Source organism: Variovorax sp. Root473, assembly GCF_001426505.1.
Lineage (GTDB): Bacteria > Pseudomonadota > Gammaproteobacteria > Burkholderiales > Burkholderiaceae_C > Variovorax.
This window is the reverse complement of sequence record NZ_LMEV01000001.1, coordinates 378,493-578,286: the sequence shown is the minus strand read 5'-3', so window position 1 is coordinate 578,286 and position 199,794 is coordinate 378,493. Positions and strand designations below refer to the sequence as shown.

General features: G+C 67.4%; 193 protein-coding genes and 3 pseudogenes (1 of these 196 only partly in view). 126 read left to right on the top strand and 70 right to left on the bottom strand.

From position 1 onward, the window contains the following. Window positions 1-287: 287 nt before the first annotated feature. From ASD34_RS02740 to ASD34_RS02730, 4 genes and pseudogenes are all read left to right on the top strand, one after another. Complete coding sequence (locus ASD34_RS02740) at window positions 288-1,259, top strand: Bug family tripartite tricarboxylate transporter substrate binding protein (protein WP_056572416.1); 972 nt, start codon at window positions 288-290, stop codon at window positions 1,257-1,259. Window positions 1,260-1,290: 31 nt separating this feature from the next. Then, on the top strand, window positions 1,291-2,133 hold the full coding sequence (locus tag ASD34_RS02735; protein ID WP_056572414.1) for a TauD/TfdA dioxygenase family protein: 843 nt from the start codon (window positions 1,291-1,293) through the stop codon (window positions 2,131-2,133). Window positions 2,134-2,169: 36 nt separating this feature from the next. After that, window positions 2,170-2,424, top strand: a pseudogene (locus ASD34_RS28035) (3-keto-5-aminohexanoate cleavage protein); the annotation flags it as partial. Between the two features lie 4 nt (window positions 2,425-2,428). Further along, the coding region (locus tag ASD34_RS02730) for a 3-keto-5-aminohexanoate cleavage protein (protein ID WP_235509945.1) at window positions 2,429-3,152 on the top strand (724 nt) is incomplete at its 5' end. Between the two features lie 94 nt (window positions 3,153-3,246). On the opposite strand, the gene ASD34_RS02725 is transcribed toward ASD34_RS02730, so the two are convergent. Both ASD34_RS02725 and ASD34_RS02720 read right to left on the bottom strand, forming a co-directional pair. Beyond that, a complete protein-coding gene (locus ASD34_RS02725; protein ID WP_056572412.1) occupies window positions 3,247-4,287 on the bottom strand; it encodes an AraC family transcriptional regulator in 1,041 nt (346 codons plus the stop codon). Between the two features lie 29 nt (window positions 4,288-4,316). Continuing rightward, on the bottom strand, window positions 4,317-5,303 hold the full coding sequence (locus tag ASD34_RS02720; protein WP_235509944.1) for a Bug family tripartite tricarboxylate transporter substrate binding protein: 987 nt from the start codon (window positions 5,301-5,303) through the stop codon (window positions 4,317-4,319). 226 nt (window positions 5,304-5,529) lie between these two features. On the opposite strand from ASD34_RS02720, the gene ASD34_RS02715 reads away from it, so the two are divergent. The 5 genes from ASD34_RS02715 to ASD34_RS02695 all read left to right on the top strand — a co-directional run bounded on the left by ASD34_RS02715 (window position 5,530) and on the right by ASD34_RS02695 (window position 10,540). Continuing rightward, a complete protein-coding gene (locus tag ASD34_RS02715; RefSeq protein ID WP_056572410.1) occupies window positions 5,530-6,588 on the top strand; it encodes a 3-keto-5-aminohexanoate cleavage protein in 1,059 nt (352 codons plus the stop codon). An 85-nt stretch (window positions 6,589-6,673) separates the two neighbouring features. Continuing rightward, on the top strand, window positions 6,674-7,828 hold the full coding sequence (locus ASD34_RS02710; RefSeq protein ID WP_056572408.1) for an aromatic ring-hydroxylating oxygenase subunit alpha: 1,155 nt from the start codon (window positions 6,674-6,676) through the stop codon (window positions 7,826-7,828). Between the two features lie 131 nt (window positions 7,829-7,959). Beyond that, complete coding sequence (locus tag ASD34_RS02705; RefSeq protein WP_056572406.1) at window positions 7,960-8,565, top strand: TetR/AcrR family transcriptional regulator; 606 nt, start codon at window positions 7,960-7,962, stop codon at window positions 8,563-8,565. 42 nt (window positions 8,566-8,607) lie between these two features. Beyond that, window positions 8,608-9,585 (top strand): NAD(P)H-dependent flavin oxidoreductase, encoded by a 978-nt coding sequence (locus ASD34_RS02700; protein ID WP_056572404.1) that lies wholly within the window; start codon window positions 8,608-8,610, stop codon window positions 9,583-9,585. A gap of 265 nt (window positions 9,586-9,850) precedes the next feature. Then, window positions 9,851-10,540: an EAL domain-containing protein gene (locus ASD34_RS02695; protein WP_082548465.1), complete on the top strand. Its 690-nt coding sequence runs from the start codon at window positions 9,851-9,853 to the stop codon at window positions 10,538-10,540. A gap of 16 nt (window positions 10,541-10,556) precedes the next feature. Here the strand turns inward: ASD34_RS02695 and ASD34_RS02690 are convergent, their stop codons facing one another. Both ASD34_RS02690 and ASD34_RS02685 read right to left on the bottom strand, forming a co-directional pair. Beyond that, complete coding sequence (locus tag ASD34_RS02690; RefSeq protein ID WP_056572402.1) at window positions 10,557-12,455, bottom strand: GspE/PulE family protein; 1,899 nt, start codon at window positions 12,453-12,455, stop codon at window positions 10,557-10,559. A gap of 49 nt (window positions 12,456-12,504) precedes the next feature. Continuing rightward, window positions 12,505-15,228 (bottom strand): diguanylate cyclase domain-containing protein, encoded by a 2,724-nt coding sequence (locus tag ASD34_RS02685; protein ID WP_056572476.1) that lies wholly within the window; start codon window positions 15,226-15,228, stop codon window positions 12,505-12,507. 113 nt (window positions 15,229-15,341) lie between these two features. Between ASD34_RS02685 and ASD34_RS26935 the strand changes: the two genes are divergently transcribed. From ASD34_RS26935 to ASD34_RS02630, 12 genes are all read left to right on the top strand, one after another. Then, on the top strand, window positions 15,342-15,737 hold the full coding sequence (locus ASD34_RS26935; protein ID WP_082548464.1) for a hypothetical protein: 396 nt from the start codon (window positions 15,342-15,344) through the stop codon (window positions 15,735-15,737). A gap of 227 nt (window positions 15,738-15,964) precedes the next feature. After that, window positions 15,965-18,295, top strand: a complete 2,331-nt coding sequence (locus tag ASD34_RS02680) for a heavy metal translocating P-type ATPase (protein ID WP_056572400.1) — start codon at window positions 15,965-15,967, stop codon at window positions 18,293-18,295. Next, window positions 18,295-18,432 carry a cbb3-type cytochrome oxidase assembly protein CcoS gene (gene ccoS / locus ASD34_RS02675; protein ID WP_056572398.1) on the top strand — a complete coding sequence of 46 codons (138 nt, stop codon included), beginning with the start codon at window positions 18,295-18,297 and terminating at the stop codon, window positions 18,430-18,432. Before ASD34_RS02680 ends, ccoS begins: the two co-directional genes overlap by 1 nt. Window positions 18,433-18,507: 75 nt before the next feature. Continuing rightward, window positions 18,508-19,950 carry a cytochrome-c oxidase, cbb3-type subunit I gene (ccoN, locus tag ASD34_RS02670; protein WP_056572396.1) on the top strand — a complete coding sequence of 481 codons (1,443 nt, stop codon included), beginning with the start codon at window positions 18,508-18,510 and terminating at the stop codon, window positions 19,948-19,950. Window positions 19,951-19,976: 26 nt separating this feature from the next. Then, a complete protein-coding gene (ccoO, locus tag ASD34_RS02665; protein WP_056572394.1) occupies window positions 19,977-20,621 on the top strand; it encodes a cytochrome-c oxidase, cbb3-type subunit II in 645 nt (214 codons plus the stop codon). Window positions 20,622-20,644: 23 nt separating this feature from the next. Further along, window positions 20,645-20,785, top strand: a complete 141-nt coding sequence (locus ASD34_RS02660; RefSeq protein WP_056572392.1) for a CcoQ/FixQ family Cbb3-type cytochrome c oxidase assembly chaperone — start codon at window positions 20,645-20,647, stop codon at window positions 20,783-20,785. A gap of 13 nt (window positions 20,786-20,798) precedes the next feature. Beyond that, entirely contained in the window at window positions 20,799-21,713 is a 915-nt protein-coding gene (ccoP, locus tag ASD34_RS02655) for a cytochrome-c oxidase, cbb3-type subunit III (protein ID WP_056572390.1), read from the top strand. Next, a complete protein-coding gene (gene ccoG, locus ASD34_RS02650; RefSeq protein ID WP_056572388.1) occupies window positions 21,710-23,134 on the top strand; it encodes a cytochrome c oxidase accessory protein CcoG in 1,425 nt (474 codons plus the stop codon). Before ccoP ends, ccoG begins: the two co-directional genes overlap by 4 nt. An 11-nt stretch (window positions 23,135-23,145) precedes the next feature. After that, window positions 23,146-23,436: a FixH family protein gene (locus ASD34_RS02645; protein ID WP_056572387.1), complete on the top strand. Its 291-nt coding sequence runs from the start codon at window positions 23,146-23,148 to the stop codon at window positions 23,434-23,436. Then, window positions 23,433-23,675 carry a hypothetical protein gene (locus ASD34_RS02640; protein WP_056572384.1) on the top strand — a complete coding sequence of 81 codons (243 nt, stop codon included), beginning with the start codon at window positions 23,433-23,435 and terminating at the stop codon, window positions 23,673-23,675. The genes ASD34_RS02645 and ASD34_RS02640 overlap by 4 nt, the downstream gene beginning before the upstream one ends. Next, window positions 23,672-25,075 carry an oxygen-independent coproporphyrinogen III oxidase gene (gene hemN, locus ASD34_RS02635; protein ID WP_056572383.1) on the top strand — a complete coding sequence of 468 codons (1,404 nt, stop codon included), beginning with the start codon at window positions 23,672-23,674 and terminating at the stop codon, window positions 25,073-25,075. The genes ASD34_RS02640 and hemN overlap by 4 nt, the downstream gene beginning before the upstream one ends. 4 nt (window positions 25,076-25,079) lie before the next feature. Further along, a complete protein-coding gene (locus tag ASD34_RS02630; RefSeq protein WP_056572381.1) occupies window positions 25,080-25,781 on the top strand; it encodes a sulfite exporter TauE/SafE family protein in 702 nt (233 codons plus the stop codon). 18 nt (window positions 25,782-25,799) lie between these two features. Here ASD34_RS02630 and ASD34_RS02625 read toward each other — a convergent pair whose 3' ends face one another. After that, entirely contained in the window at window positions 25,800-26,282 is a 483-nt protein-coding gene (locus ASD34_RS02625; RefSeq protein WP_235509943.1) for an ornithine carbamoyltransferase, read from the bottom strand. A gap of 226 nt (window positions 26,283-26,508) precedes the next feature. Here ASD34_RS02625 and ASD34_RS02620 point away from each other — a divergent pair, with 226 nt between their 5' ends. Next, complete coding sequence (locus tag ASD34_RS02620; protein WP_056572377.1) at window positions 26,509-27,270, top strand: Crp/Fnr family transcriptional regulator; 762 nt, start codon at window positions 26,509-26,511, stop codon at window positions 27,268-27,270. On the opposite strand, the gene ASD34_RS02615 is transcribed toward ASD34_RS02620, so the two are convergent. Together ASD34_RS02615 and ASD34_RS02610 are read right to left on the bottom strand one after the other, a co-directional pair. Next, the gene (locus tag ASD34_RS02615; protein WP_056572375.1) at window positions 27,264-29,387 is read right to left on the bottom strand and encodes a PAS domain S-box protein; all 2,124 of its coding nucleotides are present in this window, start codon (window positions 29,385-29,387) and stop codon (window positions 27,264-27,266) included. The genes ASD34_RS02620 and ASD34_RS02615 overlap by 7 nt on opposite strands. Further along, window positions 29,380-30,108 (bottom strand): winged helix-turn-helix domain-containing protein, encoded by a 729-nt coding sequence (locus ASD34_RS02610; RefSeq protein ID WP_056572372.1) that lies wholly within the window; start codon window positions 30,106-30,108, stop codon window positions 29,380-29,382. Before ASD34_RS02610 ends, ASD34_RS02615 begins: the two co-directional genes overlap by 8 nt. 180 nt (window positions 30,109-30,288) lie before the next feature. Here ASD34_RS02610 and ASD34_RS02605 point away from each other — a divergent pair, with 180 nt between their 5' ends. After that, a complete protein-coding gene (locus ASD34_RS02605; protein ID WP_056572369.1) occupies window positions 30,289-31,473 on the top strand; it encodes a fatty acid desaturase in 1,185 nt (394 codons plus the stop codon). 82 nt (window positions 31,474-31,555) lie between these two features. On the opposite strand, the gene ASD34_RS02600 is transcribed toward ASD34_RS02605, so the two are convergent. Beyond that, complete coding sequence (locus ASD34_RS02600) at window positions 31,556-32,068, bottom strand: universal stress protein (RefSeq protein WP_056572366.1); 513 nt, start codon at window positions 32,066-32,068, stop codon at window positions 31,556-31,558. A gap of 153 nt (window positions 32,069-32,221) precedes the next feature. Here ASD34_RS02600 and ASD34_RS02595 point away from each other — a divergent pair, with 153 nt between their 5' ends. The 4 genes and pseudogenes from ASD34_RS02595 to ASD34_RS27370 all read left to right on the top strand — a co-directional run bounded on the left by ASD34_RS02595 (window position 32,222) and on the right by ASD34_RS27370 (window position 34,432). Continuing rightward, window positions 32,222-32,809, top strand: a complete 588-nt coding sequence (locus tag ASD34_RS02595) for a hemerythrin domain-containing protein (protein ID WP_056572363.1) — start codon at window positions 32,222-32,224, stop codon at window positions 32,807-32,809. A gap of 67 nt (window positions 32,810-32,876) precedes the next feature. Then, a pseudogene (locus ASD34_RS28030) lies at window positions 32,877-33,449 on the top strand (HD domain-containing protein); the annotation flags it as partial. A gap of 15 nt (window positions 33,450-33,464) precedes the next feature. Further along, window positions 33,465-33,962 (top strand): GNAT family N-acetyltransferase, encoded by a 498-nt coding sequence (locus ASD34_RS27805; RefSeq protein ID WP_235509953.1) that lies wholly within the window; start codon window positions 33,465-33,467, stop codon window positions 33,960-33,962. A gap of 41 nt (window positions 33,963-34,003) precedes the next feature. Continuing rightward, window positions 34,004-34,432 (top strand): hypothetical protein, encoded by a 429-nt coding sequence (locus ASD34_RS27370; RefSeq protein ID WP_157609604.1) that lies wholly within the window; start codon window positions 34,004-34,006, stop codon window positions 34,430-34,432. Between the two features lie 34 nt (window positions 34,433-34,466). On the opposite strand, the gene ASD34_RS02580 is transcribed toward ASD34_RS27370, so the two are convergent. The 4 genes from ASD34_RS02580 to ASD34_RS02565 all read right to left on the bottom strand — a co-directional run bounded on the left by ASD34_RS02580 (window position 34,467) and on the right by ASD34_RS02565 (window position 36,939). Continuing rightward, entirely contained in the window at window positions 34,467-34,913 is a 447-nt protein-coding gene (locus ASD34_RS02580; protein ID WP_056572359.1) for a universal stress protein, read from the bottom strand. A 113-nt stretch (window positions 34,914-35,026) separates the two neighbouring features. Next, window positions 35,027-35,572: an Rrf2 family transcriptional regulator gene (locus tag ASD34_RS02575; protein WP_056572357.1), complete on the bottom strand. Its 546-nt coding sequence runs from the start codon at window positions 35,570-35,572 to the stop codon at window positions 35,027-35,029. Window positions 35,573-35,603: 31 nt separating this feature from the next. After that, the gene (locus tag ASD34_RS02570; protein ID WP_056572355.1) at window positions 35,604-36,302 is read right to left on the bottom strand and encodes a Bax inhibitor-1/YccA family protein; all 699 of its coding nucleotides are present in this window, start codon (window positions 36,300-36,302) and stop codon (window positions 35,604-35,606) included. Window positions 36,303-36,483: 181 nt separating this feature from the next. Continuing rightward, complete coding sequence (locus ASD34_RS02565; protein ID WP_235509942.1) at window positions 36,484-36,939, bottom strand: hypothetical protein; 456 nt, start codon at window positions 36,937-36,939, stop codon at window positions 36,484-36,486. A 120-nt stretch (window positions 36,940-37,059) separates the two neighbouring features. Between ASD34_RS02565 and ycaC the strand changes: the two genes are divergently transcribed. The 3 genes from ycaC (at window position 37,060) to ASD34_RS02550 (ending at window position 39,071) form a co-directional block, all read left to right on the top strand. Then, entirely contained in the window at window positions 37,060-37,686 is a 627-nt protein-coding gene (ycaC, locus tag ASD34_RS02560) for an isochorismate family cysteine hydrolase YcaC (protein ID WP_056572353.1), read from the top strand. Between the two features lie 7 nt (window positions 37,687-37,693). Further along, the gene (locus tag ASD34_RS02555; protein ID WP_056572351.1) at window positions 37,694-38,383 is read left to right on the top strand and encodes an isochorismatase family protein; all 690 of its coding nucleotides are present in this window, start codon (window positions 37,694-37,696) and stop codon (window positions 38,381-38,383) included. A 91-nt stretch (window positions 38,384-38,474) separates the two neighbouring features. Continuing rightward, on the top strand, window positions 38,475-39,071 hold the full coding sequence (locus ASD34_RS02550) for an NADPH-dependent FMN reductase (protein ID WP_056572349.1): 597 nt from the start codon (window positions 38,475-38,477) through the stop codon (window positions 39,069-39,071). Window positions 39,072-39,203: 132 nt separating this feature from the next. On the opposite strand, the gene ASD34_RS02545 is transcribed toward ASD34_RS02550, so the two are convergent. The 10 genes from ASD34_RS02545 to ASD34_RS02500 form a co-directional block, all read right to left on the bottom strand. Then, window positions 39,204-40,865, bottom strand: coding sequence for a Na/Pi cotransporter family protein (locus ASD34_RS02545; RefSeq protein ID WP_056572347.1), 1,662 nt, complete (start codon window positions 40,863-40,865; stop codon window positions 39,204-39,206). A 73-nt stretch (window positions 40,866-40,938) separates the two neighbouring features. Then, a complete protein-coding gene (locus tag ASD34_RS02540; protein WP_056572341.1) occupies window positions 40,939-41,799 on the bottom strand; it encodes a phosphodiesterase in 861 nt (286 codons plus the stop codon). Beyond that, window positions 41,796-42,869 carry an ABC transporter ATP-binding protein gene (locus ASD34_RS02535; RefSeq protein ID WP_056572340.1) on the bottom strand — a complete coding sequence of 358 codons (1,074 nt, stop codon included), beginning with the start codon at window positions 42,867-42,869 and terminating at the stop codon, window positions 41,796-41,798. The genes ASD34_RS02540 and ASD34_RS02535 overlap by 4 nt, the downstream gene beginning before the upstream one ends. After that, complete coding sequence (locus ASD34_RS02530; protein ID WP_056572337.1) at window positions 42,859-43,662, bottom strand: ABC transporter permease; 804 nt, start codon at window positions 43,660-43,662, stop codon at window positions 42,859-42,861. Before ASD34_RS02530 ends, ASD34_RS02535 begins: the two co-directional genes overlap by 11 nt. Then, the gene (locus ASD34_RS02525) at window positions 43,662-44,498 is read right to left on the bottom strand and encodes an ABC transporter permease (RefSeq protein ID WP_056572335.1); all 837 of its coding nucleotides are present in this window, start codon (window positions 44,496-44,498) and stop codon (window positions 43,662-43,664) included. Before ASD34_RS02525 ends, ASD34_RS02530 begins: the two co-directional genes overlap by 1 nt. 16 nt (window positions 44,499-44,514) lie before the next feature. Continuing rightward, the gene (locus tag ASD34_RS02520) at window positions 44,515-45,528 is read right to left on the bottom strand and encodes an ABC transporter substrate-binding protein (RefSeq protein WP_056572333.1); all 1,014 of its coding nucleotides are present in this window, start codon (window positions 45,526-45,528) and stop codon (window positions 44,515-44,517) included. Window positions 45,529-45,556: 28 nt separating this feature from the next. Continuing rightward, window positions 45,557-46,576: a LacI family DNA-binding transcriptional regulator gene (locus ASD34_RS02515; RefSeq protein ID WP_056572332.1), complete on the bottom strand. Its 1,020-nt coding sequence runs from the start codon at window positions 46,574-46,576 to the stop codon at window positions 45,557-45,559. Window positions 46,577-46,741: 165 nt separating this feature from the next. Next, the gene (gene lspA / locus ASD34_RS02510; protein WP_056572330.1) at window positions 46,742-47,257 is read right to left on the bottom strand and encodes a signal peptidase II; all 516 of its coding nucleotides are present in this window, start codon (window positions 47,255-47,257) and stop codon (window positions 46,742-46,744) included. Then, window positions 47,257-50,106 carry an isoleucine--tRNA ligase gene (ileS, locus tag ASD34_RS02505; protein WP_056572472.1) on the bottom strand — a complete coding sequence of 950 codons (2,850 nt, stop codon included), beginning with the start codon at window positions 50,104-50,106 and terminating at the stop codon, window positions 47,257-47,259. Before ileS ends, lspA begins: the two co-directional genes overlap by 1 nt. Window positions 50,107-50,230: 124 nt before the next feature. Beyond that, window positions 50,231-51,268, bottom strand: coding sequence for a bifunctional riboflavin kinase/FAD synthetase (locus ASD34_RS02500; protein ID WP_056572328.1), 1,038 nt, complete (start codon window positions 51,266-51,268; stop codon window positions 50,231-50,233). A 165-nt stretch (window positions 51,269-51,433) separates the two neighbouring features. Here ASD34_RS02500 and ASD34_RS02495 point away from each other — a divergent pair, with 165 nt between their 5' ends. Further along, a complete protein-coding gene (locus ASD34_RS02495; protein ID WP_056572326.1) occupies window positions 51,434-51,994 on the top strand; it encodes an HNH endonuclease in 561 nt (186 codons plus the stop codon). 34 nt (window positions 51,995-52,028) lie between these two features. Here the strand turns inward: ASD34_RS02495 and ASD34_RS02490 are convergent, their stop codons facing one another. From ASD34_RS02490 to ASD34_RS02475, 4 genes are all read right to left on the bottom strand, one after another. Beyond that, window positions 52,029-52,814, bottom strand: coding sequence for an enoyl-CoA hydratase (locus ASD34_RS02490; RefSeq protein ID WP_056572324.1), 786 nt, complete (start codon window positions 52,812-52,814; stop codon window positions 52,029-52,031). A gap of 6 nt (window positions 52,815-52,820) precedes the next feature. Beyond that, on the bottom strand, window positions 52,821-54,179 hold the full coding sequence (locus tag ASD34_RS02485) for an alpha/beta fold hydrolase (protein WP_056572321.1): 1,359 nt from the start codon (window positions 54,177-54,179) through the stop codon (window positions 52,821-52,823). 96 nt (window positions 54,180-54,275) lie between these two features. Continuing rightward, entirely contained in the window at window positions 54,276-55,403 is a 1,128-nt protein-coding gene (locus ASD34_RS02480) for an acyl-CoA dehydrogenase family protein (protein ID WP_056572320.1), read from the bottom strand. 12 nt (window positions 55,404-55,415) lie between these two features. Further along, the gene (locus ASD34_RS02475) at window positions 55,416-56,597 is read right to left on the bottom strand and encodes an acyl-CoA dehydrogenase family protein (protein ID WP_056572318.1); all 1,182 of its coding nucleotides are present in this window, start codon (window positions 56,595-56,597) and stop codon (window positions 55,416-55,418) included. A 172-nt stretch (window positions 56,598-56,769) separates the two neighbouring features. Between ASD34_RS02475 and purN the strand changes: the two genes are divergently transcribed. Both purN and ASD34_RS02465 read left to right on the top strand, forming a co-directional pair. Further along, the gene (gene purN / locus ASD34_RS02470) at window positions 56,770-57,366 is read left to right on the top strand and encodes a phosphoribosylglycinamide formyltransferase (RefSeq protein WP_056572316.1); all 597 of its coding nucleotides are present in this window, start codon (window positions 56,770-56,772) and stop codon (window positions 57,364-57,366) included. 38 nt (window positions 57,367-57,404) lie between these two features. Then, window positions 57,405-57,734, top strand: a complete 330-nt coding sequence (locus tag ASD34_RS02465) for an I78 family peptidase inhibitor (protein WP_056572313.1) — start codon at window positions 57,405-57,407, stop codon at window positions 57,732-57,734. On the opposite strand, the gene ASD34_RS02460 is transcribed toward ASD34_RS02465, so the two are convergent. Next, entirely contained in the window at window positions 57,722-57,970 is a 249-nt protein-coding gene (locus ASD34_RS02460; RefSeq protein WP_056572311.1) for a DUF1653 domain-containing protein, read from the bottom strand. The genes ASD34_RS02465 and ASD34_RS02460 overlap by 13 nt on opposite strands. 56 nt (window positions 57,971-58,026) lie before the next feature. Here ASD34_RS02460 and ASD34_RS02455 point away from each other — a divergent pair, with 56 nt between their 5' ends. From ASD34_RS02455 to ASD34_RS02445, 3 genes are all read left to right on the top strand, one after another. Then, entirely contained in the window at window positions 58,027-59,880 is a 1,854-nt protein-coding gene (locus tag ASD34_RS02455; RefSeq protein WP_056572309.1) for a M48 family metalloprotease, read from the top strand. 43 nt (window positions 59,881-59,923) lie between these two features. After that, window positions 59,924-61,195, top strand: coding sequence for an RsmB/NOP family class I SAM-dependent RNA methyltransferase (locus ASD34_RS02450; RefSeq protein WP_056572308.1), 1,272 nt, complete (start codon window positions 59,924-59,926; stop codon window positions 61,193-61,195). A 135-nt stretch (window positions 61,196-61,330) separates the two neighbouring features. Continuing rightward, window positions 61,331-62,545, top strand: coding sequence for a fatty acid desaturase (locus ASD34_RS02445; protein WP_056572307.1), 1,215 nt, complete (start codon window positions 61,331-61,333; stop codon window positions 62,543-62,545). A gap of 162 nt (window positions 62,546-62,707) precedes the next feature. Here the strand turns inward: ASD34_RS02445 and rpmG are convergent, their stop codons facing one another. The 3 genes from rpmG to trxB form a co-directional block, all read right to left on the bottom strand. Beyond that, window positions 62,708-62,881 carry a 50S ribosomal protein L33 gene (gene rpmG / locus ASD34_RS02440; RefSeq protein ID WP_007830291.1) on the bottom strand — a complete coding sequence of 58 codons (174 nt, stop codon included), beginning with the start codon at window positions 62,879-62,881 and terminating at the stop codon, window positions 62,708-62,710. An 11-nt stretch (window positions 62,882-62,892) separates the two neighbouring features. Next, complete coding sequence (gene rpmB, locus ASD34_RS02435) at window positions 62,893-63,126, bottom strand: 50S ribosomal protein L28 (protein ID WP_007830293.1); 234 nt, start codon at window positions 63,124-63,126, stop codon at window positions 62,893-62,895. Between the two features lie 247 nt (window positions 63,127-63,373). Then, entirely contained in the window at window positions 63,374-64,324 is a 951-nt protein-coding gene (gene trxB, locus ASD34_RS02430) for a thioredoxin-disulfide reductase (RefSeq protein ID WP_056572306.1), read from the bottom strand. Window positions 64,325-64,505: 181 nt separating this feature from the next. Between trxB and ASD34_RS02425 the strand changes: the two genes are divergently transcribed. The 8 genes from ASD34_RS02425 (at window position 64,506) to ASD34_RS02390 (ending at window position 73,834) form a co-directional block, all read left to right on the top strand. Next, on the top strand, window positions 64,506-65,180 hold the full coding sequence (locus tag ASD34_RS02425; protein WP_056572305.1) for a Crp/Fnr family transcriptional regulator: 675 nt from the start codon (window positions 64,506-64,508) through the stop codon (window positions 65,178-65,180). A 94-nt stretch (window positions 65,181-65,274) separates the two neighbouring features. Further along, window positions 65,275-67,731 (top strand): DNA translocase FtsK, encoded by a 2,457-nt coding sequence (locus ASD34_RS02420; protein WP_056572303.1) that lies wholly within the window; start codon window positions 65,275-65,277, stop codon window positions 67,729-67,731. Window positions 67,732-67,915: 184 nt separating this feature from the next. Next, a complete protein-coding gene (gene lolA / locus ASD34_RS02415; RefSeq protein WP_056572301.1) occupies window positions 67,916-68,557 on the top strand; it encodes an outer membrane lipoprotein chaperone LolA in 642 nt (213 codons plus the stop codon). 26 nt (window positions 68,558-68,583) lie between these two features. Beyond that, window positions 68,584-69,876 carry a replication-associated recombination protein A gene (locus ASD34_RS02410; RefSeq protein ID WP_056572299.1) on the top strand — a complete coding sequence of 431 codons (1,293 nt, stop codon included), beginning with the start codon at window positions 68,584-68,586 and terminating at the stop codon, window positions 69,874-69,876. Window positions 69,877-70,116: 240 nt separating this feature from the next. Then, on the top strand, window positions 70,117-71,046 hold the full coding sequence (locus tag ASD34_RS02405) for a branched-chain amino acid ABC transporter permease (protein ID WP_056572297.1): 930 nt from the start codon (window positions 70,117-70,119) through the stop codon (window positions 71,044-71,046). A 13-nt stretch (window positions 71,047-71,059) separates the two neighbouring features. Further along, entirely contained in the window at window positions 71,060-72,268 is a 1,209-nt protein-coding gene (locus ASD34_RS02400; RefSeq protein WP_056572295.1) for an ABC transporter permease subunit, read from the top strand. A 17-nt stretch (window positions 72,269-72,285) separates the two neighbouring features. Then, window positions 72,286-73,059: an ABC transporter ATP-binding protein gene (locus tag ASD34_RS02395; RefSeq protein WP_056572293.1), complete on the top strand. Its 774-nt coding sequence runs from the start codon at window positions 72,286-72,288 to the stop codon at window positions 73,057-73,059. Window position 73,060: 1 nt separating this feature from the next. After that, a complete protein-coding gene (locus ASD34_RS02390; RefSeq protein WP_200937499.1) occupies window positions 73,061-73,834 on the top strand; it encodes an ABC transporter ATP-binding protein in 774 nt (257 codons plus the stop codon). Window positions 73,835-73,893: 59 nt separating this feature from the next. Here ASD34_RS02390 and ASD34_RS02385 read toward each other — a convergent pair whose 3' ends face one another. Then, window positions 73,894-74,352 (bottom strand): (2Fe-2S)-binding protein, encoded by a 459-nt coding sequence (locus ASD34_RS02385; protein ID WP_056572291.1) that lies wholly within the window; start codon window positions 74,350-74,352, stop codon window positions 73,894-73,896. An 11-nt stretch (window positions 74,353-74,363) separates the two neighbouring features. Then, window positions 74,364-76,559, bottom strand: coding sequence for a xanthine dehydrogenase family protein molybdopterin-binding subunit (locus tag ASD34_RS02380; protein WP_056572289.1), 2,196 nt, complete (start codon window positions 76,557-76,559; stop codon window positions 74,364-74,366). Between the two features lie 155 nt (window positions 76,560-76,714). Between ASD34_RS02380 and ASD34_RS02375 the strand changes: the two genes are divergently transcribed. Next, a complete protein-coding gene (locus ASD34_RS02375) occupies window positions 76,715-77,491 on the top strand; it encodes a Crp/Fnr family transcriptional regulator (RefSeq protein ID WP_056572287.1) in 777 nt (258 codons plus the stop codon). On the opposite strand, the gene ASD34_RS02370 is transcribed toward ASD34_RS02375, so the two are convergent. Both ASD34_RS02370 and ASD34_RS02365 read right to left on the bottom strand, forming a co-directional pair. Then, window positions 77,463-78,440: a Bug family tripartite tricarboxylate transporter substrate binding protein gene (locus ASD34_RS02370; RefSeq protein WP_056572281.1), complete on the bottom strand. Its 978-nt coding sequence runs from the start codon at window positions 78,438-78,440 to the stop codon at window positions 77,463-77,465. The two genes, ASD34_RS02375 and ASD34_RS02370, sit on opposite strands and share 29 nt — an antisense overlap. A 38-nt stretch (window positions 78,441-78,478) precedes the next feature. Beyond that, window positions 78,479-79,543, bottom strand: a complete 1,065-nt coding sequence (locus tag ASD34_RS02365) for a CDP-6-deoxy-delta-3,4-glucoseen reductase (RefSeq protein WP_056572279.1) — start codon at window positions 79,541-79,543, stop codon at window positions 78,479-78,481. Window positions 79,544-79,616: 73 nt separating this feature from the next. Here ASD34_RS02365 and ASD34_RS02360 point away from each other — a divergent pair, with 73 nt between their 5' ends. From ASD34_RS02360 to ASD34_RS28025, 8 genes and pseudogenes are all read left to right on the top strand, one after another. Beyond that, window positions 79,617-80,552, top strand: coding sequence for an NAD-dependent epimerase/dehydratase family protein (locus tag ASD34_RS02360; protein ID WP_056572278.1), 936 nt, complete (start codon window positions 79,617-79,619; stop codon window positions 80,550-80,552). 324 nt (window positions 80,553-80,876) lie between these two features. Further along, a complete protein-coding gene (locus ASD34_RS02355) occupies window positions 80,877-82,229 on the top strand; it encodes a tyrosine-type recombinase/integrase (RefSeq protein WP_016452573.1) in 1,353 nt (450 codons plus the stop codon). Beyond that, window positions 82,226-83,290, top strand: coding sequence for a PDDEXK nuclease domain-containing protein (locus ASD34_RS02350; protein ID WP_016452572.1), 1,065 nt, complete (start codon window positions 82,226-82,228; stop codon window positions 83,288-83,290). Before ASD34_RS02355 ends, ASD34_RS02350 begins: the two co-directional genes overlap by 4 nt. A gap of 366 nt (window positions 83,291-83,656) precedes the next feature. After that, entirely contained in the window at window positions 83,657-84,049 is a 393-nt protein-coding gene (locus ASD34_RS02345) for a hypothetical protein (protein ID WP_016452571.1), read from the top strand. A 293-nt stretch (window positions 84,050-84,342) separates the two neighbouring features. Beyond that, entirely contained in the window at window positions 84,343-84,693 is a 351-nt protein-coding gene (locus ASD34_RS02340; protein ID WP_016452570.1) for a DUF2958 domain-containing protein, read from the top strand. An 823-nt stretch (window positions 84,694-85,516) separates the two neighbouring features. Then, the gene (locus ASD34_RS02335; protein WP_016452569.1) at window positions 85,517-86,341 is read left to right on the top strand and encodes a DUF932 domain-containing protein; all 825 of its coding nucleotides are present in this window, start codon (window positions 85,517-85,519) and stop codon (window positions 86,339-86,341) included. A 65-nt stretch (window positions 86,342-86,406) separates the two neighbouring features. Further along, window positions 86,407-88,428 (top strand): annotated as a pseudogene (locus tag ASD34_RS02330) (ParB/RepB/Spo0J family partition protein); the annotation flags it as partial. A gap of 55 nt (window positions 88,429-88,483) precedes the next feature. Then, a complete protein-coding gene (locus tag ASD34_RS28025; RefSeq protein ID WP_349675195.1) occupies window positions 88,484-88,621 on the top strand; it encodes a hypothetical protein in 138 nt (45 codons plus the stop codon). Between the two features lie 89 nt (window positions 88,622-88,710). On the opposite strand, the gene ASD34_RS02325 is transcribed toward ASD34_RS28025, so the two are convergent. After that, entirely contained in the window at window positions 88,711-89,406 is a 696-nt protein-coding gene (locus ASD34_RS02325; protein WP_016452567.1) for a TetR/AcrR family transcriptional regulator, read from the bottom strand. Between the two features lie 223 nt (window positions 89,407-89,629). Here ASD34_RS02325 and ASD34_RS02320 point away from each other — a divergent pair, with 223 nt between their 5' ends. The 13 genes from ASD34_RS02320 (at window position 89,630) to ASD34_RS02260 (ending at window position 102,427) form a co-directional block, all read left to right on the top strand. Beyond that, complete coding sequence (locus tag ASD34_RS02320) at window positions 89,630-91,195, top strand: AMP-binding protein (RefSeq protein ID WP_016452566.1); 1,566 nt, start codon at window positions 89,630-89,632, stop codon at window positions 91,193-91,195. 35 nt (window positions 91,196-91,230) lie between these two features. Further along, on the top strand, window positions 91,231-92,418 hold the full coding sequence (locus ASD34_RS02315) for a lipid-transfer protein (protein WP_016452565.1): 1,188 nt from the start codon (window positions 91,231-91,233) through the stop codon (window positions 92,416-92,418). 11 nt (window positions 92,419-92,429) lie between these two features. Then, window positions 92,430-93,239: an SDR family NAD(P)-dependent oxidoreductase gene (locus tag ASD34_RS02310; RefSeq protein ID WP_016452564.1), complete on the top strand. Its 810-nt coding sequence runs from the start codon at window positions 92,430-92,432 to the stop codon at window positions 93,237-93,239. Between the two features lie 37 nt (window positions 93,240-93,276). Beyond that, on the top strand, window positions 93,277-94,473 hold the full coding sequence (locus ASD34_RS02305; RefSeq protein ID WP_016452563.1) for an ABC transporter substrate-binding protein: 1,197 nt from the start codon (window positions 93,277-93,279) through the stop codon (window positions 94,471-94,473). Between the two features lie 48 nt (window positions 94,474-94,521). After that, complete coding sequence (locus tag ASD34_RS02300) at window positions 94,522-95,379, top strand: branched-chain amino acid ABC transporter permease (protein WP_016452562.1); 858 nt, start codon at window positions 94,522-94,524, stop codon at window positions 95,377-95,379. Further along, window positions 95,376-96,344 (top strand): branched-chain amino acid ABC transporter permease, encoded by a 969-nt coding sequence (locus tag ASD34_RS02295; protein WP_016452561.1) that lies wholly within the window; start codon window positions 95,376-95,378, stop codon window positions 96,342-96,344. The genes ASD34_RS02300 and ASD34_RS02295 overlap by 4 nt, the downstream gene beginning before the upstream one ends. Further along, a complete protein-coding gene (locus tag ASD34_RS02290; RefSeq protein ID WP_016452560.1) occupies window positions 96,341-97,093 on the top strand; it encodes an ABC transporter ATP-binding protein in 753 nt (250 codons plus the stop codon). The genes ASD34_RS02295 and ASD34_RS02290 overlap by 4 nt, the downstream gene beginning before the upstream one ends. Further along, the gene (locus ASD34_RS02285) at window positions 97,090-97,797 is read left to right on the top strand and encodes an ABC transporter ATP-binding protein (RefSeq protein ID WP_016452559.1); all 708 of its coding nucleotides are present in this window, start codon (window positions 97,090-97,092) and stop codon (window positions 97,795-97,797) included. Before ASD34_RS02290 ends, ASD34_RS02285 begins: the two co-directional genes overlap by 4 nt. A 40-nt stretch (window positions 97,798-97,837) precedes the next feature. Further along, window positions 97,838-98,431 (top strand): carboxymuconolactone decarboxylase family protein, encoded by a 594-nt coding sequence (locus ASD34_RS02280; RefSeq protein WP_016452558.1) that lies wholly within the window; start codon window positions 97,838-97,840, stop codon window positions 98,429-98,431. An 11-nt stretch (window positions 98,432-98,442) separates the two neighbouring features. Continuing rightward, on the top strand, window positions 98,443-100,047 hold the full coding sequence (locus ASD34_RS02275) for an AMP-binding protein (RefSeq protein WP_016452557.1): 1,605 nt from the start codon (window positions 98,443-98,445) through the stop codon (window positions 100,045-100,047). Window positions 100,048-100,063: 16 nt separating this feature from the next. After that, window positions 100,064-100,897, top strand: coding sequence for an SDR family NAD(P)-dependent oxidoreductase (locus tag ASD34_RS02270; protein ID WP_016452556.1), 834 nt, complete (start codon window positions 100,064-100,066; stop codon window positions 100,895-100,897). 9 nt (window positions 100,898-100,906) lie between these two features. After that, window positions 100,907-101,959 (top strand): MBL fold metallo-hydrolase, encoded by a 1,053-nt coding sequence (locus tag ASD34_RS02265; protein WP_016452555.1) that lies wholly within the window; start codon window positions 100,907-100,909, stop codon window positions 101,957-101,959. 255 nt (window positions 101,960-102,214) lie between these two features. Next, window positions 102,215-102,427, top strand: a complete 213-nt coding sequence (locus ASD34_RS02260; protein WP_016452554.1) for a hypothetical protein — start codon at window positions 102,215-102,217, stop codon at window positions 102,425-102,427. A 237-nt stretch (window positions 102,428-102,664) separates the two neighbouring features. Here ASD34_RS02260 and ASD34_RS02255 read toward each other — a convergent pair whose 3' ends face one another. Further along, window positions 102,665-103,501, bottom strand: a complete 837-nt coding sequence (locus tag ASD34_RS02255) for an AAA domain-containing protein (RefSeq protein WP_200874531.1) — start codon at window positions 103,499-103,501, stop codon at window positions 102,665-102,667. 523 nt (window positions 103,502-104,024) lie between these two features. Between ASD34_RS02255 and ASD34_RS02250 the strand changes: the two genes are divergently transcribed. Then, a complete protein-coding gene (locus ASD34_RS02250; RefSeq protein WP_016452552.1) occupies window positions 104,025-104,339 on the top strand; it encodes a DUF736 domain-containing protein in 315 nt (104 codons plus the stop codon). Between the two features lie 364 nt (window positions 104,340-104,703). Here ASD34_RS02250 and ASD34_RS02245 read toward each other — a convergent pair whose 3' ends face one another. Next, the gene (locus ASD34_RS02245) at window positions 104,704-104,997 is read right to left on the bottom strand and encodes a helix-turn-helix domain-containing protein (protein WP_016452551.1); all 294 of its coding nucleotides are present in this window, start codon (window positions 104,995-104,997) and stop codon (window positions 104,704-104,706) included. A 223-nt stretch (window positions 104,998-105,220) separates the two neighbouring features. On the opposite strand from ASD34_RS02245, the gene ASD34_RS02240 reads away from it, so the two are divergent. From ASD34_RS02240 to ASD34_RS02200, 9 genes are all read left to right on the top strand, one after another. After that, on the top strand, window positions 105,221-105,568 hold the full coding sequence (locus tag ASD34_RS02240; RefSeq protein WP_016452550.1) for a DUF2958 domain-containing protein: 348 nt from the start codon (window positions 105,221-105,223) through the stop codon (window positions 105,566-105,568). Between the two features lie 342 nt (window positions 105,569-105,910). Beyond that, window positions 105,911-106,672 carry a DUF2285 domain-containing protein gene (locus ASD34_RS02235; RefSeq protein WP_016452549.1) on the top strand — a complete coding sequence of 254 codons (762 nt, stop codon included), beginning with the start codon at window positions 105,911-105,913 and terminating at the stop codon, window positions 106,670-106,672. 83 nt (window positions 106,673-106,755) lie between these two features. After that, window positions 106,756-107,046, top strand: coding sequence for a helix-turn-helix transcriptional regulator (locus tag ASD34_RS02230; protein ID WP_016452548.1), 291 nt, complete (start codon window positions 106,756-106,758; stop codon window positions 107,044-107,046). Between the two features lie 26 nt (window positions 107,047-107,072). Continuing rightward, entirely contained in the window at window positions 107,073-107,921 is an 849-nt protein-coding gene (locus ASD34_RS02225; protein ID WP_016452547.1) for a replication initiator protein A, read from the top strand. Window positions 107,922-108,174: 253 nt separating this feature from the next. Continuing rightward, window positions 108,175-108,813: a ParA family partition ATPase gene (gene parA / locus ASD34_RS02220; RefSeq protein WP_016452546.1), complete on the top strand. Its 639-nt coding sequence runs from the start codon at window positions 108,175-108,177 to the stop codon at window positions 108,811-108,813. Then, window positions 108,810-109,073: a hypothetical protein gene (locus ASD34_RS02215; RefSeq protein ID WP_016452545.1), complete on the top strand. Its 264-nt coding sequence runs from the start codon at window positions 108,810-108,812 to the stop codon at window positions 109,071-109,073. Before parA ends, ASD34_RS02215 begins: the two co-directional genes overlap by 4 nt. Continuing rightward, the gene (locus ASD34_RS02210; protein WP_016452544.1) at window positions 109,070-109,594 is read left to right on the top strand and encodes a DUF2840 domain-containing protein; all 525 of its coding nucleotides are present in this window, start codon (window positions 109,070-109,072) and stop codon (window positions 109,592-109,594) included. Before ASD34_RS02215 ends, ASD34_RS02210 begins: the two co-directional genes overlap by 4 nt. Further along, window positions 109,591-110,178 (top strand): S26 family signal peptidase, encoded by a 588-nt coding sequence (locus ASD34_RS02205; protein ID WP_016452543.1) that lies wholly within the window; start codon window positions 109,591-109,593, stop codon window positions 110,176-110,178. Before ASD34_RS02210 ends, ASD34_RS02205 begins: the two co-directional genes overlap by 4 nt. Window positions 110,179-110,614: 436 nt before the next feature. Beyond that, window positions 110,615-112,597: a relaxase/mobilization nuclease domain-containing protein gene (locus ASD34_RS02200; RefSeq protein ID WP_016452542.1), complete on the top strand. Its 1,983-nt coding sequence runs from the start codon at window positions 110,615-110,617 to the stop codon at window positions 112,595-112,597. On the opposite strand, the gene ASD34_RS02195 is transcribed toward ASD34_RS02200, so the two are convergent. The 15 genes from ASD34_RS02195 to ASD34_RS02125 form a co-directional block, all read right to left on the bottom strand. After that, window positions 112,590-112,895 (bottom strand): hypothetical protein, encoded by a 306-nt coding sequence (locus ASD34_RS02195; protein WP_016452541.1) that lies wholly within the window; start codon window positions 112,893-112,895, stop codon window positions 112,590-112,592. The two genes, ASD34_RS02200 and ASD34_RS02195, sit on opposite strands and share 8 nt — an antisense overlap. Before the next feature lie 9 nt (window positions 112,896-112,904). Then, window positions 112,905-113,900, bottom strand: a complete 996-nt coding sequence (locus tag ASD34_RS02190; protein WP_197488159.1) for a branched-chain amino acid ABC transporter permease — start codon at window positions 113,898-113,900, stop codon at window positions 112,905-112,907. 11 nt (window positions 113,901-113,911) lie between these two features. Beyond that, entirely contained in the window at window positions 113,912-114,784 is an 873-nt protein-coding gene (locus tag ASD34_RS02185) for a branched-chain amino acid ABC transporter permease (protein WP_016452539.1), read from the bottom strand. A gap of 19 nt (window positions 114,785-114,803) precedes the next feature. After that, window positions 114,804-115,520: an ABC transporter ATP-binding protein gene (locus tag ASD34_RS02180; RefSeq protein WP_016452538.1), complete on the bottom strand. Its 717-nt coding sequence runs from the start codon at window positions 115,518-115,520 to the stop codon at window positions 114,804-114,806. Next, window positions 115,517-116,284 (bottom strand): ABC transporter ATP-binding protein, encoded by a 768-nt coding sequence (locus tag ASD34_RS02175; RefSeq protein WP_016452537.1) that lies wholly within the window; start codon window positions 116,282-116,284, stop codon window positions 115,517-115,519. Before ASD34_RS02175 ends, ASD34_RS02180 begins: the two co-directional genes overlap by 4 nt. 16 nt (window positions 116,285-116,300) lie before the next feature. Beyond that, window positions 116,301-117,491, bottom strand: coding sequence for an ABC transporter substrate-binding protein (locus ASD34_RS02170; RefSeq protein ID WP_016452536.1), 1,191 nt, complete (start codon window positions 117,489-117,491; stop codon window positions 116,301-116,303). Between the two features lie 55 nt (window positions 117,492-117,546). Next, window positions 117,547-118,155: a 2-hydroxychromene-2-carboxylate isomerase gene (locus tag ASD34_RS02165; protein ID WP_016452535.1), complete on the bottom strand. Its 609-nt coding sequence runs from the start codon at window positions 118,153-118,155 to the stop codon at window positions 117,547-117,549. Continuing rightward, the gene (locus tag ASD34_RS02160; RefSeq protein WP_016452534.1) at window positions 118,152-118,883 is read right to left on the bottom strand and encodes a glutathione binding-like protein; all 732 of its coding nucleotides are present in this window, start codon (window positions 118,881-118,883) and stop codon (window positions 118,152-118,154) included. The genes ASD34_RS02165 and ASD34_RS02160 overlap by 4 nt, the downstream gene beginning before the upstream one ends. Before the next feature lie 147 nt (window positions 118,884-119,030). Further along, window positions 119,031-119,813: an SDR family NAD(P)-dependent oxidoreductase gene (locus tag ASD34_RS02155; RefSeq protein WP_016452533.1), complete on the bottom strand. Its 783-nt coding sequence runs from the start codon at window positions 119,811-119,813 to the stop codon at window positions 119,031-119,033. 29 nt (window positions 119,814-119,842) lie between these two features. Further along, window positions 119,843-120,643 (bottom strand): enoyl-CoA hydratase/isomerase family protein, encoded by an 801-nt coding sequence (locus ASD34_RS02150; protein ID WP_016452532.1) that lies wholly within the window; start codon window positions 120,641-120,643, stop codon window positions 119,843-119,845. Beyond that, window positions 120,640-121,821, bottom strand: a complete 1,182-nt coding sequence (locus ASD34_RS02145; protein ID WP_016452531.1) for a thiolase family protein — start codon at window positions 121,819-121,821, stop codon at window positions 120,640-120,642. The genes ASD34_RS02150 and ASD34_RS02145 overlap by 4 nt, the downstream gene beginning before the upstream one ends. 43 nt (window positions 121,822-121,864) lie before the next feature. Then, entirely contained in the window at window positions 121,865-123,532 is a 1,668-nt protein-coding gene (locus ASD34_RS02140) for a long-chain fatty acid--CoA ligase (protein WP_016452530.1), read from the bottom strand. A gap of 11 nt (window positions 123,533-123,543) precedes the next feature. After that, entirely contained in the window at window positions 123,544-124,596 is a 1,053-nt protein-coding gene (locus ASD34_RS02135) for a CaiB/BaiF CoA transferase family protein (protein WP_016452529.1), read from the bottom strand. 11 nt (window positions 124,597-124,607) lie between these two features. After that, a complete protein-coding gene (locus ASD34_RS02130; protein ID WP_016452528.1) occupies window positions 124,608-125,753 on the bottom strand; it encodes an acyl-CoA dehydrogenase family protein in 1,146 nt (381 codons plus the stop codon). 147 nt (window positions 125,754-125,900) lie between these two features. Next, entirely contained in the window at window positions 125,901-126,932 is a 1,032-nt protein-coding gene (locus ASD34_RS02125) for a helix-turn-helix domain-containing protein (protein ID WP_017405984.1), read from the bottom strand. 286 nt (window positions 126,933-127,218) lie between these two features. Here ASD34_RS02125 and ASD34_RS02120 point away from each other — a divergent pair, with 286 nt between their 5' ends. Next, window positions 127,219-127,989 carry an SDR family NAD(P)-dependent oxidoreductase gene (locus ASD34_RS02120; protein ID WP_016452526.1) on the top strand — a complete coding sequence of 257 codons (771 nt, stop codon included), beginning with the start codon at window positions 127,219-127,221 and terminating at the stop codon, window positions 127,987-127,989. Between the two features lie 22 nt (window positions 127,990-128,011). Here the strand turns inward: ASD34_RS02120 and ASD34_RS02115 are convergent, their stop codons facing one another. Beyond that, complete coding sequence (locus ASD34_RS02115; protein WP_016452525.1) at window positions 128,012-129,040, bottom strand: AraC family transcriptional regulator; 1,029 nt, start codon at window positions 129,038-129,040, stop codon at window positions 128,012-128,014. Between the two features lie 294 nt (window positions 129,041-129,334). Here ASD34_RS02115 and ASD34_RS02110 point away from each other — a divergent pair, with 294 nt between their 5' ends. The 21 genes from ASD34_RS02110 (at window position 129,335) to ASD34_RS02010 (ending at window position 149,368) form a co-directional block, all read left to right on the top strand. Then, window positions 129,335-130,036 (top strand): nitroreductase, encoded by a 702-nt coding sequence (locus tag ASD34_RS02110; RefSeq protein WP_016452524.1) that lies wholly within the window; start codon window positions 129,335-129,337, stop codon window positions 130,034-130,036. A gap of 157 nt (window positions 130,037-130,193) precedes the next feature. Beyond that, window positions 130,194-131,975 (top strand): acyl-CoA dehydrogenase, encoded by a 1,782-nt coding sequence (locus ASD34_RS02105; protein WP_016452523.1) that lies wholly within the window; start codon window positions 130,194-130,196, stop codon window positions 131,973-131,975. A gap of 24 nt (window positions 131,976-131,999) precedes the next feature. Beyond that, window positions 132,000-132,749, top strand: a complete 750-nt coding sequence (locus tag ASD34_RS02100) for an electron transfer flavoprotein subunit beta/FixA family protein (RefSeq protein WP_026382504.1) — start codon at window positions 132,000-132,002, stop codon at window positions 132,747-132,749. Between the two features lies 1 nt (window position 132,750). After that, complete coding sequence (locus tag ASD34_RS02095; protein ID WP_026382503.1) at window positions 132,751-133,695, top strand: electron transfer flavoprotein subunit alpha/FixB family protein; 945 nt, start codon at window positions 132,751-132,753, stop codon at window positions 133,693-133,695. A gap of 17 nt (window positions 133,696-133,712) precedes the next feature. Further along, window positions 133,713-134,627 (top strand): LysR family transcriptional regulator, encoded by a 915-nt coding sequence (locus ASD34_RS02090; protein WP_016452520.1) that lies wholly within the window; start codon window positions 133,713-133,715, stop codon window positions 134,625-134,627. A 25-nt stretch (window positions 134,628-134,652) separates the two neighbouring features. Continuing rightward, window positions 134,653-134,880, top strand: coding sequence for an EexN family lipoprotein (locus tag ASD34_RS02085; protein WP_016452519.1), 228 nt, complete (start codon window positions 134,653-134,655; stop codon window positions 134,878-134,880). 217 nt (window positions 134,881-135,097) lie between these two features. After that, complete coding sequence (locus ASD34_RS02080) at window positions 135,098-137,098, top strand: conjugal transfer protein TraG (RefSeq protein WP_016452518.1); 2,001 nt, start codon at window positions 135,098-135,100, stop codon at window positions 137,096-137,098. Then, entirely contained in the window at window positions 137,095-137,559 is a 465-nt protein-coding gene (locus ASD34_RS02075; protein ID WP_016452517.1) for a hypothetical protein, read from the top strand. The genes ASD34_RS02080 and ASD34_RS02075 overlap by 4 nt, the downstream gene beginning before the upstream one ends. Further along, on the top strand, window positions 137,556-138,593 hold the full coding sequence (trbB, locus tag ASD34_RS02070) for a P-type conjugative transfer ATPase TrbB (protein WP_016452516.1): 1,038 nt from the start codon (window positions 137,556-137,558) through the stop codon (window positions 138,591-138,593). Before ASD34_RS02075 ends, trbB begins: the two co-directional genes overlap by 4 nt. After that, a complete protein-coding gene (locus ASD34_RS02065) occupies window positions 138,590-138,982 on the top strand; it encodes a TrbC/VirB2 family protein (RefSeq protein ID WP_016452515.1) in 393 nt (130 codons plus the stop codon). The genes trbB and ASD34_RS02065 overlap by 4 nt, the downstream gene beginning before the upstream one ends. After that, on the top strand, window positions 138,979-139,263 hold the full coding sequence (locus ASD34_RS02060) for a VirB3 family type IV secretion system protein (protein WP_016452514.1): 285 nt from the start codon (window positions 138,979-138,981) through the stop codon (window positions 139,261-139,263). Before ASD34_RS02065 ends, ASD34_RS02060 begins: the two co-directional genes overlap by 4 nt. Window positions 139,264-139,273: 10 nt before the next feature. Next, window positions 139,274-141,712 (top strand): conjugal transfer protein TrbE, encoded by a 2,439-nt coding sequence (trbE, locus tag ASD34_RS02055; RefSeq protein WP_016452513.1) that lies wholly within the window; start codon window positions 139,274-139,276, stop codon window positions 141,710-141,712. Next, entirely contained in the window at window positions 141,709-142,437 is a 729-nt protein-coding gene (gene trbJ, locus ASD34_RS02050; protein ID WP_016452512.1) for a P-type conjugative transfer protein TrbJ, read from the top strand. Before trbE ends, trbJ begins: the two co-directional genes overlap by 4 nt. Window positions 142,438-142,449: 12 nt before the next feature. After that, window positions 142,450-143,784 (top strand): P-type conjugative transfer protein TrbL, encoded by a 1,335-nt coding sequence (gene trbL / locus ASD34_RS02045; protein WP_016452511.1) that lies wholly within the window; start codon window positions 142,450-142,452, stop codon window positions 143,782-143,784. 18 nt (window positions 143,785-143,802) lie between these two features. Further along, window positions 143,803-144,507, top strand: a complete 705-nt coding sequence (trbF, locus tag ASD34_RS02040; protein ID WP_016452510.1) for a conjugal transfer protein TrbF — start codon at window positions 143,803-143,805, stop codon at window positions 144,505-144,507. Next, window positions 144,504-145,496 (top strand): P-type conjugative transfer protein TrbG, encoded by a 993-nt coding sequence (gene trbG / locus ASD34_RS02035; protein WP_016452509.1) that lies wholly within the window; start codon window positions 144,504-144,506, stop codon window positions 145,494-145,496. Before trbF ends, trbG begins: the two co-directional genes overlap by 4 nt. 2 nt (window positions 145,497-145,498) lie before the next feature. Next, complete coding sequence (locus ASD34_RS02030) at window positions 145,499-146,761, top strand: TrbI/VirB10 family protein (protein ID WP_016452508.1); 1,263 nt, start codon at window positions 145,499-145,501, stop codon at window positions 146,759-146,761. Beyond that, complete coding sequence (locus ASD34_RS02025; RefSeq protein ID WP_016452507.1) at window positions 146,758-147,000, top strand: DUF2274 domain-containing protein; 243 nt, start codon at window positions 146,758-146,760, stop codon at window positions 146,998-147,000. Before ASD34_RS02030 ends, ASD34_RS02025 begins: the two co-directional genes overlap by 4 nt. Window positions 147,001-147,607: 607 nt before the next feature. Further along, a complete protein-coding gene (gene cysM / locus ASD34_RS02020) occupies window positions 147,608-148,510 on the top strand; it encodes a cysteine synthase CysM (RefSeq protein WP_056572276.1) in 903 nt (300 codons plus the stop codon). A gap of 65 nt (window positions 148,511-148,575) precedes the next feature. Then, on the top strand, window positions 148,576-149,151 hold the full coding sequence (locus tag ASD34_RS02015; RefSeq protein WP_056572274.1) for an NUDIX domain-containing protein: 576 nt from the start codon (window positions 148,576-148,578) through the stop codon (window positions 149,149-149,151). Next, window positions 149,141-149,368 carry a sulfurtransferase TusA family protein gene (locus tag ASD34_RS02010; protein ID WP_056572272.1) on the top strand — a complete coding sequence of 76 codons (228 nt, stop codon included), beginning with the start codon at window positions 149,141-149,143 and terminating at the stop codon, window positions 149,366-149,368. Before ASD34_RS02015 ends, ASD34_RS02010 begins: the two co-directional genes overlap by 11 nt. Window positions 149,369-149,436: 68 nt before the next feature. Here ASD34_RS02010 and galU read toward each other — a convergent pair whose 3' ends face one another. Together galU and ASD34_RS02000 are read right to left on the bottom strand one after the other, a co-directional pair. Then, on the bottom strand, window positions 149,437-150,330 hold the full coding sequence (gene galU / locus ASD34_RS02005; protein WP_056572270.1) for a UTP--glucose-1-phosphate uridylyltransferase GalU: 894 nt from the start codon (window positions 150,328-150,330) through the stop codon (window positions 149,437-149,439). Between the two features lie 102 nt (window positions 150,331-150,432). Next, a complete protein-coding gene (locus ASD34_RS02000) occupies window positions 150,433-153,303 on the bottom strand; it encodes a valine--tRNA ligase (protein ID WP_056572269.1) in 2,871 nt (956 codons plus the stop codon). 105 nt (window positions 153,304-153,408) lie between these two features. On the opposite strand from ASD34_RS02000, the gene yaaA reads away from it, so the two are divergent. The 10 genes from yaaA (at window position 153,409) to ASD34_RS01950 (ending at window position 162,966) form a co-directional block, all read left to right on the top strand. Then, on the top strand, window positions 153,409-154,194 hold the full coding sequence (yaaA, locus tag ASD34_RS01995; RefSeq protein ID WP_056572266.1) for a peroxide stress protein YaaA: 786 nt from the start codon (window positions 153,409-153,411) through the stop codon (window positions 154,192-154,194). Window positions 154,195-154,347: 153 nt separating this feature from the next. Continuing rightward, complete coding sequence (locus tag ASD34_RS01990; protein ID WP_056572264.1) at window positions 154,348-155,190, top strand: 2OG-Fe(II) oxygenase; 843 nt, start codon at window positions 154,348-154,350, stop codon at window positions 155,188-155,190. Between the two features lie 31 nt (window positions 155,191-155,221). Continuing rightward, complete coding sequence (locus ASD34_RS01985) at window positions 155,222-156,121, top strand: alpha/beta fold hydrolase (RefSeq protein WP_056572262.1); 900 nt, start codon at window positions 155,222-155,224, stop codon at window positions 156,119-156,121. Further along, the gene (gene queF, locus ASD34_RS01980) at window positions 156,118-156,999 is read left to right on the top strand and encodes an NADPH-dependent 7-cyano-7-deazaguanine reductase QueF (RefSeq protein ID WP_056572260.1); all 882 of its coding nucleotides are present in this window, start codon (window positions 156,118-156,120) and stop codon (window positions 156,997-156,999) included. The genes ASD34_RS01985 and queF overlap by 4 nt, the downstream gene beginning before the upstream one ends. Window positions 157,000-157,130: 131 nt before the next feature. Beyond that, the gene (locus ASD34_RS01975) at window positions 157,131-158,036 is read left to right on the top strand and encodes an SDR family NAD(P)-dependent oxidoreductase (protein ID WP_056572258.1); all 906 of its coding nucleotides are present in this window, start codon (window positions 157,131-157,133) and stop codon (window positions 158,034-158,036) included. 79 nt (window positions 158,037-158,115) lie between these two features. Then, window positions 158,116-159,006 carry a LysR substrate-binding domain-containing protein gene (locus ASD34_RS01970; RefSeq protein ID WP_056572256.1) on the top strand — a complete coding sequence of 297 codons (891 nt, stop codon included), beginning with the start codon at window positions 158,116-158,118 and terminating at the stop codon, window positions 159,004-159,006. A 13-nt stretch (window positions 159,007-159,019) separates the two neighbouring features. Then, the gene (locus ASD34_RS01965) at window positions 159,020-159,907 is read left to right on the top strand and encodes a LysR family transcriptional regulator (protein WP_056572254.1); all 888 of its coding nucleotides are present in this window, start codon (window positions 159,020-159,022) and stop codon (window positions 159,905-159,907) included. 115 nt (window positions 159,908-160,022) lie between these two features. After that, window positions 160,023-161,177: a mandelate racemase/muconate lactonizing enzyme family protein gene (locus ASD34_RS01960; RefSeq protein ID WP_056572252.1), complete on the top strand. Its 1,155-nt coding sequence runs from the start codon at window positions 160,023-160,025 to the stop codon at window positions 161,175-161,177. Between the two features lie 72 nt (window positions 161,178-161,249). Further along, complete coding sequence (locus ASD34_RS01955; RefSeq protein WP_056572250.1) at window positions 161,250-162,257, top strand: Bug family tripartite tricarboxylate transporter substrate binding protein; 1,008 nt, start codon at window positions 161,250-161,252, stop codon at window positions 162,255-162,257. Between the two features lies 1 nt (window position 162,258). After that, complete coding sequence (locus ASD34_RS01950) at window positions 162,259-162,966, top strand: aspartate/glutamate racemase family protein (protein WP_056572248.1); 708 nt, start codon at window positions 162,259-162,261, stop codon at window positions 162,964-162,966. Window positions 162,967-162,976: 10 nt separating this feature from the next. Here the strand turns inward: ASD34_RS01950 and ASD34_RS01945 are convergent, their stop codons facing one another. The 3 genes from ASD34_RS01945 to ASD34_RS01935 are packed head-to-tail and all read right to left on the bottom strand — an operon-like array spanning window position 162,977 to window position 166,297. Then, the gene (locus ASD34_RS01945; protein ID WP_056572246.1) at window positions 162,977-164,338 is read right to left on the bottom strand and encodes an MmgE/PrpD family protein; all 1,362 of its coding nucleotides are present in this window, start codon (window positions 164,336-164,338) and stop codon (window positions 162,977-162,979) included. Between the two features lie 10 nt (window positions 164,339-164,348). Then, entirely contained in the window at window positions 164,349-165,509 is a 1,161-nt protein-coding gene (locus ASD34_RS01940; RefSeq protein ID WP_056572244.1) for an acyl-CoA dehydrogenase family protein, read from the bottom strand. 5 nt (window positions 165,510-165,514) lie between these two features. Next, window positions 165,515-166,297, bottom strand: a complete 783-nt coding sequence (locus ASD34_RS01935; protein WP_056572242.1) for a citryl-CoA lyase — start codon at window positions 166,295-166,297, stop codon at window positions 165,515-165,517. A 145-nt stretch (window positions 166,298-166,442) separates the two neighbouring features. Here ASD34_RS01935 and ASD34_RS01930 point away from each other — a divergent pair, with 145 nt between their 5' ends. The 5 genes from ASD34_RS01930 (at window position 166,443) to ASD34_RS01910 (ending at window position 172,466) form a co-directional block, all read left to right on the top strand. Then, a complete protein-coding gene (locus ASD34_RS01930; RefSeq protein WP_056572240.1) occupies window positions 166,443-168,779 on the top strand; it encodes an acyl-CoA dehydrogenase in 2,337 nt (778 codons plus the stop codon). Between the two features lie 44 nt (window positions 168,780-168,823). Then, on the top strand, window positions 168,824-169,813 hold the full coding sequence (locus ASD34_RS01925; protein ID WP_056572238.1) for a Bug family tripartite tricarboxylate transporter substrate binding protein: 990 nt from the start codon (window positions 168,824-168,826) through the stop codon (window positions 169,811-169,813). A 3-nt stretch (window positions 169,814-169,816) separates the two neighbouring features. Continuing rightward, window positions 169,817-171,322 (top strand): class I adenylate-forming enzyme family protein, encoded by a 1,506-nt coding sequence (locus tag ASD34_RS01920; RefSeq protein ID WP_056572236.1) that lies wholly within the window; start codon window positions 169,817-169,819, stop codon window positions 171,320-171,322. Window positions 171,323-171,431: 109 nt separating this feature from the next. Next, window positions 171,432-171,611 (top strand): DUF3606 domain-containing protein, encoded by a 180-nt coding sequence (locus ASD34_RS01915; RefSeq protein WP_056572234.1) that lies wholly within the window; start codon window positions 171,432-171,434, stop codon window positions 171,609-171,611. 174 nt (window positions 171,612-171,785) lie between these two features. Continuing rightward, window positions 171,786-172,466, top strand: a complete 681-nt coding sequence (locus ASD34_RS01910; protein WP_056572232.1) for a hypothetical protein — start codon at window positions 171,786-171,788, stop codon at window positions 172,464-172,466. On the opposite strand, the gene ASD34_RS01905 is transcribed toward ASD34_RS01910, so the two are convergent. Beyond that, complete coding sequence (locus ASD34_RS01905; RefSeq protein ID WP_056572229.1) at window positions 172,412-173,590, bottom strand: DNA topoisomerase IB; 1,179 nt, start codon at window positions 173,588-173,590, stop codon at window positions 172,412-172,414. The genes ASD34_RS01910 and ASD34_RS01905 overlap by 55 nt on opposite strands. A gap of 111 nt (window positions 173,591-173,701) precedes the next feature. On the opposite strand from ASD34_RS01905, the gene ASD34_RS01900 reads away from it, so the two are divergent. Continuing rightward, window positions 173,702-174,775: a purine-nucleoside phosphorylase gene (locus ASD34_RS01900; protein WP_056572227.1), complete on the top strand. Its 1,074-nt coding sequence runs from the start codon at window positions 173,702-173,704 to the stop codon at window positions 174,773-174,775. Window positions 174,776-174,781: 6 nt separating this feature from the next. Here ASD34_RS01900 and ASD34_RS01895 read toward each other — a convergent pair whose 3' ends face one another. Further along, window positions 174,782-175,465: a TIGR02117 family protein gene (locus ASD34_RS01895; RefSeq protein WP_056572225.1), complete on the bottom strand. Its 684-nt coding sequence runs from the start codon at window positions 175,463-175,465 to the stop codon at window positions 174,782-174,784. Between the two features lie 11 nt (window positions 175,466-175,476). Beyond that, on the bottom strand, window positions 175,477-176,661 hold the full coding sequence (locus ASD34_RS01890) for a Y-family DNA polymerase (RefSeq protein ID WP_157609610.1): 1,185 nt from the start codon (window positions 176,659-176,661) through the stop codon (window positions 175,477-175,479). Window positions 176,662-176,827: 166 nt separating this feature from the next. Here ASD34_RS01890 and ASD34_RS01885 point away from each other — a divergent pair, with 166 nt between their 5' ends. Together ASD34_RS01885 and ASD34_RS01880 are read left to right on the top strand one after the other, a co-directional pair. Further along, entirely contained in the window at window positions 176,828-177,679 is an 852-nt protein-coding gene (locus ASD34_RS01885; RefSeq protein WP_056572222.1) for an RNase A-like domain-containing protein, read from the top strand. A gap of 22 nt (window positions 177,680-177,701) precedes the next feature. Continuing rightward, entirely contained in the window at window positions 177,702-177,980 is a 279-nt protein-coding gene (locus tag ASD34_RS01880; protein ID WP_056572221.1) for a contact-dependent growth inhibition system immunity protein, read from the top strand. A gap of 3 nt (window positions 177,981-177,983) precedes the next feature. Here ASD34_RS01880 and ASD34_RS01875 read toward each other — a convergent pair whose 3' ends face one another. After that, window positions 177,984-178,601 carry a YiiX family permuted papain-like enzyme gene (locus tag ASD34_RS01875; RefSeq protein WP_235509941.1) on the bottom strand — a complete coding sequence of 206 codons (618 nt, stop codon included), beginning with the start codon at window positions 178,599-178,601 and terminating at the stop codon, window positions 177,984-177,986. Between the two features lie 63 nt (window positions 178,602-178,664). Between ASD34_RS01875 and ASD34_RS01870 the strand changes: the two genes are divergently transcribed. Continuing rightward, a complete protein-coding gene (locus ASD34_RS01870) occupies window positions 178,665-179,225 on the top strand; it encodes a putative glycolipid-binding domain-containing protein (RefSeq protein ID WP_056572220.1) in 561 nt (186 codons plus the stop codon). 3 nt (window positions 179,226-179,228) lie between these two features. On the opposite strand, the gene ASD34_RS01865 is transcribed toward ASD34_RS01870, so the two are convergent. After that, window positions 179,229-180,221 (bottom strand): Bug family tripartite tricarboxylate transporter substrate binding protein, encoded by a 993-nt coding sequence (locus ASD34_RS01865; protein WP_056572219.1) that lies wholly within the window; start codon window positions 180,219-180,221, stop codon window positions 179,229-179,231. After that, window positions 180,218-181,144: a LysR family transcriptional regulator gene (locus ASD34_RS01860; protein ID WP_056572218.1), complete on the bottom strand. Its 927-nt coding sequence runs from the start codon at window positions 181,142-181,144 to the stop codon at window positions 180,218-180,220. Before ASD34_RS01860 ends, ASD34_RS01865 begins: the two co-directional genes overlap by 4 nt. A gap of 118 nt (window positions 181,145-181,262) precedes the next feature. On the opposite strand from ASD34_RS01860, the gene ASD34_RS01855 reads away from it, so the two are divergent. From ASD34_RS01855 to ASD34_RS01845, 3 genes are read left to right on the top strand one after another with little or no spacing between them, the layout of a single operon-like run. Then, on the top strand, window positions 181,263-184,049 hold the full coding sequence (locus tag ASD34_RS01855; protein WP_056572216.1) for a tannase/feruloyl esterase family alpha/beta hydrolase: 2,787 nt from the start codon (window positions 181,263-181,265) through the stop codon (window positions 184,047-184,049). Next, a complete protein-coding gene (locus ASD34_RS01850) occupies window positions 184,046-185,398 on the top strand; it encodes an alpha/beta hydrolase family protein (RefSeq protein ID WP_056572214.1) in 1,353 nt (450 codons plus the stop codon). The genes ASD34_RS01855 and ASD34_RS01850 overlap by 4 nt, the downstream gene beginning before the upstream one ends. Before the next feature lie 29 nt (window positions 185,399-185,427). After that, complete coding sequence (locus ASD34_RS01845) at window positions 185,428-186,402, top strand: tripartite tricarboxylate transporter substrate-binding protein (RefSeq protein WP_056572212.1); 975 nt, start codon at window positions 185,428-185,430, stop codon at window positions 186,400-186,402. A 24-nt stretch (window positions 186,403-186,426) separates the two neighbouring features. On the opposite strand, the gene ASD34_RS01840 is transcribed toward ASD34_RS01845, so the two are convergent. Beyond that, entirely contained in the window at window positions 186,427-186,774 is a 348-nt protein-coding gene (locus ASD34_RS01840) for a hypothetical protein (protein WP_157609603.1), read from the bottom strand. A 534-nt stretch (window positions 186,775-187,308) separates the two neighbouring features. Between ASD34_RS01840 and ASD34_RS01835 the strand changes: the two genes are divergently transcribed. Genes ASD34_RS01835 through ASD34_RS01815 form a run of 5 tightly spaced genes read left to right on the top strand, consistent with a single transcriptional unit; the run spans window position 187,309 to window position 193,981 of the window. Continuing rightward, window positions 187,309-189,831 carry a type VI secretion system Vgr family protein gene (locus ASD34_RS01835; protein WP_056572208.1) on the top strand — a complete coding sequence of 841 codons (2,523 nt, stop codon included), beginning with the start codon at window positions 187,309-187,311 and terminating at the stop codon, window positions 189,829-189,831. A 3-nt stretch (window positions 189,832-189,834) separates the two neighbouring features. Next, window positions 189,835-190,716 carry a DUF4123 domain-containing protein gene (locus ASD34_RS01830; protein WP_056572206.1) on the top strand — a complete coding sequence of 294 codons (882 nt, stop codon included), beginning with the start codon at window positions 189,835-189,837 and terminating at the stop codon, window positions 190,714-190,716. A 41-nt stretch (window positions 190,717-190,757) separates the two neighbouring features. Beyond that, window positions 190,758-191,408 carry a DUF3304 domain-containing protein gene (locus tag ASD34_RS01825; protein WP_082548462.1) on the top strand — a complete coding sequence of 217 codons (651 nt, stop codon included), beginning with the start codon at window positions 190,758-190,760 and terminating at the stop codon, window positions 191,406-191,408. After that, window positions 191,405-193,459 carry a T6SS phospholipase effector Tle1-like catalytic domain-containing protein gene (locus ASD34_RS01820; protein ID WP_056572202.1) on the top strand — a complete coding sequence of 685 codons (2,055 nt, stop codon included), beginning with the start codon at window positions 191,405-191,407 and terminating at the stop codon, window positions 193,457-193,459. The genes ASD34_RS01825 and ASD34_RS01820 overlap by 4 nt, the downstream gene beginning before the upstream one ends. 18 nt (window positions 193,460-193,477) lie before the next feature. Beyond that, complete coding sequence (locus tag ASD34_RS01815) at window positions 193,478-193,981, top strand: pentapeptide repeat-containing protein (RefSeq protein ID WP_056572200.1); 504 nt, start codon at window positions 193,478-193,480, stop codon at window positions 193,979-193,981. Between the two features lie 45 nt (window positions 193,982-194,026). On the opposite strand, the gene ASD34_RS01810 is transcribed toward ASD34_RS01815, so the two are convergent. Both ASD34_RS01810 and ASD34_RS01805 read right to left on the bottom strand, forming a co-directional pair. Continuing rightward, window positions 194,027-195,184 carry an alpha-hydroxy acid oxidase gene (locus ASD34_RS01810; RefSeq protein WP_056572198.1) on the bottom strand — a complete coding sequence of 386 codons (1,158 nt, stop codon included), beginning with the start codon at window positions 195,182-195,184 and terminating at the stop codon, window positions 194,027-194,029. Window positions 195,185-195,321: 137 nt separating this feature from the next. Continuing rightward, window positions 195,322-196,215 carry a LysR substrate-binding domain-containing protein gene (locus ASD34_RS01805; protein WP_056572196.1) on the bottom strand — a complete coding sequence of 298 codons (894 nt, stop codon included), beginning with the start codon at window positions 196,213-196,215 and terminating at the stop codon, window positions 195,322-195,324. A gap of 149 nt (window positions 196,216-196,364) precedes the next feature. Between ASD34_RS01805 and cynS the strand changes: the two genes are divergently transcribed. After that, complete coding sequence (cynS, locus tag ASD34_RS01800) at window positions 196,365-196,808, top strand: cyanase (RefSeq protein ID WP_056572193.1); 444 nt, start codon at window positions 196,365-196,367, stop codon at window positions 196,806-196,808. Between the two features lie 14 nt (window positions 196,809-196,822). Here the strand turns inward: cynS and ASD34_RS01795 are convergent, their stop codons facing one another. The 3 genes from ASD34_RS01795 to ASD34_RS01785 all read right to left on the bottom strand — a co-directional run. Continuing rightward, a complete protein-coding gene (locus ASD34_RS01795) occupies window positions 196,823-197,587 on the bottom strand; it encodes an SDR family oxidoreductase (protein ID WP_056572191.1) in 765 nt (254 codons plus the stop codon). A 163-nt stretch (window positions 197,588-197,750) separates the two neighbouring features. After that, window positions 197,751-198,098 carry a DUF1161 domain-containing protein gene (locus ASD34_RS01790; protein WP_235509940.1) on the bottom strand — a complete coding sequence of 116 codons (348 nt, stop codon included), beginning with the start codon at window positions 198,096-198,098 and terminating at the stop codon, window positions 197,751-197,753. A gap of 167 nt (window positions 198,099-198,265) precedes the next feature. Then, window positions 198,266-199,794: the 3' portion of an NADP-dependent isocitrate dehydrogenase gene (locus ASD34_RS01785; RefSeq protein ID WP_056572189.1), read on the bottom strand. Its footprint extends 706 nt past the window's final position; the window shows 1,529 of its 2,235 coding nt (coding positions 707-2,235); its start codon lies beyond the right edge, outside the window — the gene reads right to left on this strand; its stop codon occupies window positions 198,266-198,268.

The window sequence follows — 199,794 nt, the reverse complement described above, 5'->3', positions numbered from 1 at the left end:
CTGGCCTGGGCCGGGTTCACCGACCTCGACGTGTTCGAGCTTGAGCACGTCGGCGCTGCCGGTTGCGTGGAAGCGGATGGCCTGGTTCATGGTGCGTCTCCTGGGGTCTGAATGCGGGATGGAACGGATTCTTGCGGCGCACCGCCACGGCGGGAAGCGTGGCTGCGGCGATGTCCCAAATTGGCAAATCGATGCCCCAGTAAAGCAAGAAATGCGGGCGGGGTGCGCCGGATACTGGCGGCATCGGCCCACCGAGGCCTGCGTGGCACAAGAACCGGAGACACCCCATGAAACTGCTGCACTTTGTTCGCACCGCCGCCGTGGCGCTGGCCGGATGCTCGATGGCCCTCGGGGCCTGGGCGCTGGGCGACAAGCCCGTCAAGCTCATCGTTCCCGCGCCGCCGGGCGGCACGATGGACATCGTCGCCCGGGTCGTCGGGCAACAGATGGCGCTGGACATCGGCCGCCCCGTGATCGTCGAGAACCGCCCCGGCGCGGGCGGCTCCATCGGCCTGCAGGCCATGCTGCAGGCGCCGGCCGACGGCAACACCCTCGTGATGGCCGCGAGCAACGTGCTGGCCGAGACGCCGCAGGTCGTGAAGATGCCCTTCGATCCGCTGAAGGACGTGGTGCCCATCGGCTCGGTGGCGCGCTCGGGCGTGGTGCTCGTCACGGCCGCGAACTTCCCGGCCAAGGACTTCCAGGGCCTCGTCGCCGAACTGAAGACGCGCAAGGGCAAGGCCAGCTTCGCCAGCTACAGCCCCGGTACCGTGTCGCAGTACGCGGGCCTCATCCTCAGCGACCGCGCGGGGCTCGACCTGCAGCACATCGGCTATCCCGGCTCGCCGCCCGCGCTGCAGGACCTGCTGGGCGGCCAGGTCGACCTGATGTTCGACGGCATGCTCACCTCGATGCCGCTCATCAAGGCCGGCAAGCTGCGCCCCTATGCCTTCACCGGCAAGACCCGCTCGCGCTTCCTGCCCGATCTGCCCACCACCACTGAACTCGGCTACCCCGACCTGCAGTTTCGCGGCTGGGTCGGCTTCATCGGCTCGGCCAAGCTGCCGGCCGACGTGATGGCAAAGCTCCACGCCGCGATCGAGAAGGCCGGCCAGGCGCCCGCCGTGCAGCAGAAGCTGCTCGACGTGGGCCTGGAGCCCGAGCTCAGCGTCGACACGCCCGCGCTCATCGCCGAGACCCGGGCGCTGTCCGAGCGCAATGCGGCCATCGTCAAGAAGTACCGCATCCAGGCGAACTGAGCGGCACGCGCCATTCCATCGGAGACCTCTCATGAAGATCAGACCCCTCACGCCGTCCATCGGCGCCGAAATCTCGGACGTCCACCTGGGCGAGGCCTCGCGCGACCCCGAGTGCTTTGCGTCGATCCGCGCCGCGCTGCTCAAGCACAAGGTGCTTTTCTTCCGCGGCCAGGACATCGAGCGCGCCGAGCACGTCGCCTTCGCACGCTGCTTCGGCGAACTGGAAGACCACCCCGTGGTCGGCAGCGACCCCGAGCATCCGGGGCTCGTGCGCATCTACCGCAGCGACAACAAGCACAGCTACGAGAACACCTACCACTGCGACGGCCTGTGGCGCCAGAGCCCCGCGATGGGCGCGGTGCTGCGCTGCATCGAATGCCCCGAGGTCGGCGGCGATACCCTCTGGGTGAACATGGTGCAGGCGCACGATGAGCTGCCCGACGAGATCAAGCAGAAGATCGGCAAGCTGCGCGCCAAGGCCAGCATCGAGCATTCCTTCGGCGCCGTGATGCCGATGGAAGCGCGCCTCAAGCTGGGCCAGGACCATCCGCCCGTGGAACACCCCGTGGTGCGCACGCACCCCGAGACCGGCGAGAAGGTGCTCTACGTGGGCAGCTTCACCACGCACTTCGTGAACTACAGCACCCCCGAGAACGTGCGCCACGGCATCGACAAGACACCGGGTGCGGCGCTGCTGCTGAACTACCTGCTCAGCCGCGCGACCATTCCCGAGTACCAGGTGCGCTGGTCGTGGCAGCCGGGCGACGTGGTCGTCTGGGACAACCGCAGCACGCAGCACTATGCGCTGAACGACTACTGGCCCGCACCCCGAAAGATGGAACGCGCCGGCATCGTCGGTGACGTGCCGTACTGAACATCGCCCCCCATCGCAACCTGACAGACGCACGCCATGAACTTCCTCGACGGCCATCTTTTTCCCGAAAACCAGCAGCCGCTGATCATCACCGCCGCGCCCTATGCCCCGGGCTGGCTTCCTTCCGACTTCCCGGGCGAGATCCCGGTCACGATGGAAGCGCAGATCCAGAAGGCGGTCGATTGCTACAACGCCGGCGCCACCGTGCTGCACCTGCACGTGCGCGAACTCGACGGCAAGGGCAGCAAGCGGCTGTCCAAGTTCAACGAGCTGATCGCCGGCGTGCGCAATNNNNCAGCGACGACACGCGCCACATGCTGGCCGAGCTGGAGCCCACGCCCGACCAGGTGACGGTGACGGTCAACACCTCGCAGATGAACGTCACGGAGCACGCCGAGCTGGCGGACTTCAAGGGCACCTCGCGCGAGATCCCGGCCATCTTCGAGGCCTACAAGGAGATGACGGTGCCGGCGCAGCCGGGCTGGGTCGAGGAGCACATCCGCCGCCTCACGAAGGCCGGCATCCAGAGCGCCTTCCAGTGCTACAACATCAACAGCTTCGAGTCGGTCGAGCGGCTCATGCGCCGCGGTGTCTACAAGGGTCCGCTGGTGATGAACTGGGTGGCGATCAGCGGCGGCATGGACGCGCCGAACATCTACAACCTGGCCAACTTCGTGCGCGCCGTGCCCGACGGCGCCGTGCTCACGGTGGAAAGCTCGGTGCGCAACGTGCTGCCCGTGAACATGATGGGCATCGCCATGGGCCTGCACGTGCGCTGCGGCACCGAGGACGTGCTGTGGAACCAGACGCGCACCGCCAAGATCGGCACGGTGGCGCAGATCGAGCAGCTGGTAGCCATCTCGCGCCAGTTTGGCCGCCCCATCGCCACCGCCAAGCAGGCGCGCGAGATCTCGAAGATCGGCGTGTTCTACGAGACGGCCGAAGAATCGCTCGCGGCCAACGGCTTCGCACCGAACCGCAACGGGGGCAACCAGGGCTTTCTGCGCAAGGCGGCCTGAGAAGAAGGACGATGGCGATGACGAGGCGTTTCACGCGCGCCGCCTGGCGCCTGCTGGAGGGCATCGCGCATGCCCTGCGCCACGAAGACCTGCTTCAGAGCGCGCGCACCGCGCCCTGAGCCACTGCGCCGGCCGTCTGCTTGCTCCACTGCGAAGCGCTGCAGCCGAACTGATGGCGAAACCAGTGACTGAAACTGCTCGGCCCTGAAAAGCCCAGCAGCTCGGCCACCTCGCTCAGTGGCAGGTCGCTGTCGCGCAGGTGGCGCTTCACGAGGTCGGAGCGCACGTCGTCGAGCAGGCGGCTGAAGGTCAGGCCTTCGGCCTCGAGCCGGCGGTGCAGCGTGCGGCGGTCCACGCGCAGGTGCCGCGCCACTTCCTGAGCGGTGCAACCGCCACCGGGCATCAGCGCGAGGATGAGTTCGCGGCAGGCTTCGCGCGTGCTCTCGCCGCGGTCTTTCAGCGCCGCATCGAGGTACTCGCGCGCAAATCGCGCCGCGCCCTGGTCGCCCGATTCGCGCGGCTTGCGCAGGTCGGCCGCCAGGCACACGAGACCATTGAAATCCTGGTTGAACTTGACGTGGCGCCCGAAGAAGGCGCGGTGCGCCGCCATGTCCGCCGGCGGGCGGTGCGTGAAGCACACCTGCTGCGGGCGCCACTGCGGATCGATGAGCTCGCCGAGGATGCGGAACATGATGCCCACGGCCAGCTCCATCGACTGGCGCATCGGCAGTCCGGGGCTGGGCAGCAGGTCTTCCTGGATGATGACCATGTCGCCCGTGTCCTCGAGGCGAAAGCTCAGCGAGGCGTTCACCAGCTTCAGGTAGCGGCCCAGCGTGTCGAGCGCGTCGCGCGGCGTGGGCTCTTCCTTGAGCACGACGCTGATGGGGCCGAGCGCCGACAGCTTGCGCTGCGCCGCCAGCCGCAGCGCGAAATCTTCGGTGCGCGTGGCGCGCGCGGTGATCTCGAGCAGCTCGCGCACGGCGTCGCCGGGGATCAGCGTCTCGGGGTGCTCGAGCAGCTGCGCCTTCAGCCCCACGGTGCGCATGAAGGCATGCGGGTCGCGGCCGAGCGACTGCACCAGCTCCACGTAGCCGCTGAGGCTCGCGCTGCGCATCAGTCGACCGAGGTGCTTCATGGGGGGCTTCTTTGGCAGAGGCCCCGTGCTCACTCGGGGCTGATCTTGAGTTGCAGTTTCTCGATGATGGCCCGATTGTGGGCGGTCGTGGCGTCCAGCGTCTGGCGCAGCTGCACCAGCGTCGCCTCGCGCGGCGGATCGTAATTCTGCGCGAGCAGCGCCTCGCGGAACTTCGGCGCCTGCACGGCCCGGGCCACCTCGGCGCGGATTTTCTCCTGCAGCGCCGGCGGCATGCTGCTGAGCACGAACACGCCCACGCTGGCGTCGGGCATCACGAAGTCGGGCAGGCCCAGCTCGCCGAAGGTGGGCACGTCGGGCAGGAAGCGCGAGCGCTTCGATGAGGCCACGGCCAGCGCCTTGATCTTGCCGCTGCGGATCAGCGAGGTGACGTTGCTCACCACCTCGAAGGTGAGCTGCACCTGGTTGCCCATGAGGTCGACCAGCGCCGGCGCCGAGCCCTTGTACGGCACCACGAGGATGTCGTTGCCGCTGCGCGCGCGCAGCATCTCGCCCAGCAGGTTGGAGCGCGTGCCCGTGCTCAGGTTGGCCACGCTGACCGAGCGCGGGTGCGCCTTGGCATGCGCCAGCAGGTCGTTCACCGTGTTCGCCGGGAAGCCGGCGTTGGCCACCAGCACATGAACCATGCCCGTCACCTCGCCGACGTAGGTGAAGGTCTTGAGCGGGTCGAAGGGCGTCTTCACCGTGAGCGGAATGTCGGACAGCACGCTCGACGGTCCGACCATCAGCGTGTAGCCGTCGGCCGGCGCGGCCATCAGCGCGCGCTCGGCGATCACGGCGGAGCCGCCCGGCCTGTTGTCCACCAGCACGGTCTGGCCGAGGTTCGTGCGCAGTTGTTCGGCGAGCAGCCGCGCCGCCGCGTCGGAGATGCCGCCCGGCGGCGCGGGAACGATCAGGCGGATGGGCTTGTCGGGCCACGACCGGGCCGACGCCGCGCCCATGCCGCCGCACAGCGCGACCAGGAAGAGAAGGGAGGCTCGCAGCAGATGCAGGTACATGAAGTTCGTCCTCGGGTTGAAGAGACAAAGGCGGGCGGATTCTGCGGCGCCATCGCTGCCAACGCTTGGCACCACGCGTCGATCACTTACCGAATCGCGACAGCGGAACACAGGCCCTTTCAACGCCCCAAAAAGACAAGACCGCGCCCCTCATGAGCAAGCAGTTTTCTCCACTGCGCCACACACTTTTGATGTCAGAACCACCTTCCCACCGGAGACAACCCTCATGAACTTCCTCGACGGCCACCTGTATCCCGAGAACCAGCAGCCCCTGATCATCACGGCCGCACCCTATGCGCCGGGCTGGATTCCCGCCGACTTCCCGGAAGACATTCCGGTCACGATGGAAGAGCAGATCCAGAAGGCGGTCGACTGCTACGAAGCCGGCGCCACGGTGCTGCACCTGCATGTGCGCGAGGCCAACGGCAAGGGCAGCAAGCGCCTGTCGATGTTCAACGAGCTGATCGCCGGCGTGCGCGCCCGCGTGCCCGAGATGATCATCCAGGTGGGCGGCTCGATCAGCTTCGCGCCCGAGGACGACGGTGCCGCCGCCAAGTGGCTCAGCGACGACACGCGCCACATGCTGGCCGAACTCACGCCCCGGCCCGACCAGGTCACCGTGACTGTCAACACCACGCAGATGAACGTGACCGAGCACGCGGGGCTGGACGACTTCAAGGGCCTGTCGCGCGGCGACCCGCGGCTGTATTCGACCTACCGGGACATGATCGTGCCCTCGAACCCCAGCTGGGTGGAAGAGCACATCCGCCGCCTCACGGCCGCGGGCATCCAGAGCGAGTTCCAGTGCTACAACATCAACAGCTTCGAGACCATCGAACGCATGATCCGCCGCGGCGTCTACAAGGGCCCGCTGGTGATGAACTGGGTGGCCATCAGCGGCGGCATGGACCAGGCGAACATCTACAACCTGGCCAACTTCCTGCGCGCCGCACCCGACGGCGCGGTGGTCACCGTGGAGAGCTCGGTGCTCAACGTGCTGCCCGTGAACATGATCGGCATCGCCCTGGGCCTGCACGTGCGCTGCGGCATCGAGGACGTGCTGTGGAACCAGACCCGCACCGGCAAGATGAGCTCGGTCGAGCAGATCAGGCAGCTGGTGCGCATCGCGACCGAGTTCGGCCGCCCCATCGCCACCGCGCAGCAGGCGCGCGAGATCATGAAGATCGGCGTGTTCTACGAGACCACCGAAGAGACGCTGCAGGCCAACGGCTTCGCGCCCAACCGCAACGGCGCCCAGCAAGGCTTCCTGCGCAAGCCGGCCTGACGCATCGGGGACACCGGGGGCGATTGACGTACCGACTGGTCAGTCGGTAGACTGGGTTGGTATCGCATCGACCAGAAAGCCCCCGATGAGCGAGAACTTCGCAGCCGAACTCCATCGCCGAGCCACCACGGCACTGCAGGCGGGGCGCGCCGACGCGCAGGGGGAGGGCGAGCGCGTGCCGGTCAGCCAGTACACCGACGAGGCCATCGCGCGCGACGAGCGGCGTCTGCTGCTGCGGCATCCGCAGCCGGTGGCTGCCAGCGCCTCGCTCGCGTCGCCCGGCGCGTGGCTGTCGCTCACGCACACCGACGTGCCGCTGCTGCTGGTGCGCCAGGAGAGCGGGCAGGTGCAGGCGTTTCTCAACGTGTGCCGCCACCGCGGCGCGCGCGTGGTGCCCGAGGGCAGCGGCAGCGAGGCGCGCGCCTTCGTCTGCCCGTACCACGCATGGACCTACAAGCCCGACGGCGCCTTGCGCGGCGTGCCCGAGTCCTTCGGCTTTCCCTGCCTGAAGCAGGACGAGTCGGGCCTGCGCCGGCTGGCCACGGTCGAGCGCGCGGGCGTGGTCTGGGTCGTGTGCGAGCCGTCGCAGGCGGACAGCGACCCCGGCGCGAACCTGGGCGCACTCATGGACAACCTCGAGTCGCTGGCCGGGCTGCGCGCGCCCGTGGCCTATGCGCCGCGCACGTACGAGGTCGCGGCCAACTGGAAGCTGCTGGTCGACGGTTCCTTCGAGGCCTACCACTTCAAGGTGGCGCACCGCGAGACCATCGCCCCCATGTTCCTGCACAACCTGCAGATCGTCGACGAGTTCGACCTGAACCGGCGCCTGTACCTGCTCAAGTCGAAGTTCCAGGAACACCGGCCCGACGCCGCCGGCTTCGATCCGCGCCGCTACGGCAACCTGACCTATTTCTTCTTTCCCAACACGACGATCCTGGTGCAGCCCGACCACGCGCAGCTCAGCATGCTGGAGCCGCTGGGCGCCACGCGCACGCGCGTGCACGAGCTCACGCTGATTCCCGAGGCGCCGGCCTCGGAGAAGGCAACCGCGCACTGGGACGCGAACGTGGCGCTGTACCGGCGCACGCTCGCGGAAGACTACGCGCTGGCCGAGTCGATTCAGGCCGGGCTCGCATCGGGCGCGAACGACGCGCTCAACTTCGGCACCTTCGAGTACAGCGCGCCGCGCTTCCATGCGCAGCTGGCGCACCAGGTGGCGGCGATGCCGGCCGCACGCTGACGGCGCGAGGGTGTCGCGCGTGCAACAACCAGACCCCAAGACACAAGAAAGAATGGCGCGCATCGCCTCTGATCGCCGGTCGCGTCTTCGCGGCATGCGCTCTTCTGCGTGACGCTCTCCAGAACCCTCCGATGGCTACCCTTGCTCCTTCCCGGAAAGAAACGATCCTCGCGCGCGCCGAGCAGCACTTTGCCGATCACGGCTTCCAGGGTGCATCGCTGTCGGCGATTGCGCGCGACTGCGAGGTCGGCAACCCGGGGCTGCTGCATCACTTTGCGAGCAAGGAGGTGCTGTATCGCGCCGTGCTCGAGAAGCAGGCCGAGGACCTGACGGCGCGCATCTGCAGGCGCGTCGAAGCGGCACCCGACCTGCCCGCGCGGCTGCAGGCTTTTGTCGCGCTGCAGATCGAGTGGATGCACGCGCGGCCCACGGGCTTCAAGCTCGTCACGCGCGAACTGCTCGACAACGCCGAGCGCATCCAGCATGCGCAGGCCCGGCCGCTCGAAGGCTTCCTGCAAGCCAGCCTGTCCCTGGTGGCCGCGGCGCAGAAGGCCGGTCTCGTGCGCGACGACCTGTCGGCCGTGGTGGTGCTCACGCTCATCTTCGGCACGCTGAACTACGCAAAGATGGCGCGGCCCACGTTCGCCAAGACCTTTGCCGAGCCCGCGCTGAAGAGCGACCCGGCCTGGATGAAGGCGATGGCGCGCGATGTGCTGCGCGTCATCTCGCCGCCCTGATTCTTCTTTCTCCCCAGCAACCCTCGACCAAAGGACGTTCCCTTGAAAACCCGCATCACCGAACTCTTCGGCATCCGCCACCCGATCATCCAGGGCGGCATGCACTATGTCGGCTTTGCCGAGCTGGCCGCGGCCGTCTCCAACGCCGGGGGCCTGGGCATCATCACGGGCCTCACGCAGAAGACGCCCGAGCTGCTGGCCCGCGAGATCGCGCGCTGCCACGAGATGACCGACAAGCCCTTCGGCGTGAACCTCACCTTCCTGCCGACCTTTGCCTCGCCGCCGTACCCCGAGTACATCGCGGCCATCGTCGAAGGCGGCATCAAGGCCGTGGAAACCGCCGGCCGCAGCCCCGAGGCCTACATGCCGGCGCTGAAGGCCGCGGGCATCAAGGTGATCCACAAGTGCACCTCGGTGCGCCATGCCCTCAAGGCCGAGCGCATCGGCTGCGACGCGGTGAGCGTCGACGGCTTCGAGTGCGGCGGCCACCCCGGCGAGGACGACGTGCCCAACATGATCCTGCTGCCGCGCGCGGCCGAAGAACTGAAGATCCCGTTCGTCGCCTCGGGCGGCATGGCCGACGGCCGCAGCCTCGTGGCCGCGCTGGCGCTGGGCGCCGAAGGCATGAACATGGGCACGCGCTTCATCGCCACCAAGGAAGCGCCGGTGCACGCCAACGTGAAGCAGGCCATCGTCAACGCCTCGGAACTCGACACGCGCCTGATCATGCGGTCGCTGCGCAACACCGAGCGCGTGATCAACAACGCGGGCGTCGAGCGCCTCATCGAGATCGAGCGCCAGAAGGGGGACGCGCTGAAGATCGACGACATCATGGACCAGGTCGCCGGCATCTACCCGAAGGTGATGACCGAGGGCGAAATGGACGCCGGCGCCTGGAGCTGCGGCATGGTGGCCGGCCTGATCCACGACGTGCCCAGCTGCGCCGAGCTCATCGACCGGATCATGGCGCAGGCGGACGACCTCATCGCCAAGCGCCTGGCGGGCATGCTGAAGGGCTGAGTTTTCTTCGGGACGCACCCGTCCCTGGCTGGAGGCCGTGGCGCACAGGCCCGCGGCCGTCCGGCGCTGCGCGCGTGCTGCCTCGGCTGGGCGCTGCCGCTTTTGCGCCGGCAAAACGCCGACAGGCGAAGGGTCGAAGCGATTACATTTACGCTTTGGGAGGCGCCCTCCGACGCCATTGCGACCTTGCCTGCGAAGTCCACGAACCGTGATCACCGAAATGCATGCTGATGCCGCTATAGCGGGCCTCGCCTCGGGGTTCACGATGGCGTTCCAGCCCATCGTGGACCTGGGCCGCCGCGAGATCTATGCGCACGAAGCGCTGGTGCGCGGCCTGTCGGGCGAAGGCGCTGCCGAAGTGCTTGAGCGCGTTGCACCGGCCGACCGCTTCGCGTTTCACGAGGCCTGCCGCGTGAAGGCCATCGAGATCGCCTCCAGCCTGGGCATGAAGTCCCGCCTCAGCCTCAACGTCATGCCCAACGATGTCGCAGGGCAGACCCGGTGCTTTCGCACTGCCATGGCCGCGGCCAGGCGCTGCAAGTTTCCGGTGCGCCGGCTGATGTTCGAGATCACCGAGGGCGAGCGCGTCGACGATCTGTCCGGCCTGGCCGCCACCTTCAACAGTTTCAAGCGCCATGGCTTCACCTCGGCGATCGACGACTTCGGCTCGGCCTACGCGGGCTTCGAGCTGCTTGCCGCGTTCCAGCCTGACGTGGTGAAGATCGACCTGAGCCTGATCCGCGGCATCCACGCCGACCCGGTGCGGCGCACCATCGTGCGGGGCTTTGTCGCCACCTGCGACGAGCTGCGCATCCGCGTGATCGCCGAAGGCGTCGAGGCGACCGAAGAGGTGCGTGCGCTGCGCACCCTCGGTGTGGACCTGTTCCAGGGCTACCTGTTCGCACGGCCGGCGATTGCCGCGCTGCCGGCGGTGGCGTGGGACGCCGGCGCCTGAGCCCCTGCCACTTTCTCTAGACGTTGCTGGTCGCGCGCACTTCTTCGAGCGTGGTGCGGCCCGCCAGCACTTTCTCGATGCCGTCCTGGCGCAGCGTGCGCATGCCTTCGCGCAGCGCCGCATCCTGCAGTTCCTCGGCGCGGACGCCGCCCTGCACCAGCCGGCGCAAGCCCTTCGACATGACCATGAGTTCGTGGATGCCCACGCGTCCCTTGAAGCCGGTGTCGTTGCAGTGCTTGCAGCCGGTGCTGGTGTAGGTTTGCAGCTGGCCGTCGCGCCCGTGGCGCTGCAGCCACTCGGCGCGCACGGCGTCGCGCGCGGCCGGCGTGTCCTGCGCGCCGAAGGCGTGCATGTAGTCGGCCAGCAGTTCTTCGACGGCTTCGGGGCTGGCGGGTCGGCTTTGCACGCACTGCGGGCACAGGCAACGCACCAGCCGCTGCGCCAGCACGGCCAGCAGGGAGTCGGCGAAGTTGAACGGATCCATGCCCATGTCGAGCAGGCGCGTCACGGTTTCGGGGGCGCTGTTGGTGTGCAGCGTGGACAGCACGAGGTGACCGGTGAGCGAGGCCTCGATGGCGGTCTTCGCAGTCTCGGCGTCGCGGATCTCACCGACCATGATCACGTCGGGATCGGCGCGCACGAAGGCGCGCAGCGCCTTGGCAAAGGTCCAGTCGATGCGCGGGTTCACCTGCACCTGGCGCAGGCCGGGTTGCGTGATCTCGATCGGGTCTTCGGCGGTCCAGATCTTGCGCTCGGGCGTGTTGATGCGCATGAGCGCCGAGTGCAGCGTGGTGGTCTTGCCCGAGCCCGTCGGGCCCACGCACAGCACCATGCCGTAGGGTCGGTCGACCGCCTGCGACAGCTGGGCCAGGTTGCGCTGCGACAGGCCCAGGGCATCGAGCGCGATGGGCTTGGCCGAGGCCAGGATGCGCATCACCACGTCTTCCAGGCCGTTGTTGGTGGGGATGGTGGCCACGCGCAGTTCGATGCGGTGCTGCGGCGAGTACTTGGAGAAGTTGATCTTGCCGTCCTGCGGCTTGCGTTTTTCGCTGATGTCCAGGTCGCACATGATCTTCACGCGCGCCACCACCGCGCTGCGATAGCTCGGCGGCAGTTCCAGGTAGGTGTAGAGCCGGCCGTCGCGGCGAAAGCGGATGCGCGTCTTTTCCTGCCCCGGGTCGCTCTCGATGTGGATGTCGGACGCGCCCTCGCGGTGGGCCTCCAGGATCATGCTGTTGATCATGCGCACGAGCGAGTTGTCCGATTGCTCGACCGGCGGCTCGCCGGCGGCGGGCGCGGCGGCCGATTCTTCCTTCTCGAGTGTCTTCAGGAGCGTGCTGGTGCCCGCCATGTCGAACTCGAGCGGGCGCGACGGGTCGCTCATGTCGACCACCGGGCGGTCGGGCGCCACCTGGCCGAGCTTCTCGTAGGCCTTGTGCAGCACGCCGTCGAGGTCGAGGCACTGGCCCAGCACGGGAATCACCTTCATCTGTGCGATGAACTCGACCTCGTCGATCACCGCATGCCGATTGGTCGGGTCGTCGAGCGCGAGCACCAGGCGCCCGCCGTGCAGCATGAGCGGCATCACCTGCAGGCGCCGCGCGGCCTCGTGGCCGACCTTGCGCAGCGCGTCGGCCGCGGCCGGAAACACATGCAGGTTCACGAGCGGGTAGCCCATCTTGCGTACCAGCGCAGTCTGCAGCTGGCCGCGGCTCACGACGCCCATGCGCACCAGCGTCTCGCCCAGCGGCACGATGGGCTCGCGTTGTTGCTGCTGGAGCGCCGCGTCCAGTTGCGCCTGCGTGACCATGCCCAGTGACATCAGCGCCTGGCCGATGCGCGCAATCGGCATGCGGCTTTGCAGTTCGAGCTCCTGCACGAGCTGTTCGGGCATGACGACTTCGGTGGCTGCCATGGATCGATCTCCTGGTGTTGTTTAGGGCGCGTGGCGAGAGGTGCCGACGCTAGTGGAAAAACGCGAAACGATTGCGGCCCTGCGATTTCGCATCGTAGAGCGCCGTGTCTGCGCGCGCGAGCAATTCGCCGGCGCCGACGCTGGCATCCACCGTCTCGACGAACACGATGCCGATGCTGGTCGTGACATCAAGCGGGCGGCCCGCCACATGGAATGCCGGCGTCTCGATTTGCGCGAGGATCTTATGCGCCACGCCCGCCACCGCCTCTTGCGAGCGCACGTTCTCGAGCACCACCACGAACTCGTCGCCCGCCAGGCGCACCACGGTGTCGGTCTCGCGCACGCTGGCGCGCAGGCGGCGCGCGTACTCGGCCAGCACGTCGTCGCCGACGGCATGGCCGAGCGTGTCGTTGATCGTCTTGAAGTGATCGATGTCCAGAAACATCAGCGCCATGCCGCCGTCCGCGCGGCGCGCGCGCGACATGGCCGCGGGCAGCTGTTCGTTGAAGGCCAGCCGGTTCGGCAGGCCCGTCAGCACGTCCATGCGCGCCAGCTCGATGAGCTTGCGCTCGGCCTCCTTCAGCGCCGTGACGTTGAAGGCCATGAGATAGAAGCCCACCACCTGGCCGTTCAGGTCCTTGTCGGGAACAAGGTTGGCCTGGAAGTGCCCCTCGCGGTCGTGGATCGGCGCCTGCACCGGGTAGTGCGTCGGCTTGCCGGCGAACACCGTCGGCAGGTGGGGCAGGTGCTGCGCATACATGGCCTCGCCCAGGGCCGAGCGCATCGTCACGCCGTCCAGGGGCTGGCGTTCGCCCAGGCCGGCCATTTGCCGCGCGCGGCTGTTGCCGTACAGGCAGTTCTCGTCGCGGTCGAAGTAGCCCACCAGCGCGGGGATGTTGTCGGTCACGTCGCGCAGGCGCTTTTCCTGTTGCGTGAGGGCACGGCGGATGGCCACTTCGTCGGTGATGTCGAAGGTCATCGCGAACACGCCGTGCACGGTGCCCTCCACGTCCTGGTCGGGGATGTAGTGGGCCTTGAAGGTGCGATCGCCGATGCCCAGCGCCGGGTCGCCGGCCTTCTCGATGATCACCGTCTCGCCCGCCAGTGCGCGTTCCATGCAGGGCTTGACCACCGCGAAGTCGGCCTCGCCGCGGATGCCCGGCATCCACCGGCCGACCAGCGGATTGCCGGGGTGCAGCGCCCGTACCTTCGCATTGACGAAGGTGTAGTACAGCCCGGCATCGACGTGCGAGACCAGTGCGGGAATGTTGTCGGCAATGGTGCGGATCTGCGCCTCGCTGTGCGCGAGTTCGAGCTCGATGCGCTTGCGCTGCGTGATGTCGAAGGTCATCGCGTAGTAGCCGCGCACCAGCCCCTGCGGGTCGAGGTCGGGAATGAAGTCGGTCTGGAAGAAGTGCTCTTCCTCGTCGCGGTGCGCGGCGCCGCGGCGCTCGAAGGACACGGCCTCGCCGGACAGCACGCGCCGCAGGCTGTTCTCGAGCGTCGGGTCGTCGTGCAGCCCGCTCATGCTCTGCACGGGCTGGCCCACCAGTTCCTCGGGGCTGTAGCCCAGTTCCTCGCACAGCCGCGCGTTCACGAAGGTGTAGCGGCCCTGCGCGTCGGCGTGCGAGACCATGGCCGGCAGGTTGTCGGTGATGTCGCGCAGGAATTTCTCGCTGGCCTGGCGCTGTTGCATGAGCCGGTCGAAGGTGCGAGACAGGTCGCCGATCTCGTCGTCCGGGTAGGTGCGTGCCACCGCGACGCGGGCCGGTGAGGCGTGCGTGTCGAGCATGTGCCGGTGCAGTTCCGTGAGCGGCTTCATCAGCCGCCGTGCCACGGCCAGCGCCAGCGCGCCAGCCAGCAGCGCCAGCACGATGGCACCGCCCCAGGCCGTGCGCTCGATGGCGTCGATGCGCGCAAAGGCCTCGTGGCGCGGGTACATCGAGCCCATGATCCAGTCGGTCTGGCGAATGCGCTTGAACGCGTACAGGCCGGGCACGCCCGCATGGTTGATGCCTTCGATGGTGCCTTCGAAGCCTGCAAGCGCGCGGTCGAGATCGGGGGCGTCGTCGGCCATTGCCACGTTGGCCTGCTTGAGCACGCGGTCGGCCAGCGGATGGTCGATCACGATGCCGTCGCTGGTGGTGATGAACACGTAGCCGGTCTGGCCGAAGCGCACGTCGGCCAGCTCGCCCAGGATGTTGCGGTCCTTCAGGTTGATGGAGCCCGAGAGCACGAACAGCATCTCGCCCGCGCTGTTGCGCACCGGCTCCGTGATGGCGACCTGCGCCAGACCGCTGAGCCGGTTCTGGTAGGGCTGCGAGATCAGGCCCGCGCGCGAGGCCACCGTGTCCTTGAAGTAGGCGCGGTCCTTCACGTTGAGCTTGCCCAACTGCTCCGGCCCGTTCATGTTGGCGACCAGGTAGCCGGTGGCATCAAAGATCGCCACGTTGTCGAACGCCGCGCGCAGCGACGGGTACTGCATGAGAAAGGCCTGCAGCGGCGCGGCGCTCGTGAAGCCGTGCGAGGCCATGCTCTCGGCCAGCGTCTTCAGCAGCACGCGCCGGCTGGCGAACTTCTGGTCCACCGCGTTCGCGATGGCCGACAGCCGCGCGAACTCCTCGTTGGCGATCGAGGCCTGCATGCGGTCCTTGACCAGGTGCAGCGCCAGCGTGGCGATGAGGAATGTGGTGGCCAGCACAATGGCCGCGACGCCAGCGCTGACGCGTGTGTTCAGGCTGATGCGGGGTTTCCCGGTCGCGAAAATTTTCATGGGCGTCGTGCGGGCAGCGCGGCGAAGCGGCGGGACCACCGGGCGCCGTGGGGGCACGGCTCACACCATTTCATTCGCGCGCTGCGCCTGTAGTGTGTCAGAAAGTGCGCGAAATGCGCGCCAATTCGGTGCGCCTCGAAGGGCTGTACGTGCCGGACTGTCGCGCAGCCGCGCGGCAGAAGCCCATCGTATTACTCGACGCGCGGCGGCGGTTCCGACCGGGCGGCCGCGGGCGCGCGTGCCGGCGCGATGAGCACCATCGCGCCGTCCTGCCCGCGCCGCACACGCAGGCGGTGCCGTCGGGCAGGCGGTCCAGGGCCGCAACTCGCCGCCCTTCATGTCGAACTCGCGCGCGTGGGCGCCTGGGCATCGGCTGGCACGAGCACGACGCGGCGCTGTTCCAAGGCACCGAGCGCTTCTTCCGGCCCGGCGACGCGGCCTCGACGCTGCTGATGGCGCAGGCCTGCCCCGAGTTGCAGTGTCGCGCTCTGTGCCGACCCCGAGGGTGAACTGCTCGATGCCGCCGTCCAGCATGCCGTGGCCGTGCGCGGCCACACCGACTCGCCCGGACTGCGCCAGCAGCTGGCCGGCATGTCCAAGGCCGGCACGCCGCCGGTGGAACTCGCGAAGACGCCCGCCTGAGGGGCTGACTGAAGGTCCTGCACGGCCCCGGCCGCCGCGACGAACCTTGATGCAGATCAAGTGCTTGCATCGGCAAGGCGCTTAGCCTGCCCCGATGCAAGCTACCGCCGCGCTCGCGCCGTTTCCGTCCCTGCCATCGTCCGCCAGCGGCGATGCCCGCGCGGACGCCTGGCAACTGCTCGACGACCCCGCCGAGTGGGCCGCGTTCGGCCGCCCGCTGGAGGCAGGCTCGGGCCGCTGGGAGTCGCAGGTGGCGGTCGAAGGCATGCACTGCGCGGGCTGCGCCTTCACCGTCGAGGCCGCGCTGGCGCAGGTGCCCGGCGTGGCCGAAGTGCAGGTGAATGCCGTGAGCCGGCGCGCGCGCGTCGTGTGGTCCGCTGCGGCCACGCGGCCTTCGCGCTGGTTCGAGGCCAGCGCGCGCGTGGGCTACCCCTTGTTGCCCGCCGGCAGCCGCAGCGCGCGCGAGACGCGCACGCGCGAACTGCGCACCGCGCTGTGGCGCTGGCTGGTCGCGGGCTTTTGCATGATGCAGGTGATGATGTACGCCTACCCGGCCTACGTCGCGCGCCCCGGCGACATGACGGCCGATGCGGCCCAGCTGCTGCGCTGGGCCTCGTGGGTGCTCAGCCTGCCCGTGGTGCTGTTCTCGTGCGGGCCGTTCTTTCGAAGCGCCTGGCGCGACCTGCGCACCGGGCGCATCGGCATGGACTTGCCGGTGACCTTCGGCGTGGTCATCACCTTCGTGGTGAGCACGGCCGCCACCTTCGACCCCGCGGGGCCGCTGGGGCACGAGGTCTACTTCGACTCGCTGACGATGTTCGTCTTCTTCCTGCTCACCGGCCGCTGGCTCGAGGCACGGCTGCGCGACCGCACGGCCGGCGCGCTCGAGGCGCTGACGCACCGGCTGCCCGACAGCGTGGAGCGCCTCGGGCCCGACGGCGGGTGGACGCGCGTGGCGGTGCGCCGGCTCGGCGCGGGCGACGTGGTGCGCGTGCGCCCCGGCGAGGCCTTTCCGGCCGACGGCACGGTGATCGACGGCGACACCACCGCGGACGAGGCGTTGCTCACCGGGGAGTCGCGCCCCGTGCCGCGCCCCTGCGGCGACCGCGTGCTCGCGGGCAGCCACAACCTCTCGGCCGTGGTGCAGGTGCGCATCGCGTCGGTGGGCGAGGGCACGCGCTTCGCGCACATCGTGCGGCTCATGGAAAACGCCGCGCTCGACAAGCCACGGCTGGCCCGGCTCGCCGACCGCATTGCGCGGCCTTTTCTCATCGCCGTGCTGGCCTGCGCGTTCGGCGCGGGCGCGCTGTGGTGGTCGGTCGATCCCGGCCAGGCGCTGATGGTTGCCGTGGCGGTGCTGATCGTCACTTGCCCCTGCGCGCTGTCGCTCGCCACGCCGGCCGCGATGCTCGCGAGCGCGGGCGCCCTGGCGCGCGGCGGCGTGCTCACGTCGAACCTGCAGGCGCTCGAAGCGCTGGCCGGCGTCGACACCGTGGTGTTCGACAAGACCGGCACGCTCACGGGCGACACGCCGCGCCTGGAGCGCGTGTACTGTCGCCAGGGCCTGCGCCCCGGCGATGCGCTGGAGATCGGCGCGGCGCTCGCGGCGCTGTCGCTGCACCCGGCCGCGCGCGCGCTCGTGAACGCCTGGCAGGCGCAGTTCCGCGCGCCACCGGCCTGGTCGGCAACGCAGCTGCGCGAGACGGTGGGGCAGGGCGTGGCGGCCTCGCTGCACCGGCGCGATGCCGTGGACGACCACGGCGCGCGCCCCGTGCGCCTGGGCTCCGCGTCGTTCTGCGAAGTGCCGCCGCTCGACGTGGACGCAGCGCAGATCCACCTGAGCGACAACGAAGGCTGGCTCGCCAGCTTCGTGCTCGCCGAAGAACTGCGCCCCGACGCCACGCAGGCCGTGGCGGCGCTGCAGGCGCAGGGCTTGTCGGTGCGCCTGTTGTCCGGCGACCGCGACAACGCGGCGCGGGCCATCGGCGCGCAGGCCGGCATCGCGGCGGTGCAGGGCGACTGCGCACCGGAAGACAAGCTCGAGGTGCTGTGGCAGCTGCAGGCGGCCGGACGCGAGGTGGCGATGGTCGGCGACGGCCTCAACGACGGCCCGAGCCTGGCGCGCGCCAACGCCTCGTTCGCCTTCGGCCATGCCGTGCCGCTGTCGCGCGCGCGTGCCGACTTCGTGGTGCTCGGCGATGCGCTGCAGGCCATTCCCGCGGCCGTGGCGCAGGCGCGCCGCACGCTGCGCGTGGTGCGCCAGAACCTGTTCTGGGCCGCGGCCTACAACGCCGTGTGCGTGCCGCTGGCCGTGGTCGGCTGGCTGCCGCCGTGGCTCGCGGGGCTGGGCATGGCCGCGAGCTCGCTGCTCGTGGTGCTCAACGCGGCGCGCCTTGCCGCGCCGGCGAAAGCGGCGGTGGCCTGATGGACGTGTTGTTCCTGCTCGTGCCGTTGTCGGTGATGCTCGTGCTCGTCATTCTGGGCGGGCTCTGGTGGGCCATCGAGCGCGGCCAGTTCGAGGACATCGAGGTCGAAGGCGACCGGATTTTGAACAACGACTGACACCTTGATCTGCATCAAGCCTGGGCAGCAATAGCCAAAGGACACTGCCCGGCAACCACATCAACGGGCACCACGATGCAGCAGACCACGCACCCTCCAGCGGCCATCTACGACGACACCGTCGTGCGGCAGTTCGCACTCATGTCGGTGGTCTGGGGGGTGGTCGGCATGCTGGTCGGCGTGATCATCGCCTCGCAGCTGACCTGGCCCGAACTCAACCTCGGCATCCCCTGGCTCAGCTACGGCCGCCTGCGTCCGCTGCACACCAACGCCGTGATCTTCGCCTTCGGCGGCTGCGCGCTCATGGCCACGAGCTTCCACGTCGTGCAGCGCACCTGCCAGGTGCGGCTGTTCGCGCCGGCGCTGGCCTCGTTCGTGTTCTGGGGCTGGCAGCTGGTGATCGTTGTCGCGGCCGTCAGCCTGCCGCTGGGCTACACCAGCGGCAAGGAATACGCGGAACTCGAGTGGCCCATCGACATCCTGATCGCCGTGGTCTGGGTGGCCTACGCCATCGTGTTCTTCGGCACCATCGGCCTGCGCAAGGTGCGCCACATCTACGTGGCCAACTGGTTCTACGGCGCCTTCATCATCGCGGTGGCGCTGCTGCACATCGTCAACAGCGCGGCCATTCCGGCCGGCTGGATGAAGAGCTACTCGGCCTACGCCGGCGTGCAGGACGCAATGGTGCAGTGGTGGTACGGCCACAACGCCGTGGGCTTCTTCCTCACGGCCGGCTTCCTGGGAATGATGTACTACTACATCCCCAAGCAGGCGGGGCGCCCGGTGTACTCGTACCGGCTGTCGATCGTGCACTTCTGGGCGCTGATCTTCACCTACATGTGGGCCGGCCCGCACCACCTGCACTACACCGCGCTGCCTGACTGGACGCAGTCGCTGGGCATGGTGTTCTCGCTGATCCTGCTGGCGCCCAGCTGGGGCGGCATGATCAACGGCGTGATGACGCTCTCGGGCGCCTGGCACAAGCTGCGCACCGACCCGATCCTGCGCTTCCTGATCGTCGCGCTGTCGTTCTACGGCATGTCGACCTTCGAAGGCCCGCTGATGTCGATCAAGACCGTCAACGCGCTGAGCCACTACACCGACTGGACCGTGGGCCACGTGCATTCCGGCGCGCTGGGCTGGGTGGGCTTCATCACCATGGGCTCGCTGTACTACCTGATCCCGCGCATGTACGGCCGCCTTGCCATGTACAGCGTGAAGGCCATCGACGTGCACTTCTGGATGGCCACCATCGGCATCGTGCTGTACATCGCCGCGATGTGGATCGCCGGCGTGATGCAGGGCCTCATGTGGCGCGAGATCAACACCGACGGCACGCTGACCTACACATTCGTCGAGGGCGTGAAGGCCACCTTCCCCTACTACCTGGTGCGCGTGATCGGCGGCGTGCTCTACCTGGGCGGCATGCTGGTCATGGCCTGGAACGTCTGGATGACCGTGATCACCGGGCGCTCGGTGCGCGCCGAAATCCCGGCCGTTGCCGCCGCCCACGCCTGAAGCCACGAAGCCTTTGAGGACGCACGATGAACGCACCTGACAACAAGAATTCCGCGCCCGCCGCCACCGGCTTCACGCACGAGAAGGTCGAGACCAACAACTTGCTGATGATCGTGCTGATCCTGCTGGTGGTGGCCATCGGCGGCCTCGTGGAGATCGTGCCGCTGTTCTTCCAGAAGTCGACCACCGAGGCCGTGGAGGGTGTGAAGCCGCTCACGCCGCTGCAGCTGGCCGGCCGCGACGTGTACCTGCGCGAGGGTTGCTACAACTGCCACTCGCAGATGATCCGCCCCTTCCGCTCGGAGACGCTGCGCTACGGCCACTATTCGGTGGCTGGGGAGTTCGTGTACGACCACCCCTTCCAGTGGGGCAGCAAGCGAACCGGTCCTGACCTGCACCGCGTGGGCGGCAAGTACAGCGACGAGTGGCACCGCATCCACCTGAACAACCCGCGCGACCTCGTGCCCGAGTCGAACATGCCGGCCTACCCGTGGCTGGAGAAAGGGCTGGTCGACGGCGGCAGCATCGCCACCCACATGCGCGCGCTGCGCAAGGTCGGCGTGCCCTACACCGACGAAGAGATCGCCAGGGCCGCCGACGAGGTGGCCGGCAAGACCGACATGGACGCCACCGTGGCCTACCTGCAGTCGCTGGGCCTGGCGCTCAAGTAAGAAGAAAGAACAGGCAACGCCCCATGACCGACATCACCACCCTGCGCATCGCCGCCACCATCGCCTGCTTCGTCGTCTTCATCGGCATCGTGGCCTGGGCGTTTTCGCGCCGCAACACGCAGCGCTTCGCCGAAGCGGCACGCCTGCCCTTCGAGCAAGACTGACGGGGAGCCCACGATGAGCGATTTCATCAGTCACTTCTGGTCCAGCTACGTGGCCGGGGCCTCGCTGCTGAGCATCCTGGGGTGCGTGCTGCTCTTGTGGCTCACGGCGCGCAAGCGCGTGGCCTCGGATGCCGACAACACCACCGGCCACGTGTGGGACGAAGACCTGCGCGAAGCCAACAACCCGCTGCCGCTGTGGTGGGTGGGCCTGTTCGTGCTGACCATCGTCTTCTCGCTCGGCTACCTGGCCGTGTTCCCGGGCCTGGGCAGCTTCGCCGGCACGAACGACTGGAGTTCGCGCGCCGAGTACCAGCAGGACGTGGCCAAGGCCACGCAGGCGCTGGAACCGGTGTACGCACGCTATGCGCCCATGCCGATCGAAGAAGCCGCGCGCGACCCGCAGGCCCGCGCCATCGGCGAGCGCCTGTTCATGAACAACTGCGCGCAGTGCCACGGCTCCGACGCGCGCGGCAGCAAGGGCTTTCCCAACCTCACCGACGCCGACTGGCTGCACGGCGGCACGCCCGACAAGATCGTCGAGTCGATCACCAAGGGCCGCATCGGCACCATGCCGCCGGCCGCCGCGATGGTCGGCACGCCCGACGACGTGAAGAACGTCGCCAACTACGTGCTGAGCCTGTCGGGCGAGCCGCACGACTCGGTGCGCGCGGGCCTGGGCAAGCCCAAGTTCGCCGCCTGCGCGGCCTGCCACGGCATCGGCGGCGTGGGCAACCCCGCGCTGGGCGCGCCGCGCCTGAACGACCGCATCTGGCTGCACGGCTACGGCGAGGCCGCCATCATGCAGATCGTCAACGAGGGCAAGCACAGCGCCATGCCCGCGCAGGAAGGCCGCCTGACCGAGGCGCAGATCAAGCTGCTGGCCTCGTACGTGTGGGGCATGTCCAACCCTGCGACCGGGACGCCATGACGCGAAAGACGGTCATCCCGATCGCGAGCGCGCCGCCCGCCGCCGCGCCGGAGGTCGGCCTGTACGAGGCGACGAAGAAGATCTACCCGCGCAGCGTGCAGGGCCTGTTCGCGCGCTGGCGCTGGGCCATGGTCTTTCTCACGCAGCTGGTGTTCTACGGCATGCCCTGGGTGGAATGGGGCGAGCGGCAGATGGTGCTGTTCGACCTGGCCGCGCGGCGTTTCTATATCTTCGGGCTGGTGCTGTACCCGCAGGACCTGATCTACCTGTCGGGCCTGCTGGTGATCAGCGCGCTCTCCCTTTTTCTCTTCACGGCCGTGGCCGGGCGCCTGTGGTGCGGCTACGCCTGCCCGCAGACCGTCTACACCGAGATGTTCCTGTGGGTGGAACAGCGCATCGAAGGCAATCGCAGCGCGCGCATCCGCCTCGACGCCGGCGGGTTCTCGCTCGAGAAGCTGGTGAAGAAGGCCTTCAAGCACATCGTCTGGATCGGCATCGCGCTGTGGACCGGCTTCACCTTCGTGGGCTACTTCACGCCCATCCGCGAGCTGGGCATGGCCTTCCTGCAGACGCAGATGGGCTCGTGGGAAGTGTTCTGGGTGTTCTTCTACGGCTTTGCCACCTACGGCAACGCCGGCTTCATGCGCGAGCAGGTGTGCAAGTACATGTGCCCCTACGCGCGCTTCCAGAGCGCCATGTTCGATCGCGACACGCTCATCGTCAGCTATGACCCGCAGCGCGGCGAGCCGCGCGCACCGCGCCGCAAGAATGTCGACCCGCGCAGCGCCGCCCTGGGCGATTGCATCGACTGCAGCCTGTGCGTGCAGGTGTGCCCCACGGGCATCGACATCCGCCAGGGCCTGCAGTACGAGTGCATCGGCTGCGGCCTGTGCGTGGACGCCTGCGACAGCGTGATGGACAAGATGGGCTACGCGCCGCGCCTCATCCGCTACGACACGCAGAACGGCATGGAAGCCGGCTGGTCGCGCCGGCAGCTGTGGCGCCGCGTGCTGCGACCGCGCGTATTGATCTACACCGCGTTGCTCGCGCTGCTGGTGGCGGGCCTGCTCGCCAGCCTGGTCGTGCGCACGCCGCTGAAGGTGGACGTGGTGCGCGACCGTGCCTCGCTGGCGCGCATCGTCGAGGGCGGGCGGCTGGAGAACGTCTACCGGCTGCAGATCATGAACGCGACCGAGCGCACGCAGCACTACCGCATCGCCGCGCGCGGCATCGACGGGCTGAGCGAGTCGCCCGGCGAGGCCGTCGAGGTCGAGCCCGCGCAGGCGCGCTGGGTGGCCGTGCGGCTGCAGGTGCCTTATGGCGCCGCGCCGGCCGGTTCGCACACGGTGCACTTCGACATCCGGCAGGTGGATGGTGCGGCGCAGGTTTCCGAAAAAGCGGTCTTCCTGGTGCCGCGCTGAAAGGTCTTCCCATGAACAACGCCCTGCCGATGAACGCGCCCGCGACCTCCGGCCCCTGGTGGCGCTACCCGCTGGTCTGGCTGGTGATCGCAGGGCCCGCCGTCGTGGTGCTCGCGAGCATCGCGACCGTCTGGCTGGCGCTGCGCACCCCTGAGGTGCTGGTGTCCGAGGACTACTACCGCGAAGGCATCGAGATCAACCGCACGCTCGCCGACAAGAAACTGATGCCGGCGCAGGCCGGACGCAACCACGCGGCGACGCCTGAAAGCGATGTGCCGGCTCCCAAGCGGGGTGCGCAGTGAGCGCCGTGCGCCGCATCGCCGGCATCCTGTGGCCGTCGTTCCTCGTCGCCTGCGGCATGGAGGTGCTGGTGTTCGCGCTGATCGACCCGATCCACTCGTACTGCGGCGCCGACGCACTGCGCCTGTCGCGCCAGGGCATCTACACCGTGTCCTTCTTCGTGTTCTGGCTGATGGCAGCGGCCTCGAGCGCGTGCACCACGCTGCTGGCACTGCCGTCAGAGAAAGAGACCGCGCAATGACGCTCGCCCTTGCCATTCCCGCCACGCCCTCCGTGCTGCCCGTCGAACTGCTGCGCCGCTTCGACGTGCCCGGCCCTCGCTACACCTCGTACCCCACGGCGGACCGCTTTGCCGACAGCTTTGGCGCCGGTGACTACGCGCAGGTGCTGCACCAACGGCGCGATGCGGACACGGCGAGCGAGCCGCTCTCGCTGTACGTGCACATCCCGTTCTGCGAATCGCTGTGCTACTACTGCGCCTGCAACAAGGTCGTCACGAAGCACCGCGAGCGCGGGCGGCAGTACCTCGAGTACCTGGCGCGCGAAGTGGCGCTGCAGGTCGCGCAGCTCGGGCCCGGTGCGCCTGTCGGCCAGCTGCACCTGGGCGGCGGCACACCGACCTTCCTGGACGACGAGGAACTGGGCGAGCTGGTCGCGATGCTGCGCCGCGCGTTCGCCTTCGTGCCGGGCGGTGAGCAGTCGATCGAGATCGACCCGCGCACCGTCGATGCAAAGCGCCTCGCGGCGCTGGCCGCGCTCGGCTTCAACCGCCTGAGCTTCGGTGTGCAGGACTTCGACCCCGCCGTGCAGCAGGCCGTGCACCGCATCCAGCCTGCGGCGCAGGTCTTCGCGCTGATGGACACGGCGCGCGCGCTGGGCTTTCGCTCGATCAACGTCGACCTGATCTACGGCCTGCCGCGCCAGAACGACACCTCGTTCGAGCGCACGCTCGCGCAGATCCGCGACCTGCGGCCCGACCGCATCGCGCTGTATGCCTACGCCCACCTGCCGGAGCGTTTCAAGCCGCAGCGGCGCATCGCGGCCGACGAGCTGCCCGATGCCTCCATGCGCGTGCGCATGCTGGGGCGCGCGATTGCCGCGCTCACCGAAGCGGGCTACGTCTACATCGGCATGGACCACTTCGCGCTGCCCGACGACCCGCTGGCCGTGGCCAAGCGCGAAGGCCGGCTGCACCGCGACTTCCAGGGCTACAGCACGCAGCCCGACGGCGACCTCGTGGCGCTCGGCGTGTCGGCCATCGGCCGCGTGGGCGCCACCTACAGCCAGAACGCGAAGACGCTGGAAGACTATTACGCGCTGCTCGACCAGGGCCACCTGCCCGTGGTCAAGGGGCTGGCTCTGTCGGACGACGACGTGCTGCGCCGCGAGGTCATCATGGCGCTGATGTGCCGGGGCCGCGTGGACTTCGACGCCGTCGAGGCGGCGCACGGCATCGCCTTTGCCGACTACTTCGCGCCGGAGCGCGCCGCACTGGCGCCGATGGCCGAGCAGGGGCTGGTGCGCCTGTCGCCGCGCGCCATCGAGGTCACCGAGGCGGGCTGGTTCCTCGTGCGCGCGGTGGCGATGGTGTTCGACCGCTACTGCGCCGCGACGCGCACGCGCTTCTCGCGCGTCGTCTGACCTGATGGACTCACCCGCACTCGCCGGCGCTGCATTGCTGATGGGCCTCGCGGGTGGCCCGCACTGCGTGGCGATGTGCGGCGCGGTGTCGGCCGCGGTGATCCGCATCGTGCCGGTGGGTGGGCCATCGCAGGCTTCGCATGCCATTGCCCCTTTCGCCTTCCACCTCGGCCGCATGGTGAGCTATGCAGCGGCTGGTGCCATCGCCGCCGCGAGCCTGCACGGCCTGGGTGCCGCCAGCGCGCAGGCCGCGGCCTGGCGGCCGCTGTGGGTGATGCTGCATGTGTTCGTGCTCGCCTGGGGCGCGATGCTCGCGGTTGCGGGCCGGCAGCCGCTGTGGGCGCAGCGCGCCGGGCGTGCGCTCGAAGCGCGCCTGCGCCCGAGGGCCGGCGGCTCGCTGCTGGGCGTGTTCGCCACGGGTGCGCTCTGGGTGGCAATGCCCTGCGGCCTGCTCTATTCGGCGCTGATGCTGGCCGCGCTGGGCAACGGCCCGCTGCAGGGCGCCTCGACGATGGCGCTGTTCGCACTGGGCAGCAGCGTGTCGCTGCTCGCCGCGCCGTGGCTGTGGCAGCGCCTGCGCGGGTGGGGCGACAACGGGGCGCGACAAGCCTGGGGCGCGCGGCTGGCGGGTGTGTTGCTGGCGGCGGTGGCGCTGCAGGCGCTGTGGATGGACCTGAGCCATCGCATTGCGGACTGGTGCGGCTGAGGCGCTGCTGCGCTGTCCTCAGCCGATGCTCTCGATCAGCAGCGCCTGCAGCACGAAGCGCCGGTTGTCCGCCGGCGCCGTGCGCTCGCCCAGCAGCTCAGCGAGCGCGGCCGTGGGGTGGCTGTCGGTCGCCGCGCCGTCGTGCACTGGAATGCCTGCGTGCTGGCCGATCTGCCGCACCAGCGCGGCGTCGATGCCCTCGCAGGCCACGGCGTCGTACAGCCGTCCGAGCATGCGCGCGGTGTGCTGCAGTTCCTGCAGCGGCGTGTCGCGCGACAGGCTGGAGCGCACCGTCGCGACCTGCGCGCCCAGTTCCTCAGCGGCCTGGCGCAGCAGGGCCAGCGCTTCGCTGTCGCCGGTCTCGCTGAGCAGGCCGAGATTCTTGGCGCGCAGCAGCCGCGGCGGCGCGGCGCCGTCGAGCGCGGCGCGCTGGAGCAGCCGGGCGCGGCCCAGCAGGCTGGCGACTTTCTGGGGCGAAAGCGCAGCGGTGGAAGGGTGCATGGCAAGGTTCGACATGTGTCTCGCGGAGGCTAGCCACCCGGGCCGCGCGCGCCTTGACGCACATCAAGGACCGCCCCGCTGTTACACGCCGGACACAGAGCATTCACCCGACGTTACGCACCGATGCGGGCCGTTGTCACTGCGGGGCCTCGCGCTTCCTAGCATCGAGACATCGCCTGATCGCAGGCAACGCCACACAAGACAGACAGAACGCCGAGGAATCCCCATGCTCACGAGTGCCCGCCCCAACCCCATCCTCCCGCTTCGGCCGCTTCCGGCAGCGGTGCACAAGGAAAACGCGGGCCGCCGCACGGCCGAGCGCCTGCGCCTGCTGGCCGAGCAGCTGCAACCGCAGCGCCGCATGGTGCACACGGGCGACGTGATCTACCAGGCCGGCGAACGTTTCGGCAACCTCTACATCCTGAACTCGGGCTTCTTCAAGATCGTGAATCTCTCGGCCGATGGGCGCGAGCAGGTGGTGGGCCTGAAGTTCCGCGGCGACTGGCTGGGCTTCGACGGCATCGCGGGCCAGCGCTACGTGTGCGACGCCGTGGCGATGGACACGGGCGAGGTCTGGGTCGTGCCCTACGAATCGCTGCTGGCCGCCTGCGCCACGCACCCCGCGCTGCTGCAGATGCTGCATGCCGCGATGAGCCGCGAGATCGCGCACGACCGCGATTCGCTGATGTCGGTGTGCACCTTGCCGGCCGATGCGCGCGTGGCCGACTTCCTGCGCTACTGGGCCGAGTCGCTGGCCGACCGTGGCATGCGCACCGACGAGATCACGCTGCGCATGACGCGCGCCGAAATCGGCAACTACCTGGGCATGACGCTCGAAAGCGTGAGCCGCGCACTCTCGCGCCTGGCGCGCGACAAGGTCATCGGCTTTGCCACCAAGGGGCGGCGCGAGGTGCAGATTCCCGACGTGGGCGCGTTGTCGGCCTTCGTGCAGCGCTGCCTGGCGCCGGCGCCCGCGATGCTTCAGTAAGAAGCGACGTTGAGCAGCGCCCGCGCCATCGCCCGCGCGAGTTCGCGGCGCGAATAGGGCTTGCGCAGCAGCTCCCAGCCCGGTGGCGCTTCGCGGTCGGCGTCGAGCAGCTCCGCCGAGAAGCCCGACATCAGCAGCACCGCAAGCCGCGGTTGGCGTTGCACCGCTTCGGCGGCCAGCCGCGTGCCTCGCATGCCGGGGCCCAGTGCGATGTCGCTCAGCAGCAGGTCGAAGGGCGTGGCCTCGGCCGCCATGGCGGGCAAGGCCTGCTCGGCGTTGGCGGCGGTCACCACCTCGCAGCCCAGCGTGGTCAGGAAGGTGTGGACGACCTGGCGCACCTCGGCGTCGTCTTCGACCAGCATCACGCGCAGGCCCGGTGCCAGCGTGACCTCGGCCTCGATCTCAACGGGATCTTCATCGACAGGTGCCGCCGCACTCGCCGCGTCGGCCTCGACCTGCGGCAGGTAGAGCGTCACGGTGGTGCCGCCGTTGACCCTGCTGTCGATGGCGATGGCGCCGCGCGACTGCTTCACGAAACCGTACACCGTGCTCAGGCCCAGGCCGGTGCCGCGCCCCGCGTCCTTGGTGGTGAAGAAGGGCTCGAAGATGTGCTCCATGACCGCCTCGGTCATGCCGGTGCCGCTGTCGGCGATGGAGAGCGCGACGAAGCGGCGGCCGGCGTCGGCGTCGCTCAGTTCCTGGCGCACGGTGGCGGGCAGGGCGTCGCAGGCTTCGGCGCGGAAGTGCAGGCGGCCGCCCTCGGGCATGGCGTCGCGTGCGTTGATGGCGATGTTCAGCAGCGCCGATTCGAGCTGGCCCGGGTCGGCGCGCACGGCGGGGCAGGGGTCGGCGGCATCGATCTCGATCTGGATGCGCTGGTCGAGCGTGCGGCGCAGCATGTCGGTGAGCGAGTGCAGCATCTGCCGCACGTCGACCGCGTCGGGCTGCAGCATCTGGCGCCGCGAGAAGGCCAGCAGCTTGCCGGTGAGTTCGGCGCCGCGCCGGCTGGCGCGCGCGGCGGCGGCCACGAGCTGCTGCGCGTAGCCGTCGGCTGCGAGCTGCGGCAGCTCTTCGAGCACCTGCAGGTTGCCCTGGATGATGGTCAGCAGGTTGTTGAAGTCGTGCGCGATGCCACCGGTGAGCTGGCCCACGCTCTCCAGGCGCTGCGCGTGGTTCAGTGCTTCTTCGGTCTGCACGCGCTGCAGGCTGGTGGCCAGCAGGCTTGCTACCGATTCGAGAAAGCGGATCTCCTCGTCCCCGAAACGCCGTGCGGCCGTGGCACGCACCGACAGCATGCCGGTCACGCGGCCGCGGTCGGACAGCGGCACGGCCAGCGCGCTGACCAGCCCGGCCGCGAGGTACGCGGGCGGCACGGCGAAGCGGCGCTCCTCGCGGTAGTCGGCCACGACGACCGGGCGGCCTTGCGAGAGCACGTAGCCGGGTTGCGTGTCGGGCCGGTTGGCGATGCGCAGGCCAACGCTCTCGTCGGTGAGCAGGCCTACGCCGCTCGCGAGGCGGAACTCGCGCTGGCTGCCATCGAGCAGCCACACCATCGCGATTTCGACCTGCAGCGCGGTCGCGACGATGTCGGGCACCTGCGCCAGCACCACCTGCAGGTCGCGCGTGTCGACGGCCAGGCGGCCCAGTTGCGCAAGATGTTCGCTGTAGCGCGCGCGCTGCAGCGCCTGCTTCACGCGCGGGTAGGCGCCGATGTCGCGGATGGCCGCCACCACGAAGGGCAGGCCCTGGTTCTGCAGCGGGCTCAGCGCGATCTCGACCATGACTTCGCTGCCGTCCTTGCGCTTGGCGACGAGTTCCATGTCGGTGCCCATCGGGCGCGGGCGCGGCGCGCGGCCGTAGGCTTCGCGAAACGCCGCGTGGCGCGGGCGGATGCTGTCAGGCACGAGCGCTTCGACGCTCAGGCCCACGAGCTCGTCGGCCGCGTAGCCGAGCATGGCTGCGGCCGAAGGGTTGGCCAGCACGATGCGGCCCGACTGGTCCACCACCAGCAGCGAATCGGGGTACGCGGCGAACAGCGAACGGAACACGCTGCCTTCCTCGACGCCCAAGGGGAGGCCTGCGATGGGTGCCTGGGGCGGCGCGTGGTCGTCAGCCATGGGTGACCGGCGGCACCAGGATGTAGCCTGCGCCGCGCACCGACTTGATGAGCTGCGGATCGTCGGCGTTGGCCTCGATCTTCTTGCGCAGCCGGCCGACCTGCACGTCGATCGTGCGGTCGAAGGGCGCGGCCTCGCGACCGCGCGTCTGCTCGAGCAGGAAATCGCGCGAGAGCACGCGGCCCGGATGCCGCGCGAAGGCGCACAGCAGGTCGAACTCGCCGGTGGTCAGCGGCACGGCCTCGCCCTGTGCGTTGCTGAGGCTGCGCGCGGCGGTGTCCAGGCGCCAGCCCGCGAAGCGCAGGCGTTCGGGCGGTGGGGGCGCGGCGGCCGTCGCCGCCGACGCGTCGGGCGTCAGGCGGCGCAGCACGGCCTTGACGCGCGCCGCCAGCTCGCGCAGGTCGAAGGGCTTGGTCACGTAGTCGTCGGCGCCCACTTCGAGGCCCACCACCTTGTCGACCGGATCGCCGCGGCCGGTGACGATCACGAGGCCGCAGCGCCAGTTCTCGCGGATGTGGCGGGCAATGGAAAAGCCGTCTTCGCCGGGCAGGCCGAGGTCGAGCAGCACGAGGTCGGCCGTGTCGGCGGCCATGAGCGCCCGCAGCGCTGCACCGTCGTGGATCTGGGTGACGCGAAAGCCGTGGCCCTGCAGGTAGTTGGCCAGCAGCAGCGTGATGCCGACCTCGTCGTCGAGCACCGCGATGTGGGGGGCAGAAGTCATGCGGGGGCTGGGAGAAAAAATGCCGGCGCCACGGGGAGGGCGCAGGACGCGGGGAAGCGTAGCACGCAAGTCGCGGCCGTGGCAGCCACAGCGCGCGCCGTTGATCTGGCGCAAGGCCTGCGGGCGGGGTGCTTTCGAGAATCGCGGCCACTGTCCACCGTGTCTGAAGGGTACGTACGCATGGCATCTTTTCTTTTCTCGGGCGCGCTCGACCTCCCGTGGTGGGGCGTGCTGCTGGCCGCATTGGCGCTGACGCACGTCACCATCGCCTCGGTCACCATCTTCCTGCACCGCCACCAGGCGCACCGCGCGCTCGACCTGCACCCCATTGCCAGCCATTTCTTCCGCTTCTGGCTCTGGCTGACGACGGGCATGGTCACCAAGCAATGGGCCGCCGTGCACCGCAAGCACCACGCCAAGTGCGACACGCCCGAGGACCCGCACAGCCCGCAGGTGGTGGGTCTGAAGCGCGTGCTCTGGGGCGGCGTGCTGCTGTACGTGGCCGAGGCGCGCAACCCCGAAACGCTGAGCCGCTACGGCCACGGCACGCCCGACGACTGGCTCGAGCGCCGGCTCTACACGCGCTACCAGACGCTGGGCATCACGTGCATGGGCCTGATCGACATGGCGCTGTTCGGCGTGCTGCCGGGCGCGCTGGTGCTGCTCGTGCAGATCGCGTGGATTCCGTTCTGGGCCGCCGGCGTGGTCAACGGCATCGGCCACTTCTGGGGCTACCGCAACTGGCCGGCGGCGGACGCGAGCACGAACATCTTTCCCATCGGCCTGCTGATCGGGGGCGAGGAGCTGCACAACAACCACCACGCGTTCCCGACCTCGGCCAAGCTGTCGAACAAGTGGTTCGAGTTCGACATCGGCTGGGTCTACATCCGCGCGCTGCAGGCGCTGGGGCTGGCGAAGGTGAAGCACCTGGCGCCGAAGCCGCGCCTCACGGCGCCGCGCGCCACCATCGACCTGCTCACGGTGCAGGCGGTGATCCGGCACCACTACGACGTGCTGTCGAACTACTCGCGCTCGCTGAAGCAGGCCTGCACCGAAGAGCTGGCCCGCATGCATGCGCTCGCACCCAGCCAGGCCCGCGCACTGCGCGCCGCGCGGCCCTGGCTCGGCAAGGAAGAAAAAGCACTCGACCCCACCCGCCATGCCCAACTCACGCAAGCGCTGGTGGCCTCGCAAGCCTTGGAGACCATGTACGCGATGCGGCGCGAGCTGACCGCGCTGTGGAGCCGTTCGGGCGCCACTGGCGAGCAGCTCGTGAAGCGGCTGCAGGACTGGTGCGAACGCGCCGAAGCCAGCGGCATCGCGCCGCTGGCGGCCTTCGCGGTGCGGTTGCGTTCCTACGCCTGAGAGGCTCCGGCAAGGAAAAAGCGCGGGCCGGTGCAATACCGGCCCGCGCTTTTTGTTTTTGAGCGATCGCGGGTCGCAAGACTCACTGGTTCGCCACGCGTCCGTCCGGCAGGCTGAAGCGCTCGTGGTCTTGCCTGGCTGCGACCTCGGGTGCGCGGATCAGCAGCACCGGCACCGGCGCCATGCGCAGGATGTGCTCCGCGTTGCTGCCCATGGCCCAGCGGCTCAGGCCGCGCCGTCCGTGCGTGCCGAGCACGATGAGGTCGGCCTTCGAGGCGATGGCCTCGGTCACCACCTGGTCGTGGACCGCACCGGCCTTGAAGCCGTCGCGCAGCACGACGTCGGCTTCGACGCCTTCGGCCTGCGCCTGGGCGCGGGCCTTCTCAAGCAGCGTCACGGCATTGGTGCGCAGCACCTCGAGCCAGTCGCCCGAATGGCCCGCGTAGGCGTCCATGCCGAGCGCGAAGGAGAGCTCGTCGAGGATGTGAACGAGCCGCAGGCGCCCACCGGTGAGCCTGGCCAGGCGGATGGCTTCGGCCAGGCCTTCGCCGGAGGTGGAACTGCCGTCGACGGGAACCAGGATGTGTTGGTACATGGTGTGGAACCTCCAGGAGTGCGTTGAAGAAAGAAATGAGGAGATGCCGTGCCAGTCTGTGCCTGGCCGCATGCACGGACCTTGATCTGGAGCAAGCCCGCACGGCCCCGGGCTTGCGACCCTTGGGCCTTCGAAGAAAAAAGGAGACCTCTCATGACCCATGTCGCGGTGAAGATCATTCGCCAGGAGCACGCCGCGCTGGCGGCCATGCTGCGTTCCATCGTGATGCTGCTCGACCAGCACCGCCGCAAGGGCACGATGCCCGACTTCGCGACGCTGCGCGCGATGCTGTTCTACGTGGACGAGTTTCCCGAGAAGCGCCACCACCCGAAGGAGACCGAGCTGCTCTTTCCCCGGCTGCGCGCCTGCACGCCGATCTCGCGCGACCTGATGGACAAGCTCGACAACGACCATGCCTGGGGCGAGCGCAAGATCCGCCACGTCGAGCACGCGCTGCTCGCGTTCGAGATGCTCGGCGAGCCGCGGCGTGCGGCCTTTGAATGGGCGATGAACGAGTACGTGAGCTTCTACCTGGACCACATGGCGCAGGAGGAGCGCGAGATCCTTCCGCTGGCCGAGCGCGTGCTCGGCAAGGACGACTGGCGCGAGCTCGACGCGGCCTTCGGCGAGAACCGCGATCTGTTCTCCGACCAGAACGCGCCCGACGAGGTCTACGCCGCACTGTTCACGCGCATCGTCAACGTGGTGCCTGCGCCGATCGGGCTGGGGCCGGCGCTGTAACGGGCGGCCTGCGTCCGGATCGCTTAGGCTCGGCCTGAAAATGAGTCAGGACGAACGAGACGACGAGATGGACATCGATCAGATCAAGGGAAGGCTGGGCTTCCTTCGCGAGGCCGAGCGCCTCAAGAGCGTGCTGCGCAGCGCGCACACCGCCTCGGGCCGCCCCGAGAGCACGGCCGAGCACAGCTGGCGCCTGTGCCTGATGGCCATGGCCTTCGAGGACGAGCTGGCCGACCTCGACCTGCTCAAGGTGCTGAAGATGTGCGTGGTGCACGACCTGGGCGAGGCTATCCATGGCGACATTCCCGCCATCGCGCAAGGCGCGCATCCCGACAAGAGCGCGCAGGAGCGCGAAGACCTGCAACTGCTCACGCGCACGCTCGACGCGCCGCTGCGCGCTGGCATCCTGGCGCTGTGGGACGAGTACGAAAGGGCCGAAACGCCCGAGGCCCAGGCGGTGAAGGCGCTGGACAAGCTCGAGACGTTGCTGCAGCACAACCAGGGCGCGAACCCGCCGGACTTCGACTACGAATTCAACCTCGCCTACGGCCAGAAGCACACCGGCAGCCGGCCGCTGTTCCGCGCGATGCGGGCGTTGGTGGATGCCGACACGCAGAAGAAGGTGGAGGCGGCGCGGCGGGCGGGGTCGGGGCCGGTGGTTCGCCCCGAGCAACCGGGCGACGAGGCCGCCATCCGGCAATTGACGGTGGCCGCGTTTGCCGAGGCACCGCATGCCGCCGGCACCGAGCATCTCATCGTCGACGCCTTGCGTGCGGCCGATCGGCTCACGCTGTCGCTCGTGGTCGAAGACGGTGGCGAGATCGTCGGCCATGTCGCGCTGTCGCCCGTGGCCATTTCCGATGGCACGACCGGCTGGCATGGCCTGGGCCCGATCTCGGTGGCCCCCGCGCGCCAGGGGCAGGGCATCGGCCGGCTGCTGATGGGCGCTGCGCTGGCGGGCCTGTGCGACGCCCAAGCGCAAGGCTGCGTGCTCCTGGGCGACCCGGCCTTCTATGGCCGCTTCGGCTTCGTCGTGCGGCCGGGCCTGGTGTTGCCGGGCGTGCCGCCGGCGTACTTCCAGGCCGTGTCGTTCCACGGCACATGGCCGGTCGGCGAGGTGCGCTACGACCCGGCGTTTGGCGTCGGTGCCTGACGCGCGGGCCGGAGGCACAGGCCGTTCATAATCGCCCCGCCATGCCTGCCCGTCACCTGCCATCGGACACCGCCCATGCGCCGCGCGTGAAGCGCGCGCAGAGCTCGGTGTCTGCGCGTTCCGCAACCCCCCAGGCGCCCCGCCGCCGCATCCATGACGGCAGTGCGTCCCGCAGCCTGGCGGGCTTCACTGCGATGGAAAGCAGGGCACCGGCCCGCGCGCCGACCGCGGCGCGTCCGCGCAACTGGCGCACCACGCTGCTGGGCGTGGCGCTGGGCCTGGCCATCGCGATGCTGCTGCTCATGAAATGGTTGCTCGATTACCAGGTCGATTCCGCAGAGGCGCGCCACGCGCAGGAAGCACTGGCCCGCACCCAGGCCGCGCGTTGCTTCGGGCGCGATGCCGAGCCGTCGTGCGCGCCGGCCGGCCGCACGGTGGTCGAAACCGTCGAGTCGGCCGCGACCCGATAACCCCCGCGCACCGCGTCGGCGGTGCCTTCATCGTTCAGCGCAGCACCAGCACCGGAATGTGCGAATGCGTGAGCACGTGCAGCGTCTCGCTGCCCATCAGCAGCCGCGCGAGGCTGCGGCGTCCGTGCGAAGCCATCACGATGAGGTCGCAGTCCTGGTTCTTGGCGGTCTGGATGATGGCCTCGGCCACCTGGTTCGACTTCATGACCACCGCGTCGGCGCGGCGCACGCCCTTGGCCAGCGCGGTGTCGCGCACCGCATCGGCCAGTCGCTGGGCCGCCTGCTCGACGTGTTTCTGGTTGGCTTCGAAATCCGTCTGGTTCAGCAGCATCGAACCTTCGAAATAGCCGTATGGCTGGATGTGCGCGACGTTGACGCTGACCAGTTCGGCGCCGGTCAGCAGCGCGAGATCGATGGCCGTGGCCACCGCCTTGTCCGACAACGAAGAGCCGTCGGTTGCGACGAGAACACGCTTGTACATGGCAGGCTCCTTGGCCCCCGGCACCGCGGGTGCCTTTGCCATTCCAGTCTAGTCCGCGCGGACCGCACATTCAAGGCGAAGCCCGCGCGTGACCCGCGCGTCCTGTCTGCGCGTCAGCTGCTCGTGCTGTGGCGACGCCCCAGCGCGAACACCGAGTTCGGCGCATCGACCACGAAGGGCTTGCGCACCGGCGTGCCGACGACGGCTGCTCGGCGGCGTGCGGCTGCGCTGGTGGCGGGCTGCACGCCCTTGGCCTTCTGTTCGTCGACCAGGCTCTGCAGCGAGATCGAGCGCAGGAACTCGACGGCGCGCAGGTTCACGGAGGCCCACAGGTCGTCGATCTCGCAGCGGCCGGGTTCGTCGTCCGAACCGGCAGCACGCGGGCGGGCCTTGCTGGCGCCCAGGTCCTCGATGGTGAGCACGATGTCGGCGACCGTGATCTCCGCGGCCTTGCGGCTGAGCGAGTAGCCGCCGCCGGGGCCGCGGGTGGATTCGACCAGCCCGTTGCGGCGCAGCTTGGCGAACAGCAGTTCCAGGTACGAGAGCGAAACCTGCTGGCGCAGGCTGATCGAGGCCAGCGTGACGGGGCCCGAGCGGCCGTGCAGGGCGATGTCGATCATCGCGGTGACCGCGAAGCGGCCCTTGGTGGTGAGGCGCATGGTGCTTCCTTGTCTTGTCGTTCCGGCGCGCTTACTCGTCGCGGCCGCCGGCAATGCCCAGTAGGGCCAGCAGCGACTGGAACACGTTGTAGAGGCTCAGGTACACGCCCAGCGTGGCCGAGATGTAGTTGGTGTCGAGGCCGTCCTTCACGCGCTTCAGGTCGTGCAGGATGAAGGCCGAGAAGATGCCGATGGCGGCGACCGACAGCGTCATCATCAGCGCGCTCGACTGGATGAAGACATTGGCGATGCCCACCACCAGCAGGCCGATGGCGCCCACGAAGAGCCACTTGCCCATGGCCGAGATGTCGCGCTTGATGACCGTCGAGAGCATGGCCATGCCCAGGAAGATGCCGCCGGTGCCGGCGAAGGCGGTCATCACCAGGCTGGCGCCGTTGGACAGGCCGAGCACGCTGCCGACCAGGCGCGACAGCATCAGGCCCATGAAGAAGGTGAAGGCCAGCAGCACGGGCACCCCGGCGGCGGAGTTCTTGGTCTTCTCGATGGCGTACATGAAGCCGAAGGCGCCACCGAGGAACACCATGAGGCCGATGCCCGGCGACATGGCGCGCGTGAGGCCGGTGGCCACGCCGAGCCAGGCGCCCAGCACGGTGGGCACCATCGACAGCGCGAGCAGCCAGTAGGTGTTGCGCAGAACGCGGTTGCGTTCCTGGACCGAGGCCAACGGTGCGTCGAAGCTGGAGGGGTAGGCCGATTGGCTGGAGTTCATCGAAAAATCCTGAAAAAAGAGAGAGGGCTGGACGGGTCGCATGACACGTGCGGCGGGGCCGTCAGACGGCCGAAAAAGAAGGGGCAGGGGCGTCGCGCGAAACAGGCGACGGGCCGGATCGGATGAGCGCAAACGCCCGGACTGCAACAGTCCTCAGGCGTTCGCTCGCCGCCGCGCGGCCTCAGGCGGCGAGGAGGGCGTGGGGCCGGGGTGGCCGCTTGGGCCGGTCGAGCAGCGCTGAGAGCACCGAGGTGGACCCGAGCCGCGGCGGTTGCGCGGAGAGCACCAGCAGGTTGCGTGCGTGGGGGCGGGCGTCGAGCAGTTCGGCGTGCTCGGAGCCGGCTTCGTCCATGGCGGACGGGTCTTCGGACGAGGTCTTGCCGACGTCCTTGTCGCCGCCATCGGCCAGTGCCACGGCGAGCGTCGCGACGGTCTGGCGTTCGCCCGACGACGTCACATGGTGGCCGCCGACCAGTCCATGCGCGAGCACAGCGAAGCCGTAGCAGGACAGCATGAAGGCGAGGACGATAGCGGCAAACCAGCGGGACATGTAGGGGTATTTTACCCGCCGTGCCGGCATCGTTCCGGCCGCCGCGAATTCATCCGACCGCCACGCACGGGTGTTGCCATCGTCCACGGGGTGGAACGCTGCAGGCCACGTGCGCCGACTACCGGACTTCAGGGCGCGCTTTTACGCTGGCGGTCATGCATCGGGGCCATTTTTCCCCGGCATTCAACCTCGCAAAGAAAGCCTCCCATGTCCAAGCCTTACACCCGTCTCGACAAGAACGATGTCGCCGTGCTGCTGGTCGATCACCAGACCGGCCTGCTCTCGCTGGTGCGCGACATCGACCCCGACAAGTTCAAGAACAACGTGCTGGCCCTGGCCGACATCGCCAGCTACTTCAAGCTGCCCACGGTGCTGACCACCAGCTTCGAGAACGGCCCCAACGGCCCGCTCGTGCTCGAGCTGAAGGCGCAGTTTCCCGACGCGCCCTACATCCCGCGCCCCGGCCAGATCAACGCCTGGGACAACGAGGACTTCGTCAAGGCCGTGAAGGCCACGGGCAAGAAGCAGCTGCTGATCGCCGGCGTGGTTACCGAGGTCTGCGTGGCCTTCCCGGCGCTGTCGGCGCTGGCCGAGGGCTTCGACGTGTTCGTCGTCACCGATGCGTCGGGCACCTTCAACGACGTGACGCGCCAGGCCGCATGGGACCGCATGTCGGCCGCCGGCGCGCAGCTGATGTCCTGGTTCGGCGTGGCCTGCGAGCTGCACCGCGACTGGCGCAACGACATCGAGGGCCTGGGCACGCTGTTCTCCAACCACATCCCCGACTACCGCAACCTCATCACCAGCTACACGCAGCTGACCCAGGGAAAGTGAGCACGCCATGACTGCACCGAACAACGTCGCCAACTTCAACGGCGCCAAGCCCGTCATCGACCCCGAAGACGCCGTGATGCTGCTCATCGACCACCAGAGCGGCCTGTTCCAGACCGTGAAGGACATGCCGATGACCGAGTTGCGCGCCAACGTCACCACGCTGGCCAAGGTCGCGACGCTGGCGAAGATCCCGGTCATCACCACCGCCTCGGTGCCGCAAGGCCCGAACGGCCCGCTGATTCCCGAAGTGCACAGGTACGCGCCGCATGCGCAGTACGTGGCGCGCAAGGGCGAGATCAACGCCTGGGACAACCCCGAGTTCGTGGCCGCCGTGAAGGCGACCGGGCGCGGCACGCTGATCATTGCCGGCACCATCACCAGCGTGTGCATGGCCTTCCCGAGCATCGCGGCGGTGCACGAGGGCTACCGCGTGTTCGCGGTGATCGATGCATCGGGCACGTACTCGAAGATGGCGCAGGAGATCACGCTGGCGCGCGTGGTGCAGGCCGGCGTGGTGCCGATCGACACCGCGGGCGTGTGCTCCGAAGTGCAGAAGACCTGGCACCGCGACGATGCCGCGCAATGGGCCGAGGCCTACAGCGCCGTGTTCCCGCCGTACCAGCTGCTGATCGAGAGCTACATGAAGGCGCAGGAAGTCGTGGCGAACAGCGAGCCGCTGGATTCGCAGCGCAGCTGATCGCCTCGATGCGACACTGACCGATGCCGCGCCGCACGCGACAAGTGTGGCGCGGCCTTCCTTTATTTCAACGCACGGCAAGGAGCCTCGCATGGACAGTCCCCGCATCCTGATCATTCCCGGCAGCGCCCGCGACGGCTCGCTCAACCGCCGGTTGGCGGCCGTGGCCGCGGCCACCGCGCGCGCGGCGGGCCTGCAGGTGACGGAGATGGACCTGCGCGCGCTGGCGCTGCCCGTGTACGACGGCGACCTCGAGGCTGCCTCGGGCGTGCCGGCCGGCGCGCACGAACTGCGCAGCGCCATCGCGGCGAGCGACGGCGTGCTGCTCGTCACGCCCGAGTACAACGGTTTTCCGACGCCGCTGGTCATCAACGCCTTCAGTTGGCTCTCGCGCATTCCGCCCGGCGATGGCCACGCGGGCGGCCTGGCTGCCACGGCCAACAAGCCCGCCGCGCTGCTGTCGGCCTCGCCCGGGCCGCTGGGCGCGCTGCGCTCGATGAACTTCCTGCGCCAGTACCTGCAGATGGCCTTCGCGATGCTGGTGGCGCCGCAGCAGTTCGCGCTCGGGCGCGCGCACGAGGCCTTCGATGCCGACGGTGCGCTGAAGGACGCGCGCGCCGCGCAGTCGGTGCACAAGGTGGTGGCGGCGCTGGCCGCGCTCGCCACCGCCTTGCCTACGCCCCGTTGATGCCGTGCAGGGGCGGTGTTCGTGCGGTCGCGCGAACGGCCGTCCCGATCCGCATCGCGACGTATTTTCTTTGGCGAAGCAAAGAAAAGCAGGTCGCCCGCCCGGGCGAGACCCGGCTCCGGGAAAAAACGATCAGCCCTCGATCTTCCCCAACCGAGACTCACGAAGCCGGCTAGGCGCCAAAGCCCCAGCCGATTCAAGAATCGGATAGGCAATCGAACAGATATGCGAATTGATCCGCTTCAAATCGCTGATCAAGTCGATGTGCAGCGAACTCGTCTCGATGCTGAGCGTCGTTCGATCCGACAACCGGTCCAGGTGCGTCGTCGCATACGCCCGCTCCAAATCACGAAACCGCGCCTTCTCTTCCAGGAGCTTCTGCGCATCCCGCACATTGCCGTTCAGGAACACGCTCATGCTCAATCGCAGGTTGGCGATGAGCCGCCCATGCAGCTCCACGATCTCCGCCATCCCCGCGGCCGAGAAGTTGCGCTGCGGCTTGATCTTCTTGTCCTCGATGTCGATGATCACGCGCTCGATGATGTCGCCGATCTGCTCCATGTTGATCGTGAAGCTGATGATGTCCGTCCAGCGCCGGCTTTCCTCTTCGCCCAGCGCCTCGCGCGAGATGCGCGTCATGTAGTACTTGATCGCCGAGTACAGCTCGTCCACCGTGTCGTCGAGCTGCCGCAGCTCCTGCGCCAGCCGCAGGTCGTTGTTGCGGATCACGTCGAGCGTGCCGATGAGCATGGTCTCCACGATGTCGGCCTGGTGCAGCGCCTCGCGCGCGGCATTCGAAATGGCGAGCGAGGGCGTCGACAGCGCCGACGGATCGAGGTGGTGCGGCCGGCTCGTGCCCACGGGCTGCGGCGGCACGGGCAGCAGGCGTGTCACGAGCTTGGCAACCCATTGCGTGAGCCCGATGAAGCCGATGCTGATCACCACGTTGAATGCCAGGTGGAACAGCACCACGCCATGCGTCTGGTTCGGCAGCTCGGGCTGCACGTAGCGGATCCACAGGCCGACGAACGGCGTGACCAGCGCGACGCCGAGGGCCTTGAACAGCAGGTTGCCGACCGTCACCTGCCGCACCGACACGGCCGATCGGGCCGTGGTCAACACCGCGAGCAGCCCGCTGCCGAGGTTGGCGCCGAGCACGAGGCCCAGCGCCACGTCGAGCGGTACCACGTTCGAGCTCGCCATGGCCGCCACCAGCAGCACCACCGCCAGGCTTGAATAGGCCACGATGGCCAGCGCCGCGCCGAGGGTGATTTCGAGCAGCACGTCGCTGGTGATGGACGCGAGCAGCGCGCGCACGGCCGGCGACGAAAACAGCGGCTCGGTGGCCGCAACCACCAGCTGCAGCGCCAGCAGCATCAGCCCCAGCCCGATCAGCACCCGCCCCACGCGGCCCGCCACGGTGGCCGAGCGCGTGATGAACAGCACCACCCCCACGAAGATGAACATCGGCGAGAGCCACGAAAGGTCGGCCGAGAACAGCACCGAGATCAGCGCCGTGCCGATGTCGGCGCCCCGCATCACCGCGAGTGCAGCCGGCAGCGTCACCAGGCCCTGCCCGACGAAGGAGGAGGTCATGAGCGACGTGGCCGTGCTCGACTGCACGAGCGCCGTGACGCCGATGCCCGAGAGCGCGGCCGTGAAGCGGTTGCGCATGCTCTGCACGAGGATCTTGCGCAGGTTGGCGCCGAAGACGCGCAGCACGCCGGTGCGCACCAGGTGCGTGCCCCACACCAGCAGGGCGACGGCCGCAAGCAGATTCAGGAGGTGCTTCATGGAGGGTGGGTTCTGACCTTTCTCTTGTTTTCGTTTTGGTTCGTTTCAGCCCCATTTTCCACAAGTAGCGGCTTCAGTCGATCAGGGCTCCGTTGTCGTGGAAAGGATAAGGGCCTTCGAAGCTCCCGCAGGCCGCCAGGTGGGTGACGAGCCGGCGCCCGGCCGGGGACCAGGCATGCACGCGGAAGGCGGGCGGCTCCAGCGTCCAGGCCGAGGCGGCGTCGGGTGCGAGGTCGAGGCAGACCTGGTGTGCCTGCGCGGGCGAGGTCGAGGCGATGGTGCCACCGAAGCGCACGTCGATGGCACGGTGCAGGTGGCCGCAGATCACGCGCTCGACGTTCGTGTAGCGGCGCAGCAGGGCTTCGAGCGCGTCGGCGCCCTCGAGCAGGCCGATCTCGTCCATGTGGCCGATCAGCGTCTCGAAGGGCGGGTGGTGCATGGCGACCACCACGGGCTCGTGGCGGCAGGCGTCGAGCTGGGCTTCGAGCCAGGCCAGGCGTTTATCGCACAGCGTGCCGTGGCTGGCGCCGGGCACGCAGGTGTCGAGCGTGAGCAGCCGCAGGTCGCCCACGCGCACCGAGTACTGGACGAAGCCGTGCGTGCCGGCGCCCGTGCCCAGGTAGGCGTGGCCGGGGAAGCTGCGGCGCAACTGGTCGCGGTCGTCGTGGTTGCCGGGCAGCAGATAGACAGGCATCGCCAGCGGCGCGAGCAGGCGGGCCAGGTGCTCGTACTCGGCGGCGCGGCCGAAGTCGGTCAGGTCGCCGGTGATCACCACCGCGTCGGGTGGCTGGCGCAGCGCGAGCACCGACTGCACGGCGCGCGCGAGGTACGGCGCGGTGTCGATGCGGCCATAGGCCAGCCGGCCGGGCTCGCGGATGTGCAGGTCGGTCAGCTGGACCAGGAAGGTGTGGGGGTTCGCGGTTGTCGTGGTCATGCGCTGGTTTCCTGCGAGGTCATCAGGCGCTCGGCGGGAATGCGCAGGCCCACCGCGTCGCCCGGCCCGAAGGGGTTGTCGCGCCCCACGTCGGCCACCAGCATGGGCTGGTCCTGCACGCGCAGGTGCAACTGCACGCGGTCGCCCAGGAAGGTGCGGCGTTCAACGGTGGCGCGGCCCCAGCCGGCTGTGTCGTCGGGCGGGGGCACGCCGACTTCGATGTCTTCGGGGCGCACCAGCAGCGTCGCATGCTGCTGCCAGGACGCGGGGCAGGGCAGGTACGAGCCTCCGAGTCGGACAACGCCTTGCGCGATGGCGTCGGCCGCACGCTCCAGCCGGTTGACCCGGCCCAGGAACTCGGCCACGAAGGGGTGCGCGGGCGCGCGGTACAGGTCTTCGCCGCGGCCGACCTGCACGATGCGCCCGGCGCGCATCACCGCGAGCCGGTCGGCGATGGCCAGCGCCTCCTGCTGGTCGTGCGTGACGTGGATGGCCGTGATGTGCAGGCGGCGCAGCAACTCGGCGAGTTCGTCGCGCAGCGATTCCTTGAGCTTGGCGTCGAGCGCGGCCAGCGGCTCGTCGAGCAGCAGCACGCGCGGGCGCACGGCCACGGCGCGCGCCAGGGCCACGCGCTGGCGCTGGCCGCCCGAGAGTTCGGCGGGGCGCTTGTTCTCCAGGCCACCCAGGCGCACGAGATCGACCAGTTCGCCCACGGCACGCTTCTCTTCATCGGGCGACACGCCGCGGATGCGCAGGCCATAGCCGATGTTGGCCGCCACCGTCATCTGCGGAAAGAGCGCGTAGCTCTGGAACACCATGCCCACGCCGCGGTGCTCGACGGGGCGCTGCGTGACGTCCTGGTCGCCGAACACGATGCGGCTGCCGGCGTCGGGTGCTTCCAGCCCCGCGATGAGGCGCAGCAGCGTGGTCTTGCCGCAGCCCGAGGGGCCGAGCAGCGCGAGCACCTCGCCGGCCTCGACCTTGAGGCTGGTGGGCTGCAGGCCGCGCGTGCCGTCGGCGTACGTCTTCGCGCAGTTCGAGATGTCGACGGGGATGCGTTCAAGTTCCATGGCGTTTCTGCATCAGGTTGGCAAGGTATTGCAGGCCCCACAGCACGGGAAGGATCACTGCGAAGAAGACCAGCGTGTAGGCCGATCCGATCTCGATGCGCATCGAGGCATAGCTGTCGGCCAGGCCCACGGGCAGCGTGCGCGTGAGCGGCGTGTGCAGCATCCACGTCAGGTTGAACTCGCCCACCGACAGCGTGAACACCATCAGGCTGCCGGCCACGATCGCGGGGAACACGGCGGGCACGAGGATGCCCATGAAGCGCTGGCGGAAGTTCGCCCCCAGCGAGCGCGCGGCCTCTTCGAGCGCGAGCAGGTCGTCACGCTGGAAGGCCGAGCTCACAGTGCGCACCATGAAGGGCAGCGTGAAGACGATGTGGCCCACGAGGATGAAGGCGAAGCTCTGGCGGAAGGCCGTGAGCTGGCCGTAGGCGAGGATGAGCGCGAGCGCCGTCGCCAGGCCCGGCACCGCGACCGGCAAGGTCAGCAGCTCTTCGAAGATGCGCGCCGCGCGCGAGCGGCTGCGTGCCAGCGTGTAGGCGCAGGGCACGCCGATCAGCACGGTGCACACGACGCAGGCCACGGCCAGCGCGAGCGACCAGCCGACGGTGCCGCCGTAGTTCTCCCACACCTCGCCGAGCCAGCGCAGCGTGAGGCCGCTCTTCAGGCCCGCGCTGTAGTTGTTGACGAGGCCGGCCATCACCGACAGCAGCATCGGCGCGATCATGAAGAGGCTCACGATCACCGTGATGGCGAGCAGGAAAGGGGCGCGGGGTTGCGAAGGGGTCTTCTTCATCATCGGGCGACCGGGTTGGCGCCGAAGCGGCGCGCCACGAAGAGCACCAGCCAGGTCACGACGCCCAGCGAGATCGACAGCGACGCGGCGAGCGCGAAGTTGGCGTAGTTGGTGAACTCGTTGTAGATGGTGATGGGGATCACCTCGAACTTGCTGGCCAGCGTGAAGGCCGTGCCGAAGGCGCCCATCGAGGTCGCGAACAAAATGGCGCCGCAGGCCAGCGTGGTGGGCGCGAGCTCGGGCATCCACACGTCGCGCGCCACGCGCAGCTTCGAGGCGCCGAGCGAACGTGCGGCTTCCTCGAGCTGCGCGTTCATCGACTCGGCCGCCGCGGCATAGGTGGCAATGGCGCGCGGCAGCGAGAAATACAGGTACGCCAGGAACAGGCCGAGCAGGCCGTAGGCGAAGGTGATGCGCTCGCCGACCAGCGCGTCGCTCAGGTCGGCCACCACGCCCTGGCGCCCGCCGAGCAGGATGACGAAGAAGCCGATGATCACGCCCGGGAACGACAGCGGCAGCGTGAGCAGCGACAGCAGCATGCGCTTGCCCGGGAAGGCGTGGCGCGCGAGGTAGATGCCCACCGCCGCGCCCAGCACCAGCGTGGCCAGCGTCACCGCCACCGACAGCGCGACGGTGTTGGCCATGCTGTGCAGGTAGCGCGCATCGGTCAGCACTGCGAAGTAGGTGGCGGCGCCCTTGTCGGCCGGCAGCGCGAGCAGGCGCACCACCGGCAGCAGCCAGAAGGCCGCGAAGAAGACGGCCGCCGGCGCGACGCAGGCCAGCAATCGCCAGCGCGGGTTCCAGGCGTTGGAGGAGGTGGTGGTGCTGCGTGTCATCGCGCGCGGCGCCGGATCAGCGCACTTCCTTCAGGTATTGATCGGAGAAGGCGCGCTGCGACTCGGCCATGCGGGCGTAGTCGACGGTCTTGGCCCGGGCGTAATCGCTGGCGGGCAGGAACTGCGCCTCGATCTCCTTGGGCATCGCGCTGGCGCGCACCGGGCGCAGGTAGGCCTTGGCCCAGATCGCCTGGCCTTCGTCGGACAGCGTGAAGTCGAGCACCTTCTTCGCATCGGCTGCGTGCGGGGCCTTGGCGACCAGACTCATCACGTAGGGCACGGCCAGCGTGCCTTCGCTCGGGATGACGAAGGCGACGTTGGCCTTGTCCTTGTACTTGGCGCGGTAGGCGTTGAAGTCGTAGTCGAGCAGGATCGCGATCTCGCCCGACAGCACGCGGGCGTACGAGGTCTGCTTGGGCACGATGGGCTCGTTCTTCTGCAGTGCCTTGAAGTAGTCGATGGCCGGCTTGAAGTTGTCGAGTGTGCCGCCGCGCGCCTGGTTCACCGCCACGGCACCCACGTAGCCCACGAAGGCCGAGGCCGGGTCGAGATAACCGATGAGGCCCTTGTACTCGGGCTTGAGCAGGTCGGCCCACGACTTGGGCACCGGCTTGCCCTTGAGCGCGTCGACGTTGACCATGAAGCCGAGCGTGCCCGAGTGGATGGTGAACCAGTTGCCTGCGGGGTCCTTCAGGCCGTCGGGGATGTCTTTCCAGGCGGCCGGCTTGTAGGGCTCGACCACGCCGTCTTTCGCGGCCTGCACGGCGAAGGTCACGCCGAGGTAGGTGACGTCGGCCACCGGGCTGGCCTTTTCGGCGACCAGCTGAGCGAGCGACTGGCCCGAGTTCTTGTTGTCGGCCGGCACGGTGATGCCGGTCCTGGCCTTGATGGCCTTGAGCTGGGTGCCCCAGTCGGCCCATTCGGTCGGGCAGTTGTAGCAAATGGCGGTCTGGGCCATGGCGCCGCCGGCGGCGACGAGGGCGGCGGCCAGCACGCCGAGGCGGGCGAATCGATGAAAGCGTAGGGACATGGAAGAACTCCTGGGAGGGGTGGTGAGGTCAGGACACTGCGGCGTCGTTGTCTTCGCGCGCATTCGCGCACGACTCGCCGTCTCGGAAGGCATGGGGCAGCAGCAGGCTCGCGCCGGCCTGCAGCGCGCGGCCACCGGCGATCGCCTGCGCCAGCAGCTCGACGCTGTGGCGACCGATGTCGCTGTTGGGCTGCGCGATGGTGGTGAGCGCGGGCGTGAGGTCTTCGCCGAGCGCGATGCCGTCGAAGCCGACCACGCTGAGGTCGTCGGGCACAGCCAGGCCGCTCAGGTGCGCAGCGCGGATGCTGCGGATGGCGAGCAGGTCGTTCGAGCAGATCAGCGCGGTGGGGCGGCGGTGCGGGCGCAGCGCGGCGCACAGCGCATCGACGGCGGTTTCGACGAAGGGCACTTCGATGAGCGGCGGCGCGTCGAGGCCGGCCTCGGCCATGCCGCGCTGGTAGCCGCGGTAGCGCTGCTGCGCGCGGTCCGACGCGGCCAGCGTGCCGCTGACCATCGCGATGCGGCGGTGGCCCAGCAGCACGAGCCGCGTGACCGCATCGGCCACCGCGCCTTCGCTGTCGACCGACACGCAGGGATGGTCGGCGTGCCGGTTGTAGGCCAGCACGTAGGGCACGGCGGCGGCCTGCAGGCGCTGCAGCGCGGCCGAGGTGGACGGGTTCGACACCACAAGGATCAGCCCATCGACGTTGCCCGCCAGCAGCAGCTGGACGGCGCGTTCTTCCTCGTCGAGCCGGTAGCCCGTGGTGACCGGCAGGATCGCGTAGCCGCCCGCCACAGCCGCGCGCGCAATGCCCTGCAGGCATTCGGCGAAGGTCGGGTTCAGCAGCGTGGGCAGCACCACGCCGAGCGTGCGGCTGCGCTGGGTGCGCAAGGTGCGGGCGCTGGCGTTGGGCAGGTAGTTGAGCTCGCGCGCCACGCGCTCGACCAGTTCGCGCGTGGCCGGCGTCACCTTGTCGGGGAAATTGAAGGCGCGCGAGACCGTGGCCACGGAGACCCCGGCCTGGGCGGCTACGGCTTGGATGCTCATCGTGCGGGGTCCGTGGTGGGGTTCATGTAATCGATTACATTGGGCCGGCGCAGTATGACTTCGCGATGACAGGGCAGGGAAGTGGGGAGAACCCCGGGGCCGCCGGCGCAGCACGCGGCCCAAAGAAAAAGGGGCCCGTGGGCCCCTGTGGTCTCGAGAACTGGCTTACTTGCCCCGGCGCACCCGCCGGATCTCGTCGACGATGAGGCAGATCGCCCCGAGCGTGATGGCGCTGTCCGCCGCGTTGAACGCCGGGAAGTACCAGTTGCCCCAGTGGAAGCTCAGGAAATCGACGACGTAGCCGTGCATCATGCGGTCGACCACGTTGCCGATGGCGCCACCCAGGATGCAGGCCATCGCGAACGAGAAGAGCTTCTGGCCCGCGTGCGACTTCAACATCCAGACGATGAAGATCGCCGCCGCCACGCCGATGGCCGTGAAGAACCAGCGCTGCCAGCCCGAGTGGTCGGCCAGGAACGAGAAGGCGGCGCCCGTGTTGTGCGCGCGCACGACGTTGAAGAAGCTCGTCACGTAGGTCGCGTCGCCGAGCTTGTAGTAGCCCAGGATCAGCGTCTTGGTGAACTGGTCGATGATCACGATGATCGCCGCCAGCCCGAGCCAGGGCCAGATGCCGGCCCCGCGCGAACGCGAGGCCGACGAAGCGGAACGTGCGGTCGCCATCAGGCCACGCTGCGCGATTCGCCCGCGCCGAACAGGTTGCTCGTGCAGCGGCCGCACAGGGTCGGATGCGCCGGGTCGTGGCCCACGTCTTCGCGGTAGTGCCAGCAGCGTTCGCACTTGGGCGCGGTGCTCGGCGTGACCACGGTCGACAGCGTGTCGCCCGCCGCCAGTGCCACCGCCGAGGCGATGAACACGAACTTCAGGTCGTCGCCCAGCGAGCCCAGCAGCGCGAGGTCGTCGGCCGGTGCGTTCAGCTGCAGGGTGGCCTGCAGCGAGGAGCCGACCTTGCCTTCGGCGCGCACCGCCTCGATGTCCTTGTTGACGCCGTCGCGGATCTCGCGGATGCGGCTCCACTTGGCGAGCAGTGCCTCGTCGGGTGCGGCGAACTGGCTGTAGGTCTGCGTGAAGATCGACTCGCCCGGCTTGCCGGTGCCCACGATCTTCCAGGCCTCTTCGGCCGTGAAGCTCAGGAACGGCGCCATCCAGCGCAGCATCGCCTGCGAGATGTGCCACAGCGCCGTCTGCGCGCTGCGGCGCGCCAGCGAGCCCGGGGCCGTCGTGTAGAGGCGGTCCTTCAGGATGTCGAGGTAGAAGCCGCCCAGATCTTCCGAGCAGTAGATCTGCAGCTTGGCCACCACCGGATGGAATTCGTACACCTGGTAGTGCGCGAGGATCTCGGCCTGGAACTGCGCCGCACGCGAGAGCGCATAGCGGTCGATCTCGAACAGCTGGTCGAGTGGCACCGCGTCTTTTGCGATGTTGAAGTCGCTGGTGTTCGCGAGCAAAAAGCGCAGCGTGTTGCGGATGCGGCGGTAGGCGTCGACGACGCGCGCGAGGATCTTGTCGTCGCCCGCGATGTCGCCCGAGTAGTCGCTCGCGGCCACCCACAGGCGGATGATTTCCGAGCCCAGCTTGTTGCTGATTTCCTGCGGGTCGATGCCGTTCTTGAGCGACTTGCTCATCTTGATGCCCTTGGCATCCACCGTGAAGCCGTGCGTGAGCAGGCCCTTGTACGGTGCGCGGTCTTCCAGCATGCAGGCGATCAGCAGCGACGAGTGGAACCATCCGCGGTGCTGGTCGTGGCCTTCGAGGTACAGGTCGGCCTCGGGGCCGGTCTCGTGGTGCACGTTGGGGTGCGTGCCGCGCAGCACGTGCGAGAAGGTCGAGCCCGAATCGAACCACACCTCGAGGATGTCGGTGCTCTTGGTGTAGCTCGGTGCGTCTTCCGCGCCCAGGATGTCTTCGACGGTGACGCGGCTCCAGGCCTCGATGCCGCCCTTCTCGACGATGTCGGCAGCCTGGTCGAGGATTTCCATGGTGCGCGGGTGCAGCTCGCCCGAATCCTTGTGCAGGAAGAACGGGATCGGCACGCCCCAGCTGCGCTGACGGCTGATGCACCAGTCGGGCCGGCCGGCGATCATGTCGTGCAGGCGGGCCTTGCCGTTCTCGGGATAGAAGCTGGTCTGCTCGATGGCGTCGAGCGCGGTCTGGCGCAGCGTCTTGGGTGCCTTGTCCTTTGTGAACACACCTTCGCCCTCGTCCATGCGCACGAACCACTGCGCGGCCGCGCGGTAGATCACCGGCGTCTTGTGGCGCCAGCAGTGCGGGTAGCTGTGGGTGATGGTCTCGGTGGTCAGCAGGCGGTTGGCGTCGCGCAGCGCGGCGATGATCACCGGCACGGCCTTCCAGATGTTCTGGCCGCCGAACAGGGGGAAGTCGGGCGCGTAGCTGCCGTTGCCCTGCACCGGGTTCAGGATGTCGTCGTACGCCACGCCGTGGGCGATGCAGGAGTTGAAGTCGTCCACGCCGTAGGCGGGCGAAGAGTGCACGAGGCCGGTGCCGTCGGTGGCGGTGGCGTAGTCGGCCAGGTAGATGGGCGACAGGCGCTGGTAGCCCGCATCGACGTCGTACAGCGGGTGCTCGAATTCGAGCCCGCCCAGGGCCTCGCCCTTGACGGTGGCCAGCACCTTGCCGTCGAGCGCGTAGCGCGTCATGCACATCTCGACCAGCGAGTTGGCCAGGATCAAGAGGCCCCGCTCGGTGTCGACCAGCGAGTACTCCAGCTCGGGGTTGAGGTTGATCGCCTGGTTGGCCGGGATGGTCCACGCGGTGGTGGTCCAGATCACGGCGAAGATGTCTCCGAGGATCGTGTGGTCGGTGCCGAAGGCCTTGAGCACCTTCTCGCGCTCGTGCGCCTTGAAGGCCACGTCGATGGTCTGGCTCTTCTTGTCGGCGTATTCGATCTCGAACTCGGCCAGCGAGGAGCCGCAGTCGAAGCACCAGTACACGGGCTTCAGGCCCCGGTACACGAAGCCGCGTTCGATCACGCGCTTGAAGGCGCGCAGTTCGCCGGCTTCATTGGCGAAGTCCATCGTCTTGTAGGGGTGGTCCCATTCGCCCAGCACGCCCAGGCGCTGGAAGTCGACCATCTGCTGGGCGATCTGCTCCGTGGCGTAGGCGCGGCTCTTGGCCTGCATCTCGTCGCGGCTCAGGTTGCGGCCGAACTGCTTTTCGATGGCGTTCTCGATCGGCAGGCCGTGGCAGTCCCAGCCGGGCACGTACAGCGCGTCGAAGCCTTCGAGCTGGCGCGCCTTGGTGATCATGTCCTTGAGGATCTTGTTCACCGCGTGGCCCATGTGGATCTGGCCGTTGGCGTACGGCGGGCCGTCGTGCAGGATGAACTTGGGCGCGCCGTGGCGGGCGTCGCGCAGGCGGTGGTAGCGGCCTTCGTCGTTCCATTCCTTCACCCAGCCCGGTTCGCGCTTGGGCAGGTCGCCGCGCATCGGGAAGGGGGTGTCGGGCAGGTTCAGCGTGGAACGGTAATCTTTGGGGGAAGCAGCGTCAGACATGTTGGGTGCGGCGAAACAGAGGGGCTTCGACAGGCTCAGCCCGAACTGCATTGAGCGGTCGGTGCGGAAGATATAGCCGTTCGCCCTGAGCTTGTCGAAGGGCGGCAGCACGGGGCGTGCAGGGCTAAATTCGGTCGCGCGTGGTCTGGCGGTGGGTCTCGGCGTGGGTCGATGCGAAGAACGCGCGTGCGTCGCGACCATCCTTCGCGATGCCCGCAGTGAGGGCTTCGAGGCTGGTGTAGCGCAATTCGTCGTGCAGTTTGTGCAGGAGTTCCACGCGGACGATTTTACCGTAGGCCCCTTCGGCCCCCAGATGCGAGGGCCACTCCAGGCAATGCGTCTCGAGCAGCACGCGCCCGCCGTTGACGTCGTTGGCGTCCAGCGACGGCCGCACGCCGAGGTTGGCCACGCCGGGCAGCGGCTGGTCGGCCAGGCCGTGCACCAGCACCGCGAAGATGCCGCTGGCGGCCGGTTTCCAGTGCTTGAAGCGCAAGTTGAGCGTGCGAAAGCCGTCGTCCTTGCCCGGCGACGAAGCGCCCAGCGCCCGGCCCAGCTTGCGGCCGTGGACCACGTGGCCCGAGATCGTGTACGGGCGGCCCAGCAGCGTGTGGGCGTCGGCCATGCGGCCTTCGGCCAGCGCCTCGCGCACGGCCGAACTGGACACCCGCAGGCCGTGCACCTCGTAGCTGTTCATGCGCGCCACGTCGAACCCGTGGGTTTCACCGGCCGCATCGAGCATGGCGTAGTCGCCGGCGCGCTTGGCGCCGAAGCGGAAGTCGTCGCCCACCAGCACGTAGCGCGCGCCCAGTCCGTCGATCAGCACGTTCTGGATGAAGGCCTCGGGCGACTGGGACGCCAGCCGGCCGTCGAAGGGCAGCACGATGGTCTGGTCGACGCCGCAGGACGCCAGCTCGGTCAGCTTGTCGCGCAGCGTGCCGATGCGCGCCGGGGCCAGGTCGGGTTTCTTGGTGATGGCGGCGAAATAGTCGCGCGGGTGCGGCTCGAAGGTCAGCACGCAGCTGGGCAGCCCGCGATGGCGGGCCTCGGTCTGCAGCAGCGCCAGCATGGCCTGGTGGCCGCGGTGGACGCCGTCGAAATTGCCGATCGTGAGGGCGCAGGCCGGAGCTACGCCCGGGTGTCGGAAGCCGCGGAAAACCTGCATGGGAGAGTATCTTTTTGATAGCGCCTGATGCCCGTCGTATGGGCAAATCAGGCCGATTTGTCACAAAGCCGGTATATTGTGACGCAGTGGGTGGGCTGGCGTGAGTCGCCAACGCATTCCGAGTCTCTGGTCTCTGCGTGTTTTTCTCGTTTCGAGGAGGCGTGTGTGAAGGTCTTGAAGCTGTCGGCCCAAGGGCTGCCCCAGTCATGGATATCGCTGGAACAGGCGGTGATCCACTACGCAGCGGACGAAGTCCGCTGGGAAGTGGGCGCGCAGGTCGCCGTGTTCCGTGGCGGCCACAACGCGGTCACGGGCGAGCAGTCGCAGATCGCGATCAACAGCATCATCGGCACCAAGGGCGTGCCGCGCATCAACCCCTTCGCGCAGCGTCCGGGCCTGACCAACAGCAAGCTGTTCTCGCGCGACCGCAACATCTGCGCGTACTGCGGCGGCCATTTCCACGAAGACGAACTCACGCGCGAGCACATCATTCCGTTCGCGCAGCGCGGCATCGACACCTGGATGAACGTGGTCACGGCCTGCAAGCCCTGCAACCACCGCAAGAGCAGCCGCACGCCCGAGCAGGCGAACATGCCGCTCCTGTACGCGCCCTACGTGCCGAGCCTGTGGGAAGACTTCATCCTGCGCAACCGCCGCATCCTGGCGGACCAGATGGAGTTTTTGATGGCGCACCTGCCGCAGTCGTCCCGGTTGCACGACACCTGAAATCAAAAAAGAGGCTTCGAGCCTCTTTCTTGATTCAGCCTTTCCAGGCCGGCGGCCGTTTCTCGATGAAGGCCTGCACGCCTTCCAGCGCGCTCTCGTCCATCATGTTGCAGGCCATGGTCTGGCTCGCGTCGGCCAGCGCGGCCTCGATGCCGGTCTCGAGCTGGCGATAGAACAACGCCTTGCCCAGCGCGAGTGCCGTGCGGGGCTTGGCGACGATGCTGGCGACCAGTGCCTCGACGGCGGCGTCGAGCCCTTCGGGCGGCGCGACCCGGTTGACCAGGCCTTTCTCGCGCGCTTCGTCGGCGCTGATGAATTCGCCCGTCACCAGCATCTCGAAGGCTTGCTTGCGCCCGAGATTGCGCGACAGCGTGACGCCCGGCGTGGCGCAGAACAGCCCCACGTTGACGCCGCTGACGGCAAAGCGCGCGTCGCTCGACGCCACCGCCAGGTCGCACACGGCGACCAGCTGGCAGCCGGCGGCGGTCGCGATGCCGTGCACGCGCGCGATCACCGGCACGGGCAGCCGCTGGATCGACAGCATCATCGCGCCGCACCGGTCGAACAGCTGCTGGTAGTAGCCGAGCGAGGGGTCGGCGCGCATCTCCTTCAGGTCGTGGCCCGCGCAGAAGGCCTTGCCCGCCGCCGCGATGACGACGGCGCGCACCGTGTCATCGGCGGCGATGGCGCCGAGCGCCTGTTCGAGCGCGCCCAGCATGCCTTCGGAGAGCGCGTTGAAGGCAGCGGGGCGGTTCAGCGTCAGCGTGACCACGCCGCGCGCGTCGCGTGCCGTCAGGACAAAGGGGGACGTGTCGTTCATGGCCGTTCAGTACGTCAGCTCGAGCACCGTCGTGTGCCCTTGCGCCGCAGGCCAGCTCAGGCCGGTGAGGCGTTCGCCGTTGAACTCGGCGCTGACCGTGCGCTGCGGCGCGCCGGCCGCGATGCGCAGCCGCGACGTCGACTGCCCCGCGCCTTGGGCCGGCACGCCAGCGGGCGGGCTCTGGCCGTCGAATTGCATCGTGTCGCGCTGCGCATCGAAGTAGCCGCGCGGGCGCGAGAAGACGACCACCGCGCCCGCGCCGCTCTCGGCCGGCGCCAGGCGCTCGGTCCGCAGGTTGACAACGCCGCTGCTGCGCACGAACGGGCTGCGGTAGATGTGCGTGGTGCCCTGGCCGGGCACGTCGAGCACGAACTCGTAGCGCGCCGTGGGCTGCGCGCTGAACGGGCCCCAGCGGCCGTCGGCGCCGACCGTCTGCTGGTGCACCGCCTCGCCGCGCCGCGCGCCCGAGGCCGGGTCGACTGCAAAGACCGTGACGCGCGCGCCGGCCAGTGCCAGGTTGTCCGCGCCGATTGCGCGGCCGTCGAGCACGACCTTCGATTCCGGCGCCACCGCCGTGCGGGCCGGCGCCTGGCCGGTCAGGAAGCGCCAGGTCGCCGCGAAGGCCGCCGGCGAGAACGAGGTCTCGCGGTGGTCGACGCGCGGCAGCACGAGGTTGGTCGCGCCCTTGAGGGCGGGCCCGTCGAAGCCGATGTTGGTCGGCTTGCCGGGCGCGCCGATCCACACGCCGTCGGGCTGAGCGTACTTGTCGTTGTTGTCGGAGCGCAGCGTGAGCCACTGCACGCCGGGCGTGACCTCGTCGCCGTTCGGGCCCTTGGGCGCATTGAGCTGCTGCATGAAGGCCGAGAGCCCCGAGAACTCGTTGTTCTCGCGCAGGCCCTTCACCTTCCAGATGCCGTGCGCCGGGTTGCCGCCCAGCACCACGTGGCTCACCACGGCCGCGCCGCCGCCGTTCTGCACGTAGTTGCGGATGGTGTTGCCGCCGCGCGAATTGCCGATCAGCACGACCTTGGGCGCGCCCGTGGCCTTGAGCACCTTCTCGACCTCGGCGCGCAGGAACGCGGCCGATTCGGCGGTGGAGCTGCGCCCGGCCTGCGCAACGGCATCGTCGTCGCGGGCCAGTGGATAGGGTTGGTCGATCGCGAAGAGGCGCTCGCGTGGCCAGCCGTTCGATTCGAAGCGCCAGATCGTGGTCTGCCACAGCGCGGCGGAGTCGCCGTTGCCGTGCATGAAGACGATGGGTGGGCGCTCGGTGGAAGAGGGGGCGGAGGTGGCGCAGCCGGTCAGCCAGGTGACGGCGGCGGCTCCGGCAAGGGCCAAGGCAAGCAGGGTGCGGCGGGAAGGCATGTCTGTCTCTCTCCTGGCAAGGGGCTCGGGCCCCACAAGTGAAAACGCCCGCCGGCGCAAGGCGGGCGGGCGTTGGATGCTATAGAAAAACAGCCGTCAGGCGAAGACACCGGCCGTGTCCTCCATGCGGGCCGACACTTCACCCAGGTGGTGCAGGGTGTCGCCGAAAGTGAGCTCGAGCTGCGTGAGTTTGCGGAAGTAGTGGCTGCCGATGTACTCGTCGGTCACGCCGATGCCGCCATGCAGCTGCACCGAGTTCGCGGCCACGTAGCGCATCGACGTGCCCAGCTGGTACTTGGCGCGGGCCAGTGCCTGGCGGCGTTCGTCGGCCGGGGCGTTGAGCTTGAGCGTCGCGTAGTAGCTCATCGAGCGCGCCAGCTCCAGCTGCATCTTCATGTCGGCGACGCGGTGGCGCAGTGCCTGGAAGCTGGAGATGACCACGCCGAACTGCTTGCGCTGGTTCATGTAGTCGATCGTGACGTCGAGCGTCTTGTCGAGCACGCCGACCGCTTCGGCGCAGGTGGCGGCAATGCCGACATCGACCGCGTATTCCAGCGCAGCCAGGCCGTCGGCCGTGACCAGCGTGGCGTCGGCCTTGTCGAACACGACTTCGGCCGCGCGGCTGCCGTCCTGCGTGCCGTAGCCGCGGGCTTCGACGCCGCTGGCGCTGCGCTCGACCAGGAAGAGGGCGATCTTGCCGTCGACCTTGGCGGGCACGATGAAGGCATCGGCCTCGTCGCCCACGGGCACCACGCTCTTGGCGCCGGTCAGCGAGTAGCCATTTCCGTTCCCGTTCGCCGACTTGACGGCCGTGGCCTCGCACACGTCGAGGCGGTAGCGTGCCTTGCGCTCCTGGTAGGCCAGCACCACGATGGCCTGGCCGCCCGCGATGCGCGGCAGCCAGCTGTCCTTGGTGTCGGCAGCGGCGTAGCCGCCGAGCACGGCACCGGCGATCAGCGTCTGCGCGAAGGGCTCCAGCACGATGCCGCGGCCCAATTCTTCCATCACGACCATGCCGGCCACCGGGCCCATGCCCAGGCCGCCGTCGTCTTCGCTGATGTACAGGCCGCCCAGGCCGAGCTCGGCCAGTTCGTCCCAGGCCTCGCGAGAGAAGCCGCCCTTGGCCTCGATGCCGCGGCGGCGCTCGAAGTCATAGCCCTTGTCGACCCACTTGCGAACGGCGTCGCGCAGCTGGTCCTGGTCTTCCGAAAAATTGAAATCCATGTTGGTGTCTCCTCAGCCCAGGACGGTTTGCGCCACGATGTTGCGCTGCACTTCGTTCGAGCCGCCGTAGATCGTGGTCTTGCGCATGTTGAAGAAGGTCGATGCCAGCGGTGCCAGCGCCGGGTTGCCGCCGGGGAAGTTGCCCTGCCAGCCGGCTTCCATGGCTTCGCGGATGAGCGGCAGCGAGTAGGGACCGCCGGCCAGCATCATCAGCTCGGCGTAGCGCTGCTGGATCTCGCTGCCGCGGATCTTGAGCAGGCCGGCCACGTCGAGCGAGTTCTTGCCCGAGGTGGCGGCCGAGAGCACGCGCAGCACCATCATTTCGAGGGCGACGATGTCGACTTCGAGCTTGGCGATCTCGTCGCGGAAGCGCATGTCGTCGTACACGCCTTCGCTCCTGGCGATGCGCTTGAGGCGCTCGAGCTCGCGCTTGGCGCGGTTCACGTCGGCGATGTTGGTGCGCTCGTGCGAGAGCAGGTGCTTGGCGTAGGTCCAGCCCTTGTTCTCTTCGCCGATGAGGTTTTCTGCGGGCACTTCGACGTTGTCGAAGAACACTTCGTTCACCTCATGGCCGCCGTCGATCAGCTTGATCGGGCGCACGGTGACGCCGGGCGACTTCATGTCCAGCAGCAGGAAGCTGATGCCGGTCTGGGGCTTGCCTTCGTTGCTGGTGCGCACGAGGTTGAACATCCAGTCGCCGTGCTGGCCGAGCGTGGTCCAGGTCTTCTGGCCGTTGACGATGTACTTGTCGCCCTTGCGCTCGGCCTTGGTCTTGACCGAGGCCAGGTCGGAACCCGAGCCGGGTTCGCTGTAGCCCTGGCTCCACCAGACTTCGCCGCTGGCGATGCCGGGGAGAAAGCGCTTTTGCTGCTCGGCGTTGCCGAAGGCCATGATCACCGGGGCCACCATGACGGGGCCGAACGGGATGATGCGCGGCGCGCCGGCCAGGGCGGTTTCTTCCTCGAACAGGTGGCGCTGCACGGCGGTCCAGCCGGGGCCGCCGAATTCCTTGGGCCAGCCGTAGCCCAGCCAGCCCTTCTTGCCGAGGATCTTGGCCCAGCCTTGCAGATCGTCGCGCGTCAGTTCGAGCGCGTTGTGCACCTTGTGCGAAATCTCCTGGGGGAGGTTGTCCTTGACCCATGCGCGAACTTCTTCGCGGAACTTCTGTTCTTCGGGTGTGAAGCTCAAATCCATGCGTGCCTCGCTGTGTTGATCGGTCCACCGCAGACGCGGGGCGTCTCCGGAATTGCGAGTTTTAGCACGGTCGTGCTGCGATCCGGTGTCCGCGTCGCGACAAGCCTGGCGATGCGCCGAGGTCCTGGCAGTGCGGGCGGTCTGGACGGGGCACGGATAATCCCGGCCTCCCATGAAGAACATCGTGATCCTGATCTCCGGCGGCGGCTCGAACATGGCGGCCATCGTGCGTGCCGCCGAGCGCGACCGCTGGGCCGAACGTTTTGGCGCCCGCATTGCCGCCGTCATCAGCAACAAGGTGGAGGCCGGCGGGCTGGCGCTTGCCCGGTCGCACGGCATCGCCACGGCCGTGGTGCCGCACCAGTCCTTCGACAGCCGTGAGGCCTTCGACGCGGCGCTGGCGGAGGCGGTCGACGCCCATGCGCCGGCGCTGGTGGTGCTGGCGGGCTTCATGCGCATCCTGACGCCGGGTTTTGTCGCGCGCTACGAAGGGCGGCTGGTGAACATCCATCCCTCGTTGCTGCCGGCTTTTCCGGGGCTGCACACGCACCAGCGCGCCATCGAGGCCGGTTGCAAGGTGGCCGGGGTGACGGTGCATCAGGTCACGGCCGAACTCGACCACGGGCCCATCCTCGCGCAGGCCGTGGTGCCGGTGCTGCCTGACGACACGGCCGCCACGCTGGCCGGCCGGGTGCTGTCCCAGGAGCACCTGCTGTATCCGCGCGCCATCGCTGGATGGCTTTCAGATACATTGAGTCACAAAGCTTAAAGTTGTTTATATTCGCGGGTTTTCGGGAGCACAAAACTTTGAAAACCCAATCGCTACTGTTGACCTTGGCCACCATGGCCCTGCTGGCCGCCTGCGCCGCCCCGGCTCCTGCGCCGGCACCGGGTGCCGCTGCGGCCGCACCTGTCGCACCGGCGGAACCCGTCTTCCAGTGCAACGCCGAAGGCGCCCGCTTTGCCGTCGGCCAGCAGATCACGCCTCAGCTCGAGGCGGCCGCGCGCGCACGCGCTGGCGCCGGTACGGTGCGGGTGCTCAAGCCCAACCAGGCCGTGACGATGGAACTCAACGCCGGCCGGCTCAACCTCAGCGTGGACGCGCGCAGCCGCGTCAAGGACGTTCACTGCGGCTGAGCGTCGATCGGGGTGAACCGGCGTTGCCGCCGGCCATCGAGTTCGATGGTTTCCTCGAACATCGCGGCGGGCCGGACCCACAGGCCGCGGGCACCGTAAAGGGCGCGGTACAGCGTCATCGGCTCCAGCGTCTCGCTGTGGCGGACGGTGCCGATCACGTCGTACTCGCCGCCCTTGTAGTGGCGGTAGCGACCGGGGGGCGTTTCGATCAGGGGAGGGAGGTCTTCGTCGTTCAACGGGGCGCTTCTTTCTTCGAATAACAACGGTCGGATGTGTATTTGACGGGAGTCGGATGGACCGAGCGGATTTTGTTCACCTGGTTCGCCTGAGCGAGCACGCGAGTGCGGACGACAGCGCGCGCTACCGGCGTGGCGTGGCGGCGTTCGCCGCGCTCGGCTACCTCTGGGTGCTGGCCTGCCTGGGGCTGGCGGTGGGCATTGTGGCCTGGGTGGTCGTCTCGGTGGCCGAGGGGCGCTTCAACTTCACCCGCGGCTGGCTGCTGCTGTTCGCGCTGGGCCTGTTGTGGGCGACCTTGCGTGCGCTCTGGGTGCATTTCGACGAGCCCGATGGCGAGCCGCTCACGCGCGCCGACGCGCCTGGGTTGTTCGAGGCGCTGGACCGCATCCGCGAGCGCATCAAGGGACCGCCGGTGCATCGCGTCTACCTGGACGACAACTTCAACGCCAGCATCCGCCAGGTGCCGCGGTTTGGCCTGTTCGGCGGCGCGCTCAATTCGCTGAGCGTCGGCCTGCCGCTGCTGATGATGCTGGACCGGCAGCGCCTGCTGTCGGTGCTGGCCCACGAATACGGGCACCTGCGCGGCAACCACGGCCGGCTCAGCGCCTGGATCTACCGCACGCGGCTGTCGTGGCTGCGGCTCGATGCCAGCCTGCAGCGCGACGAGGGCGTGATGGCGCTGGTGTCGCAGGCCTTCTTTCGCTGGTACTTTCCGCGCTTTGCCGCCAAGACGTTCGCGCTGGCGCGCCAGGACGAGTACGAGGCCGACCGCATCTCGGGCCGGCTGCTCGGCACGGCGGTGGCCGCGGCCGCGCTCACCGAAGTGGCCATCAGGGGCAACTGGTACGCCAGCGAGTTCTGGCCCTGGCATTGGGCGCGCGCCGAGCGCGAGCCGCTGCCGCCCGGCCCCTTCGCTGCCTTGCGGCAGCGCGCCCGCACGCCGCCGAGCGAGGAGTTCGCGCGCCAGGCGCTGCGCGAGGCGATGCGCCGTGTCAGCGACCTGGACGACACCCATCCGGTGCTGCGCGACCGACTGGAAGCGCTGAACCAGAAGGCCGCGCTGCCGGCCTGGTCGCAGCGGCCCGCGCTCGACATGCTGGCTGACAAGCACAAGTGGATCTCCCACTTCGACAACGCCTGGCGCCGCGCCCACGCGGCCGACTGGAAGCAGCATCACGCGCACCGCTCGCGCATCCGTGAGCGCATCGCGGTGCTGGCGGGCCGCGGCGAGCGCAACACGCCCGACGAGATGGTCGAGTGGGCCGACGCCGAGCGCCGGCTCGACCCAACGGCGCCGGTGCGCGCGCGCTACGAAAGCGCGCTGCGGATCGCGCCGGATCACCCGGGCGCGCTGCGCGGGCTGGCCCAGATGCTGCCTGTGCGCGAGCGCACCGAGCGCCTGGCCGTGCTCGAACGGCTGCACCAGTCGGGCGTGGCCAGTCGCTGGTGGGCGGCCAAGAACGCCGTCGCCTCGCTCGAAGACGCCGAGGCGGGGCCGCACGACGAGCAGGGGCTCAAGCTGTGGCGCGCGCGGCTCAAGGAAGCGGAGGAGGCCGAGGCGCGCGCCTGGGAGGAGATCACCGACACGCCATTCTTCAGCCAGATCTCGCACCACGACCTGAACGACCACGAACTGGGCGAACTGCGCGCCGACATCGTGCGCTGCCTGCCTGTGTCGCGGATGTGGGTGGTGCGCAAGAACCTGCGCGAATTCGCCTGGCGGCGGGCCTATATCGTGTTCATCGAGGTGCCGGGACTCGGCGACGAGGACCGGTGGCACCTGTGCCGCGAGCTCGAACAGACCCTGACCCTGCCGGGGGCGGCGCTGGTGCTCTGGGCGGGGCATTCGCCCACGCTGGAAGACATCGAGCGGCAGGCATTCGGGACCGTCTGGGTGCGCGGCGCCTGAGGCGTTTCGGCCGCAAGACCGGCCGGCTGAGACAATCGGGGCTATGCATCCCAAAGCCCTGTTGGAGGCCACCGCCGATCTGGTCGGCCTGGTCCTGAAATTCGATCACCCGGCCGACCAGGTCGTTTCGCGCTTTTTCCGCGACCACCGCGAGTTCGGCCCGCGCGAGCGCGCGACGCTCGCCGAGACCGTCTACACCGTGCTTCGCAAGAAGCTGCTGTTCGATCACCTGTCGCCCTCGGGCAGCGGTTCGAAGGAGCGCCGCATGGCGATCCTGGGCTTTCATGGCCCGCGCGACTTCCTGAAGAGCGCGCTCAACGACACCGAGAAGCGCTGGCTCGACAACTGCGACGCCGTCAAGCCCGATGACCTGCTCGAACGCCATCGCCACAACCTGCCCGAATGGCTGGTCGCACCGCTCAAGGCGCAGCTGGGCGATGGCTTCTGGCCGATGGTCGAGAGCCTGCAGCAGCCGGCGCCGCTCGATCTGCGCGTCAATGCTTTCACGGACAAACGCTCGGAAGTGAAGGCAGAGCTTGCGAAGGCTGCTATCAAATCTGAAGTGACGCCGTTTTCGCCCTGGGGCTTGCGCATCGACGGCAAGCCGGCGCTGACCAAGCTCGACGCGTTCGTGCGCGGCGCCATCGAGGTGCAGGACGAGGGCTCCCAGCTGCTCGCGCTGCTGCTGGACGCCAAGCGCGGCGAAATGGTGGTCGATTTCTGCGCCGGCGCCGGCGGCAAGACCCTGGCCATTGGCGCGACCATGCGCAACACCGGCCGGCTCTACGCCTTCGACACGTCGGCCCACCGCCTGGACGCGCTCAAGCCGCGGCTGGCGCGCAGCAAGCTCTCGAATGTGCATCCGGCCGCGATTGCCCACGAGCGCGACGACCGGATCAAGCGCCTGGCCGGCAAGATCGACCGCGTGCTGGTCGACGCGCCCTGTTCGGGGCTCGGCACGCTGCGCCGCAACCCGGACCTCAAATGGCGGCAATCGGCCAAGTCGGTGGCTGAACTGACGGCCAAGCAGACCGCCATCCTGCAAAGCGCGGCGCGGCTGGTGAAGTCGGGCGGTCGGCTGGTGTACGCCACCTGCAGCGTCCTGCCGGAGGAAAACGAGGCCATCGCGGAAGCTTTTTCCGTCGCGAACCCCGATTTCGAGCCCGTGGACGCGGCGGAATTGCTCCAGAGCCTCAAGGTGGAGGGCGCCGAGACCCTTTGCGCGGGCGGGGAAGATGGCCGGCGCTACCTGCGTTTGTGGCCTCATCGCCACGCCACCGATGGATTTTTTGCCGCCGTGTGGAACCGGAAATAGGGAGGGGGCTCCAAACTAGGGTAAATCTGCGGTGTGACAAAAGGACAAAAGGCCTCGTTTTGGCCCTGACATCCTAAAATCGCGGGTTACTTACTGAAGGCTGCACCTTCGTGTGGCCATGGAGTACCTGACTCAATGATGCTTCCTGACTCCGCCGTTCTGAACGCGGTCATCCAATGGCTCGGACACGGCCTGTGGGACATTGCCTGGTGGCAAGTCGTGCTGTACACGCTCGTCACTACGCACATCACCATCGCAGCGGTGACGATTTTTCTGCACCGCACGCAGACGCACAAGGCGATGGACCTCGGTCCGATCCCCTCGCACTTCTTCCGTTTCTGGCTCTGGCTCGGCACCGGCATGGTGACGAAGGAATGGGTCGCCATCCACCGCAAGCACCACGCGAAATGCGAAACCGCCGACGACCCGCACAGCCCGCAGGTCAAGGGCATCGACGAAGTCTTCTGGCGCGGCGCCGAGCTGTACCGCAAGGAATCGAAGAACAAGGAAACGATGGAGCGCTACGGTCACGGCACGCCCGATGACTGGATCGAGCGCAACCTGTACACGCGCTACAGCTGGCAAGGCGTGGGCCTGATGCTGGTGATCAACCTGGCGCTGTTCGGCGCGCTCGGCCTGACCGTGTGGGCGGTCCAGATGCTCTGGATCCCGATCACCGCCGCCGGCATCATCAACGGCATCGGCCACTACTGGGGCTACCGCAACTTCGAGGCGGCCGACGCCAGCCGCAACATCATGCCCTGGGGCCTGATCATCGGTGGCGAAGAGCTGCACAACAACCACCACACGTACCCGACTTCGGCAAAGTTCTCGGTCAAGAAGTACGAGTTCGACATCGGCTGGGTCTACATCCAGGTGTTCCAGAAGCTCGGCTGGGCCAAGGTCAAGAAGGTGCCGCCAAAGATGCAGATGGGCGACATCCAGCCCGTGGCCAACGAGAAGACGCTCGAGGCCGTCATTGCCAACCGCTACGAAGTGATGGCCGGCTACGCCCGCGAAATGCGCCGTGCGACCAGCGAGGAAATCGCGGTGCTGAAGGCCAAGGGCGCCGACCTGTCGGTGCTCAAGGCCGCCAAGCGCTGGCTGCATCGCGACGACGACAAGGTGCCCGCCTCGGCGCGCACCCATCTGGTGCAGGCCCGTGCCGCGCACCCAGTGCTCGACAAGATGGTCACGATGCGCGAAGAGCTGCGTCAGCTCTGGTTGAACACCTCGCAATCGCGCGAGCAGCTGGCGGCCGATCTGGCGGCCTGGTGCCACCGTGCGGAAGCCAGCGGCATCGCCGGCCTGCGCGAGTTCTCGACCCGCCTGCGCGCTGCACGCGCTTGACGAAGCAAAGGGGCAGCGCCTCGCGCGCTGTTGCTCTCGCTCAATAAAGAAGCCGACCTGAGGGTCGGCTTTTTTTGCGCCTGCTTTTTCTGCTTTTGCAAAAATGACAGGCAATAAAAAACCCGCTGGTGAGCAGCGGGTTTTTTGGGAGAGCAGGCTGAATTACTTCAGCTTGATTTCCTTGTATTCGACGTGCTTGCGTGCCTTGGGGTCGAACTTCATGATCGACATCTTTTCAGGCATCGTCTTCTTGTTCTTGCTCGTCGTGTAGAAGTGGCCGGTACCCGCGGTGGATTCCAGCTTGATCTTTTCGCGTCCGCCTTTGCTCGTTGCCATGATTCAGCTCCTTAAGCTTGGCCGCGGGCACGCAGGTCTGCGAGCACGGCATCGATACCGTTCTTGTCGATCAGGCGCAGTGCAGCGCTCGAAACGCGCAGGCGAACCCAGCGATTTTCGGTCTCGACCCAGAAACGGCGATATTGCAGGTTCGGCAGGAACCGGCGCTTGGTTTTGTTGTTGGCGTGGGAAACGTTGTTTCCGACCATCGGGCCTTTGCCCGTTACGTCGCATACGCGTGCCATGTGGACACTCTTTCTTGAACAGCTGGCACCGGCGCAATCAGGGCGATTGCAGGGTGTTTTGCAGCTTGACCTCGCCAGAAACGGGTGGCGGTACCCCGGATTTGCCGCAACCCGACTCCCGATAGGAGCTGGACCTTATTTCGGCAAAGCCTCGGATTATAGCCCTTTCGGGGTCGGCTGGGCCGGCAGGGACGCAGATGCGGGAAACCAGGCCCGGCGGGCCGGTGTCCCGTACGCGAGGAAGGCCTCAGTGCTCCTCGAGGAAGCGCTGCGCGTCGAGGGCGGCCATGCAGCCCGTGCCGGCGCTCGTGATGGCCTGACGGTAAATGTTGTCCTGCACGTCGCCGGCGGCGAACACGCCGGGCACGCTGGTCATCGTCGCAAAGCCCTTCAGGCCCGAGCGGGTCACGATGTAGTTGTCCTTCATTTCCAGCTGGCCCTGGAAGATGTCGGTGTTTGGATGGTGGCCGATCGCGATGAAGCAGCCCTTGAGCGTGATCTCTTCGGTGGCGCCAGTCTGTGCGTTCTTGATGCGGATGCCCGTCACGCCCGTGTCGTCGCCGAGCACCTGGTCGAGCTCGCTGTGCAGCTTCAGTTCGATCTTGCCTTCGGCCACTTTTTCCATGACCTTGTCGATCAGGATGGGCTCGGCGCGGAACTTGTCGCGGCGATGCACGAGCGTCACCTTGTTTGCGATGTTGGAGAGGTACAGCGCTTCTTCGACGGCCGTGTTGCCGCCGCCGATCACGCAGACCTCTTGCTCGCGGTAGAAGAAACCGTCGCAGGTCGCGCAGGCGGAGACGCCGCGGCCCATGAACTTTTCTTCGGAATCCAGGCCCAGGTACTTGGCCGATGCGCCTGTGGCGATGATCAGCGAATCGCAGGTGTAGGAGCCGCTGTCGCCCGTGAGCGTGAACGGGCGCTGGCTCAGGTCGACCTTGTTGATGTGGTCGAACACGATCTGCGTCTTGAAGCGTTCGGCGTGTTCGAGAAAGCGTTGCATCAGCTCCGGGCCCTGGACGCCGTGCACGTCGGCCGGCCAGTTGTCGACCTCGGTCGTGGTCATGAGTTGGCCGCCTTGCGCGATGCCCGTGATGAGCAAAGGCTGGAGGTTGGCGCGTGCGGCGTAGACGGCGGCGGTGTAGCCGGCCGGGCCGGAGCCCAGAATGAGAACCTTGGCGTGTTGGGGTGCGGACATGAGTAGAAAACCTAGGATGGACGCTGCGTCAGCGTGTACATTTTCAGGGTGGTAGCGATACGTGGGGAGTATCACCGCCCGGTTCAACACCGGGTGCACGGTGTTTTCAATGCGCGCGATTGTAGTAATCCATGGGCTCGGCATCAGGATCACATCAGCGTGCTGTTTCAGGGATTGATTAATGTCGATGCTGTCCAACCTTGAATTGCTTCGGCGCGTTCCCTTGTTCGCGTCGTTGACGGCCTCGCAGTCCGCAAGCATTGCGGATGCGATCATCAAGAAGCGTTTCAAACGCGCCGAGGTCGTCGTGGAGCAGGGCAAGAAATCCGATGCGCTATATATCATCCTCACCGGCCGTGCCCGCGTCACGAGCGCCGACAGCCGCGGCCGCGAGGTGATCCTGGCCACGCTGCATCCCGGTGACTATCTCGGCGAGATGAGCCTGATCGACGACGAGCCGCATTCGGCCACCGTGCGCACCGAAATCCAGTGCGATGTGCTCATGCTGGGTCGCGACGCCTTCGCGCGCTGCCTGCCCGAGAACTCCTCGATGGCTTACAACATCATGCGCGGCCTGGTGCAGCGCCTGCGCCACGCCGACCGCAAGATCGAGTCGCTGGCGCTGATGGACGTGTACGGCCGAGTGGCCCGCGCGCTGCTCGAGTTCGCCAGCCAGGACGGCCTGGGTAATCTCAAGGTCCGCGACAAGATCTCCCGCCAGGACCTGGCCAAGATGGTCGGCGCGTCGCGCGAGATGGTGAGTCGCGTCATGAAGGATCTGGAAGAGCGCGGCTTCGTGCAGTCCCAGGAAGACGGCTCGGTGATCATCAAGGACCGGCTCCTGACGCTGACCTGAGCCCATAGGCCGGGCGCTTTCGGCGTCCATGGCCTTTTGTTGTAGTGTTCGGGCGGCCGGCCCTCTTTTTTTTGGGCTGGGCGCCGTGCTTTTCATGACCTATTCGCTCCATACGCTTCAATCGTCGTCCTCTTCTTCTTCCGCTGCCGAAGGGCAACCCGTGCGCCTGCGCGCCCTGCGCTTCGCTCACGAAATCACCCTGATCGCCGGGTTTGCAGCCCTCCTGTTCTGGCTGCTGGCGATGCTGAGCTTCACCCCGTCCGATGCCGCTTGGTCGACCTCGGGCACGGGCGCTGAAATCAAGAACTGGGGCGGTCGCATCGGCGCCTGGCTGGCCGACGGCAGCTATTTCCTCGCCGGCTATTCCGTCTGGTGGTGCCTCGCGGCGGGTTTGCGCGCGTGGCTTTCGTCGCTGGCCGGCTGGCTGCGCGGAGGCGAGCCGACGGCTGCGGTCGAGCACCCCCCGCGCGGTCGCTTCAACCGCAGCCGGCTTGCGTTCTGGTTCGGCCTCGTCCTGCTGCTGTGCGCGAGCACGGTGCTCGAATGGTCACGCCTGTACCGGCTTGAATCGCACCTGCCGGGTTCGGGCGGCGGCGCCCTTGGCTATCTTGTGGGGCCGGCGAGTGTGCGCTGGCTGGGCTTCACGGGCTCGGCGCTGGTCGCCATTGCAGGTGGCGTGATTGGTTCGGCGCTGGTGTTCCGTTTTTCGTGGAGCCTGATTGCCGAGCGCATTGGTGCTCGCGCCTATTCGCTGTTCGAGTCGCGTCGCGAAAAGCGCGAAATGGCGGCCGACATCGCCATGGGCAAGCAGGCCGCGCGCGAACGTGCTGGCGATGAGGAGGAACTGGCGCCTGCGCCGCGTGTGAAGAAAATGCGTGCCGCAAAGGAGGCCGCATTCGGCGAATCCTCCGATCCTCTGGAGCCGAGCTTCGACGACGAGGAAGAGATCGCGCCCAAGCGCCGCCCCGCATCGCCGCCCGTGCAGATCGAGCCCGCGATGACCGAGGTGCCCCGCAGCGACCGCGTCGTCAAGGAGCGCCAGAAGCCGCTCTTCAACGAACTGCCCGACAGCAAGTTGCCGCAGGTGGACCTGCTCGACGCCGCGCTGGTGCGCCAGGAAACGGTGTCTTCCGACACGCTCGAGATGACTTCTCGCATGATCGAGAAGAAGCTCAAGGACTTCGGCGTCGAAGTGCGCGTGGTGCTCGCTTCGCCCGGCCCCGTCATCACGCGCTACGAAATCGAGCCCGCCACCGGCGTCAAGGGCTCGCAGATCCTCGGCCTCGCCAAAGACCTGGCGCGTTCGCTCTCGCTGGTGTCGATCCGCGTGGTCGAGACCATCCCTGGCAAGAACTACATGGCGCTCGAACTGCCGAACGCCAAGCGCCAGTCGATCAAGCTCAGCGAAATCCTGGGCTCGCAGGTCTACAACGAAGGCAAGTCGATGCTCACGATGGGCCTGGGCAAGGACATCATCGGCAACCCGGTGGTGGCCGACCTTGCGAAGATGCCGCACGTGCTGGTGGCCGGTACCACCGGTTCGGGCAAGTCGGTCGGCATCAACGCGATGATCCTGTCGCTGCTCTACAAGGCCGAAGCGCGCGACGTCCGCCTGCTCATGATCGACCCGAAGATGCTCGAAATGTCGGTCTACGAAGGCATTCCGCACCTGCTGGCGCCCGTGGTCACCGACATGCGGCAGGCCGCGCATGGCCTGAACTGGTGCGTGGCCGAGATGGAGCGCCGCTACAAGCTCATGAGCAAGCTCGGCGTGCGCAACCTGGCCGGCTACAACACCAAGATCGACGAGGCCAAGGCGCGCGAGGAGTTCATCTACAACCCCTTCAGCCTCACGCCCGACGATCCGGAGCCGCTGCGCCGCGAGCCGCACATCGTCGTGATCATCGACGAGCTGGCCGACCTGATGATGGTCGTCGGCAAGAAGATCGAAGAGCTCATTGCCCGCCTCGCGCAGAAGGCGCGCGCGGCCGGCATCCACCTGATCCTGGCCACGCAGCGCCCCAGCGTGGATGTGATCACCGGCCTCATCAAGGCCAACATCCCCACGCGCATCGCGTTCTCGGTGGGCTCCAAGATCGACAGCCGCACGATCCTCGACCAGATGGGCGCCGAGGCGTTGCTGGGCATGGGCGACATGCTCTACATGGCCAGCGGCACGGGCTTGCCGATCCGCGTGCACGGCGCCTTCGTGAGCGACGAGGAAGTGCATCGCGTGGTGGCTTATCTCAAGAGCCAGGGCGAGCCCGACTACATCGAGGGCGTGCTCGAAGGCGGCACGGTCGATGGCGACGGTGACGGCGACCTGCTTGGCGGCAGTGGCGACGGCGAAAAGGACCCGATGTACGACCAGGCGGTCGAGGTCGTGCTGAAGAACCGCAAGGCCAGCATCTCGCTGGTGCAGCGCCACCTGAAGATCGGCTACAACCGCGCCGCGCGCCTGGTCGAGGACATGGAAAAGGCCGGCCTCGTGAGCGCCATGAGCGGCAGCGGCCAGCGCGAGATCCTCGTGCCCGCGCGCCAGGCGGAGTGAGCCGCCAGCGCGCCACCCCACGGCCCCACCATCGCCGCCGATGCAGGGCCGGTTACGTGCTGAGAGGCAATTTGCAAACGCGCACCGGCGCCACTGCAAATCTTCGTCAAAGCCTACAGAAGCCGGCACCTGCTGCGGGTAGTGTCGACAGACATCGCAGCAACGTTTTTCCGAGGAATCTCCCATGAAGAAAACCCGCCTCTGGCTGTTGGCCGGCCTGTTCTGCACGGTGGCCGGCAGCGCCTGGGCCGACGGGCTCGAAAGCCTCGAAGCCTTCGTGAAGACCGTCAAGTCCGGCCGCGCCGAGTTCACCCAGACCGTGACGGCCCCGCCGCGCGAGGGCCAGCCGGGCCGCGTGAAGACGTCGACCGGCACCTTCGAATTCCATCGCCCCGGCAAATTCAAGTTCGACTATCGCAAGCCCTTTGCCCAGAGCATCGTGGCCGACGGCAAGACGCTCTGGCTCTACGACGCCGACCTGAACCAGGTCACGCAGCGCACCCAGGCGCAGGCGCTGGGTTCGACGCCCGCGGCGCTGATTGCCTCCGCCGCCGACCTGCGCGCCCTGCAGGCCGATTTCGCGCTGGAAGCCGCGCCCGAGCGCGAGGGCCTGCAGTGGGTCAAGGCCACGCCGAAGAACAAGGACGGTCAGTTGCAGAGCGTGATGGTCGGCTTCCAGGGCGATGCGCTCGCGGCCCTGGAGATCCTGGACAGCTTCGGCCAGCGCTCGGTGCTCAAGTTCAGCAAGGTCGAGGTGAACCCCGCCTTGCCTGCCGGCACCTTCGAGTTCAAGGCGCCCGCGGGTGCCGACGTGCTCAAGCAGTAGTCACCCACAGCAGGACAGTCCCCGGTTTGGCCCCGCGCACCCACCAGCCCCTCGCCGAGCGCCTGCGTCCCAAGACGCTCGGCGACGTGATCGGCCAGCAGCACCTGCTCGGCCCGGGCATGTCGCTGCGCATCGCCTTCGAGTCGGGCCAGCCGCACTCCTGCATCCTCTGGGGCCCGCCGGGCACCGGCAAGACCACCATCGCGCGGCTCATGGCCGATGCCTTCGACGCGCAGTTCCTGAGCATCAGCGCGGTGCTGGGCGGCGTGAAAGATATCCGCGAGGCCGTCGAGCAGGCCACGGCCGCGCGCGACGGGCTCACGCAGCAACGCACGATCGTCTTCGTGGACGAGGTGCACCGCTTCAACAAGAGCCAGCAGGACGCGTTCCTGCCGCACGTCGAGTCGGGCCTGTTCACCTTCATCGGTGCGACCACAGAGAACCCGTCCTTCGAAGTCAATTCGGCCCTGCTCTCGCGGGCGGCGGTGTACGTGCTGCAGTCGCTCAACGAAGGCGACCTGAAGCAGATCGTCGCCAGGGCGCAATCGATCCAGGCGGTTCCGGCCATCGACGAGGCGGCCATCGACCGCCTGGTCGCCTACGCGGACGGCGACGCGCGCCGCCTGCTCAACACGCTCGAGACGCTGGCCGTCGCGGCCGGCGCCGAGAAGCTCACGAACATCAGCGACGAGTGGCTGCTGCGCGTGCTCGGCGAGCGCATGCGCCGCTACGACAAGGGCGGCGAGCAGTTCTACGACACCATCAGCGCGCTGCACAAATCCGTGCGCGGCAGCGACCCCGACGCTGCCCTGTATTGGTTCGTGCGCATGCTCGACGGCGGCGCCGACCCGCGCTACATGGCGCGCCGCCTCGTGCGCATGGCCAGCGAAGACATCGGGCTGGCCGATCCGCGCGCGCTGCGCCTGGCGCTCGACGCGGCCGAGGTCTACGAGCGCCTCGGCACGCCCGAGGGCGAACTGGCGCTGGCCGAATGCGTGGTCTACCTGGCCATCGCGCCCAAGTCGAACGCGGTCTACAAGGCCTACAACGCGGTGCGCGCGCTGGTGAAGAAAGACAGCACGCGACCAGTGCCGATGCACCTGCGCAATGCGCCCACCAAGCTCATGAAAGAGCTCGACTACGGCAAGGGCTACCGCTACGCGCACGACGAGGAGGGTGGTTTCGCCGCCGGCGAGCGCTACCTGCCCGAGGGCATGGAAGGCCAGGTTTTCTACGAGCCGGTCGAGCGCGGGCTCGAAATCCGCATCGGCGAAAAGCTGCGCGAGCTGCGCCGCCGCAACGCTGAAAAAGACGATTGATACTGTCTTGCAACATGCGCTCACGCTGCGCATGACCTCACCCACATACAGCATGAGGTGAGCGGGTAAACCCCGGTCATCCTGCCCCAAAACAGCGCCGGGGCATGTCTAAAATCCCGCCCACCAAACCTGCCGACGGCACATGTTGGCTGGTTTTTTGCTTGTCAAGCCAGAGGCGCCAAACCGGTGCCTCGGTAGGTGAATGGCACCCGCAAGGTGCAACACATAGGGAATCGCGTTATGGAAATATTGCTGCAGCAGATCATCAACGGTCTGGTTCTCGGCAGCATGTATGCCTTGATAGCCTTGGGCTACACCATGGTGTACGGCATCATCAATCTGATCAATTTTGCGCACGGTGAAGTGCTGATGGTGGGGGCGCTCACAAGCTGGACCATCATCGGGCTCATGAAGGACGGAATGCCCAACACACCGGGCTGGCTGATCCTCCTCGTCGCCCTGATCATTGCCTGCGTCGTCGCGGCAAGCCTCAACTTCGTGATCGAGAAAGTGGCCTACCGGCCGCTGCGCAACAGCCCCAAGCTCGCACCGCTCATCACCGCCATCGGCGTGTCGATCCTGCTGCAGACGCTGGCCATGATCATCTGGAAGCCGACCAACAAGGCTTACCCCAACCTGCTGCCGACCGACCCCATCCACGTGGGCGGCGCCGTGATCTCGCCCACGCAGGTCATGATCCTCAGCGTCACCGCGTTCTCGCTCGTGGTGCTGATGTGGCTGGTCAACTACACCAAGCTCGGCCGCGCGATGCGCGCCACCGCCGAGAACCCGCGCGTCGCGGCGCTCATGGGCATCCGGCCCGACATGGTCATCTCGGCCACCTTCATCATCGGCGCCGTGCTCGCGGCCATCGCCGGCGTGATGTACGCCTCCAACTACGGCATCGCGCAACACGCGATGGGCTTCCTGCCCGGCCTCAAGGCCTTCACCGCGGCCGTGTTCGGCGGCATCGGCAACCTGGCCGGCGCGGTGGTCGGCGGCATTTTGCTGGGCCTCATCGAGGCCATCGGCTCCGGCTACATCGGCACCCTCACGGGTGGCGTGCTGGGCAGCAACTACAGCGACATCTTCGCTTTCATCGTGCTGATCGTGATGCTCACGCTGCGGCCTTCGGGTCTGCTCGGCGAGCGCGTGGCGGACCGGGCCTGAGGAGCAGCACACCATGAAGAACAGCAAGAACCTCGCGCTCTACATCCTCGGCGTGGTCGCCGTGCTGGCGCTGCCGATCCTGTTGCAAACCCAGGGCAATGCCTGGGTGCGCATCGCCGACATCGCATTGCTCTACGTGATGCTCGCGCTCGGCCTGAACATCGTGGTCGGCTACGCCGGTCTGCTCGACCTGGGCTACGTGGCCTTCTTTGCAGTCGGCGCGTACCTCTTCGCGCTGATGGGTTCGTCGCACCTCTCGGACACCTTCCCGTGGTTCAAGGCGATGTTCCCGAACGGGCTGCACACCTCGCTGCTGATCGTGATTCCACTGGCATTGGTGGTGGCCGGGTTGCTCGGCGCACTGCTGGGGGCGCCCACGCTGAAGCTGCGTGGCGACTACCTGGCCATCGTGACGCTCGGCTTCGGTGAAATCATCCGGGTGTTCCTGAATAACCTCGACCAGCCGATCAACATCACGAACGGTCCGAAGGGCATCACGGCCATCGACTCCATCAAGTTCTGGGGTCTCGACCTGGGCAAGTCCTGGAAGTTCGACGGTTTCACGATCTCCTCGGTCACGCTGTACTACTACCTGTTCCTGGCGCTTGTGGTGGCCACCATCATCATCTCGCACCGCCTGCAGATCTCGCGCATCGGCCGCGCCTGGATGGCCATCCGCGAAGACGAAATCGCTGCCAAGGCGATGGGCATCAACACCCGCAACATGAAGCTGCTGGCCTTCGGCATGGGCGCCAGCTTCGGCGGCGTGTCGGGCGCGATGTTCGCGGCCTTCCAGGGCTTCGTGTCGCCCGAGTCCTTCAGCCTGATGGAGTCGGTGATGATCGTCGCCATGGTCGTGCTCGGCGGCCTCGGGCACCTGCCCGGCGTCATCCTGGGCGCCGTGCTGCTCGCTGCGCTGCCCGAAGTGCTGCGCTACGTGGCCGGCCCGCTGCAGGCGATGACCGACGGCCGCCTCGACGCGTCGATCCTGCGCCAGCTGTTCATCGCGCTGGCCATGATCGTCATCATGCTGATGCGCCCGCGCGGCCTGTGGCCCTCGCCGGAGCATGGCAAGACGCTGACCAAGAAGAACGGCGTGCCCGTCGACCCGACCCATGCGGCCGTGGCGCCCGGATCGCTGCAGACCCACGCACCGGGCGTCGACTCGCCCGCCGACGAAGTACCGGGTGCGGCATCGCGTCCCATGTCCATCAATCCGTGAGCCAAGGACACACAGACATGACGACAGACACCATCCTCGACGTTCGCGGGATCTCCAAGCGCTTCGGCGGGCTGCAGGCCCTCTCGGACGTGGGCATCACCATCAAGCGCGGCCAGGTCTACGGCCTGATCGGGCCGAACGGCGCCGGCAAGACGACCTTCTTCAACGTGATCACCGGGCTGTACACGCCCGACAGCGGCACCTTCGAACTGGCCGGCAAGCCCTACCAGCCGACGGCCGTGCACGAAGTGGCCAAGGCCGGCATCGCGCGCACCTTCCAGAACATCCGCCTCTTCGCCGAAATGACGGCCCTGGAGAACGTGATGGTGGGGCGCCACATCCGCACGCACTCCGGCGTGTTCGGCGCCATGCTGCGCACCAAAGGGTTCAAGGCCGAAGAAGCGGCCATTGCCAAGCGCGCGCAGGAGCTGCTCGACTACGTGGGCATCGGCAAGTTCGCCGACTACAAGGCGCGCACGCTGAGCTACGGCGACCAGCGCCGCCTCGAGATCGCCCGCGCACTGGCCACCGACCCCCAGCTCATCGCGCTGGACGAACCGGCCGCCGGCATGAACTCGACCGAGAAGGTCCTGCTGCGCGAACTGATCGACCGCATCCGCAAGGACAACCGCACGATCCTGATCATCGAACACGACGTCAAGCTCATCATGGGCCTGTGCGACCGCGTCACCGTGCTCGACTACGGCAAGCAGATTGCCGAGGGCAATCCGGTCGAGGTACAGAAGAACGAAAAGGTGATCGAGGCCTACCTTGGCACCGGAGGACACTGAGATGAGCACCGCAGAAGCAACGATGGCAACCGCGACGGCACCGGCCGCCGCCAAGGCCGCAGGAAAGAACCTGCTCAAGGTCCGTGGCCTGAAGGTGGGCTATGGCGGCATCCAGGCCGTGAAGGGCGTGGACTTCGACGTGTTCGAGGGCGAGCTGGTCTCGCTCATCGGCTCCAACGGCGCCGGCAAGACCACCACCATGAAGGCCATCACCAGCACGCTGCCGGCCGGCGCGGGCGACATCGAATTCCTCGGCCGCAGCATCAAGGGCCGCGGCGCCTGGGACCTGGTGGGCGAGGGCCTCGTGATGGTGCCCGAGGGCCGCGGCGTGTTCACGCGCATGACGATCACCGAGAACCTGCAGATCGGTGCCTACATCCGCAACGACAAGGCCGAGATCGCGAGCGACATGGAGCGCGTGTTCGTGACCTTCCCGCGCCTGCGCGAGCGCAAGGACCAGCTGGCCGGCACGATGTCGGGCGGCGAACAGCAGATGCTGGCCATGGGCCGCGCGCTCATGGCGCGCCCGAAGGTGCTGCTGCTGGACGAACCCACCATGGGCCTGTCGCCGATCATGTGCGACAAGATCTTCGAGGTGGTGCAGACCGTTGCATCGCAAGGCGTCACGATCCTGCTGGTGGAACAGAACGCCAACCGCGCGCTGCAACTGGCCGACCGTGGCTACGTGATGGAGTCGGGCCTCATCACGATGAACGGCGACGCCAAGGAGCTGCTGCGCGACCCGCGCGTGCGCGCCGCCTACCTCGGCGAGTAAGCACCGGCCAGCGCCGACCGGCCAGCACCGCAGAGCGCGGTGGCTGGCCGTTTTTACGTCTAGCCCATCATCGCGGCGGCGGCCTTGATCGCCTCGCGGATGCGCCCGTACGTGCCGCAGCGGCACACGTTCTCGATGGCGTCGATGTCCGCATCCGTCGGCGTGCGGGTGCGCCGCAGCAGGTCGACCGCGGCCATGATCTGCCCCGGCTGGCAGAAGCCGCACTGCGGCACATCGAGGTTCATCCAGGCCTGCTGCACCGGGTGCAGCGTGTTGCCGTTGGCCAGGCCCTCGATGGTCGTCACCTGGCGCCCGCGCACGTCGGACACGCGCACCGAGCAGGTCGTCACGGCCTTGCCGTCGACGTGGCAGGTGCAGGCCTTGCACACGTTGATGCCGCAGCCGTACTTCGGGCCGGTGATGCCGAGCTTGTCACGCAGCACCCACAGCAGCGCCAGGTCGTCGGGCGCCTCGACGTCGACGTTCTGGCCGTTCACCTTGAAAGATTGCACAGGCATGGCGGGTCTCCTCAGGCGGGAATCGCAACGTTGACGGGCGTGGGCAGCTTGCCCGGCGGGATCGGCGTGAAGTCGACCGGGAAGTTCAGCGGGAAGCTGCGCGGCTTGATGCCGGTGGCGCGCCCGTAGGCGTTGGCGATGGCGCCCGAACTGGCCGACAGCCCGACCTCGCCAAGCCCGCCGATGGCCTCGCCGTTGGCCGGCATGATGATGATCTTCACGTCCTTCGGGTAGTGCTTCATGCGCGAGAAGTGGTATTGCGAGTAGCTGCCTTCCAGCGGCAGGCCGTTCTGGATGTGCAAGCCTGCGGTGAGCACCAGCGCGATCGACTCGCACAGGCCGCCCTGCAGCTGCGCCTCGATGCCCGAGGGGTTGATCGGCGTGCCGACATCGATGGCGATGGTCGCGCGCACCACGCGGGCCTGCGCTGGCACGCGCGCATCGATCTCGACGATGCAGGCCGTGAAGGACTTCGACTCCTGGTGCACCGCCACGCCCTGCGCAAAGCCCGCCGGCATCGCCTTGCCCCACTGCGCGGCCTCTGCCACGGCCTTCAGCACCGCGCGGGCGCGCGGCAGGCGCAGGTACTCGAGCCGGAAGGCGATCGGGTCCTTGCGCGCCGCGCGGGCCATCTCGTCGACCAGGATCTCTTCCACCAGCCGCGCGGGCTGGATGTGCACCGAGCGGTACGAGCAGGTGTTCATGTCCATCGCCACTGGCGTCAGCAGCTTGGTCGTGACGCCGAAGTTGTACGGCGACGTCACCATGGTCTTGAACATCACCTGCTCGATCGCGAAGTTGCCCACCGTCTGCGGGAAGGCGTTGGGCAGCGCGATGGCGGCGGCCTCGAGCATGTTGCCGAAGCCGTGGCGCGTGTCCAGCCGCACGCTGGCAATGCGCTGCTCGAAGGCGATCACCTGGCCCAGCAGCATCGTGGCGCGCGCCTTCTGGTAGATCGGCGGGCGGATGCGCGTGTGGCGCATGTCGTCGGTGCGGTGGTACATCAGGCGGCAGGGGCGCCCCAGCGCCTTCGACACCTGGATCGCCTGCAGCACCGGGTCCCAGAACAGGCGCCGCCCGAAGGAGCCACCCGAGGGCACCGCGTGCACGACGACCTTGTTCAGCGGCAGGCCCAGCTCGGCGGCCACCGCCTGCTGGGTGACGATGGGGCTCTGCAGCCCGGCCCAGATTTCCGCGCGATCGGCGCGCACGTCGGCAATCGCGCATTCGACTTCCATCGGGCAGTGGGCGGCCGGCGCGAACTCGAACTCGGCCTCGACCGTCAGTGCGCCCAGCGGCGGCAGCGCAAAGGGCAGCAGCGACGATTTCAGCTTGCGCATGATGGTGGCGTTCGACTCGCCGTCGAGCGGGCCCGCGGCCCAGGTCACGTCGAGCGCGTTCACGGCGGCCCAGGCCTGGCCGAAGGTCTCGGCCATCACGGCCACGCCCGGTGGCGTCGGCGTGATGCCATTCGTGGCGGGAATCGGCACCACGCCGATCACGCCCGGCATCGCCATTACCGTGTTCATGTTGTTGATGCCGACGAACTTGCCGTTGATGGTCGGCGGGCGCCGCACCATCGTCGGCTTGGCATTGGGCACCGCCTGATCGAGCGTGAACTTCTTGCGTCCGGTGACGATGTCGAGCGCATCGAGCCGTGTCACGCGCTGGCCGACCACCGAGGGCGTGGAGCCCGAGAGCAGGCCGCCCAGGCCGCCCAGCATCGGCATGCCGGCGTGCATCGAGCGCACGCTCGACGAGCCGCCGGTGAGCTGGTTCCAGATCAGCTCGGGGCTCGCGTCCGCCGACGTGACTTCGATGGCGCTCAGCGGCAGGCGCAGCTTGTCGGCCAGCATCATCGCGCTGGCCGTGGCGATGCCCTGGCCCACTTCGAGGCGCGGCAGCGCAAGGCGCACGCGGCCCTCGCCGGTGTTCGTCACTTTCACCAGCGGCATGGTCGGCAGCGACGTGAGCGTGACCGCGTCGCCGATGTCGATCAGGTCGGTGGTGTCGGGCGGCGTCATCGGCAGCAGCGCGGCGACTGCGGCGGCGGGCGCCGTGAGGGCGCCGAGCCCCGCGAACCCGGCCGCCGCCGATGCCAGCGGCGCGGCCGTGGCGTAGCCGAGCACGTCGCGCCGGCGCAGGCCGTGCGCATCCCCGTCGTCCGGTCCGCGCGCGGGGCGCGGATCCTTGTTCGAACGCTTCATCGTTGTCTCCTTGTTGTTTGGCGAACACGAATGACTGTGGCACCATCGCCGCGCCGAAGATGTCGTTGCAACGACATTTCTTACGGTCCCCGCCGACCGGCGCCTGCGACGGATCGGCCGATGCGATGTCACGAGGGACGACAGCAGGAGGCGCGATGTCGGACGCGTTGGAGAACATGCTCCGCGAGAGCTTGTGGGCGCGCGCGCTCACGGACGACGAACTCGATCGCGTCGTGCAGGAGTCGCACGAGCGCGTGGTCCCGGCCGGAGGCTTCGTCGTGCGGCGCGGCGAGCCCGCCGATCACTGGATCGGCGTGATCGACGGCCTCATGAAGATGTCGGTGTCGCTGCCCGACGGGCGCGTGTCCACGTTCACCGGCGTGACCGCCGGCGGATGGGGTGGCGAAGGCTCGCTGCTCACGCCCGGGTGCTGGCGCTACGACGGCGTGGCGCTGCGGCCCACGCGCGTGGCCTGCGTGCCGCGAAAGAGTTTCGAGCGGCTGATGTCCACCAGCATCGAATTCAATCGGTTTCTGTTGTTACACATCAATGCGCGACTGAGCCTGTTCATTGGCCTCATGGAGTTCGATCGGCTGCTCGGCCCGGACGCGCGCGTGGCGCGTTGCCTGGCCAGCCTGTTCGACCCGATCCTGTATCCGCGCGCCACCCGCTTCGTGCGGTTGAGCCAGGACGAGATCGGCCTCTTGTCGGCCGTGTCGCGCCAGCGTGCCAACCGCGCGCTGCATGCGCTGCAGCGCGACGGCCTGTTGCGCATCGAACATGGCGGCGTGGAAGTGCTCGACCTCGCAGGCCTGCGCACCTACCAGAGCGGGGCGGCCGAAGCGGCGGCGGCCATGGCCGCGGCCACCGACATGCAGGCCGCAGCGCCCCTGGACGACCTCGTCAGTCCACCTTCGCCCCGGTGGCCTTGACCACCTTCTCGTACTTGGCGAGTTCGCTCTTCATGAAGCTGCCGAACTGTTCGGACGAATTGCCGACCGGCTCGGCCAGCATCGAGGCGAAGCGGGTCTTCGTTTCCGGCGCATTCAGCGCGGCGACGAAGGCCTGATTGAGCTTCGCGACCACGTCGGGCGGCGTGCCGGCCGGCGCGACCAGGCCCCACCAGGTGTCGATCGAGAAGCCCTTGAGCGTGTCGGCCACGGGCGGCACGTCGGGCAGGGCGCTGCTGCGCTTGAGCGTCGTGACCGCAATCGCCTTCAGCTTGCCCGAGCGGATGTTCGGCGCGGCCGTGGCGAGGTTGTCGAAGTTGAAGTCGACCTGGCCCGACAGCAGCGCCAGCTGCGCCGGGTTGCCGCCGTTGTACGGGATGTGCACCGCGAAGATGCCCGCTTCTTTCTTGAACAGCTCGCCCGCCAGGTGGCCGGCGCTGCCGTTGCCGCCGCTCGCGTAGTTGAGCTTGGCCGGGTTGGCCTTGGCGTAGCGGATCAGGTCGGCCAGCGTGCGGATGTTCAGGCGGTTGGCCGTCTCGGCGTTCATCACCAGCACGTTGGGCACGCGCACCATCTGCGTGATCGGCGCGAAGTCGGTCGCGGCGTTGAACGGCATCTTGCTGTACAGCCACGGGTTCACCGCGTTCGTGGCCGTGGCCGCGATGCCGATCGTGAGGCCGTCGGCCGGCGCCTTGGCGACGAAGTCGGCGCCGATGTTGCCGCCCGCGCCGGGCTTGTTGTCGATGATGACCGGGCCGCCCAGCGTGTCCTTCACCTGCTCGGCCAGGATGCGCGCCGTGTTGTCGATCGGGCCGCCGGCCGCGTAGGGCACGACGAGTCGGATCGGGCGGTGTTGCTGGGCTGCGGCATGGCCGGCGGTGAGCACTGCGGCGCCGGCGATCAGGGTCAGGAGGAAGTGTCTCGTCTTCATGTTGTTCTACGGAAAAAGAAAAAGGGAAACGCCAAGGCTCAGGGCAGCGCCTTGTCGGCTTCGGTGGTGAACGCGTCGGCAAAGAACTCTTCTTCGGGCAGGCCGGCCAGGGCCACGTAGTCGCGCCTGGCCGAGTCGACCACGATCGGCGCGCCGCAGGCATACACCTGGTGGCCCGACAGGTCCGTGAAGTCTTCCAGCACTGCCCGGTGAACGAAGCCCGTGCGGCCGGTCCAGTTGTCTTCCGGCGTGGCGTTCGACACGACGGGCACGTAGCGCAGGTTCGGCATCGCGGCCAGCTGCTCGCGCACCCACGCGTCCATGTACAGGTCTTCGGGGCGGCGTCCGCCCCAGTAGAGCGTGGCAGGCCGGTCGATGCCCTTGAACTTCATGTGCTCGAGCAGCGCCTTGATCGGCGCGAAGCCCGTGCCCGAGGCCAGCAGGATCAGCGGCTTGTCGGAGTCCTCGCGCAGGAAGAAGCTGCCGAACGGGCCTTCGATGCGCAGGATTTCCTTTTCCTTCATCGCGCCGAAGACGTGGTCGGTGAACTTGCCGCCCGGCAGGTGCCGCAGATGCAGTTCGAGGCCCGTGCCCGGCACGGCCACCGTGTGCGGCGCGTTGGCCATCGAGTAACTGCGGCGCGCGCCATCGCGCAAGATGAATTCCACGTACTGGCCCGCATGGAACTGCAGCGGCTCGCCGGCCGGCAGCTGCAGGCGCAGCAAAACCACGTCATGCGACTGGCGCGTGAGCGCCATCACGCGCACCGGCATCTTGCGGATCGGCAAGGCGCCAGCTTCGGTGACCTGGCGCGACTCGAGCACCACGTCGCTCGTCGGGTGGGCGCAGCAGGTCAGCACGTAGCCGGCCAGTTGTTCTTCGGCGCTCAGCGCCTTGCTCTGGTGCGGGCCCAGCGTGACTTCGCCCGACAGCTTCTTGCATTTGCACGACCCACAGGCGCCGTCCTTGCAGCCGTAGGGGAGGCCGATGCCCTGGCGGATGCCGGCCGCGAGGATCGTCTCGTCGCCCTGGACCACAAAATGGCGCCCGCTGGGTTCGACGGTGATGGAAAAGCCCGCTTCGTGCGGCGCTGTAGCAGTCATCGGTATTCTTCGGGGGTGAACTTTCCCGGCTGCGTGCGGCCGGGACAACTGAAAAGAGACAGGAACCCGGATTTTGCCTTCAATCAATAGCCCCTCCGGCGCACTGCCGGCCCGGTTCCGGCGCGAGCGCCTGCTGATCGTCGGCTGCGGCGATGTCGGCCAGCGCGTGGCGCGCGACCTGCGCGGGCGCATGCAGCTGGTCGCACTCACGTCCTCGGCCGACCGCGTTGCGGCGCTGCGCACGGCCGGCATCCGGCCTCTGGTGGGCAACCTGGACGACCGCGCCACCCTGCGCCGCCTGGCAGGCCTCGCCACCCGCGTGCTGCACCTGGCGCCGCCCGCGCGCGACGGCGGTGCCGCCTGGTGGCGCGACCAGCGCACCGTGTCGCTGGCGCAGGCGCTGCGGCTGCGCTCGCTGCCCTCGGCGCTGGTCTACGGCTCGACCAGCGGCGTCTACGGCGATTGCGGCGGTGCGCGCGTGAGCGAAACACGCGGCGTGCGCCCCGACACCCCGCGCTCCCACCGGCGCGTCGATGCCGAGCGTGCCGTACGCTGGTTTGGCCGCAGCACCGGCGTGCGCACCAGCATCCTGCGCATCCCGGGCATCTACGCGCCCGACCGCGAGAACGGCACGCCGCGGGGTCGTCTGGAGCGCGGCACGCCCGTGCTGCGCCGCGAGGACGACGTCTACACCAGCCACATCCACGCCGACGACCTCGCGCGCGCCTGCATGGCGGCCCTGTTCCGTGGCAGGCCCCAGCGTGTGGTGCATGCGTCGGACGACACCGAACTGCGCATGGGCGACTACTTCGACTTGGCCGCCGATCTCTACGGCATGTCCCGCCCGCTGCGCGTGGCGCGCGATGAAGCCGAGCGGCAATTGCCGCTGCAGCTGCTGAGTTTCATGGGCGAATCGCGCCGACTCGACAACACGCGGCTCAAGCGCGAACTGCGCGTGCGGCTGGAGCATCCGACGGTGCATACCGGGCTGCTGCCGGCGCCTGGCTGACATGGGGCGCCCCGGGGCCCGAGGCAAAGAAAAACCCGCTGCGCCTATAAGGCGAGCGGGTTTCTTGATGTGGGGGTGAGACGGCGTCGTCTCATGGTGCCCGGGGCCGGAATCGAACCGGCACACCTTTCGGTGGGGGATTTTGAGATTGAGTCCCGAGACTAGCATGAGACCACGCTGGAACCCGCAGAGCCTTGCTGCGCTTGGTTTTCCAAGAGGCTAGTCCCGTTTAGCCTTACGCCTAGACCAGACCGATTGCGGCAGACATTCTGATGCCGTGGCTCCTGGCTGGTTCCTGCGTTCGATCTCGAACTAGGAGGCGTCATGGCTAAGATCAAACTCACCAAATCCGCTGTCGATACGGCAGAAGTCACCGGCAAGGATTACGAACTGCGGGATACCATTGTCCCCGGCTTTCTCTGCAAAGTCACCGCCCACGGCCGCAAGGTCTTCATGCTCCAGTACCGCACGAACTGGGGCGAGCGCCGCAAGCCGAAGATCGGCCAGTTCGGCGAGCTGACCGTCGAGCAAGCGCGGTCGATCGCACAGGACTGGCTGGCCGACGTGCGCAAGGGCGACGACCCCAGCGCCGCCAAGCTGGCTGCCCGCATGGCCCCGACGGTCAAGGAACTGTGCGGGCAGTTCATCGAGGAATACTCCAAGCCGCGCAACAAGCCCCGGACGGTCGATTCCTACCAGGGCTACATCGACCGCCACATCCTGCCTACCCTGGGCAAGCTCAAGGTGCCGGACGTAACGCGGGCGCACATCACCACGCTGATGAAGGACAAGGCAAAGATCGGCGTTACGGCCAATCGGGTTCTGGCCTGTTTGCGCAAGATGTTCAACATGGCCGAGGTGTGGGGCTACCGGCCTGACGGCTCCAATCCATGCCGACACGTCCCCAAGTACCGCGAGGACGGCGAGACGCGGTATATCAACAACGAGGAACTGGGGCGGCTCTATGCTTACCTCGACCGTGCGGATGCCCTGGGGTTGGAGCATCCGACCGTGACGCTGGCGGTTCGCCTGCAATTCGAGTTTTCCGCGCGGATGACCGAAATCCGCACGCTCGAATGGGCTTGGGTGGATTTCGAGAATCGCCGGGTCGTCTGGTCTGACAGCAAGACGGGCGATATGTCCAAGCCGATGAGCGAGGCGGCGTACCAGTTGCTGCGCAATGCGCCCCGCATCGACAACTCGCCTTACGTGTGTCCAGCCATCTTTGATGCCAAGAAGCCATTGCCCGAGAGCACGTACTACAACGGCTGGAAGCGCATCTTAGGCCGCGCAGAGGTAGCGCATGTCGGAACACACGGCATCCGTCATCGTGCGGCGACCGACATTGCCAACTCCGGTATCCCCATCAAGGTCGGCATGGCGCTGACTGCGCACAAGACCGTCACGCAGTTCATGGCGTATGTCCATGCAGAGGATGACCCGGTGCGTGCCGCTGCCGAGAAAGTGGCCACCCTACGCCGGGGCGCCATCGACGGCCATGCGCCGGCTGCGCTGCCGAAGCCGTCTCCTGTGGTCACGGACGACGACAAGACCCGCACCAGCCTGGGTAACTACCGTCCATTCCGGCATCGCAAAGCCGCCACGCGCGCCGTGCCGCCTGATTCCAAGCGGGCTGCGCCGAATCTGATGCAGGACCAGAAGGAGGTCACGGCATGAACAGGCGCAAAGCAGCCGTGGCGTCATCTGTGGCACCAGCCACGCTGCTGGGCGACATTCGAGTACTGATCGACGCGGCGCGGCAGCGCGCCGCGTCAGCGGTCAACGCCGAGCTGACCTTGCTGTTTTGGCGCATCGGCCAGCGCATCCACACGGAAGTGCTGGCTGGTCAGCGGGCCGGATACGGTGATGAGATCCTGCCGACCTTGGCTGCGCAGCTTGTGCAGGACTACGGCCGCAGCTTCGCGGACAAGAACCTGCGCCGGATGGTGCAGTTCGCGGCTACCTACACGGACGAGCCAATTGTCGTGACGCTGTCACGACAATTGAGCTGGTCGCATTTCGTGGCCTTGCTGCCGCTGAAAGACCCGCTCCAGCGAGACTACTACGCACAGATGGCCAACATCGAGCGCTGGAGCGTGCGGACGCTGCGCGAGCGCATCGACTCGATGCTGTACGAGCGCACGGCGCTATCTCAAAAGCCGGACGAGACGATTGCGCAAGAGCTGGCGAGGATGCGCGATGCGCAGCGCATGTCGCCCGCTCTGGTCATGCGAGACCCGTACATCCTCGATTTCCTGGGCCTGCGAGACACCTGGCAGGAAGGCGACTTGGAGGCCGCGATCATCCGCGAAATGGAATCCTTCCTGCTGGAGCTGGGCGTGGGCTTCACGTTCGTTGCCCGTCAGAAGCGCATCCAGATCGACGGCGACGACTTTCACCTCGACCTGCTGTTCTACAACCGCAAGCTGCGGCGGCTGGTGGCAGTGGAGTTGAAAGTCGGCGAGTTCAAGGCCGCTTACAAGGGGCAGATGGAGCTGTACCTGCGCTGGCTCGACCTGCACGAGCGGGAGTCCGAAGAAGCCTCACCGCTGGGGATCATCCTCTGCACCGGCAAGAAGTCCGAGCAGATCGAGCTGCTGGAACTGGACAAGTCGGGCATCCACGTGGCCGAGTACCTGACCAGCTTGCCACCGCGCGCCGTGCTGGGCGAGCGGTTGCAGCAGGCGACCGAGCGGGCGCGGTTGCAAATCGAGCAGCGCAAGACGGACAGCGAGTAGTTCTGTTCCTCGCATTCGGGCGTCCCGGCGTGCCGTCGTCGCGCTGTCGTGCTGCGCATCGAATCCCCTGCGGGGTTTCGCCCCATTCGGGCTTTCATCGTTCCCTCGCTTCACTCGGCTGACGCCTCCGGCCCGGCTCGCTGATCCGGGCCTGCGCGCTGCGCTTGCCTAAAGGTGGGTGTTTGCAGTGGGCGGGTGTGAGCGGTCTTGCTGTTCCCTTCACCGTATCACGGCGTTCTCGCCGTCAAGGGCGGCGCGCGCTTGTGCGCGCTTGCGTCCTGGCGGCCGTCTGCGACCCCTGACTGCTGCGCTACGCCGTGGGGGCGACGGTTCCGGGCAATTCCGCCCGTGCAACCGGAGATCGTCATGAACGATAAATCACACGTTTCCCTCGAACAGCACGTTTGCCTCGTTTGCGGCACGGCGTTCGATACCGGCACCATCCTGCTGGACAAGCGCCTGCGCGCCAGCATGGAGCGCCATACGAAGACGGGCTGGGGTCTGTGCCCCGAGCATCAGAAGCTGTCCGACGATGGCTTTGTCGCGCTGGTCGAATGCGATCCGCAGCGCAGCGGCTCGCAGGCCGGCGGGCGCATGAAGCCCGAACAGGTATACCGGACGGGCCGGCTGGCCCATCTGCGACGCACGGTGTTCGCGCAGTTGTTCAACGTGCCGATCGCGGACGAGCAGGCTTGCGTGTTCGTTGAGCCTGGCGTGATCGAGCAGTTGCAGTCGATGACGGTGCCGGCGGCGAACTGATCGCGCTGCGCAGCCTTCGGTGCGTCGTCCTTGCGGGGGCGGCGCATTTTTTCTGCTGCGCCCGGTGCGGGTTTCTCCGCGCCTGTGGCGCTGCGCGCTTCGCTTGCCAGTCCGTGCCTTCGTTGGAGGGGCGGCTTGCTGTTTCCTTCATCGTGCCACGGCGTGCTCGCCGTCAAGGGCTGCGCGCCGATGGCGCTTGCGGCCTGCGGCCGTCGATGACCCTTGACTGCTTGCGCTGCGCCGTGCCCCGGAAGGGCTGGGCAATTCCGCCCGGCATCCTTCAGGAGTTCACCATGAACTGCGCATTCATCACCGACGAGCAGCGTGCGCTGCTGCTGGCCAACGGCCGGCAATCCACCGAAACGTCGGACTTTGATCCGGCCCCTGTGCTCAAGCTGTTCACACCGGATGCCGGCGCGACCTGGCTGCTGACCGAGATCGACCCGGACGATCACGACCATGCTTTCGGTCTGTGCGATCTGGGCCTGGGGATGCCCGAGCTGGGCTGGGTCAGCCTGCAGGAACTGGCGACCGTGCGCGGGCGGCTGGGGTTGCCGATCGAGCGCGATCTGCACTTTCGTGCCGAGAAGCGGCTGAGTGCCTATGCGCGGGATGCGCGGCTGGCGGGGCGGATCGTCTTCTGATTCTGTCAAGGGGCGCCACGCCCCTTTTCTCTACTCCCCCTGGGCGTTCACCAGGGCTTCCATCGACGCTGGATAGGCTGCGACACCGTGCCCAGCAGGCGCACGGGCGGCAGCGTCAAGGGCCTGTCGTTCTTGGGGAAGCGCCGACGCACTTCGCATTCCAGTTCGTGCGCAAAGCCGCGTGCGTTTTTTTCTCCGCGCAGTGCCCGTTGCCGCCAGTCTCGGGCCTGGGCCATCAGTTCATCGTCTTGTAGGGCTCGTATGTCCATGTCATTGCCATTGTGCCGATGGCTGGGCGAGTAGCAGTCCAAGGGGATTTCGTTGAAGTCATGTGGACGTCCCCGGCCACCTGGGAGATGGCCGGTCGCGCTGTCGTGCTGCGCATCGAACCCCCTGCGGGGTTTCGCCCCTGACGGGCTTCCATCGTCCCCTCCCTCCGGTCGGCTGACGCCTCCGGCCCGGCTTCCAGCTTCGGGCCTGCGCGCTTCGCTTGCCGTGCGGTCGGCGTGTTGAGGGGCCGTTGCCTTGTCCAGCCGTCTTCCCTGACTCATCACCTTGTCCGCGACTGTAGCCCGCGGCCGTGTGCCGTCAAGGCGCGCAGGGCCGTGTCCTCGGCTGCGCCTGCGGGCCGCACCAACCCTGCGCTTGTCTCCTTGACGGCCCCCGTCCGCGCGCTCCTGACCGTCGCGGGCGATGAACTCAGGAAAGACGGTGGCAACAGGGCCAACCGGGTTCCTCGTGCCGACTGCACCGAACAGCCGAAAGGCTGGGCTCCGAATCTAGGAATCCGGTGTTTCTTCAACAGCCAAGTCAGGAGAAAGACATGCTCGCATCCCGTTTCGCAAACCATTCCCCCGCACTGCGTTCCGACTATCCCCTGTCGGATGACCAAATCCGGCGCGTGGCCCCGTCCATCTTCGCGGACTCCCCGCATGAGAGCCGTTCGGAGCGATACAGCTACATCCCCACGGCTACGGTTTTGACTGAGCTTCGCAAAGAAGGCTTCCAGCCCTTCATGGTGTGCCAGACCCGTGTACGCAACGAGAGGCGGCGCGAACACACGAAACACCTGCTGCGCCTACGCCACGCCAGCCAGATCAACGGCGCGGAAGCTAACGAAATCGTGCTGCTGAACTCGCACGATGGCACCAGCAGCTATCAGATGCTGGCCGGGCAATTCAGATTTATCTGCGCCAATGGGCTGGTGTGCGGCGACACCTTTGCCGATGTGCGCGTGCCTCACAAAGGCGACGTGGCGGGCCAAGTCATCGAAGGCGCCTTCGAGGTTCTGCGCGGCTTTGACCGGGTGCAGGAGTCCCGCGACCTGATGCGCGGCATCACCTTGGACGATGGCGAATCCGAAGTGTTCGCCCGTGCCGCGCTGGCTTTGAAGTACGACGACCCGAACAAGCCCGCGCCCGTCACGGAATCGCAAATCCTGATGCCGCGCCGCTTCGAGGATCGCCGCCCCGACTTGTGGAGCGTGTTTAACCGCACGCAGGAGAACCTGACCAAGGGCGGATTGCATGGCCGCGCCGCCAATGGCCGCAGGCAGCAAACCCGCCCCGTGCAGGGCATTGATTCCGACATTCGCCTGAATCGCGCCCTGTGGCTGCTGGCCGATGGCATGCGCGCCCTCAAGGCCTGAACCGTTCCCCCGCCGGAGGGGCGGTTCCCCTCCATTCCCTTGTTTCACTTGATTGGAGATTCGCCATGAACGCCGTTACCACCACCGAAGCCCGCGCCGTCAACACCGCAGCCAGCAGCGCCGCGAACGTGCTGCAAGCCGCCGACCCGAGCAAGTACATGATCCTGGTGCCGCTGTCGCGTCTGGTGCTGCGCCGCACGGGCCGCAACGTGCGCAAGACCCCGCGCATGTCCATCCCTGAACTGGCCGCATCCATCCAGCGCGTGGGCCTGCTGCAAAACCTGATCGTGATTCCCGCCGCCGATGGCCTGCATTACGAGGTGGTGGCCGGTGGGCGCAGGCTGGCCGCGTTGAAGCTGCTGGCGAAGAAGCACCGCATCGCCAAGGATTGGGACGTGCCTTGCCTGCAGGTGGCCGATGGCACTGCGCGCACGGCCAGCCTCACCGAGAACGTGCAGCGTGAAGCCATGCACCCGGCAGACCAATTTGAAGCCTTCGCGACACTGGTGGCCGAAGGCCGGCCCATCGAGGACATTGCGGCGGATTTCAGTGTCACGCCGCTGGTCGTGCAGCGCCGCTTGAAGCTGGCGAATGTCTCCCCGCGCCTGATGGCCGACTATCGGGCCGACGCCGTGAGCCTGGACCAGCTGATGGCCCTGGCCGGAACGGATGACCACGCGGCGCAGGAAGCCGCTTTCTACGACGCCCCGCAGTGGCAACGCCACCCTTCGCATTTGCGCGAACGCCTCACCGAACGGGAAATCGACGCTTACCGGCATCCGTTGGTGCGCTTCGTCGGGCTGGACGCCTACGAGCAGGAGGGCGGCGGTATCCGCCGCGACCTGTTCGCGGAGGATGACGCGGGCGTGTACCTGACTGATGCTGCATTGCTGGAACGGCTGGCACAGGACAAGCTGGCGGGCATCGCCGCCGAGGTGAAGGCCGAGGGCTGGGCTTGGGCCGATGCCACGCCGGGCATGACCCATGCCGACCTGCACGCCTTCCAGCGCGCCCCGAGGGAGCGGCGCGAACCCAACAAGCGCGAAGCGCAGCGCATCGAGAAGCTGCAAGCCAAGATGCAGGAGGTGGCCGAAGCGGTGGATGCCGCGATGGACGCCGACGACGAGGACAAGGCCGATGCCTTGCAGGAGGAAGGCGAAGCCCTGGGCGAGCAGTTGCAGGCACTGGAAGAAGGCTTGCAGGGATACGGCGCGAATGTGAAGGCCGCAGCCGGTGCCATCGTCACCATCGACCGCAACGGCGAGGCCGTGATTCATCGAGGGCTGCTGCGCGAGGCCGAGGCGAAAGCCCTTCGCACGCTGGAGAAGTTGCGCCAAGGCTTTAGCGACCCGGACGCCGCGAACGATGACGAAGGCGAGGAAGACGAGCAGCCCAAGGCCGCAGCGATTTCCGACCGGCTGGCCCAACGCCTGAGCGCGCACCGCACGGCGGCGCTGCAAATCGAGGTGGCCCAGCATCCACATGTGGCGCTGGCCGTGCTGGTGCATGGCATGGTGCAGACCGTCTTGCAGGGCCGCTACTACGGCCACGATATTCCGCTGGGCGTGAGCCTGAAAATTCAAGACCGGCTGGAAGGCATGGCACCGGACTGGCCCGAGTCACCCGCCGCCGTAGCGCTCCGCGAATTGCAGCAGGCGTGGGGCGGCAAGTTGCCCGAGGACAGCGCCGCACTGTTCGTCGCGCTGCTGGCGATGGAGCAAGGCGAGTTGGTCAAGCTGCTGGCCGTGTGCGTGGCTTCGACGGTGGACGTGGTGACGCCGCGCGGCACGGCGCAGCAGCCCGGCGCGGAACTGGCGCAGGCCGTGGGCCTCGACATGGCCGTATGGTGGCAACCCACGGCGGAAGGCTATTTCAAGCACGTTGCGAAGGCGGCGGTTTTGCAAGCCGTGGGCGAGTTCGCGCCCGAGAGCGTCCACCGGCTGGCAAAGCTCAAGAAGGCCGACATTGCCAGCGAGGCCGAGCGGCTGGCGAAGGGCACCGGCTGGATGCCTACCATCTTCACGAAGGCAGACGTACCCGAGGAAAGCCCGCAGGTTGCGCAGCAGAACGGCGCGGAAGAAGCCGCCACTATTCCGGGTACCCAAGCCGGGCGGAGGGACGCGGGAATTGGGGATTCCCACCGTGGTGGACAGGTTGATCCAGCAGGCCCTGCTGCAGGTGCTGCAACCGCTCATCGATCCGACCTTCAGCGAGCACAGCTACGGCTTCCGGCCGGGGCGCAGCGCGCATCAGGCGCTTGAAGCGGGCAGGCAACCATAGTACTGCCAGCTTCAACCACTAGGAAAACGTGCAGGTCTTGAAACATCACGTGCCGGCGCTTGTCGCAGCGGGTGTTGTGCAGACCTTCCCTAACCGCGATTCCAGGCGGCAATTAGCATCGTGCCGACTTCATCAGGGTCTGTATCTTTCTTTGTGACGGTGCGCTGCGAAGTGGCTCGGCTTGCCCGTACGCCCCTACGAGCCGCTTTTGGTGTGGCTGAGTCGATCAGTAGCCCACCTAGCAGCACCCGGTAGAACTCTTGGAATGCGTCCTCAAGGGTGAGATTGGCCTGGGCAAGGAATGCCGGGCGGCGCAGCCTTAGTGCGGCTCCCAGAATGAGTTCGGATACGACCAGCCCATGGCAGGGTGCGAAGACACCCTGGTGTACCCCATCGTCGATGAGTTGGGATAGCCTAAGGGTACGGACCTGCTGGTAGTGATCGAAGATACCTCTGGCAACTGCTGAATCTTCGACGTCCTTCAGGAACTGGACACCGATGCGACTAGCCGCCTGGACGCCTACGTCCAGGTAGGCAGCGAGTGCTGTCGTCAAATCCTGTTCACGGTGGATCAGTGCTTCGCCCTGTCTCAGGAGGCTATCGAAAAAGCGTTGCACGACGGCGCAGAAGATCTCTTCCTTCGTCTGCGCAATGTCGTAGAGGCGCCGCCGCGAGCAGTGCAGCCGTGCGGCGATTTCACCCACGGTCAGGCCTTTGACCCCCTCCGTCAGGAGCAGATGGGTCAGCGCATCGAAGAACTCTTCGTCTGTGAGCTTCTTTTTCATGCGGGTTTCTCCTAATGAGACATGGTACCAAGTCAATTGACTTGGTACCAATCGAGCGCGTCTAATGGTACCAATTTAAAAGAAATGGTACCGCTTGAACAGCATGCAAGGGGCATCACCGAATGCAGAGGCCTCCAGCTGAACGCCGCCGCCGCAGGCATGTGAATTGTCTGCGATAGCTGTTCCACCGAACCAGACTTGACTTGAACGGAGAAGCACAGCAATGAATCTGCTGGACTATTTCGATGCTGGTGCTACCAGCCATCCGGATGCGCCTTGTTTCGTGGACTGCGGGCGTGATACCCCGGCCGTCACCTATGCGCAAGCGGGAGCGCTCACGTGCCAGATCGCACGGGGGCTACAGGCCTTGGGACTCGCACCTGGTTTTCACGGCGCAGTGCTGAGCGGCAATGCCGGGGCTGCTTTCGTGGCGCTGCTGGGGGTGTTGCGCGGAGGGGGTGTCTGGCTGCCCGTTAATGCGCGCAACAGCGTGGAGACCAACATCGAGTTCCTGCAGGACATGGACTGCGACGTCCTTTTCTATCAGGCCCGCTATATCAGCCAGGTCGCCGAGATCCGCGGCAAGGTCCCCCGCATTCGTCACTACATAGCTCTGGAAGAGGCCGATGGGGCGGATCTGTCGATTGCTCGGTTGATCCAAGGCCAGCCGCCCGAGATGTACGCAGCGCCGCTGCAGCCGCGGGGGCTGGCCATGATCATGGGTACCGGTGGCACCACGGGGCGCTCGAAGGGCGTCATGCTCAGCCACCGCAACCTGACGGCGACCATGGCCAACCATATGTCGGCCATGAACATTACCGACTGCATGACCGTGCTGGCGGCGGCACCTATCACCCACACGGCGGGGCTGGTGTCGCTGCCCTTCATGGCGCGCGGTGGCCGCGTTGTCCTGATGGACGGGATTGATCCGCAGAACCTGCTCAAGGTGATCGAGCAGGAGCGGGTCAACATGCTGTTCCTGCCCCCAACAGTCATCTATACGCTACTGGCGCAGCCCAACGTCCGCGATTTCGACTTTTCCGCGCTGCGCTACCTCATGTACGGCGCCGCACCCATGTCGCCCGACAAACTGGCGGAGGCCATCGATGTGTTCGGCCCCGTCATGCTGCAGATCTATGGCCAGGCGGAAGTGCCTGGCGCGATCTCCGTGCTGCGGGTCGAGGACCATTTCATCGACGGGCAGGTGGCGCCCCGCCAGCGCCTGCTGAGCGCGGGGCGCCGCTTCCCCTTCACGCGGGTGGCGGTCATGGACGACGACGGCAGCCTGCTCACCCAGCCGGGGGCCGTGGGCGAGATCGTCGCGCAGGGCGACATCGTGACCGAGGGCTACTACAAGAACCCCGAGGCCACGGCTGAAGTGCAGCGCCACGGCTGGCACTGCACGGGCGACGTGGGCTATTTCGACGAGCAGGGCTTCCTGTTCATCGTTGACCGCAAGAAGGACATGATCGTCACGGGCGGCTTCAACGTCTTCTCGTCCGAGGTCGAGGCCGCCGTCATGGCCCACCCGGCCGTGAAGGACTGCGCCGTCATCGGCGTGCCCGACGACAAGTGGGGCGAGGCCGTCAGGGCGGTCATCGAGCTGCGCCCGGGCCAGTCCGTGGAGCCGCAGGCGCTCATCCAGTTCGTCAAGGACCGCCTGGGCAGCATCAAGGCGCCCAAGGAGGTCGAGATCGTCGCGCAGCTGCCGCGCAGTGCGGTGGGCAAGGTCTTGAAGAAAGAAGTCCGCAAGAAGTATTGGCACGCGCAGGAGCGCATGGTTTCCTGACGCACGTTTGGTGATTCAACCCCGGAGGTATCGCAATGCAAGAGCCCGTTCTCGTTGCCGGTGTCGGCATGACCCCTTTCAAGAAACCCGGCGACAACCTGCCGTACCCGGAAATGGCTGCGCAGGCGATCCGCGAGGCGCTGCAGGACGCGGGCCTCACCTACTCCGACGTGCAGGACGTCTATGCGGGCTACGTCTATGGCGACTCGGCCAGCGGCCAGCGCGCGGTCTACGAGGTCGGCATGACCGGGGTGCCGGTGATCAACGTCAACAACAACTGCTCCTCCGGCTCCACGGCCCTGTACATGGCGCGCAAGGCCGTGGCCAACGGCTCGGCGGACTGCGCGCTGGCGGTGGGTTTCGAACAGATGCCCGCCGGCGCCCTGAGGGCGTACTGGGACGACCGGCCCGATCCGCTCGACCACTTCAACGGGGTCATGGACGAGATCTTCGGCCACCCCGAGCTGCCCATGGCGATCCGCTACTTCGGCGCGGCGGGCCGCGAGCACATGGAGCGGTACGGCACCCCGCTGGACACCTTCGCCAGGATCCGCGCCAAGGCCAGCCGCCACGCTGCGCGCAATCCGCTGGCGCTGTTCCGCAAGGAGGTGACGGTGGAGGAGGTGCTGGCCAGCTCGCCCCTGGTGCCCGGCGCCATGACCCGCCTGATGGCCTGCCCGCCGACCTGCGGCGCCGCTGCCGCCGTCTTCGTGAGCAAGAAGTTCGCCCAGAAGATGGGCCTCTCCGCCAACGTGCAGGTGTTGGCGCAGTCGCTGGTGTCCGACCGCCCCGGCGCGTTCGCCGACAAGTCCGCGATTTCCGTTGTGGGCTTCGACATGACGCGCGAGGCCGCCCGCCAGGTCTACGAGGCGGCAGGCGTGGGACCGCAGGACATCGACGTGTGCGAGCTGCACGACTGCTTTGCGCAGAACGAGCTGCTCAGCTACGAGGGCCTGGGTTTCTGCGCCGTCGGCGAGGGCCGGGCCTTCGTCGAGTCGGACAGCAACACCTATGGCGGCGCGGTCGTCGTCAACCCCTCGGGCGGGCTGCTGTCCAAGGGCCATCCGCTGGGCGCGACCGGCTTGGCGCAGTGCTACGAGCTGACCCACCAACTGCGCGGCAGCGCCGAAGCACGCCAAGTGGAGGGTGCACGCCTGGCCTTGCAGCACAACGCGGGCCTGGGCGGCGCCACCGTGGTGACCCTGTACGGGCGCGCGGACTGAGGGACGAGATCATGGTGAAACGCCTGGAAGGCAAGGTGGCCCTGGTCACCGGTTGCGGATCATCGGGGCCCGGCTGGGGCAATGGCAAGGCCATGGCCGTGTTGTTCGCCCGCGAAGGGGCGAAGGTCTATGGCTGCGACATCCACCTGGACGCAGCGCGCGAGACCGAGTCGATCGTGCGGGAAGAGGGCGGGGCCATGAGCGTGGCCCAGTGCGACGTGACCGACCCCGGCGCGGTGGAAGCGCTGGTCCAGGATTGCGTGACCACCTATGGCGACATCGACATCCTGGTGAACAACGTCGGCACCGCCCGCCTGGGTGGGGTCGTCGAGCAGAGCCTGGAGGACTGGCGCCTGGTCTTCGACATCAACCTCACCTCCATGTTCCTGACCTGCAAGCATGCGATCCCCTCCATGCTCCGGAAAGGCCGGGGGAGCATCGTCAACATCGGCTCGGTAGCCGGCGTGCGCGACAGCGGCGTGGCCTACGTGTCCTACAGCGCCTCGAAGGCCGCGGTGCTCGGCTTCTCCCGCAGCGTCGCCCTGGAATACGCCAAGCGGGGCATCCGCTCGAACGTGCTGATGCCGGGCCTGATGAATACGCCCATGGTCCGACAGCCCGTGCTGTCGCTGGCGGACGGGTACCGGGAAGCGTCGCAGGAGGAAATGCTGGCCAAGCGGGACCGGCAGTGCCCCATGGGCCACATGGGAGACGCATGGGACGTGGCCACCACGGCCCTGTGGCTGGCGAGTGACGAATCCAAGTACGTCACGTCCGCCGAAATCATGGTCGATGGCGGTATTTCCGCCCGCATCGGCTGACCTGGAATACATGCAAATCAACGACAGGAGACACATCATGGTTAGCGTTGCGAAATGGTTTAAAAAGGGCATGGTGGTCGCCGCGGCGGCGGCCATGGGGCTGGTGTCCAACGGGCATGCCCAGTCCAAGCCCGAGAAGTTCAAGATCGGCGGCGTGCTGTCGCTCTCCGGTCCCTACGGGCTGCTGGGCGAGGACATGCGCCGGGGCGTGCAGATCGCCGTCGAGGAGCGCGGCGGCAAGGTGATGGGCGTGCCCATCGAAGTCACCTGGGAGGACGACGAAACCAAGCCCCAGCCCGCCGTGCAGAAGGCCACCAAGCTGATCTCCGAGGGCTCGCACATGATCTTCGGTGCGCTCAGCTCCGCCTCCACGCTGGCGGTCATGAACCTGGCCAAGCAGCGCAAGGTGCCCCACCTCGTCACCATCTCGGCGGACGACAAGATCACCGTGCCCGGCGGCTCCCGCTACACCTTCCGTACATCGAACAACCTGGGCATGGAAAACCGCATGGCGCTGGCGTACATGCAGGACAGGAAGCTCAAGAAGATCTACATCGTTACCGCCGACTACCAGGCCACCCGTGACGGCTACGAGTGGATCAAGCAGCAGACCGGCCCCAACGGTATCCAGATCGTGGGTGAGGACTTCCCGCCCCTGGGCAACCGCGACTATTCGTCCATCGTGGACAAGATCGCCAAGTCCGACGCCGACGGCGTGCTGCTGATGCTGACGGGCTCGGACGTGGTTACTTTGCTCAAGCAGGCCGGCCAGGTGAACCTGGGCAAGAGCAAGGTGCTTTTCGGACCCGTGGCCGCCGATGAAACCATGGCGGCGGCCGTGGGGCCGGCCTCGCTGGGCGTCAATTCCGGCCTGCGCTACGACCACACCATCGACACCGCCGCCAACCGCAAGTTCGTCGAGGCCTACCGCAAGAAGTTCGGCATCTTCCCCAGCATGACGGCCGGGGAGGCCTACGACGGCATGGCGTGGTGGCTGGACACGGTGGAAAAGACCGGCTCCTGGGACAAGGAGAAGTGGGTGGACGCCTTCGCCGCCAGCGTCCGCGAGAACTCCGTGGAAGGCAAGAAGACCATGCGTGCCTGCGACCACCAGGCCCTGCAGCCGGGCTTCTGGGGCGAGGTGGTGCAGGGCACCCCGCCAGCCCCCGCGCTGACGATGAAGATCACCAAGGTCTTTCCCGAAGAGAAGCTGTTCGAGGCCTGCAAGAACTGAAGGCCGCAGCGGGAGGCCGCCCCGGCCTTCCGCACTCGGTGAATCGCTATGTCAACTATCGTGATCGGCTTGAGCCTGGGCATGCTGCTGTTTTTGCTGGCGGCGGGCCTGACGCTCATCTTCGGCATGCTGGGTGTGATCAATTTTGCCCACGGTGCCATCTATATGTTGGGCGCCTACGTCTCGTATGAAACGGGGCGGCGCACGGGCTCGTTCCTCATGGGCGTGCTGGCCGCTACGTTCTTCACCGCGCTGGCGGGCGCGGTGATCGAGAAGCTGGCGCTGCGACCGCTCTACGAGCGCCCGCACTTCTACCAGCTGATCCTGACCTTCGGCCTGATCCTGATCCTGAGCGACGTGGTGCGCTTCGTCTGGGGCCCCGGCTACCAGGAGGTGGCGATTCCGCCGCTGTGGAACGGCACCGTGGACATGCTGGGCAGCACGATCCCGATGTACCGGCTGTTCGTGATCGGGTTCGGCGCTCTCGTCTCGGCGGGCCTGTACTTGGTGCTTGAGAAGAGCACTTTCGGCATGCTCGTGCGGGCCGCCAGCAGCGACGCGGAAATGGTGCGCATCCTGGGCCTGCCAGTGGGCGCGATCCGCATGGCGGTCTTCGCCACGGGCTGTGGCCTGTCGGGCCTGGCGGGCGCGATCGCGGCGCCGCTGTTCCCCATCGAGCTGGGTATGGCGACCAACACCATCATCGACTGCTTCATCGTCGTGATCCTGGGTGGGCTGGGGAACATCCGGGGGGCGATCGCGGCGTCCATGCTGATCGGCATGGTGCGTGCCCTGGGCTACGTGTACCTGCCCGGCTGGGTGGACATCATGACCTTCGTGCTGCTGATCGGCACCCTCTTGACGCGCCCGCAGGGCTTGTTCTACCGCGCGGCGAGGACGGCATGAAACTCTCCCTGTTCGACATCTGCTTCGGCCTGCTGCTGGCCGCGGCCGGCATCCTGCTGCCCTTCCTCAACCCGAGTGAAGCGCTGATCCAGCTGGTCACCCTGGCGGCCATCTGGGCGATCTTCGCCATCGGCTTCGACTTCGTGTTCGGCGCTTTGGGCATGGTGTCCTTCGGGCACGCCACCTTCCTCGGGGTGGGCGGCTACGCCGTGGCCCTGGCGACGCAGAAATACGGGCTGCCTTTCTCCGCCGGCGTGGGCCTGGCCATCATCGTGGGGGCTGCGTTCGCCCTGCTGTTCAGCTTCTTCGCGCTGCGGGTGTCCGGCATCTTCTTCGCGCTGGTGACCCTGGCGCTGTCCCAGCTGATCTTCATCCTGGCGGACAGCAAGCTGCGCGGCTTCACTGGCGGGTCGGACGGCATCTCGGGCGTGGAGCGCCCGGGCTTCCTGGGCATCGACTTCTACGACCCCGTCCACTACTACTGGTTCGTGCTGGGCGTGTATGCCCTGGTCATGCTGGCGGTGATCTCGCTGCGCAGTTCGCCGTTCGGCCGCGTGATCGCGGCGATCCGTGGCAACGAGACCCGCGCCGACCAACTGGGCTTCAACGTCAACCGCTACAAGCAGATCACCTTCGTGATCTCGGGCGGCCTGAGCGGCCTGGCGGGGGCGCTGCTGGCCTCGCTGCTGATGTACATGAACCCGCAGATGCTGCACTGGACCACCTCGGGGGACGTGATCATCATGACCCTGCTGGGCGGCTCCGGCTCGCTGTGGGGCGCCACCGTCGGCGTGATCGCCTTCGAGGTGCTCAAGGAATGGCTGAGCAGCTGGACCGAGTACTGGTACGGCGTGCTGGGCCTGGTGTTCATCCTTGCAACCATCTTCTTCCCGCGCGGCATCGTTGGCGAGCTGGAGCAGGGTTTCGCGGCCTACCAGAAGAACCGGCGCGGAGGTGCGCGATGAGCCAGGCAGCACTGCGGTGCGAGGGCGTGACTGTCAGCTACGGCGCCCTGAAGGCGGTCAACGACGTCAGCCATGAATTCCTGGAGGGCTGCATCTACGGCCTGATCGGACCCAACGGCGCGGGCAAGACCACGCTGCTGAACGTGCTGGCCGGGCGGCAGATGCGCCATGCGGGCAAGGTGTACTGCGGCGGCCGGGAGATCAGCCAGCGCCCCGCCTACGAACGGGCCCGCATGGGCATCGGGCGCAGCTTCCAGATCATCAAGATCTTCGGCGAAATGACGGTGGCCGAGAACCTGCTGGTCGCGGCCCAGTCCCGCCGGCCCGGGTTCCAGCCCTTCTGGATGAGCCGCCACTTCGACCGGCAGTTCCGCGAGCAGCTGGATGCCATCCTGGAGCTGACGGGGCTGGCGGCCCACCGCGACGACGTCGCGGGCACGCTGCCCTACGGCCTGCAGCGCTCGCTGGAACTGGGCGTGACCCTGCTGCCCGATCCCAGGATTTTGCTGCTGGACGAACCGCTGGCGGGCATCGGCCACCACGAGATCCAGGCCGCGCTGGCCCTGATCCGCAAGGCCGCGCAGGGGCGCACGGTGCTGCTGATCGAGCACAACATGGATGCGGTGATGTCGCTGTCCCACGAAATCGTGGTCATGAGCAACGGCTCGGTCATCGCCTGCGGCGCCCCCGAGGACATCCGCAGGAACGAAGCGGTGCGGTCGATTTACCTTGGGGAGGACGCGCAGTGATCGAACTCGAAAAAGCCAGCGTCAGGTACGGCCAGGCCCTGGCGCTGGAAGAAATCTCCGTGCGGATCGATTTCCATGAAATCGTCGCCATCGTCGGGCGCAACGGCGCAGGCAAAACCACGCTGCTCAAGGCCCTGGTCGGCCTGATGCCCCTGGTGGCCGGCCGGCGCCTGCTGGGCGAGCAGGACATTTCGGGCCTGGGCGTGGAGGCCATCGCCAAGCTCGGCGTGGCGCTGGTGCCGGACACGCGCCGCATCTTCCCCAACCTGTCGGTGCTGGAGAACCTCAAGATCGGCGCGCTGGCCCACCAGCCGGGGCACTGGACCCTCGACCGGGTGCTGGACGCCTTCCCGCGCCTGCGGGAACGGCTGGACTTCGGCGGCGACCAGCTCTCCGGCGGCGAGCAGCAGATGCTGTCGATCGGGCGCGCCCTGCTGGGCAACCCGCGCATGCTGCTGCTCGACGAACCCACCGAGGGGCTGGCGCCGGTCATCGTGGACCAACTGGTCCGCGTGTTCAGCGAAGTCCATCGCCAGGGCACCGGCATCGTGCTGGTGGAGCAGAACCTCAAGGTGCCCCTGAAGCTGGCCCACCGCCAGTACGTGCTGGACCATGGCCAGGTCGCCTGGTCCGGCACGGCCCAGGAACTGGACGCGCAGCGCGCCCACGTCGAGGGCCTCATCACGACGGGCGCAGCGGCGTGACCGCTCCGTGCCCATGCAAACCCCAATCCAAGGCATGCCCATGAACGCCCGCACCGCCGCGCGCATCGCGCCCCTGCATGAAAGCGACCCCCGCTCGCGCGACCCCGTGCTCGAAGAGCTGGTGGATTTCGTCGGCTACCGCCCGAATGCGCTGCTGACCATGGCGCGCAAACCCGGCGTGGTGCCCGCGCTGCTCAAGCTGTTGAGCGTGACGCTGCGCGGCGACGGGCAGCTCACCCAGGCGCTGCGCTTCCTGATCGCCGCGGAAGCCGCGCGCGGTGCGCGCTGTCGCTATACGACGACGCACCTCGTCCACGCCGCCCACCACCTGGGCGTGGGCTGGGACAAGCTGGCCGCGCTGCCGTCCTACCGGGACGACCCTCGGTACACCGAGCAGGAGCGCAAGGCGCTGGCCATCGCCACCGCAGGCGGCAGCCTGCCGGTGCGCGAACCGGGCCAGGCCATCGACCAGGCCCGGCAGGTCTTCTCCGAGGAGGAAATCGTCGAGATCGTGTCCTGCGTGGCCATGGTCGGCTGGTTCAATCGCTGGAACGGCCTGATGGGCTCGGAGCTGGAGCCCATGCCCTCGGAGGCGCTGGCCCACGTTCCCTGGCTCCAGGATCTCGAAGTCTGAAAGAGAAGGCCATGTACAGCCGCATCCACGAACCCCACGCATGCACGCTGACCGATGCCCTGCGCGAATGGGCCGCCAGCCGCCCCGCAGCGCCCTGGCTGGAGGACAGCCAGGGCATCGCCTTCACCGTGGGGCAGGCGTTCACCAGCAGCCAGCGGTTTGCGAGCTTCCTGCACCACCAACTGGGCGTGCAGCCCGAAGAGCGCGTTGGCGTCTTCATGTCCAACAGCTGCGCCATGGTGGCGACCACGTTCGGCATCGGCTACCTGCGGGCCACGGCGGTGATGCTCAACACCGAGCTGCGTTCCTCCTTCCTCCGCCACCAGTTGAACGATTGCCAACTGGCCACCATCGTGGTGGACTCCGCGCTGGTCGAGCACGTCGCCAGCCTGGCGGATGAGCTGCCCCACCTGCGCACCCTGGTCGTGGTGGGCGACGCGCCCGCCGCCGTGCCCGAACGCTGGCGGCAGGTGGCCTGGATGGACAGCAGCGCCTGCGCGCCGTGGGAAGGCCCCGCGCCCCGGCCCGAGGACATCTTCTGCATCATGTACACCTCCGGCACTACCGGGCCCAGTAAGGGCGTGCTGATGCCGCACTGCCACTGCGCCCTGCTCGGGCTGGGGGCGATACGCAGCCTGGAGATCACCGAGGCCGACAAGTACTACATTTGCCTGCCCCTGTTCCATGCCAACGGTCTGTTCATGCAACTGGGGGCGACGGTGCTGGCGGGCATACCGGCCTTCCTCAAGCAGCGGTTCAGCGCCAGCACTTGGCTGGCCGACATCCGCCGCAGCGGCGCCACGCTGACCAACCACCTGGGCACGACGGCCATGTTCGTCATCAACCAGCCGCCCACGGAGCAGGACCGCGACCACCGCCTGCGCGCCAGCCTGAGCGCGCCCAACCCGGCCCAGCACGAGGCCGTGTTCCGCGAGCGCTTCGGCGTGAAGGACGTGCTGTCTGGGTTCGGCATGACCGAGGTCGGCATTCCCATCTGGGGGCGCATCGGGCACGCTGCGCCGAACGCGGCCGGCTGGGCGCACGAGGACCGTTTCGAGATCTGCATCGCCGACCCCGAGACCGATGTGCCGGTGCTGGCCGGGCAAGTGGGCGAAATCCTGGTGCGGCCCAAGGTGCCCTTCGGCTTCATGGCGGGCTACCTGAACGTCCCGGCGAAAACGGTCGAGGCCTGGCGCAACCTCTGGTTCCACACGGGCGATGCAGGCACGCGGGACGAACAGGGGCTTATCACCTTCGTGGACCGCATCAAGGACTGCATCCGCCGCCGGGGCGAGAACATCTCGGCCACCGAGGTCGAGGTCGTGGTGGGCCAGTTGCCCGGCGTCCATGAAGTGGCGGCCTACGCCGTTCCGGCGCAGGGCGCGGGCGGGGAGGACGAGGTGATGCTCGCCCTGGTGCCCAGCGAGGGAGCGGCGCTGGACATGGCGGACATCGTCCGCCAGGCCAGCGCCCAACTGCCACGCTTCGCCAAGCCGCGCTACCTGCGCCAGATGGACAGCCTGCCCAAGACGGCGACCGGCAAGATCCAGCGCGCCGTCCTGCGCCAGCAAGGCAGCGCCGGCGCCTACGACGCCGAGGCGGCACCCGCCCGGTAAACAGGAGGAGCACACCATGTCGGAAAAACTGCGCGGCAAGGTGGCCGTGGTCACCGGCTCGGGCCGGGGTATTGGCCGGGCGATGGCCCTCAAGCTCGCGGGCGAAGGGGCCCGGCTCGTCCTCAACGACCTCGACGACGAACCCGCCATGGCCGTGCGCGAGGAGATCATCGCGCTGGGCGGCGAGGCGGTGGCCTGCTGCGGCAGCGTGGCCGAAGCCGGTTTCGCCGACCGGCTGATCGGCACGGCCACCGGCGCGTTTGGCGGGCTGGACATCCTCATCAACAACGCGGGCTACACCTGGGACAACGTCATCCAGAAGATGAGCGACGCGCAGTGGGACGCGATGATCGACGTGCACCTGACCGCGCCGTTCCGCATCCTGCGCGCGGCGCAGCCGGTGGTCCGCGCGCTGAGCCGGGCCGACGCCGAGGCCGGCCGCCGTGTGGTGCGCAAGGTGGTCAACGTCTCCTCGGTCTCGGGCGTCTTCGGCAATGCGGGGCAGGTCAACTACTCCGCCGCCAAGGCGGGCATCGTGGGCCTGACCATGGCGCTGGCCAAGGAGTGGGGGCGCCTGAACACCACGGTCAATTGCGTGGCCTACGGCCTCATCCGCACCCGCATGACCGAGGCCACCGCCGATTCCGACGCCGCCATCCAGGTCGAGGGACGCGAGATCAAGGTGGGCGTGAACCCGGACCTGATGGCAGCGATGGAGCGGAACATTCCGCTGGGCCGGGCCGGCACGCCCGAGGAGGCCGCCGGCGCGGCCTACCTGTTCTGCATTCCCGAGTCCGACTACGTGAGCGGCCAGACCCTGCTGTGCACGGGCGGGCTCACTGGCATATAACCTGATGCGATGACGAAGCCAGACACCCCCGCGCTGACCTACCCCTTCGAGCCCCCGGCGTCGCACCACACGGTCGAGGTCGCCCCCGGCGTGCGCTGGATCCGGCTGTCCATGCCGTTCCGGCTCGACCACATCAACGTCTGGGCCATCGACACGCACGATGGCTGGGTGCTGGTGGACACCGGCCTGAACAACCCCACCACCGTGGCCGACTGGCTGGCGCTGATGGGTGAGGGGCCGCTGGCGCGACCGCTGCAGGGCGTGTACACCACGCACATGCACCCCGACCACATCGGGCTGGCAGGCTGGTTCACGCGCCGCGCTGGCGTGCCGCTGCACATGAGCCGCCTGGAATACCTGAGCTGCCGCGTGATGCACGCCGACACGAACCGCGAGGCGCCGCCCGACGGCGTGCTGTTCCACCGCCGCGCGGGCTGGTCGGAGGCAGCCATCGAGGGCTACCGCAGCCGCTTCGGCAGCTTCGGCAAGCACATCCATGCGCTGCCCGAGAGCTTCCGGCGCCTGCAGGATGGCGACCTGCTGCAGTTGGGCGCGCACGCCTGGCGGGTCATCACCACCGGCGGCCATTCGCCGGAGCATGCCTGCCTGTACTGCCCCGGCCTGAAACTGCTGGTTGCGGGCGACCAGGTGCTGCCGCGCATCTCGTCGAACGTGTCGGTGTTCGCCACCGAGCCGCAGGCCAATCCGCTCAAGGAGTGGTTCGAGTCGCTGGACAAGCTGGCGCGGGAAGTGCCCGCCGATGTGCTGGTGCTGCCCTCGCACAATGAACCCTTCTACGGGCTGCACGAACGCCTGGGCTCGCTGCGCGCCGGTCAGGAGCGGGCGCTGGAACGGCTGCGCCAGTCGCTGACGGGCGGGCCGCAGCGCATCGTGGACGTGTTCCCCGCCTTGTTCCACCGTGCCATCGATGAGCAGGACGGGCAGCAACTGAGTCTCGCCACGGGCGAGGCCGTGGCCTGTATGAATTACTTCATCGCGGAAAGCGCCGTAGGGTGCACCGTGGATGGGAGCGGCGTCGCATGGTATGAGCTGAAGTCGTGAGGCCGCACCATCTCCGGCCTCAGCTACCTCATTCATTGAGAGGGCAGTCCACGCTGGTGTTTACGACTTTAGATAGGCAGCGGCCTGGCTGGGCATTGCGAACAGCCGCATGGATGCTGGGTGGGTGTTTACGACTTTAATTGCCCAGAATAGCCACCGTGATGCATGAACCTGCCGAGGCATTGGCCGCCTGACCCATGCCGCAGGCAAGCGCCCGGGCCAAGGCCGGAGCGCTTTGCCGCAGGGAGCCGAACCATGCCCACCATCAACATCACCAGTGGCCCGCGCATGGCGGCGGTCTACGCGCCCGGCACGGTACGCGCCCGCCGCTGGCACGGCGAGGGCGATGTGCGCGGTTACCGTCCGCCCTCGGGCTGGATGGCCCGAGCCGATCTCACCGACATTCATCCCATCACGGGCCGTGCCTTAGCGCGGGCCGTGTGGTGGATCATTGAGACAAAGGAATAACCATCGTCAGCACCGCGCCTAGGTCGTTTCGCCCTAGGCGCGGTGAGCTTCAAAAATCCGGGCGCGGCGGTGGCCGCGCCCGGTGTCGAAGGCATTGCTGCATTGCGCAATGCCTTCGGGCACTGGCCCGTCCAGGGCCAGTGTCAGGAGGTGGCCGGGCGGCACACTCGGTAGTTGCAGGGAAGTCAAGGCTTGCCGCCAGTATGACCTGTGCATGCACGGTCTCAGCCTGCACAATTATTGAGGTTGAGTCATCGCCACGGCTTCATGTTCGGGAAGACGCTGGAGCGGCAAGAGATCCATGACATCACAAAACAGAGCGCGGTTCTGCCAGTCGTTGCGGTCGCCGATCACATAGAAGCGCCGCTTCGCCCGCGTTGCCGCCACGTTCAGCAGGTTGGGCTCCGAGACCGCCCAGTCGCGTGCGCCGGGACCGTCGGTATTTCCGCCCAACACCATGATGACAACCGGCGCTTCCTTTCCCTGCATGGTGTGGATGGTTCCGGAAACCATCGTGTCGCCGAGCAAGCGTTTGAGGTTCTCCAGGACATTCTTGAAGGGCGTGATGACCGAAATGTCGGCTGCATTCACTCCGTCCTCATGAAGCAAGGCCAGCAGCGCCCGCAGGGCTTTTCCTTCAGCCGGCACCCAGTTCCCGTCGGATGTTCCACTGGCGTGAATCCACCCCGTAGGCAGTCGGGCGGGGGTTTCCTTGTCGGCTCGCGGTGCGATGGTGCCGTACACCATCGCACCGTCGTAGGCGATGCGGTTGGCCAGTCCGTGCATCGGCTTGTCGCAGCGCCGGTGCACGGCCAACGGCAACCCCACCCACGTCTTGCTGTCGGCCGGTCCCGCCATGCGGCCCCACGCAGTAGCCTGGTCCGCCAAGGTTTGCGCGGATTGTCGGTTGGGGAGCCAATGTGCATCGACACGGTAGCGCGTGCGCATGTGTTCCAGCACTGCGTCGGACATCCCCGCCGCGCGAGCTTGGCGCCCCTCAAATACCGCCGAACCGGCGATGCCGGATCGACCCGGCCAACGCCCCGCCACGATGGACGAGGCGCTGGCGAACACGCTGGCGCTTACTGCGGCAGGTTGTACGAATGCGTGCCGTCCTCAACGCTGGCGGTTCTCGCCCATCACGTCACGAAGGACGGTTCACGGACATCCCGCCCGGCATCGCCATGGAGCTTCCACGCCACGCCTCAAGACCGGCGCCGCAAGGTGCGGCCGGGGCGTTCTCGCTTGTCGTCGGGTGGTTGACCCGGCCCGCGTCAGTGGGCGAGCCGGTGCAGCCTTCGTGCGGGGATGCCGAGTCGGCCCTGTCTCTTTTCGGTGCGGTTCGGCCCAAGGCGTCCTTGTGTTGTTGTGAATCCTGGCGGGGGCGCGGCTGCGCCTCGGGCTTCATGGCTGCAACCGTCCAGCGAAAACAATTTCCCCGCCGCTGCGCGGCTTCCTCGCGCAGCAAATTCTTTTCGCCTCCCGGCTCTCCACTGCGTTTCGACCGCAAGCGGTGCAGCCCGCCCGTCCCCCGCCGGCCGGATCACAACAAGGACGCGATGGGCGCGAACCTTGTTCCACCAAAAGGAGTTTCATCATGGCCAACATCGGCAGCTTCACCGCAGACAAAGACGGCTACACCGGCACGCTTCGCACCCTGACGCTCAACGTCAAGGTCAAGCTGGTGCCCAACGACAAGGGGGACAACGAGAAGGCCCCGGACTTTCGCCTGCAGGCCGCCAGCCACGATATCGGCGCGGCGTGGAAGAAGACCAGCGAGGCCGGGCGGGAGTACATCTCCGTGACCCTTGACGATCCTTCGTTCCCGGCCACGGTCTATGCCCGCCTGATCGAAGGCGAGGACGGCACGCACGACCTGATCTGGTCGCGCAGCAAGCCCCAGGCGGCGTGACCGCCACAGCGCCCCGCCCACGTGGCGGGGCGCTGTGCTGCCTTCGCGGCACTTCAAGGAGGCAACACCATCGCCAAGGCTGCGCCGTGTCGAGCGGCTTTCGCATGTGTTGAGTTGCCCGCCGCAAGCGGTGGCCGGGCGTGTCGGTGCGTTGCACCGCCGGGCTTTACGGGCTGCGCCCCGTGCCGACTTCGCCGTCACGGCCATCCGGCTGCAATCCCTCACGCCTTCGCGCCTGCGGCGCTGCGCGCTTCGCTTGCCTCCTGGGGAAAGCCCTGTGGCCTATCCCCGCCGCGCGATGCTTGGCGCCCCTGCAGTCCCCGAACCGGCTGAGCCGGATCGGCCACGCCAGCAACGTCGCACGCTATGGCGTGTCACTCTTCTTCGCCACAGTCTCCAACTCCTGGCGCACCTGCACCAGAAGCTGATCAACCTGCTGCAGGTCGTCGCCGGCATAGGCCAGCGTCAGCAGCGTGAGCGGGTGCACCTCCATGACCTCGCACAGCTCGGCCAGCTTGTTCAGGGTGGGGCTTTTGAGGTCGCGCTCCAGCGTGCTCATGTAGGTGCGGCTGGACACGTCGGAGAACGCCTCCTGGCTCAATCCACGCGCTTTCCTGATGGTCTTTAGTGCCTCCGACAATGTATGTTTCGCTGCCAACCCTGGATCTCCCCAAAATCCAAGATGACAGCCGATTGCGCCCTATAGGGCTACAATCTATAGTGTTCAACTATGCCTGCCTGCCGCTTTTGTGCTTTTACGGAAATCCGTATCTGCGGCTTCTCACAGAAGCGCAAAGCCGCATCCGTGCCTTTCCACAAACCCGCCAATGCGGTTTTGCGCTTTCACGCTTCGGCGGTTTTGTGCGAATGAGGGGACGCCCATGAACCAGCTCATCACCGAGGACGAGCGCAGGCTGTTGCTGGAACACGGCCAAGCCCGCGCCGCTGGCCGGGTCATCGACCCGCTGCCCGTGGTGCGGCTGTTCACGCCGGATGCACACGCCACCTGGCTGTTGGTGTCGCTCGACCCCGCCGACGGCGATACGGCCCATGGCCTGATCGACTTGGGGATCGGCATGCCCGAGCTAGGCGAGATCAAGCTGTCCGACCTCGCATCCATCGTCGGGCCGAGCAAACAGCCCGTGATGCGGGACCGGTATTTCCGGGCGGTGCGCCCGTTGTCGGAGTACCTGCGGCTGGCCCAGGAGAACGGCTCCATCCTCGATTGAGCCGTTCGCGCCCAGGCCAAGCCGGGCGCATTGAGACTATTTCGGTCTTGCTCCAGACCCGTCCGGTCTTAGTCCGCACTATCGCACCAAATCGGTGCCATCGTGGCGCAATCGGTCATGATGCCGGCCGTGGCATCGGGCACGGTGGATATCGCAGGAGGCGCGTATGTCCTCGCGCGCCACCGTCGCATTCAGACGATCCATGCAACCCATCCGATGCATTTCGTCTTGACACGCAAGTTACCAATCTACCAGCTTATTCACGATTGGATGCAAGTTTGATGCGGTGACGTTTGCGTGTGAAACCGGTGACGGCCGTCCTGCTCTACGGGAGCTTGCGTCATGGCCGAGCCGCACCACTTCGCGCACTGGTATCCGACCGCCGCCTACCTCTACGTCCTGTGCCTGGACACGCTCGCACTGGCCTGGGAGTACCTGCGTCGCCATCCCGACTACCGGCTCGACTGGCTGCGCCGTCATCGCCAAGCACAAGCAATGCATGAGGCTGCGCATCGCTGGGGCCTGCGTCTGCTGGAAGACCCGGCCTTGGACGCGCGTGACGCGCATCCGGCCTGGCTCCCCGGCCATGAGGCCGTGGTGCAGCTTCACCCCGATGCCGATCCGCCACCGGATGCCGAGCCGTTCGCGTTTTGGCGCATTCCCGGCCACAAGCAACTGCTCCACGACGGCAAGGGCCTGGCGCTGATCGCGCGCAGCCCCGGCCTTTGCCAGCGCTATGCGCTGGCGCCTGGCCTTGAGGACGGCATGGCCGTGGCCCATGCCTACCGTGGCCGTGGGGCCACCCACGTGCCTGACACGCCAGCGCCGATGGCTCGCCCCCGACCGCCCCCTGCGGCGCTGCTGGAGCTGCACACCCTGCAGGCGCTCGACGCCACCCTGGCGGGCGCGTCCTTGCGCGACGTGGCCGAGGGCTTGTTCGGTGCGGACGCCGCGGCCGGCTGGTACAGCGACGGCGGCCTGCGCTCCAAGGTGCGCCGCCTGGTGCGGCGCGGCGATGCGCTGATGCGCGGCGGCTATCGCCGCCTAGCACAGCTTGCGCCGCTTGAGAAGGGTCGTTTTGAAGAGGACGCAAAACGACCCTGAGCAGGAGCGCTTCGTTTTCTGAGACTGCCTCCATCCGGTTGCGCTGTGTGGCCGGAGCCCTGCAACCGATGGAGGTTCTCACCATGCGTCCTGCTCCCTTGCGGCCTGCCGCCGCACCCGCAGCTACCCCGGCCGCTGCTGCACAGCCGCAGCGTTATCTCACCAACGACGAGGCTGCCGACTACCTGCGGCTGTCGCCGCGCACGCTGGAAAAGCAGCGCGTGCTGGGTGGCGGCCCCAAGTTCCGCAAGTTCGGCCGCCGCGTCATGTACGCCGTGGCCGACCTCGATGCCTGGGCCGCCGAGCGCAGCTTCGAGAGCACGTCCGATCCCGAATACGCCGAGCAGCACTCGGCGGACAGCCGTGCGCGCTGATCACTGGCGCGCGGGTGGCCTTCGCCATGTTCAGCCCATCCGGGGCAGTCAGGCAGGAGCGCGAACAGCTCGATCTGTTTCGCGCCTTGCCGGGCGACATGGCGCCGCGCGACAGCCAGGACTTGATGGCCTTTCCGTTCTTCTCGCTGGCGAAGTCGCGGCGCACGACGCCGATCGACTTTCAGGCCGGCGGCATCACGATCCGCGTGGAAGGCACGCAGGAACACGGCATCGCCACGATCTGGGATGCCGACGTGCTGATCTGGGCGGCCTCGCAGATCGTGGAGGCGCGCGACGCGGGCTTGCGCCCGTCGCGGCTGATGCAGGCCACGCCCTACGAGATCCTGCGCTTCATCGGGCGCGGTACATCGCTGCGCGACTACCAGCGCCTCAAGGCCGCGCTGGATCGCCTGCAATCCACGACGGTGGCCACGTCCATCCGGGAGACCACGGGAAGGCGGCTGCACCGCTTCTCGTGGATCAACGAGTGGAAGGAGCTGGCCGATGCCAGGGGAACGCCCTTGGGACTGGAGCTGATCCTGCCGGACTGGTTCTATGCGGGCGTGCTCGATGCCGCCCTGGTGCTGACCATCGACCCGGCGTACTTCCGGCTGACGGGCGGGATCGAGCGCTGGCTGTACCGCCTGGTGCGCAAGCACGGTGGGCGGCAGCCGGGCGGGTGGCAGTTCGACTTCCAGCACCTGTACCGCAAGTCGGGCAGCACGGCCAAGCCCTACGACTTTGCCTGCGACCTGCGTGCGCTGGTCGCGCGGCAGTCACTGCCGGGCTACGTCCTGGGCATCGAACGGCTGGATGGCGCCGAGCTGCTGACCTTCCGGCCAGGGCGTCCCGTGCCGTCCACGGCACGGGGATAAACGGTGCGCGTCCTGTGGACGGGCTCGTGCTATCAGGCGTGCCAGGTATCGTGCTATCGGGCGTGGGACTATCGTGCTATCAGGCGTGTCCATCGGCCGCAAAGCCAATGCTGGCGCGGGTTTCGGTCTCCCTTAACTTCCCTAACTTAAATACTCTAACTGGTAGTAGCAGCGCCGCGTCTCGGTGGACAACCGCCACAGGACGCGAAGCGCAGCGGCAACAGCCGGGCTTTCCAACGCGGAGGGCCAGGCCATGATCGTCGCGCTGCTCAACCAGAAAGGCGGCGTGGGCAAGACCACGCTCGCAACGCACATCGCCGGCGAGCTGGCGATGCGCGGCCAGCACGTCGTCCTGCTGGATGCCGATCCGCAGGGCTCCGCGCTGGACTGGACGCAGCGCCGCAGCCAGCAAGGCTTGCCAAGGCTGTTCAGCGCTGTGGGCCTTGCTCGCGAAACCCTGCACCAGGAAGCGCCAGAACTCGCCAGGCGGGCCGATCACGTCGTCATCGACGGGCCACCACGCATCGCGGCGCTGGCGCGCTCCGCGCTGCTGGCGGCCGAGCGGGTGCTGATTCCCGTGCAGCCCAGTCCCTACGACCTGTGGGCCAGTGCCGAGATGGTGGCGCTGATCCGCGAGGCGCAGGTGTTTCGGCCTGCGCTGCGCGCGGCGTTTGTCATCAACCGGCGCGTCAGCACCACGGTGATCGGACGCGAAGCACGCGGAGCGCTGGCCGAGCAGCCGCTGCCCGCGCTGCGCGCGGAAGTGCATCAACGCATCGTGTTCGCCGACAGCGTGGCCGCTGGCCGACTGGCGCGCGAGACGGCGCCCGACAGCGCCGCCGCCAGCGAAATCACCGCGCTGGTGGACGAACTGCTGCGGTGGCCGTCATGAGCAGTCCCGCCAGCAAACGCACGGGCAAGCGCGTGGGCATCGGCGCGCGCCCGCCCGCGAATCCGCACGCCGAGGCGTGGATTCGCCAGGGCAGCGCCGATGACCTCCAGAAAGGCGACCTCTACACGGCCCGCCTGACCCTCGACATCACGCCCGCCATGCGGGCGCGCATCAAGGTATCGGCCTTCACGCAAGGCGTGACGGTGGCTGATCTGTTGCGCGCGCTGCTGAAGCGGGAATTCCCGGAGAAGTCTCCATGATCACACCCGTTTCGACAGCATTGCCGACGTCATCTGCCCCGCCAGTCGGCCGAGCCGATGGCGTGCCGCTGACGCGCGTTGCGCTCGCCTACATCGACCAACGCTTCGACCTCTATCTGCGCTTCGGCGATCCCTCGCGCATCATCCGATTCGACCGCTGGCGTCGCTGCGCGGTGTTCACGCCGAACGCGGTTCTCTGCCGCATCCGCTGGCAGGCCAACGACTACGGCACGATCCGCTGGCAGCTCATGGTGATGCAGGCGTGCATGCCGATGGATGGCGCGCAGCGCATCCCCGGCGTGCAGCCGGGCGCGCGCCTGTTGCTGCACGCCGAGGGTGAGCAATCGGTGCGTGCCGTGCTGGAACGCATCGACGGCATCGAAGCGCTGGGCATCACGCCTGCTACCGCCTCGCCCGCGTACTGGCGCACGCTGGGCAACCGGCTCGCGGCGCGCTTGCCGCTGCCCGAATACAGCGCCGAGCGGCACGCCGCCTGGCTGGCCGTGAGGGCGCTGTCATGAGCACGATTTCTGTTCCCACTGCTGTCACGCATCCACGCTCGCGCCTGCGCGCTCGCCTCATGCTGGCGGGCCTGTCCACCTGCGGCCTCGCTGCGCTTGCCTGGGCGTCCTTCGTGCATCCGCTGCCGCGCCTGACCTACAACCCATCCGACAGCGTGGCGGTCGGATGGTATCGCGTCGATCCGCTCGACCATCGCACCAGCTCGCCGCCACGTCCGTTGTCCGTGGGTAGCATCGTGTTGGTGCCGCTGCCCGCCGAGGCCGCCGCGCTGGCTGCGCAGCGCGGCTACCTACCGACGCGCATCCCGTTGCTCAAGCGCGTGGGCGCGATGGCGCCGCAAGAGGTGTGTATCGCTGACGGCAAAGTCCGCATCGACGGCGTGCCTTCAGCCGCCGTGTTGCCTGCCGATCGCTGGGGCCGGCCGCTGCCATCCTGGCAGCAGTGCCGTCGCCTTCAGCCTGGCGAGCTGTTCCTGCTCAGCGCGACCAATCCGGCGTCTTTCGACAGCCGGTATTTCGGGCCGGTCAGCGCAGCCGCCGTGGTTGGCGTTGCGCGCCCGGTTTGGCTGGAGTCGCGCCCATGATGGCCGCTGATTCGCTGTGCATCATCGTGCTATCGGGCGTGTCGTTCCGGCGGCGTTCCGTGTGTCGTCGCACATGCAGTGCGAGCGCATCCGCGCCGCACTTCACGCTGCCTCCGGCGCAGCCGTCCCACGTGCAGGCGTCTTGTCTCGAACACGGATGGCCTGCGGCCATCGCCGTGTTCGCCGGTGCGCTGGCTGCCGGTGCAGCCTTGCCGCCGGGCCGCAGTTGCCTGGAGCGGATGCGGGAGGCAAATGCGGAAGGCAAGACAAAAGGGGGCGGCACCTGTCGGCCCGCAAAGCCAGTCTGCACGTGGGGGTGGCGCGGCACGCAGCGGCTTCGCCGCCGTGCTGCTTGTGGCGCGTGGCCCGCGTCGATATGGGCTTGTTCGCGTGCTTCGCACGACGGACTACGCCCCAGCTTTCAGGGAGAGAAGTCATGATCAACCGCCGCGACGACGATTTCCACATCCGCCCCAGCGCGCCAAAAAACCGCGGCCAGGGCTTCGTTTCCAAGGTGCTCCAGCAGGCCGGCAAGGCCAGTGGCGGCAAGTCCTCGGTGCGCCGTCCGGCATCGGCCGTCGGCGGCAAGGCCACCGGCCAGCGGCCCGGCTCACGCCTGGGGCGCGGCCATACGGCGGCGCGGTTTGCGGGCGCGAAGCTGACACCCATGTCGCGGCGCGTGACCATCAAGACCCTACTGGTGAACCAGCAGCGGGCCAGCCCGCAATCGCTCGCCAAGCACCTACGCTACATCGAGCGCGACGGCGTGGGCCGCGACGGCGAGCCAGGCCAAGCCTACGGGCCGCAGACCGATACCGCCGACCTCGACGCCTTCAAGGAACGCTGCGCCGACGACCGGCATCACTTCCGCTTCATCGTCTCGCCCGAGGACGGCGCGGAGCTGGAAGACCTGCGCACCTATACACGGCATCTGATGAACCGCATGGAAGCTGACCTGGGCACACGGCTGGAATGGGTGGCCGTTGATCACTGGAACACCGACAACCCCCACGCCCACCTGATCGTGCGCGGGCGCGACGATACCAGCAAAGACCTCATCATCGCGGGTGACTACATCGCCGATGGCTTTCGGCATCGCGCATCCGAGCTGGCGACCGAATGGCTGGGGCCGCGCACCGAACTGGAGATCCAGCAGACCTTGCAACGCGAGGTGGAGCAGGAGCGGTGGACGAGCCTGGATCGCACGCTGAAACGCGAGGCCGGCGAAGACGGCCGGGTGCAGATCGAACGCTTCAACGAACCGAAGCTGCAACGCCAACGCCTGCTGCTGATCGGCCGCCTGCAACGCTTGCAGCGCCTGGGGCTGGCCGACGAGACGCAGCCGGGCACCTGGGCCGTCCATGCCGATGCCGAGAAGACCCTGCGCGCCCTGGGCGAGCGTGGCGACATCATCCGCACCATGCAGCGTGCCATGCGCGGCGAGCCGCGCGAACTGGCGGTGTTCGAGCCGGGCGACGATGGCCGAACCATTCTCGGCCGCGTAGCCGCGAAGGGGCTGGCCGACGAGCTGCGCGACCGTGGCTATCTGGTCATCGACGGGGTGGACGGCAAGGCCCACTACGTCGCGCTCAACACCCGCGACGAGCTGGCGAACTATCCCACCGGCGCCGTGGTGGAGGTGAAGGGATCGGCCGACGTGCGCGCGGCCGACAAGAACATCGCCGTGCTGGCGAGCGATGGTCTGTACCGCACCGACCACCACCTTGCTATCGCGCAGGGCCAGGCCGTGCCGGGCCGCGATCCGCAGGAAGTCGTCGCGGCCCACGTCCGGCGCTTGGAAGCCCTGCGCCGGGCAGGCATCGTGGAGCGCGTGGCCGAAGGGCTATGGAAGGTGCCGGGCGACCTGCCCGATCAGGGCCGTCGCTACGACGCGCAGCGCCTGGGCGGCGTGGCCGTGGAGCTGAAATCGCACCTGCCCATCGAGCGGCAGGCCCGCGTGATCGGGGCCACCTGGCTTGACCAGCAGTTGATCGGCGGCGGCTCTGGCCTGGGCGACCTGGGCTTTGGCGGTGAGGCCAAGCAGGCAATGCAACAGCGCACCGACTTCCTGGCCGAACAGGGGCTGGCCGAGCGGCGCGGCCAACGCGTCATCCTGGCGCGCAATCTGCTGGCAACGCTGCGCAGCCGGGATGTAGCGCATGCCGCGAAGGACTTGGCCGCCGAAACTGGCCTGGAGCATCGGCCCGTGGCCGATGGCCAGCGCGTGGCGGGCATCTACCGCCGCAGCGTCATGCTGGCCAGCGGGCGCTACGCCATGCTCGATGACGGCATGGGGTTCAGCCTGGTGCCATGGAGGCCTGTCATCGAACAACGACTCGGTATGCCGATTTCTGCGCAGGTACATGACGGCCGCGTATCCTGGCAAATCCGACGGCAACAGGGCTTATCTGTTATCTGAAGCCAGCAGCATATCGAGCACCCACTGCAAGGATGCGTCTACAAGCGTTCTCGATGTTGACGACCGGAATGCGCCTGATGCCCATGCCGCGCAACGCCACCTTTCCGGGGATCAGCACCTGGTCGGCCATGACACCAGCAGCGGCGTTGCGCATGTGGGGCGCCTGCAGTTGGGACGGGGTGATGCCTGCATCGGCAATGGCTTCGCCAATCGCCTCGGCGGTGAGCGATTTGAGACCGCAGTCAATGTGCTTGCCGGAACGGGTCATGCCCGTGCCAGCGACGAAGACGGGCTGCATGGAAAGCATCTAAGACTGGGCGGATGAGGAATTTGCACGCCTGCGCCGGAGGCTGGTGATCCAGCCGCTCAAGCCATTGGGGGCCAGGAAGACCACCGCGAGCAGTGCGAAGCCGAAGATCATCCACGGCGCGGATTGCGACACGCTCTCGGCCAAGTTGGGCGTGAGCACGATGAAGGCAGCCCCCAGGAAGGCGCCCCACAGGCTGCGCACCCCGCCCACGAAGCTGCCCACCAGCAGGGACACCGAGAGCAGGAAGGGAAAGTTCTCGGGCGCGACGAACTGGCCCGCCACCACGCTCAGGGCACCGGCCAGGCCGGTGAACGCCGCGCTGAGGCCGAACATCTGCGTGCGCAGGGCGGTGATGTCGAGCCCGCCCGCCGCCGCCGCGAGCGGCTGGTCGCGCGAGGCGTCCACCAGGCGGCCGAACTGCGAGCCGAGAATCCGCCGCGCCAGCAGGAAGGCGCAGAGCGCGCAGGCCGCAACGCAGGCCATGATGGCCCAGTCCGCCCGGTCGGCCAGCACTCCTGGGAACACAGGTTTTTCCAGGACGATCCCCGCCACGCCGCCGGTCAGCCACTCGATCTTTTTCCACTTGAGCGCCTGCGGTGTCACCACCGCCACCGCGAAGGTGGACAGCGCCAGATAAAGCATGGGCAGCCGCAGCGCCGGGAAGCCGAAGAGGAAACCCGCCACGAAGCACAACAGCGCCGCCACCGGCACGCCCACGTAGAATGGCCAGCCCAGGTGATGCGAGAGCACCGCCGCAGTATAGGCACCGATGGCGAAGAAGGCGCTGTGGCCGAGCGAGATCTGGCCCGTGTAGCCGGTGAGCAGGTTCAGGCCCATGATGGCGATGCCATAGATCAGCACCTGCGTCATCACGTACAACGGATAACTTTGCCAACTAAAGGACCAGGCCAGCAGCGCGAGCCCGACCACCGAGGCCGTCCAGCGCAACCAGGTGGGCGATGCCGCCGGGCGGATGTTGAGTGGGGCGTTCATGGTACTCATGCTCACACCCTCACCTGGGCCGTCTTGCCGAAGATACCGGCGGGCCGCAAGACCAGCATCGCGATGATCAACAGCATGATGCAGGTCAGTTTCAGGTCGTTGCCGACCACGTAGGCGCCCAGCAGGTTCTCCAGTACCCCGACGGCGAAGCCCCCGGCCACGGCGCCCACAGGGCTGGCGATGCCGCCCAGCAGCGCGCCCGCCAGTGCGTAGATCAGCGGCCCCATCATCATCGACGGCTCCAGGAACACGATGGGCGCGGCCATCAGCCCCGCCACGGCACCGGCCACCGCTGCAAGACCCCAGCCCACGGCCAGCACCTTGTTGGTGCTGATGCCCGACAGTTCCGCCGACGGCGCGTTCACCGCCACCGCACGCATCGCCAGGCCGAACCGGGTGAAGCGGAAGAACGCGAATACCGCCGCCAGTTCGGCCAGGGTGACGAGCAGAACGCCGACCTCGTGGGCCGACAGATAGGGTTCGGCACGGCTGAGGACGCCACCGAACGGCGTGGCGAACTCCAGCATCTCATGCCCGAACAGCCAGCCGACCAGGCTGTTCAAGATGATGAGCAGCGCGATGCTGGCCGCCACGACCGAGAGCACCGGCTTGTGCCGCAGGGGCTGGAAGATGACCCGTTCCAGCGCCAGCCCGAGCAGGAAGGAACCCACGACCACGACGGCGAAGGCCACCCACCATGATGCGCCCGCCTGAACCAACGCCCAGCTCATATAGGTGGAGAACATCGCCAGTTCGCCCTGCGCGAAGTTGACGGACGAAGTGCAGCGATAGATGAGCACAAGCGCGATGGCGAGGCTGGCATAGATGCCGCCCGCCGCCAGGCCCGAAGCTATCTGGTGAAGGAATGCTTGCATGGTGATGAACCTTTTTTGATCAGTGGCCGAGGTAGCTGCGGCGCACGGCGTCGTCTTCGCGCAGCTCGGCTGCGGTGCCCTGGGCAGTGACGCGCCCGCTTTCGAGCACATAGGCCCGGTTGACTAGGTTCAGCGCGACCTGGGCGTTCTGCTCCACGATGAGCGCCGTGAGGTGCTCGGTTTCGCGCAACTGGTGCAGGAGTTCGTAGATCTCCTGCGTCACGCGCGGCGCGATGCCGAACGAAGGCTCGTCCAGCAGCAGCATCTTGGGGCGCGTCATCAGCGCGCGCGCGATGGCCAGCATCTGCTGCTCGCCGCCGCTGAGCGTGCCCGCCGCCTGCTTCGCGCGGCTGGACAGCTTGGGAAACAGCGTCTGCATCCGGGCGATGTCCTGCTCGATGCCGTCCTTGTCGCGGCGGTGGATGGCGCCCACGCGCAGGTTTTCCAGCACCGTCAGGTCGCCAAAGGTGCCGCGCCCTTCGGGCACGTGGGCGATGCCCAGCGAGGCGATGGCGGGCGCGGCCATGTCGATGATGTCCTGGCCCTCGAAGCGCAGCGTGCCCTTGGCAGTCACCTGCTGGTGGCTGATGGCGCGCAGGATGGAGGTCTTTCCCGCGCCGTTGGCGCCGAGCAGCGCCACCATCTCGCCGGCCTGCACGTGCAGGTCGATGCCATGCACCACCGCCGTTCGGCCGTAGGCCACCGCGAGGTTGCGGATTTCAAGCCGTTGGGTCACAGCACACCTCCCAGATAGGCATCGAGCACGGCGTCGTTGTTGGCCACTTCCTCGGGCGAGCCCTGGGCGAGCTTGCGGCCAAAGCTCAGTACCGCGAGGTCGGAGCAGGTCTTCATCACGAAGCGCATGTTGTGCTCCACGATCACCATGGTCAGCTTCAATTCCTCGTGCAGGCGCAGCAGCACGTCGCGCAGTTCATCGACCTCGCCAGCGGTGAGGCCAGCGGCGGGTTCGTCAAGCAGCAGCAGCTTGGGCCGCGTCACCAGCGCCCGCGCGATTTCCACGCGGTGCTGGATGCCCACCGGCAGTTCCGCCACGCCCCGGTCGGCATAGTCGGACAGCCGCAGCGTGGCCAGGGCCGCGTCAGCCGAGTGCGCGATTTCTTCCTCGGCGGCACGGACGGCGCGCGAGCGCAGCGCGGCACCCAGCATCGACACCGGCAGCCGCGCGTGCGCACCCACCATCACGTTTTCGCGCACCGTGAGCGAGGGGTAGAGCGCCACGTTCTGGAAGGTGCGGCTCAGACCCAGCCGTGCCACGCCGTGGCGCGGCAGGCGCGTCAACTCGGCCTGGCCGAAGCGCACGCTGCCGTGGGTGGGCCGGTACAGGCCGCTGATGCAGTTGAAGCAGGTCGTCTTGCCAGCGCCGTTCGGCCCGATCAGGCCGAAGATGCAGCCCTCGGGCACGTCCATCGAGAAGGCGTCCAGCGCGACGACACCGCCGAAGCGGATCGTCAGGTCGCGTACGGAAAGAATGGGTTCCATCGCTGCGCTCGCCCCGTCAGGACGGCATCACCTTCCAGCTCGTGCCGTCGAACTGCTGGATGCGCATGTCCGGTATCGGGTGAGGGCGGGCGTCGCTGGTCTTGACACGCAGGCCCGGCAGCATCATGGGCAAATCCATGTCCAGGCGGCGCGACTGCCGCATGATGTTCTCGCGCGAGAGGTCGTTGCCGCACTGCTTGAGCAACTGCACTGTCACTTGCCCAAGGCAGGCACCGAGCACGGTGAGGTACTCCTTGGCCGCGCCTTTGTTGTATTTGTCCATGAAGGCATGCCAGGCCAGGACACCAGGGTCGTCCTTCCAGGTCGGATCGCTCGGATCCTTGAGGAACGCGGCGCTCATGATGCCCTTGACCTTGTCCAGCCCCACCGGAGTCAGCACCGCGGGCACCGAAGATGCGCTCGGGTTGATGTAGATGGCCGGGCGCCAGCCGATGTCGTGGGTCTTGCGCAGCGACTGGAGGGTGGCTTTGGGCGAACCCCACGCCACCAGCACGTCCGCGCCCGAGGCATGCATGGAGACGATCTGCGAGTCCACCGTCGGATCCGACACTTCATGCGACTCTTCGCTGATGAGCTTCTTCCCGGCGGCAGCCAGAACCTCCTTCACGCCACGCAGCACATCCTTGCCGGCGTCGTCGTTCTGGTAGAACATGGCGATCTTCGCGTTGGGCCGCGTCTGCAGGATGTGCCTGGCCAGGATGCGCCCTTCGTCGGTGTACAGGGGCAGCCAGCCCATGCTCCAGGGGAACTTAGCCGCATCATCCAGCCACGTGGCAGAGCCGGACGAAACGAAGAGTTGCGGTACTTTGGCGTTGTTGAGATAGCTGCGCGACGCCAGCCCAGTGGACGAGCCTATCTGCGCCGCGAGAAAAGCCACCTGATCGCGCTCCACCAGGCGGCGCGATTGCTCCAGGGTTTTCGGCGGGCTGTAGCCATCGTCGGCCAGCACCAGCTTGAGCTGGCGCCCATTCACGCCGCCCTCGGCGTTGACCAGGTCAAACCATGCAGACATGGTCTTGCCGACGACGCCATAGCCTGCGGCCGGGCCGCTGAGCGGCCCGGTCGAGCCGATCTTGATCTCGCGATCCGTCACGCCCGGGGTGCCTGCGCCCTGCGCGCGGACCAGGCCAGAAACGCCGGTCAGCATGGCGCCGGAAAGCATGGTGATGAATTGTCTTTTTTGCATGATGTCTCCTGTGGTGGTGGTGAGATGAATGGATGGGTGAACCCTGCTTGCGGTATCAGGCCGTCTTCCCTTGCAGGCGCAGCACGGCTTCGCGGATCAGCGGCATGCGGTCGTTGCCGAAATACATGTCGGTCTTGTCCACAAAGATGGTCGGCGAGCCAAAGCCGCCGCGCGCGACCACCTCATCGGTGTTGGCCTTGAGCTGATCCTTGATCGCCTGCTCGCCGATGCCTGCAAAGAATGGGGCGGGATCGATGCCAATGCGCTGGCACACATGGGTCAGCACCGAATCCTGCGAGATGTCCTGGTCCTCGCCCCAATAGGCTTCAAATATGGCGCGGGCAAACGGCACCATGTCGTTGCCGAGCCAGACGCAGCCGCGCATCGCCTTCACGCTGTTGACGGGAAACACCGTCGGCGGCATCTTGATCGCAAGCCCCGTCGAGCGGGCCCAATCTGCCAGATCCTTTTTCAGGTAGCGGGCCTTCTGCGGCACCGGCGTCTCGCGCGAGGCGTAGACGGTCGGATTGATCGTGTTGAAGATGCCGCCGACCAGGATGGGCCGCCATGTGACCTCGACGCCCAGTTCGTCGGCGAGCGGCTGGATGTTGTGGAAGGCGAGATAGGTCCAGGGGCTGGAGCAGTCGAAGAAGAATTCGATCATGGTGTTTCTCGCTGGTTGTTGGGCGACATGCGGTGTGCCATCTCCTTGGCCTTCTGGCCGAACATGTTCTTTCTTGCTTCGTCGTCCAGCGGCTCCTTCTCGAATTTGCCGACCGCCAGTCCCGCCTGCACTTGCGGCCGGGCGCGCACGCTGGCGTACCAGCGCTTGATGTGGGGAAAATCGTCGAGCGTGAAGCCTTGCGCCTTGTGGGTCATGGCCCAGGGAAAGCAGGCGATGTCGGCGATGCCGTACTCGGCGCCGGCGACATAGGCGCCGGTCTTGCCGAGCTGGGTATCGAGCACGCGATACAGCCGCGCCGCTTCGTCGCGGTAACGCTCGATCGCGTAGGCGATCTTTTCCTGCGCATACAGCGCAAAGTGACCATGCTGGCCGAGCATGGGCCCCAGTCCGCTCACCTGCCACATCACCCATTGCATGGTTTGGGTGAAGCCGCGCAGATCCGTGGGCAGGAAGCGGTTGGTTTTCTGGGCCAGATAGACCAGGATGGCGCCGGTCTCGAACACCGAAAGCGGGCCGCCGCCGTCGAGCGGCGCATGGTCCACTATGGCCGGAATGCGGTTGTTCGGGCTGATCGCCAGAAATTCCGGCTTGAATTGCTCGCCAGCGCGGATGTTGACCGGAGTCACCGTATAGGGAAGTCCGAGTTCCTCAAGCAGGATGGAGATCTTCCAGCCGTTGGGTGTCGGTGCGTAATGCAGGTCAATCATGGCGAATGACGCTCCTGGCGAGCTGCGGATCGACATCACGCCATGACTTGCAGTCACCCGTGGCCGGCCCCCTGACATTCCAGGCTCCCGTCGCGCGGCTTTCTCGGGTTGACGACATCATGCGCAGCTCTTCGAGGGTTCAAGGCGTCAGCGCGGCGCCATGCGGAGGGCCCCATCCACGCGGATGGACTCGGCGTTCATGTAGCCGCAAGTGACCAGAAACTCGACGGCCTGCGCGAATTCATCGGGGTCGCCCAAACGCTTGGGAAAGGGCACGCTGGCCGCCAGCGCTTGCTTGACGTTGTCCGGCAGGGCCAGCAGCAAGGGGGTGCCGAAGATCCCCGGCAGGATGGTGTTGACGCGAACGCCTTCGTCCATCAGGTCGCGTGCGATCGGCAAGGTCATGCCCATGACGGCGGCCTTGCTGGCGGCATAGCTGGCCTGGCCGACCTGGCCGTCCACCGCAGCGGCCGAAGCGGTGTTGACCACGACGCCGCGGTCGCCGTCGGCCAGCGGTTCCAGCGCCAGCATGCCCGCCGTCGATTTGGCAATGCAGCGGAACGTGCCCACCAGGTTGATCTGCACGATGCGGTTGAAGCGATCCACCGCACTCGGGCGGATCTCACCCGTTTTCCGATCGCGGCTGACAGTCTTGACGGCGTCGGCCGTGCCGGCGCAGTTGACCAAAACGCGTTCCTGCCCGATCGCGGCGCGGGCCTTGGCGAAGGCTGCGTCCACCTGCTCCTCGGACGTTACGTCCACGTTGCAGTAAACGCCGCCAAGCTCGCTGGCCAACGCCTGGCCGACGGCTTCGTTCATGTCGAAGATGGCGACCTTGACGCCATGGCTGGCCAAACGCCGGGCCGTGGCGGCCCCCAGGCCGGAAGCCCCCCCGGTGATGACGGCAGAAATGCCGGAATTGAGTTGCATGGTTTTTCCTTGAAGATGACAGACAGGCGTTATTGGCCGGTGAATTTGGGGGTGCGCTTGCCCAGGAATGCCGCTTGCCCTTCCAGGTTGTCGGCCGAACGCAAAGCGACAACGAAATTGCGCTTCTCATGCTCCAGGCCCTGCGCGAGCGGGGTTTCAAAGCTGGCCAGGGCCGCATCCTTGGCCAGCGCCACGGCCAGCGGCGAATTGGCCGCAATCCGGCTGGCCATCGCCAACGCCGTCGGCAGGGCCTGGCCGTCCGCCGTCACTTCGGCGACGATGCCGACGTCGCAAGCCTTGCGGGCATCCATGAAATCGCCGGTCAGCAACAGCGCCATGGCTTTGGACTTGCCGATGGCATGAATCAAGCGCTGGGTGCCGCCCGCACCGGGGATGGCGCCCAGCTTGACTTCCGGCACGCCGAACTTGGCGGACTCGCCCGCGATCACGATGTCGCAGGCCAGCGCCAGTTCCGTGCCGCCGCCCAGCGCGACCTTTTCCACCGCCGCGATGACGGGCTTGGGGAAGCGCCCCAGCGCCGCAAAGAAGTCCCAGCCGGTCGCCGAGCGGTCGCCCAGCAGCGGCGCGGCGCGCAGCACTTCAAAGGCCGTGATGTCGGCGCCCGCGCAAAACACGCCCTCGGCGCCGGTGATGACGACGACCCGCACGACATCGTCGTCGCGCAGTTGCGCAAGCTGTGCGGACAGGCCATCGAACACCGCGCGGTTCAGGCTGTTCTTCGCACGCGGGCGGTTGATGGTCAGGGTGACGACGGCGCCGTCACGGCTGACGAGCACTTCACTGGCTTCGCTCATGGTGGCCCCGCTCATGCAAGCCGCTCGATGATGGTGGTGTTGGCCGTGCCCGAAGCCTCGCAGATGGTTTGCAGGCCATAGCGGCCGCCCCGGCGCTCCAGTTCGTACAGCAGGTCGGTGAGCATGCGCGCGCCGGTGGAACCCAGCGGATGGCCAATGGCCATCGAGCCGCCGTTGACATTCAGGCGGTCGTCCGGGATGCCGAATTCCTGCTGGAACATCAGCGGCACGCCGCCGAAAGCCTCGTTGACTTCGAACAGGTCGATGTCGTTGATGGTCAGGCCCGATTCCTTCAATGCCTTGCGGGTGGAGTCGAGCACGGCGGTGAACTGGATCACCGGGTCGGCGGCGGCCACGGCGGTGCTGACGAAGCGCGCACGCGGCTTGAGGCCATGCTTTTTGGCATAGGCACGGCTGGCGATCAGCAGTGCGGCGGCGCCGTCGCTGATCTGCGACGAGTTGCCGGCGGTGGTGGTGCCGTTGGCGGCAAACACGGCTTTCAGCGTGGCCAGCTTCTCGGGGTCGGGGTTGGCGCGCACGCCCTCGTCGGCGGCGACGACGGGGCTGTTCGGGTCGGCCGGGTCCTCGGTCAGATGCACCAGTTGATCCTTGATGCGACCGGCCTGAATCGCCTCGGCGGCGCGCTTGTGGCTGCGCACGGCGGATGCATCCAGGACTTCACGGGTCAGGCCGAAGCGCGAGTTCAGCAACTCCGACGAAACGCCTTGCGGTATCAGCGGGTTGTCCTGGTAGCGCGCCAGTTCGCGCGGGCTGTATTGCGCGCCCAGCGGCGCGCCGGGCTTGAACGACGGCGGCAGCGGCGCCTGCGACATCGACTCCACCCCCCCGCCGATGGCCAGCTGGTAGGCCCCCGCCTGGATGCCATGCACGGCAAAACTCACCGCCTGCTGGCCGGAGCCGCATTGCCGGTCCACCGTCACAGCCGGGACGGATTCGGGCAGCCCCGCCGCCAGCACGGCATGGCGGGCCAGGTTGCCATGCTGCTGGTCCCACTGCAGCACACAGCCGACGATCACGTCGTCCAGATCGGAGGGGTTGACGCCGGACTGTTCGACCAGCTGGCGCAGCGTCTCGGCCATCAGATCGACGGGGTGCCATTTTTGCAGGCGCCCGCCGCGCTTGCCCACGGGGGTGCGCAGCGCGCCGACGATCACGGGTTCATGGTCATTCATGTGGTTCTCCTGGTAAGAAACTGGGGGTCATGCAAAGCGGGTGTCAGGCGGAATAGCGGTCTGCCTGCTCGACGCGTATGCGCTTCTTGTCGAGCTTGCCGACGCTGGTCTTGGGGATGGCCTCGACGAACAGAACCTGATCCGGCCACTGCCACTTGGCGAAGGCGCTGCCCAGGTGCTCCTTCAGTTGTTCCTGGGTCGCCTGCTGGCCGGGCTTGAGCACCACCAGGGCCAGCGGCCGCTCCTGCCACTTCGGATGCGGAACGCCGACCACGGCGGCGTCGCGCACGGCGGGGTGGCCCATGAGCAGGTTTTCCATGTCGATGGAAGAAATCCATTCGCCGCCGCTCTTGATCACGTCCTTGATGCGGTCGGTGACCTTGAGGTAGCCGTTCTCGTCCACCGTGCCGACATCGCCCGAGCGCCACCAGCCACCCTCCAGGAAGCGGTCTGCGGAATCGGGCATGTCGTGGTAGCTGGCCGTGATCCAGGGGCCGCGCACGCAAATCTCGCCCGCCGACTTTCCGTCATGCGGCAAGTCCTTGTCATCGGCATCGAGGATGCGGATGTCCACCCCGGTCAGCACCAGACCCTGCTTGCGCTTGAGGTTCCAGCGCTCTTCCTCGGTCAGGCGCTTCTTGAGCGTGGACTTGAGGCGGTTCATGGTCACCAGCGTCGTGGCTTCGGTGGCACCGTAGCCGTGGACCACCTCGGCACCGGTGAGTTTGTAGAAACCGATCATCATCGACAGCGGCGGCTCGGAGGCGCCGGACAGCATGCGCATGCTGCTGAAGTCCGGCTTGACCGGCATCGTTTCGATGTACTGCAGCATGGGCTGAAAGATGGCCGGTGCGCCGTTGGCGACCGTCACGCCCTCGGCGATCATGGCGTCAACCAGGGGCTTGGTGTCCTCGGCGACATAGCGGCCCGGCAGCACGATCTTGTCGCCCAGCAGCGTGGCGGCCTGCGGCAGGCCCCAGCATTGCCCGTGGAACATGGGCGTGATGAGCATCACGCAGTCGCTCAGCGTCATGCCCAGATTGGTGGCCATGCCCGTGGAGTGCAGGTAGATGCAGCGGTGCGAGTAGTACACGCCCTTGGGCTTGCCCGTGGTGCCGGTGGTGTAGCAGGCGCTGTAGGCCGAGGTTTCGTCGATCTCGGGCCAGTCGATCTTGGGGTCGGCGGCGGCCAGCAGGTCTTCGTAGTGCAGCAGCGGTTTCAGCGTGGTCTTAATCTGGTCCAGCGGCTTGTCGGTCATGACGATCCAGCCCTTGATCTGGGGCGAATTCGCCGCGACGGATTCGGCGATGGGCAGCAATGATTCGTCCACGCATACGTAGGACACTTGGCTGTGGCCGACCACGTAGCCCAGGTCTTCGGCGCCCAGGCGCAGGTTCATCTGCAGCATGACCGCGCCCAGGCCAGGGATGGACCAGTACAGCTCGAAATGGCGTCGGCTGTTCCAGTCCAGGATGCCGACCCGGTCGCCAGGTTCGACACCGAGCGCGCGCAGCGCATTGGCGCTGCGGCAGACGCGCGCGTAGCAGTCGGCATAGGTGTAGCGGTCCCAGCCGCCATCGGGCGTGCGGTAGACGATCTCCTGGTCTCCGTGGGTGCGCGCGGCGTGCCGGATGAGCGTCGTGGTGTTGAGCTGGCGGTCGTTGCCCGAGGTAGACGGGCAGCCGCGCACGATCTTGGTGGTGTTGGTCATTCTCTGGTCTCCTATGTGGTTGCGTTGAGTGCCTGGAACCGTGGGGCCGGGGCCGCCTCGATGGCGCCGGAGGGGGTGGTCTGGTAGATACCCCGTGCCGCGTTGTGCGGATGCCGCGCCGCCTCGGCCAGGCTGAGCACGGGCGCGAAGCAGGCGTCGCTGCCTTCGAGCAACGCGCACCAGTGCGCCCTGGGTTGGCTGCGGATGAGGGCCGCAATGCGCTCCTTCAGCGCTGGCCACGTCGTCGTGTCGTACTGGTCGGCAGGGTTCACGTCCGTCAGGCCCAGCTTCGACAGCAGCAGTGCGTGGAACGCGGGCTCCACCACCGCGAGGCTGATGAAGCCGCCGTCGGCACAGGCGTACACGTCATAGAACGGCGAATCGTGAAACGGGCTCGGCTTCGTGCCGTCGATCTGCCCATTGGCGCGAATCCAATGCACCAGCGTGCCCATCATGGCCACGATGTCGATGATGGCGGCATCCACGACCCGGCCGCGGCCACTGCCCCTACCGTTACCGCGCGCATCGACCAGCGCGCAGGCGACACCGAAGGCCATGCCCAGCGCCCCGGCCGCGTCCCCGAGCACCGAGGGCGGCACGATGGGCATCTGCCCCTTGCGGGCCGACAGCGACAGCAGGCCCGTCAGCGCCACGTAGTTCAGGTCGTGGCCAGCGGCCCGGGAGAGCGGGCCGTCCTGGCCCCAGCCCGTCATCCGGCCATAGACCAGCTTGGGGTTGCGCGCCGCGCATTCGGCGGGGCCGAACCCCAGCCGTTCCATCACGCCGGGGCGAAAGCCTTCGATCAGAACGTCGGACTGGCCGATCAGATCCAGGGCGCGCGCCTTGCCGCCGGGCGACTTCAGGTCGGTGATCTCGACCGTCTTGCCCCGGTGCAGCGGGTTGGCCGCCGCCCCGCCCAGCGGCTGCGCCCCGGCGGCCTGCTCGGCCCGTGTCAGCGCAATCACCTCGGCACCCATGTCGGCCAGCATCATGGCGGCCAGCGGGCCCGGCCCGATCCCTTCGAACTCCACCACACGGACGCCGTGCAGTGGCTTTTGCAGCATGTGCGAGGCGTTCACAGCTTCCTCGCAATCAGTTCTTTCATGACCTCGTTCGCGCCGCCGTAGATCTTCTGCACGCGCGAGGTGGTGTACATGCGCGCGATCGGGTATTCGTACATGTAGCCGTAGCCGCCGAACATCTGCAGGCACTCGTCCACCACGCGGCACTGCTGCTCGCTGCACCACCACTTGGCCATGTACGCGGCTTCGGCGTCGAGCTTTCCGTCCAGCAGCCGCTGGATGCAGTCGTTGACGAAGGTGCGCACCACGTGAGCGGTGGTGGCGATCTCGGCCAGCTTGTGGCGCGTGGTCTGCATCTCGAACAGCGGTGCGCCGAAAATCTTGCGCTCCTTCGTGTATTCGACGGTGAGTTCCAGGGCCCGGTCGATGATGGCCGCCGCAGGCACGGCGATGGTCATGCGTTCGTAGGGCAACTGGCCCATCAACTGCTTGAAACCAAGCCCTTCGACGCCCCCCAGGACTTGATCGACCGGCACGCGCACCCCGTCGAAGAAGAGTTCGGCGGTGTCCGACGCATGCAGGCCGATCTTGTCGAGCAGGCGGCCCACGCGGAACCCTGGCAGGTTCTCGGTCTCCACCACGATCAGCGAAAGGCCTCGGCTGCCCGCCTCGCCGGTGCGTGCGACCACAATCAGCAGATTGCAGGTGTAGCCGTTGGTGATGAAGGTCTTGGCACCGTCGATCACGTAGTGGTCGCCATCACGGCGCGCGCGGGTGGCGATGGCCTTGAGGTCCGTCCCGCAGCCGGGTTCGGTCATCGCAATGCCGAGCAGCATCTCGCCGCTGCTCAGCTTGGGCAGCCAGCGCTGCTTCTGCTCCTCGGTGCCGTAGTCCATGATGTAGTGCGCAGCGATGCTGTTCACCTGGACGTTGTTGGGCATTTCCGCTCTGGTCAACTCATCCTGTACCACCAGCTGGTAGGCAATGCTGGCCCCGGTGCCGCCGTAGGCTTCGGGCATTTCGGGCAGCATGAACCCCATCTCGCCGAAGGGCCGCCAGGTCTCGCGCGGGACGTAGCCCTGTTCGCGCCAAGCGGGCAGGTGCGGAGCCATCTCGGCGGCGATGTAGCGGCGCACCTGGTCGCGAAAGGTCTCGATGTCGCTGTCCATCCAGGGTTGACGGTGCAATTGCGGCAGCATGGGAGCGCTCCTCAGAAGGTTTGTACGATGAAGGTTTGAAAACTTGGCCAGCGATGCGGCCCCGGGTCATGCCCGCATACCCACAACGGGGCGGGCGAAGCGTCGAATCTCTGCGTTCTCAGTCTGTCCAGGGCATATGGTCGGCATTCAGCCCGTGCGCGTCTTGCCCGCCAGTGCATGGCAAGTTGACTTTGCGTGTGCAAGGGAAAGCCCGGCTGACTCGACCGGGCCGATGGCGGAGCCGTGAGCAGTCATGCCGCGTGCATCGCTGGGCGACACTCCAAAGCGTTGTTTGAATGCGCGGCAGAAATGGCTGGTGGAGTTGAAGCCCCAGTGAAAGGCGATCGCCGAGACCTGCAGATGCCGGCAGACCGGGTCAACGAGTGTCCGCCAGCACGCTTGCAATCGGCTTTCCAGGATGTGGCCGACCACCGTGGTATCGCCCTGCGCAAACAGCGCATGAAGGTAACGCAGTGAAATACCGTGCGCCGCGGCGATGCGTGCCGGACTCAGGTCATCCTCTTGAAAATGCTGGGCGATGTAGGCAAGTACTCGTTCGCGCAACGCGGCCATGGCCGTGAATCGAGTGGCGCTCTCCGGCTCTGGCAGCGCAATGTCCAGAAGCCCGATCACCGTGCGGCAAAGGGCGACGTGGGCGGAGGGCGGCACGGCGCCGATCTCCTTTGCCAACCCCATCAGGTGTTGGCTGAGCAGTGAGCCCACGCCTGTGTGACTGTCAATGCGGCAGGCTGCGGGCGGCTGCTTGCGGCCCGGTAGATGCTCGCGCATGAGCTGCCAGGGAATCATCAACGACACGCTGTGGGTTCGTTCCAGCACCTCATAGTCTTGCCGCTGATCGGTACGCCAGAGGAACATGTCGCCCTCGCAGATTGGCGTGTCCCACTGCTGCAACTGTACTCGGCCGCTCAGGTTCAGCTGCAGCCCCAGGCAGAACTCATCGTCGAATGACGAATGTCCAGGAGGAGACTGCTCGACGCAAGCACCGGTCACGGTGCATACCAAGGAGGCTCCGGCGAGTTCGTGTCGCCGCAACTTCGCCTGGAATGCAGCAGGCTTCGCCGGGGAGGAAAGACTCCAGCGCTGGAAGGAGTCCTTGAGGATCGCTTCCGTCGCATCTATCCTGCCCTCGATGGGCGCATGGTCGATGGACCATTCCATGGGTGACTGTTGCAGCACTTGTCGTCTCCTGAATCTGCCCCCAGACGCCGCAGCCCATCGGGACCGGAGCGTCGACACCGTGGCGTGCTTTCGTGCGGCGCTCAGGGTACCCAAGGCATACAGGCAATCGTAGGCAGCGGTGCTTGGCGCGGCAATGACGGATGGTCTCGATCAACTGACAAGGCACCTCTTTCGACGGATGGGGGAGCGAGGCAACCCCGCAGCCGAGCGGCCCTGCGCTAACCTCCCGGCATCGACGGCGAACTGAAGATGCAAGGAGACGATGATGGATCTGGGTGCAATGCTGGCAGGCAAGCGGGTGCTGGTCACGGGGGCCTCGTCGGGCCTGGGCGAGAACTTCGCTCGGCTGGCTGCTGGTTGCAAGGCCAAGGTAGTGATTGGGGCGCGGCGCAAGGCGCGGCTCGACAAACTCGCCCAGGAACTCGAAAAGCTCGGTTCGCCTCAGGTCACGGTGCTGGAAATGGATGTGGCTTCCGAGCAGTCCATCGACGACGCCTTCGCCGAGATAGACGCCTCGGGCACCATCCTCGACGTGGTGGTTAACAACGCCGGGGCTTCCAACGACGCCTTGTCGCTCACGCTGCCTGTGTCCGACTTCGACTCGCTGATGGAGACCAACGTGCGCGGCGTGTGGCTGGTGGCCGCGCGTGCCGCGCAGCGCTGGGTGGATGCGGGGCGGGGAGGCTCAGTCATCAACATCGCATCGATCCTGGGCGAACGCGTGATGCCGGGCGCCATGCTGTATGCCACGTCCAAGGCTGCAGTCGTGCACATGACCAAGAGCCTGGCGCTCGAATGGGCGCGCCACGGCATTCGCGTCAATGCCATCGAGCCGGGCTACATCGACACCGAGATGACCGATGCCATGTGGGATACCGACCATGGCAAGGCGCTTATCAAGCGCATCCCGATGCGCCGCCTGGGTAAGCCGGAGGAGCTCAACGGTCTGTTCCTGCTGTTCGCGACCGAGGCCGGGTCGTGGATGACCGGCGCCTGCGTGCCAGTGGATGGCGGGCATCTGTGCTCGTCGCTTTGAGTGCGACCGCGTCGAAGCAGCGCTACGTTTTTTGGGTGCGCGAACGATAGACGCCTGGCGTGCTGCCGGTCCATGACTTGAAGGCCCGCTGGAAGGCGGTGCCGTCGGCGAACCCCAACTCGGCGGCGATGGCGCTCAGCGCGGCATCGGTGCTGGTCAACCGAACGATCGCCATGTCGCGCCGTAACTCGTCCTTCAGCACCTGAAAGGACTTGCCCTCCACGGCCAGATGCCGCTGCAGTGCGCTGACCGACATGTGCAAGCGCTGCGCGGCGACAGTCAGATCGGGCCACTCCGGGCACGCTTGCTGCAATAGCGCGCGCACCCGCGCGCTGGCTGTCCGCTCGATTAGACGCGGGCCGATCAGGTTGCCCGGTGTGGCACGCAAAAAGGTCTGGAGCGCGGCGGTGTCACGGCGCATCGGCTGCGTGAATGCGGATGCCTCGAACCAGACCGCCGACCGCGCCTGCCCGAACCGCAACGTGCCCGAGAAGATTTGGGCATAGTCTGCGGCACGCGGCGGTGGCTCGAAGGCAAAATCGAGCCCTCTGGGCACCAGTCGGCCGCCGTGCAGCCATACCAGCAGACGCCAGAAAACGCGCAACAGCAGCCCGTGCAGGAAGTCTGAATGTTTGCCCAGGGCGTGGCGCACGTCCAGAGCAGCACCCTTGAGCAAGCCATCAGAGACGGGCACAAGCGCCACGTCGTCCTGCAGCAGGGCGAAGGATGCACTCACGCGCTGCAAGGCGGCTGCCAGCGTCTTGGCCCCGAGCGTAGAGCGAGCCATCAGCGCAAAGCTGCCGCAGCGCAACGGCCGACCGTGTAGATGGCCTAGGCATTCGTCGTCCAAGCTGTTCTTCACGGCACTGAAGAGTGCGATGTATTGCTCTATGGTCACACGCGACTGCTCCAGATGCAGCAGCGACTCGGCGATGCGGGCCTGCGCCAGAACGCCATCCAGCCAGGACTCGGTGGCCAGTCCTTTGCTGCGCGCGCCGTCGAGCAGGCCATGCACGGCAAAAACAGGAACAGTGACGACGGGTTTCAACATGGTCAAAGGGAGCAACGATAGCTGGCGCTGAATCCGAAATTACACCAAGAAAACGGCCCGCTAACGATGTAGCGTCCGGCTGCGGTCAACCGGATTTTGCCTTGTGCATACAAAGTCAACTCGCCATGCACTGGCGGGCAAGACGCGTATGTGCCGAGTGCCCAGAATACCGCTTGGTAGCACACCCAGGGACGACCCGTGGACGTTCGGCATCGATGCATTCGCATGAATGCTTCTTCGGCAACGGCATGTCGGTGTGCTCACCCGAATAGCCCAGCAACCAGGAGAGAGTGAATGTCTGTCTGCGCCGTGCCTTTGCGCAACATGCTGATTGATGCGGTGATGCGCGAACGTCGTTCCGTGCGCGCCTTTCTGCCGACCCCGGTGTCGCAAGAAGCGGTGGCCCAGATTCTGTCGGTGGCAGCCAGCGCGCCCAGTGGCACCAACACCCAGCCGTGGCATGTCATTGCCGTGGCGGGCGAGGCGAGGAAGCGCCTATGCGACCGTGTATTGCACGCCTTTCACCATGAAGAGGGAGAGCACCAGTCCGAATACGACATCTACCCGGCCGAGTTCTTCGAGCCCTACCTGACCAGGCGGCGTCGGTGCGGTTTCGCTCTTTATGCCGCAGTCGGAATCTCCAAGGGAGATACGGATGCCATGCGCGCTCAACATGCACGCAACTTTGCCTTCTTCGATGCGCCGGTCGGTTTGATCTTCACCTTGGACCGGCGCATGGTGCAGAGCAGTTGGGTGGACTACGGGATGTTCTTACAGAACATCATGCTGGCGGCCCGCGCACGAGGCCTGGATACCTGTTCGCAGATGGCGTGGACCCTTTACCCGCGCCTTCTGGCTGAAGCCCTGCAAATCCCGGACGGGCAGATGGTCCTGTGCGGCATGGCACTGGGCTATGCCGACCCGGCGGCCGTGGTGAACCGCGTGCGCACCGAGCGTGAGCCGGTCGAGAACTTCACACGCTTCAGCGGCTTCTAGAAATCTTGTCATACCAACTAATCGCGTCGTAAGCCGCCTGAGAAATTCAGCCGCCCTGAAGCGGTTGATCGACCGGGCCTTGTCCTGGTGGGTAGGGTCATGCATGGATGTATGCCCTATGGGGCAGACGGGTTGAACCCACAAAGAGGAGTAAGCAATGTCTACCTACGCCGCGCCCTTGCGCGACATGCTGTTCACGATGAAGGAAGTCGGAGGCCTGGATGCGATCTGTGCCCAGCCGGGCCATGAAGAAACCACGCCCGACCTGGTCGAGGCCATCCTGCAGGAGGCTGCCCACTACGCCACCGGCGTGCTTGATCCGCTGAACCGCACCGGCGACGTGCAGGGCGCGCGCTGGCACGACGGCCAGGTCACGCCAGCCGATGGCTTTCGCGAAGCCTGGGCCAGCTTCTGCGAGAACGGCTGGAACGGCATGCCCGCTGCCACCGAATGGGGCGGCCAGGGCCTGCCCACGCTGGTGTCCACAGCCGTGCTGGAGATGTGGAAGTCGTCCAACCTCGCGTTCAGCCTGTGCCAGATGCTCACGCTGGGCGCGGTGGAAGCCATTGCGCACCATGGCAGCGACGCACTCAAGCGCCGCTTCCTGGAGCCCATGGTCGCGGGCCGCTGGACCGGCACCATGAACCTCACCGAGCCCCAAGCAGGCTCCGACTTGGCCGCGCTGCGCAGTCGCGCCGTGCCCGAAGGCGACCATTACCGCGTCAGCGGAAACAAGATCTTCATCACCTGGGGCGAGCACGACATGGCCGAGAACATCGTCCACCTCGTGCTGGCGCGCCTGCCCGATGCACCGCCCGGCGTGAAAGGCATCTCGCTGTTCCTGTGCCCGAAGTACCTGGTCAACGACGACGGCTCCCTGGGCGAACGCAACGACCTGGCCTGCACCTCCATCGAGCACAAGATGGGCATCCACGGCAGCCCCACGGCGTCGATGAGCTTTGGCGACTGCGGGGGCGCGATCGGCTACCTGGTCGGCGAGCCGAACCAGGGGCTGGCCTGCATGTTCACGATGATGAACCATGCGCGGCTGAACGTCGGCCTTGAAGGCGTGGGCATCGCCGAGCGCGCCTACCAGCGCGCACGCGCCTACGCGCTGGAGCGGGTGCAGGGCAAGCCACTGCTCAGCGGCAGCACCACCATCGCCGGCCACCCGGACGTGCGGCGCATGCTGATGGACATGAAGGCCCGCACCGAGGCCATGCGCGCATTGGCCTATTTCTGCGCCGGCCAGATGGACCGCGCCGCAGGCCACGCCGACGCGCAAGAGCGCGAGCAGGCGCTGGCCCTGGTCGGCCTGCTGATCCCGGTGGTCAAGGGCTGGTGCACCGACAGCGCACAGGGCATCACGTCCGATGGTGTGCAGGTGCATGGCGGCATGGGTTACGTCGAGGAAACCGGCGCCTCACAGCACTTGCGCGACGCGCGCATCACGACCATCTACGAAGGCACGACGGGCATCCAGGCCAACGACCTGATTGGCCGCAAGCTGGCGCGCGAGGGCGGGCGCACGCTGAAGGCACTGCTGGGCCGCATCGACGGCGATGCGCGCCGGTTGGCCGAGATGCCCGATGCCGCGCTGGCGCAGATCGGCGGCGTGTTAGCGGCTTCGGCGCGTGCGCTGGGGGACGCGGCCGACTGGCTGCTGGCCCACGACGACCAACCCGCGCAGTGCGCGGCGGGCGCCGTGCCCTTCTTGCGGCTGGCGGGCACGGTGATCGGCGGCTGGCTGTCGGCGCGCATGGCCGAAGCCGCCACTGCGCAACTCGCGGCGAGATCTGGCGATGCGGGCTTTCTCGGCGCCAAGCGTGCCACGGCCAGCCACTACGCAGCGCATGTCCTAGTGCAGGCGCCGATGTTGCGCGACATCGTCACGGGCGGCGCCGCCAGCACGCTGGCCCTGGCGGATGATCAACTCTGAATGATCCTGAAAGGAAACCCTCCCATGAAAATCCTGGTTCCCGTCAAGCGGGTGGTTGACTACAACGTCAAGGTCCGCGTCCAGAGCGATGGCAGCGGCGTGGACATCGCCAATGTCAAAATGAGCATGAACCCCTTCGACGAGATTGCCGTCGAAGAGGCTGTGCGGCTCAAGGAGAAAGGCGCGGCAACGGAGATCGTCGCCGTCTCGTGCGGCGTGTCCCAATGCCAGGAGACGCTGCGCACCGCCATGGCCATCGGTGCCGACCGCGGCATCCTGGTCGAGACCAATGAAGAACTGCAGCCGCTGGCCGTGGCTAAGCTGCTCAAGGCCCTGATCGACAATGAACAGCCCGGCCTCGTGATCCTGGGCAAGCAGGCCATCGACGACGACTGCAACCAGACCGGCCAGATGCTGGCGGCGCTGGCCGACCTGCCGCAAGCCACCTTCGCCTCCAAGGTCGAGATCGCCGGCGACAAGGCAGCCGTGACCCGCGAAGTGGACGGCGGCCTGGAAACCCTCAGCCTTACGCTGCCCGCCGTCATCACCGCCGACCTGCGCCTGAACGAGCCGCGCTACGTCACGCTGCCCAACATCATGAAGGCCAAGAAAAAGCCGCTGGACACCGTCAAGCCCGAAGACCTCGGCGTGGACGTGGCCCCGCGCCTGAAGAACTTGAAGGTCAGCGAACCCGCCAAGCGCGGCGCCGGCGTGAAGGTGGCCGACGTGGCCGCCCTGGTCGAGAAACTCAAGAACGAAGCGAAGGTGATCTGACATGACCGTACTCGTAATCGCTGAACACGACAACGCGACCATCAAGGGCGCGACGCTCAACACCGTGACGGCCGCCGCAGCCTGCGGCGGCGACGTGCACGTGCTGGTGGCCGGCCACAACGCCGGCGCTGCCGCACAGCAAGCCAGCCAGATCGCCGGCGTTGCCAAGGTCATCCACGCCGACGGCGCCAGCCTGGCCCACGGCCTCGCCGAGAACGTGGCCGCCCAGGTGCTGGCACTCCATGGCAGTGGTGCCGGCAACTACAGCCACATCCTGTTCCCCGCCACCGCCAGCGGCAAGAACGTGGCCCCGCGCGTGGCTGCCAAGCTCGACGTCGCCCAGATCAGCGACATCACCAAGGTCATCTCCGCCGATACCTTCGAGCGCCCCATCTACGCCGGCAACGCCATCGCCACCGTGCAGTCTGCTGATGCCGTGAAGGTCATCACCGTGCGCACCACCGGCTTTGACGCCGCCGCCGCCACGGGTGGCAGCGCCGCTGTCGAAACCGCTGCTGCGGCCGCCGACGCTGGCAAGAGCAGCTACGTGGGCAGCGAGATCGCCAAGAGCGACCGCCCCGAACTCACCGCCGCCAAGATCATCGTGTCTGGTGGCCGTGCGCTGGGCAGCAAGGAAAAGTTCGACGAAGTCATCACCCCCCTGGCCGACAAGCTGGGCGCTGCCATCGGCGCCAGCCGTGCTGCCGTGGATGCGGGCTACGCCCCCAACGACCTGCAAGTGGGCCAGACGGGCAAGATCGTCGCGCCGCAGTTGTACATTGCCGCCGGCATCTCGGGCGCCATCCAGCACCTGGCCGGCATGAAGGACTCCAAGGTGATCGTGGCGATCAACAAGGACCCCGAGGCCCCGATCTTCAGCGTGGCCGACTACGGGCTGGAGGCGGACCTTTTCGCAGTTGTGCCGGAATTCGTCAAGGCCTTTTAAATTGGATGAGATACACCATGGAGCTTCGGCATTTACGTTGCTTTATAGCGGTGGCCGAAGAACTTCACTTCGGCCGCGCAGCGGAAAAGCTGCACATCGATCAGTCCCCTTTGTCGCGCACCATCAAGGAGATAGAGGAAGAGCTCGGGGCGCAACTGTTCACGCGAACCACGCGAAGCACCCGCCTGACCTTTGCCGGAATGGCATTCCTGGAGCGGGTGCCGCGAATCTTCGAAGCTCTGAAACAGGCGTGTGACGGCGTCAAGTCCGCCGCCAGTGGGTTTCAGCGACAGTTGCGCATCGCTTTGTCCGATGGCATCACGCCCTCGCGAATGCCGACGCTGCTGGCACAGTGCCGAGCGGAAGATCCAGAGATTGATGTTCGGCTATTTGAGGTGCCGTTGGATCAACAGATCAAGGGTCTGCACGATGACCTGTATGACGTCGGCTTTTCGATGGCCGAAGAGGTGGGCGACGGCATTGTGGTCAGGCCTGCATGGGAAGACGAACTGATGGTGGCGGTCCCAGCTCGCCATCCTGTTCTGGCCCACAAGCACGTGCCGTTGGAAGAAGTGTTGCGCTATCCGCTGGCGCTATGCGATCCGGCGATATGCGAAGGCCATGCACGCCAAGTTGATCGCGTTTTGCAGCGCTACGAGCAACAGCCACTGATCGCCCAGCGCGTGGCGTCCTATGAGGTGATGATGACCTTGGTCTCAGCCGGATTGGCGCTCGGTTTGGCGGGCGCCGCGCACATTGCATCCGGCCGTGGGCCAGGTGTTGTGGCCCGGCGCTTGGCGGGCAAGCCGCAGATGCTGGCCACGTATCTGCTGCACCGTGACGTGGAGCCCTCCGAAATGCTGGCCCGGTTCATCGAACGAGTGGCCTCCATTGATTCGGCGGATGGCTCCAGCGCCGCCGAGGACTCCTGATCCACCTGCTGAAAGGACCCAAGCCATGACCCGATTCCTGCCGCTGCTGATGGTTGCCGCACTGACGGGCTGTGGACCATCCCAACCGACGGAAACCGTGGACTTCCTCGTTGCCCATCCCGAGCGCCTCAAAGAAGTCCAGCGCCTGTGCAAGGAAGACCGCGCGAAGGCAGGAGAAGAACTCTGCCGCCGTGCGGCCGAAGCCGCCAACCGGCGTTTCTTCGGCGATCGGCCGGAACAGCAATCCAAATAGCGCCCCGCGCCGTCGCCTGGCCGCGACAGAGTTCTTGCTGTTACCTCATCACGCCGCAGCGCGCTCGCGCATGCGGCATTTTTATTGCCTTCGCCACAGCAAGAAGTCTGGCCATTTTGGCCTGAATCCCCGCTATAACGGTCTTTGACCGACCTGCACGCTCGCCTTGATCCTCGGCACTACGGCATGTCCCTGTGCCGTAGCGGGAGGTTGGCCAATGCAAGGAACGAACGTGCTGTTCGGTCAGATTGCCGTTGTCTTCGGCATCGTGATCGCTGGCGTATGGAGCGCCACGCAATGGACAGCAGCGGCGCTGGGCTACCAGCTACGCCTGGGTTCGCCCTGGTTCGATTTCCTCGGCACGCCGGTCTATCACCCCTGGCGCCTGTTCGAGTGGTGGTTCTTCTTCGACGCCTACGCGCCGCATGTATTCGACGTGGGCGGTGCCATTGCCGCAGGCAGCGGCCTGATCGCGGTGGTGGTTGCCGTCGGCATGTCGATCTGGCGCTCGCGCCAGTCCAAGCTGGTCACGACCTACGGCACGGCGCGCTGGGCCAATGCGGAGGACATCCACAAGGCGAGTCTTGACCGGTCTGCGGGCGTATTCCTTGGCCTGCATCGCCAGCAGTACCTGCGGCACGAAGGCCCGGAGCATGTTCTGACCTTCGCGCCTACCCGCTCGGGCAAGGGCGTGGGCCTAGTGGTGCCCACCTTGTTGAGCTGGCCCGCATCGGCCGTCATTCACGACATCAAGGGCGAGAACTGGAGCATCACCGCTGGCTGGCGCTCGCGCTTCTCGCACTGCCTGCTGTTCAACCCGACCGATGCGAAGTCGGCGGCCTACAACCCGCTGCTGGAGGTGAGGCGCGGCGCGCACGAAGTGCGCGACGTGCAGAACATCGCAGACATTCTGGTCGATCCCGAAGGAGCACTGGAGCGGCGCAACCATTGGGAGAAGACCTCGCATGCGCTGCTGGTTGGGGCCATCCTGCATGTGCTCTACGCAGGCGAAGACAAGACGCTGCGCGGTGTCGCCAACTTCCTCAGCGACCCGGCCTGTCCCTTCGAGCTTACCCTGCATCGGATGATGACCACGCCGCACATCGGCGATGGACCGCATCTGGTGGTGGCATCGGCAGCGCGTGAAGTCCTGAACAAATCGGACAACGAGCGTTCCGGCGTGTTGAGCACCGCCATGTCATTCCTCGGCCTGTACCGAGACCCCACGGTGGCCGAAGTCACCTCGCGCTGCGACTGGCGCATTGCCGACCTGATCGCGGCCGAGCATCCCGTGTCGCTGTATCTCGTGGTGCCGCCTTCGGACATCAGCCGCACCAAACCGCTGATCCGCCTGATCCTCAACCAAATCGGGCGGCGGCTGACGGAATCACTCGATGGCAGCGATGGCATCCAGCGCCGTCACAAGCTGTTGCTGATGCTCGATGAATTCCCGGCGCTTGGGCGCCTGGACTTCTTCGAGACGGCGCTGGCCTTCATGGCGGGCTACGGCATCCGCAGCTTCCTGATCGCGCAGTCGCTCAATCAGATCGACAAAGCCTACGGCCAGAACCATTCCATCCTCGACAACTGCCATGTGCGCGTGACGTTCGCCACCAACGACGAGCGCACGGCCAAGCGGATTTCCGAAACCCTTGGCACCGCTACCGAGCTGCGCGCGCAGCGCAACTACGCGGGACATCGACTCGCACCGTGGCTGGGGCACCTAATGGTGTCGAGACAAGAAACCGCCCGCCCGCTGCTCACGCCGGGCGAGGTGATGCAGCTGCCGCCCGATGAGGCGGTGGTGATGGTTTCCAGCGTCGCGCCGATCAAGGCCAAGAAGCTGCGCTACTACTCTGACGCGAACTTCCAGCGGCGCGTGCTGCCGCCTCCTGTACTCGTTGCGGGGCGCTACGCCGACGTGCCTCCCTTACGGCCCGACGACTGGAGCGGGCTGACGGTTCCTCCCGTTCCGGTGGCGCCTGCAACCGAAGCCGTTGAAGGCTTCCCCTCTGCCGCTGACGACGGCGGCCCGCGTCGCCAACCCGAACTCTCCGAAGCCGCCGCCTACGACCCCGACCTGGCTGCGCCTGCAGCCGACCTCGGGCTGCTCGATGACGATGACATGCAGCTTCCCCTTCCTCGCCAGCTCGACCCGGCCCTGCAGCGCACGGCCCGGCTGGCTTCCCTTGACCCTGACGACGGAATCGACCTATGACCCAACACCGCCTCAATGTGTTCATCCAGCCGGAGCACAGCAAGCGGCTCGATGAACTGGCCGCCAAGAAGGGCGTGTCCAAGTCCAGCATCGTCGCGGCGGCCCTGGCCTCCTGGCTGTCGCCCGATGCGGCCGACCAGCGCGAGGCGGCGATTGCCAAGCGACTGGATCGCCTGTCGCGCCACGCCGAGCGTCTGGAGCGCGACCAGAACATTGCCATCGAAACATTGGCGCTGTTCATCCGCTATTTCCTCACTGTGAGCACGCCCGTGCCCGAGGCCCATCAGGACGCCGCTCGCGCCCAGGGCAAGGCCCGCTTCGAGCAGTTCGTCGAACAGCTCGGACGGCATTTGCTGCGCGGGCGCAGCCTGGTGCGGGATGTGGTGGAGGAACTGCACCCCGATCCGACGCGATCGGAGGGCGCGGCGGCCGCTGCAGATGCCCAGGAGCGTGCCTTATGAGCGCCGTTCTTTCCTCCTTCACGGCCACCTCGCTGGATCGCCGCATTCAGATGCTACGCACGGCCATGGGGCCGCTGATCGCCGCCGCGCTCGAAGACCCGGACGTGGTGGAAATCATGCTCAACCCCGACCGCACGCTCTGGGTGGATCGTCTGTCCACGGGCCGCGCCCCGATGGGCGAGGAGCTGTCCGAGGCTGATGGCGAACGCATCATCCGTCTCGTGGCCGCCCACGTCGGCGCCGAGGTGCATCGCGGCCAGCCGCTTTTGACGGCAGAGCTGCCCGAGACCGGCGAACGCTTCGAGGGCATCCTGCCGCCCGCTGCACCGGGGCCAGCCTTCGCCTTGCGCAAGCGTGCCTTTGGTGTGATCCCGCTGTCGCGCTACATCGAGGACGGGATGATGACCGCCGCACAGGCTGGTTTGCTGGTGCGCGCCGTGCGCGAGCGCCAGAACATCCTGATCGCGGGCGGCACCAGCACCGGCAAGACCACCTTGGCGAATGCGCTGCTGGCCGAAATCGCCGCCACGGGCGACCGCGTGCTGGTGCTCGAAGACACGGTGGAGCTGCAATGCGCGGCGCGCGATCACGTACCGCTGCGCACGCGCCAGGGCGTCGTGTCCATGACCGAGCTGGTGCGTTCGTCCATGCGCCTGCGCCCGGATCGTGTGGTCGTCGGCGAGGTGCGCGGCGCCGAGGCACTGGATCTCATCAAGGTCTGGGGCACCGGCCACCCCGGCGGCATCGCCACGATCCACGCCGGCTCCGCGCTGGGCGCGCTGCTGCGCCTGGAGCAACTGATTCTCGAAGTGGCGGTGAACCCGCCCCGTGCGCTGATCGCGGAAGCGGTCAACGTGGTCATCCACATTGCCGGGCGCGGACGCAAGCGCCGCATCGAGAGCATCGCTCGGGTCGTCGGCTTCGACGGCTCGGGCTACCAACTGGCGGATGCGCTGGAGGCTCCATTCCCGGAGCTGCTGCCGCAGTCCGACCTTTCTTCCGTGTCCCCTGATCAACCTGGAGAACTGCCATGACGCAGATGATCGTTCCTGCTTTCCGTATTTCTGTAAACCCGCTTGCCCTGCGCTGCCACCCCGCGCGGCTGGATGGCTTGGCGCGCCCGGCCCTGCAGGGTCTGATGCTCGCGGCGCTGATGCTGCTGCTCGCAGGCACCGCGCAGGCCGCAGGTTCCTCGATGCCCTGGGAGGGGCCGCTGCAATCCATCCTGGAGTCGATCCAGGGTCCGGTGGCCCGGATCATCGCGGTCATCATCATCATCGCCACGGGCCTGGCGCTGGCCTTCGGCGATACCTCGGGCGGGTTCCGCAAGCTGATCCAGATCGTCTTCGGTCTGTCGATCGCGTTTGCCGCGTCCTCGTTCTTCCTGTCGTTCTTCAGCTTCTCGGGCGGGGCCGTCGTATGAACGCGGCCCACGATGGCGTGCAGGGGTTCGCTCCAGGTTTCGAGGTGCCCCTGCATCGCTCGCTGACCGAGCCGATCCTGCTGGGCGGCGCGCCGCGCACAGTGGCGATTGCCAATGGCACCTTGGCCGCCGCCGTGGGCTTGGGCCTGCAACTGTGGATTCCGGGCGTGGTGCTCTGGATCGCCGGCCATGCGCTGGCGGTCTGGGGTGCGCGTGTCGATCCGCAGTTCATGCAGGTCTTCGCGCGCCACATCAAGCACCGGCCGCTGCTGGACGTGTGAGGGGAATGCCATGCTGAACCTTGCCGAATACCGCCAGCGGCCGGCGCTGCTGGCCGACTGGCTGCCTTGGGCCGGGCTGATCGCGCCGGGCGTCGTGCTGAACAAGGATGGCGCCTTCCAGCGCACGGCGCGCTTTCGGGGGCCTGACCTCGACAGCGCGACGCAGGGCGAGTTGATCTCCACGTCGGCGCGGCTGAACAACGCGCTGCGCCGCCTGAGCTCGGGCTGGGCGCTGTTCATCGAAGCCGAGCGCCGGCCCGCGGCCAGCTACCCGCACTCGGAGTTTCCTGAGCCGCTGTCCTGGCTGGTGGACGAGGAGCGCCGCGCCGCCTTCGAGGACTCGGGCAACCATTTCGAGAGTGGCTACCACCTCACGCTGGTGTACCTGCCGGCCGAGGAGTCGCGCGCCCGCGCAGCAGGGCTGCTCTATGAGAACCGACCCACCGAAGGCGTGGATTGGCGCGAGCGCCTAACTGCCTTCGTCGCGGAGACGGATCGCATCTTTGACCTGCTCGATGGCGTGATGCCGGAGATCGTCTGGCTCGATGACAGCCAGACGCTGACCTACCTGCATGCCACCGTTTCAACGCGGCGTTACCGCGTGGGCGTGCCCGAGGTGCCATTCCACCTCGACGCTCTGCTAGCCGACGCGCCGCTGATCGGCGGCCTGGCACCGATGCTGGGCGACCAGCATCTGCGCGTGGCGACGGTGCGCGGTTTCCCGACCTCGACCTGGCCGGGGATTCTGGACGACCTCAACCGCCTGGGATTTGGGTATCGCTGGAGCACGCGCTTTCTGTGCCTCGACAAATCCGAGGCGGAACGGGAGTTGGGGCGCTTGCGCCGCCAGTGGTTCGCCAAGCGCAAGAACGTCATCGCGCTGCTGCGCGAGACGATCTTCCAGCAAGAAAGCCCGCTGGTCGATACCGACGCCAGCAACAAGGCCACCGATGCCGATGCCGCCTTGCAGGAGCTGGGCAGCGATCAAGTGGCCTTCGGCTACGTGACAGCGACCGTCACCGTCATGGACGCGGATGCCGCCGTGGCCGACGAGAAGCTGCGCAGGGTGGAGCGCGTCATCCAGGGGCGTGGCTTCGTCACCATCCCCGAAACGCTCAACGCCGTGGATGCGTGGCTGTCGTCCATTCCGGGTCATGCCTACGCGAACGTGCGCCAGCCCATTGTCTCCACGTTGAACCTGGCGCACCTGATGCCGGTGTCGGCGGTATGGGCCGGGCCGGAGAAGAACGCGCACCTCGACGGCCCGCCGCTGATCGTCACGCGCACTGAGGGCGCGACGCCGTTCCGGCTGGTGACGCACATCGGCGACGTGGGCCACACGCTGGTGGCTGGTCCTACGGGCATGGGCAAGTCGGTGCTGCTCGCCACATTGGCGATGCAGTTTCGGCGCTATCGCGGCTCGCGCATCTTTGCCTTCGACATGGGACGCTCGATGCGCGCCACCATCCTCGGGCTGGGTGGCGAGCACTACGACCTCGGGATGGATGGCGAGATCGCGTTTCAGCCTCTCGCCCGCATCGACCGCGAGGGCTACCGCACCTGGGCCGCCGAATGGATCGAAGGGCGCTTGCGGCATGAGGGTGTAGCCGTCGGCCCCGAAGAGAAGGCCGCCATCTGGTCGGCGCTCGGCAGTCTCGCCGGTGCGCCGGTGGAGCAGCGCACGATGACCGGCCTGTCGGTGCTGCTGCAATCGAATGCGCTGCGCCAGGCGCTCGCGCCGTACGTGCTGGGCGGCGCCCACGGCAAGCTGCTGGATGCGGATTCGGATCGCCTGGGCGCCGGCTCCGTGCAGTGCTTCGAGATGGAGGAACTGATGCACAGCAAGGCCGCCGTCATGGCCGTGCTGCATTACCTCTTTGCGCGCTTCGATGAACGCTTCGACGGTGCGCCCACGCTGCTGATCCTCGATGAAGCGTGGCTGTTCCTCGATGACCCGGTGTTTGCGGCGCGCATCCGCCAATGGCTCAAGACGCTGCGCAAGAAGAACGTGAGCGTCATCTTCGCCACGCAGAGCCTGGCGGACATCAAGGATTCGAGCATCGCGCCCGCAATCATCGAGAGCTGCGCGAGCCGCATCTTCCTGCCCAACCCACAGGCGACCGAGCCGCAGATCAGGGTTATCTACGAAGGCTTCGGGCTGAACTCGCGCCAGATCGAGATCGTGGCGACCGCGCAGCCCAAGCGCGACTACTACTACCAATCCCGACTCGGCAACCGCCTGTTCGACCTCGACCTGGGCGCCGCGACGCTGGCCTTTGCGGGCACGTCCACGCCGCAAGACCAGCGCGACATCGACGCGGTGCTCGCTGCCGCTTCATCCGCTTCCACCCCGTTCGTAGCCGCGTGGCTGCGCCATCGCGGCCTGAATTGGGCCGCCGACCTGCTGTCCTCGTTCCCGTCCACCCATCTCCAGGAGAACCCATCATGAAAAAGCGTCTTCTCGCCGCCGCCGTCGCGGCCATGCTTTGCACCGCTACCGCCGTGCAGGCGCAATGGGTCGTGATCGACCCCACGAACCTCGTGCAGAACACGCTGACCGCGATCCGCACGCTGGAGCAGATCAACAACCAGATCAAGCAGCTCCAGAACGAAGCGCAGATGCTCATCAACCAGGCGCGCAACCTGGCCAGTCTGCCATCCAGCGTGGTCGGCCAGCTGCGCGCCAATCTGGCGACCACCCAGCGGCTGATCGCGCAGGCCAAGGGCTTGGCCTATGACGTGACGAATCTGGATCGGGAATTCCAGCGCCTGTACCCCGAGCAATACGCCGCCACCGTGAGCGGCAACCAGATGTACCGCGACGCGCAGGAACGCTGGAAGAACACGCTCGATGGCCTGCAGACCACCATGCAGATGCAGGCTCAGGCATCGCAGAACCTGAGCGACGACGAAGGCGTGCTGGCCGACCTCGTGGGCAAGAGCCAATCGGCGGTGGGCGCTTTGCAGGCGATGCAGGCCACGAACCAGTTGCTGGCCCTGCAGGCCAAGCAGTCGATCCAAACGCAGCGGCTGCAGATCACGCAGGATCGCGCGGGCTCGCTGGAACTGGCGCGGCAGGCCGCCGCCGTGGAGCGGGGCCGCGAGGTGAACCGGCGCTTCCTGGGTGAGGGCACGCCGTACACGCCGCGGTCCGTCGATTTCTACAGTCGTTGACGGAGCCAGGCCATGAACGACGTTTCGGTCATTGACCGCTTCCTCGACATCTTCTCGCGCTACATCGACTCGGGCTTCGGACTGTTGCATGGCGAGGTGGCGTTCCTGACCGCAACGTTGATCGTCATCGACATGACGCTCGCCGGGCTGTTCTGGGCGATGGGGCATGCCACCGGCCAGGGCGAGGACGTGATCGCCAAGCTGATCCGCAAGGTGCTGTACGTGGGTGCCTTCGCCTACATCATCGGCAATTTCAACACCCTGGCGGGCATCCTGTTCCGCTCATTCGCCGGGCTGGGCCTGACGGCCAGCGGCTCGACCTTGAGCATGGGCAACTTCCTGCAGCCGGGACGGTTGGCCAAGGCCGGTATCGACGCAGCGGCGCCCATCCTCGACCAGATCCGGGAGATGGCGGGCTTCCCGGAGGTCTTCATCCACATCGCGCCCATCGTCGTGCTATTTCTCGCTTGGCTGGTGGTCATCGTCAGCTTCTTCGTGCTGGCGGTGCAACTCTTCGTCACGTTGATCGAGTTCAAGCTGACCACGCTGGCGGGCTTCGTGCTGGTGCCGTTTGCCCTCTGGAACAAGACAGCGTTTATGGCCGAGAAGGTGCTGGGCAACGTGGTGTCCTCGGGCATCAAGGTGCTGGTGCTCGCCGTCGTCGTGGGTATCGGCTCAGGGCTGTTCGCCGAATTCAGGATACCGCCCGGTTCCGAGCCGTCCATCGACCAGGCGCTGGTCATCATGCTGGCCTCATTGTCCATGCTGGCCCTGGGCATCTTTGGGCCGGGCATTGCGACAGGCTTGGTGTCCGGTGGGCCACAGCTCGGCGCGGGCGCGATGGCCGGTGCTGCCATCGGCGCAGCCGGAACCGCCGTGGCGGTCGGTGCCGCGGCTACCGGCGTCGGAAGCGCAGTGGCGGCCGGGGCACGCATGGCACCCGCCGCCGCCCGCTCGATGGCATCGACCGCCAGCAGCGCCAAGTCGACGTACCAGGCGGGCTCCACTTCGGCCGGTGGCGGCCTGAAGGGTGCCGCCGCCGGCGTGGGCAATGTTGCCAAGACCGGCGCGCAGGCGGCCGGGCAGAAAGTCGCCGATGGGGCGCGGTCGATGAAGGAACGCATGGCGGCGGCCTTTCGGCCCGATGACGCGCCGGCCTCCGGCGCCGCGCACGCCGACCCTGACGCTAGCGGATCGGCTCCGTCTGCCGAACAACCCGCCTGGGCCAAGCGCCTGCACCGCAGGCAGCAACTCACCCATGCCGCGACGACCGCCGCCCACACGCTGCGCGGCGGCGACGGCGGCAGCTCCAGCCAGGGGCCAAGCCTGCGTGATTCCGATTCCTGATCTTGAAGGAGAACTCCCATGCGATTCAAAAGACCGCAGGTGCGCTATGCCAACACACCGCAGCCTGCTACCCCGTACCAATCCGCCGCCCAGGCCTGGGACGAGCGCATCGGCTCGGCCCGCGTACAGGCGAAGAACTGGCGGTTCATGGCCTTCGGCTGCCTCACTTTGGCCGTACTGATGGCCGGTGGCCTGGTCTGGCGTTCCGCGCAGTCCATCGTCACCCCCTACGTCATCGAGGTGGACAACTCGGGTCAGGTGCGCGCTGTCGGCGAAGCGGCCACGCCGTACCGGCCCAGCGATGCGCAGATTGCTTACCACCTCGGCCGCTTCATCGGTCTGGTGCGCTCGCTGTCCATCGACCCCATCGTGGTGCGGCAGAACTGGCTCGATGCCTATGACTACACGACCGACAAAGGCGCCGTGGTGCTCAACGAGTACGCCCGCGTGAACGATCCGTTCGCGCGTATCGGCAAGGAGTCGGTGACGGTGCAGATCAGCAGCGTGACCCGCGCCAGCGACACGTCGTTCAACGTGCGCTGGACGGAGACGCGCTTCGTCAACGGCGCGCTGGATCGCACCGAACGCTGGAACGCCGTGGTGTCCATCGTGCAGCAGACGCCGCGCACCGAGCAGCGCGTGCGCAAAAACCCCCTGGGCATCTACGCCAACGGGCTGTCGTGGAGCCGCGAACTGGAAGCGAACGAAGGAGCAAAACCATGAATGATCTTTTCCGTAAATCCGCCTTGCCGATCATGCTGCTTGCCCTCACGGGCTGCGCTACGCAGGGCAAGCCGCCGCCGTCCATCTCGCTCGATGAGCCGGTGCAGGCCCAGCCGCTGCCGGAGCCGCCTACGCCTGTGGAGGTAGTGGCTGTGCCGCAGGTGCTGCCGATGCCAGCGCAGATGAAACCTGTGCCGGATGCCAAGTCCGTCGCAGAACCCGCCGATGAAACCGTGCGCGTGTCTCGCGCCAACGCCGAGGCGCGTATTGCGCCCACGCGCGAGGGCTACGTCAACGCGATTCAAGTGTGGCCCTTCACAGATGGCGCGCTGTATCAGGTCTATGCGGCCGTGGGCCGCGTGACGGTGATCGCGCTCCAGCCTGGTGAGGAGCTGGTGACGGTGGCTGCTGGCGACACGGTTCGCTGGATCGTCGGGGACACGTCGAGCGGCAGCGGCGATGCGCTGCGCGTCAATGTGATGGTCAAACCGATCCGCTCGGGGTTGAAGACCAACCTAGTCATCACCACCAGCCGGCGCACCTACCTGCTGGAGCTGACTTCGACCGAGAAGACGTGGATGGCGTCGTTGTCCTGGGAGTACCCGAAGGACAAGATGCTGGCCCTGCAGCGCCAGGCGCAAGCGGCCAGCGCCGTCGCGCCGGTCGATAGCGGCCTGTCGCTGGAGAAGATCCGCTTCCGCTACGCGGTCAGCGGCAGCAATCCGCCGTGGAAGCCGCTGCGCGCCTTCGATGACGGCGGGAAGGTCTACATCCAGTTCCCGCCGGGCATCGCGCAGGGCGAGCTGCCGCCGCTGTTCGTCATCGGCGCGCAGGGCGACGGGCAGTTGGTGAACTACCGTTTTCGGTCGCCGTATTACATCGTGGATCGCCTGTTCGGTGCGGCCGAACTGCGCCTGGGCGGAGACAAGGGCGATGTGGTGCGGATCGAGCGCACCGATGGCGTTTCCGGTGGCACGCGGAGGAACTGACCATGAGCCAGGACGACACTCGCGATCTTGGCACGCCACAGGCGGGCAAGGTCGCGCCCGAGGCGGTGGCGCTGCGCGCCCAGCCGCGCCCGGTCACACGCCTGAATCGGCGCACCTTGGCCATGCTCACGGGCGGCCTGTCGGTCGCCGTGCTAGGGGCCACGATCTGGTCATTGCAGCCACATCGGCGCGGCGCAGGCGAGCAGACCGAGCTTTACAACGTGGATCGCGTCTCGAAGTCCGAGGGGCTGGATGGCCTGCCTTCGGATTACTCCAAGCTGCGGAAGGTGCCGGAGCTGGGGCCGCCGCTGCCGGGCGATCTCGGCCCTGCCATCGTGAAGGCGCAGCAGCCGGTGACACCCACGTATGCGCCACCGGGCCACGACCCGGAGGACGCTCGGCGCAAGGAAGCCGAAGCGGCAGCGGCTTCCTCGGTGTTCTTCCATTCTGGTACGCCCGGCAAGACCGCAGCGCCAGCGACTGCGCAAGCGGCTGGCCCGGCATCGACCTTGGCGGGCTTCGACCCGCTGGCCGCTGGGCCGGCCTCGACGGCTGCCCAGCCTGCCGACCCGACCGCCGTGCAGAACCGGCAAGACCAGAAAGAGGCTTTCCTGAAAGGCGGTTCTACGGAAACCCGCAATTCTGGCAATCTGCAAATGCCAGCCTCGCCGTACCAGATGATGGCCGGGACGGTGATCGCCGGGGCGCTGGTGACAGGCATCAAGTCGGACCTGCCGGGCGACGTGATTGGCACGGTGACGGAGCCGGTCTACGACTCGGCCACGGGCAAGTTTCTGTTGATCCCTCAGGGCTCGCGCCTCATGGGCAAGTACAACAGCCAGATGAGCTATGGGCAGAGCCGCGTGCAGGTGGTGTGGAACCGCATTATCTTGCCGGATACGTCTTCGCTGAAGCTCGACAACCTCGCGGGCGCCGACCCGGCCGGCTACTCCGGCCTGGAGGATGGCGTCGATTGGCACTGGGATCGCGTCTTTGCCGGTGCGGCGCTGACGACACTGCTGGGCGTGGGCGCGGAGCTGGCCGCGCCGGAGAACCGGCAGAACGGCAACCGCATCGTGATTGCCGGGCGCGACAGCGCGCAGGACAGCATCAATCAGGTCGGCCAGGAGATGACCCGGCGCAACATGAACATTCAGCCGACCTTGACGGAGCGGCCGGGCCTGCCGGTGCGGATCATCGTCAACCGCGATCTGGTGTTGCGACCGTACCAGCCGATGTTCTTCCAGCGGGGGGCGATGCGATGAGCACGACGAAGAAATTGCGGCTGGGGCCGCTGCCCAAGCTGGAGTCCACGAAGCTAACCTTTGCGTGCTCGGTCAGCCTGAAAGCCGACCTTGACCGCTATGCCGCGCTGTACGCGCAGGCGTATGGGGAGGCGGTCGATGCCACGATGCTGATCCCGTACATGCTGGAAACCTTCATGGCGGGGGATCGAGGATTCAAGCGCACGCAGACCAAGAACGAAAAAGCCGCCTCTGCTTGACAGAGGCGGCTCTTGAATTGGTGCCCGAGGCCGGAATCGAACCGGCACGCCTTGCGGCGGGGGATTTTCTTCCCACTTCGGCTTTCGCCGCCGCCGTCTCCGAAGAAACGGCGTTCGTGGGCTGGAGCACGCCTTCACCATAGCCTTTCGGCCGTAGGTGCCCGCCGTCTGCTCTCTACACCTTCCGAGGAGCCTTTCGGCTCCAGGGCTTGGCTCGGTATTAGCTCGGACTTGCGTCCAGGGCCTTCGCCGAGTTTGACGGGCTTCACCTCTGGGGTTTCCCCCGGAGGGCTCAAATTTGGTCTGAGTCCCCTGCGTCTACCAATTTCACCACTCGGGCATGACGCACGATGCTACTTCAACTATCTACTCCTCACTGGGAGCCAGCTTGCATCGTCCTGGCTCCTAGCTGACTCCTGGCTCGAAATGCAGGCATCTCGATCAAGAGGCGATTTATCACTCAATCCCTTGTCCCATGCGGCTTGGCAGGCAGTGACCTCAAGCAAGAACTACGTAGAAGTCCCTATTTTTGAGTCCCCTGCGTCTACCAATTTCACCACCCGGGCACATCCGGAAGGAAGCCCAAAATTATGGCACAGTGGCTGGCATGAATTATCCGACGATCGAAGACGCCATCGGCAAGACCCCCCTGGTTGCCCTGCAACGCATCCATGCCGCGGAAAACGCCAAGCGCGGCAACGTGATCCTGGGCAAGCTCGAAGGCAACAACCCGGCGGGTTCGGTCAAGGACCGGCCGGCGCTGTCGATGATCAAGCGGGCCGAGGAACGCGGTGAAATCAAGCCGGGCGACACGCTCATCGAGGCCACCTCGGGCAACACCGGCATCGCGCTGGCGATGGCCGCGGCCATCAAGGGCTACCGCATGGTGCTGATCATGCCGGAGGACCTCTCGGTGGAACGCGCCCAGACCATGAAGGCCTTCGGCGCCGAACTCGTGCTCACGCCCAAGAGCGGCGGCATGGAATACGCGCGCGACCTCGCCGAGCAGATGGTCGGCCAGGGTAAGGGCCGCGTGCTCGACCAGTTCGCCAACCCCGACAACCCGCGCATCCACTACGAGACCACCGGCCCCGAGATCTGGACCGACACGCACGGCAAGATCACGCACTTCGTGAGCGCCATGGGCACCACGGGCACCATCACCGGCGTCTCGCGCTACCTGAAGGAAAAGAACCCCGCGGTGCGCATCGTCGGCGCGCAGCCGGCGGAAGGCTCGCGCATTCCCGGCATCCGCAAGTGGCCCACTGAATACCTGCCGAAGATCTACGACCCGAGCCGCGTCGACGAAGAAATCAGCGTGAGCCAGGACGACGCCGAGGAAATGTGCCGGCGCCTGGCGCGCGAAGAGGGCATCTTCGGCGGCATCTCGGCGGCCGGCGCGCTGTGGGCGGCCATCGAGGTGTCGAAGAAGGTCGAGAACGCCACCATCGTCTTCGTGGTCTGCGACCGCGGCGATCGCTACCTGTCGACGGGCGTTTTCCCCGCCTGATCCCTTCACACCGCGGCGGCGCCCACCGGGCGCCGTACGCCCGAGAAAAAGAACAGAGACTTCCCATGCCCCACCCCAAGTTCTGCCAGGCCTGCGCCACCCCGCTCGAATGGATCGCGTTGATGGAAGACGGCGGTCCCAAGGAACGCCTGCGATGCCCCAACTGCGGTCACACGCACTGGAACAACCCCACGCCCGTGCTCGCGGCCATCGTCGAGTACCGGGGACAGGTGCTGCTGGCGCGCAATGCGGCCTGGCCGGGCAAGATGTTTGCGCTCATCACCGGCTTCATGGAGGCCGGCGAGACGCCCGAGGAGGGCATCGCGCGCGAGGTCAAGGAAGAAACCAACCTCGACGTGAGCGCCGCCAAGCTCGTCGGGGCCTACGATTTCCAGCGCATGAACCAGATCATCATCGCGTACCACGTGGTGGCCGACGGCGAGGTGAAGCTTTCGCCCGAGCTGGTGGACTACCGCCTCTACGACCTGCCCGACCTGCGGTGCTGGCCCGCCGGCACCGGCTACGCGCTGGCCGACTGGCTGCGCACGCGCGGCCACGAGCCGGTGTTCTTCACTGCGGCGGAAAACGAAGAGCGTCGCCGCGGCCTGAACCTGCCGCCGGAGCCTGGCAATGCAAGTTGACCGCGAAATCGACACGCGCGGCCTCAACTGCCCGCTGCCGATCCTGAAGGCGAAGAAATCGCTCAACGACATGGCGAGCGGCCAGCTGCTGAAGGTGGTGTCCACCGACCCGGGCTCGGTGCGCGACTTCCAGGCCTTTGCGCGCCAGACCGGCAACGAACTGGTGGCGCAGGAAACCGTGGGCAGCGACTTCATCCATGTGCTGAAGCGACGCTAGCGCCAGCGACCGACAAAAGAAAAAGGGGCCCTGCGGCCCCTTGTCTTTTTCGCTGCTTTGCAGCGCCCTCAGAGCTTCAGGCTCTTGAGGTACTCGCGGAACTGCGCGCCCACTTCGGGGTGCGCCAACGCCAATTCCACCGAGGCCTGCAGGAAGCCTTCCTTGCTGCCGCAGTCGTAGCGGATGCCTTGGTACGAATAGGCGTAGACCGATTCCCTCTTCATCAGCGCCGCGATGCCGTCGGTCAGCTGGATCTCGCCGCCCGCACCCTTGGGCTGGTTGCGGATCTCGTCGAACACGCCCGGCGTGAGGATGTAGCGGCCGGCCACGCCCAGGCGCGAGGGCGCGTCTTCGGGCTTGGGCTTCTCGACCATGCGGTTGACCTTTACAAGGCCGTCTTCGACGGTCTCTCCGGCCACGATGCCGTAGCGTTTGACGTGTTCGAGCGGCACTTCCTGCACGGCGAGCACCGAGCCGCCCAGGCGCGCGAAGGCTTCGGTCATCTGCGCCAGCACCGGCTGGCCATCGACAGGACCGACCATCAGGTCGTCGGCCAGCAGCACGGCGAAAGGCTCGTCGCCCACGAGATGCTCGGCGCACAGCACCGCGTGGCCCAGGCCCAGCATGCGCGGCTGGCGCACGTACGAGCAGGTCATGTCGTCGGGCGACACCGAACGGGCGATTTCGAGCAGCGCATGCTTGCCGCTGGCTTCGAGCTGGCTTTCGAGTTCGTAGGCGGTGTCGTAGTGGTCTTCGATCGCGCGCTTGTTGCGCCCGGTCACAAAAATCATGTCGCGAATGCCCGCGGCATAGGCTTCTTCGACGGCGTACTGGATCAGCGGCTTGTCCACCACGGGCAGCATCTCTTTGGGCTGTGCCTTGGTGGCCGGCAGAAAGCGGGTGCCGAAGCCTGCAACGGGAAATACGGCCTTGCGGATGCGCGTCGAGGAAGAAATGGACATGGGTAGTTCAGTGTCGTGTCAAGGAGGAAGGGCGAGGGTTGGGAGAGGATGCGGCGCGAAGCCGACAACCGCATCCTAAGCCCCGACTTCCGGCCCCGTCTGTCAGCCGAGGCGCACAAGCTGGCCGCGCAGGCGCTCCAGCGTGGCGGTGAAATCGGCCAGGCGCGTGCGCTCCTGCTCGATCACGGCGGGCGGCGCCTTGGCCACGAAGGCCTCGTTGCCGAGCTTGCCGTGCACCTTGGCGATCTCGCCTTCGATGCGTGCAATTTCCTTGCCGATGCGCAGTTTCTCGGCTGCCTTGTCGATCTCCATGTGCAGGCACAGGCGCGTCGTGCCCACCACCGCCACGGGCGCGGCTTCGGCCGCGGCCTGCCACGAGGCTTCGTCGTCGAACACCTTCACTTCCTTGAGCTTGGCCAGCGCCTGCAGCACCGGGGCCGCATCGCGCAGGAAGGCCGCGCCTTCGGCATCGTCGGCCACCGCGTACAGTGGCAGGCGCGTCGCGGGCGACACGTTCATCTCGCCGCGCAGCGTGCGGCAGGCGTCGACCAGCGCCTTCAGGCGCGCCACGTGGGCCTCTGCGGCTTCGTCGATCTTCTCGGGCTGGCTCTGTGGGTAGGCCGCGATCATGATCGACGCGCCTTCGCGGCCCGCGACCTTCGACACCTTTTGCCACAGCTCCTCGGTGATGAATGGAATGATCGGGTGCGCCAGGCGCAGCAGCGCCTCGAGCACGCGGATCAGCGTGCGGCGCGTGGCGCGCTTTTGCGCGTCGTCGCCGGTCTGGATCTGCACCTTGGCAATTTCGAGGTACCAGTCGCAGAACTCGTCCCAGGCGAACTGGTAGATGGCGTTGGCCACGTTGTCCAGGCGGTATTCCTCGAAGCCCTTGGCCACCTCGGCCTCGACGCGCTGCAGCTGCGAGACGATCCAGAAGTCGGCGCGGCTGAACTTCAGGTAGCCGTGGGCCTTGCCGCCGACCTGGCAGTCTTCCTTGGTGTGCTCCAGCAGGCCGCAGTCCTGGCCTTCGCAGTTCATCAGCACGAAGCGCGTGGCGTTCCACAGCTTGTTGCAGAAGTTGCGATAACCCTCGCAGCGCTTCGAGTCGAAGTTGATGCTGCGGCCCAACGAGGCCAGCGAGGCAAAAGTGAAGCGCAGCGCATCGGCGCCGAAGGCCGGAATGCCCTCCGGGAATTCCTTCTGCGTGTTCTTGCGCACCGCCGGTGCCGTCTCGGGCTTGCGCAGGCCCTGCGTGCGCTTGTCGAGCAGCGCGGGCAACTCGATGCCGTCGATCAGGTCGACCGGGTCGAGCACGTTGCCTTCCGACTTGCTCATCTTCTTGCCCTGGGCGTCGCGCACCAGGCCGTGGATGTACACGTCCTTGAACGGCACAGTGCCCATGAAGTGCTTGGTCATCATGATCATCCGGGCGACCCAGAAGAAGATGATGTCGTAGCCCGTCACCAGCACGGTCGAGGGCAGGTACAGCGCCAGGTCCTGCGTCTTCTCGGGCCAGCCCAGCGATGAGAAGGGCACCAGCGCCGACGAGTACCAGGTGTCGAGCACGTCTTCGTCGCGCGTGAGCGTCTTGCCCGGCGCCTTGGCCTGCGCCTCGGCTTCGGTCTCGGCCACGTACACCGTGCCGTCTTCGTCGTACCAGGCCGGAATCTGGTGGCCCCACCAGAGCTGGCGCGAAATCGTCCAGTCCTGGATGTTCTCCATCCAGTGGTTGTAGGTGTTGACCCAGTTCTCGGGCACGAAGCGCACTTCGCCCGACTTCACCACGTCGATGGCCTTCTGCGCGATCGACTGGCCATCGGCGCCGGGGCGCGTCATGGCCACGTACCACTGGTCGGTGAGCATGGGCTCGACCACGGCGCCCGAGCGCGCGCAGCGCGGCACCATGAGGCGGTGCTTCTTCACTTCGACCAGCAGGCCCAGCGCCTCGAGGTCGGCCACGATGGCCTTGCGCGCCACGAAGCGGTCCATGCCGCGGTACTTCTCGGGGGCGTTGTCGTTGATGGTCGCGTCGAGCGTCAGGATGCCGATCACCTCGAGCTTGTGGCGTTGGCCGACGGCGTAGTCGTTGTAGTCGTGCGCGGGCGTGACCTTGACCACGCCGGTGCCGAATTCCTTGTCGACGTAGTCGTCGGCAATGATCGGGATCAGCCGGTCCACCAGCGGCAGCTTCACGCGCTGGCCGATCAGGTGCTTGTAGCGCTCGTCTTCGGGGTGGACCATCACGGCCGTGTCGCCGAGCATGGTCTCGGGGCGGGTGGTGGCCACCGTGAGCGTGCCGCTGCCGTCTTCGAGCGGGTAGGCGATGTGCCAGAGCGAGCCGTCTTCTTCTTCGCTCTCGACTTCCAGGTCGCTCACCGAGGTCTTGAGCACCGGGTCCCAGTTGCCCAGGCGCTTGCCGCGGTAGATCAGGCCTTCTTCATACAGCTTCACGAAGGTGTGCGTGACCACCTTCGAGAGGTCGTCGTCCATCGTGAAGTACTCGCGGCTCCAGTCGACCGTGTCGCCCATGCGGCGCATCTGCTCGGTGATGGTGCTGCCCGACTTTTCCTTCCACTCCCACACGCGCGCCACGAAGTTCTTGCGGCCCAGGTCGTGGCGGCTGACCTTCTGCTCCTGCAGCTGGCGCTCCACCACGATCTGGGTGGCGATGCCCGCGTGGTCGGTGCCCGGCACCCACAGCGTGTTGGCGCCCTTCATGCGGTGGTAGCGCGTGAGGCTGTCCATGATCGTCTGGTTGAACGCATGGCCCATGTGCAGCGTGCCCGTGACGTTGGGCGGCGGCAGCTGGATCGCGAACGACTCGGCGCCTTCCTTGGGCTGCTGCGTGCCGCGAAAGCCCGCCTTGGCGTAGCCGCGCTGCTCCCATTCCGGGCCCCAGTGCGCCTCGATGGCGGCGGGTTCGAACGATTTGGACAGGCTCTCGAGGCCGGGCTGGGAGGTAGGTTCGCTCATGGGGAATGCAAAACGGCACCCTCGGGTGCCGTTGGTGACAGGGTGGGATGACCCGGGATTTTACCGGGGCGGCCCGGGGAAACCCCAGCCCCACATAATCGACCGATGCTGTTCCTGCTTTCCCCCGCGAAGTCGCTCGACTACGACACCCCCGTCCCCTCCGAAACCCCCGCCACCCAGCCCCATTTCGAAGCCCCGCGCGGCCCCTCGGTCGAACTCATCAAGCTGCTGCGCGAGAAGTCGCCCCAGGACATCGCCGAGCTGATGCACCTGTCGGACAAGCTCTCGGCCCTCAACGTGGCCCGCTACGCCGCCTGGTCGTCCAAGAGCACCGAGAAGAACGCCCGCCAGGCCGCCTTCGCCTTCGACGGCGACGTCTACGGCGGCTTCGACGCCCGCAGCCTCACGCCCGCCCAGCTCGCCTGGGCGCAGGACCACGTGGGCATCCTGAGCGGCCTGTACGGCCTGCTGCGCCCGCTGGACCGCCTGCAGCCCTACCGGCTCGAAATGGGCACCGCGCTGGCCAACCGCCACGGCAAGGACCTGTACGCCTTCTGGGGCTCGCGCATCGCCGAGCACCTGAACGAGCGCCTGGCGGCCGACCGCACGCCGGTCGTCGTCAACGTCGCCTCGCAGGAGTACTTCAAGTCGGTCGACCAGAAAGTGCTCAAGGCGCGCGTGGTCGAATGCGTGTTCCAGGAGTGGAAGGGCGACAGGTACAAGATCGTGAGCTTCTTCGCCAAGCGCGCCCGCGGCCTGCTGGCGCGCTGGGCCGTGCTGCACCGGGCGGCCACGCCCAAGGCGCTGGAAAAATTCGATCTCGAGGGTTATGGTTTCGACGCCAATGTGTCGACAGCCGAAAGGCTGGTGTTCAGAAGAAAGCTAGCATGACCCCCAGGCTGCGCGCACTTCGTGTCGCTTCGCCAACCCCCTTCCAGGGGGCAACACCAGCGGCCCGGCAAAGCCGGTTCCGCGGTGTTTCTGGCGAAGAGCTGCGTGGAGTCATGTGTTGCGGGTCTCATTGCAGAGTGGAGGAGCACTGACATGTCCCAAGCGATCAGTCCGGAATTGCGCGAGTGGCTGGTGGCCCAGCTCGCGGCCGGCCATTCGGTGCCCGCGCTGCGCATGTCGATGCGGGCCGCCGGCTGGCAGGATGCCGCCACCGACCTGGCGCTGGCCCAGCTGGAGGCCGGTTTTCCCGATGTCGAGACGGCGCTGGCGCCGGCCCGCACCGAGATGCCCGGTCCCGACCTGGACGGCGCACCGCTGTACATCGAGGCCGGCGACCGCCGCGTGCAGGTGCTGCAGACCGTGCGGCATCCGCGTGTCGTCGTGTTCGGCAACCTGCTGTCGGCCGAGGAATGCGAAGGCCTGATCGCCGCCGCGCGCGTGCGGCTGGCCCGCTCGCTCACCGTCGAGACCCGCACCGGCGGCGAGGTGCTCAACGTCGACCGCACCAGCGACGGCATGTTCTTCGAGCGCGGCGAGAACGAGATCGTCGCGCGCCTCGAGCAGCGCCTGGCCATGCTGCTGCGCTGGCCGCTCGAATACGGCGAGGGCCTGCAGATCCTGCGCTACGCGCCCGGCGCGCAGTACCGCCCGCACTACGACTATTTCGACCCGCACGAGCCCGGCACGCCCACCATCCTCAAGCGCGGTGGCCAGCGCGTGGCCACGCTCGTGATGTACCTGCAGGAGCCTGAGCAGGGCGGCGCCACCACCTTCCCCGACATCGGGCTCGAAGTGGCCCCGGTGCGCGGCACCGGCGTGTTCTTCAGCTACGACCGGCCCGACCCCGCCACCCGCACGTTGCACGGCGGCGCACCGGTGCTCGCCGGCGAGAAATGGGTCGCCACCAAGTGGCTGCGCGAGCGCGAATTCAAGTAGCAGCAGAAGAAGCAGCAACACCAAGGAATCGATGAAAGTCACCGCCAACGGCCTGCAGATCGAAGTCGACGACACCGGCGGCGAAGGGCGCCCCGTCATCCTGCTGATCATGGGGCTGGGCATGCAGCTGGTCGCCTGGCCCGACGGCTTCGTGCAGCAGCTGGTCGACGCCGGCTTTCGCGTGGTGCGCCATGACAACCGCGACATCGGCCTGAGCCAGGGCTTCGACCACCTCGGCACCGGCAACCTCGTGTGGGAAACCGTCCGCCACCGGATCGGCCTGAAGGTGCGCAGTGCCTACACGCTGCAGGACATGGCGCTCGATTCGCTCGGCGTGCTCGACGCGCTGGGCATCCAGAAGGCCCACATCGTCGGCGCCTCGATGGGCGGCATGATCGCGCAGCGCATCGCCGCCACCGCGCCCGGGCGCACCGCCAGCCTCGTGAGCATCATGAGCTCCAGCGGCGCGCGCGGCCTGCCGGGCCCGCGCCGCGAGGTCGGAGCCATGCTCATGCGGCGCCCGCGCAGCCACGACGAGGCCACGCTGGTCGCCCACAGCATCAAGCTGCTGCGGCTCATCCAGAGTCCGGCCTACCCGCAGACCGACGAGCAACTGGCCACGCGCCTCACCTTCAGCATGCGCCGCGCCTACCACCCGGCCGGCCTGATGCGCCAGATGCTCGCCATCGGCGCCGACGACGACCGGCCGCAGGTGCTGGCGCGCATCCAGCGCCCGACGCTGGTGCTGCACGGTGACGCCGACGCGCTCGTGCCCATCGCTTGCGGACAGGACAGCGCCCGCCGCATCCCCGGCGCGACCTTCGTGGCCATTCCCGGCATGGGCCACGACCTGCCGCCCGAGGTCTGCACGATCCTCGCCAACCACATCGCTCCGTTCGCACACGCGGCGGATGCCGGAACCGCCCCATGAGCCACGACCCCGCCAACCCGACCCCCAACCCCAACACCCCCGAGCAATCGCAGCTCGGCCGCGCCTCGGCCTACGCCGACAAATACGACCCGAGCCTGCTGTTCCCCATCGCGCGCGCCACGCAGCGCGAAGCCATGGGCATCCAGGCCGGCGCCTTGCCCTTCTTCGGCGCCGACCTCTGGACCGCCTTCGAGCTGAGCTGGCTGAACCCGCGCGGCAAGCCGCAGGTGGCCATTGCGCACTTCACCATTCCGTGTGAAACGCCGAACATCATCGAGAGCAAGTCGTTCAAGCTGTACCTCAACAGCTTCAACAACAGCACCTTCGCCAGCATCGATGCCGTGCGCGAACACCTGCGCACCGACCTGGCCGAAGCCGCATGGCGCGGCAGCGACCAGTCGGCCGGCATCGGCGTGAAGCTGCTCACGCCCGACCTGTTCGACCGAGAGCCCGTGCACGAAATCGACGGCCTCGATCTCGACCGCCTCGACATCGAATGCACGCATTACCAGCCCGCGCCCGAGCTGCTGAGCAGCGACACGACGCAGGTGCACGTGAACGAAACCCTCACCAGCCGGCTGCTCAAGAGCAACTGCCTCGTCACCGGCCAGCCCGACTGGGGCAGCGTGCAGATCCGCTACAGCGGCCCGCCCATCGACCAGGCCGGCCTGCTGGCGTACATCGTGAGCTTTCGCAACCACAACGAGTTCCACGAACCCTGCGCCGAGCGCATGTTCACGGACATCTGGCGCCAGTGCCAGCCGACCAAACTCGCGGTGTATGCGCGCTATACGCGGCGCGGCGGGCTCGACATCAACCCGTTGCGCACCAGCTGGCCGCAGGCGCTGCCGGCGAACATCCGCACGGCGCGGCAGTAGCCAGCCGGCCTTCGCGCCGTCGCTGAAGCCCCTCTTCGGAAACCGCAAACCCGCGCCCGCCTTGCCTGTGGCATTCTGAAATTCCCCCGCACCCTGCGGGCGAACGAACATCCGAAGCAGAGGCAAGACACATGGTTGAAGGCAAAGTGATCGTCGTCACCGGCGCGGGCGGCGGCATCGGGCGGGACATCGCGCTCGCGATGGCGCGGCATGGCGCGAAGGTGGTGGTCAACGACATCGGTGCGGGGCTCGACGGCGCGGGCGGCAGTGCCGGGCCGGCGCAGCAGGTGGTCGAGGAGATTCGTGCAGCGGGTGGGCAGGCCGTGCCCAACACCGACAGCGTGGCCGAGGCCGCGAGCGCGGGGCGCATCGTGGAATGCGCGGTCGACAGCTTCGGGCGCATCGACGCGGTGGTGAACAACGCGGGCATCCTGCGCGACCGGTTCTTCCACAAGATGTCCGTCGACGAGTGGGACGCGGTGATCAAGGTCCACCTGTACGGCGCCTACTTCGTGAGCCGCGCGGCCGCGACGCACTTCAAGGAACAGAATGCGGGCGCGCTGGTGCACATGACTTCCACCTCGGGCCTCATCGGCAACTTCGGCCAGGCCAACTACGCGGCGGCCAAGCTCGGCATCGCGGCGCTGTCGAAGTCCATCGCGCTGGACATGCGCAAGTTCAACGTGCGCTCCAACTGCATTGCGCCCTTCGCCTGGAGCCGCATGATCGGCGCCATTCCCACCGACACCGACGAGCAGCGCGCACGCGTCGACAAGATCAAGCAGATGACGCCCGCCAAGGTGGCGCCGCTCGCGGTGTACCTGGCGAGCGATGCGGCGGCGGCAGTCAACGGCCAGATCTTCTCGGTGCGCAACAACGAGATCTCGCTCATCAGCCAGCCGCGCCCGGTGCGCTCCGTGCACCGCTCGGAAGGCTGGACGCCCGAGAGCATTGCCGAGCACGCCATGCCCGCGATGCGCGCCAGTTTCTTCCCGCTGGACCGCTCGGCCGACGTGTTCAGCTGGGACCCCGTCTGAGGTCAAACCCTGAGCGCCGTGTGCGCAGCGCCATTCGCCGGACAATGCACGTTCCCTCCGCTTCGCCCCTGACCGCCCGGTGAACCTGCATTTCGACCTGTTCGACCTGAAACTGTTCGTCTACGTGGCGGACGCGCGCAGCCTCACGCGCGGCGCAGAGAAGGCCTGTATCTCGCTGGCTGCCGCCTCCACCCGCATCAAGCAGATGGAAGAAGCCGTGGGCGGCAAGCTGCTGCACCGCAGCGCGCAGGGCGTGAGCCTCACGGCGGCGGGGCAGGCGGTGCTCTACCACGCCAAGCGCGTGATGCAGCAGATGGAGCACCTGCGCTGCGACATGCAGGACTTCGGCAAGGGCATCAAGGGCCATGTGCGCGTGTTCGCCAACACGACCTCGATCACCGAGTACCTGCCGCAAAAACTTGCGGGCTTTCTCACGCAGCACCCGGCCGTGCAGGTCGACCTGCGCGAATACCTGAGCGAAGAAATCGTGCGCGCCGTGGCCGACGGCGAGGCCGACATCGGCATCCTCGCGGGCGACGTGCACACCGGCGAGTTCGATGCGCGCCCGTTCGGGCGCAACCACCTCGTGCTCGTCGTGCCGGCCACGCACCACCTTGCGGGCGCGCCCTCGGTGGCCTTTGTCGACACGCTCGACGAGCAGCACGTGGGCCTGCACCACGGCAGCGCCATCCATCGTTTTCTGCAGCGCCGCGCCGAACTCGCGGGGCGCGGCTTCAACCCGCGCATCCAGGTCAGCAGCTTCGAGGCCATCTGCCTGATGATCGAAGCGGGCGTGGGCGTCGGCGTGCTGCCGTCGTCGTCGGCGCAGCGGTTGTCGATGGCGATGCGGATCGCCACAGTTCCGTTGAGCGATGCATGGGCCGAGCGCGAGCTCAAGCTCATCGCGCGCAACCGCGAGCAGCTGCCGGCCTCCGCGCGCGAGCTGTTCGATCACCTCGTTTTGATCTGAGGCACGACGGGCCATGTCCGCCGACCTGAAATCGCTGCGCCTGTTCGTGGCCGTGTCGGACCACGGCAGCATCAGCGAAGGCGCCAAGCGCTGCCACATCGCGCTGGCGGCTGCCAGCAAGCGCATCTCCGATCTCGAAGCGCGCGCCCGGTTGCCGCTCCTGGTGCGGCATGCGCGCGGCGTCACGCTCACCTCGGCCGGCCATGGGTTGCTGCTGCATGCGCGCGCCGTGCTCTCGGCCATGGACCGGCTGGGCGCCGAGCTCGACGATTTCCAGAACGGCGTGGCGGGCGTGGTCAGCATCACGGCCAACGCGTCGACGATCGCGCAGTTTTTGCCGGCGCAGATCGGCTCGTTCCTGCGCCTGCACCCGGTGCTCAAGATCGACCTGCAGGAGCGCGCCAGCACCGAGGTGGTGAAGGCCGTGCAGGCCGGCCTGGCCGACATCGGCGTGATCGAGGGCCAGACGCCGGCCGACGGCCTCGAATGCCTGCCCTACCGCACCGACGAGCTGGCCGTGGTGGTTGCGCGCGACCACCCGCTGGCGCGCCGCAAGCGCATCGATGTGCAGGAGGTGCTGCGCCACGACCATATCGTGGTGCGCGAAGGCACGGCGCTGCACCGCGTGCTGCTCGCCGCCGCGCTGGAGGCCCAGGTGCCGCTGAAGGTGCGCATGCAGGTGGGCAGCTTCGACATGGTCTGCCGCATGGTGGAGCAGGGCGTGGGCATCGGCGTGCTGCCTTATGCGGCCATCCTGCCGCAGCTGCAGATTCTCAAGCTGCGCTGCCTCAAACTCGACGCGCCCTGGGCGCTGCGCCGCCACCTGCTGTGCGTGCGCCGCCAGCAGGAGCTCACGGCTGCCGCGCGCTCGGTGCTCGAACACCTCGGCCGTCCCGACTGAGCTGAGGCCATCGGGCAACGAGCCTTCGCGTCGCGCGAAGGCTCGAACTCGCCAAAAACGAATTGTTCTCCCGCGGCCCTCGCGCAAAGATGCGGGCACACCAAAGGAGACACCCTTGAAGATCATCCGCGTCAGCGCCACGCCGCTGAACATCCCCGTGACCATCGACGTGGTCGGCCTGAACAAGCAGACCTCGCTGTCGCTGTGCCTCACCGAGATCGAGACCGACACCGGCCTCGTCGGCCACGGCATGACGGCCATCACCGAAGAAGAAATCATTGCCGCCGCCGTGCGCGAAGTGGCCGGCCCCGCGCTGATCGGCGAAGACCCGATGGCCACCGAACGCCTGTGGGAGAAGCTCTACTGGCTGCTCTCGCCGCGCGGCCAGACCGGCTATGCGAGCCACACCATCGCCGCGCTCGACATCGCGCTGTGGGACCTGAAGGGCAAGGCGCTCGGTCAGCCGCTGTGGCGCCTGTTCGGCGGCGCGCGCGCCAAGGTGCCGGTGTACGCCACCTTCGGCTTTGGCTTCTTCGAGCGCGACCAGCTCGCCGCCGCCGCCAGGCTGTGGGTGTCGCAAGGCTTCCAGCGCCTGAAGATGACCGTCGGCAACCACGCACTTGCCCGCCGCGACGAGCCGCGTCCGCTCGACGAAGTCATCGCCGAAGACGTGCGCCGCGTCGCCGCCGTGCGCGAGGCCGTGGGCCCCGACGTCAAGCTCTACGTCGATGCCAACTGCGGCCTCGACCTGTTCCACGCCACCGAGCTCGCGCAGCGCATCGAGCCCTACGGCATCAGTTTCTTCGAGGAGCCGCTCACGCAGAACGACGTGCGCCAGATGGCGCAGCTGCGCGCGCGCACGCGCATCCCGCTGGCCTGCGGGCAGAACGAAGGCCTGGCCTTCCGCTTCCGCGACCTGCTGGTGAACCAGGCGGCCGACGTGCTGCAGCCCAACGTGACCATCTCGGGCGGCTACTCGCAGTGCCTGAAGATCGCGGGCATGGCCGCCGCCTTCAACGTGCCGATCGACAACGGCGGCGCCTGGCCCTTCCACAACATGCACCTGCACGCGGGCGTGTCCAACGGCGGGCTGGTCGAGTACCACTACGTCGCGGTGCAGATGCTCAAGCAGATCTTCGACGGCCTGCCCGTGCCCGACCAGGGCTGGCTCACGCTGCCCGAGGCGCCGGGCCTGGGCTTCACGCCCAACGCCGAGCGCGTGCGCGAACTCGCGAAGCTGCCCACGTCGCACGGCAAGGGAAAGGCCTGACGCGCCAGGACAGTTCAGAACACGACCAGGCCGCGCAGACGGCCGGCGAACCCCGACCACCACGGAGACAAGATGAACGACAGAAAAACAGATGCCATGCGGCCCTCGCGCCGTCATGCCTTGCGGGCCGCCCTGGCCCTGGCCGGCCTGCTGGCCGCCGCGCCCGCCGCGTGGGCGCAGAAGTTTCCCGACAAGCCCATCCGCATCGTCGTCGGCTACTCGGCTGGCGGCGGCGTCGATGCGGTCGCGCGCATGCTCAGCGCGCGCCTGCCTGCCGTGCTGGGCCAGCAGGTGCTGGTCGAAAACCGCACCGGCGCCACCGGCCTCATCGCCGCCGACCTCGTCGCCAAGGCGCCGCCCGACGGCTACACGCTGATGATGGGCGACAGCGCCTTGCTCATCGCCAAGCTGCTGCAGCCGAAGATTGCGATCGATCCACTGACCAGCTTCAAGCCCGTGGCCGGCGCCTTCGTGTCGCCGCTGATGATCGTCGCGGGCAACGACTTTCCGGCGAAGACGCCCGCCGAACTCGTCAAGGAACTCAAGGCGCATCCGGGCCGTTACTCCTACGCGTCGTCGGGCGTCGGCACCGTGCAGCACCTGGGCTTCGAGATGCTCAAGCAATCCACGGGTGCGTTCGTGGTGCATGTGCCGTACCGCGGCGCGGCGCAGATCGTGCCCGACGTGGTCGGCGGCCAGGTGCCGCTGGGCGTGGTGAGCGCCACCGCTGCCATGGCGCAGTCGAAGGCCGGCAAGCTGCGCGCGCTGGCGCTGCTGAACAACGCGAAGCTCGAAGGCGCCGAAAGCGTCGCGCCGCTGGCCGAGGCCCTGCCCGGCTTCGACGTGGCGCCGCGCATCTTCCTGTTGGCACCGGCGGGCACGCCCAACGATGTGGTCGACAAGCTCTCGGCGGCGGTGAAGACCGTGCTCGACATGCCCGAGACGGGCACGGCCGCGGCCGCGCAAGGCACGCTGCGCGCCTATGCCACGCCGGCCCAGCTGGGCAAGGACATGGCGGAGGAAACGACGCGATGGAAACGCATCATCACGGACCAGCGCATCGTGGCGGAGGGGAACTGAGGTGACGCAGCCCCATCTCGGCCTCATCGTTCCTCCCGCGGCCGGCGCCGTGCCGGTGGACGGACCGCTGCTCTACGGCGACCGCATCCGCTTCAGCGCCAAAGGCCTGGGCCTGGGCGAAATCTCCACGCGCGGCTACACCGAGGTGATCGACTCGGTCATCGGCAAGGCGCTGGAGTTGAAGGAAGAGGGCGCCAGCGCCGTCTCCCTCATGGGCACCTCGCTGAGCTTCTTCCGCGGCGTCGCCTTCACGCGTCAACTCAAGCGCGAGATGGAACAGGCGACAAGCCTGCCCTGCACGACCATGAGCGACGCGGTCGTCGCGGGACTGCGTCACCTGAAGGTGCGGCGCGTGGCCGTTGCCACGGCCTACATCGACGAGGTCAACGCGCAGCTGCGCACCTACCTCGAGCAGAGCGATTTCGAACCGCTCGCACTCGAAGGCCTGGCCATCTCCGACGTGCAGGCGGTGGGCCAGGTGTCGACCGAGGTGCTGGTCGACCTGTGCCTGAAGGTGTTCGACGACCAGCCCGGCGCCGATGGCCTCCTCATCTCGTGCGGCGGCCTCGTCACGCTCGATGCCGTGCGCGAGGTCGAGGCGCGCCTGCAGGTGCCCGTGGTGTCCAGCTCGCCCGCGGGCTTCTGGGACCTCGTGCGCACCGCGGGGCTCGATGCGCGCTCGCCGGGGCAGGGCCGGCTGTTCGCCTGAACGAACGGCCTCAGCCGAGCCAGCGGCCCACGCGGGCCGTGTCGGCGAGCTGCCAGACGCGCTCGCACAGCGCCTTCGCTTCGTCGGCCGTCGCGCCTTCGCCGTAGTGCGCGAGGCGCTGCATCTTGTCCTCGATCTCGGCGCGGCTCAGGCTGTTGCCGGGGTCGCCCTTGGGTTCGTCGACGCGGCCGGCCAGCGTGCGGCCGTCGGCGGTGTGCACGCTGACCTTGCCGATCCAGCGCGCGGGGTAGGCGGTGTCGACCTCGTCATCGAGCGCCATCGTCACCTTTTCGCGGAAGGCCGAGACCTCGGGCGAGAGAAAGTCGCGGTCGAACTCGCCCAGGCCCGCGCGGCCGTGCACGGCGATCAGGCCCAGCACCGTGCCCATCGAGAACTTGCCCTGGTGCACCGTGGCGGGCACCGTCACACAGCCCAGCACGTCGATGGCGCCCTGGTGCACGTGGGTCGTGACCTGGGACACGTCTGTCGGCTTGAGCTGGTTCTGTTCCATCACCTGCAGCAGCGCGTCGGCGGCAGGGTGCGTGTGGCGGCAGGAGGCGTGGTACTTGAACGAGGTCTCGGCCAGCGTCCAGCGCGTGCCCAGGCCATCGGTGAGCTTGGCGGGATCGGCGTCGCTCGACATGCCCACGCCCAGCCCCTGCGCGCCTTCGAGGATCTTCGCCGCGCCCGTGAAGCCGTCCTGCGCGAGGTAGGCCGACATCAGCCCGCTGGCGGCCGCGTGCGCGCAGTGCAGCTGCTTCGAGTCGGCCGCGTCGCGCAGGAACTCCCACACACCGGCCGACTGCGTGCCGGCCGAGCCGAAGGCATGCAGCATCTGCTGCGGCGACAGCTCGAGCAGGCGACCGACCGCCGCGGCCGCCGCGAGCGTGCCCGCCGTCGCCGTGGTGTGGAAGGTGCGGTAGTGCGATCGGCCGAGGAACTCGCCGACGCGGATGCCCACCTCGTAGCCCGCGACCACGGCCGTCAGCAGCTGCGCGCCGCTGGCGCCGAGGCTCTGCGCCACGGCCAGCGCGGGTGCGATGACGACGGCGGCCGGGTGGAACACCGAGCCGTTGTGCACATCGTCCTGCTCCACGTAGTGCGAGGCCGCCGCGTTGACCATCGCCGCGAACAACGGCGAGCTGGTGCGCCGCGAGGTGAGGATTTCGCTCGGGCCTTCAGCGGGGCCCATCATCTGCGCGAAGCGCTCGATGCTGCGTATCGGCCGCGCCGTGCGGGCCGCGAGCACCGAGCCGAGCCAGTCGAGCATCAGGTCTTCGGTGCGGCGCAGCACGGGCGCGGGAATGTCGGCGAACTTCAGCTCGGCCGCGAAGGTCGCAAGCGCCTTGCTGGGGTGGTCGATGGCGTTCATGTGCAGTCCTTCAGAACGAGCGTGGCAGGCCGAGCATGTGCTCCGCCACGTAGCTCAGGATGAGATTCGTCGAGATCGGCGCCACCTGGTACAGCCGCGTCTCGCGGAACTTGCGTTCGATGTCGTATTCGCATGCAAAGCCGAAGCCGCCGTGGAACTGCAGGCACGCATTGGCCGCCTCCCAGCTCGCCTTGGCCGCGAGGTACTTCGCCATGTTGGCCTGCGCGCCGCAGGGCTGGCGCGCGTCGAACAGGCGGCAGGCCTCGTAGCGCATCAGGTTCGCGGCCTCGGTCTCGATGAAGGCTTCGGCAATCGGAAACTGCACGCCCTGGTTCTGGCCGATGGGCCGGCCGAACACCACGCGGTCCTTCGTGTAGGCCGTCACCTTGTCGATGAACCAGTAGCCGTCGCCGATGCACTCGGCCGCGATCAGCGTGCGCTCGGCATTCAGCCCGTCGAGGATGTACTTGAAGCCCTGGCCTTCCTCGCCGATGAGGTTCTCCGCCGGGATCTCGAGGTTCTCGAAGAACAGCTCGTTGGTCTCGTGGTTCACCATGTTGAGGATGGGGCGCACCGTCATGCCCTTGGCCGTAGCCTCGCGCAGGTCGACGATGAAGATCGACATGCCTTCGGACTTCTTCTTCACGTCCGCCAGCGGCGTGGTGCGCGCCAGCAGGATCATCAGGTCCGAATGCTGGATGCGCGAGATCCACACCTTCTGCCCGTTGACCACATAGCGGTCGCCCTTCTTCACGGCGGTGGTCTTGATCTTCGTGGTGTCGGTGCCGGTGGTCGGCTCGGTCACGCCCATCGACTGCAGGCGCAGCTCGCCGCTGGCGATCTGGGGCAGGTACTGGCGCTTCTGTGCCTCGCTGCCGTGGCGCAGCAGCGTGCCCATGTTGTACATCTGGCCGTGGCAGGCGCCCGAGTTGCCGCCGCAGCGGTTGATCTCTTCCATGATCACCGAGGCTTCGGTCAGGCCCAGGCCCGAGCCGCCGTACTCTTGCGGAATCAGCGCGGCCATCCAGCCGGCCTTGGTGAGCGCGTCGACGAACTCGGCGGGGTAGCCGCGTGCCTCGTCGACCTTGCGGAAGTACTCGTTGGGAAACTGCGCGCACAGGTCGCGCACGGCGTCGCGGATGTCGGGAAAACGGTTGTCGGTCGAAGTCATCGTGCTCAGTCCTGGCGGGGGCCGCCGGCTTCCTTTTCTACGCGTTGCCAGATCTCGACGGCCATCGGGTCGTCGATCTCCTCGAGGATGTGGCCCACCAGGCCGATGGCGCGCGCCATCACGCCGAAGCCGCGAATGATCTTCCACGGAAAGCCGAACTCGGCCGCAATCGCGCCGACGGCACCCGTGGCGTTGATCGGCAGCGACTTGCCCGACACGCGCTCGGCCTCTTCCTGCACCGCCTGCATCAGCGCGACGTAGTGGCTGGAGAGACCGTTCTCCGCCGCGATCTGGAACAGGCGCGGCGTGCGCGGATCGATCGGCTTGTGCAGCGGATGACCCAGGCCCGGCACGATGAGCTTGCGTGCGCGGTGGTCGGCCACGATGTCCTTTGCCATGTCGGCCAGCGGGCGGCTCGGCTTCTCGCCGAAGGGAATGGCCTCGTACAGCATCTTCGCGGCGCCTTCGGTGCTGCCCACGAACACGGTGCCCAGCCCGCACAGGCCGGCGGCCACGGCGGCCTGCAAGGCTTCGGGCGCACCGGCGTAGGTGAGCCGCGCGGCCAGCGCGCTGGGCGTGACGCCGTGTTCCACCAGCGTGACGACGATGGCGTTGAAGGTCACGGATTCCTGCGGCGTCGGAATGCGGCCCGTCAGCTCCAGGAAGGCCATGTCGCCCAGGTTGAGGTGGCCGAGGATTTCGGAGGGCAGGTCGCGCCCGCGCACGGTGATCTTGTCGGGCGTGCTGTGGCCGAGCTCGGTGTGCAGGGATTTCTTGATCTTTGTCATGGCCGCAAATCTATCCCCGCGCGCGCGATCGGCCACTCAGTGAATGCCAAACCCTCCCTTCCGCAATTGCGAATGCCCGGCGGCGAGGTCTTCGGGCACGCTGCGACACGTCAATGCAACGGAACAAAAAAGGCAGAACAGCGCGATGGATTCCGACTCACTTTTGGCCGTGCGCGAGGCGGCGCTCGACTACTTCACCCGCAGCGGCGCCACCGCGCGGCGCCGCGCCCGCACCGAACGCCCGGACGCCGACGAGGCCGAAGGATGGCGCGAGATCGCCGCGCTCGGCTGGCCCGGCATGCTGGCGCCCGAAGCAGCCGGCGGCCTGGCGCTGGGGCTCGACGGCGCTGCAGAAATCCTGCGTGCGGCTGGCGAGCATGCAGCACCCGAGCCGCTGCTGGCGGTGGCGGGCCTGAGCGCGCTGCTGCTGGCACGGCTCGCTTCGCCCGCCGCGAGCGCCTTGCTGGCCGACCTCGTGGCGGGCCGCAGCCTGCCCGCGCTCGCGTGGCAGGAGAGCGCGGGCGACCTCAGCGCCGTGCCGCTGGCCTGCGGCTGCGAGGTGCGCAGCGGTGGCGGCGTGCTGCTGCAAGGCGACAAGCTCATGGTGCTGCCCGGTGCCGCAGCCAGCGGCTGGCTGGTGTCGGCGCGCGGCGAGGAGGATGCCGTGCTGCTGTGGGTGCCGCGCGGCACAGGGGGCGTGAGCGAAACGATCGTGCCGCTGGTCGATGGCAGCCAGGCAGCCAACCTTCGCTTCGAAGAGGTCGTGCTGCCGGCCGACGCCGTGCTGGCCAGCGGGCCGGCCGCGCAGGAGGCGCTGCGCCAGGCGCTCGCGGCCGGGCAGATCCTGCAGGCGGCGGAACTGCTCGGCGCGGGGCAGGCGATGCTGGCGCAGACGCTGGCCTACCTGCGCACCCGCTCGCAGTTCGGCAAGGCCATCGGCAGTTTCCAGGCGTTGCAGCACCGCTGCGTCGACATGTTCATCCACCTCGAGGTGGCGCGGGCCACGATCAACGAAGTGCTCGCGCTGGCGTGCGACGGCACGTTGCCCGCCGAGCGGCTCGAAGCCGAGGCCAGCCGCGTCAACGCGCGGTGCACCGCCGCCGCGCTGCAGGCGTCGCGCGCCGCGGTGCAGCTGCACGGGGCCATCGGCTATACGCAGGAGTGCGACCTGAGCCTGTTCTACAAGCGTGTGCTGTGCCTGTCGGCATGGCTGGGCAATGCCACGGCGCACCAGCGCCGCCACGCCGCGCTGACGGGCGAGGCCGAGGCCGAGGCCGCTGCGAGCAGTGCTGCAGCGTGGAACGGCGAGTTCCTGGCGCGCACCACCGACTGGTCCGCGGTGCCCGAGGCCGAATTCCGCCGCATGGTGCGTGGCTTTTTGCAGCAGCGCTATCCGGCGCATCTGCGCTACCTCTCGCACCGCGCGCGCTGGAGCGAGATCCGCGAGTGGTACCTCACGCTCTCGGCGCAGGGCTGGATCGCGCCGGCCTGGCCACAGTCGCATGGCGGCATGGGCCTGCCGGCCGACAAGCTCATCGCGTGGATCGAGGAACTGGAGCAGCACGGCGTGGCGCGCGCGCCCGACCAGGGCATCGTGATGATCGGCCCGCTGCTCATCCAGCACGGCACGCCCGAACAGCAGCAGCGCTTTCTGCCGCACATCCTCAGCGGCGAGCATGTGTGGTGCCAGGGCTATTCGGAACCCAATGCCGGCTCCGACCTTGCTGGCCTGCGCACCGAGGCGGTGGCGGGGCGCGATGCGCAGGGCGACCATTTCGTCGTCAACGGCCAGAAGATCTGGACCACGCTCGCGCAGGACGCCAACCACATCTTCATGCTCGTGCGCACCGACAAGGGCGCGCGCAAGCAGGAAGGCATCAGCTTCCTGCTGTGCGACCTGCGCACGCCGGGCGTCACGGTGCGGCCGATCCATACGCTGGCGGGCGAGCCCGAGTTCTGCGAGGTGTTCTTCGACAACGTGCGCGTGCCGGCCGACCACCTCGTGGGCCAGCTGCACGGCGGCTGGACCATCGCGAAGGCGTTGCTGGGCTTCGAGCGCATCTTTCTGGGCAGTCCGAAGCAGTCGCAGTACGCGCTGGGCCAGCTCGCGCGGCTCGGGCAGGCGCGGCGCCTGTTCGCCGATCCGGTGTTCGCGCAGCGCTTCGCGGCGCTGCGGCTCGACGTGCTCGACCTGTCGGCCGCGTACACGGGTTTCGCCAACATCGTGCGCGCAGGCAAGCCGCTGCCCGCGTCGGTGTCGCTGCTGAAGATCTGGGCCAGCGAAACCTACCACCGCATCGGCGCCTTGCTGGTCGAGGCGGGCGAGGAGCAGGGCGCGGTCGCAGGCGACCAGGTGCTCGACGGCCAGAGCTTCAACGTGCTCTCGCCGCTCATCGGTTCCACCGCCGCAATGATCTACGGCGGCACGAACGAGATACAGCGCAACATCCTCGCGCGGCAAGTCCTCGACTTGCCAGCCTGAGCGATGTGAGCGATCGAAGACATACACAACAGGAGACAACGCTCATGCAATCCCTCGACCTCCTTTCGCGCCGCCAGCTCATGGCCGCGCTGGCGGGCAGCGCGGCGCTCGCTGCACTGCCTTCACGCGTCTTCGCGCAGCAGCCGCTGCCGCCGCTCATCAAGCTGGTGGTCGGCTATTCGGCCGGCGGGCCGGTGGACGGCGCCGCGCGCCTGCTCGCGCCCGCGCTGGGCCAGGAGCTGGGCACGCAGGTGATCGTCGACAACCGGCCCGGTGCCGCCGGCTCGCTCGGCGGCAACGCCGTGGCCAAGGCACCGCCCGACGGCGCGATGCTGTTCTTCGGCGCGAGCCCGACCATCACCATCAACCCGAACGTGCAGCGCAGCATGCCCTTCGACCCGATGAAGGACCTCACGCCGCTGGCGCCGCTGGTCGACTACACCAACGTGCTGGTGGTCAACAACGACCTGCCGGTGCGCAACGTGGGCGAGCTGCTGGCCTATGCCAAAGCCAAGCCCGGCAAGCTGTTCTACGGCTCGGCGGGCGTGGGCGCGTCGAACCACCTGAGCGGCGCGCTGCTCGAGAAGATGAGCGGCGTGCAGCTCACGCACGTGCCCTACAAGGGCAGCGCCCCGGCGCTGGCCGACGTGATGGCCGGCACCGTGCCGATGATGTTCGACATCATCGCCACCTCGCGGCCCTTCATCCAGTCGGGCAAGCTGCGCGCGCTGGCCGTCACCTCGCGCCAGCGCAACCGCATGCTGCCCGACGTGCCGACCATGATCGAGTCGGGCGTGCCCGGCTACGACGTGGGCGGCTGGTTCGGCCTGTACGGCCCGGCGCGCATGGACCCGGCGCTGGTGGCGCGCGTGAACGCCGCGGCGCAGAAGATGCTGGCGCGCGAAGACATCGCGCACCGCCTGCGCGAGCAGGGCTACGAGGTCTGGACGGGCGCGCCGGAGGTGCTGGCGACCAAGGGCGTGTCGGACCGCAAGCTGTGGGCGAGCGCCTCCAAGGGCATCGAGGCGGAATAGCCGATGCAGCCCCAGCGCATTCATCACCTGCTCGAAGATCGCGCGGCCCGCACGCCGGACGCAGTGTTCCTCTATGAGTCCGACGGCGTCACCACCACCTACGGCGCGCTGCAGGCCATGGTCGAGACCACCGCGAACGACTTGCTCGCCGCCGGCGTGCGGCCGACCGACCGCGTGCTGCTGGTGGCCGAGAACTGCGCCGCCCACATCGCGCTGCTGCTGGCCTGCAGCCGCGTGGGCGCGTGGTCGTGCGGCGTCAACGCGCGCATGTCGCCGGGCGAGATCGCGGCGATTGCCGAGCGCGCCGACGCGCGCCTGTGTTGCTTCACCACCGATGCGTCCGACGCGGCGCGCACGCATGCGCAGCGCGCGTCGGCCGTGCCGGCCACGCTGCTCGGCGTGATGTTCACCGCCGCGCGCGCCGACGCCCGTCCCGAGCCCGATCCGGCGCTGGCCGATGCCGCCGCGATCATCTTCACCTCGGGCACTTCGGGCACGCCCAAGGGCGTGATGGTGTCGCACCGCGGACTGCTGCACTTCGGTCGCGTGTCGGCGGCGGTGCGTGCGCTCGACACGCGCGACCGCGTCTACGCCTTCCTGCCGATGACCCACATCTTCGGCATCGGCACCGTGCTGATGGCCGCACTCACGGGCGGGGCCGCGCTGGTGCTGCGCCCCAGCTTCTCGCCGGCCGACATGCTCGAGGCGCTGGCGCACGGGCAGGTGTCGAACCTGCTCGGGCCACCGACCATGTACGCGCGGCTGCTGGCGCACATCGAGGCGCAGCAACTCGTGCCGCGCTTTCCGCAGCTGCGCTACGTGTACACGGGCTCCGCGCCGCTCGACCCGGCGCTCAAGCAGCGCGTGGAGCGGCTGTTCGGCCAGCCGCTGCACTACGGCTACGGCCTGTCGGAGTACGCGGGCTCGGTGTTCCTCACGCGCACCGAGGCGCCGCGCACCGACACCTCGGCCGGCTACGTGGTCGAGGGCGGCGAGGGGCGCATCGTCACGGCCGAGGGCGCCGAGGCCGCACCGGGGGACACCGGCGAGATCTGGCTGCGCGGCCCGGGCCTCATGCTGGGCTACTTCCGCGACGCGGCCGCCACCGCGCAGGTGATGCGCCCGGGCGGCTGGTACGCCACCGGCGATCTCGGCCGCTTCGACGCCGACGGCGCGCTGTTCGTGGTGGGGCGGCTGAAGGAAATGATCATCCGCTCGGGCTTCAACGTGTACCCGGCCGAGGTCGAGGCGGTAGTCGGCCGCTTCGCGGGTGTGCACCTGTGCGCCGTGGTCGGCGTGCCCGAGGCCGACGGCAACGAGCAGATCGTCGCCTTCGTCGAGCTGAACCCCGGGGCATCGCTCGACGAGGCGGCGCTGCGCGCGCACCTGGCCGAGCACTTGTCGCCCTACAAGCGGCCGGCGCGCATCGAGGTGATCGACGCGATGCCGACCACCGCCAATGGCAAGCTGCTCAAGCGGGCGCTGCAGGCGCGGGCCGCCAGGTCCTGAAGTGCAGTCACGGCCCTCGGACTTTTCCTGCACGGGTGCGCGCCGCTGTCCGCTAACGAGGCGCGCACTCACGCGCCATGGTGAAAGCATTTACCGAGGAGACTTTCCCATGGCCGATGACCTGAGCAAGCGCGGACCGCAGGATGCGAGCCGCATCAATGTCAATGAACTCCACGAGGTTCGCTACTGGACCCAGACGCTGGGCGTGACCGAGGCGCAGTTGCGCTCGGCCGTCGCAGCGGCCGGGGTCGAGGTGAAGGACGTGCGCGCGTACCTCGGCAAGCCCTGAGGGCACCCGCGGTGCACGTCGCAGGACAGGCGTAGGCAGGCTCCTACAGCCGCGGCGCGGAGCGGGCACGATACTCGTGGGCTTGTTTCCCGCCTTCAGGAATCTTCCCTTGACCGTGTGTCCTGCCGCCTCCCGCCTTGCGGGCCGCGTGCCCTTGCGGGCCGCCGCACCGCAATGAAGTCCTCTCCCAGCGCGCGCAGCTGGATCGCCGCTGGCGTGCGCCATGAACTGCTCACGCGCGCGCTTCCAGCGCTTCGCCACGACATGACAGCACCCGTCTCGGTGGTTCGCATGGCAGTGCTGATGCTCAAGCGCCAGGTGGCGGCCGACCCCGTCGATCGTGCCGCCTGCGAGGAGCGCGTGAACCTCATCGACAGCCAGGTGTCCGAACTGGTCGGTGCGATCCGCTCGCTGCGCGACTGGGAGCTGGCCACCACCGACGACGGCGTCACGCGCAGCGCGCTGGTCGCGCAATGCATGACGCTGATGCGCTCGGCCTTCGACCTGCACGGCGTGACGCTCGAGGTCGACGAAGCACTCGCCACCCCGCAGGACGACGAGCCGCGCTGGCCCAAGGCCGCCGCGCTGCGTTACCTGTTCCTTGGCGCGCTGGGCTACCTGCACGACGGCGTGGACGACGCCGGCACCATCCGCATCGAAGCCGAGGGCACCGACGCGCTGCGCCTGTACGCGCAGCTGCGTGAATCCGGCGGCGCCAGCGCGGTGCTCGATGCGCACCGCGCACCGCGCGCACTGGCCATCGACCCCGTGGCATTGCAGAACCTGGCCGAAGACCTCGGCTATGCCGTGGTGCTCGACGCCGACACCGTGCGCTTCGCCCTCGCGGCCGGCTGAGCCGGGCGGCGTTTTGCGCGCAGGAAGGCGAGCAGTCGCCGCTCCGCCGCGACCAGTCCGCGTGCCGGGCCTGCGGTCGCCGCGCGTGCCGCGATCTTCTCCAGCAGCGTGCCGGTGCCTGCCATGTCGTCTTCGCGCGCCAGCGTCTCGCCCAAGGCCAGCACGGCCGGATGCACGTAGGCCTTCTTGCAGACCGCGGGCGTGTTGCCGAGTTGCCGCGCCACGGCCGCGAGGATGTCCCTGGCGCCGGGCCGGCGCTCGTCGCCCTCCCACGCGCACGCCAGCCGCGTGAGTTCCAGCGCCTGCACCGTGCCGTGCCAGGTGCGGAAGTCCTTGGCGGTGAAGCGCTCGCCTTCGCCTCGATCGGTGGCTTCGGCGATGTAGTCGTTCACGTCGTTGGACGACACGCCGCGCACCTCGCCCGCCTCGTCCGTGTACTGGAACAGCGCCTGCCCTGGTAGCTGCTGGCACTGGCGCACCACGCGGGCGACGCGCGGGTCGTCGACGCGGGCTTCGTGCGCCACGCCGCTCTTGCCGCGAAAGCGCAGCCGCAGCGCGGAGCCCTGCACCGCCGCGTGGCGGTTGCGCAGCGTGGTGAGGCCGAACGATCCGTTGCTGCTCGCGTAAGCCTCGTTGCCCACGCGCAGCAAGGTGGTGTCGAGCAGCCGCACCAGCGTGGCGATCACCTGTGCGCGGCCGGGCGCTTGACTGGACGTTCGGGTGCCGGCGCGCAGGTCGCGTGCCACGCGCGCACGCAAGCGGGGCAGGGCGCGCCCGAAGGCTTCGAGGCGCTCGAACTTGGTGCTGTCCTGCAGTGCACGCCATTCGGGGTGGTAGCGGTACTGCAGCCGGCCCCGCGCGTCCAGGCCCGTGGCCTGCAGGTGGCCATGGGGCAGCGGGCAGATCCACACCTCGGTGTAGGCCGGCGGAATCGCCAGGCTGCGGATGCGCGCGAGCGTGTCGGCGTCTCGCAGCCAGCGGCCGTGCGCGTCGCGGTAGCGAAAGCTGTCGCCCCACTTCAGGCGGCGGATTCCCGGCATGCCGGGGTTCACGTAGACCAGGCCACCGGCCAGGGGCGGAAGAGACGCCGGGGCGGGCCGGCATGGGGTTTGCATCGAAGGCATGACAACGCGCTTGTGCCAGCATCGACAATCGCGCGGTGTAGGACGCCGCATGCTCACGCTGTTACCGGGGCGCGCTTTCCCTTCCTTCTTTCTTCTCTTCGGATTCCACCCATGTCTCTCCTGAACTCCCGTCGCTTCTCCCGGGGCGTCCGCGGCCTGGCGCTGTGCGGCGCCGTGCTGCTCGCCACCGCCTGCGCCTCCAACGCGCCCACCGCCGACACGCGCGCCGACCCCCGCGCAGCCGCAGCCACCGGTGCGCCCGTCAAGGTGAAGGTGTTCGTCGCCGCCATGTTCGAGATCGGCCAGAACACCGGCGACCGCGCCGGCGAGTTCCAGCACTGGTACGAGCGCTACTGGAAGGGCGCGAAGCCCATGGCCGTGCCCGGCGCGCTGCAGCCCGTGTACTGCAACGCCGACGGCGTGTGCGGCGCGGTGCTCGGCATGGGCAAGGTCAACTCGTCATCGTCGATGCAGGCCATCCTCCTCAACCCGCAGTTCGACTTCTCGCAGGCCTACTACGTGATCTCCGGCGTGGCCGGCACGCCGCCTTCGCGCGGCACCATCGGCGAGGTGAGCTGGGCCACCTGGCTGGTCGACTACGACCTCGGCCACCGCTGGGCGCCCGAGGAGAACAAGCCCGGCGAACCCACTTTCATGCCGCGCAAGGGCTACGAGGAGTACCGCCGCTTCAGGCTGAACCCCGACCTCGTCGGCTGGGCCATGAAGCTGTCGGTCGACACGCCGCTGAAAGATTCGGAGTCGGCCCGCAAGTACCGCCTGCGGTACCCCGACGCCGCCGCGCGCCGCGCCCCCTTCGTGGGCACCGGCACGCACATGACGGGCGACACCTTCTTCCACGGTCCGGGCATGTCGAAGCAGGCGCAGTACATCGCCAAGCTGTATGGCGCCGACGACTACGTGATCACCGAGATGGAAGCCGCCGCCATCACCCTCGTGATCAAGCGCACCCACGGCACCGACCGCGTGATGAGCCTGCGCGGCGCGGTCAACTTCGACCAGGGCAACCCGAAGGAAACCACGCTGCAGCACCTGGATCCGGCCCCGGGCGAGACGGCGGGCGGCTTTGCCGAGACGGTGGAGAACATCGCGCTGGTGGGCACGCGCGTGGTCGACCACATCGTGAAGAACTGGCCCACCTGGTCGGCGGGCGTGCCCAAGCCCTGAAGATCGTCAGGGCTGCAGCACGGGCTGCAGGTGCCACGTCACGTTGAAGTCGAAGGGCGTCCATCGGCTCACCGTGACGCCCGCCTGCCGCAGCCCGCGGCCGGTCCAGGTGTTGCAGGTCTCGAACAGGTGGTAGCTGCCTTTCGCTTCGTAGAAGGCATCGTCGTTCGCGTAGTGCGCGCCCGCGATCGGCATCGCGCGGCCTGAGGGCAGCGTGGCGCGCACATGGGCCACGAGCTGCGCGTACTGCGCCTGCGAGAGCGGCAGCTTGTAGGCCCCGCGCTGCAGCTGCGCGCGCTGCAGGTAGGTCACGTGCAGCAGCGAGCGGTTGCCGCCCGACAGCGCCCCGAAGGCGCGCGCGACCGTCAGGTCGCCCCAGGTCGGCGTGTGCAGGTAGAACTCGCGATCGCCCCAGCCGATGGCGACGAACTCGGCATCGGGCGGTGGCGCCTTGAAGTCGGACAGTGGAAAGAGCTGCAACCAGTCGACGGTGGCCGAGCGGACCGGAAACACCAGGTCGGTGTGCACGCCGTTGCTCAGCACCCAGGCCTCGACGGCCGACGGCTCGGGCGATGGTTTCGCATTCGCCGGCACGAAGACGAGTGCGCAAGCCACGGCCACGTACAGCGCGATGGCGAGCAGCAACCCCAGCAGTGTGAATGCAATGCGTCGCAGCCAGCGTCGGATCATGGGAGAAGCGATCAGAACAGCGACGCCGTGGTCGCCACCGGCTCCGCGCTGCGGGCGCTTGCGGCGGGCGTCAGCGCCTCGGGGCTGCCGGCCTTGGCCAGCGCGCCCACGCGCACGCCCAGCAGGCGCAGCGGCCGTTCCAGCGGCACGCGCTTGAGGCACTGGCCGCCAATCTGGCGGATGGTCTTGCCGTCGTCGGTGAAGCGGTCGATGGTCTGGTCGCGCGTGGCGATCTTGAAGTCGTCGTAGCGCAGCTTGATGCCGATGGTCTTGCCGACGTAGCCCTTGCGTCGCAGGTCTTCGGCGACCTTCTCGCACAGGTGCGTGAAGATCGCGCCCAGCTCGGCGCGGTCGCGCACCGCGTGCAGGTCGCGCTCGAAGGTGGTCTCGCGGCTCATCGACACGGGCTCGCTCTCGGTCACCACGGGGCGGTTGTCGCGGCCCCAGGCCACCTCGTGCATCCATGCGCCGGTGGCCTTGCCGAAGGTGTCGATGAGCCAGCCGCGCTCGCGCGCCGCCAGCTGGCCCACGGTCTCGATGCCGAAGCGCTTGAGCTTCTCGTCGGCCTTCGGGCCGATGCCGTTCACCTTGCGGCAGGGCAGGGGCCAGATGCGGCTTTCGAGGTCGTGTTCGTAGACCACCGAGATGCCGTTGGGCTTCTCGAACTCGCTGGCCATCTTGGCGATGAGCTTGTTGGGCGCCACGCCGATCGAGCACGTGAGGCCCGTGGCGTCGAAGATGGCTTTCTGGATCAACCGCGCCAGTGACCGACCGCCATCGCGCTGGCCGCCGGGCACGTCGGTGAAGTCGATGTACACCTCGTCCACGCCGCGATCTTCCATGAGCGGCGCGATGTCCAGGATCACCTGCTTGAAGGTGCGCGAGAAGCGCCGGTACTCGTCGAAGTCGACCGGCAGGATGAGCGCCTGCGGGCACAGCTTGGCGGCCTTCATGAGCCCCATGGCCGAGCCGATGCCGAACTGCCGGGCGGGGTAGGTGGCGGTGGTGATCACGCCGCGCCCCGTGTAGTCCTTCAGCCGCGGAAAGGCCTCGACCGGAATGTCGGCCAGCGTGGCGCCTTCGGGCAGCTCGCGGATCGCCTCGTCGACGCGGCGCCGGCCGCCGCCGATCACCACCGGCAGGCCCTTGAGCTGCGGATAGCGCAGCAGCTCGACCGAGGCGTAGAACGCGTCCATGTCGAGGTGGGCGATGCGGCGGATCGGAGGGGCGGGGGGCGCAGGCTGGAAACTCACGGTGACAATTGTCTCGCTCTCGGCGCATGTTCGCCTGCGCCCGTGTCGCGTGCAAGAATGCGGCGGAATTTCAATCCCCACGCAGGTGGCGAACGGAAAGGAATGCACGATGGGTGACGATGAGGTGGAAGGCGGCCTGTCGGTCGCGTTGACGCCAGTGCAGATGGCGGCGGTGCTCGGCGGCGAAGACGTGCCCGAGTCGGCCAGCCTCAGCAACCGGCTCTGGGGCACGGCGGCACTGGTCGGTGGCGTGATCGAACTGCTCGGCGCTGGCGTGCTCTGCGTGGCACCCGAGCCCACCATGGTCAGCAAGGTCGGCTGCGTGGTGCTGGGCGCGCACGGCAGCGACACCACGGCCACGGCCGCGCGCCAGATCTGGACCGGCCAGACGCAGCGCACCGCCACCGCACTCACCGCCGACGCCACCGCCCAGGCGCTGGGCGCCTCGCCCGAAACGGGCGCGCAGGTGGGGCTCGCGGTCGATGTGGCGGTGCCGCTCTTCGTGACCGGCGGGCTGGCCGCATCGCGCGTGATTGCGGTGCGCGCGAGCCGCTTCAAGCTCGAACCCGTGCGCCTCATCGAGCACGAGGGCATTGCGGGTTCGAAGGCCGGCGGTCACACCATCCGCGAGCACGTGGGCAAGTCGGCGCAAGAGCTGTTCGACCGCTTCGCGAAGAAGCCCAGCCTGCAGCGCTCGTCGTCGTTCTTCGACCTGGCCACGGCCGAGTCGGCCATCAGCCAGACCGTGCGCGCCAATGCACGGGCCATTCGCGCGTGGTCGCGCTCCGCGGCGGTGGGCTCCAAGCCCGTGGCCTTCGAGCACGACATCGGCACCGTGGTGGGCATCGGCGTGCAGCGCGGCAGCACCGCCGTGAGCCAGCTCACCAGGGTGCGGGTGACGCTGAACATGCGCACGTACAACGGCAAGCCGTTCTACATCCTCACCGCCCATCCGTTCTGACTTTTCTGCCCTACGACCCACGATGCGATTCGAACTGATCGACCACCTCACCAAGGTCTATTTCGGCCAGGACGCCGACATCCTCTTCGGCGAAACCGGCGCCGAGATCATGGCGTCCTACCGCGAGTCGAGCACACCGGCCGAGCTGGCCGCGCTGCGTGCCGAGATTGCGGACTACCTCGGTTCGCACGACGACGTCGAGGCGGCGTTTGCACGCGACTTCCCGCGCGACTACATCCCCGAAGATTTCGGCACGTCGGCGAAGCAGTTTCTCGACAGCGTGCTGGCGGCGGTGCAGTAGCCGTCAGCGCGATTCGACCGTCACCAGCAGCGGCGAGTCGAACATCGCGGCCGGCGAGATCACCGGCTCGTCCATCGGCACCATGTCGCCGTAGCGCTCGCGCATCTTGGCGCGCACGGCCGGGTCGCTGAGGTTGAAGCTGCGGATCTTCTGCAGTTCGCCGATGCGCACGCCCAGTGCGCGGTCGTAGAGCTTCCACACCAGTTCCGAGCAGTAGATGCGCGAGTCCGACCATTCGAAGGTCAGGTCGTACGGGCGGCCCGCGAAGTCCGACGTGCGCGCATGCAGGCGCGCCACGGCGCCGGGCGTGAGCCGCGTGCCGGCGTCGCGCAGCCGCTTCACCACGTAGCGCCCGCCGTTGCCGCGCGCGGTCCATTGCGCCAGCGGCGTGTAGCGCACGGTCGAGACGGCCTCGAACACGTAGGGTTTGCCCTTGCGCATCAGCACGATGCCCATGTGGCTGTAGCGCGAGCCGGTGGCGCGTTGCACGGCCAGGCTCTGCGCCGAGCGCGAGGTGTGGAAGATGATGTCGCCGTCTTTCAAGTCGGTGGCTGCGTGGCTGGCGCCCGCTGTCAGAAGGGCAAGGAGGGCAGACAGCGGCACGGAAAGGGCTTTCGGCATGCAGGGCATTTTGCGGGATGCCGCTTGCGCGCCGCCGCATGCCGGTGCCATGATCCGCGCCATATGCAAACCGTCGCCTCCATCCTCTGGCGCAGGCTCGATGCACCGGGCCACGATGCCTGTCGCCTCGAACGCAACGCCTCGGCCTGGCAGCTCGACGGCGCCGCGGTGTTCCGCACCGAAGGCGGTCGCATTGCGCAGCTGCACTACCGCGTGCGCTGCGACCTGCTCTGGCACACGCAATGGGGCACGGTGCGCGGCTGGCTCGGCGAGTCGGCCGTCGACCTGTCGATCACGCGCGACGCGCGCGGCCACTGGAAGCTCAACGACGAAGCCGTGCCCGACATGTCGCACTGCGTCGACCTCGACCTCGGCTTCACGCCCGCCACCAACCTGCTGCAACTGCGCCGCCTGAACCTCGCGGCCGGCGAAAGCGCCGATGCACCGGCGGCCTGGGTCGATGTGGAAGACGGCGGGCTCAGCGAGCTGATGCAGCGCTACGAACGGCGCAGCGACAGCACGTACGCGTACGAGGCCAAGCGCTTCGACTATGCGGAGGTGCTGGCCGTCACGGCGGAAGGCTTCGTGAGCGACTATCCGCGGCTCTGGGCTGCGGAAAGCTGACCGTCAGTCAAACTGCGCCCGCGCCCCCGCCACCAGCGCGCGGTTGCGCCGCCGGTCTGCCGCAATCTCCTGCGCGAAGTCCTCGATGCTCCCGCCCGCCGGCAGGTTGTAGGCCTCGCGCAGGCGCGCGCGCAGCGGGTCGCCTTGCAGCAGCCGGTTGATCTCGGCATTGAGGCGCTGCACCACTGCCGTCGGCGTGCGCGCCGGCGCGAAGATGCCGAACAGCGAATCGCGGTTCGCCTTCTCGTAGCCCAGCTCCGCGAGCGTGGGCACGGCGGGCAGCGCCTCGATGCGCGCGGGCGCGCCGACCGCCAGCGCCTGCAGGCGGCTGCTCTCGATGTACTGCAGCTGCTGCACCGCGACGTTGGTCGACAGCACCTCGAACTGCCCGCCGAGCGCGTCGTTGAGCTGCGGCCCGCCGCCCTGGTAGGGGATGTGCGTGATGTCGGTGCGGCTTTGCATGCGCACCTGCGCGAGCACCATGTGGCCGATGGTCGCCACGCCCGAGGTGGCCCAGCGCACCGCGCCCGGCTGGCGGCGCGCCCACGCGATCAGTTCTGCAAAGCCGCGGCCCGCGAAGGCTGGCGTGCCGACGACCAGCACCGGCGTGCGCATCACGCTCGCCACGGGCGCGAAGGCGCGCAGCGGGTCGTAGGGCGCGCGCGCGAGCAGCGGGTGCAGGGTGAGCGGGCTGATGGCGGAAAAGGCCAGCGTGTGGCCGTCGGGCGTAGCGCGTGCGAGCGCATCCATGCCCAGGCTGCCGCCCGCGCCCGCACGGTGCTCGATGAGCACCGGCACGCCCAGCGACTGCGCCAGCGGCTCGGCCAGTGCGCGCGCCATGCCGTCGCTCACGCCGCCCGGCGGGTAGACGACGATCAGGCGCACGGGGCGGCTGGGCCAGGGCGACGAGGCGGCGTGCGACAGGTGCGGCAATGCGCACGCAGCCGCGAAGCCGATGCGTTGCAGGAAATGGCGGCGCAGCAGCGGCACGGTCATGCGGCAGCGTTCCCCTCGGCCAGCCCGCGCAGCAGCGCCGCAAAGTGCCGCGCCGGCAGGTTGTCTTCGTCGGCGCGCGACACCAGCGTGAGCGGCGCGTCGAGCTGGCCGCCGTCGGCCAGCCGCGTGTAGGCAATGGCGTGCGCGTGCACGCCGGTCATCGAGGTCGGCACCACCGACAGGCCGACGCCCGCGGCCACGAGGTTCAGGTTGGTCATCATGCGATCGACTTCGGCCACCACGCGCGGGCGCAGGCCCTGCGCGTGGCACAGCGCGAGCAACTCGGCGTAGAGGCCGGGCGCGCCCGGGCGGCGCACGAGGATGATGCCTTCTTCGCAGAGTTTCGACAGCGACAGTGGCTTCGCCGGCTTCTTGCCATTCGCAGCAGTTGCAAAGCGGTGGTCGCTCGGCATCGCGACCCACACGGGCTCGCGCAGCAGCGTCTCGAACACCAGCCCCTCGGGCCGCGCCACCGGCACGCGCAGCAGGCCGCAGTGCAGCCGGCCCGCGGCCAGCGCCTCGGTGAGTTCGGCGGCGTTGTCTTCGCGCAGCTGCAACTCCACGCCGGGGTGCGCGCGGCGGAACGCGCGCAGCGCCTCGGGCATGAAGCGGTGCGCCGCGGCCGAGCTGGTGAAGCCGACCGCGAGCGTGCCGGTCTGGCCCTGGGCCACGCGCGCCATGCGCTGCTTCATGGCCTCCATGTCCTGCAGCATGCGCAGCGCCTCGGCCTGGAACAGCCGGCCGGCGTCGGTGAGCGCCACGCCGCGCGGATGGCGCTTGAACAGCAGCACGCCCAGCTCGCGCTCCAGCGCCTTGATCTGCAGGCTCAGCGGCGGCTGCTGGATGCCCAGCTGCTCGGCGGCGCGCGTCATGTGGCCGGTGCCGGCCACGGCCACGAAGTACCTCAGGGCGCGTATGTCCATATGTTTTTTGTATTGAATAGGCCTTGTTATTTTATTTGACCCTAGGTCACACGGAATCTATCGTCCGGCCGCCTGTTCAAAAAGCAGCCCACCGAGGCTGCATGCCGGAGACACATCCATGCGCACACCGCGCCCTGCCTCGAAGTTTCGTGCCGTCGTTGCGTTGATCGGCTTTTCATTGGTTCCGCTGGTCCTGGCCGCCTGTGGTGGCGGCAGCGGGGGAGGGGGAAGCCCCGGCTTCTTCCTGCCGACCCCGCCGCCCGCCAGCGGCAACACCCCGCCCGCCGAGGAGCCGCCCGGCACAGCGCCTCCTCCGGTGCTGCCCGTCGTGGCCTGCGCCGACCTGGCCGGCAAGAGCTTGCCCGCTTCACTCATCAGCCTGCCCACGCAGGGCGCCACCGTCACCAGCGCCACACCCGTGGCCGCCGGCGACGCGGGCAACACGCTGGGCGATTACTGCCGCGTGCGCGGCACCATCGCGCCGGTCGATGCGGCCTCGCAGCTCATCCACTTCGCGGTCAACCTGCCCGAGCAGTGGAACCAGAAGACCATTCACTTCGGCGGCGGTGGCTTCGACGGCGTGCTGATCGACGGCACCGAAGTCATCCGCTTCGGCCCCGCCGGCAAGCCCGCGCCGCTGGCGCTGGGCTACGCGACCTACGGCGACGACTCGGGCCATCAGTCGAGCAGCATCACCGACGGCAAGTTCGCGGCCAACGACGAGCAGCTTGCCAACTACGGCGGCAACGCGCTCAAGAAGACGCGCGACGTGGCGCAGGCGCTGGTGTTCGCGCGCTACGCCGTGAAGCCCAGGCACGCCTATTTCCTGGGCACCTCGACCGGCGGGCGCGACGCGCTGAGCTACATCCAGCGCTGGCCGCAGGACTACGACGGCGTGATCGCCAACGAGCCCGCGCTCAACTACACCGGTACGCGGCTGTCGAACGTGGCCGTGGGGCGCGCGCTTTACAACAACGGCGCCGCGGGCTGGCTCAACCTGACCGAGACGCTGCTGGTGCAGAAGGCCGCGATGCAGGCCTGCGACAAGCTCGACGGCGCGATCGACAACATCGTGAGCAACGTCGAAAGCTGCCGCCAGCTCAACACGCAGGTTCTCGCGTCGCTGCGCTGCCCCGACGGCGCGGACACGGCGGACACCTGCCTGTCGGACGCGCAGCTCGACACGGTGCGCGTCATCGGATCGCCGCTCGAGTTCACGACGTACTCGCTGGCCAACGGCGTGAAGCGCGCGGGCGGCTACAACCTCCTCGAAGGCGCACTGGTGGCCGGCCCGTATACCACGCGCGACCTCGGCACGCGCAAGGTGCCGGGCAACCCCGCCACCTCGGCCGATGCCAACATGTACGTCACCGGCGACCAGTGGGTGAAGTTCTTCGTCACGCGCGATGCCGACTTCAACACGCTCACCTTCGATCCGCAGAACCCCGGCACGTATGCGGCGCGCGTGGCCGAGGTGTCGAAGCTCACCGACGCGACCGACCCGAACCTTGCGCCCTTCTTCGCGCGCGGCGGCAAGCTGATCATGCTGCACGGCCTGGCCGACGAGGTGATCAGCCCGAACTCCACCATCGACTACTACCGGCAGTTCGTCGCCACGCTGGGCCAGGCCGCCGTCACGCAGAACGTTCGCTTCTACACCGTGCCCGGCATGGGCCACGGCACGGGCAGCTTCATTCCCAACTGGGACTCGCTCGCGGCGCTCGAAGGCTGGGTCGAGGGCGGCCTCGCGCCTGCCACGCCGGTGGCGGTGGACGCCGTGGCCGGCAGCTATGGCCGCACGCGCCCGCTGTGCCAGTTTCCGTCGTGGCCCAGGTACCGCGGCAGCGGCAGCCTCGATGCGGCCGTCAACTTCAGCTGCGTGACCGAGGTCGGCGATCCGCTCGCCTGCCCGAACCTGCCGGCGAGCGCGACGCGCTACAAGGGCGGCAACAGCTTCGGCGAGGAACTGCAGGTGAAGATCGACCCGGCCACCCTGGCCTACACCGTGACCATCGATGCGAGCCACGAACCCACGCGGGTGGGTACGCAACGCAGCGGTTCGCTGGTGTCGCAAGGCAGCTGCAGCTATGCGAGCGGCGAGAGCGGGGCGGTGTTCAGCTTCGGCGCCGGCGGCGTGCTGCTGGGCGGCGTGAACCCGCCGATCGGCGCCGGCTTCTCGCCGCTGGTGGCGTTCCAGAACACCTTCCAGAACGTGTCGCCGTCGACGGACTTCCGCACGGTGTCGCTGATCTTCAATGCGGCCGGCGTGGAGCAGCTCGGCGCGGGGGCCACGGCGGCGTTCTCGTCGGCGGGGCGCCTGCGCAATGCGGGCACCTTCCAGTTCTGCCGCAGCCCGGCGTCGAACAGCTTCATGACCTACGACCAGACCTGCAAGAACACGGAGAAGGGCTACCTCAGCTACAGCACGGCGCGCGGGGCCTTCGACATGTACACGACCTCGACCTCGTCGAGCGGCACCGCCGAGACCACCGGCGGCGCGCTGACGGGCTCGGTGGTGATCGGGCTGGTCAATGGCGTATCGACGCCGCTGTACCTGCGCCGCGTGGCCACCGCCGTGCCGGCGGCCGACACCCCCAGCGGCGTGGCCACCGTCATCCAGCCGGGCCTGCGCCTGCTCGCGGTGCAGCAGACGCTGATGCCTGGCGCGGCCGATGGCAGCTATGCCATGGCGAGCGTGAAGGGCGAGAGCCGCGAGGCCACCGTGGCCGGCACCGCGTTCAACCTCGGTGGCGCGGCCACCACGCTGGGCTACGACACCCCCGTGCTCGGCGTGGCGCAAGCCGGTGCCGGCCGGCCGGGCCATTTCATCTTCAACAGCGGCGTGATGGCCTTCGTTTCCACCGACGCAACGAACGCCGCGCTGGACCTCGGAGTACGCCATTGAAAAAATACCTCTCGCAACTTGCCGCCGTCGCACTGCTCGGCGCGGCGCCCTTGCTGTCCGCGCACGCGACACCCGCCACCGCACCGAAGCCGGCGGCCTGCCCGTCGCCCGTGCCCGAGACCGCGCGCTGCTACACCGGTGAAGACGGCGCGGGCGCCTTCTACTGGATCGCCATTCCGAAGGACTGGCAGCGCGGCGTGCTCGTGATGCACGCGCACGGCGGCCCCGAGACCGGGCCGCCCAAGCTCGCGCGCAGCGAAGAAGACCTCAAGCGCTGGGCCATCACCGTGAAGGCCGGCTATGCGTGGGCCGGCTCCACCTACCGGCGCGGCGGCTACGGCGTGACGATGGCGGCCGAAGACACCGAGCGACTGCGGCAGATCGTCGTGCGTCACTTCGGCCAGCCGAAGCGCACGCTGCTGCACGGGCAGAGCTACGGCGCCGGCGTGGCGGCGAAGGGGGCCGAACTCCATGCGCCCGTGGGCGATGCGAAGTCGCCCTACGACGGCCTGCTGCTCACCAGCGGCGTGCTCGGCGGCGGCAACAGCGCCTACGACTTCCGGCTCGACCTGCGCGTGGTCTACCAGTACGTCTGCCGCAACCACCCCAAGCCCGACGAGCCGCAGTATCCGTTGTGGATGGGCCTGCCGATGGACGCGAAGCTCACGCGCGCCGACCTCGCCGCGCGCGTCAAGGCCTGCACCGGCGTCGGCCTGCCGGCTGCGCAGCGCACGCCCGAGCAGGCGGCACGGCTGAAGACCATCCTGTCAGTCGTGAAGATCCAAGAGCGCTCGCTGATCGGGCACCTGAACTGGGCGACGTGGCTCTTCCAGGACTTGGTGCAAAAGCGCCTGGGCGGGCGCAACCCCTTCGGCAACATCGGCGTGGTCTACAGCGGCTCCGCCGACGATGCGGCGCTCAATGCGGGCGTGCTGCGCTACGCGGCCGACCCGCAGGCGCAGGGCGCGCTCGCAGCCGACAGCCAGCCCACCGGCCGCACCTCGCTGCCCACCGTCAGCCTGCACGCCATCGACGACCCGACGGCCTTCGTCGAGCTCGAGAGCGCCTACCGCCGCATCCGCGACGCGGCCGGCACCGGGGGCCATCTGGTGCAGAGCTTCAGCGCCGAGCACGAGCACAGCTACCTCAGCGATTCGGAATACCCCGCGCTCTTCGGCGCGCTGCTCGACTGGATCGATACCGGCGAGAAGCCCACGCCCCAGCGCCTCGCGCAGCGTTGCGCGTTGCTCAAGCCGCGCTACGACACCGACGGCAAGAACGGCTGCCACATCCAGCCGGAGTGGCAACCCCCGACGCTCGAAAGCCGCGTGCCTTCGCGTGCGCCCTGATTTTCTTTTTGACCTTGACGGAGACTTCCATGAAAAAACTGTTCGCCCTCGCGGCGATGGCCCTTGCCGTGTGTGCCCACGCGCAGGACTTTCCCGCCGGCAAGCCCGTGACCATCGTCGTGCCCTTCGCGGCCGGCGGCCCGACCGACCGCGTCGCGCGCGACCTCGCCGAGGCGCTGCGCAAGCCGCTGGGCGGCGCCAGCGTCATCATCGACAACGTGCCCGGCGCGGGCAGCTCCATCGGTGCGGCCAAGGTGGCGCGCGCCAACCCCGACGGCTACACGCTGCTGCTCAACCACATCGCGATGGCGACCGTGCCGACGCTGGTGCGCAACGTGCCGTTCAAGGTCGAGACCGACTTCGAGTACCTGGGCATCGTCAACGACGTGCCCATGACGCTCATCGCCAAGCCCAGCCTGCCCGCCACCAACTACAAGGAACTGACGGCCTGGATCGCTGCCAACAAGGGCAAGATCAACCTGGGCAACGCGGGCATCGGCTCGGCCTCGCACCTGTGCGGCCTGCTCTACCAGAGCGCCATGAAGACCGAGATGACACCGGTGCCCTACAAGGGCACGGCGCCCGCCATCACCGACCTGATCGGAGGCCAGATCGACCTGCTGTGCGACCAGAGCACCAACACCTCGCCACAGATCGAGGCCAGGAAGGTCAAGGCCTATGCGGTGACCACGCCCAGGCGCCTGGCCACGCCGCTCTTGAAAGACCTGCCCACGCTCGACGAGGCCGGCCTGAAGAACTTCCAGGTGACGATCTGGCACGGCCTGTACGCGCCCAAGGGCACGCCGGCGCCGGTGCTCAGGAAGATCAGCGATGCGCTGAAGGCGGCACTGAAGGACGCCGACTTCATCAAGCGCGAGGAAGCACTCGGCGCCGTGGTCGCCACGGATGGCCGCATCGAGCCCGAGGGGCACAAGAAGTTCGTGGCGGCGGAGATCGCGAAGTGGAGTCCGATCATCAAGGCGGCGGGGGTGTACGCGGATTGAGCTTGTCGGCCGCGCGCATCGCGCTCAGAGCCCGTGGATGGCAACGGTGGCCCAGAAGGCGGCCCACACGCCGATCAGCCCCAGCAGTGCCATGACGGCGACGTAGGCGATGAAGTACGTCACGCGTCTTGCGATGCTGGGGGTGGCTGGAACCTGCCACCAGTAGATCAGCACCGCCCACAAGAGCAGGGCGCCGGCGATGAGCGCGACGAAAGGTCCGGTCAAGGTCAGGGCCTGACGTCGTTCCAGGCCAGTGAGCAGGACATTGAGGACCAGGATCGAGGCGGCCCATGACAGCATGCTCAGCACCGGCCGAGAACCGACACCCGTCGGATCGCTTCGCGTGGTGGTATCTGAGTTCTGTACTGTCATTCGCGCTCTCCCTGTTGGACGGTTGTGGCCTCCGAAAAATCATGGGGAGAACCGTCTCATGCGCTCGCCGCAGGTCGTGCGGAAATCATCGATGACCGTGCCGCAAGTAGCTTGTGGGCCGCTTCGCGCGAAACCAGCAGCCACAGATCCTTGAGCTGACTGTAGAGCACGACGTACCCGCTCTTCCCGTGCATGAGCCGGTGGCGTTCTTCCCTCACACTGAGCCAATCGGGAGGCGCCCGAGCGACCACTGGTCGTGATGCAGGTAGCTTGCCTGTTGTGGCAACCGCAGGCTCGCCCGAAACGCAATCACCACCATCGCGCTCGCATACCGGAAGAACGTCGACTCGTGCTCCGGTGACTCACTGGTTTGTCGCAGATGTTCCCTTGGGGAGAGCTCATGCGATACCATCGCCGAGCACGTTCTGAAGGGGATTCCGAGAGCCTGCAAGGGAGGACATTCCCGCTTGGCCTGCCGCACAGATTCAGGCCTGCGAAGTTGTCCAGAACGATTAATACAAACGTCGGACAGCCATGTCGAGTCTCGTCTCCATTTTTCATGGTGCATCCTTCAGCCAGAAGGATCGCCTGTTGCGTTTGAGTTTTCCACTCGACGACGGACCCTCTGCCACAGACTCGTTTGGCCGCGTCTCGAAGGTTCGTCTGGTGGTAGATCGGCTCGATGCAGAAGAGGGACTGAGCCGCGACTTCAAGTACAGCTTGATTCTTTTGGCTGACAAGGTCGGCATTGCCCTCAAGGACATGATGGGCAAGCTCCTGGTGGTGAGCCTGGTGCGCGCAGACGGCACGTTGCGCCATTTCAGCGGGTATGTCTTCGAGTTCTCTCTCATCAAGAGCGACGCTGGCGTTGCGCACTACCGTGCAGTGCTTCGCCCTTGGTTGCACTACCTCACGCTGCGGCGAAATGATCGGCTCTTTCACCAGAAGAACCTGCACGACCAGGCCGCCGACATCCTGGCGGACTATGGCGTGCTGCCCGCGTGGGACTGGCGGGTGCGGGGGGAGGATGGGCCGTTCACGATGGCGTGCCAGTTCGGCGAGAGCGATCACAACTATCTTCATCGCCGTCTCGAAGCGGCGGGCTGCGTCTATTGGTACGAACACGATGCGCAGGGCCACAAGTGGGTCGTGAGTGACGACACCACGCTGGCCCGCCCGATCGACGGCAATGTCGAAGTGCGTTTCCAGAACGCAGGCGGAACACAGGAGGAGGACGCCATCGTCGACATCTCGCCTGTGCGCGGAATGGCCTCGGGGTATTCCGCCTTGAGCGGCTTCGACTTCAAGAGCCCGCGTGCCGTCCATGTGGAGGCGCCCACGGTCAATCGACAGGGTGAGGTGCCGTCGCTGGAGGTGCATGAATATGCGGGGGCCTATGGATTCAAGAACCGGTTGGACGGCGACGCGCTGACGCGCCGACGCATGGAGGAGATCGAGGCGAAGGCCAAGCATTTCGAAGCGGCGGGCAACAACCGCCGGGTCCTGCCCGGGCGGTTCTTTCAACTGACCGATCACTTCGACATCAAGGGCGTGCCCGACGGGGAGTTGCTGGTGATCGACGTGCATCACCGCGCGACGAACAACTATCTGCAGGAAGCAGACGAACTGGCGGGCTACAGCAACACATTGACGTGCATTCGCAAGTCGATTCCCTGGCGTCCCGGGCGGGGCTTCGAGAGCGTCGACACGAAGATCCTCACGGTGCAGACCGCCACGGTGGTCGGCCCTGCGGGCGAGGGCAGCCTGCACGTCGACGAATACGGACGAATCCGGGTGCAGTTTCACTGGGACCGCATCGGCGCCTTCGATGAACGCAGCAGCGCCTGGGTTCGCGTGAGCAGCAACTGGGCCGGCGGCGAGAAAGGGCTGCTGTCATTGCCGCGCGTGGGCTCCGAGGTGATCGTGCAATGGCTCGACGGCAATCCGGACCATCCCATCGTCATGGGCAGCGTCTACAACCAGAACTACATGCCGCCGTGGACCTTGCCGGACCAGAAGGCGCTGTCCGGTATCCGCAGCCGAGAATTGGCCGACGACGCCGGAAACAGCCCGGGCGGGAAGTCCAACCATGTGATCCTCGACGATACGGCCGGGCAGTTGCAGGTGAAGGTGCGCAGCGATCCGGATGCCAGCGAGTTGAACCTGGGTCATATCGTTCGCATCGACAGCACGCGAGGACGCACCGACCAGCGCGGCCAGGGCTTCGAACTGCGCACCGAGGGCCATGGGGCACTTCGTTCCGCGAAGGGCTTGCTCCTCACGACCGAGGCGCGCCCCAATGCCCAAGCACACGTGACGGACATGCCCGAGACGGTCGCGCGCCTGACGCAGGCGCGCGACCAACACGAGGCGCTGTCGGAGGCCGCGCAGCAGGCCAAGGCGCAGGAGGCTGGCGACCAGGATGAAGTGACCAAGGCGATCAAGGGCCAGAACGATGCCTTGAAGGGAAATGGCGGCAACCGGTCGGAAGGTGTCTTTCCCGAGTTCCAGGAGCCTCACCTCACCTTGGCGAGCCCTGTGGGCATCGAGACCACGACTGGCGGGTCGACGCACATGGCGAGCGACCAGCACAACGCCCTGACCAGTGGCGCCCACACCAGCATTGCCGCGGGCAAGAGCACGCTGATCAGCGCCAAGGAGGCTGTTCGCATCGCCGCTTTCGAGAAAGGCATTCGTCTCGTCGCCGCTGCGGCCGACATCGACATTCGGGCGCTGAAGGACTGCATCAATGTGCTGGCCAAGATGAACGTGTCCGTCGAAGGTGAGGACATTCTCATCAAGGCGCGCAACAACATCAGGATCGAAGCCGGCAAGGAAGTGCTCGTCAATGGCGGCACCAGCTACACGACGTGGAATGCAGCGGGCATCGAGCATGCCACCAAAGGGGTGTACCGCGAATGGGCAGGCTCTCATAGCCTGGTCGGTCCCAAGAGTCAGCCGGTGCCGGGAACGCAGACGCTGCCGGGTGCGACGGTTCTGTGCGTGGATTGCCTGATGAAGGCGCTGCGCGCCGGCTCCGTGGTCGCGAAGGTCTGATCCGTGTACATCGCACAAGATCCCGTTCAGGCCGACGTGGCTGCCAGCCTGCTCGTTCATTTCGAGGCCCACCCCGATACACACTGGTTTGCGTTGTACGACAGCGGTTTCGACTTCGGCGATGCCAACGCGAAAGCCATGGGCATCAATTGCTACGACGAAGAGCCCGTCAAGGATCTGGCATCGGTCGGCCCGAGGCTTGTCCGGCTGTGGAGTCCCGATCCGGATGTCGAGAGCACCAAGTCGCAGATCGCGAGTTGGCTGACGCGCTGTTCGGGGCGCCCCATGCTGAGCTTTCTGGCGAGTCAGGCATCGCCCTACGACATCGCCGAGCACTGGGCGAGGCTGCACATGGCCTTGACCAAGGATCGCGAGCAGTTCCTCTTGCGCATCGCGGACACGCGGACGCTGCCTGTCCTGGCGAAGACGTTCACGCCCGAGCAATGGCGTGCATGGACGCAACCTTTGACGCGCTGGCTCTTCATCGATCGGACGGGCCGCCTCGCGGCGCTGCCGATGCCCGAAGAGGAGGTCCGGCCCCATGCGGCACCCCTTGTGCTCGCGGACGAGCAATTCGACGTGTTTGTCGAAAGCAGCGAGCCGGACGCGTTGATCGCTTTCTTCGACGAGCAGCTTTCCGATCTGGTGCCTCTCCCTGATGAAATGCGTCCGAGCCAATGGCATGGCATCGTCGCGGCATCGCTCGAACTCGGGCGTGAGCATGGCATCGATCGGCTGGAAGACAAGGTCGCATTGGTGCAGGTCGCGACCATGACAGACGGCGCCGCCCTCGTGGACGAACGGGTGCTCAAGATGCTCGATGCCAGTGTCTGGCAGCCGGGCAACATGAGCGAGGCACTGTTGGAAACGGGAGTCCTCGATTGAACACATCATTGAAAAGGGCAATCGCCCGCGAGCGGGAAACCATGAGCACGACCGAATCGACACTCGACCTGAACGCAACCCATGGGAACGGACATCGCCGTCGACATTCGTCGGATACCGCGCATGCGATCGTGCGAATGGCAACGGTGCCGCTGTGGAGGCGCCTGCTGGTGCTCCTGGGGCTGAGCGGCTGCGTGCTGATGTCCGCATGTGGCGAAGACAAGATCCCTGTGGAGGTCACCGGCTACAACCACATGAGCGATGAAAGCATCATCGGGTTCACGGTCGACGGTGCCAGCGGACCCAACATGGCGCCCAAATCCGGGGGCACCAGTTTCAATTGCTGCGTCAAGGTTCCCAAGGATTGGCAACCTGGAATGAAGGCGCGCGTGACGTGGGCCTACGGCAGCGGCCCGCCGGGCTCGCGGCCCGCACCGCCGCCGCAGGAGGCGGAGGTGGAGATTCCGAAGTACTCCCGCGAGAATCTTGGCACCGTGCAAGTCCACTTCTACGCGAACCACCGTGTCAAGTTGCTGGTGTCCAAGTTCGGCATCGAGAGTCCGTGCAGTGTTTTTCCCGAAGCTGACAAGGCACCGTGGGAAACCAGCAAGGACCTGACCGAGTACTACACCCGCGGCAAGGGCAAGAGCGAGGCTTGCGAAGGCCTGCGCGCGTCAAGGAGGACACCATGAGCACCATCGAATCGGCCCTCAATCCGGCGGCTGGCCTGGGCGTCACGCGCAGCCGGGAACGTCCGCTGAGTGCGCGCGAGCAGATGCAGCGCGGAAAGGCCGCCTGTGCGGCGCAACCGGACGCCAACAAGGTGACCTGCACCGGCAATCTGTTTGTCGGGATCTTCTTCGACGGCACCGGAAACAACGAAGACGAAGACTACAAGAAGGTCGTGAGCGATCGCCGCAAGCAGAAGCACAGCAACGTGGTGCGGCTCTATCACGCGTACTCGGACCAGCCGCAGGGCAGTAACGGCTACTACCGCTACTACATGCCCGGCGTGGGAACGGAATTCAAGGAAATCGGTGACAAGGGGGGAACGCAAGGGTCCGCCATGGCTGCCGGCGGCGAAGCGCGAATCATCTGGGGCCTGACGCGCATCTTCAATGCGGTCCATGCGTACCATTTCAAGGCCCCCTTGATTTCGGATGCCCAGGCCGCCCGCATGACAGAAGGCCTGGGGGGCTATACCTCCATGGATTGGGATCGCCGCCGGGTGCTCAAGGGCACGTGGCAGACGCGGTTGAAGGCCGCCATCAAGGACCGCAAGCCGGAGATCCTTCAGATCAATGTCAGCGTGTTCGGGTTCTCGCGCGGCGCCGCGCAGGCGCGTGCGTTCACCAACTGGTTGTACGAGATCTGCGAAAAGAAAGACGGTGGCTACCGGTTCGCGGACATACCGTTGCGCGTCCAGTTCCTTGGCATCTTCGACACCGTGGCATCGGTCGGTGTGGCGCCGTTGTTTGCGGACGGCATCAGCGAGGGGCATGACGGCTGGGCCAAGAAGAACATGCAGATTCATCCCGGCGTCGAGCGCTGCCTGCACCTGGTCGCGGGACACGAAGTCCGGGCATGCTTTCCCCTCGATTCGGTGCGCATCGATGGCAAGTACCCCGCAAACACCAAGGAGTACATCTATCCCGGGTCGCATTCCGATGTGGGAGGCGGCTACATGCCGATGTGCCTGGGGCAGGCCGACTGGAACGCAGCAGAAGATCCACAGAATCTGCAGCTCGCCCGTGTCCCGGGCTTCGAGATGTACTGTGCGTCGATTGCGGCGAGCGTTCCGTTTCGCACCATCCAGACATTGCTGGATACCCGGCAGCGTGAAATCGCAGACGCGCTCACACCTGCGACGTCGACCCTGAATGCCTTCCGTGCTTACTATCAGCAGGCGAAGATCAAGCAGGCCCCTGTGGAAGACATGGCGCGCCAGCACATGAACTGGTACCTGAACTATCGGTGGCAGGCGGAGGAGCCCGCATTCAAGGCGCGCGGCCAATACCATCGCGCGCAGGGAACGCCCAACAAGGGCGACGACTATGTCGATGAGCCCGAGTGGCTCCTGCACACCCAGAGAGCGCTCATGCGGGTGGTTGGATCCGTTGGCGCCGAAGTCAGGAAGCGCATGGCGGCGAACGATCAGGAGTCGGAACGCGAGGGCAAGGCGGTCGCCAATCCATGCGACAAGGTGGTCTCGCTCTATGCCGCACTGGGCGGTCTGGTCGGCCTTGCAGTGCAAGGAAAGAGCTTGTGGGACGCCCGTCACAAGCTGTTGACCGACGAGAAGTTGGCGAACGAGAACGCCCCCTTCGCCCGCGAGGCGCCGAAGCGGCTCAAGGAGTGGAAGGAATGGCTGGCTTCATATGGCTATCCGCTGATCTATCGCACCGATGCCCCCGAGCGCGAGCCTTTGTGGGTGCTGGAGGCACTGAACACGAATCCGGTGCCTGCGGACATTGCAAAGCTGTTCGATGAACTGGTGCACGACTCGATGGCTGGTTTCATCGGTTTCGGCATGCGCGAGTTCGAGTTCAACGGCCATGGCCTGGCGAAATTCCGTCGCATCTATTTCGGCAATCGGGGCGACGCGGTCTTCCGCGAGCGCATCGCGGCCGAGAACGAAGCACGCATTGCCAAGGCGCGTGCCGTGCGTAACGAAATCCTTATCCGCAACACGCCGCCTCCCGTGCCATCGATGGGCGAGATCTTCGGATCGATGCGGTTCTGACGCCCCCGTGTTCTTCGCATGAGTTCGCAGCAGATCATTCTGGACCACGACCGATGGCGCAAGGGCGTTGGAGGCGCGCCTGCGGGGCTGTCCGGTGAAGCCGATGGCTTCGCCTACTCGGAACTCGATCTGAATCTCGCGCAGTTCTCAGGTACGGTCTTCACGGCCAGCAGCTTCACGCGCACCACCTTCCACGAAGCCCGCTGGACCCATTGCCAGTTCAGCCATTGCACCTTCAGCCAGTGCGACTTCAAGGGCCTCACGCTCGTCGGCTGCACCTTTGTCGGGTGCACATTCGATCAGGCCCTGTTTCAGGGAAGCACGCTGGGCACCACGACGTTCAGCGATTGCATCTGGACCGACATGAACTTCGATCAGGCGCGGTGGCAGGACGTCAAGGTGCTCGGATGCCGAGGCACGCGAGTCAATGCAAGGCAGCTGCGTGGAGAGAACGTCGACTTCACGGGAAGCCACTTCGAGCATCTGGAGTTCGAGGACACGCTGCTCAACAGCACGCATTAGTGCCCGCGAACGAGGTCGCCAGATGCCGGGGTCTTCAGCCGCCCCTCAGAACGTACCCGGCAGCAGGATGTCCGACCGCACGTCGTCGATCTGCGTGCGGCCGCAGAAGGCCATCGTCACGTCCAGTTCCTTGTGGATGATCTGCAGCGCGCGCGTCACGCCTTCCTGGCCGTAGGCGCCCAGGCCGTACAGGAAGCTGCGGCCGATCAGCGTGCCGCGAGCGCCCAGGGCGCGGGCCTTGAGCACGTCCTGCCCGCTGCGCACGCCGCCGTCCATCCACACCTCGATCTGGCTGCCCACGGCGTCGGCGATGGCCGGTAGCGCGGCGATGGAGGAGGGCGCGCCGTCGAGCTGGCGACCGCCGTGGTTGGAGACGATGAGCGCGTCGGCGCCGCTGGCCACGGCCAGTCGCGCGTCTTCGGCGTCCATGATGCCCTTGAGGATCAGCTTGCCGCCCCAGCGCTTCTTGATCCATTCGACGTCCGCCCAGCTCAGGGCCGGGTCGAACTGTTCGGCGGTCCACGACGACAGCGACGACAGGTCTTTCACGCCCTTGGCATGGCCCGCGATGTTGCCGAAGGTGCGGCGCCTGGTGCCCAGCATGCCCATGCACCAGCGCGGCTTGGTCGCCAGGTTGATGAGGTTCTTGATCGTGGGCTTGGGCGGCGTCGACAGGCCGTTCTTGATGTCCTTGTGGCGCTGGCCGAGGATCTGAAGGTCGAGCGTGAGCTGCAGCGCCGACACGTTGGCAGCCTTGGCGCGGTCGATCAGGCGCTCGATGAAGTCGCGGTCCTTCATCACGTAGAGCTGGAACCAGAAGGGATGGCGGTCGGTGTGCTCGGCGATGTCTTCGAGCGAGCAGATGCTCATGGTCGAGAGCGTGAACGGGATGCCGAAGGCCTTGGCGGCGCGCGCGCCCAGGATTTCGCCGTCGGCGTGCTGCATGCCGGTCAGGCCCGTGGGCGCGATGGCCACGGGCATGGCCACGTCCTGGCCGATCATGGTGGTGCGGGTGGAGCGGCCTTCCATGTTCACGGCCACGCGCTGGCGCAGCTTGATCTTCTGGAAGTCGCTCTCGTTGGCGCGGTAGGTGCCCTCGGTCCAGGCGCCGGAATCGGCGTAGTCGTAGAACATCTTCGGCACGCGCCGCTGGGCGATCGCCCGCAGGTCTTCGATGCAGGTGATCTTGGAAAGGTCGGGCACGGGGGAGTCTCCTGGCTGGTGTTATGGGGGGCGCGGCGGGCTGCGGCCTGTGTGGGCCACGGCAGCGCCGGGGGTCGAGTCTGCAGGGGAAACGCGCCGGCCACCTGAAAAAAGCCCGCAGCCGGTCTGAAAATTATTCAGCCCGGCTCGCGCAGCGCCTGGCGCAGCCATTCGACGAAGGTGGCGCATTCCCAGCGCTCCATGGTGCCGGGGCGCCAGCACAGGAAATAGGCGTTGGGCGAGGGCGCGCTGTGCGGCGACAGCCGCACCAGCCGGCCGTTGTCGAGCCAGGCGCGGCCCAGCCGCAGGTGCATGAGCACCACGCCGAAGTCTTCGGCCGCGGCATCGAGCGCCAGGCCCAGGTCGTTGAACTGGTGGCCCGTGGCCGGTTCGGGCAGGCCGATGCCGCAGGCCTTGAACCAGATGCGCCACGACTCCAGCGGCGTGCGCAGCAGCTGCACGCGCGCCACCTCGGCGTCGGTCGAGAAGTGATCGTCGAAGGGGCCGTGGCGTTCCAGGTAGGCCGGGCTGCACACCGGCGAGACGTCGTCGGCCAGCAGCTGGCAGAACTCGCGGTCGTGGAACGGGCCGGTGCCGAAGCGCAGCTCGATGTCGGCGTCTTCGGCCGTGAAGTTGCGCACCGGCATGGTCACCTGCAGCATCAGCTCGATGGTCGGGTAGGCGTCACGGAACTGTGCCAGCCGGGGCAGCAGCATCTGGCGCGAAAAGGTGGGCGTGACCGCCACGCGCAGCCGCCGCACCTGCGATGCGGGCTCGCGCCCCGGCACCTGCTGCAGCGCTGCAATGGCCTCGCGCACGCGCGCCAGGTAGGCCACGCCGTCGGCGCTCAGGCCGAAGTCGTTGCCCGTGAAGAGCTTGAGCTCGAGCTGCGTCTCGAGCTGGCGGATGCGGTGGCTGACCGCGCTGGGCGTCACGCTGAGTTCTTCAGCGGCCAGGTTCACGCTGCGCAGCCGCGCGACGGCCTCGAAGGCCTGCAGGCCCTGGGTCGAGGGGAGTCGCGTCGATGCCATGTGTTTTTTTGGGGAAGGAGTGAGCGATGCGATGTTATCGAAGGGCGACGAGCGCATTGCACAGGCGCGGCGCGAGTTGCGTGGGCGCGCGGACGGGCATGCCTGTTGCTTGCCCTGTTGCATCCATTCATTCCCAGGAGCCAGGCCACATGAACCGCAACGACGTCACCGAGAAGATCATCACCGTGAAGGTGTCCAAGGGCATCCAGTGGGCCGACGTGGCCAGGAAGGTCGGCCTGTCGAAAGAGTGGACCACAGCCGCCTGCCTCGGCCAGATGACGCTCGACGACAAGCAGGCCAGGACCATCGGCAAGATCTTCGGCCTTACGCCCGAGGAACAGAAGTGGCTCCAGGTCGTGCCCTACAAGGGCTCGCTGCCCACGCCCGTGCCCACCGACCCGCTGATCTACCGTTGGTACGAGGTGGTGAGCGTGTACGGCACCACCATCAAGGAGCTGATCCACGAGGAGTTCGGCGACGGCATCATGAGCGCCATCGACTTCAGCATGGACATCCAGCGCCAGCCCGACCCGAAGGGCGACCGCGTCAACGTGGTGCTGTCGGGCAAGTTCCTGCCGTACAAGAGCTACTGAGGCCCGGCGCTCAGTCAGTACACCGGTGCCGCCGGCTTCGGCCGCGGCGTCGGAGCCGGGCGCCAGCCCGGTCCCGCCATGCCGTAGCGCGCGCCCTCGATCGCTCCGGCGATCGCGCGCGCCACGCCTTCCACCGGCGTCGTCAGGCGGCGCTGCGTGCGCATGCGTTCGAAGGCGTAGCTGTCGGCGATGCGCTCGGCCAGCGGGTCGGCGGCTTCGGCCACGTCGGGGCTCACCAGCGAGACGTGCAGGCGCCCCGCGTGTTCCCGCCGCAGCCCTTCGGAGATCGCCTGCACCGCGTACTGCGTGCCGTGGTACACGGCCGAGTCGGGCGTGGTGCCACCCATGGCCACCGGCGCGACGTTGACGATGTGGCCCCAGCCCTGCTCCTGCATCGCGGGCAGCACGGCCGCCACGCCCAGCAGCATGCCGCGCAGGTTGACGTCGATCATCAGCTCCCACTCCTCGATCTTGCGCTGCCACAGCGGCGACAGCGGCATCACGCCGGCGGCGTTCACCAGCACGTCGATGCGGTCGTGGGTGTCAAGGGCGAACTCGGCAAAGGCCTCCATGTCGGGCCGGTGCGTCACGTCCAGCCGCCGGAAGCTCGCCGAGCCGCCGGTCGCGTTGATCTCGGCCGCGAGCGCCGCGAGCCGTTCGGTGCGGCGCGCGCCGAGCACCACATGGGCGCCGCGCCGCGCGAGCCGCCGCGCCGTCGCCTCGCCGATGCCGCTGCTGGCGCCGGTGACGAGAACCACTGTGTCCTGGATTGCACTCATACAAAACTCCTCATGCGGGTCGGTGCGCCATGGCGCAAGGGGTGCGCCGGGCATGGGGATGAGTCTCGGGGCGAAGGGGCTGGAAGCGGTATCCGGATCGAACGAGGTTTTTGCCTGATCCTGCGAAAAGGGCGCTGATGGCCGGATGCGAGCGGTGCGGTCCTCAGGGCTTGCAGCTGCCGCCCATGGACACCGACCCGTCCTTGCACTCGGTGAGGATGGGCGCACCGCGCGATGCGGGCGCCGAGCTGGTGGCCGGGGACGGCGAGGCCGCGCCGCCTTCGCGCTGGTAGACGATCTTCTTCGTGCCCAGGTCGCAGCTGCCCACGACCTGTCCGCTCGCCGTGGCGGAGGCATCGACGGTGACGACGCTGAAGTTCGTCACGCCCGACGCGGCGATCTTGGCCTCGATCTCGGCGCGCAACGTGTCGCAGTTGCTCTGGGCTTGGGCGCTGCCGGCGACCGCGAGCAGGGCCGAGGCGGCTGCAGCAAGCAGACGGGGTTTCATCATGAAGGGACTGCCTTTCGCTCTTGCTTGCAGTGGATGGGGGCGGGAGAAATCGGAGTCTAGTCGCGCACAAAGAGAAACGGCCTGCCGCGCGAGCGACAGGCCGTGGGTACGGTGGGTGCATCTTCCGGGTCGGCACAGACCCGGAAGATGCACGAGGCGCCGCAGGATCAGACCGCCGGTGCCAGCACCGCGTTCAACGTGGCGCTCGGGCGCATCACGGCTTCGAACTTGGCCTTGTCGGCCAGGTAGTAGCCGCCGATGTCGACGGGCTTGCCTTGCACGGCCAGCAGTTCGTCGATGATCTTCTTCTCGTTGGTGGTGAGCGCCTCGGCGAGCTTCTTGAACTTGTCCTGCAGGTCCTTGTCCTCGGTCTGCGCGGCAAGTTCCTGCGCCCAGTACATGGCCAGGTAGAACTGGCTGCCGCGGTTGTCGAGCTGGCCGGTCTTGGGCGAGGGGTTCTTGTTGTTGTCCAGCAGCTTGCCGGTGGCGGCGTCGAGTGTCTTGGCCAAAATCTTGGCCTGCGCGTTGCCGGTCTTCAGGCCCAGGTCTTCCAGGCTCACGGCCAGCGCGAGGAATTCACCGAGCGAGTCCCAGCGCAGGTGGTTTTCTTCCACCAGCTGCTGCACGTGCTTGGGGGCCGAGCCGCCCGCGCCGGTCTCGTACATGCCGCCGCCGGCCATGAGCGGCACGATCGACAGCATCTTGGCCGAGGTGCCCAGTTCCATGATGGGGAACAGGTCGGTGAGGTAGTCGCGCAGGATGTTGCCGGTGGCGCTGATGGTGTCCAGGCCGCGCACGACGCGCTCCAGCGTGTAGCGCATGGCGCGCACCTGGCTCATGATCTGGATGTCCAGGCCCGTGGTGTCATGCTCGTGCAGGTACATCTTGACCTTGGTGATCAGCTGCGCCTCGTGCGGGCGGTAGGCGTCGAGCCAGAACACCACCGGCATGCCGGAGTTGCGCGCGCGGTTGACGGCCAGCTTCACCCAGTCGCGGATGGCGGCGTCCTTGACCTGGCACATGCGCCAGATGTCGCCCTTCTCGACGTCTTCGCTCATCAGCACTTCGCCGGTGTCCAGGTCGGTGATGTTGGCCACGCCGTCTTCGGGGATCTCGAAGGTCTTGTCGTGCGAGCCGTACTCCTCGGCCTTCTGGGCCATGAGGCCGACGTTGGGCACGGTGCCCATGGTCTTGGGGTCGAAGGCGCCGTGCCACTTGCAGAAGTTGATGATCTCCTGGTAGATGCGGGCGAAGGTCGACTCGGGCATCACGGCCTTGACGTCCTTCAGGCGGCCGTCGGCGCCCCACATCTTGCCGCCGTTGCGGATCATCGCGGGCATCGATGCATCGACGATCACGTCGTTGGGCGAGTGGAAGTTGGTGATGCCCTTGGCCGAGTCGACCATGGCCAGCTCGGGGCGGCCTTCGTGGCAGGCGTGCAGGTCGCGCTTGATCTCGTCCTGCGTGCTCTGGGGCAGCGTGGCGATCTTGTTGTACAGGTCGACCATGCCGTTGTTGACGTTGATGCCCAGCTCGTCGAACAGCTTGCCGTGTTTCTCGAAGGCTTCCTTGTAGAAGATCTTCACGCAGTGACCGAAGACGATGGGGTGCGAGACCTTCATCATGGTGGCCTTGACGTGCAGCGAGAACATGACGCCGGTCTTGTGCGCGTCCTCGATCTCCTTTTCATAGAAGG

Coding starts and splice junctions, on each gene's coding strand:
- ASD34_RS02740 (WP_056572416.1), top strand. CDS start 288: ATGAAACTGCTGCACTTTGTTCGCACCGCCGCCGTGGCGCTGGCCGGA.
- ASD34_RS02735 (WP_056572414.1), top strand. CDS start 1,291: ATGAAGATCAGACCCCTCACGCCGTCCATCGGCGCCGAAATCTCGGAC.
- ASD34_RS02725 (WP_056572412.1), bottom strand. CDS start 4,287: ATGAAGCACCTCGGTCGACTGATGCGCAGCGCGAGCCTCAGCGGCTAC.
- ASD34_RS02720 (WP_235509944.1), bottom strand. CDS start 5,303: ATGTACCTGCATCTGCTGCGAGCCTCCCTTCTCTTCCTGGTCGCGCTG.
- ASD34_RS02715 (WP_056572410.1), top strand. CDS start 5,530: ATGAACTTCCTCGACGGCCACCTGTATCCCGAGAACCAGCAGCCCCTG.
- ASD34_RS02710 (WP_056572408.1), top strand. CDS start 6,674: ATGAGCGAGAACTTCGCAGCCGAACTCCATCGCCGAGCCACCACGGCA.
- ASD34_RS02705 (WP_056572406.1), top strand. CDS start 7,960: ATGGCTACCCTTGCTCCTTCCCGGAAAGAAACGATCCTCGCGCGCGCC.
- ASD34_RS02695 (WP_082548465.1), top strand. CDS start 9,851: ATGGCGTTCCAGCCCATCGTGGACCTGGGCCGCCGCGAGATCTATGCG.
- ASD34_RS02690 (WP_056572402.1), bottom strand. CDS start 12,455: ATGGCAGCCACCGAAGTCGTCATGCCCGAACAGCTCGTGCAGGAGCTC.
- ASD34_RS02685 (WP_056572476.1), bottom strand. CDS start 15,228: ATGAAAATTTTCGCGACCGGGAAACCCCGCATCAGCCTGAACACACGC.
- ASD34_RS26935 (WP_082548464.1), top strand. CDS start 15,342: ATGCGCGCCAATTCGGTGCGCCTCGAAGGGCTGTACGTGCCGGACTGT.
- ASD34_RS02680 (WP_056572400.1), top strand. CDS start 15,965: ATGCAAGCTACCGCCGCGCTCGCGCCGTTTCCGTCCCTGCCATCGTCC.
- ccoS (WP_056572398.1), top strand. CDS start 18,295: ATGGACGTGTTGTTCCTGCTCGTGCCGTTGTCGGTGATGCTCGTGCTC.
- ccoN (WP_056572396.1), top strand. CDS start 18,508: ATGCAGCAGACCACGCACCCTCCAGCGGCCATCTACGACGACACCGTC.
- ccoO (WP_056572394.1), top strand. CDS start 19,977: ATGAACGCACCTGACAACAAGAATTCCGCGCCCGCCGCCACCGGCTTC.
- ASD34_RS02660 (WP_056572392.1), top strand. CDS start 20,645: ATGACCGACATCACCACCCTGCGCATCGCCGCCACCATCGCCTGCTTC.
- ccoP (WP_056572390.1), top strand. CDS start 20,799: ATGAGCGATTTCATCAGTCACTTCTGGTCCAGCTACGTGGCCGGGGCC.
- ccoG (WP_056572388.1), top strand. CDS start 21,710: ATGACGCGAAAGACGGTCATCCCGATCGCGAGCGCGCCGCCCGCCGCC.
- ASD34_RS02645 (WP_056572387.1), top strand. CDS start 23,146: ATGAACAACGCCCTGCCGATGAACGCGCCCGCGACCTCCGGCCCCTGG.
- hemN (WP_056572383.1), top strand. CDS start 23,672: ATGACGCTCGCCCTTGCCATTCCCGCCACGCCCTCCGTGCTGCCCGTC.
- ASD34_RS02630 (WP_056572381.1), top strand. CDS start 25,080: ATGGACTCACCCGCACTCGCCGGCGCTGCATTGCTGATGGGCCTCGCG.
- ASD34_RS02625 (WP_235509943.1), bottom strand. CDS start 26,282: ATGCACCCTTCCACCGCTGCGCTTTCGCCCCAGAAAGTCGCCAGCCTG.
- ASD34_RS02620 (WP_056572377.1), top strand. CDS start 26,509: ATGCTCACGAGTGCCCGCCCCAACCCCATCCTCCCGCTTCGGCCGCTT.
- ASD34_RS02615 (WP_056572375.1), bottom strand. CDS start 29,387: ATGGCTGACGACCACGCGCCGCCCCAGGCACCCATCGCAGGCCTCCCC.
- ASD34_RS02610 (WP_056572372.1), bottom strand. CDS start 30,108: ATGACTTCTGCCCCCCACATCGCGGTGCTCGACGACGAGGTCGGCATC.
- ASD34_RS02605 (WP_056572369.1), top strand. CDS start 30,289: ATGGCATCTTTTCTTTTCTCGGGCGCGCTCGACCTCCCGTGGTGGGGC.
- ASD34_RS02600 (WP_056572366.1), bottom strand. CDS start 32,068: ATGTACCAACACATCCTGGTTCCCGTCGACGGCAGTTCCACCTCCGGC.
- ASD34_RS02595 (WP_056572363.1), top strand. CDS start 32,222: ATGACCCATGTCGCGGTGAAGATCATTCGCCAGGAGCACGCCGCGCTG.
- ASD34_RS27370 (WP_157609604.1), top strand. CDS start 34,004: ATGCCTGCCCGTCACCTGCCATCGGACACCGCCCATGCGCCGCGCGTG.
- ASD34_RS02580 (WP_056572359.1), bottom strand. CDS start 34,913: ATGTACAAGCGTGTTCTCGTCGCAACCGACGGCTCTTCGTTGTCGGAC.
- ASD34_RS02575 (WP_056572357.1), bottom strand. CDS start 35,572: ATGCGCCTCACCACCAAGGGCCGCTTCGCGGTCACCGCGATGATCGAC.
- ASD34_RS02570 (WP_056572355.1), bottom strand. CDS start 36,302: ATGAACTCCAGCCAATCGGCCTACCCCTCCAGCTTCGACGCACCGTTG.
- ycaC (WP_056572353.1), top strand. CDS start 37,060: ATGTCCAAGCCTTACACCCGTCTCGACAAGAACGATGTCGCCGTGCTG.
- ASD34_RS02555 (WP_056572351.1), top strand. CDS start 37,694: ATGACTGCACCGAACAACGTCGCCAACTTCAACGGCGCCAAGCCCGTC.
- ASD34_RS02550 (WP_056572349.1), top strand. CDS start 38,475: ATGGACAGTCCCCGCATCCTGATCATTCCCGGCAGCGCCCGCGACGGC.
- ASD34_RS02545 (WP_056572347.1), bottom strand. CDS start 40,865: ATGAAGCACCTCCTGAATCTGCTTGCGGCCGTCGCCCTGCTGGTGTGG.
- ASD34_RS02540 (WP_056572341.1), bottom strand. CDS start 41,799: ATGACCACGACAACCGCGAACCCCCACACCTTCCTGGTCCAGCTGACC.
- ASD34_RS02535 (WP_056572340.1), bottom strand. CDS start 42,869: ATGGAACTTGAACGCATCCCCGTCGACATCTCGAACTGCGCGAAGACG.
- ASD34_RS02530 (WP_056572337.1), bottom strand. CDS start 43,662: ATGAAGAAGACCCCTTCGCAACCCCGCGCCCCTTTCCTGCTCGCCATC.
- ASD34_RS02525 (WP_056572335.1), bottom strand. CDS start 44,498: ATGACACGCAGCACCACCACCTCCTCCAACGCCTGGAACCCGCGCTGG.
- ASD34_RS02520 (WP_056572333.1), bottom strand. CDS start 45,528: ATGTCCCTACGCTTTCATCGATTCGCCCGCCTCGGCGTGCTGGCCGCC.
- ASD34_RS02515 (WP_056572332.1), bottom strand. CDS start 46,576: ATGAGCATCCAAGCCGTAGCCGCCCAGGCCGGGGTCTCCGTGGCCACG.
- lspA (WP_056572330.1), bottom strand. CDS start 47,257: ATGGCGACCGCACGTTCCGCTTCGTCGGCCTCGCGTTCGCGCGGGGCC.
- ileS (WP_056572472.1), bottom strand. CDS start 50,106: ATGTCTGACGCTGCTTCCCCCAAAGATTACCGTTCCACGCTGAACCTG.
- ASD34_RS02500 (WP_056572328.1), bottom strand. CDS start 51,268: ATGCAGGTTTTCCGCGGCTTCCGACACCCGGGCGTAGCTCCGGCCTGC.
- ASD34_RS02490 (WP_056572324.1), bottom strand. CDS start 52,814: ATGAACGACACGTCCCCCTTTGTCCTGACGGCACGCGACGCGCGCGGC.
- ASD34_RS02485 (WP_056572321.1), bottom strand. CDS start 54,179: ATGCCTTCCCGCCGCACCCTGCTTGCCTTGGCCCTTGCCGGAGCCGCC.
- ASD34_RS02480 (WP_056572320.1), bottom strand. CDS start 55,403: ATGGATTTCAATTTTTCGGAAGACCAGGACCAGCTGCGCGACGCCGTT.
- ASD34_RS02475 (WP_056572318.1), bottom strand. CDS start 56,597: ATGGATTTGAGCTTCACACCCGAAGAACAGAAGTTCCGCGAAGAAGTT.
- purN (WP_056572316.1), top strand. CDS start 56,770: ATGAAGAACATCGTGATCCTGATCTCCGGCGGCGGCTCGAACATGGCG.
- ASD34_RS02455 (WP_056572309.1), top strand. CDS start 58,027: ATGGACCGAGCGGATTTTGTTCACCTGGTTCGCCTGAGCGAGCACGCG.
- ASD34_RS02450 (WP_056572308.1), top strand. CDS start 59,924: ATGCATCCCAAAGCCCTGTTGGAGGCCACCGCCGATCTGGTCGGCCTG.
- ASD34_RS02445 (WP_056572307.1), top strand. CDS start 61,331: ATGATGCTTCCTGACTCCGCCGTTCTGAACGCGGTCATCCAATGGCTC.
- rpmG (WP_007830291.1), bottom strand. CDS start 62,881: ATGGCAACGAGCAAAGGCGGACGCGAAAAGATCAAGCTGGAATCCACC.
- rpmB (WP_007830293.1), bottom strand. CDS start 63,126: ATGGCACGCGTATGCGACGTAACGGGCAAAGGCCCGATGGTCGGAAAC.
- trxB (WP_056572306.1), bottom strand. CDS start 64,324: ATGTCCGCACCCCAACACGCCAAGGTTCTCATTCTGGGCTCCGGCCCG.
- ASD34_RS02425 (WP_056572305.1), top strand. CDS start 64,506: ATGTCGATGCTGTCCAACCTTGAATTGCTTCGGCGCGTTCCCTTGTTC.
- ASD34_RS02420 (WP_056572303.1), top strand. CDS start 65,275: ATGACCTATTCGCTCCATACGCTTCAATCGTCGTCCTCTTCTTCTTCC.
- lolA (WP_056572301.1), top strand. CDS start 67,916: ATGAAGAAAACCCGCCTCTGGCTGTTGGCCGGCCTGTTCTGCACGGTG.
- ASD34_RS02405 (WP_056572297.1), top strand. CDS start 70,117: ATGGAAATATTGCTGCAGCAGATCATCAACGGTCTGGTTCTCGGCAGC.
- ASD34_RS02400 (WP_056572295.1), top strand. CDS start 71,060: ATGAAGAACAGCAAGAACCTCGCGCTCTACATCCTCGGCGTGGTCGCC.
- ASD34_RS02395 (WP_056572293.1), top strand. CDS start 72,286: ATGACGACAGACACCATCCTCGACGTTCGCGGGATCTCCAAGCGCTTC.
- ASD34_RS02390 (WP_200937499.1), top strand. CDS start 73,061: ATGAGCACCGCAGAAGCAACGATGGCAACCGCGACGGCACCGGCCGCC.
- ASD34_RS02385 (WP_056572291.1), bottom strand. CDS start 74,352: ATGCCTGTGCAATCTTTCAAGGTGAACGGCCAGAACGTCGACGTCGAG.
- ASD34_RS02380 (WP_056572289.1), bottom strand. CDS start 76,559: ATGAAGCGTTCGAACAAGGATCCGCGCCCCGCGCGCGGACCGGACGAC.
- ASD34_RS02375 (WP_056572287.1), top strand. CDS start 76,715: ATGTCGGACGCGTTGGAGAACATGCTCCGCGAGAGCTTGTGGGCGCGC.
- ASD34_RS02370 (WP_056572281.1), bottom strand. CDS start 78,440: ATGAAGACGAGACACTTCCTCCTGACCCTGATCGCCGGCGCCGCAGTG.
- ASD34_RS02365 (WP_056572279.1), bottom strand. CDS start 79,543: ATGACTGCTACAGCGCCGCACGAAGCGGGCTTTTCCATCACCGTCGAA.
- ASD34_RS02355 (WP_016452573.1), top strand. CDS start 80,877: ATGGCTAAGATCAAACTCACCAAATCCGCTGTCGATACGGCAGAAGTC.
- ASD34_RS02350 (WP_016452572.1), top strand. CDS start 82,226: ATGAACAGGCGCAAAGCAGCCGTGGCGTCATCTGTGGCACCAGCCACG.
- ASD34_RS02345 (WP_016452571.1), top strand. CDS start 83,657: ATGAACGATAAATCACACGTTTCCCTCGAACAGCACGTTTGCCTCGTT.
- ASD34_RS02340 (WP_016452570.1), top strand. CDS start 84,343: ATGAACTGCGCATTCATCACCGACGAGCAGCGTGCGCTGCTGCTGGCC.
- ASD34_RS02335 (WP_016452569.1), top strand. CDS start 85,517: ATGCTCGCATCCCGTTTCGCAAACCATTCCCCCGCACTGCGTTCCGAC.
- ASD34_RS02325 (WP_016452567.1), bottom strand. CDS start 89,406: ATGAAAAAGAAGCTCACAGACGAAGAGTTCTTCGATGCGCTGACCCAT.
- ASD34_RS02320 (WP_016452566.1), top strand. CDS start 89,630: ATGAATCTGCTGGACTATTTCGATGCTGGTGCTACCAGCCATCCGGAT.
- ASD34_RS02315 (WP_016452565.1), top strand. CDS start 91,231: ATGCAAGAGCCCGTTCTCGTTGCCGGTGTCGGCATGACCCCTTTCAAG.
- ASD34_RS02310 (WP_016452564.1), top strand. CDS start 92,430: ATGGTGAAACGCCTGGAAGGCAAGGTGGCCCTGGTCACCGGTTGCGGA.
- ASD34_RS02305 (WP_016452563.1), top strand. CDS start 93,277: ATGGTTAGCGTTGCGAAATGGTTTAAAAAGGGCATGGTGGTCGCCGCG.
- ASD34_RS02300 (WP_016452562.1), top strand. CDS start 94,522: ATGTCAACTATCGTGATCGGCTTGAGCCTGGGCATGCTGCTGTTTTTG.
- ASD34_RS02295 (WP_016452561.1), top strand. CDS start 95,376: ATGAAACTCTCCCTGTTCGACATCTGCTTCGGCCTGCTGCTGGCCGCG.
- ASD34_RS02290 (WP_016452560.1), top strand. CDS start 96,341: ATGAGCCAGGCAGCACTGCGGTGCGAGGGCGTGACTGTCAGCTACGGC.
- ASD34_RS02280 (WP_016452558.1), top strand. CDS start 97,838: ATGAACGCCCGCACCGCCGCGCGCATCGCGCCCCTGCATGAAAGCGAC.
- ASD34_RS02275 (WP_016452557.1), top strand. CDS start 98,443: ATGTACAGCCGCATCCACGAACCCCACGCATGCACGCTGACCGATGCC.
- ASD34_RS02270 (WP_016452556.1), top strand. CDS start 100,064: ATGTCGGAAAAACTGCGCGGCAAGGTGGCCGTGGTCACCGGCTCGGGC.
- ASD34_RS02265 (WP_016452555.1), top strand. CDS start 100,907: ATGACGAAGCCAGACACCCCCGCGCTGACCTACCCCTTCGAGCCCCCG.
- ASD34_RS02260 (WP_016452554.1), top strand. CDS start 102,215: ATGCCCACCATCAACATCACCAGTGGCCCGCGCATGGCGGCGGTCTAC.
- ASD34_RS02250 (WP_016452552.1), top strand. CDS start 104,025: ATGGCCAACATCGGCAGCTTCACCGCAGACAAAGACGGCTACACCGGC.
- ASD34_RS02240 (WP_016452550.1), top strand. CDS start 105,221: ATGAACCAGCTCATCACCGAGGACGAGCGCAGGCTGTTGCTGGAACAC.
- ASD34_RS02235 (WP_016452549.1), top strand. CDS start 105,911: ATGGCCGAGCCGCACCACTTCGCGCACTGGTATCCGACCGCCGCCTAC.
- ASD34_RS02230 (WP_016452548.1), top strand. CDS start 106,756: ATGCGTCCTGCTCCCTTGCGGCCTGCCGCCGCACCCGCAGCTACCCCG.
- ASD34_RS02225 (WP_016452547.1), top strand. CDS start 107,073: ATGTTCAGCCCATCCGGGGCAGTCAGGCAGGAGCGCGAACAGCTCGAT.
- parA (WP_016452546.1), top strand. CDS start 108,175: ATGATCGTCGCGCTGCTCAACCAGAAAGGCGGCGTGGGCAAGACCACG.
- ASD34_RS02215 (WP_016452545.1), top strand. CDS start 108,810: ATGAGCAGTCCCGCCAGCAAACGCACGGGCAAGCGCGTGGGCATCGGC.
- ASD34_RS02210 (WP_016452544.1), top strand. CDS start 109,070: ATGATCACACCCGTTTCGACAGCATTGCCGACGTCATCTGCCCCGCCA.
- ASD34_RS02205 (WP_016452543.1), top strand. CDS start 109,591: ATGAGCACGATTTCTGTTCCCACTGCTGTCACGCATCCACGCTCGCGC.
- ASD34_RS02200 (WP_016452542.1), top strand. CDS start 110,615: ATGATCAACCGCCGCGACGACGATTTCCACATCCGCCCCAGCGCGCCA.
- ASD34_RS02195 (WP_016452541.1), bottom strand. CDS start 112,895: ATGCAGCCCGTCTTCGTCGCTGGCACGGGCATGACCCGTTCCGGCAAG.
- ASD34_RS02190 (WP_197488159.1), bottom strand. CDS start 113,900: ATGAACGCCCCACTCAACATCCGCCCGGCGGCATCGCCCACCTGGTTG.
- ASD34_RS02185 (WP_016452539.1), bottom strand. CDS start 114,784: ATGCAAGCATTCCTTCACCAGATAGCTTCGGGCCTGGCGGCGGGCGGC.
- ASD34_RS02175 (WP_016452537.1), bottom strand. CDS start 116,284: ATGGAACCCATTCTTTCCGTACGCGACCTGACGATCCGCTTCGGCGGT.
- ASD34_RS02170 (WP_016452536.1), bottom strand. CDS start 117,491: ATGCAAAAAAGACAATTCATCACCATGCTTTCCGGCGCCATGCTGACC.
- ASD34_RS02165 (WP_016452535.1), bottom strand. CDS start 118,155: ATGATCGAATTCTTCTTCGACTGCTCCAGCCCCTGGACCTATCTCGCC.
- ASD34_RS02160 (WP_016452534.1), bottom strand. CDS start 118,883: ATGATTGACCTGCATTACGCACCGACACCCAACGGCTGGAAGATCTCC.
- ASD34_RS02155 (WP_016452533.1), bottom strand. CDS start 119,813: ATGCAACTCAATTCCGGCATTTCTGCCGTCATCACCGGGGGGGCTTCC.
- ASD34_RS02150 (WP_016452532.1), bottom strand. CDS start 120,643: ATGAGCGGGGCCACCATGAGCGAAGCCAGTGAAGTGCTCGTCAGCCGT.
- ASD34_RS02145 (WP_016452531.1), bottom strand. CDS start 121,821: ATGAATGACCATGAACCCGTGATCGTCGGCGCGCTGCGCACCCCCGTG.
- ASD34_RS02140 (WP_016452530.1), bottom strand. CDS start 123,532: ATGACCAACACCACCAAGATCGTGCGCGGCTGCCCGTCTACCTCGGGC.
- ASD34_RS02135 (WP_016452529.1), bottom strand. CDS start 124,596: ATGCTGCAAAAGCCACTGCACGGCGTCCGTGTGGTGGAGTTCGAAGGG.
- ASD34_RS02130 (WP_016452528.1), bottom strand. CDS start 125,753: ATGCTGCCGCAATTGCACCGTCAACCCTGGATGGACAGCGACATCGAG.
- ASD34_RS02125 (WP_017405984.1), bottom strand. CDS start 126,932: ATGGAATGGTCCATCGACCATGCGCCCATCGAGGGCAGGATAGATGCG.
- ASD34_RS02120 (WP_016452526.1), top strand. CDS start 127,219: ATGGATCTGGGTGCAATGCTGGCAGGCAAGCGGGTGCTGGTCACGGGG.
- ASD34_RS02115 (WP_016452525.1), bottom strand. CDS start 129,040: ATGTTGAAACCCGTCGTCACTGTTCCTGTTTTTGCCGTGCATGGCCTG.
- ASD34_RS02110 (WP_016452524.1), top strand. CDS start 129,335: ATGTCTGTCTGCGCCGTGCCTTTGCGCAACATGCTGATTGATGCGGTG.
- ASD34_RS02105 (WP_016452523.1), top strand. CDS start 130,194: ATGTCTACCTACGCCGCGCCCTTGCGCGACATGCTGTTCACGATGAAG.
- ASD34_RS02100 (WP_026382504.1), top strand. CDS start 132,000: ATGAAAATCCTGGTTCCCGTCAAGCGGGTGGTTGACTACAACGTCAAG.
- ASD34_RS02095 (WP_026382503.1), top strand. CDS start 132,751: ATGACCGTACTCGTAATCGCTGAACACGACAACGCGACCATCAAGGGC.
- ASD34_RS02090 (WP_016452520.1), top strand. CDS start 133,713: ATGGAGCTTCGGCATTTACGTTGCTTTATAGCGGTGGCCGAAGAACTT.
- ASD34_RS02085 (WP_016452519.1), top strand. CDS start 134,653: ATGACCCGATTCCTGCCGCTGCTGATGGTTGCCGCACTGACGGGCTGT.
- ASD34_RS02080 (WP_016452518.1), top strand. CDS start 135,098: ATGCAAGGAACGAACGTGCTGTTCGGTCAGATTGCCGTTGTCTTCGGC.
- ASD34_RS02075 (WP_016452517.1), top strand. CDS start 137,095: ATGACCCAACACCGCCTCAATGTGTTCATCCAGCCGGAGCACAGCAAG.
- trbB (WP_016452516.1), top strand. CDS start 137,556: ATGAGCGCCGTTCTTTCCTCCTTCACGGCCACCTCGCTGGATCGCCGC.
- ASD34_RS02065 (WP_016452515.1), top strand. CDS start 138,590: ATGACGCAGATGATCGTTCCTGCTTTCCGTATTTCTGTAAACCCGCTT.
- ASD34_RS02060 (WP_016452514.1), top strand. CDS start 138,979: ATGAACGCGGCCCACGATGGCGTGCAGGGGTTCGCTCCAGGTTTCGAG.
- trbE (WP_016452513.1), top strand. CDS start 139,274: ATGCTGAACCTTGCCGAATACCGCCAGCGGCCGGCGCTGCTGGCCGAC.
- trbJ (WP_016452512.1), top strand. CDS start 141,709: ATGAAAAAGCGTCTTCTCGCCGCCGCCGTCGCGGCCATGCTTTGCACC.
- trbL (WP_016452511.1), top strand. CDS start 142,450: ATGAACGACGTTTCGGTCATTGACCGCTTCCTCGACATCTTCTCGCGC.
- trbF (WP_016452510.1), top strand. CDS start 143,803: ATGCGATTCAAAAGACCGCAGGTGCGCTATGCCAACACACCGCAGCCT.
- trbG (WP_016452509.1), top strand. CDS start 144,504: ATGAATGATCTTTTCCGTAAATCCGCCTTGCCGATCATGCTGCTTGCC.
- ASD34_RS02030 (WP_016452508.1), top strand. CDS start 145,499: ATGAGCCAGGACGACACTCGCGATCTTGGCACGCCACAGGCGGGCAAG.
- ASD34_RS02025 (WP_016452507.1), top strand. CDS start 146,758: ATGAGCACGACGAAGAAATTGCGGCTGGGGCCGCTGCCCAAGCTGGAG.
- cysM (WP_056572276.1), top strand. CDS start 147,608: ATGAATTATCCGACGATCGAAGACGCCATCGGCAAGACCCCCCTGGTT.
- ASD34_RS02015 (WP_056572274.1), top strand. CDS start 148,576: ATGCCCCACCCCAAGTTCTGCCAGGCCTGCGCCACCCCGCTCGAATGG.
- ASD34_RS02010 (WP_056572272.1), top strand. CDS start 149,141: ATGCAAGTTGACCGCGAAATCGACACGCGCGGCCTCAACTGCCCGCTG.
- galU (WP_056572270.1), bottom strand. CDS start 150,330: ATGTCCATTTCTTCCTCGACGCGCATCCGCAAGGCCGTATTTCCCGTT.
- ASD34_RS02000 (WP_056572269.1), bottom strand. CDS start 153,303: ATGAGCGAACCTACCTCCCAGCCCGGCCTCGAGAGCCTGTCCAAATCG.
- yaaA (WP_056572266.1), top strand. CDS start 153,409: ATGCTGTTCCTGCTTTCCCCCGCGAAGTCGCTCGACTACGACACCCCC.
- ASD34_RS01990 (WP_056572264.1), top strand. CDS start 154,348: ATGTCCCAAGCGATCAGTCCGGAATTGCGCGAGTGGCTGGTGGCCCAG.
- ASD34_RS01985 (WP_056572262.1), top strand. CDS start 155,222: ATGAAAGTCACCGCCAACGGCCTGCAGATCGAAGTCGACGACACCGGC.
- queF (WP_056572260.1), top strand. CDS start 156,118: ATGAGCCACGACCCCGCCAACCCGACCCCCAACCCCAACACCCCCGAG.
- ASD34_RS01975 (WP_056572258.1), top strand. CDS start 157,131: ATGGTTGAAGGCAAAGTGATCGTCGTCACCGGCGCGGGCGGCGGCATC.
- ASD34_RS01965 (WP_056572254.1), top strand. CDS start 159,020: ATGTCCGCCGACCTGAAATCGCTGCGCCTGTTCGTGGCCGTGTCGGAC.
- ASD34_RS01955 (WP_056572250.1), top strand. CDS start 161,250: ATGAACGACAGAAAAACAGATGCCATGCGGCCCTCGCGCCGTCATGCC.
- ASD34_RS01945 (WP_056572246.1), bottom strand. CDS start 164,338: ATGAACGCCATCGACCACCCCAGCAAGGCGCTTGCGACCTTCGCGGCC.
- ASD34_RS01940 (WP_056572244.1), bottom strand. CDS start 165,509: ATGACTTCGACCGACAACCGTTTTCCCGACATCCGCGACGCCGTGCGC.
- ASD34_RS01935 (WP_056572242.1), bottom strand. CDS start 166,297: ATGACAAAGATCAAGAAATCCCTGCACACCGAGCTCGGCCACAGCACG.
- ASD34_RS01930 (WP_056572240.1), top strand. CDS start 166,443: ATGGATTCCGACTCACTTTTGGCCGTGCGCGAGGCGGCGCTCGACTAC.
- ASD34_RS01925 (WP_056572238.1), top strand. CDS start 168,824: ATGCAATCCCTCGACCTCCTTTCGCGCCGCCAGCTCATGGCCGCGCTG.
- ASD34_RS01920 (WP_056572236.1), top strand. CDS start 169,817: ATGCAGCCCCAGCGCATTCATCACCTGCTCGAAGATCGCGCGGCCCGC.
- ASD34_RS01915 (WP_056572234.1), top strand. CDS start 171,432: ATGGCCGATGACCTGAGCAAGCGCGGACCGCAGGATGCGAGCCGCATC.
- ASD34_RS01910 (WP_056572232.1), top strand. CDS start 171,786: ATGAAGTCCTCTCCCAGCGCGCGCAGCTGGATCGCCGCTGGCGTGCGC.
- ASD34_RS01905 (WP_056572229.1), bottom strand. CDS start 173,590: ATGCCTTCGATGCAAACCCCATGCCGGCCCGCCCCGGCGTCTCTTCCG.
- ASD34_RS01900 (WP_056572227.1), top strand. CDS start 173,702: ATGTCTCTCCTGAACTCCCGTCGCTTCTCCCGGGGCGTCCGCGGCCTG.
- ASD34_RS01895 (WP_056572225.1), bottom strand. CDS start 175,465: ATGATCCGACGCTGGCTGCGACGCATTGCATTCACACTGCTGGGGTTG.
- ASD34_RS01890 (WP_157609610.1), bottom strand. CDS start 176,661: ATGGACGCGTTCTACGCCTCGGTCGAGCTGCTGCGCTATCCGCAGCTC.
- ASD34_RS01885 (WP_056572222.1), top strand. CDS start 176,828: ATGGGTGACGATGAGGTGGAAGGCGGCCTGTCGGTCGCGTTGACGCCA.
- ASD34_RS01880 (WP_056572221.1), top strand. CDS start 177,702: ATGCGATTCGAACTGATCGACCACCTCACCAAGGTCTATTTCGGCCAG.
- ASD34_RS01875 (WP_235509941.1), bottom strand. CDS start 178,601: ATGCCGAAAGCCCTTTCCGTGCCGCTGTCTGCCCTCCTTGCCCTTCTG.
- ASD34_RS01870 (WP_056572220.1), top strand. CDS start 178,665: ATGCAAACCGTCGCCTCCATCCTCTGGCGCAGGCTCGATGCACCGGGC.
- ASD34_RS01865 (WP_056572219.1), bottom strand. CDS start 180,221: ATGACCGTGCCGCTGCTGCGCCGCCATTTCCTGCAACGCATCGGCTTC.
- ASD34_RS01860 (WP_056572218.1), bottom strand. CDS start 181,144: ATGGACATACGCGCCCTGAGGTACTTCGTGGCCGTGGCCGGCACCGGC.
- ASD34_RS01855 (WP_056572216.1), top strand. CDS start 181,263: ATGCGCACACCGCGCCCTGCCTCGAAGTTTCGTGCCGTCGTTGCGTTG.
- ASD34_RS01845 (WP_056572212.1), top strand. CDS start 185,428: ATGAAAAAACTGTTCGCCCTCGCGGCGATGGCCCTTGCCGTGTGTGCC.
- ASD34_RS01840 (WP_157609603.1), bottom strand. CDS start 186,774: ATGACAGTACAGAACTCAGATACCACCACGCGAAGCGATCCGACGGGT.
- ASD34_RS01835 (WP_056572208.1), top strand. CDS start 187,309: ATGTCGAGTCTCGTCTCCATTTTTCATGGTGCATCCTTCAGCCAGAAG.
- ASD34_RS01825 (WP_082548462.1), top strand. CDS start 190,758: ATGAGCACGACCGAATCGACACTCGACCTGAACGCAACCCATGGGAAC.
- ASD34_RS01820 (WP_056572202.1), top strand. CDS start 191,405: ATGAGCACCATCGAATCGGCCCTCAATCCGGCGGCTGGCCTGGGCGTC.
- ASD34_RS01815 (WP_056572200.1), top strand. CDS start 193,478: ATGAGTTCGCAGCAGATCATTCTGGACCACGACCGATGGCGCAAGGGC.
- ASD34_RS01805 (WP_056572196.1), bottom strand. CDS start 196,215: ATGGCATCGACGCGACTCCCCTCGACCCAGGGCCTGCAGGCCTTCGAG.
- cynS (WP_056572193.1), top strand. CDS start 196,365: ATGAACCGCAACGACGTCACCGAGAAGATCATCACCGTGAAGGTGTCC.
- ASD34_RS01795 (WP_056572191.1), bottom strand. CDS start 197,587: ATGAGTGCAATCCAGGACACAGTGGTTCTCGTCACCGGCGCCAGCAGC.
- ASD34_RS01790 (WP_235509940.1), bottom strand. CDS start 198,098: ATGATGAAACCCCGTCTGCTTGCTGCAGCCGCCTCGGCCCTGCTCGCG.